General features: G+C 54.8%; 194 protein-coding genes, 3 tRNA genes and 3 pseudogenes (1 of these 200 cut by a window edge). 106 read left to right on the forward strand and 94 right to left on the reverse strand.

Annotated features, from left to right (window positions below):
* Both ACR0KC_RS11730 and ACR0KC_RS11735 read left to right on the forward strand, forming a co-directional pair.
* Positions 1-110, forward strand: a 110-nt coding sequence (locus ACR0KC_RS11730; protein ID WP_480567056.1) for an EF-Tu C-terminal domain-related protein, incomplete at its 5' end; no start/stop codon positions are given.
* Positions 111-380: 270 nt separating this feature from the next.
* Positions 381-602, forward strand: a complete 222-nt coding sequence (locus ACR0KC_RS11735) for a hypothetical protein (protein WP_170420395.1) — start codon at positions 381-383, stop codon at positions 600-602.
* A gap of 34 nt (positions 603-636) precedes the next feature.
* Here the strand turns inward: ACR0KC_RS11735 and ACR0KC_RS11740 are convergent, their stop codons facing one another.
* Positions 637-1,341, reverse strand: coding sequence for a DUF374 domain-containing protein (locus ACR0KC_RS11740; RefSeq protein ID WP_170392582.1), 705 nt, complete (start codon positions 1,339-1,341; stop codon positions 637-639).
* A gap of 142 nt (positions 1,342-1,483) precedes the next feature.
* On the opposite strand from ACR0KC_RS11740, the gene ACR0KC_RS11745 reads away from it, so the two are divergent.
* The 8 genes from ACR0KC_RS11745 (at position 1,484) to lptF (ending at position 14,184) form a co-directional block, all read left to right on the forward strand.
* Positions 1,484-1,559: transfer RNA gene (locus ACR0KC_RS11745), tRNA-Trp, on the forward strand.
* A gap of 228 nt (positions 1,560-1,787) precedes the next feature.
* A complete protein-coding gene (locus tag ACR0KC_RS11750) occupies positions 1,788-5,093 on the forward strand; it encodes an adenylate/guanylate cyclase domain-containing protein (RefSeq protein WP_480771878.1) in 3,306 nt (1,101 codons plus the stop codon).
* Positions 5,094-5,213: 120 nt separating this feature from the next.
* Positions 5,214-6,779: an FAD-binding oxidoreductase gene (locus tag ACR0KC_RS11755; RefSeq protein ID WP_480771879.1), complete on the forward strand. Its 1,566-nt coding sequence runs from the start codon at positions 5,214-5,216 to the stop codon at positions 6,777-6,779.
* A gap of 39 nt (positions 6,780-6,818) precedes the next feature.
* Positions 6,819-8,492: a hypothetical protein gene (locus ACR0KC_RS11760; RefSeq protein WP_480771880.1), complete on the forward strand. Its 1,674-nt coding sequence runs from the start codon at positions 6,819-6,821 to the stop codon at positions 8,490-8,492.
* A complete protein-coding gene (locus tag ACR0KC_RS11765) occupies positions 8,485-10,245 on the forward strand; it encodes a ferritin-like domain-containing protein (protein WP_480771881.1) in 1,761 nt (586 codons plus the stop codon). Before ACR0KC_RS11760 ends, ACR0KC_RS11765 begins: the two co-directional genes overlap by 8 nt.
* Positions 10,242-11,552 carry a radical SAM protein gene (locus tag ACR0KC_RS11770; RefSeq protein WP_480771882.1) on the forward strand — a complete coding sequence of 437 codons (1,311 nt, stop codon included), beginning with the start codon at positions 10,242-10,244 and terminating at the stop codon, positions 11,550-11,552. The genes ACR0KC_RS11765 and ACR0KC_RS11770 overlap by 4 nt, the downstream gene beginning before the upstream one ends.
* A 4-nt stretch (positions 11,553-11,556) precedes the next feature.
* Positions 11,557-12,972 (forward strand): flavin-dependent monooxygenase QhpG, encoded by a 1,416-nt coding sequence (gene qhpG, locus ACR0KC_RS11775; RefSeq protein ID WP_480771883.1) that lies wholly within the window; start codon positions 11,557-11,559, stop codon positions 12,970-12,972.
* A 72-nt stretch (positions 12,973-13,044) separates the two neighbouring features.
* A complete protein-coding gene (lptF, locus tag ACR0KC_RS11780; RefSeq protein ID WP_480771884.1) occupies positions 13,045-14,184 on the forward strand; it encodes an LPS export ABC transporter permease LptF in 1,140 nt (379 codons plus the stop codon).
* 2 nt (positions 14,185-14,186) lie between these two features.
* Here the strand turns inward: lptF and ACR0KC_RS11785 are convergent, their stop codons facing one another.
* Positions 14,187-15,020, reverse strand: coding sequence for a LysR family transcriptional regulator (locus ACR0KC_RS11785; protein WP_480771885.1), 834 nt, complete (start codon positions 15,018-15,020; stop codon positions 14,187-14,189).
* A 102-nt stretch (positions 15,021-15,122) separates the two neighbouring features.
* Here ACR0KC_RS11785 and ACR0KC_RS11790 point away from each other — a divergent pair, with 102 nt between their 5' ends.
* Positions 15,123-15,713, forward strand: a complete 591-nt coding sequence (locus tag ACR0KC_RS11790; protein WP_480771886.1) for an HD domain-containing protein — start codon at positions 15,123-15,125, stop codon at positions 15,711-15,713.
* On the opposite strand, the gene speB is transcribed toward ACR0KC_RS11790, so the two are convergent.
* The 10 genes from speB to ACR0KC_RS11840 all read right to left on the reverse strand — a co-directional run bounded on the left by speB (position 15,710) and on the right by ACR0KC_RS11840 (position 26,766).
* Complete coding sequence (gene speB / locus ACR0KC_RS11795; RefSeq protein ID WP_480706954.1) at positions 15,710-16,552, reverse strand: agmatinase; 843 nt, start codon at positions 16,550-16,552, stop codon at positions 15,710-15,712. The two genes, ACR0KC_RS11790 and speB, sit on opposite strands and share 4 nt — an antisense overlap.
* Positions 16,549-17,718: a carboxynorspermidine decarboxylase gene (gene nspC / locus ACR0KC_RS11800; RefSeq protein WP_480771887.1), complete on the reverse strand. Its 1,170-nt coding sequence runs from the start codon at positions 17,716-17,718 to the stop codon at positions 16,549-16,551. The genes speB and nspC overlap by 4 nt, the downstream gene beginning before the upstream one ends.
* An 88-nt stretch (positions 17,719-17,806) precedes the next feature.
* On the reverse strand, positions 17,807-19,018 hold the full coding sequence (locus ACR0KC_RS11805) for a saccharopine dehydrogenase family protein (protein ID WP_480771888.1): 1,212 nt from the start codon (positions 19,016-19,018) through the stop codon (positions 17,807-17,809).
* Positions 19,019-19,040: 22 nt separating this feature from the next.
* A complete protein-coding gene (gene speA / locus ACR0KC_RS11810) occupies positions 19,041-20,930 on the reverse strand; it encodes a biosynthetic arginine decarboxylase (RefSeq protein WP_480615101.1) in 1,890 nt (629 codons plus the stop codon).
* 102 nt (positions 20,931-21,032) lie between these two features.
* Positions 21,033-22,118, reverse strand: coding sequence for a DUF1513 domain-containing protein (locus tag ACR0KC_RS11815; RefSeq protein WP_170661646.1), 1,086 nt, complete (start codon positions 22,116-22,118; stop codon positions 21,033-21,035).
* Between the two features lie 3 nt (positions 22,119-22,121).
* Positions 22,122-23,132, reverse strand: a complete 1,011-nt coding sequence (locus ACR0KC_RS11820) for an imelysin family protein (protein WP_170661648.1) — start codon at positions 23,130-23,132, stop codon at positions 22,122-22,124.
* Positions 23,133-23,135: 3 nt separating this feature from the next.
* Positions 23,136-24,683, reverse strand: coding sequence for a di-heme oxidoreductase family protein (locus tag ACR0KC_RS11825; RefSeq protein ID WP_480771889.1), 1,548 nt, complete (start codon positions 24,681-24,683; stop codon positions 23,136-23,138).
* Positions 24,643-25,128 (reverse strand): bacterioferritin, encoded by a 486-nt coding sequence (gene bfr, locus ACR0KC_RS11830; protein WP_170392566.1) that lies wholly within the window; start codon positions 25,126-25,128, stop codon positions 24,643-24,645. The genes ACR0KC_RS11825 and bfr overlap by 41 nt, the downstream gene beginning before the upstream one ends.
* Positions 25,076-25,369, reverse strand: coding sequence for a (2Fe-2S)-binding protein (locus tag ACR0KC_RS11835; protein WP_170392565.1), 294 nt, complete (start codon positions 25,367-25,369; stop codon positions 25,076-25,078). Before ACR0KC_RS11835 ends, bfr begins: the two co-directional genes overlap by 53 nt.
* 128 nt (positions 25,370-25,497) lie before the next feature.
* Complete coding sequence (locus ACR0KC_RS11840) at positions 25,498-26,766, reverse strand: imelysin family protein (RefSeq protein ID WP_480706951.1); 1,269 nt, start codon at positions 26,764-26,766, stop codon at positions 25,498-25,500.
* A 231-nt stretch (positions 26,767-26,997) separates the two neighbouring features.
* Here ACR0KC_RS11840 and ACR0KC_RS11845 point away from each other — a divergent pair, with 231 nt between their 5' ends.
* Positions 26,998-27,537, forward strand: a complete 540-nt coding sequence (locus ACR0KC_RS11845) for a ZrgA family zinc uptake protein (RefSeq protein WP_480771890.1) — start codon at positions 26,998-27,000, stop codon at positions 27,535-27,537.
* 34 nt (positions 27,538-27,571) lie between these two features.
* On the opposite strand, the gene ACR0KC_RS11850 is transcribed toward ACR0KC_RS11845, so the two are convergent.
* Complete coding sequence (locus ACR0KC_RS11850) at positions 27,572-28,891, reverse strand: GH1 family beta-glucosidase (protein ID WP_480706950.1); 1,320 nt, start codon at positions 28,889-28,891, stop codon at positions 27,572-27,574.
* A gap of 1 nt (position 28,892) precedes the next feature.
* Positions 28,893-29,924 carry a substrate-binding domain-containing protein gene (locus tag ACR0KC_RS11855; protein WP_170402179.1) on the reverse strand — a complete coding sequence of 344 codons (1,032 nt, stop codon included), beginning with the start codon at positions 29,922-29,924 and terminating at the stop codon, positions 28,893-28,895.
* 214 nt (positions 29,925-30,138) lie between these two features.
* Between ACR0KC_RS11855 and ACR0KC_RS11860 the strand changes: the two genes are divergently transcribed.
* The 5 genes from ACR0KC_RS11860 (at position 30,139) to ACR0KC_RS11880 (ending at position 36,479) form a co-directional block, all read left to right on the forward strand.
* Entirely contained in the window at positions 30,139-31,494 is a 1,356-nt protein-coding gene (locus ACR0KC_RS11860; protein WP_170512843.1) for an ABC transporter substrate-binding protein, read from the forward strand.
* Positions 31,495-31,559: 65 nt separating this feature from the next.
* Positions 31,560-32,567 (forward strand): carbohydrate ABC transporter permease, encoded by a 1,008-nt coding sequence (locus ACR0KC_RS11865; RefSeq protein ID WP_480771891.1) that lies wholly within the window; start codon positions 31,560-31,562, stop codon positions 32,565-32,567.
* A gap of 12 nt (positions 32,568-32,579) precedes the next feature.
* A complete protein-coding gene (locus ACR0KC_RS11870; RefSeq protein ID WP_170392558.1) occupies positions 32,580-33,728 on the forward strand; it encodes a carbohydrate ABC transporter permease in 1,149 nt (382 codons plus the stop codon).
* Between the two features lie 9 nt (positions 33,729-33,737).
* Positions 33,738-35,393, forward strand: a complete 1,656-nt coding sequence (locus ACR0KC_RS11875) for an alpha-glucosidase (protein WP_480771892.1) — start codon at positions 33,738-33,740, stop codon at positions 35,391-35,393.
* A gap of 3 nt (positions 35,394-35,396) precedes the next feature.
* Positions 35,397-36,479 (forward strand): ABC transporter ATP-binding protein, encoded by a 1,083-nt coding sequence (locus tag ACR0KC_RS11880; RefSeq protein ID WP_480706948.1) that lies wholly within the window; start codon positions 35,397-35,399, stop codon positions 36,477-36,479.
* On the opposite strand, the gene ACR0KC_RS11885 is transcribed toward ACR0KC_RS11880, so the two are convergent.
* From ACR0KC_RS11885 to ACR0KC_RS11900, 4 genes are all read right to left on the reverse strand, one after another.
* Positions 36,476-37,597, reverse strand: a complete 1,122-nt coding sequence (locus tag ACR0KC_RS11885; RefSeq protein WP_480706989.1) for an aminotransferase — start codon at positions 37,595-37,597, stop codon at positions 36,476-36,478. The genes ACR0KC_RS11880 and ACR0KC_RS11885 overlap by 4 nt on opposite strands.
* 107 nt (positions 37,598-37,704) lie before the next feature.
* Positions 37,705-38,811 (reverse strand): mandelate racemase/muconate lactonizing enzyme family protein, encoded by a 1,107-nt coding sequence (locus ACR0KC_RS11890; RefSeq protein WP_480706947.1) that lies wholly within the window; start codon positions 38,809-38,811, stop codon positions 37,705-37,707.
* Positions 38,812-38,836: 25 nt separating this feature from the next.
* A complete protein-coding gene (locus tag ACR0KC_RS11895) occupies positions 38,837-39,394 on the reverse strand; it encodes a dimethylsulfonioproprionate lyase family protein (RefSeq protein ID WP_480563556.1) in 558 nt (185 codons plus the stop codon).
* Between the two features lie 17 nt (positions 39,395-39,411).
* Positions 39,412-40,494, reverse strand: a complete 1,083-nt coding sequence (locus ACR0KC_RS11900) for an alcohol dehydrogenase family protein (protein WP_255611785.1) — start codon at positions 40,492-40,494, stop codon at positions 39,412-39,414.
* A gap of 132 nt (positions 40,495-40,626) precedes the next feature.
* Between ACR0KC_RS11900 and ACR0KC_RS11905 the strand changes: the two genes are divergently transcribed.
* Complete coding sequence (locus tag ACR0KC_RS11905; protein WP_170392553.1) at positions 40,627-41,514, forward strand: MurR/RpiR family transcriptional regulator; 888 nt, start codon at positions 40,627-40,629, stop codon at positions 41,512-41,514.
* 28 nt (positions 41,515-41,542) lie between these two features.
* On the opposite strand, the gene ACR0KC_RS11910 is transcribed toward ACR0KC_RS11905, so the two are convergent.
* Together ACR0KC_RS11910 and ACR0KC_RS11915 are read right to left on the reverse strand one after the other, a co-directional pair.
* On the reverse strand, positions 41,543-42,283 hold the full coding sequence (locus ACR0KC_RS11910; protein ID WP_480771893.1) for an SDR family oxidoreductase: 741 nt from the start codon (positions 42,281-42,283) through the stop codon (positions 41,543-41,545).
* Positions 42,284-42,320: 37 nt separating this feature from the next.
* The gene (locus ACR0KC_RS11915; protein ID WP_223116904.1) at positions 42,321-43,316 is read right to left on the reverse strand and encodes a quinone oxidoreductase family protein; all 996 of its coding nucleotides are present in this window, start codon (positions 43,314-43,316) and stop codon (positions 42,321-42,323) included.
* Positions 43,317-43,407: 91 nt separating this feature from the next.
* Between ACR0KC_RS11915 and ACR0KC_RS11920 the strand changes: the two genes are divergently transcribed.
* Positions 43,408-44,244 (forward strand): LysR family transcriptional regulator, encoded by an 837-nt coding sequence (locus tag ACR0KC_RS11920; RefSeq protein WP_223116903.1) that lies wholly within the window; start codon positions 43,408-43,410, stop codon positions 44,242-44,244.
* Between the two features lie 3 nt (positions 44,245-44,247).
* Here the strand turns inward: ACR0KC_RS11920 and ACR0KC_RS11925 are convergent, their stop codons facing one another.
* The 15 genes from ACR0KC_RS11925 to ACR0KC_RS11995 all read right to left on the reverse strand — a co-directional run bounded on the left by ACR0KC_RS11925 (position 44,248) and on the right by ACR0KC_RS11995 (position 56,798).
* Positions 44,248-44,940, reverse strand: coding sequence for an SDR family NAD(P)-dependent oxidoreductase (locus ACR0KC_RS11925; RefSeq protein WP_480706943.1), 693 nt, complete (start codon positions 44,938-44,940; stop codon positions 44,248-44,250).
* A gap of 111 nt (positions 44,941-45,051) precedes the next feature.
* A complete protein-coding gene (locus ACR0KC_RS11930; RefSeq protein ID WP_480706942.1) occupies positions 45,052-45,558 on the reverse strand; it encodes a nuclear transport factor 2 family protein in 507 nt (168 codons plus the stop codon).
* A gap of 53 nt (positions 45,559-45,611) precedes the next feature.
* Entirely contained in the window at positions 45,612-46,106 is a 495-nt protein-coding gene (locus ACR0KC_RS11935; RefSeq protein WP_480771894.1) for a nuclear transport factor 2 family protein, read from the reverse strand.
* Positions 46,107-46,164: 58 nt separating this feature from the next.
* On the reverse strand, positions 46,165-47,118 hold the full coding sequence (locus ACR0KC_RS11940; protein ID WP_170513551.1) for an alpha/beta hydrolase: 954 nt from the start codon (positions 47,116-47,118) through the stop codon (positions 46,165-46,167).
* 113 nt (positions 47,119-47,231) lie between these two features.
* Positions 47,232-48,119: a helix-turn-helix domain-containing protein gene (locus ACR0KC_RS11945; RefSeq protein WP_170392546.1), complete on the reverse strand. Its 888-nt coding sequence runs from the start codon at positions 48,117-48,119 to the stop codon at positions 47,232-47,234.
* Positions 48,120-48,274: 155 nt separating this feature from the next.
* On the reverse strand, positions 48,275-48,691 hold the full coding sequence (locus ACR0KC_RS11950) for a universal stress protein (RefSeq protein ID WP_170402133.1): 417 nt from the start codon (positions 48,689-48,691) through the stop codon (positions 48,275-48,277).
* Positions 48,692-48,899: 208 nt separating this feature from the next.
* Complete coding sequence (locus ACR0KC_RS11955; RefSeq protein WP_170392544.1) at positions 48,900-50,078, reverse strand: UxaA family hydrolase; 1,179 nt, start codon at positions 50,076-50,078, stop codon at positions 48,900-48,902.
* Between the two features lie 12 nt (positions 50,079-50,090).
* A complete protein-coding gene (locus ACR0KC_RS11960; RefSeq protein ID WP_170392543.1) occupies positions 50,091-50,396 on the reverse strand; it encodes a UxaA family hydrolase in 306 nt (101 codons plus the stop codon).
* A gap of 18 nt (positions 50,397-50,414) precedes the next feature.
* Complete coding sequence (locus tag ACR0KC_RS11965; protein WP_480771895.1) at positions 50,415-51,377, reverse strand: alcohol dehydrogenase catalytic domain-containing protein; 963 nt, start codon at positions 51,375-51,377, stop codon at positions 50,415-50,417.
* Positions 51,374-52,111 carry an SDR family oxidoreductase gene (locus ACR0KC_RS11970; RefSeq protein ID WP_170802058.1) on the reverse strand — a complete coding sequence of 246 codons (738 nt, stop codon included), beginning with the start codon at positions 52,109-52,111 and terminating at the stop codon, positions 51,374-51,376. The genes ACR0KC_RS11965 and ACR0KC_RS11970 overlap by 4 nt, the downstream gene beginning before the upstream one ends.
* 8 nt (positions 52,112-52,119) lie before the next feature.
* The gene (hisD, locus tag ACR0KC_RS11975; RefSeq protein ID WP_170392540.1) at positions 52,120-53,427 is read right to left on the reverse strand and encodes a histidinol dehydrogenase; all 1,308 of its coding nucleotides are present in this window, start codon (positions 53,425-53,427) and stop codon (positions 52,120-52,122) included.
* A gap of 36 nt (positions 53,428-53,463) precedes the next feature.
* Complete coding sequence (locus ACR0KC_RS11980) at positions 53,464-54,795, reverse strand: TRAP transporter large permease (protein WP_170392539.1); 1,332 nt, start codon at positions 54,793-54,795, stop codon at positions 53,464-53,466.
* Between the two features lie 15 nt (positions 54,796-54,810).
* Entirely contained in the window at positions 54,811-55,326 is a 516-nt protein-coding gene (locus tag ACR0KC_RS11985; RefSeq protein ID WP_170420467.1) for a TRAP transporter small permease, read from the reverse strand.
* Positions 55,327-55,428: 102 nt separating this feature from the next.
* On the reverse strand, positions 55,429-56,574 hold the full coding sequence (locus ACR0KC_RS11990) for a TRAP transporter substrate-binding protein (protein WP_170392537.1): 1,146 nt from the start codon (positions 56,572-56,574) through the stop codon (positions 55,429-55,431).
* Between the two features lie 32 nt (positions 56,575-56,606).
* On the reverse strand, positions 56,607-56,798 hold the full coding sequence (locus ACR0KC_RS11995) for a hypothetical protein (RefSeq protein ID WP_170513627.1): 192 nt from the start codon (positions 56,796-56,798) through the stop codon (positions 56,607-56,609).
* Positions 56,799-56,969: 171 nt separating this feature from the next.
* Between ACR0KC_RS11995 and ACR0KC_RS12000 the strand changes: the two genes are divergently transcribed.
* Positions 56,970-58,007, forward strand: coding sequence for a LacI family DNA-binding transcriptional regulator (locus ACR0KC_RS12000; protein WP_480771896.1), 1,038 nt, complete (start codon positions 56,970-56,972; stop codon positions 58,005-58,007).
* 286 nt (positions 58,008-58,293) lie between these two features.
* Here the strand turns inward: ACR0KC_RS12000 and ACR0KC_RS12005 are convergent, their stop codons facing one another.
* The 4 genes from ACR0KC_RS12005 to ACR0KC_RS12020 all read right to left on the reverse strand — a co-directional run bounded on the left by ACR0KC_RS12005 (position 58,294) and on the right by ACR0KC_RS12020 (position 62,413).
* Positions 58,294-59,073, reverse strand: coding sequence for an IclR family transcriptional regulator (locus tag ACR0KC_RS12005; protein ID WP_170661686.1), 780 nt, complete (start codon positions 59,071-59,073; stop codon positions 58,294-58,296).
* Positions 59,074-59,084: 11 nt separating this feature from the next.
* Positions 59,085-60,443: a TRAP transporter large permease gene (locus ACR0KC_RS12010; RefSeq protein WP_480771897.1), complete on the reverse strand. Its 1,359-nt coding sequence runs from the start codon at positions 60,441-60,443 to the stop codon at positions 59,085-59,087.
* Positions 60,443-61,108, reverse strand: coding sequence for a TRAP transporter small permease (locus ACR0KC_RS12015; RefSeq protein WP_170392533.1), 666 nt, complete (start codon positions 61,106-61,108; stop codon positions 60,443-60,445). The genes ACR0KC_RS12010 and ACR0KC_RS12015 overlap by 1 nt, the downstream gene beginning before the upstream one ends.
* A 66-nt stretch (positions 61,109-61,174) precedes the next feature.
* Positions 61,175-62,413 (reverse strand): TRAP transporter substrate-binding protein, encoded by a 1,239-nt coding sequence (locus ACR0KC_RS12020; RefSeq protein ID WP_170402109.1) that lies wholly within the window; start codon positions 62,411-62,413, stop codon positions 61,175-61,177.
* Positions 62,414-62,522: 109 nt separating this feature from the next.
* Between ACR0KC_RS12020 and ACR0KC_RS12025 the strand changes: the two genes are divergently transcribed.
* On the forward strand, positions 62,523-64,118 hold the full coding sequence (locus ACR0KC_RS12025; RefSeq protein ID WP_170402106.1) for a GMC family oxidoreductase N-terminal domain-containing protein: 1,596 nt from the start codon (positions 62,523-62,525) through the stop codon (positions 64,116-64,118).
* Between the two features lie 327 nt (positions 64,119-64,445).
* On the opposite strand, the gene ACR0KC_RS12030 is transcribed toward ACR0KC_RS12025, so the two are convergent.
* A complete protein-coding gene (locus ACR0KC_RS12030; protein ID WP_480706940.1) occupies positions 64,446-65,063 on the reverse strand; it encodes a TetR/AcrR family transcriptional regulator in 618 nt (205 codons plus the stop codon).
* Between the two features lie 101 nt (positions 65,064-65,164).
* Between ACR0KC_RS12030 and ACR0KC_RS12035 the strand changes: the two genes are divergently transcribed.
* The 4 genes from ACR0KC_RS12035 to ACR0KC_RS12050 are packed head-to-tail and all read left to right on the forward strand — an operon-like array spanning position 65,165 to position 70,716.
* Positions 65,165-66,313, forward strand: coding sequence for an efflux RND transporter periplasmic adaptor subunit (locus tag ACR0KC_RS12035; RefSeq protein ID WP_480796340.1), 1,149 nt, complete (start codon positions 65,165-65,167; stop codon positions 66,311-66,313).
* A 3-nt stretch (positions 66,314-66,316) separates the two neighbouring features.
* Positions 66,317-69,445: an efflux RND transporter permease subunit gene (locus tag ACR0KC_RS12040; RefSeq protein WP_480771899.1), complete on the forward strand. Its 3,129-nt coding sequence runs from the start codon at positions 66,317-66,319 to the stop codon at positions 69,443-69,445.
* Positions 69,442-69,861 carry a DUF2141 domain-containing protein gene (locus tag ACR0KC_RS12045; RefSeq protein WP_480771900.1) on the forward strand — a complete coding sequence of 140 codons (420 nt, stop codon included), beginning with the start codon at positions 69,442-69,444 and terminating at the stop codon, positions 69,859-69,861. The genes ACR0KC_RS12040 and ACR0KC_RS12045 overlap by 4 nt, the downstream gene beginning before the upstream one ends.
* A gap of 6 nt (positions 69,862-69,867) precedes the next feature.
* On the forward strand, positions 69,868-70,716 hold the full coding sequence (locus tag ACR0KC_RS12050; RefSeq protein ID WP_170512798.1) for an ABC transporter six-transmembrane domain-containing protein: 849 nt from the start codon (positions 69,868-69,870) through the stop codon (positions 70,714-70,716).
* A 127-nt stretch (positions 70,717-70,843) separates the two neighbouring features.
* Here the strand turns inward: ACR0KC_RS12050 and ACR0KC_RS12055 are convergent, their stop codons facing one another.
* Positions 70,844-72,121, reverse strand: coding sequence for a tetratricopeptide repeat protein (locus ACR0KC_RS12055; RefSeq protein ID WP_480706936.1), 1,278 nt, complete (start codon positions 72,119-72,121; stop codon positions 70,844-70,846).
* Positions 72,122-72,362: 241 nt separating this feature from the next.
* Between ACR0KC_RS12055 and ACR0KC_RS12060 the strand changes: the two genes are divergently transcribed.
* Entirely contained in the window at positions 72,363-72,719 is a 357-nt protein-coding gene (locus ACR0KC_RS12060; protein ID WP_480771901.1) for an adenylate/guanylate cyclase domain-containing protein, read from the forward strand.
* An 84-nt stretch (positions 72,720-72,803) separates the two neighbouring features.
* Here the strand turns inward: ACR0KC_RS12060 and ACR0KC_RS12065 are convergent, their stop codons facing one another.
* Positions 72,804-73,016 carry a hypothetical protein gene (locus tag ACR0KC_RS12065; RefSeq protein ID WP_170661619.1) on the reverse strand — a complete coding sequence of 71 codons (213 nt, stop codon included), beginning with the start codon at positions 73,014-73,016 and terminating at the stop codon, positions 72,804-72,806.
* On the opposite strand from ACR0KC_RS12065, the gene ACR0KC_RS12070 reads away from it, so the two are divergent.
* From ACR0KC_RS12070 to ACR0KC_RS12110, 9 genes are all read left to right on the forward strand, one after another.
* Positions 72,993-74,108 (forward strand): MHYT domain-containing protein, encoded by a 1,116-nt coding sequence (locus ACR0KC_RS12070; protein WP_480567406.1) that lies wholly within the window; start codon positions 72,993-72,995, stop codon positions 74,106-74,108. The two genes, ACR0KC_RS12065 and ACR0KC_RS12070, sit on opposite strands and share 24 nt — an antisense overlap.
* Before the next feature lie 111 nt (positions 74,109-74,219).
* Positions 74,220-75,074, forward strand: a complete 855-nt coding sequence (locus ACR0KC_RS12075; RefSeq protein ID WP_480771902.1) for an FAD binding domain-containing protein — start codon at positions 74,220-74,222, stop codon at positions 75,072-75,074.
* A 12-nt stretch (positions 75,075-75,086) separates the two neighbouring features.
* Complete coding sequence (locus ACR0KC_RS12080) at positions 75,087-75,581, forward strand: (2Fe-2S)-binding protein (RefSeq protein WP_170392521.1); 495 nt, start codon at positions 75,087-75,089, stop codon at positions 75,579-75,581.
* Positions 75,578-78,007 (forward strand): aerobic carbon-monoxide dehydrogenase large subunit, encoded by a 2,430-nt coding sequence (locus ACR0KC_RS12085; protein WP_480706934.1) that lies wholly within the window; start codon positions 75,578-75,580, stop codon positions 78,005-78,007. Before ACR0KC_RS12080 ends, ACR0KC_RS12085 begins: the two co-directional genes overlap by 4 nt.
* A 46-nt stretch (positions 78,008-78,053) precedes the next feature.
* The gene (locus tag ACR0KC_RS12090; RefSeq protein ID WP_170392519.1) at positions 78,054-78,929 is read left to right on the forward strand and encodes an AAA family ATPase; all 876 of its coding nucleotides are present in this window, start codon (positions 78,054-78,056) and stop codon (positions 78,927-78,929) included.
* A complete protein-coding gene (locus ACR0KC_RS12095) occupies positions 78,926-80,107 on the forward strand; it encodes a vWA domain-containing protein (RefSeq protein ID WP_480771903.1) in 1,182 nt (393 codons plus the stop codon). The genes ACR0KC_RS12090 and ACR0KC_RS12095 overlap by 4 nt, the downstream gene beginning before the upstream one ends.
* Entirely contained in the window at positions 80,104-80,886 is a 783-nt protein-coding gene (locus tag ACR0KC_RS12100; protein WP_170564287.1) for an XdhC family protein, read from the forward strand. Before ACR0KC_RS12095 ends, ACR0KC_RS12100 begins: the two co-directional genes overlap by 4 nt.
* Complete coding sequence (locus ACR0KC_RS12105; protein WP_480771904.1) at positions 80,879-81,487, forward strand: nucleotidyltransferase family protein; 609 nt, start codon at positions 80,879-80,881, stop codon at positions 81,485-81,487. Before ACR0KC_RS12100 ends, ACR0KC_RS12105 begins: the two co-directional genes overlap by 8 nt.
* A 102-nt stretch (positions 81,488-81,589) precedes the next feature.
* Positions 81,590-82,042: an SRPBCC family protein gene (locus tag ACR0KC_RS12110; protein ID WP_170513592.1), complete on the forward strand. Its 453-nt coding sequence runs from the start codon at positions 81,590-81,592 to the stop codon at positions 82,040-82,042.
* 1,112 nt (positions 82,043-83,154) lie between these two features.
* On the opposite strand, the gene ACR0KC_RS12115 is transcribed toward ACR0KC_RS12110, so the two are convergent.
* Together ACR0KC_RS12115 and ACR0KC_RS12120 are read right to left on the reverse strand one after the other, a co-directional pair.
* Positions 83,155-84,780: an FAD-binding oxidoreductase gene (locus tag ACR0KC_RS12115; RefSeq protein WP_480706931.1), complete on the reverse strand. Its 1,626-nt coding sequence runs from the start codon at positions 84,778-84,780 to the stop codon at positions 83,155-83,157.
* A gap of 273 nt (positions 84,781-85,053) precedes the next feature.
* Entirely contained in the window at positions 85,054-85,677 is a 624-nt protein-coding gene (locus ACR0KC_RS12120; protein ID WP_480706930.1) for a glutathione S-transferase family protein, read from the reverse strand.
* A gap of 111 nt (positions 85,678-85,788) precedes the next feature.
* On the opposite strand from ACR0KC_RS12120, the gene ACR0KC_RS12125 reads away from it, so the two are divergent.
* A complete protein-coding gene (locus ACR0KC_RS12125) occupies positions 85,789-86,691 on the forward strand; it encodes a LysR family transcriptional regulator (RefSeq protein WP_480706929.1) in 903 nt (300 codons plus the stop codon).
* Positions 86,692-87,080: 389 nt separating this feature from the next.
* On the opposite strand, the gene ACR0KC_RS12130 is transcribed toward ACR0KC_RS12125, so the two are convergent.
* The 4 genes from ACR0KC_RS12130 to ACR0KC_RS12145 form a co-directional block, all read right to left on the reverse strand.
* Complete coding sequence (locus ACR0KC_RS12130) at positions 87,081-88,583, reverse strand: glycosyltransferase family 4 protein (protein WP_480706928.1); 1,503 nt, start codon at positions 88,581-88,583, stop codon at positions 87,081-87,083.
* 295 nt (positions 88,584-88,878) lie between these two features.
* Positions 88,879-90,273 carry an acylating sulfoacetaldehyde dehydrogenase gene (sauS, locus tag ACR0KC_RS12135; protein WP_480706927.1) on the reverse strand — a complete coding sequence of 465 codons (1,395 nt, stop codon included), beginning with the start codon at positions 90,271-90,273 and terminating at the stop codon, positions 88,879-88,881.
* 120 nt (positions 90,274-90,393) lie between these two features.
* Positions 90,394-91,332 carry a hypothetical protein gene (locus ACR0KC_RS12140; RefSeq protein ID WP_480706926.1) on the reverse strand — a complete coding sequence of 313 codons (939 nt, stop codon included), beginning with the start codon at positions 91,330-91,332 and terminating at the stop codon, positions 90,394-90,396.
* Between the two features lie 3 nt (positions 91,333-91,335).
* Complete coding sequence (locus ACR0KC_RS12145; RefSeq protein WP_170733055.1) at positions 91,336-91,980, reverse strand: PIG-L deacetylase family protein; 645 nt, start codon at positions 91,978-91,980, stop codon at positions 91,336-91,338.
* Between the two features lie 538 nt (positions 91,981-92,518).
* On the opposite strand from ACR0KC_RS12145, the gene ACR0KC_RS12150 reads away from it, so the two are divergent.
* Positions 92,519-93,301, forward strand: coding sequence for a class I SAM-dependent methyltransferase (locus ACR0KC_RS12150; RefSeq protein WP_480706925.1), 783 nt, complete (start codon positions 92,519-92,521; stop codon positions 93,299-93,301).
* Positions 93,302-93,509: 208 nt separating this feature from the next.
* Positions 93,510-94,841: a formyltransferase family protein gene (locus ACR0KC_RS12155; protein ID WP_480771905.1), complete on the forward strand. Its 1,332-nt coding sequence runs from the start codon at positions 93,510-93,512 to the stop codon at positions 94,839-94,841.
* A gap of 7 nt (positions 94,842-94,848) precedes the next feature.
* On the opposite strand, the gene ACR0KC_RS12160 is transcribed toward ACR0KC_RS12155, so the two are convergent.
* Genes ACR0KC_RS12160 through ACR0KC_RS12185 form a run of 6 tightly spaced genes read right to left on the reverse strand, consistent with a single transcriptional unit; the run spans position 94,849 to position 102,716 of the window.
* Positions 94,849-95,856 carry a GNAT family N-acetyltransferase gene (locus tag ACR0KC_RS12160; protein ID WP_480706924.1) on the reverse strand — a complete coding sequence of 336 codons (1,008 nt, stop codon included), beginning with the start codon at positions 95,854-95,856 and terminating at the stop codon, positions 94,849-94,851.
* Positions 95,853-96,812, reverse strand: a complete 960-nt coding sequence (locus ACR0KC_RS12165; protein WP_480771906.1) for a lysylphosphatidylglycerol synthase transmembrane domain-containing protein — start codon at positions 96,810-96,812, stop codon at positions 95,853-95,855. Before ACR0KC_RS12165 ends, ACR0KC_RS12160 begins: the two co-directional genes overlap by 4 nt.
* A gap of 55 nt (positions 96,813-96,867) precedes the next feature.
* Complete coding sequence (locus tag ACR0KC_RS12170) at positions 96,868-97,713, reverse strand: class I SAM-dependent methyltransferase (protein WP_170733050.1); 846 nt, start codon at positions 97,711-97,713, stop codon at positions 96,868-96,870.
* A 50-nt stretch (positions 97,714-97,763) separates the two neighbouring features.
* Positions 97,764-99,674 carry an asparagine synthase (glutamine-hydrolyzing) gene (gene asnB, locus ACR0KC_RS12175; RefSeq protein WP_480706922.1) on the reverse strand — a complete coding sequence of 637 codons (1,911 nt, stop codon included), beginning with the start codon at positions 99,672-99,674 and terminating at the stop codon, positions 97,764-97,766.
* Positions 99,675-99,680: 6 nt separating this feature from the next.
* On the reverse strand, positions 99,681-100,766 hold the full coding sequence (locus ACR0KC_RS12180) for a glycosyltransferase (RefSeq protein ID WP_480706921.1): 1,086 nt from the start codon (positions 100,764-100,766) through the stop codon (positions 99,681-99,683).
* Between the two features lie 24 nt (positions 100,767-100,790).
* On the reverse strand, positions 100,791-102,716 hold the full coding sequence (locus ACR0KC_RS12185; RefSeq protein WP_480706920.1) for a hypothetical protein: 1,926 nt from the start codon (positions 102,714-102,716) through the stop codon (positions 100,791-100,793).
* A gap of 194 nt (positions 102,717-102,910) precedes the next feature.
* Here ACR0KC_RS12185 and ACR0KC_RS12190 point away from each other — a divergent pair, with 194 nt between their 5' ends.
* The 4 genes and pseudogenes from ACR0KC_RS12190 to ACR0KC_RS12205 all read left to right on the forward strand — a co-directional run.
* Positions 102,911-104,227: a polysaccharide deacetylase family protein gene (locus tag ACR0KC_RS12190; protein WP_480706919.1), complete on the forward strand. Its 1,317-nt coding sequence runs from the start codon at positions 102,911-102,913 to the stop codon at positions 104,225-104,227.
* The gene (locus tag ACR0KC_RS12195; RefSeq protein WP_480771907.1) at positions 104,227-105,783 is read left to right on the forward strand and encodes a hypothetical protein; all 1,557 of its coding nucleotides are present in this window, start codon (positions 104,227-104,229) and stop codon (positions 105,781-105,783) included. Before ACR0KC_RS12190 ends, ACR0KC_RS12195 begins: the two co-directional genes overlap by 1 nt.
* The gene (locus ACR0KC_RS12200) at positions 105,780-107,021 is read left to right on the forward strand and encodes a DegT/DnrJ/EryC1/StrS family aminotransferase (RefSeq protein ID WP_480706918.1); all 1,242 of its coding nucleotides are present in this window, start codon (positions 105,780-105,782) and stop codon (positions 107,019-107,021) included. The genes ACR0KC_RS12195 and ACR0KC_RS12200 overlap by 4 nt, the downstream gene beginning before the upstream one ends.
* A 24-nt stretch (positions 107,022-107,045) precedes the next feature.
* Positions 107,046-107,179 (forward strand): annotated as a pseudogene (locus tag ACR0KC_RS12205) (recombinase family protein); the annotation flags it as partial.
* A 673-nt stretch (positions 107,180-107,852) separates the two neighbouring features.
* Here ACR0KC_RS12205 and ACR0KC_RS12210 read toward each other — a convergent pair.
* The 8 genes from ACR0KC_RS12210 to ACR0KC_RS12245 form a co-directional block, all read right to left on the reverse strand.
* Positions 107,853-108,950 (reverse strand): M56 family metallopeptidase, encoded by a 1,098-nt coding sequence (locus ACR0KC_RS12210; protein WP_480706917.1) that lies wholly within the window; start codon positions 108,948-108,950, stop codon positions 107,853-107,855.
* Positions 108,937-109,332: a BlaI/MecI/CopY family transcriptional regulator gene (locus ACR0KC_RS12215; RefSeq protein WP_008759241.1), complete on the reverse strand. Its 396-nt coding sequence runs from the start codon at positions 109,330-109,332 to the stop codon at positions 108,937-108,939. Before ACR0KC_RS12215 ends, ACR0KC_RS12210 begins: the two co-directional genes overlap by 14 nt.
* Before the next feature lie 66 nt (positions 109,333-109,398).
* Positions 109,399-109,800 (reverse strand): DUF2160 domain-containing protein, encoded by a 402-nt coding sequence (locus ACR0KC_RS12220; RefSeq protein WP_480771908.1) that lies wholly within the window; start codon positions 109,798-109,800, stop codon positions 109,399-109,401.
* 8 nt (positions 109,801-109,808) lie between these two features.
* Positions 109,809-110,606, reverse strand: coding sequence for a carbohydrate ABC transporter permease (locus ACR0KC_RS12225; RefSeq protein WP_058280831.1), 798 nt, complete (start codon positions 110,604-110,606; stop codon positions 109,809-109,811).
* The gene (locus ACR0KC_RS12230; RefSeq protein WP_170392846.1) at positions 110,603-111,466 is read right to left on the reverse strand and encodes a carbohydrate ABC transporter permease; all 864 of its coding nucleotides are present in this window, start codon (positions 111,464-111,466) and stop codon (positions 110,603-110,605) included. The genes ACR0KC_RS12225 and ACR0KC_RS12230 overlap by 4 nt, the downstream gene beginning before the upstream one ends.
* A complete protein-coding gene (locus ACR0KC_RS12235) occupies positions 111,463-112,539 on the reverse strand; it encodes an ABC transporter ATP-binding protein (RefSeq protein WP_480771909.1) in 1,077 nt (358 codons plus the stop codon). The genes ACR0KC_RS12230 and ACR0KC_RS12235 overlap by 4 nt, the downstream gene beginning before the upstream one ends.
* Position 112,540: 1 nt before the next feature.
* Positions 112,541-113,590 (reverse strand): ABC transporter ATP-binding protein, encoded by a 1,050-nt coding sequence (locus ACR0KC_RS12240; RefSeq protein ID WP_480771910.1) that lies wholly within the window; start codon positions 113,588-113,590, stop codon positions 112,541-112,543.
* 81 nt (positions 113,591-113,671) lie between these two features.
* Positions 113,672-115,411 (reverse strand): ABC transporter substrate-binding protein, encoded by a 1,740-nt coding sequence (locus ACR0KC_RS12245; protein WP_480706915.1) that lies wholly within the window; start codon positions 115,409-115,411, stop codon positions 113,672-113,674.
* Positions 115,412-116,721: 1,310 nt separating this feature from the next.
* On the opposite strand from ACR0KC_RS12245, the gene ACR0KC_RS12250 reads away from it, so the two are divergent.
* Positions 116,722-119,634, forward strand: coding sequence for a VWA domain-containing protein (locus ACR0KC_RS12250; RefSeq protein ID WP_480706914.1), 2,913 nt, complete (start codon positions 116,722-116,724; stop codon positions 119,632-119,634).
* Between the two features lie 352 nt (positions 119,635-119,986).
* On the opposite strand, the gene ACR0KC_RS12255 is transcribed toward ACR0KC_RS12250, so the two are convergent.
* Complete coding sequence (locus tag ACR0KC_RS12255) at positions 119,987-120,922, reverse strand: LysR family transcriptional regulator (protein ID WP_480771911.1); 936 nt, start codon at positions 120,920-120,922, stop codon at positions 119,987-119,989.
* A 142-nt stretch (positions 120,923-121,064) separates the two neighbouring features.
* Here ACR0KC_RS12255 and ACR0KC_RS12260 point away from each other — a divergent pair, with 142 nt between their 5' ends.
* A complete protein-coding gene (locus ACR0KC_RS12260) occupies positions 121,065-122,099 on the forward strand; it encodes an alpha/beta hydrolase (protein WP_480771912.1) in 1,035 nt (344 codons plus the stop codon).
* 98 nt (positions 122,100-122,197) lie between these two features.
* The gene (locus ACR0KC_RS12265; RefSeq protein WP_480771913.1) at positions 122,198-123,073 is read left to right on the forward strand and encodes a hypothetical protein; all 876 of its coding nucleotides are present in this window, start codon (positions 122,198-122,200) and stop codon (positions 123,071-123,073) included.
* Between the two features lie 101 nt (positions 123,074-123,174).
* Here the strand turns inward: ACR0KC_RS12265 and ACR0KC_RS12270 are convergent, their stop codons facing one another.
* The gene (locus ACR0KC_RS12270; protein ID WP_480771914.1) at positions 123,175-123,549 is read right to left on the reverse strand and encodes a hypothetical protein; all 375 of its coding nucleotides are present in this window, start codon (positions 123,547-123,549) and stop codon (positions 123,175-123,177) included.
* 687 nt (positions 123,550-124,236) lie between these two features.
* Between ACR0KC_RS12270 and ACR0KC_RS12275 the strand changes: the two genes are divergently transcribed.
* From ACR0KC_RS12275 to ACR0KC_RS12355, 17 genes and pseudogenes are all read left to right on the forward strand, one after another.
* Complete coding sequence (locus ACR0KC_RS12275) at positions 124,237-127,851, forward strand: autotransporter domain-containing protein (protein WP_480771915.1); 3,615 nt, start codon at positions 124,237-124,239, stop codon at positions 127,849-127,851.
* A gap of 411 nt (positions 127,852-128,262) precedes the next feature.
* Positions 128,263-128,622, forward strand: a complete 360-nt coding sequence (locus ACR0KC_RS12280) for a DUF3489 domain-containing protein (protein ID WP_480771982.1) — start codon at positions 128,263-128,265, stop codon at positions 128,620-128,622.
* 127 nt (positions 128,623-128,749) lie between these two features.
* On the forward strand, positions 128,750-128,899 hold the full coding sequence (locus ACR0KC_RS12285; protein ID WP_480706909.1) for a DUF2924 domain-containing protein: 150 nt from the start codon (positions 128,750-128,752) through the stop codon (positions 128,897-128,899).
* A gap of 53 nt (positions 128,900-128,952) precedes the next feature.
* Positions 128,953-129,309, forward strand: a complete 357-nt coding sequence (locus ACR0KC_RS12290; RefSeq protein WP_480771916.1) for a recombinase family protein — start codon at positions 128,953-128,955, stop codon at positions 129,307-129,309.
* 381 nt (positions 129,310-129,690) lie between these two features.
* Positions 129,691-130,515 carry a hypothetical protein gene (locus tag ACR0KC_RS12295; protein WP_480791110.1) on the forward strand — a complete coding sequence of 275 codons (825 nt, stop codon included), beginning with the start codon at positions 129,691-129,693 and terminating at the stop codon, positions 130,513-130,515.
* Between the two features lie 706 nt (positions 130,516-131,221).
* Entirely contained in the window at positions 131,222-132,637 is a 1,416-nt protein-coding gene (locus tag ACR0KC_RS12300; RefSeq protein WP_480771918.1) for an AAA family ATPase, read from the forward strand.
* Between the two features lie 23 nt (positions 132,638-132,660).
* Positions 132,661-133,593 carry a hypothetical protein gene (locus tag ACR0KC_RS12305; RefSeq protein WP_480771919.1) on the forward strand — a complete coding sequence of 311 codons (933 nt, stop codon included), beginning with the start codon at positions 132,661-132,663 and terminating at the stop codon, positions 133,591-133,593.
* Between the two features lie 495 nt (positions 133,594-134,088).
* Complete coding sequence (locus ACR0KC_RS12310; RefSeq protein ID WP_480771920.1) at positions 134,089-135,261, forward strand: tyrosine-type recombinase/integrase; 1,173 nt, start codon at positions 134,089-134,091, stop codon at positions 135,259-135,261.
* 1,009 nt (positions 135,262-136,270) lie between these two features.
* Entirely contained in the window at positions 136,271-138,367 is a 2,097-nt protein-coding gene (locus ACR0KC_RS12315; protein ID WP_480791111.1) for a RecQ family ATP-dependent DNA helicase, read from the forward strand.
* Entirely contained in the window at positions 138,367-139,671 is a 1,305-nt protein-coding gene (locus ACR0KC_RS12320; RefSeq protein WP_480791112.1) for a DNA-processing protein DprA, read from the forward strand. The genes ACR0KC_RS12315 and ACR0KC_RS12320 overlap by 1 nt, the downstream gene beginning before the upstream one ends.
* 163 nt (positions 139,672-139,834) lie before the next feature.
* A pseudogene (locus ACR0KC_RS12325) lies at positions 139,835-140,518 on the forward strand (transposase); the annotation flags it as partial.
* A 223-nt stretch (positions 140,519-140,741) separates the two neighbouring features.
* A complete protein-coding gene (locus ACR0KC_RS12330; RefSeq protein WP_480791113.1) occupies positions 140,742-143,855 on the forward strand; it encodes a hypothetical protein in 3,114 nt (1,037 codons plus the stop codon).
* Between the two features lie 980 nt (positions 143,856-144,835).
* Entirely contained in the window at positions 144,836-145,324 is a 489-nt protein-coding gene (locus ACR0KC_RS12335) for a hypothetical protein (RefSeq protein ID WP_480791115.1), read from the forward strand.
* A 117-nt stretch (positions 145,325-145,441) separates the two neighbouring features.
* Entirely contained in the window at positions 145,442-146,200 is a 759-nt protein-coding gene (locus ACR0KC_RS12340; protein ID WP_480791116.1) for a hypothetical protein, read from the forward strand.
* Between the two features lie 28 nt (positions 146,201-146,228).
* Positions 146,229-146,897, forward strand: coding sequence for an N-acetylmuramoyl-L-alanine amidase (locus tag ACR0KC_RS12345; protein WP_480791117.1), 669 nt, complete (start codon positions 146,229-146,231; stop codon positions 146,895-146,897).
* A complete protein-coding gene (locus tag ACR0KC_RS12350) occupies positions 146,885-147,214 on the forward strand; it encodes a hypothetical protein (RefSeq protein ID WP_480791118.1) in 330 nt (109 codons plus the stop codon). The genes ACR0KC_RS12345 and ACR0KC_RS12350 overlap by 13 nt, the downstream gene beginning before the upstream one ends.
* Positions 147,215-147,347: 133 nt before the next feature.
* A pseudogene (locus tag ACR0KC_RS12355) lies at positions 147,348-147,584 on the forward strand (integrase core domain-containing protein); the annotation flags it as partial.
* A 48-nt stretch (positions 147,585-147,632) separates the two neighbouring features.
* Here the strand turns inward: ACR0KC_RS12355 and ACR0KC_RS12360 are convergent.
* The 3 genes from ACR0KC_RS12360 to ACR0KC_RS12370 all read right to left on the reverse strand — a co-directional run bounded on the left by ACR0KC_RS12360 (position 147,633) and on the right by ACR0KC_RS12370 (position 151,620).
* Positions 147,633-148,574, reverse strand: a complete 942-nt coding sequence (locus tag ACR0KC_RS12360; protein WP_480791119.1) for an AAA family ATPase — start codon at positions 148,572-148,574, stop codon at positions 147,633-147,635.
* Positions 148,571-150,775 (reverse strand): hypothetical protein, encoded by a 2,205-nt coding sequence (locus ACR0KC_RS12365; protein WP_480791120.1) that lies wholly within the window; start codon positions 150,773-150,775, stop codon positions 148,571-148,573. The genes ACR0KC_RS12360 and ACR0KC_RS12365 overlap by 4 nt, the downstream gene beginning before the upstream one ends.
* A 98-nt stretch (positions 150,776-150,873) precedes the next feature.
* On the reverse strand, positions 150,874-151,620 hold the full coding sequence (locus tag ACR0KC_RS12370) for a TnsA endonuclease N-terminal domain-containing protein (protein ID WP_170495012.1): 747 nt from the start codon (positions 151,618-151,620) through the stop codon (positions 150,874-150,876).
* A gap of 1,472 nt (positions 151,621-153,092) precedes the next feature.
* Here ACR0KC_RS12370 and ACR0KC_RS12375 point away from each other — a divergent pair.
* The 11 genes from ACR0KC_RS12375 to ACR0KC_RS12425 all read left to right on the forward strand — a co-directional run bounded on the left by ACR0KC_RS12375 (position 153,093) and on the right by ACR0KC_RS12425 (position 166,274).
* A complete protein-coding gene (locus tag ACR0KC_RS12375; protein ID WP_480791121.1) occupies positions 153,093-156,002 on the forward strand; it encodes a UvrD-helicase domain-containing protein in 2,910 nt (969 codons plus the stop codon).
* Positions 156,003-156,255: 253 nt separating this feature from the next.
* Positions 156,256-156,349: transfer RNA gene (locus ACR0KC_RS12380), tRNA-OTHER, on the forward strand.
* A 19-nt stretch (positions 156,350-156,368) separates the two neighbouring features.
* Positions 156,369-156,875: a hypothetical protein gene (locus tag ACR0KC_RS12385; RefSeq protein ID WP_480791122.1), complete on the forward strand. Its 507-nt coding sequence runs from the start codon at positions 156,369-156,371 to the stop codon at positions 156,873-156,875.
* A 3-nt stretch (positions 156,876-156,878) separates the two neighbouring features.
* The gene (locus ACR0KC_RS12390) at positions 156,879-157,613 is read left to right on the forward strand and encodes a hypothetical protein (protein WP_480791123.1); all 735 of its coding nucleotides are present in this window, start codon (positions 156,879-156,881) and stop codon (positions 157,611-157,613) included.
* A complete protein-coding gene (locus ACR0KC_RS12395; protein WP_170498777.1) occupies positions 157,597-157,803 on the forward strand; it encodes a hypothetical protein in 207 nt (68 codons plus the stop codon). Before ACR0KC_RS12390 ends, ACR0KC_RS12395 begins: the two co-directional genes overlap by 17 nt.
* The gene (locus tag ACR0KC_RS12400) at positions 157,803-158,579 is read left to right on the forward strand and encodes a hypothetical protein (RefSeq protein ID WP_480791124.1); all 777 of its coding nucleotides are present in this window, start codon (positions 157,803-157,805) and stop codon (positions 158,577-158,579) included. The genes ACR0KC_RS12395 and ACR0KC_RS12400 overlap by 1 nt, the downstream gene beginning before the upstream one ends.
* Entirely contained in the window at positions 158,572-159,216 is a 645-nt protein-coding gene (locus tag ACR0KC_RS12405) for a hypothetical protein (RefSeq protein WP_480791125.1), read from the forward strand. The genes ACR0KC_RS12400 and ACR0KC_RS12405 overlap by 8 nt, the downstream gene beginning before the upstream one ends.
* An 80-nt stretch (positions 159,217-159,296) precedes the next feature.
* The gene (locus ACR0KC_RS12410; protein ID WP_480791126.1) at positions 159,297-161,312 is read left to right on the forward strand and encodes a TniQ family protein; all 2,016 of its coding nucleotides are present in this window, start codon (positions 159,297-159,299) and stop codon (positions 161,310-161,312) included.
* A 334-nt stretch (positions 161,313-161,646) separates the two neighbouring features.
* Positions 161,647-163,800, forward strand: a complete 2,154-nt coding sequence (locus ACR0KC_RS12415) for an ATP-binding protein (protein ID WP_480791127.1) — start codon at positions 161,647-161,649, stop codon at positions 163,798-163,800.
* A gap of 4 nt (positions 163,801-163,804) precedes the next feature.
* The gene (locus tag ACR0KC_RS12420) at positions 163,805-165,136 is read left to right on the forward strand and encodes a hypothetical protein (protein ID WP_480791128.1); all 1,332 of its coding nucleotides are present in this window, start codon (positions 163,805-163,807) and stop codon (positions 165,134-165,136) included.
* Positions 165,129-166,274: a DNA methyltransferase gene (locus tag ACR0KC_RS12425; RefSeq protein ID WP_480791129.1), complete on the forward strand. Its 1,146-nt coding sequence runs from the start codon at positions 165,129-165,131 to the stop codon at positions 166,272-166,274. Before ACR0KC_RS12420 ends, ACR0KC_RS12425 begins: the two co-directional genes overlap by 8 nt.
* A gap of 379 nt (positions 166,275-166,653) precedes the next feature.
* Here the strand turns inward: ACR0KC_RS12425 and ACR0KC_RS12430 are convergent, their stop codons facing one another.
* Both ACR0KC_RS12430 and ACR0KC_RS12435 read right to left on the reverse strand, forming a co-directional pair.
* Positions 166,654-167,913 carry a hypothetical protein gene (locus tag ACR0KC_RS12430; RefSeq protein ID WP_480796341.1) on the reverse strand — a complete coding sequence of 420 codons (1,260 nt, stop codon included), beginning with the start codon at positions 167,911-167,913 and terminating at the stop codon, positions 166,654-166,656.
* Entirely contained in the window at positions 167,914-168,327 is a 414-nt protein-coding gene (locus tag ACR0KC_RS12435) for a hypothetical protein (protein WP_480791131.1), read from the reverse strand. It lies immediately after the preceding gene.
* A gap of 354 nt (positions 168,328-168,681) precedes the next feature.
* Between ACR0KC_RS12435 and ACR0KC_RS12440 the strand changes: the two genes are divergently transcribed.
* Positions 168,682-169,485, forward strand: coding sequence for a DUF1194 domain-containing protein (locus ACR0KC_RS12440; protein WP_480791132.1), 804 nt, complete (start codon positions 168,682-168,684; stop codon positions 169,483-169,485).
* Positions 169,486-169,691: 206 nt separating this feature from the next.
* On the opposite strand, the gene ACR0KC_RS12445 is transcribed toward ACR0KC_RS12440, so the two are convergent.
* Positions 169,692-169,766 (reverse strand) — tRNA-Gln (locus ACR0KC_RS12445).
* Positions 169,767-170,136: 370 nt separating this feature from the next.
* Between ACR0KC_RS12445 and ACR0KC_RS12450 the strand changes: the two genes are divergently transcribed.
* The gene (locus tag ACR0KC_RS12450; protein WP_170401952.1) at positions 170,137-170,646 is read left to right on the forward strand and encodes a ferritin; all 510 of its coding nucleotides are present in this window, start codon (positions 170,137-170,139) and stop codon (positions 170,644-170,646) included.
* Positions 170,647-170,673: 27 nt separating this feature from the next.
* On the opposite strand, the gene ACR0KC_RS12455 is transcribed toward ACR0KC_RS12450, so the two are convergent.
* Positions 170,674-171,162: an SH3 domain-containing protein gene (locus ACR0KC_RS12455; RefSeq protein WP_480706986.1), complete on the reverse strand. Its 489-nt coding sequence runs from the start codon at positions 171,160-171,162 to the stop codon at positions 170,674-170,676.
* Positions 171,163-171,331: 169 nt separating this feature from the next.
* Between ACR0KC_RS12455 and ACR0KC_RS12460 the strand changes: the two genes are divergently transcribed.
* The 4 genes from ACR0KC_RS12460 (at position 171,332) to ACR0KC_RS12475 (ending at position 177,806) form a co-directional block, all read left to right on the forward strand.
* Positions 171,332-172,318, forward strand: coding sequence for a 2-hydroxyacid dehydrogenase (locus ACR0KC_RS12460; protein ID WP_170392503.1), 987 nt, complete (start codon positions 171,332-171,334; stop codon positions 172,316-172,318).
* 27 nt (positions 172,319-172,345) lie between these two features.
* On the forward strand, positions 172,346-173,743 hold the full coding sequence (locus ACR0KC_RS12465; protein ID WP_480706906.1) for an FAD-binding oxidoreductase: 1,398 nt from the start codon (positions 172,346-172,348) through the stop codon (positions 173,741-173,743).
* Between the two features lie 86 nt (positions 173,744-173,829).
* Positions 173,830-175,158: a hypothetical protein gene (locus ACR0KC_RS12470; protein ID WP_170609527.1), complete on the forward strand. Its 1,329-nt coding sequence runs from the start codon at positions 173,830-173,832 to the stop codon at positions 175,156-175,158.
* Positions 175,159-175,298: 140 nt separating this feature from the next.
* A complete protein-coding gene (locus tag ACR0KC_RS12475) occupies positions 175,299-177,806 on the forward strand; it encodes a GcvT family protein (protein WP_480706904.1) in 2,508 nt (835 codons plus the stop codon).
* A gap of 69 nt (positions 177,807-177,875) precedes the next feature.
* Here the strand turns inward: ACR0KC_RS12475 and ACR0KC_RS12480 are convergent, their stop codons facing one another.
* From ACR0KC_RS12480 to ACR0KC_RS12490, 3 genes are all read right to left on the reverse strand, one after another.
* Positions 177,876-178,211, reverse strand: coding sequence for a carboxymuconolactone decarboxylase family protein (locus tag ACR0KC_RS12480; protein ID WP_170392499.1), 336 nt, complete (start codon positions 178,209-178,211; stop codon positions 177,876-177,878).
* Positions 178,212-178,283: 72 nt separating this feature from the next.
* A complete protein-coding gene (locus tag ACR0KC_RS12485; protein WP_480771921.1) occupies positions 178,284-178,937 on the reverse strand; it encodes a DUF938 domain-containing protein in 654 nt (217 codons plus the stop codon).
* Positions 178,938-178,939: 2 nt separating this feature from the next.
* Positions 178,940-180,001, reverse strand: coding sequence for an NAD(P)/FAD-dependent oxidoreductase (locus tag ACR0KC_RS12490; protein WP_480771922.1), 1,062 nt, complete (start codon positions 179,999-180,001; stop codon positions 178,940-178,942).
* Between the two features lie 203 nt (positions 180,002-180,204).
* On the opposite strand from ACR0KC_RS12490, the gene ACR0KC_RS12495 reads away from it, so the two are divergent.
* Both ACR0KC_RS12495 and ACR0KC_RS12500 read left to right on the forward strand, forming a co-directional pair.
* The gene (locus ACR0KC_RS12495) at positions 180,205-180,615 is read left to right on the forward strand and encodes a hypothetical protein (protein ID WP_170422388.1); all 411 of its coding nucleotides are present in this window, start codon (positions 180,205-180,207) and stop codon (positions 180,613-180,615) included.
* Positions 180,616-180,618: 3 nt separating this feature from the next.
* Entirely contained in the window at positions 180,619-181,851 is a 1,233-nt protein-coding gene (locus tag ACR0KC_RS12500; protein ID WP_170392496.1) for an HlyD family secretion protein, read from the forward strand.
* 195 nt (positions 181,852-182,046) lie between these two features.
* On the opposite strand, the gene ACR0KC_RS12505 is transcribed toward ACR0KC_RS12500, so the two are convergent.
* From ACR0KC_RS12505 to xdhA, 8 genes are all read right to left on the reverse strand, one after another.
* Complete coding sequence (locus ACR0KC_RS12505) at positions 182,047-183,081, reverse strand: S41 family peptidase (RefSeq protein WP_480771983.1); 1,035 nt, start codon at positions 183,079-183,081, stop codon at positions 182,047-182,049.
* A gap of 262 nt (positions 183,082-183,343) precedes the next feature.
* Positions 183,344-184,417 (reverse strand): BMP family ABC transporter substrate-binding protein, encoded by a 1,074-nt coding sequence (locus ACR0KC_RS12510; protein ID WP_170392494.1) that lies wholly within the window; start codon positions 184,415-184,417, stop codon positions 183,344-183,346.
* 34 nt (positions 184,418-184,451) lie between these two features.
* Positions 184,452-185,372 carry an ABC transporter permease gene (locus ACR0KC_RS12515; protein ID WP_170392493.1) on the reverse strand — a complete coding sequence of 307 codons (921 nt, stop codon included), beginning with the start codon at positions 185,370-185,372 and terminating at the stop codon, positions 184,452-184,454.
* A gap of 1 nt (position 185,373) precedes the next feature.
* A complete protein-coding gene (locus ACR0KC_RS12520; protein ID WP_170392492.1) occupies positions 185,374-186,456 on the reverse strand; it encodes an ABC transporter permease in 1,083 nt (360 codons plus the stop codon).
* Between the two features lie 38 nt (positions 186,457-186,494).
* A complete protein-coding gene (locus ACR0KC_RS12525; RefSeq protein ID WP_170392491.1) occupies positions 186,495-188,012 on the reverse strand; it encodes an ABC transporter ATP-binding protein in 1,518 nt (505 codons plus the stop codon).
* A complete protein-coding gene (gene xdhC / locus ACR0KC_RS12530; RefSeq protein ID WP_170646625.1) occupies positions 188,009-188,944 on the reverse strand; it encodes a xanthine dehydrogenase accessory protein XdhC in 936 nt (311 codons plus the stop codon). Before xdhC ends, ACR0KC_RS12525 begins: the two co-directional genes overlap by 4 nt.
* Positions 188,944-191,346, reverse strand: a complete 2,403-nt coding sequence (gene xdhB / locus ACR0KC_RS12535; protein ID WP_480734658.1) for a xanthine dehydrogenase molybdopterin binding subunit — start codon at positions 191,344-191,346, stop codon at positions 188,944-188,946. Before xdhB ends, xdhC begins: the two co-directional genes overlap by 1 nt.
* Positions 191,343-192,704, reverse strand: a complete 1,362-nt coding sequence (gene xdhA, locus ACR0KC_RS12540) for a xanthine dehydrogenase small subunit (protein ID WP_170636094.1) — start codon at positions 192,702-192,704, stop codon at positions 191,343-191,345. Before xdhA ends, xdhB begins: the two co-directional genes overlap by 4 nt.
* A gap of 342 nt (positions 192,705-193,046) precedes the next feature.
* Here xdhA and dnaE point away from each other — a divergent pair, with 342 nt between their 5' ends.
* From dnaE to ACR0KC_RS12555, 3 genes are all read left to right on the forward strand, one after another.
* On the forward strand, positions 193,047-196,547 hold the full coding sequence (dnaE, locus tag ACR0KC_RS12545; protein ID WP_480771923.1) for a DNA polymerase III subunit alpha: 3,501 nt from the start codon (positions 193,047-193,049) through the stop codon (positions 196,545-196,547).
* 86 nt (positions 196,548-196,633) lie between these two features.
* Positions 196,634-196,846: a YMGG-like glycine zipper-containing protein gene (locus ACR0KC_RS12550; protein WP_170392486.1), complete on the forward strand. Its 213-nt coding sequence runs from the start codon at positions 196,634-196,636 to the stop codon at positions 196,844-196,846.
* A gap of 2 nt (positions 196,847-196,848) precedes the next feature.
* Positions 196,849-197,220: a YmgD family protein gene (locus ACR0KC_RS12555; protein WP_170594403.1), complete on the forward strand. Its 372-nt coding sequence runs from the start codon at positions 196,849-196,851 to the stop codon at positions 197,218-197,220.
* Between the two features lie 23 nt (positions 197,221-197,243).
* Here ACR0KC_RS12555 and ACR0KC_RS12560 read toward each other — a convergent pair whose 3' ends face one another.
* Both ACR0KC_RS12560 and ACR0KC_RS12565 read right to left on the reverse strand, forming a co-directional pair.
* Positions 197,244-197,933 (reverse strand): imm11 family protein, encoded by a 690-nt coding sequence (locus tag ACR0KC_RS12560; RefSeq protein ID WP_480706898.1) that lies wholly within the window; start codon positions 197,931-197,933, stop codon positions 197,244-197,246.
* Between the two features lie 10 nt (positions 197,934-197,943).
* Positions 197,944-198,138 (reverse strand): SlyX family protein, encoded by a 195-nt coding sequence (locus tag ACR0KC_RS12565; protein WP_170392484.1) that lies wholly within the window; start codon positions 198,136-198,138, stop codon positions 197,944-197,946.
* Between the two features lie 125 nt (positions 198,139-198,263).
* On the opposite strand from ACR0KC_RS12565, the gene hisS reads away from it, so the two are divergent.
* Genes hisS through hisG form a run of 3 tightly spaced genes read left to right on the forward strand, consistent with a single transcriptional unit; the run spans position 198,264 to position 201,541 of the window.
* Positions 198,264-199,763, forward strand: a complete 1,500-nt coding sequence (hisS, locus tag ACR0KC_RS12570) for a histidine--tRNA ligase (RefSeq protein ID WP_480706897.1) — start codon at positions 198,264-198,266, stop codon at positions 199,761-199,763.
* A 3-nt stretch (positions 199,764-199,766) separates the two neighbouring features.
* The gene (locus ACR0KC_RS12575) at positions 199,767-200,855 is read left to right on the forward strand and encodes an ATP phosphoribosyltransferase regulatory subunit (protein WP_480706896.1); all 1,089 of its coding nucleotides are present in this window, start codon (positions 199,767-199,769) and stop codon (positions 200,853-200,855) included.
* Positions 200,852-201,541, forward strand: a complete 690-nt coding sequence (gene hisG / locus ACR0KC_RS12580; protein WP_170401909.1) for an ATP phosphoribosyltransferase — start codon at positions 200,852-200,854, stop codon at positions 201,539-201,541. The genes ACR0KC_RS12575 and hisG overlap by 4 nt, the downstream gene beginning before the upstream one ends.
* On the opposite strand, the gene ACR0KC_RS12585 is transcribed toward hisG, so the two are convergent.
* Positions 201,538-201,969, reverse strand: a complete 432-nt coding sequence (locus tag ACR0KC_RS12585; RefSeq protein ID WP_170392480.1) for a DUF1489 family protein — start codon at positions 201,967-201,969, stop codon at positions 201,538-201,540. The two genes, hisG and ACR0KC_RS12585, sit on opposite strands and share 4 nt — an antisense overlap.
* Positions 201,970-202,098: 129 nt before the next feature.
* On the opposite strand from ACR0KC_RS12585, the gene ACR0KC_RS12590 reads away from it, so the two are divergent.
* From ACR0KC_RS12590 to rpsD, 3 genes are all read left to right on the forward strand, one after another.
* Positions 202,099-204,381 (forward strand): adenosylcobalamin-dependent ribonucleoside-diphosphate reductase, encoded by a 2,283-nt coding sequence (locus tag ACR0KC_RS12590; RefSeq protein ID WP_480771924.1) that lies wholly within the window; start codon positions 202,099-202,101, stop codon positions 204,379-204,381.
* A 426-nt stretch (positions 204,382-204,807) separates the two neighbouring features.
* A complete protein-coding gene (locus ACR0KC_RS12595) occupies positions 204,808-205,122 on the forward strand; it encodes a hypothetical protein (RefSeq protein ID WP_170392467.1) in 315 nt (104 codons plus the stop codon).
* Positions 205,123-205,334: 212 nt separating this feature from the next.
* Positions 205,335-205,955 (forward strand): 30S ribosomal protein S4, encoded by a 621-nt coding sequence (rpsD, locus tag ACR0KC_RS12600; protein WP_170392466.1) that lies wholly within the window; start codon positions 205,335-205,337, stop codon positions 205,953-205,955.
* A 123-nt stretch (positions 205,956-206,078) separates the two neighbouring features.
* On the opposite strand, the gene ACR0KC_RS12605 is transcribed toward rpsD, so the two are convergent.
* Entirely contained in the window at positions 206,079-206,540 is a 462-nt protein-coding gene (locus ACR0KC_RS12605; protein WP_170401903.1) for an Lrp/AsnC family transcriptional regulator, read from the reverse strand.
* Between the two features lie 103 nt (positions 206,541-206,643).
* Between ACR0KC_RS12605 and ACR0KC_RS12610 the strand changes: the two genes are divergently transcribed.
* The 4 genes from ACR0KC_RS12610 (at position 206,644) to ACR0KC_RS12625 (ending at position 210,944) form a co-directional block, all read left to right on the forward strand.
* On the forward strand, positions 206,644-208,059 hold the full coding sequence (locus tag ACR0KC_RS12610; protein ID WP_480771925.1) for an aminotransferase class V-fold PLP-dependent enzyme: 1,416 nt from the start codon (positions 206,644-206,646) through the stop codon (positions 208,057-208,059).
* 64 nt (positions 208,060-208,123) lie between these two features.
* On the forward strand, positions 208,124-209,209 hold the full coding sequence (gene hisC / locus ACR0KC_RS12615; RefSeq protein ID WP_480706894.1) for a histidinol-phosphate transaminase: 1,086 nt from the start codon (positions 208,124-208,126) through the stop codon (positions 209,207-209,209).
* A complete protein-coding gene (locus tag ACR0KC_RS12620) occupies positions 209,206-210,126 on the forward strand; it encodes a prephenate/arogenate dehydrogenase family protein (protein ID WP_170420534.1) in 921 nt (306 codons plus the stop codon). The genes hisC and ACR0KC_RS12620 overlap by 4 nt, the downstream gene beginning before the upstream one ends.
* Entirely contained in the window at positions 210,123-210,944 is an 822-nt protein-coding gene (locus tag ACR0KC_RS12625) for an extensin-like domain-containing protein (protein WP_480706893.1), read from the forward strand. The genes ACR0KC_RS12620 and ACR0KC_RS12625 overlap by 4 nt, the downstream gene beginning before the upstream one ends.
* On the opposite strand, the gene ACR0KC_RS12630 is transcribed toward ACR0KC_RS12625, so the two are convergent.
* Complete coding sequence (locus ACR0KC_RS12630) at positions 210,941-211,942, reverse strand: DUF2125 domain-containing protein (protein ID WP_170636083.1); 1,002 nt, start codon at positions 211,940-211,942, stop codon at positions 210,941-210,943. The two genes, ACR0KC_RS12625 and ACR0KC_RS12630, sit on opposite strands and share 4 nt — an antisense overlap.
* Positions 211,943-212,009: 67 nt before the next feature.
* Between ACR0KC_RS12630 and ACR0KC_RS12635 the strand changes: the two genes are divergently transcribed.
* The 3 genes from ACR0KC_RS12635 (at position 212,010) to ACR0KC_RS12645 (ending at position 215,470) form a co-directional block, all read left to right on the forward strand.
* Positions 212,010-212,540 (forward strand): gamma-glutamylcyclotransferase, encoded by a 531-nt coding sequence (locus ACR0KC_RS12635; RefSeq protein ID WP_480771926.1) that lies wholly within the window; start codon positions 212,010-212,012, stop codon positions 212,538-212,540.
* Positions 212,541-212,608: 68 nt separating this feature from the next.
* Complete coding sequence (locus ACR0KC_RS12640) at positions 212,609-213,787, forward strand: biopolymer transporter ExbB (RefSeq protein ID WP_170801998.1); 1,179 nt, start codon at positions 212,609-212,611, stop codon at positions 213,785-213,787.
* Positions 213,788-213,790: 3 nt separating this feature from the next.
* Entirely contained in the window at positions 213,791-215,470 is a 1,680-nt protein-coding gene (locus ACR0KC_RS12645) for a peptidoglycan -binding protein (protein WP_480706890.1), read from the forward strand.
* A gap of 87 nt (positions 215,471-215,557) precedes the next feature.
* On the opposite strand, the gene clpA is transcribed toward ACR0KC_RS12645, so the two are convergent.
* Both clpA and gloB read right to left on the reverse strand, forming a co-directional pair.
* Positions 215,558-217,882: an ATP-dependent Clp protease ATP-binding subunit ClpA gene (clpA, locus tag ACR0KC_RS12650; RefSeq protein ID WP_170401887.1), complete on the reverse strand. Its 2,325-nt coding sequence runs from the start codon at positions 217,880-217,882 to the stop codon at positions 215,558-215,560.
* 174 nt (positions 217,883-218,056) lie between these two features.
* Complete coding sequence (gloB, locus tag ACR0KC_RS12655) at positions 218,057-218,824, reverse strand: hydroxyacylglutathione hydrolase (protein ID WP_170512527.1); 768 nt, start codon at positions 218,822-218,824, stop codon at positions 218,057-218,059.
* 61 nt (positions 218,825-218,885) lie between these two features.
* Here gloB and ACR0KC_RS12660 point away from each other — a divergent pair, with 61 nt between their 5' ends.
* The 8 genes from ACR0KC_RS12660 (at position 218,886) to ACR0KC_RS12695 (ending at position 226,048) form a co-directional block, all read left to right on the forward strand.
* Positions 218,886-219,620 carry a methyltransferase domain-containing protein gene (locus ACR0KC_RS12660; protein ID WP_170401881.1) on the forward strand — a complete coding sequence of 245 codons (735 nt, stop codon included), beginning with the start codon at positions 218,886-218,888 and terminating at the stop codon, positions 219,618-219,620.
* Between the two features lie 302 nt (positions 219,621-219,922).
* Positions 219,923-220,483, forward strand: a complete 561-nt coding sequence (locus ACR0KC_RS12665; RefSeq protein ID WP_170392445.1) for a F0F1 ATP synthase subunit delta — start codon at positions 219,923-219,925, stop codon at positions 220,481-220,483.
* Positions 220,484-222,022, forward strand: coding sequence for a F0F1 ATP synthase subunit alpha (atpA, locus tag ACR0KC_RS12670; protein ID WP_170392443.1), 1,539 nt, complete (start codon positions 220,484-220,486; stop codon positions 222,020-222,022).
* A 15-nt stretch (positions 222,023-222,037) separates the two neighbouring features.
* Positions 222,038-222,916 (forward strand): F0F1 ATP synthase subunit gamma, encoded by an 879-nt coding sequence (locus ACR0KC_RS12675; protein ID WP_170392441.1) that lies wholly within the window; start codon positions 222,038-222,040, stop codon positions 222,914-222,916.
* A gap of 20 nt (positions 222,917-222,936) precedes the next feature.
* The gene (gene atpD / locus ACR0KC_RS12680) at positions 222,937-224,361 is read left to right on the forward strand and encodes a F0F1 ATP synthase subunit beta (RefSeq protein ID WP_039537698.1); all 1,425 of its coding nucleotides are present in this window, start codon (positions 222,937-222,939) and stop codon (positions 224,359-224,361) included.
* A 12-nt stretch (positions 224,362-224,373) separates the two neighbouring features.
* Positions 224,374-224,784: a F0F1 ATP synthase subunit epsilon gene (locus ACR0KC_RS12685; protein ID WP_170392439.1), complete on the forward strand. Its 411-nt coding sequence runs from the start codon at positions 224,374-224,376 to the stop codon at positions 224,782-224,784.
* Between the two features lie 117 nt (positions 224,785-224,901).
* The gene (locus ACR0KC_RS12690; RefSeq protein WP_170420549.1) at positions 224,902-225,252 is read left to right on the forward strand and encodes an H-type lectin domain-containing protein; all 351 of its coding nucleotides are present in this window, start codon (positions 224,902-224,904) and stop codon (positions 225,250-225,252) included.
* A gap of 103 nt (positions 225,253-225,355) precedes the next feature.
* Positions 225,356-226,048, forward strand: coding sequence for a nitroreductase family protein (locus ACR0KC_RS12695; protein ID WP_480706889.1), 693 nt, complete (start codon positions 225,356-225,358; stop codon positions 226,046-226,048).
* A gap of 52 nt (positions 226,049-226,100) precedes the next feature.
* Here ACR0KC_RS12695 and ACR0KC_RS12700 read toward each other — a convergent pair whose 3' ends face one another.
* Positions 226,101-227,120, reverse strand: coding sequence for a ribose-phosphate pyrophosphokinase (locus ACR0KC_RS12700; RefSeq protein ID WP_170392433.1), 1,020 nt, complete (start codon positions 227,118-227,120; stop codon positions 226,101-226,103).
* 108 nt (positions 227,121-227,228) lie between these two features.
* Between ACR0KC_RS12700 and ACR0KC_RS12705 the strand changes: the two genes are divergently transcribed.
* Entirely contained in the window at positions 227,229-227,828 is a 600-nt protein-coding gene (locus ACR0KC_RS12705) for a DsbA family protein (protein WP_480562438.1), read from the forward strand.
* A 19-nt stretch (positions 227,829-227,847) separates the two neighbouring features.
* Here the strand turns inward: ACR0KC_RS12705 and ACR0KC_RS12710 are convergent, their stop codons facing one another.
* The 4 genes in view from ACR0KC_RS12710 to ACR0KC_RS12725 are tightly spaced (at most 60 nt apart) and all read right to left on the reverse strand, a layout consistent with a single transcriptional unit that may run on beyond the window.
* A complete protein-coding gene (locus tag ACR0KC_RS12710) occupies positions 227,848-228,882 on the reverse strand; it encodes a threonine aldolase family protein (protein WP_170401858.1) in 1,035 nt (344 codons plus the stop codon).
* Entirely contained in the window at positions 228,882-229,355 is a 474-nt protein-coding gene (locus ACR0KC_RS12715) for a YcgN family cysteine cluster protein (protein ID WP_170512517.1), read from the reverse strand. The genes ACR0KC_RS12710 and ACR0KC_RS12715 overlap by 1 nt, the downstream gene beginning before the upstream one ends.
* On the reverse strand, positions 229,352-230,284 hold the full coding sequence (locus tag ACR0KC_RS12720) for a bifunctional riboflavin kinase/FAD synthetase (RefSeq protein WP_170392424.1): 933 nt from the start codon (positions 230,282-230,284) through the stop codon (positions 229,352-229,354). Before ACR0KC_RS12720 ends, ACR0KC_RS12715 begins: the two co-directional genes overlap by 4 nt.
* 60 nt (positions 230,285-230,344) lie before the next feature.
* Positions 230,345-230,686, reverse strand: the 3' portion of a protein-coding gene (locus ACR0KC_RS12725) for a MaoC family dehydratase (RefSeq protein ID WP_074736482.1). The gene runs 102 nt beyond the window's last position; the window shows 342 of its 444 coding nt (coding positions 103-444); the start codon falls outside the window, past its right edge; its stop codon occupies positions 230,345-230,347.

Consider the following 230,686-nt stretch of genomic DNA (forward strand, 5'->3'; position numbering starts at 1 on the left):
TCACCGTCGAGCTGATCGCGCCCATCGCGATGGAAGACGGCCTGCGCTTTGCGATCCGCGAAGGCGGCCGCACCGTCGGCGCCGGCGTCGTCTCGAAAATCATCGAGTAATCACAGTAGTCGGGCTTTGGCCCGACAAATCGGTGAACTAAAGAAGGCCGCTCCAACTGGGGCGGCCTTTTCTCATCCATTCTTCTCGGCGCATTGAGATTATTCGTCGAATAATCTCGGGCAAGCTGAGTTCATTGAACAAAACAGCTGTCGATCTCGCATTCTTAATCTACCGTCCACTCCAAACGAAGACTGAACTCCCAGCTCTCTATTGCAACAGCAAAGGTGACGCGCAAATCAAGCGCGTCCCGGCGATCAGGGGAGACTAAGATGTTTGGTTTTGAATTTCTAAACTATGGAACGCAAATCCTTCACAGCAAGGATTTGGACGATATGAGAGCCGCTGTTCTCGGTGACGACGAACAGGAAGTTGAGTGCAAAATCAGCGACTTTTGCCGAGAGCGCAAGCGATTTGATATCAAGCTTGCTGAAATGTCGGACAGCATGGCGAGAGGAGCGACCTCGGTCAAAACCAGCGCAGACGCGGCCTAACGGCGCAATAGTCGTTTCACGCCGGGTTTTGGGTTCAAATGCTCTTTGCCCATGGCTCACGCCCGACCATCCGGTCGGCCTCGGCGGTGATGTCGTTCATATGCTGCTCAAGGCTCAGACGAAGGGCCTCAATCTGCTCTTCGCTGGCCTTGCGTGGAACTGGATCGGTCCATTCGCGGCACAGAAATACGCCGTCGTTGCGCCAGGGGCGAGGCATCAGCAGACGATCCCAAGTTCCGGCTTCGCGCCCGTGCCGCGCGGAATAGGTGATGCCGAAAACTCGTTTACCTGATGTGCGAGCCCAGACCAGCGGTACGGTCGAGGATACCCGCTCGGGTCCGCGAGGGCCGTCGGCGGCAATGCCAATCGAGATACCCTGTTTCATCTTTCCCAGCACTTCGCGCGACAAAGCGACGTGGCGCTTGCGGCTGGACATTGCAATTGTATCCATCCCGAACAGCTTCTGCACTCGCCCCACCATGCTACCCGCGCGCGCTGCCGAAGTGATCGAGCAGATGCGGCCCTTGTCCAGAGGGAAGAAATATGGCGATTGTGCCAGTCTCTGGTGCCACAGCACCACGATGACCGGTTCGCCCTGTTCGGCCAGTTGATCCAGCTCTTCGTAACCGATGCGCTGCCAGCGTGTGTTGCGATGCACCAACCGGATATAGCTTGCGATCCGTCGCGCGACCCAGTTCAGCACGGCTTCGCTGTCTGCGATTTTCTTGCGGATGCTCAAGGCTGCGGTCCTCCTGCTGGCCGAGCCTTGTCTTAAAGAACTGCGCGCCGGGCGCAACTTTTTTGTCAGCGGTAAAGTGTTCGGAAAACTCAAAAAGCCTCTTGAGTCCGCTGCGCCTCTGTCATATCTGATGGCCCAGCCTAGGGGTATAGCTCAGTTGGTAGAGCGACGGTCTCCAAAACCGTAGGTCGCGGGTTCGAACCCTGCTGCCCCTGCCATTTCCCACCGGACAAGCGAAATTCCTGCAACAGAGGCGCGGGCTTGGTGCATACGTGTGGCGCAATTCACTTGACGTGTGCGGCAATAAAGAAAAAGCTTGATCAAGGCTGAAGGAAAAGCCATCAGGACTGTCCAGCTAATGTGCTAAAGTCGTTCGGCTTTTGTGTCACAATATGCAAGCCTGACCGGGTAGGGGAACCCGGAGACGATCGGGGACAACGGGGATAATGACAGAGATCGACGCATTCCTTGAAGAACACGGGCTGTCGAAATATGCGCCGGTATTCGCGTCGAACGAAGTTACATTGGCCGATCTCGCACATCTCTCCGAACATGATTTGATCGACCTTGGGCTGCCACTTGGACCAAGGCGCCGATTGATGGCCGCATTGGGGCAGGCGCGGGATGCCAATCCGACCCCGGTGCAAGGCAGCGGGAAGATTGTCGCCGAGCGGAGGCAACTGACAGTTATGTTTGTTGATCTGGTTGGCTCGACTGCCATGTCCGAGCGGCTTGATCCCGAAGACTTGGGGGAGCTGCTTCGGCGGTTCAAGGAAATTTGCTCGACCTCGGTTGCTCGCTTTGGTGGACATATCGCCGATTTCATGGGTGACGGGGCGATGATCTATTTCGGGTATCCTCACGCGGTGGAAGATGCGGCCTCGCGCGCCGTTCATGCGGGTCTGGATATTCTTGAAGGATTGAATCGCATGGAAGGCCAGGAGCGTCTGACTGCGCGGATCGGTGTTTCGACCGGTCTTGTCGTTGTGGGCGAGATCCATGGCGAAGGGTTGAAGGAACATGACGTGGTCATGGGGCGTACACCCAATCTGGCAGCACGTTTGCAGAGTTTGGCCGAGCCCAATACACTGATCATCAGCCCGTCCACTCGCAGATTGGTGGGCAATGCATTTGAACTGCAGGATCGCGGGTCTTTCGCACTGAAAGGGTTTTCGGAACCGATACAAGCCTGGAGCGTCACAGGGCAGGCGCGGATCGAGCGCAGATTTGACATAATGCCTGATGCCGGTTCTGGTCGGCTCATTGGGCGCCAGGCAGAGTTCCGCAAGCTGACCGACAAATGGAATGAGGCAAGTCAGGGCGCTGGACAATCGGTTCTTGTCACTGGCGAGGCAGGGATCGGCAAATCACGCCTGATTGAGGGGCTTAGCCAAGAAGTGCTGGATCAAGGTGCGCTTCGCCTGAACTTCCAGTGTTCGCCCTTTCATGCCAACTCGGCACTTTATCCGATCATTCAGCATCTGGAACGCGCCGCAGGATTTGCGCCGACAGACAACGATGAGGATAAACTGGGAAAACTCTCATACCTCTTGCGCCATCACCCGCCTGAGCATGTGCGCCTGATCGCCGATTTGTTGAGCGTTGATGCTGATGCTACGCTGGGGCCTCTCGACCTGCCGCCGCAAGTGAAGCTTGAGAAGACGTTGGAGGCAGTGACAGAACAGCTTGCAACGTTAGCGCGAGAACGACCGGTGTTGCTGTTGTTCGAAGATGCGCATTGGGTTGATCCGACCACTTTGTCTCTTACAGATCGGGTGATCGAACATATTCGGGACCTACCGGTGCTGATCGTCGTAACAGCACGTACCGGTTTCGATCCGGGTTGGGGTCACCACAACAATACCCTGCGTATACCTCTCAAGCGTTTGACCAATCGGGATGTGGCTGAGATCGTAGCTGAGGTGGCGGGGGGGCACCCTGTACCACCCGAGGTTTGCGACCTTATTGCGGCCAAGACGGATGGCATTCCGCTTTATGTCCAGGAAGTGACCCGCGGTCTTTTGGAATCGGGGCAATTGCGCTTGAGCGACAAGGGGTATGTCGTGCGCGGCCCCCTGCCATCGCTTTCAGTTCCCAGCACGTTGCAGGATTCGCTGATGGAGCGTCTAGACCGTTTGGGCAAGGCCAAAGAAGTGGCGCAAACCGGCGCCGTGTTCGGGCGGCAGTTCTCGATCGCGTTGCTGGCCTCTGTTTCGTTTCTGTCTCCGACGGTTCTGCAGGCCGGACTGGAACAGCTCTCATCGGCCGGGATCATTCTTCAAGCCCCGGATGCGGCAGAGGATGAGTTCATCTTCCGCCACGCATTGATTCGCGACATGGCTTATGACAGCCTGCTGCGCACGGAACGGCAGTCGCTGCATGACCGCGCGGCGGGTGCGTTGCTAGAGAACCAGCCGCAACTGGCCCAGACTCAGCCCGAGGTTCTGGCACAGCACTACACGTTGGCCCAACGCGCGGATGAGGCCGTGATGCACTGGCAAAGCGCGGGGCGTCGAGCGATCGAACGCTCGGCCCAGGCTGAGGCGTTGACCCATCTGTCGAAAGCTCTGGATCAGCTTGCCGATCTGCCAAAGAGCCGTGCACGGGATTTGCAAGAGATCGACATCCAGATCCTGCGTGCCGGTGTCCTGCGCTCAACAAGCGGTATTTCGGGGGATGCGACGGGTGAGGCCTATGGGCGTCTGCGCGAACTATGTCACCGAGCTGACGAGACCGAGCGGCTGTTTCCTGTGCTCAACGGGCTATATGCATTCCATCTTGTGCGTGCCGAATATCGATTGGCGAAAGGCGTGGCTGCGCAGATCCTCGATCTGGCGGCGACAAGCGGCAAGACCGAACACCGCATGGTCGGTCATCGCGCCATGGGGGCGGTGCAATTGCATCTGGGCAACCTGTCAGATGCAAAGCGCCATCTTGAGCAAGCTTGGGCGCTTTATGATTTTGATCAGCACAGCCAGCTAGCCTATGTCTATGGAACGGATCATGCCGCGATTACATCAGCATTTCTGGGCACATGTTATTGCCTGATGGGTCGGCATCAAGATGCCCTGCAGGTGCAGAATACAGCGCTGGAATGGTCCAAGAACCTCAAGCACGCGCATAGTGTGGCGCAGATCTTGGTTTACATGTGCAAGGTTCACCTGCTGGCGCGCGACATCCCTGCATTGCAAAGGGATGTTAAGGCGCTGTCCGAAGTCGCCGAGGAGCATTCGCTACCCTTTATGGCGACAATTGCGCGGCTATGGGAAAGCTGGGCAAAGGCGACCACGACCTCTGAAGTCGAACATATCGAGGACCTGCGTCAGGCGTCGGAAGACTGGTGGTCGGTTGGGGCCGGAAATTACAAGACTTTCTTCCCTTCGCTGATTGCCGAGATTCAGACAAACGCCGGCCATCACGACGCTGCGCATCAGACTCTGACGCACGCCAGAGATGTTCTGAGCAAAACCGAAGAGAAATGGGCCGAGGCCGATCAACTGCGTATTGAGGCCGCCCTTGTAGCCAAGACCGGGGGCGATCCTGAACCACTGCTGTTGCGTGCTATCGAAACAGCGCAAAGGCAAGGCGCGCGGCTTTACGAGCTTCGTGCGGCGGTCGCGTTGGCGGAGTGGCGGCAACACCGAGGCGAACCGGTTGGTGAGGCGTTGAATTCGGTCATGTCGCATTTCCATCAAGATGCCCAACTGCCGGACCTCAAAGACGCACGAGCGTTGATGGAAACGATTACTTGACCCGAAGGCCAACTTACTGCCAGCTTGGGCGCGGGCAGAGTTGGTATGATACCTGAATTTCGACTTTTAAGCGCTGGGTCACCAGTCCGGCGCCCCGCTCTTGTGGTATGAGGAGACCTAATGCGTAAGATCAGCAAAACACTTCTGGCCAAGGATGTATTGGCGCAAAGCCGTACCGATCTGGCGCTGCAGCAGTACCATTCGATCACGCCCGATGAGATACGTGAATTTGAGAAGAAACTGATCGGAACGGTCACTTTGCCAACCGACGCGGATTACAACAATGACCGGCAGGTTTGGAATCCGGCTTTCCAGGACTACCCAGAGATCATCGTCTATTGCGAGACCATTCAGGATGTACGCGCCAGCCTTGCTTTCGCGCGCGAGCATGATCTGTGGGTTGTTGCGCGGTCAGGGCGTCACAGCACGGCGGGGTATTCGGTCAATAACCAGATGGTGCTGGATACCAGCCGAATGCGTTACGTGACCGTCGATCCAAAGGTGCCGATGGCCTATGTCGGTCCGGGCACACCGTTCAAGATGCTGAATTCGGAGTTGAACTCTTATCACCTGCACGTGCCGGGCGGGGCCTGTCAGGATGTCTGCGTGGCGGGTTTCATGATGGGCGGCGGCTATGGCTTTACCTCACGCCGGCTTGGGATGGCTTGCGACAGCGTTCTGGGTGTCACCGTGATGCTGTGGGACGGCAGTATCGTGATCGCGGACAAAGACACGAACTCCGACCTCTTCTGGGCCATGCGAGGTGGGACCGGCAACAACTTTGGTGTGTTGCTGGAAATCCGCTACCAGCTGCACCAGCTGTATGAAGTCTGGGGTTGCCACATCACATGGCCGTTGGACAAAGCCGCCAAGGCACTGGAGTACCTGCAGGCCAACTACATGCGCACCTGCGAAGATGACCGTTTCGGGGCTTATATCTTTCTGGCCTATCAGGGAGATCGAAAGGTACTGCTGGTGTCGGCGCTCTATGATGGCACGTCCGAAGAGGGGAACGCGTTTGTTCAGCCCCTGCTGAGCGATGAAATCGGCGGCGAGATTGGTGAGGACGACCAGAACTATGGCACCTATCAAGAAATCAACTCATGGCTGTATGACGACAAATATGACATCCCCGTCGTCCCCGATCAGGCGCGTGAAGATAAGCAGGCCGGATATATTGAACGCCAGCTCAACGAAGCCGAATGGCAGCGCGTCGTAGACTACCTCGACAGCACGCCCAACGCTTATGGCGCTGTGGCCATCGAACCCTATGGGGGGGCGATCAATCGGATGCCGTTGGGCAAACAAGGCAATGCCTTCATTCACCGTGATGTGTCGCTGAACTTCTACGTCGATGTGTTCTGGGTGTCGGAAGAAGAAAAAGAGATCGTTGTGCCGTGGCTCGACGGATTCATGGAGCTGATGACCGAAGAGGGCTATTTCATTGACCGCGTCTATCAGAACTATCCACGGCGGACCCAGAAGAACTATCGCTGGCAATACTGGGGCGAGTATTTCAACTCTTTGCTGTTCGTGAAGCAGAAATTCGACCCGCATAATTTCTTCCATTATCAGCAGAGCATTTCGCCGGTGCCGGATGACGCTCCGCCAGACATCATCCGAGATACGTCCAAGTCGATCTTCGACGACCCAACGATCACATACGAGAGCTATTCGAACCCCTGAAAGCGGGGGCAGCCAAGGCCAAACGGGGGAGGGCCCAGCATGGACACGATCCGAGAGATTTTCTTTCTGCCACCGATGGCGGTTGCCCGTCTGGGGCCGGGTGAGACGCCGCTGGAAAGCTATGAATGGCAGCAGGACATGGATGCCCATGGCAACAACAAGACGGTTATCCGGTCGAACATAACCCTGCGCGAAGTCGAAGATGGCAGCGTTTCAGCCTATCTTCCCGATCCCGACACGATCCGCTTTCGCGACGAAGGCGGTGCGCTGCGTCCGGTCGCCCCGTTCTTTGAGCTTTGGGCGCGGATGCATGACGCTGAAACGGGTGAGGTTTATGAGACGCCGGTGACCCTGAACCTGCTTGAGGGGCAAGGCCTGTCGCTGCAGAACGTGCGCTATTCGGTCACCGTCGGCAACACCAAGGCCGAGCGTCGGACCGGGGACGCGGCCTGCGGATTTCGTGCACGGGTCGAGATCGCGGGGCAGGATTTCACCCCCAAACCCCTGCTGGCCTTCAGCCCGTACACGTCTGAACAACAGCCGATGGTCTATGAGCACAACCCGATCCCGCTGGGCTCGATCCGTGCGATCCATCCGGTGCAGGGGCACGACGAGCCGGTTGAAGGAGAGTTCATCGACCGCAGCATCCTGCGCCTGCGCTTTATGCCTCCGAAAGGTGAGGTTTATGGCCCGCCTGATGCTGCATACGGTCCGGCGACGCTGGCCGTACCGGGCTATCAGAACGACCCGCCGAAATCGGAATATGGTCGCATCCACGAAATCGTGCCCGAACAGAACCGCATCCTGAACCCCGACACCCCTTGGTCGAAATGGATCATGATGTCCGGCACCTCGGACGACCCTGAGCCGCACGATAGTTACGACGGTGCCCGTGTGGGCAATGACCAATCCTGGGGAGTGGCCGATGACACCAGCGATGGCGTGATCGAGGCGACGCTGGCAGTACGTGGCGAACGCCTGACCGCGCGCGCCACGATCATGACCGGACCACCCGATTTTGCACCTGATGCGCGGCCGTTCTACAGCCTTGAGGATGATCTGGCCGATCGTGATCTGTCGCTAATCTCGGTAACTGAAGAAAACTACATCCAGGCCAAAGACGAGGTGGTCGATATCTTCCGCCGCGCCTTCGAGACCAACAGCCTGATCAACCTCGACGATATCCGCGCGCAAGGTTTGAAGGACAATGCCAAATTACAGGCGAAAACCGGGATTTCCCCGACGCCGGGCCTGCCGTCAACCGATGCGAAATCCATGACGGAGGAGGATGCAAGGCCGCCGGACAAGATCGACGAACTGATCCGCCCGCAACCGATCTCGGTCTTTTCGAACTCCGTGCCGAATGATCGGCTGCCCTATACAGTGGCGACGAAGTTCGTGCATGAGCAGTTGATTGACGAGGCCAACCTGCTGGATTTCCTACGCCGTCGCCCGGATTTCGTTAAAACACTGCTGCGTCCACCATATGGTATCCTGACCGAGCTTGAAACCGACCCGAACCCTGATCAAAATCCGAACCCGGATTTTCGCGATCCTCGGATTATCCGCGACTCGATGCACGACGCGCGGATGCCGCCCTATATGCGCGATTCCAACTATTACCCACTGTCGCTGTCGCGCAGGCAGTACCATCTGGTGATCTCGTTCATCGACTATCTGGTTGCACAGGAAACGGAGGCTCAGAATGTCTGATCAGCCCGGCCAAATTCGCGTTAAACCCCGCAACCTGACCGCCCGCGCGGCCTATAAGGTACCGGGCAACCCCGACAACACGCGACTGGACGGATCGGTGGGGAATTGCTTTCCCGGTCTGGAAATGGATGTGCGCAACCTCGACCGCCGCTTTTTCCCCGGTCTGGTGTTCAACGCCGCGCGGGTGCCGCTGAACCCCGTGCCCGTGGCGCCGAAGAATTCGCAGGGCTTCCATCTGGTTTTTGTGGACTATTTCTACGACCCGATGCTGCCTGACAACAGCCCCGAGGAGTGGGTGCAGACGCTGTTGGAGGCCTACAGTGGTGACATTGGCGCAAAGCTCAGCCAAGGTCGCTGGTTCCTGTCCTGGGTCGAACAAAGCGGCAAGCGGATCACCTTTCAGGAGAAAGACGGCACACCCTATGACGGGCTGATGATTTGGCGGTTCATCCGCAGTCTGGAACATGGTGATGACAAACCGGTCAGCATTGCTCTGGAACGGCGCAATCATGAGGGCATCGTGGATACCGAGCAGGTCGTCCTGCACGGATTCCGCCGCCAGTACCGGACCGAGGCGGGGGTCTTCAGCGAAGCCTATGATCCCGGAGAATTGACGCAAAGCCTGTGCAACCCGTGGTCCCATGACTTCCGCGACTGCGGCTGCCACTACTGGCCCTCGAACCATCCCGATGTGGTGATGGCCGAGGTTGCACATGACGATCAGTTACCCTCGGGTCAGTCAAAGAACCCGATCGAGGCCGAGACCTATCTGGATTGGCTGCGCTCGGACAAGTCTCCGTCCGGTAACGTCGCGGCGCTGAATACGGTCGAACAAAACCGCCCCTACCAGATTGACCATTATCAGGTAAATCAGATGTGGAGCGAATTGCCTATCGTCGTTGAAGGCCGCGAAACGGGCGAGGTTTATGAAGTTGATCCCGAAATGCCAGGCGTGGAGCCCTATGACACGCCGCAGGCGATGATCGAGGACCTCAAGACGCGTCTGGCCGCGATGGAGATGACACTGAGCCTGCAATATCTCTATGCCTATTTTTCGTTGGCGGATCCCGAAACGGCGGATACCCGAAAATGGCCGACGCTGAAAGACGATCTGATATTTGCCCGGCGTTCGGTGCTGGAGGTCGCGATTGGCGAGATGACCCATATGCGCTGGGCGAACCAGTTGCTTTGGGAGCTTGAGCCCGAGGGGTATGAACCCATCTTGACCCCGTCTGAAACCTTGCCGGCGGGCAAGGGTAAGACGCAGCCGCGCGCACTGAGGCCACTAACGGCCGAAGCGCTTGCGGATTTCATCGAGATCGAGCGCCCCGGAGGCTTTATTGACCGCGCTTATGCACAATGTGTGGCGACTTTGGAGCAGGAGGATTTGTTCCCGGAACGCCGCCTTTATGCGCTGGCGGTACGGATCGACACCGACGGGGACGAGCACTTCCTGCGCTTCAGTCAAATGAAGGACGTTTTGGCCAAATACGATACGGGAGAAGGCACGCCTGCCTATTTGCGTCAGATTGAAGTTGGCACTGAAGAGGAGGCCAGGACGGCGCTGGAACTCTACGCTAAGGTCAAGGATGGGTTAGCCAACGCCTATGCGCTTGAAGCGGATGGCAAATTTGAAGACTCCCAGGCCTACATCCAGCAGGTGCGCGATGACATGAAGCTGTTCCGCGTCGAGGGCGAAGCGCTGGCCGCCAAGGGGATTGGCATCCCGTTCTGGACGGAGGGTAAGGCGTGATCCCACCCGCCGCGCAGGTGCATTTCTATGACACAGGGCATGGAGATCACATGCTGGCCGTTGATGGATCGCGCGTGTTTGATGTGCCTGAGGGGACGGCGGACCAATTCGCAACGATGGACAAGAGAAGTCAGAGCGCTTTCCTCAGGTCCATGGGATTGGATGGAACACCTTTCATCGATGACACGCCGCCTCAGAGTATGCCCGTGAGGTCGCTGTCACTGGCAGTGGCGCAGAAATGCAATCTGGCTTGCACTTATTGCTATGCTGCAGGGGGAGAATTTGGCGGACCCGCGCGGAATATGGAATGGGAAGTCGCCAAGGCTTCGGTTGATCGGCTGGTGGCCGAAGCCGAACCCGGTGTGCGGATCAACCTTGCCTATTTGGGTGGAGAACCTCTGATCAACCGCGATCTGGTGCAACGCACTACGGAATTTGCCGTCGATCAGGCGCATGCCAACGGGTTGAGCGTCGGGTTCTCGATCACAACCAACGGGACCCTGCTACGCCCCGAGGATGCGGCGTTTTTCGAAGCGCATGGATTTGCTGTCACCATCAGTCTGGATGGCGTGGGCGAGGTCCATGACAAGCTGCGCCCAAATCGTGGCGGTCGGGGTAGTTTTGATACGATCCTGAAACGGGTCGAACCTTTGCTGGCAGCTCAACACCGTATGCAGGTTGGTGCTCGGGTAACGGTTACGCCGAAGAATATGAACCTGCCAGAGACGCTGGATCGGTTTGTGGGAATGGGATTTCATTCGATTGGATTCTCGCCCATGCTGGCCTCGCCCAACGGTCAGCATGAACTGAACCGGAGTGATTTGGACGAGATGCTATCGCAGATGATCCGTTGCGGCGAAGTTTTCGAGGCGGCGGTAATCGAAGGGCGGCGCTACCCTTTCTCGAACATGGCAGCGGCGATGCAGGAGATCCACCGAGGCACCCACCGGCCCTATGCCTGCGGGGCAGGGGGCGGGTATTTCGGCGTGTCCGCTGATGGTGGACTGTTCGCCTGCCATCGCTTTGTTGAAGACGAAGCCGGAGCCATGGGCGATGTCTATGATGGCCCTGATCTTCGGCGAGAAAATTGGTTGACGAACCGTCACGTGCACACCCAGTCCCCGTGCGGCACTTGCTGGGCGCGGTATCTGTGCGGCGGCGGCTGTCATCACGAGGTCATCCATCGCGGACGCCCCGCTTGCGACTACATTCGAGGTTGGCTGCACTATTGCCTTCAAGCCTATGTCCGCTTGTCCGAAGCACGTCCGGATTATTTTGGCGTGTCCGCTCAGGTGGCCTCTGCCTGAACGGATGGAGATTGAGACCGAAATCTGCGTGATCGGAGGCGGCCCGGCAGGTAGTTCTGCCGCGCTGAGGTTGGCTCAGCTAGGTCGGCGTGTCTGCTTGATCGAGCGGCAAACGTTCCCGCGCCAGCATGTCGGCGAGTCATTGCCGCCATCAATCTGGCCGATCCTGAACCTGTTGGGGGTCGACGAAACCGTTTCCCAAACCGGTTTTCTGCGTGCAAGCGGATCGCTTTTGCATTGGGCCGGAGCGTTCGAACGTCGCGGCGTCGACGGTGATCACCCCGGACTATTGGTTGACCGGGGCCAGTTTGATGCAGTGCTGTTACGTGCAGCACAAGCGGCAGGGGCGCAGGTCGTCCAACCTGCGCGCGCATACCGCCCCTTGCGCCAGCAGTCTGGTTGGGAGATTCCCGTTCGGACCGACACGGGCGCCTTTCGGATCCAGGCACAAATCCTGCTGGACGCAGCGGGACGGCAAGCCGGGCTGGGCCGCAGGTTTCTCCCTGCATCCCAACCTTTGTTGGCGCTTTATGCTTATTGGCACGTGCCGCCGGGCTTTGGCCCGCAAGCCCGGGTCGAGGCGGGACAAGGACATTGGTATTGGGGCGCGTTGTTACCGGGAGGAGTGGTCAACGCAATGGTTTTTGTCGATCCCGACGCCTGCATCGGGCTGCCACCCGCAGATCGACGCGATCTCTATCTGAATCTTCTGGCCCGTTCGACACTACTAGCGCCCTGTCTGGAACAGCGCCGTATCGGGCCTGTGCGGCGGGCGGATGCGACCAGCCAGGCCGAGACAACACCACCAACGCGCGACCTTCTGCGGGTCGGAGAGGCCAGCTTCGCGGTAGACGCGTTGTCGTCGCAGGGGGTGCAATTGGCGATGGGGCAGGCGGTGCAGGCCGCAGCTGTGGTGAACACGCTTCTGACAACCCCCGATCATAGTGATCTGGCCTTGTCATTTTATGCGGATCGGCAATTCGAGCGTGTGCAGACCCATGCAGCGCTCGCAGCCGATTTCTATGCACGGCAGCATGCTGTCGATCCTTCGCACTTCTGGGCTGAGCGCGCAAAGCCGTTGGATTGGGTAAAGTCTCCAGCGTTCGATCCAAACACGGAGGCGTTGCGTGATGATCAGCCCCTCATCCTGTCACCTCAGGCCAAGCTCATCACTTCCGGCGTGCAAACCGCTTCGCATATCGAACCCGGCCTTGTCATAGGGCACCCGAATCTTCCAAGGCCAGTTGCAAATCTGGAGGGCGCAATGCTGGGACCGTTGCTAGAGCGGCTGGGCGCCCCGACAACCACTTTGAACATCATCAAGAGCTGGTCAGAGGTTTTGGCCACACACACGGCGTCGCGCATTCTGCGCTGGCTTTGGTATCATCGCATCGTGATCCCCGCCGCTGATCAGGCTTAATCGAGGTTTCCTCGGCGCGTTGAATCACCTAAAGTCCGCCGCAACGCCAATCGCCAAGAAACAAGAGGTCGCATGTCGCGTTTTGATGGGTATTTCCTGCGGCAATTGCTGGTGCTGTTTGGCTTTTTCACCCTTGTGCTTGTCGGGGTGTTCTGGATCACGCGTTCAGTCAGCCTTTTTGATCGGGTCATCAGCGGCGGCCAATCGGCGATGGTATTCCTGGAGTTCACGGCGTTGACCTTGCCGACGCTGATCCGGACGGTCATGCCCATGGCTGTGTTTGCGGCCGCTGTTTACACAACCAACCGTTTGAGCCGCGAAAGCGAGATGACGGTGATGCTGGCAACAGGCTCCAGCCCGTGGCGACTTGCGCGAGCGGTCTTGGTGTTCGGGTTCAGTGCGGGACTGATGATGGCTGTCATCAGCGTCTTTTTGCGACCTGCATCGGTTGATCAACTGGAATTAAGACAGGATGAAGTTGCCGGAGATGTCACCGCACAGCTGTTGAATGAGGGCGAGTTCTTGCATCCAGCAGAAGGTGTAACCGTCTATATCGGCGATATCGATTTGGACGGAACGCTGCGCGAAGTCTTCGTCTCGGACCGTCGCGATGGGATTAACCCGGTCAGTTATTCCAGTGCTACGGCCTATCTGGTCAATCAGGCTTCGGGCATTCATCTGGTTATGCTGGATGGGATTGCGCTGCGGTATGATCAGGCTGGTAACACGCTGTCATCCACGTTGTTCGAAGACGCCTCTTACGACATTTCCGAACTGACCCAGAATTCGAGTATGGGCCATCGCAGCCTTGAAGCCATCCCGACGGTCGAGTTGATCTGGGATCGCGAAGCGGTCTCAGTGAAAGATGATCACAGCATCGGCCATCTGGTGGATGAGCTGCACCAGAGGTTCTCGTGGATTGCAATATGTATTGCGGTCGCATTGGTCGGATATTCGACCCTGATGCTGGGTAGCTTTTCGCGCTTTGGGCTTTGGCCTCAGATCCTGGGTGCCTTTACCATTCTGGTCCTGCTTGAGGGGGTTCGGGGATTCGTATCCCCGTTCGTCATCAATGATCCCAGACTTTGGGGTTTGCTGTATCTTCCCGCCGTTATGGGCGTGCTTGTGTCGGTTCTGTTTTTACTGGCCGCGGGGCGACCCTTGATGCGAAAAAGGGTTCGAAACGGAGCACCAAAGCCGTCACCGGTCTGAAGTCAGCGGCGAAGTTCCTCCAGGCACTGCAGGATGTTTTCAACTTCTTGACTGTCCGAACGGACCACCAAATACAGCGGTAGCATTAAGTCGCGCGCATCTTTCTCGCGCAACAGCTCGCCTGAGTTCAGATGCTGAGTGATGACATAGTCCGGGAAATACCCATACCCGCCACGCTGTAGGAGATAGCGTAAAGCCATCAAGCAATTACCCAGAAAGATAGTTTGCCCTGTCGCGAGACGCGCTGTGGAACGGACATGATCCCGGTAGGTCTCGCCCAGTTCTATGTTGACAAATACCCGTTCAGCGTCGGTGTTCGCATCCTTCCTGCTTTGAACCAAAGACAGCCGTTCGGGAGGAAGTTCATGGAAGATCACGCGGCGGTCCGCAGGTTTTTCGTGGGTCAGTGCAGCGTCAAGCACATGGGTCGCAACGGCGTCGACGATATTCAGGTCATGGTCGTAATTCAGGGTCAGCAACAATTGCCCGAACCGTTGTTCAAAGCGAACCGCAAGATCCACCAGTAATGGATCCCAAACGCTCAGCTGGGCGCCCAGTCGCAATGCCGACCGATTCTGAACCTGATCAGGCAGGTCATTGGCCGCGAACGACCACAGAGACAGCATCTGTTCCGCGTAGGGTTTGAATTGGCGGCCATACTCGGTCAAAACCGTACCCCCGGCCCCGCGCGAGAATAGCGGTTTGCCTGTTGCGTCCTCCAAGGCTCTAATCCGGGCGCTGACCGCGGTTTGTGTGATGTTCAATTTACGGGCCGCTGAGTGAAACCCGCCGGTTTCGGCAACGCACAAAAAAGTTTCCAGAGATTTGGTTTGCATACCGAAAGTATTTTTTGATCGTATTGATAAAATCAATTCATTTTTTTGCCTGCAACTGCCGCCTTAAGGTGATTGGATGAATGCAGCCAAAGGATTCGCACCATGCTGGACAAGAGCCACAAACCCACCTGGACCAGTTTTGAAGAGGCAACCAAGGCCGATTGGGATGCGGTCATGGACTATGAAGAGGCTTATAACGCGGAGTTACCGGATCGTATTCTCGATGCTATCCGTTCACTGGACGAAGAGTGGACACCTTATCCGGTGAACCGATATCAGCACAGCCTGCAGGCTGCGACACGTGCTTATGAGGACGGTGCGGATGAAGAGTTGATTGTGGCGGCCTTGATCCATGACACCGGCGATATCCTGTCGCCCTATAACCACGGAGAACTGTCAGCGGCGATGATGAAGCCGTATGTCAGCGAGAAAACCCACTGGATCCTCAAGCACCACTGCGTGTTTCAGGGATATTACTACAACCACCATCTTGGCGGCGACAGAAACGCCCGCGACAGGTATCGCGATAGCCCTCACTGGGAAGACTGCCGATATTTCTGCCATGAATACGATCAGAAGGCGTTCGACCCGGATTATCCGACCAAACCGCTGGAGTTCTTCGAACCCATGCTGCGCCGCGTTCTGAACAAAGGCGAAGGGCACATGGAACTGAATGAGACCGCCGAGGGTTAACAGGCGGCCATCAGGCGATAGACGATCTGGGCGGCGGTAAAATCCCAGGCGGCATTGCCGTTCGGGGCAAGTTCGACGACGTCGAAACCCACACATTTTCTGCCCTTCAGGGCGTGTTCCACCAGGCGCAGGGCTTGATAATATCCCAGCCCGCCTGGGACGGGTGTTCCAGTGGCGGGCATGATTGCCGGGTCCAGCCCGTCAACGTCAAAACTGACGTACACCAGTTCGGGAAAATCCTTGGGCAGATCAACCGAGTGGATGTTGCCGGTAACCAGTTCTTCGGCGTCTACATGAAACACGTGATTTTTCAGGCGGCTTTGGGCTTCTTCGGTCGAAAAGGCGCGAACGCCGAATTGCGCCAGACGGATACCTTCTTCGGCAAGAAGATGCATGACTGAGGCGTGAGAATGTTTCTCGCCCTGATAGGCGTTGCGCAGATCAGCATGGGCGTCGATCTGCACGATACCAATCGGTTGGTTTAGAGCGCGGGCAACACCCAACACTGCGCCGTAGCTAAGTGAATGCTCTCCACCTAGCGTCACCGGGATTTTGCCGGCGCGAACGGCCGCTTCCGTGCGTTGGGCTAGGCGTTCCATTATCTCTGACAACGCTGCATCGCAGTCGACGGGTTCTTCGGTCAAGATCCCCTCGACGCAGGGCTCGGCGTGGCCAGTGATGCGTTCCAGTTCATTACTGGCTTCGATAATTGCGTCCGGGCCTTTGGCGGTGCCCGCCCCGTAAGATACAGTGCGTTCCAGCGGCACCGGGATCACACGGAACCGCGCGTCCTCAGTGCGCTCGGATGCGGACAGTTCACTGTCGAGGAAAATACTCATGAGAGGCGGCCTTTAAAGTCGTCATAGCCGAACTGTTTGATGATTTTCAGTTCGTCCGTTTCGCTGTTCCACAGCGCTATAGTCGGCAGCGGAACTCCGTTGAAGGTGTTGGTTTTGACCATCGAGTAATGCGCCTGATCGAGGAAGGCAAAGCGCTGGCCGATTTCCAGTGGTTTGTCCCATGTGTAGTCACCGATCACGTCGCCCGCCAGACAGGACGGGCCGCCCAGGCGATAGGTATGGCCTGCCTCGGCCTCATTCATGAGGGCGGGGCGATAGGGGGCTTCGATGACGTCCGGCATATGGCAGGTGGCCGAGATATCGGTGATCGCAAGGGTCATACCGTTGGTCGGCAAGTCGAGGATTTCGCCAACCAGAATGCCCGCATCCAGGGCCACAGCCTCACCGGGTTCCAGATAGACGTCGATACCGTGTGTCTCACGGATGGATTTGATGAAGGCGACCAGCCCGTCGCGGTCATAGTCATCACGGGTGATATGATGCCCGCCGCCGAAGTTCAGCCATTTGAGTTGGCCAAGGTACGGTTTGAGTTTTGGCTCAACCGCGTCCCAAGTCCGCTGCAACGGCTCGAACCCCTGTTCGCAGAGCGTGTGCATGTGCAGCCCGTCCACGCCACTCATAGTCTCGGCGGTCAATTGGCTGACCGGCGTGCCCAGACGCGAGCAGGGCGCGCAAGGGTCGTATTTGGGGATTTCGCCTTCGGAATGTTCCGGATTGATGCGCAGACCGACCTGTACGCCGGCGGCTTGGGCTTTTGCCAGAAAGCGGTCCTTTTGCGCGGGTGAGTTGAAGATGATGTGGTCCGATAGCGACAGGATTTCGTCCATGTCCGCGTCTTTATATCCGGCGCAGAAAGTGGCGACCTCGCCGCCATATTCCTCGCGCCCCAGCCGCGCCTCATAGATGCCGGACGCGCAAGTGCCGCCGAGGTGTCGGCGCACCAGTGGGGCCAGCGAGAACATGGAAAACGCCTTAAGCGCGCTCAGGACATGTGCGCCGGAACAGGTGCCGATCTCGGAGAGGATGGTCAGGTTGCACTCTACGGCTTTCTCATCGACCACGAAGCAAGGGGTGGGCACGCGGTTGAAGTCGAAATTGCGGAAAGCACCGGCATCTCCGGCTTGGGTGGTCATCATGTCGGACAATTCGGGTGTCTCCGGATTGTGGAGAGGCCGGGGGGCGCTGCCCCCCGCACCCCCCGAGATATTTATAGCCAGATGAAGCTGATGCGGATCAGAAATCGACGGGGCCGTCGAGTTCGTGGACCTGCCACGGCAGGCCGTGGGTGTTCAGCATGTCCATGAAGTCGTCCGGGTCGAGCTGTTCCATGTTCCACACGCCCGGCTGGGTCCAATTGCCTTTCAGCACCTGCGCTGCACCGATCATGGCGGGGACGCCGGTGGTATAGCTGACTGCTTGGCTGCCGACCTCGGCATAGCATTCCTCGTGATCGCAGATGTTGTAGATATAATAGGTCTTTTCGCCCGAGCCGTCCTTGGCCTGACCTGTGGCGATGTCACCGATGCAGGCTTTGCCCTTGGTCTCCGCGCCCAGATCGCCGGGATCGGGCAGCAGGGTTTTCAGGAACTGCATCGGGATGATCTCCTTGCCGTCATGCATCACCGGGTCGATGCGGGTCATGCCGACATTTTCCAGCACTTTGGCGTGAGTGATATAGGCGTCACCGAAGGTCATCCAGAAGCGGGCGCGCTCAATCTCGGGGAAATGGGTGCTGAGCGACTCCAGTTCCTCGTGATACATCAGGTACATGTTCTTGGGGCCGATGGCGGGGAAGTCGAACTCGACCTTGTGGGTCATCGCCGGGCTGTGCTGCCATGCGCCGTTTTCCCAATGGCGCACCTCGGCCAGCACTTCGCGCAGGTTGATTTCCGGGTTGAAGTTGGTGGCGAATTCTTGATCGTTGCTGCCGCCATTCGCGTCCAGCACATCGATCTGACGGATCGTATCCAACTTGTGCTTCTTCAGCCATTTGGCGAAGACGCTGGTCACACCCGGATCGAAGCCCGAGCCGAGGATGGCAGTCAAACCAGCCTCTTTGAACCGTTCTTGATAGGCCCATTGCCAGTGGTATTCGAACTTGGCCTCGTCCTCGGGCTCATAGTTCGCGGTGTCGAGATAGTGGATGCCGGCCTCAAGACACGCGTCCATTAAAACCAGATCCTGATACGGCAGGGCCAGGTTTACGAGGATTTCTGCACCCGTTTCTTTGATCAGTTTGACTGTATCTTCAACCTTGTAGGCGTCCAACTCGGCAGTCGTGATGTCTACACCAACACGTTCTTTCACGGCTTTGGCGATGGCATCGCATTTTGACTTGGTTCGGCTGGCCAGCGTGATCTCGGTAAAGATGTCCGAATTCATCGCCATTTTGTGCACGGCTGCGTGGGACACGCCGCCCGCGCCGACAACCAGTGTTTTGCCCATGGGATAGTCTCCTCTCAAGGGGTTATTCGTAATAGGTGTAGCCGTTGATCGAGTCGCGATAGGCGCTCATCAGGGTTTTTCGGTCCTTGGCTTGCAGAGTACCGGTCGAAATCGCCTCGTCCACCATTTTGCGGAACGCGGCGACACAGTCTTGCGGGTCGAATTCCACATAAGACAAGACTTGAGAAATTGTGTCGCCCTCTTGTTCATGCAGCAAGTCGAAGCCACCGTCGGTGCGCAGGTCGATGGTGACAACATTGGTGTCGCCGAACAGATTGTGCAGGTCGCCAAGCGTTTCCTGATAGGCGCCAACGAAGAAGACGCCCATGAAATACTCGCCTTCTTCGGGCAGCGAATGCACTGGCAGGCTGGGGGACACGCCGTCGGCCAGTATGAAACGGTCGATCTTTCCGTCGCTGTCGCAGGTGATGTCGGACAGGACCGCGCGTCGGTCTGGTGTTTCATTCAAGCTTTGCAGCGGCACGATCGGGTGTAATTGGTCGATGGCCCAGACATCGGGGAGGGATTGGAACAGCGAGAAGTTGCAATGGTAGATGTCTGCGACCTTCTCAAGCTGGTCATCCACTTCCGTGTCCAGATCATCACTTGCCGCCAAGGCCTTGAGCCGGGCCATAAGGGACAGGTAGATGCGCTCGGCCCGGGCCATCTGGCGCAGGTCGACATACCCGCGTCTGAAAAGCGCGCGCAATTCATTGCGATAGAAAGTTGCGTCGTTCCAGCATTCCTGCAGCCGATCCTTGCTGAGATAGCCGTGTACTGCGGCGAGGTCCGAAACCATGTGGTGGTCATCGGGCTCGGCCATTGGTCCGTTCGGGGCGTCGTAGAGTGTGCTTTCCAACACGTTGAAGACCAGCATGGACGACGTCGCAACAACCGCACGGCCGCTTTCGGTGATCAGTGTGGGGTGGTCGATTTCAGCCTCGTCCATGGCGTAAGCCACGGTTTCGACTACGTTGGCGCAATATTCCTCGACCGTGTAGTTGATCGAGTTTTCCGCGGCCTTTTTTTCGCCCGTGTAATCCACCCCCATGCCGCCGCCGAGATCCAGGTAGCTGAGTGGTACACCTTCACGCGAGAGTTCGGTGTAATACCGGCATGCCTCGCCAACAGCGCGGCGCACATCGTTAACGTCTTGCACCTGTGAACCCAGATGCGAATGTTGCAGCTTGAGGCAGTGCAGCAATCCCGCCGCTTTCAGCTTGTCCACGGTGGCAACAAGCTGGTCGGTGTTCATTCCAAAGGCGGAACGGTCGCCGGAACTTTCTTCCCATTTGCCGCTGATCTGATTGGTCAATTTGACCCGAACGCCTATTAGGGGCTCGATCCCCAGTTGGTTATAGACCTCGATGACGGTATTGGCCTCTTTTGGGCTTTCCAGCACGATGACGGTGTTGAACCCGATCTTGCGAGACAGGATCGCCAATTGGATGAATTCAGCATCCTTGACGCCATTGCAGACGATCAGCGCTTCGGGGGCCAGGCGATGGGCCAGGGCCACCACCAGTTCAGGTTTTGATCCTGCTTCAAGGCCATAATTGTATTTCTTGCCGAACTCGACGATCCGGTCGACCACCTGCGCCTGTTGGTTCACCTTGATCGGAAAAACACCGCGATAGTGGCCCTTATAGTTTACGCGCGCGATTGCCTCGGCAAAGCTCTCGTTCAGGTGCGCGATTTCATGCTCTAGATAAGAAGCAACACGCAAGACCATCGGGGCTTTGATCCCCCGGTCGTCCAGATCGCTGAGGATACCCGGCAGGCTGATTGCCTCGGCCTCGGGGGCCATCGGATTGCGCAGAGCTATCTCGCCCCTTTCTGTCACCTCAATGAGGCCATGGCCCCATTTCTCAACCCCGTAGATGGAATGCGGTGCGTCGGGCGTCTGTTTCAATCAGATCAGTCCTTAACTTGGGTGTGCTGGTTTAGCGCCTGCCAATACGGCAGCAGTTTGATTCGTCCAAGTGTAAACTGTGAGAGGGTTCGCCGCCGAATTCTAGCCGTATGCACGGATCGGGATCAGGTGGTTGTCCCACTGGCAATCCGACCGCGCGGTGATTTCGGCGCCGGTGGTCGTCAGAGTGCCAAATGCACCGGTTCCGGTGGTAAACGCCAACCCAGCCTTGCCGGCGCCTAAACCGCAAACATCTTCGAACACTAAAGCTTCGATGAATGCTCCGCTATTTACGTCGAAGCGGTGCAATGCATCGCCTCGTGGACAGGTGATCGCAACCGATTGGCCATCGGTGGAAAAGGCAATGCTGCCAGCATACCCTTGCAACTCTCTTTGCTGCGTTTCGGGCGCTGACAAAAGGCGAGGCTTTTCGCCCCTTTGGTGAAGCCCCAGAAGGGCAGGGTACTTGGTCTGGCTGCCTTGCCATTGCATTGCAAAACCCACTAGACCATCGTCACGCACCGCAAGATGGCGGATCGAGTTTTTGTGCAGCGCGCGGGGTAGCGCTACTTGCTCCAATATCGAACCCGAAATGTCGAGATAGCTCAGGTTGGGCTGCATCGTTGGCAGATTTAGCTTGGTCCGACCGCTGTCGGGGTGTGTCTCGATGCCGCCATTGGCGATGACCAGTATGTCGCCACCGGGCAGCAAGCGCATGTCGTGGGGGCCTATCCCACCTGACGAGAACTCTCCCAGCCGTGCGAAGCTGATCGCGTCCCAGACGCCAACCACACCTTCTGCGGCCTCATAGTCGTTTTCGGTTGTGAAAAACTGTGTTCCATCAGCCGAGAATGCACCATGCCCGTAGAAGTGGCGGCCATTGGGTGCCTCCAGCCGCTTTAGGACAGAACCATCTGTACAATCAATTACAATTGCAAAGGTCCCGGGGCGGCGGGCAAAGGCGACCGCTTGGGCTTTGAACGGATGGGCCGCGGCGGCGTGCCCGCGCGCGGGTAGCGGTATAGCGAACAAAACTGCGCCCGAGTTATCCAGGCCGGACAGGCGGTAGCTACCATCTGGGAATAAGGCAGCGGCCAGATAGCGGGGCGCGCCGACGGACGCCCAGCCCGGCACCGAAGCAAGACTGGCGGCACCAAGGCCTGCAAGAAATTCGCGGCGGTTCGTCAATGGTCAATCCCCATCCAGTGAGTTGAATCCGGCGCTGATGCCGAGCGTCGGGCCAAGCTCGGTCGCGGCGATCTCGCGAATGTCGTTGATCGATTGCTGCAGCGCTTCGATGCGGACGCGACCTTGCGGTGTCGCAACACCGGCGAGGGCGGGGTCGTCCAGTGATTGAGCCCGGTCGATGGCCCGCGCGAAACCGGCATCCAGATCTGCAGCAATCTCGGGGTGGTCAAAGGACAGACGGGCGGCCAAGTCACGCAGGGCGATCAGAGACAGCGTGACATGATGCAACGACCGCTTGGACCGCCGCGCTTCAGCACGGTTCGGGCGCGGACGCTCGAACGTTCCTAAAGGGCGTCCAATGCGTGTGTCGGCTGTGAACTCTAGCCCCGTTGTAAGCGCCTTGAACAGCTCCTGCATTGCCTCATCGCCCGAGCGATAGGGGCTGTTGTCCCCCGGCTGCGTCAGTCGTGGTGCGTAGCTTTGCCAGTCCGCGTTGATCGCGACGGCATTTCGGTTGATATCAGTGGTGATGGCGCGGATAAGCGCGCAACGATAGTCGGCGCTTCCTTGTTCTGTCATCGCTGGATCAAAGAGCATTCGTTCCAATGCAAAAAAGCCGCGCCCGGCGATTGAGGTTTCGGCAAAGGCATCAGGGTCGTCGACGGCAGTGTCTTCACTGGCGATGTGTCGGGACAGGGTTTTGGGCGTGAATCCTTTGGTATCTGGCCAGAAAGCCAGTGCAAAAGCGCGATCGTCAGCCTCGGACGGCCCAAAACGTAAATGGCTGGCCGAAATCCAGCTATCGAATGCCGTGGCGTAATCAGCGCGCAGGTCGTCTGACTCCGATTCGCAATCTGTTTGGGTTGTGGTCGACAAAGCACCGGTTGCGTCAGCCAGCTCTGCAAAGCGCGGTAGAATATGCGTTTCGGTCACATCCATCAAAATCGGAGCACGATCCTGTGCAAAGGCGCCCAAGGGCACCAGCAGGGCGGCGGCGAAAGTAAGGCTACGCATGGGTCAGAGGCTCCCAAGAAAGCGGATCAGAGCGTCGCGGTCGGCTTTTGGCATTGAAACAACCGTGTCACGGGCGGCCTGCGCCTCGCCACCATGCCAAAGGATGGCTTCAAGCAGGGATCGCGCGCGACCATCGTGCAGGAGTTGGGTGTGGCCCGAGACGCGCTGGGTCAGGCCGATGCCCCACAAAGGCGGCGTGCGCCATTCGCGGCCCGTTGCGCGGGCCTCGGGGCGGTGATCGGCCAGACCCTCGCCCATGTCGTGCAACAGCAGGTCGGTATAGGGCCAGATAAGCTGGAAGCTCTGTTCGGGCCTATCGGGCATCCTGTGGGTGACATAAGCAGGCGTGTGGCAGGATGCGCAGCCCGAAGCAAGAAACACTTCTTTCCCGCGCAGCACTTCAGGGTCATCGGTGTCTCGGCGCGCCGGAACACCGAGATTGCGGCTGTAGAAGGCGACGAGGTCCATGCCAATTGCGTCAATCTCGAATCCCCGCGCATCGTTGTCTCCGTGCGGAGCATCAATGCAGTTGGCCTGCAATTCGGTGCAATCGCCGTACGGCGCGGGGTAAAGCGGACTTGATATGCCGATATCACCTGCGAAGGCCGCCGCCGATTGCTCCATCACCGTGGGCATCCCGGCCTTGTGGCCAAAGCGGCCCATCATTGGTTCGCCAAATTCCGTCGACCATACGATGTTCGGACGGCCCGAGATACCATCGCCATCTTCGTCATCAGGATCGGCTTTGGCCAGCAAGTCCTCAACCGGAATTGATTCCAGCAACCCCAGTCCGATCATCTGCGGCGCAACTCGAGGGCTAAGCATCGCGTCCGGGTGCAGCGGGCCATAGCCTAAATCGGCGGCCTTATAGCTGGGGCGGCGGAGCGAGGCCGTTTCGCCATCGGACAGCGCGACGGGGACTTCCTCATACGTGATGTCCAGCCGATATTCTGCGGGATGGCCTGCCAGAGCGAAATCCTGCAGCTGAGTGCCATAATTCGGATCAGGCAGGGTGGCGATATAGTCTTTGATCTCGGCAGGCGCGTCCTCTGGCTTGCCGGGAACCGAAACTCTCAGGAACATCGAGACGGCATTGTCATCCGGGCCGTTAGGCGTATGACCGCGCCCGTCCTTGATGTGACAGCGCTGACACGAGCGGGCGTTGTACAGCGGACCCAAACCGTCCGAAGCCAGAGTGGACGACGGAGACGAGACCCAGATCTTTTTGAACAACCCGTTGCCGACTTTGAAGTCCAGCTCCTGTTCGAAGCTTAAATTGGCGGAGGGCTGAGAAAACGCGTCCGCATCAGTGCGCGCCCGCACGGTCGCAGCACCAGCGGACAGTTCTTCGAACCGCTGCGGCACACTGAAGTCATCCGGCGCAGCTGTGACAGCGTCGATCCGGGCGCGTTCTTCGGCAGTTCTTGGAAGGAAATTTAGATGAGAGTCCCGCAGCTCGGTGGCTTGGGAAGAGGTGGCCGTGAGTGCGGCCACCGATGCAAGGGCAAGCTTACTCGCCTTCGTCCATCTTGGATGCGTTAAGTTGCGCATAATTGGCTTCGCCAATCCTTTCATAAAGGTCGAGCTGCGTTTCGAGGAAGTCGATATGTCCTTCTTCGTCGCTGATTAATTCTTCGAACAGGCCCATGGACACATAGTCGCCGGCCTCGCGGCAGTATTCCCGCGCTTCGACATAAAGCGCCCGCGCGTCTTGTTCGGCGGCTAGATCGCATTCCAGTGTTTCTTTCGGGGTCTGCCCGATGCGGAGTGGGTCAAGTTTCTGCAGGTTGGGGTGGCCCTCCAGAAAGATGATCCGCTCGATCAGCTTGTCTGCATGGCCCATCTCCTCAATGGATTCCTCACGGCTTTTCTTGGCCATATGGCCAAGCCCCCAATCCTCTTGCAGGCGGTAATGTAGCCAGTACTGGCTGACCGCCGTCAGTTCATGCCGCAGTGATTTGTTGAGGTATTCTATGACCTTGGGATCGCCCTTCATGTGCTTTCTCCTGTGATACTTCGGATCGTAATGACCGAAGCTGCATGGGGACTTTAAGATTATCGTCTGCGCGCATTGTGTCTAGGAAAAGCGGCATACATCCGCCGCAATCCGCTGACTTGCCGAGGGCATGATAGATCTTGCCGGGAGTGATGATGGTCTGTGGGTCTGCCGTGCGCATCCAATCGATCGCCGCTCGGATATCGTGGTCAGAGATGTTGGTGCAATGGCAAACGATCATGGCGACTCAGTCGGGGTATGCTATTTCCTAGTGAAATAGTAGGTTATTGAGGGTGCGTCCAGTGCCAAGACGCCACACCCGGTGTTGAGAAAGGCCGAGAGCACTAAAAATGCGCCCGGCCATGATGCCTATTGGAATACCGCGTCAGGGTTATCCAAGCTGTCCGAGCCTTCGAAATCGATCTGGTCAAGCTCCAGCACGGTCACGATGCGTTCGATGGTCTTGGTCTGATCGACCAGTCCATTGACGCCACCCATAATCAGCGCTTCGCCACCTTCATTGCCGCGTTCCAGCATCTGGTCATACGCAAAACCCGCTTCGGCGGTTGATTTGATACGGCCTAGCGCCAGCATGGTGTTGGCCAGCTTGGCTTTCATCTCTGTATCAAGCGTCGGATCGGCTGCGGTCACCAGATCCGATAGGGATGCACCCGAAACAGGCGTGCCATCGATGCGGGTATAGCTGCCCAAATACACATTCTGGATGCCCAGGCCGTCATAGTAATGGCTGTTATGGGTGTTGTCCGAGAAGCAGTCCTGCTCTTCCTCGGGGTCGTTCAACATCAGGCCGAGGCGCATACGCTCACCCGCCTGCTCGCCGTAGGACAGCGAACCCATGCCGGTTAGGATCGCACTAACGCCAGCAGTTTCATTTGCGGCAAGAGCGGCACGTGCGTCACCATCTTCGGCCCACTGGGCAGTCATCCATTCCAGATCACTAATCAGCAGATCGGTTGCCGCTTTCAGATACTGGGCGCGGCGATCGCAGTTGCCACCTGTACAGCCGTCACCAACTAGATAATCGGTATAAGGACGACTTCCTGCGCCCGTGCCGTGGCCGTTCAGGTCCTGACCCCACAGCAGGAATTCGATGGCGTGATAGCCGGTGGCGACGTTCGCCTCGATCCCGTCAGCCTCATGCAGCGTATCCGACAGCAGGGCAGGGGTAATTTCGCTGGCGTCGATGGTCTCGCCAGACAGATCAAAGCTGGGGTTGGCGATGACGTTCAGCGCGGCAAACTCGTTCTCATCGCTGGGGCCGCCGTAGGAGGAATCCACATAGTCTATCATGCCCTCGTCCAGAGGCCATGCGTTCACCTTGCCTTCCCAATCGTCGACGATGGCGTTTCCAAAGCGATAAACCTCGGTCTGCTGATACGGCACGCGCGCGGCGACCCATGCGGCACGTGCGGTGTTCAGAGTGGCATCGGATGGGTCAGCGATCAGGGCGTTGACGGCAGCTTGCAGATTCTTTGCTGCAATCAGACTGTCGTCATATTTGGCTTCGGCGATGTTGGAATATGTGGTCAGAACATCGGCTTTGGACGGGGCCTCGGCGACAGCTGTACTTGCGATACACAAGGTCAGGGCACTGGCCGCGTTGAACAATCTGGTCATGTGGAACACTTTTCTTTCTTAGCGGGATTCGGACCCCGGCAGGCACAGCGGGGCTGGACGGGGCAATTTCTTAGTGAAATAGTCGGCAATGTCAACCTGAGTTTTATTGTCGGGTATTATTCCTATTTCTGACTAACCATATCTGGGGAGCCCGATGCACCCGGCGAACATTGCGCTGAGGCGCAATTGTATTAAAATGCCCTACGGTTTGTTTGGTTAATGGTGAACAGAATGAAACGCGCGGCCGTTGTTCTTGCGCTAATACCAGCCGCGCTGATGGCGCAGGCAGAGACCGCCATCGAAGCGCATACTCATGGCGCGGGTCATATGGCAATTTCATTCGTTGAAACCGGATTTAGCCTGACGCTTGAAGTGCCAGGCGTAGATATTGTTGGGTTCGAACACACTGCCGAGAACGAAGATGAGAGGGCGGATGTTGCCGTCGCAATCTCGGACCTTTCTAAACCGCTTGAGATCTTTGAGGTGCCGCCTGAAGCGGGGTGTGTGACTGCAACGGCCAATGTCGCGCTTGTTGGTGATGTCTTCGTTCAGGATGAGGGGCAAGTCAGCGATAATGCCGTGCATCACACCGAATTTCAGGCCGATTATCTGGTGCAGTGTCGGGAGCCGTCGTTAGTGAATTCAATTCAGTTCACCTATTTCGAACGGTTTGCGCGCGCCGAGCGCTTGTTTGTTGAACTGACGTCATCCTCGGCCACACAGAACCTTACGGTGGAACGCCAAACGCCACATTTGAAGGTGCCAAACTGAACCGGCGTGTGCCCGCAGTAGCAAAGCTTGACGGTCAACCAGACTGATCCCGAACCAATGCGGCCTGCAACGCGCGGTAGGAGTCCTTTGGCCTTCTTTCCAGCGTCTCGAAATCTACATCGACCAGCCCGAACCGTTTTTCATATCCCAGCGCCCACTCGTAATTGTCGAGAAGGGACCAGATGAAATATCCCTTGATCGGAACGCCGTGGTCCAGGGCCTTACACACTTCGGCAAGATGCTGGTTCAAGTAGTCAATTCTGTCAGCGTCGTTTTGACGTTCTGCGCTCGCCATGCCATTTTCGGTCACGTAGATAGGCAGGTTTCCAGTATACTCTTGCGCGGTCCGGATCAGGAAACGGGACAAGGCTGCCGGATCAATCTCCCACCCCATTTGCGTTTTTGGCAAGGGGCCAGGGACGTCGGTGAAGGAAGGCCAAGACGTATCTGCGCGCGTTATCAACTTGCGCGTATAGTAATTGAGCCCACACCAATCGACAGGTGCAGCTATCGTGTCGAAATCATCCTGCCACTTGTCCGGCAGATGCGGCTCCAATCCTTCCAGAACATTTTGAGGGTAGGATTTCTTGAAAGCGCCGCCCAGGAAAAAGCGGTTGTAAATCCCGTCGTAAAGCGCCGCCGCAGTCTGTGCCTCATCGCTGTCGTCAGCAGGTTCCGCCCATTCAAGGTTGAACACTGCGCCAAGGTTCGACATGCCCAATCCGCGCATAGTTTCGATTGCGCGGCCATGGGCCAGCAATACATGATGCATCGCGCGCGCGGTTGCCCGGATGTCGCGCAAGCCGGGGGCATGTTGGCCTTCGAAATGGCTCAGCCAGCTTACACACCAAGGCTCGTTGACAGGTGCGACGCTGAACATCCGATCGCCTATGCGGCCCATGATGATCTCGGTGAAGTCTGCAAACCAATTCGCGATATCCCGGTTTCGCCAACCGCCCAGATCGGCGAGCGGTGACGGGAGTTCCCAGTGATACAGCGTTGCGCAGGGTTTGATGCCGCGTTCAAGCAGCGCATCGGTCAGGCGATCATAGAAATCCAAGCCTTGCTGATTGATCGGTCCGCGCCCTTCGGGCAGCACGCGCGCCCAACTGGTTGAAAAACGGTAACAGTCGAAGCCTGCGCCCCGGATCAGATCCAGATCCTGTTCGAACCGGTTATAGTGATCGCAGGCCAAATCTCCGTTTTCCGCATTGGCGACGTTACCTGGAGTTGCGGCGAAACTGTCCCAATGGGTCTTGCCTGCGCCCCCATTGGCGTGTCCCTCGATCTGATAGGCCGACGTCGCCACGCCAAACTGAAAATCTGGCGGGAAATCTGCGCGTTTGTACTTCATATCACATCCTTTGTGGGGCTGGCCCCGTCGAGCTGCCGACGACAAGTTCAGCCTCCAGCAAGCGCGTTTTGGGTGGGTCATCCGGAGCGTTGATCCGCTCGATCAGCATTTCGGCAGCCACCTCGCCCGCGTGTCTGACCGACGAGCGCGTTGCGGTGAAAATTGGAACATCCATACCATTGCGCATGTATGACAACTCGTCATCATGAGCGATCACCGAGATATCGCGCCCCATTTTCAGGCCGCTTTCTTCCAGTGCGCGCCGGACTCCAACCGCAGAGATAATCGAAGAGGCCAAAATTGCTGTTGGCGGGTCGTCGAGCTTCAGCATGTCGCAGGCTGTCTGATGCCCATAAATCTCGGTCATCTCAGCGCTGCGCAGTAGGTTTGGATCAGGCGCGATCCCGGCTTCTTTGAGCGCCGACAGATAGCCGTTCCTCCGCCGACGAGCGAAATCCATTTCCTCGAGCCCGTTGATCAAGGCGATGCGCCGATGGCCCAGATCGATCAAAAACCGAGTAGCGCGTTCGAATGAACGCTGGTTGTTCACATCGATCCAATCATAGGGCTCTTTGGCGTAGGTCGACCGGCCATGAACAATGAAGGGCACGCCGAGGCGCGATAATACCGAGATGCGCGGCTCTCGTACCTTGGGGCCTTGCAGGACCACGCCGTCTACGACGCCCCGATTGAACAGGCTGCGATAGGATTCTTCAATTGATGTGTCCGGCGCGTGCGTGAACATCATGTCATAATTGTTCGCCGCATAGGTTTTGGCTGCGCCTGCCACAAAATCTCCGAAAATCGGATTGACCATTTCGTGCCGGGACGAGGTGGGAATCACATGGCCGATGACCATAGACCGCCCTGTCGCCAGCCCCTTGGCGCGGCTGTTGGGGCGGTAACCATGCTTGTTCGCAGCAGCCTGAACCCGGATGCGCGTCCCTTCGCTGACCTCCGGGTAACCGTTCAGCGCGCGGCTGACGGTTGTTTGTGAAAGGCCGAGGATCTCAGAGAGTTGCTTTAGGTTCATTTTACTCAAAGCGCCTTCAAATTGATGCCCATTTGTTTTGTTGTGAAAACCTAGCTCAGTCAACATGTTTCGAGAGAATGTCTTAGAATGGCAGTTTTTTAGGTGTTAGTAGGCGAGATATTGACAGGGTCTGAATGTTAGCGGATAAAGTACGGCATCCAAAGCGCTTTGAAAACGAATCTCGTTTGCGCCGAAAATATTGGGAGGAGAACTCATGAGACACGCACTTTATTCGGGTGCGGCGGCGATCGCTCTGCTGGCCGGGTCGGTACAAGCACAAGATTTGGTCTTCGCGCCGGGCGAGGGGCCGTTCAACTGGGACAGCTACAATGCCTGGGCCGAAAGCGCCCCGGATCTGAGCGGTCAGACGGTCACGATTTTTGGTCCGTGGCTGACCCCGGAAGACGGTTACTTCAACAACATGATTGCCTATTTCGAAGAGGCGACTGGCGCAGATGTGATCTATACCGGTTCCGACAGTTTCGAGCAGCAGATCGTTATCGATGCCGAGGCAGGATCAGCCCCCAATATCGCGGTCTTCCCGCAGCCAGGACTGGCGGCGATCATGGCATCCAAAGGGCAGCTGACACCGCTGGGTGAAGATATGGCGGCCTGGGTTGGTGACAATTATGCGGCTGGCGATTCCTGGGTTGATCTTGGCACTTACAAAGACGCCGACGGCAATGACCAGATGTATGGCTTCTTCTACAATGTGAACGTCAAGTCTCTGGTCTGGTATAACCCGGAAAACTTCGAGGATGCCGGATACGAAGTGCCGACGAGCATGGAAGAACTGAAGGCCCTGACCGAGCAGATCGTCGCCGATGGCGAAACCCCGTGGTGCATTGGCCTGGGATCGGGTGCCGCCACCGGTTGGCCCGCGACCGACTGGGTTGAAGACATGATGCTGCGGACTCAGCCGCCCGAGGTTTACGACCAGTGGGTGACAAACGAGATTCCGTTTGATGATCCGCGCGTTATCGCCGCAATCGAAGAGTTTGGCTGGTTCGCGCGTGATGACGCCAAGGTCTCGGGTGGGTCAGATGCTGTCGCCTCGACTGACTTCCGCGACAGCCCCAAAGGCATGTTCTCATCGCCGCCCCAGTGCTACATGCACCGTCAGGCGTCCTTTGTTCCGGCCTTCTTCCCCGAAGATGTCGAGTTCGGCCTGGATGCAGATTTCTTTTACATGCCATCTTTCGCAGACAAGGACTTGGGTAACCCGGTTCTGGGTGGCGGTACTCTGATGGCGGTAAGCAATCCATCGGATGCGACCAGCGCGTTCATGGAGTTCCTCAAGCAACCGATTGCACATGAAGTCATGATGGCACAAACCGGATTCCTGACCCCGCATAAGGGCGTGAACACCGAAGCCTATAAGGATGATACTCTGCGCGGTCTGGGTGACATTCTACTGGGCGCGACCACCTTCCGCTTCGACGGCTCGGACCTAATGCCGGGCGCCGTGGGTGCGGGTACGTTCTGGACCGGCATGGTCGACTATACTGGCGGTAAATCCGCCGAAGAAGTCACCGGCGAAATCCAGTCATCCTGGGACGCAATCAAGTAATCTGCTGAACCTTCGGGCAACCTTTCAATCAGGTTGCCCGAAACCCTAGCAAGGGAGAGGACGCCATGAATCCGGCAATTCAGGGCCTGCTGACAATCGTAATCGGTGTGTCGGGATGCGTGGGCTATTTCTACCTGTCCAACCAATTTCTGGATAAAGTCCTGTTCCCTGCGCGTGGACCGAACGCGGGTCGCAATATCAACCGCGCGAATATGATCCGGCCCTGGCTGTTTCTGCTTCCCGCGATCCTCGCCCTTGGGGTCTATCTTGCCTATCCGGTGTTTGAGACGCTGCGCCTGTCGCTGACTGATCGCGTAGCCGGAGGCGGATATGAATGGACGGGTTTTGACAACTATACCCAGATGGTAGCCGAGCCGAAATTCTGGGAGGCGATGCGCAACAACATGCTTTGGCTGATTGTTGTACCTGCCATGTCCACCGCATTTGGCCTGCTCGTGGCGCAGCTAACGGATCGCATCCGCTGGGGTAACGTCGCCAAGTCGCTGATCTTCATGCCGATGGCGATTTCTTTCGTTGGCGCCTCGGTAATCTGGAAATTGGTCTATGATGCGCGTCCGGCCGATCAGGATCAGATCGGCGTCCTGAACGCGATCTACATCTTCTTTGGTGGAACCGAAACACACACCTGGCTGACCCTGCCTTTCTGGAACAATTTCTTCCTGATGATCGTGCTGGTCTGGATACAAACCGGCTTTGCCATGGTCATTCTGTCCGCCGCGCTGCGCGGCATCCCGGAAGAAACCATCGAGGCCGCCATTCTGGACGGGGCCAATCCGTTCCAGATTTTCTTCAAGATCAAAGTGCCGCAGATCAAAACCACGATCATGGTGGTCTGGACCACCATCACCATCGTGGTCCTCAAGGTCTTTGACATCGTATTTGCGATGACCAACGGCCAGTGGGAGACGCAGGTTCTGGCCAATTACATGTACGACAAGATGTTCCGCGCCAATGACTGGGGCGTGGGATCGGCATCGGCCATGGTGATCATGTTGCTGGTGACGCCGATCCTGATCTGGAACGTGCGCAATGCGCGCAAAGAAATGCAGTAGGAGGACGGGGTTATGAGCGATATTGCAGGAACCCGCCCAGCCCTAAGATGGGTCGTTCACGCCTCGGTCGTGCTGCTTGTGGTGCTTTGGGTTTTCCCAACACTCGGTTTGTTGATCTCGTCATTCAGAACAGCGGACCAGATTTCCAGCAGCGGCTGGTGGCGGGCGCTCTTCCCGTCGGAACAAAACCTGACTCTGCGCGCGGCGGCACCTGAAACGCAAGTTTTGCAGGATGGTCTCTATGTGATCGAAGGTAATATCTTCGATGGTGATCGGGCCTCGGACATTTCGCGATGGGGTGTGAATTCCCGTGCGATTGATGCCTTTGCTCCGGGCGAAACGGCTGAGCTTCGTCGTGGCGGGACGATCACGGTTCAGGCCAACGGTGACTATCGGATGGAAAACGCAGAAGAGTTTTCGGGCAAGCGCGGCCCTCGCGTGTTTGTGACGACTACTCTGCCGCCTGAATTCACCTTGGAAAACTATGCCCATGTTCTGTTCAACGAAAGCAGTTCCGACAGTATGGGCAAGGCGTTCTTCAATACCCTGACGGTGACGATCCCGGCGACGATTATCCCGATTCTTGTCGCAGCATTTGCGGCTTACGCGCTGGCATGGATGGATTTCCCGGGGCGTGCCCTGCTGATCGCTGCGGTGGTTGGCCTATTGGTGGTGCCATTGCAGCTGGCGCTGATCCCGTTGCTGAAACTGCATCTCAATATCGGGATCGGCAAAGGATACCTGGGGGTCTGGATGGCCCATACCGGGTTCGGGATGCCATTGGCGATCTACCTATTGCGTAACTACATGGCCGGGCTGCCTCGTGACCTGATTGAGAACGCCCGGGTAGATGGCGCAACCGAGTTTCAGATTTTTACCAAGTTGATCCTGCCGCTTAGCTTTCCGGCACTGGCATCCTTTGCGATCTTCCAGTTCCTCTGGACATGGAACGATCTGCTGGTTGCCAAAGTCTTCCTGATCGATGCTAGCGGCCAGACAACGGTAATGACCAACCGTATCGTCGAACTGCTGGGTACGCGGGGCGGTAACTGGGAAATCTTGGCCACGGCGGCGTTTGTCTCAATCGCGGTGCCGTTGGCAGTCTTCTTTGCAATGCAGAAATATCTGGTTCGCGGCTTGCTGGCCGGTTCCGTAAAATAAGGGCGTGTGATGAACGTGCAGACCAACGCGACAGCATTCGAAAAAACCAAGTCGGCGTCAGATTGGTGGCGGGGCGGGGTGATCTATCAGATCTATCCGCGCAGCTTTCAGGACAGCAACGGTGACGGGATCGGAGACTTAAAGGGTATCACCCAGCGGTTAGGCTACATCGCCTCGCTGGGGGTTGATGCAATCTGGATTTCGCCGTTCTTCAAATCTCCGATGAAGGATTTCGGTTATGATGTCAGCGACTATCGCGATGTCGATCCGATGTTCGGCACCATGGGAGATTTCAAAGAGCTGCTGGATCAAGCCCATGCGCATGGGTTGAAGGTGATGATCGATCTGGTGCTATCCCACACCTCAGATCAGCATCCATGGTTCAACGAAAGCCGCGCCAGCCGCGAGAACCCGAAATCCGATTGGTATGTCTGGGCTGATCCCAAACCCGACGGGACACCTCCGAATAACTGGCTTTCGATCTTTGGCGGCTCGGCGTGGCAGTGGGATGCGCGGCGGTTGCAGTATTATCTGCACAACTTCCTGACCTCGCAGCCGGATTTGAACTTCCACTGCAAGGAAGTTCAGGATGCGTTGCTGGATGTGGCGCGCTTCTGGCTGGATATGGGGGTCGACGGGTTCCGTCTGGACACCATCAATTTCTATTTCCACGACGCCCAGCTACGTGACAATCCTGGCCTGCCGATGGATCAGAGGAACTCATCAATTGCGCCGATGGTGAACCCGTATAACCATCAGGATCACCTCTATTCCAAAAGTCAGCCCGAGAATATCGCCTTCCTGGAAAGGCTGCGCGCCCTGACTGACGAATACGAGGGCCGCGCCTGTCTGGGTGAGGTCGGCGACGCGCAGCGCGGGCTTGAGATTATGGGCGAATACACCAGCGGCGATAAACGGATGCACATGTGTTATGCTTTCGAGTTCCTCGAAAAGCGGGCTTTGACGGCAGCTTACGCAAAGCAGGTTTTTGACCAGCTTGAGGACAAGGCGGGTGATGCATGGCCATGCTGGGCCTTCTCAAACCACGACGTGCAACGCCATGCTTCGCGTTGGGGTTTGGACGATGCAGCTGTCCGGCAGCACGCCGTTCTCATGATGTGCCTGCGTGGCTCAGCCTGTCTTTATCAGGGTGAGGAACTGGGCCTGCCCGAGGCAGATGTTGCGTTCGAAGATTTGCAAGACCCCTATGGCATTGAATTCTGGCCTGAATTCAAAGGTCGCGATGGCTGCCGTACTCCGATGGTCTGGACCGCACAGGACGAACAATCCGGGTTCAGCACGAGCCGTCCCTGGTTGCCAGTCAGCGCTGCGCAGGCCGAGCGGGCGGTGGATCGGTTGGAGAAAGATCCAGCGTCGATGCTGCACCACTACCGCCATGCGATTGCATTGCGTCATGCGCACTCAGCGCTGATGTCCGGCGCGCAGACAGGGATGTCACAAATCGGTTCGGTATTGACCTTCACCCGAGAGGATGAAGCCGAGCAGGTCTTCTGCGCCTTCAATCTGGGTGACTGTCCGGTTGGCGTGACCCTGCCGGAAGGTGACTGGCAAGTGATCGGGGAGGAGTTGGGCGGCGTTCGCGGGGAAAGCAACGTGACGCTGGATGCCGCTCAATTCTGTCTATTGGCTCGGGAAAAGAGGTAAACCATGTCGGAACTCAAGCTTACGGATGTGGCCAAATCCTATGGTCCTGTCGATGTTCTGAAACATATCGATCTCGAGATCGAGCAAGGCGAACTGATTGTCTTTGTCGGTCCGTCAGGTTGCGGAAAATCCACTTTGCTGAGGATGATCGCGGGCCTTGAAAAGATCACTGGCGGTACGCTTGAGATCGAAGGGCAGGTGGTGAACGATGTGCCACCTGCGCAACGCGGCATCGCGATGGTGTTCCAGTCCTATGCGCTTTACCCGCATATGACGGTGCGCGAAAACATGGCCTTCGCGCTCAAGATCGCGAAGATGCCGAGCGCTGAGGTTGATGCCGCCGTGGAGCGCGCGGCCCAGATTCTACAGCTTGAACCCCTGCTGGATCGCCTGCCCAAGGCATTGTCTGGTGGACAACGCCAGCGCGTTGCCATCGGTCGTGCCATCGTGCGCGACCCCAAAGTATATTTGTTCGACGAGCCGCTTTCGAACCTCGACGCTGCCCTGCGCGTGGCGACGCGGATCGAGATTGCACGCCTGAAAGAGGCGATGCCCGACAGCACGATGATTTACGTCACCCACGATCAGGTCGAGGCGATGACACTCGCCAGCCGCATTGTGGTTTTGGCCAATAAGGGAGTTGCGCAGGTTGGCACGCCGCTGGAACTCTATGAGACGCCAGATAACGAGTTTGTCGCGCAGTTCATCGGCTCACCAGCAATGAACCTGCTGCCCGGGACTATTACCGCGACAGGAGAGACAACAACCGTCACGCTGGATGATGGCGGCGTGGCAATCTCATCGATCCCGACGGATGCCGCTGACGAAGGCAAAAAGGTCAATATCGGTGTCCGGCCTGAGGACTTAAACATCACTGATGGAACACCAATTTATTCCGGCTTGGTGGATTTCACCGAAGCTTTGGGTGAGGTCACGCTGCTTTACTTTGCAGTCCCGGATGGACGGGAAGCCATGATTGCAAAACTACCTGGTGTTCAGCGCAATCTGCGAGGAAAAACCGTCTCGGTCACGGCGGCACCCGAAAAGGTGCATCTGTTCCACAACGGCCAGTCGATGAGGCGCTAGTCGAGCTTCGCAAGGAAGGTAGAAACTTTTTCCAGCCCTTCGCGAATGATCGACGGAGTATTGGCGTAACCGATTCGAACACAGCCTTCGAGACCCAAGGCAGAGCCCGGCGTGAACATTACGCCGGTTTCCCGCAGCAGTTTCACACAGAACTCGCGCGAGGGCATGTCGACATCGTAATGCAAAAGTGCAGTTGTTCCTGCTTTGGGTTTGACCCAGCTGATTTTGGGCTCGCTTTCGACCCATTCTTCCAGCATGGCGAGGTTGCCGCGCGTAATGGCGTGGCTGCGCGCCAGAACCTTGTCGTGGTTTTCCAGCGCAAGCGCGGCGAAATGGTCGTCGATCATGCCGACCGAGATCGTGTCATAGTCCCGATGGATCGAAACCGCTTCGATCAGTTCTGGGTTGGCCGCAATCCAACCCAGTCGCAGCCCTGCCAGCGAAAACGCCTTGGACATGCCCGCGGTTGAAATGCCTTTCTCATAAAGATCTGCAACCGCATCCGTCATGCCCGAACCTTCTTGCCCGGTACCGCGATAGACTTCATCACACAGCAACCATGCTTCAGCGGAGCGTGCGATTTCGACGATCTCAAGCAGGAACGCGCGATCCATCACCGCACCGGTTGGGTTGTTGGGGTTGTTGATGGCAATCAGTTTGGTGCCCGGAGTTACGGCGGCGCGCAGCTCCTCAAGATCGGGCAAATAAGCGTTCTCGGCCCGTAAATGGATCTGCGTCACCTCCGCGCCGATGCTGGCCGGGATGGAATAGTGTTGCTGATAGGTGGGCACGACGGCCACCACCTTGTCGCCGCGCTTGACCAGCGTTTTGTGGACCAGCATGTTGGCACCGATCGTGCCATGGGTGACGATGACATTCTCACGCTTTTGCTGGTCATATAGGTTACAAATCGCATCGCGCAGCCGGTCCGAGCCCCGGATCGCGCCATAGGTCATCTTCATCCCAAGCAATTCAGACAGATCATCCGAGTTTTTGCCGGAAAGCTTCAAAAGCTCGGCGATACTCAGGCTCTCGACGCAAGTCTCTGCAAGGTTATAGGCGCAGCGGGTTTCCCATTCATCCATCCAAATTTCGACGCCAAAGGGTTCGATCTTCATCGCGATATCCTGTTCGACTAAGCCATCGCGCATCGTTCCCATGGCGAAGCGGCAAGGTCAACCTCGGCAGATGACCGTCATCGAACTTGCACAAGAGGCGTGTATCGTTACCGGTAGATCGCCACAGGATCACCCAACGCATCTTCATCTGGGTGAACGCCAAGGCCGGGTGTTTCGGGAAGATGCAGGTGGCCGTCCACGTTTCTCGGCCCACGCCCACCGGCGATATCGACGGTGATCATGTCCTGACAGGCCCAGACAGCATGACAATTCGCATCCGGAATTGTCGCCGCCAGATGCAGCGCTTCGGTATCCGCCAGCACAGAACCACCGGTTGCCATTACAAACATGTCAATCCCATGCGCCAGCGCGACATCGCGCATTCGGGCCGCTTTGGTAAGCCCGCCGACCCGATTGAGCTTGATGCCGAATATTTCGGCAATGCCATCGCGGGCTATGCGCGTCGCGTCCTGAAGGGTAACAAGGCTTTCATCAACCGAAACAGGCGAAGCATGTTTGCCTGAGATCGCGGCAATGTCATCCAGTGTTTCGCAAGGCTGTTCGATCATGACATTGAGGTCTTCGACCGCACTCATCACGCGTAATGCTTGCTGCCGCGACCAGCCGCGATTGACGTCATAGAGGACGATGTCTTCGGGATTGCGCAGGCTTTCCATGTCACGGATTCGGGCGATATCACGGGCCACATCGCCGCCGATTTTGACGGAATGGGCGATATAGCCGCGCTGCCGGTATCGTTCGATGACGGCGCGGGTTTCTTCGATTGTCTTGGCTCCTACGGAGGATGCGATTGGGCGCGGCGTACGCGACCCTCCCCCCATCAGATCAGCAATCGGAAGACCAGCAACCTGACCGGCTATGTCCCAGCACGCCATGTCAATCGGGCTTTTGGCGTAGAAATGTCCGGGTAGGGCCTGATCCATCGCGCGTTCAACATCCAGAACTCGCCGCGGGTCGAGGCCAAGAACAAACGGTGCCATCGTCTCGATCCCGGCCCGTATGCCGGGGCCGTGGGCGGGTACATAGGTATGCCCCCAAGGCGTGCCTTCGCCCCAACCAACAAGCCCTTTGTCGGTTTCAATCTTGACCAGCGTCGCATCCAGCTCCTCAAACTTCAATCGCCCGCCTGACAGCCAGTATGGATGCTCCAATGGCAGGTCGATTTGAAAGACAGAAATCCCGGTAATTTTCATTTTGGTTTCACCTCGACGCAGTATGTCATGCGGCATCCATCCGAGGCAGTTCATCCATTCCATCGCCCCGCCACAAGACAAAGGTCAGGATTGAATGATCGCTTGTCGTCATGGCGTGGCTTTGCCAACTTTCATGCTGGCGGGTCTGGCCCGGTCCGACAAGCTGTGCATTCCCTTCAACCTTAAAACAGGCTTTTCCAGCGAGCGTCAGGTATAGCTCTTCAGCCTGATGGCTGTGCCAGTCATACTGCAGACCTGCGCCCCAATAGGCGACATAACCGCGTAGTTGGGTCGAATGGAAATGCCCGCTGGGTCCGAACAGTTCGTAATACCCGTATCGAGACAAGAAATCCGCACCGACTTCGGATTCGGAATAGGTCAGTTTCCAGTGCGCTTGCTCAGCAGTTGCTGCAATAGCCGTAACCAATGCCTGTGTTTCGGGCGTACCGTTCAGACCAAATTTGCTGACAAGCCGGGTTGCCGGAATCTGTGCGGGCTGTAAGTCCGTTCTGGATAAATCTGTTGGCCAACCCCCAAAACCCGCCAAATCCGGGTGGTTCTGATGCAATCGCCTGGCGGCCATTAAAACATCATCCAACGTCATGGGATCACCACGATGTTTCCGGTGTGTTTCTTCGCGATGAAGGCGGTTTGTGCCTCATGCAATTGGCTTAGAGGGTAGGTTGCGGCCAGGGCCGGTTTTACTTCGCCCGCTTCGATATAACGTACAAGATTTTGCATTACTTCGGGGTCGATGACGGTCGAGCCTGTAAAGGTCAGATCGCGCAAGTAGAACGTCCGCAAATCGAACTCGACCATAGGGCCCGCGATGGCGCCCGAGCAGGTATAGCGTCCGCCGCGTTCAAGAATGCTGATAAGCTGCGGCCAGTATGACCCGCCCACCACGTCGGCAACGACCGTGATCTTTTCGTCTCCCAACGATTTGCGCAAATCATCGGGGGCGCGGGACAGGATGACATCTGGACCCAACAGGGCCACGTCGTCGTGCTTAGCCTCCGACGCCATCGCGATGACCCGCGCATTTCGGCGCTTGGCCAGTTGAACCAGAGCGCCACCGACGCCGCCAGATGCGCCCGGAACAAGAACAGTGTCAGCCGCGGTGACCTTGGCGCGGGTCAGCATGCCTTCGGCGGTTGAGTAGGAACAGGAGAAGGTTGCCAGCTCAGCATCCGAAAGTGTTGATTGGATGGCTATCGCATTGACAGCCGGGATCGTTGTGTATTCGGCAAAGCCGCCATCTCGCTCTGATCCGAAGTAGCCGGTTTTGTCCTTGTTTACCGGATCGGTCGGATCGCGCAACCAGCAATCGGTTATCACACGCTCGCCCAAGCGGTTTGGATCCACGCCGTCTCCAACTCCAACGATCTGCCCACAGACATCCGCCCCTTGAATGCGCGGAAAGGCCAGTGGCGCTCCGCCCCAGGTTGGGTCATCAGTGCCGACCTCTTCAAACGCGCCACCGGTGGTCGCATCGCTGACGGTTTTAGAATACCAGCCGGACCTAGTGTTTACGTCGGTATTGTTCAGGCCACAGGCACCGACCTTGATCAGAACTTCGCCCGGTTTGGGAGTAGGACACGGCCAGTTTTCGTGCCAGACCATCTGATCAAGATCACCGTGCCCCATGGTGACCATCGCCTTCATTGTCTCGGATTGGGCCATGCGGCAAACTCCGTCGATGCATTTACGGTGACCTCAATCAAGCGCGGGAGTGAACTGAAAGACATCGGTCCGCCCCCCCCTGAGTCGATTTGGTCTCGACACCGTATGCAAACAAAAATACCATCGTCAATCATGAATGGGACAGATGTATCAAATTTAGTTTTGGAACGGCTGGCGGAAGAACTGTCTCAGTTGACACCCGAGGCACGCAAGGCTGCGACCTATGTGCTTGAGAACCCGCGCGACGTGGGCGTATCGACTGTACGCGAAATTGCTGAAGCCGCCAATGTGAAACCCAATACCATTGTCCGAATGGCGCGGCAGGTGGGGTTCGAAGGCTACGAAGATTTCCGGGTTCCCTTCCGCGAGGCGATCCGGCGCGGGCAGGCCGATTTCCCGGAACGCGCGCGTTGGCTGCAGGATATTCGTAAGTCCGGCAATATGGGCGGGCTTTATGCGGATATGGTTCAGGACGCCCTGCGCAATGTCGAGGAGACGTTTGCCAATATCTCGTCCGAACAGCTGAAAGCCGCCGCTGAAGATATCTGGAATTCGCGTAACGTGTTCGTGCTGGGCGTTGGCGTGAACAATTCGAATGCGCGAAACTTTGTTTATCTGGCCTCGACGGGCATGGTGCAGTTTCATGCTATCCCGCGCGCTGGATCAAATCCGATTGACGATCTGGCATGGGCGGACAAACGCGATGTGCTAATTGCGATGACCTGCAAACCTTATCGGAATGAAGTGGTCGAGGCGGTGCAAGTTGCCCGAGAGCAGGGCATGACGGTGGTCGGTCTTTCTGACAGCCCAGCCAGCCCTGTTCTGCGCAATGCACAACACGGGTTCGTCATCTCGGCGGATACGCCGCAATTCTTCCCGTCATCAGTAAGTACTATCGCATTGCTCGAAACGCTTTTGTCCTTCGTCATTGCAGTGGCCAGCGACGAGATTGTCGAAAGAGTGGCGACCTTTCACAAGCGTCGCCATCAGCTAGGCCTATATCACGCGGAAGAGCCCTGATTGGATCAGGCCAATCCGCATTGGCCATTCAGCCACGCACTAGGTGACCACCATCCACATCCAGCACAGCGCCCGTGAGATAGCCATTTGTCATTGCCACTATCACAGCTTGGGCGATGTCCTCTGCCTCACCAATGCGTCCGACGGGCAGGCTGTTACCAACCTGAGCGAACATGGCCTCGCGAGCCTCATTCGACATTGCCGCGTAAGCCTCGGTCGCAACCATTCCAGGGCTGATGCAGTTCACACGCGCACGGTTTGATAGCTCCAATGCCAACCCCTTGGACAGGGCTTCGAGCGCCGCGTTCACGGCCCCAAGACCCGTTGCACCGGCAGAGGGTCGGCGGCTGAGGACGCCAGAAAAGAAGGTGATGGAGCCGCCTTCAGTCAAGACAGGCAAGACTTCACGCGCCGCCACATAGGGCCCGATAAATTTAGCCTCGAACATCGCGCGCAGGTCAGTGGTTGGCAATTCGGCGAAGGCCCCACGCGCTGCGCTTGAGGCAGAGATGACCAGATGATCTACTTTTTCAAGGCCGCTGGCCCAGGACTTCATGCCAGTTTCGTTGGTGGTATCGACCGGTGCGATCTGAACTCCGCCTCCGATGTCTGCCGCTGCTGCCTCCAGCTTGGCGAGACTCCGGCTGGCGATGGTAACTTTCGCACCGAGCGCCACCGCCAGCTTTGCGGTGGCCTTACCCATGCCGCTGCTGCCGCCAATGATAACAACGTGTTTGCCGATGAGGGCCGTTTCGAAAACCGAGTTCATTGCTTTGGTTCCTTGCATGTCGTGTCTGTTAAATGAGTCAATCGATGCTGAGCACCAACTTGCCGGTGGTTTCGCCCGCCTCTAGGCGGCGATGTGCTTCCGTAGCCTTGGCGATTGGGTATGTGGTGATCTGAGGACGCAGAATGCCAGTTTCCAACAGCTTGAATACCTTGGTCATGTCCGCGCCGAATGCAGTTGGTCGGTTGGAAAAATACGTGTAAATATCGCTGACCCGCACTGAGACAGATTTCTGGAAGTGTTTCGCCAGATCCTCGGCAAAATCGCCAGCTGGCGGCCCGGCAAGGAATCCGAAGAGCACAGCCGTTCCAAGGGGAGCCAGCGCATCAAGGTCTGATTTCAAGGAGTCACCGGAAACCGGATTCAACGTCAGATCAACACCGCGCCCACTTGTGATCTCTGGCACCAGCGTGGCCACGTCCTGAGTACGATAGTCGATGACAAAATCTGCTCCTTGCGCCTGGGCGTATCCGACCTTTTCAGTGCTGACCGAAGCGATCACAGTCATGCCCAGATGCTTGGCGATGTGGAGGGCCATCGTGCCCACTCCGCCTGCAGCCGCATGCACCAGTACGGATCTTCCGGCCGCCGCACCGCCCAGATTGACCAGCATGTGATAGGCCGTCATTGCGTTTACAGGGATTGCTGCTGCGGTTTCAAAGGCGATGGTATCGGCAATTTTGGTTACATAAGGTGCACTTATTACGGAATGCGTACCATAGCCGCCCGCACCAATCGGGCCCATCCATGCGACGCGATCACCCACGGCGAAACCAACGGCATCTTTGCCCGTCGCTTCGACGATTCCGGCACCTTCAACGCCGGGTACATGGGGCAGGTCTGGCATCATGCCCTCTGGCATTTCGCCACGGCGAATAATCGTATCGATAAAATTTACCGCCCCGGCATGATTACGGATCAGGATTTCTCTGGCACCGGGCTGTGCGACAGCTTGGTCAACGCTTCGCAGAACTTCGGGCCCGCCAGTTTGGGTGATTTCTATCGCGTACGGCATCATGCATCTCCTTTTGTTTCGCAGAAGATAGCGATGACGCCATTTCGTGATAATCGTTGAATCTAGAAGGTATTATCTCATAAATAGAATTATGATCTACAACGACCTTGGCCTGTTTACTGTTGTCGCCCACCACCTCAGCTTTTCCAAAGCTGCAGATCGGCTGGGTATTCCGCTTAGCAGGATTAGTCGCAGGATTGCCATGTTAGAGGATCATCTGGGCGCTAAGCTATTCGAGCGCACGACAAGGCAGGTGCGCCTGACCGAAGAGGGGCGCCGTCTTCTGGATCGTTGTCAGGATCCGATTGAAGCGCTTCAGCGTGTTGCGGGTTTTACCGATGACACGCGGCACCACACGATCCGCATTACGGCCCCACCCTTGGCAGCTCGTACAACGATTGGGCCAAAGCTGGTGGATTTCGCCGAACAAAATCCTCAGGTCCAGCTTGAACTGACGACGACTAACATCATGCTGGATTTTTTCGCGGACAATATCGACCTCGCCTTTCGGGTCGGTCCGCTTGCGGACTCCGGTCTTGTTGCCAAGCGGTTATGGTCAGTTCCATATTGTTTTTGCGCAGGGCAGGGCTTCATTCGAGAGCACGGACTTTCGGGACCTTTGACCCGACCGAAGTTCCAGACTCTTCCTGCGCTGATGGCGGGTCAACCTTGGGTACTGGAAACGGGAGAGACGGTGAATCCAGCCCACATAGCCCATAATATTGGCGACCTTGATGTCATAGCACAGGCCGCTCGTCGTAATCTGGGGATAGCGATGTTGCCTAAGGATATGGTGGAGGGCGATCTGCGACGACTGGAAGTTGAGAATACTGTCCCGCTGACTCGAGACATGTATGCGGTTTATCCCAGCCGTCGCCTGTTGCCCGAGCGTGTCAGGAAACTGATCGATTTCATGGCGCCGAGATAAATCCTACCAATCAATTTGCACCCCATCCCGAAAGAAACCACCTGTTGGACCGTTCACGGGGAGTGTTGCAGCCCACACGACGCCCTTGGCCCCTTCGGACACCGGGCGACCACCCCCGCCCATGTCAGTGGCGACCCAGCCGGGGCACACTGCGTTGACAAGGATGCCTTCGGGTTTCAAATCAGCCGCAGTCTTGATGGTCAGTGCATTGAGCGCCGTTTTCGAGATGCCATATCCAGGAGTGCTGGATGACATGCCTGTCAGCGCTCCTGAGCCGGAAGACACGTTTACAATCCGGGCATCATGACCATTTTGAAGCAAAGGAACGGCCGAAATGGTTGTTGCCCAGGCTCCGAAGAAGTTGGTCTCGAAAGCACGGCGCACGCGCACCAGGTCGGCGCTGAGCGCGTGCTGATCCGTGTCGTAGTCAACGCCTGCATTGTTTACCAGTATGTCGAGATATCCGTATTCGGAGTTGATCTTATCAAAGGCAGCGTTGACCGAGCTCTGATCGGACACGTCCAGTTGCAAGGCCTTAGCTCCATGCCCAATCTCTTCGGCCGTGGCTTGTCCTTTTTGCGGGTCGCGCGATGCTACCAAAACAAATAATCCATGATCGCGGGCCAGTTGTAGGGCGACTTCTTTGCCGATGCCTCGATTGGCTCCGGTCACAAGTGCGATACGTTGTTCGGTCATGAGGTTTCCTTTGAATTTTCGTCAGTTAACCGAAAGCAAAGCCTAATAGTGAGATTGCCAACATCGCTCTGGCAAGGCAACCGGCGCGCAACGATTCGGCGTTAACTGATGTCAGTTGGCCCCGGCCCCGCGTTCACCGGCGAGGGCGACGAGACCACGGTCGCCGGTTTCCCAAAGAGCGGTCATTGTCATCGCTGTTACAACCCAGCGGTCACCTGTTTTTTCCAGCACATAGTCATAACGGCCGCCCAAAACCCATAGGCCATCGTCAAGACGGTGGGTGGCGGTGAAATCAGCCTGCGCTGTCGCGGCGATTTCTGAAACTGAGGTGATTGCGTGGTTGGTCACCATGTGATGCGTGCTGTCGAACCCGGGCAGGAAGGCGGCCCAGCCCGCAACAAGTTCGTCAGCGGGTTGGGTTGCCGGGTCTCCACCCCAAAGGCTGGTGTAGTCAATGGTGACGTGATCGGCGAAGGCATCCCTTACACGGGTCCAATCATGCCGGTCTGCGCCTGCAGCGATATCCGTTAGGGTGCGGGTGATGTCGGTTTGATCGGCCAATGCAGGGCCTCCAATCATTGTTATGGCGGTGAGCATGGCGATGAGGGATCGTTTCATATCCGGGTCCTTTGTCAGAGTTGGACAAAGCAACGTACGTTGCTGCGCCTGCTTCATTCATTAGCCAAGCGTTCAGGCACGGGCGCTAAGGTGTATTGCGACCAAAAAAACGTATTCGCCGCATCCTGATCGGCACTGAGATTGGTGGCCTCGACGATCTTGCCGTTCTCGATCCGGTAAACCAGAGCCCAGATGGTATCGACATTCGGCTTACCTTCGGCGTTGGACCAGCCTCGGTGAATATCTACAACATGGGTTTCATCCGCGCCAAAGTAGATCGGGTCAGCCTGAAACCCAGCTGCGCCCAACTGGGCGAAGAAGGCCAAAACTTCATCCCGACCGTTTTTGGTGCCGCTCAGCGGATGGCGGCCGGGAATGTGCCATTGTACGTCCTCGTCCATGACTACGGCGATTCCATCAAGGTCGTTCGAGCCGTAAGCCGCAAAAAAGTTCTGAACCACTTTCATATTGTCTTCGGGGGTATCGGCCATTGCGTTGCCTCCCATAACGGTCGCGACCGCGAGTGCTAGTTGAAGTTTTCGGGTCATTAGGGTCTCCAAGGGAATGAGGCGTCGGATAGCGAGGTCCGACGCCTGATCAGCAGGATCAATTATCCAATCCGGCGCGGAAGTGGTCGGCAACGGCGTCGGCCGCCCGTGTCACGTCCTCGGGGTTGTCGTAGAAATCGAACTGCGTGACATCCTCGAGCCACTGCGCAGTCGCGTCACCGGCAAATCCGGCAAGGAAGGTCTGCACGCCCTGCGGGATCGCTGCGCTTTCAGAGTGAACAATGGTCAGCGGTTTATCCAGACGCTGTGGGTTGTCGGCGGGATGGTAGGTCAGCCAGCCTTCCCAGCCTGCATTGTTCCATTTGTCATCATATTCCGGGATCGCCCCACGGTCCGCCTCATAGTAGTAGCCACCGATCGGCATCAGCACGCCTTCGGCACCTTCTGGACCCGCGGCAGGAATGATCTGGCCCCCGGCGGCTTCGGCAGCCCGAGAGACTTGAAGCAAGCCGGCAACACCTTCTGCGCCGCCGTAGACGGCCTCAACAATTTCGGCGTTCTGCAGCCAGGGAGCAACCAAACCAAGTCGCTGAACCAGCGGGTTGCCCGAGACGGCATCGACCATATAACCCGCTGAGGCGCAGATACCCAGCCCATTGATGTGCTCGGCGTCCACTTCTGGCAGGGTCGCTATGAATTCGATCGCTGCCTTGATGTCCGAGGTCTTGGCTTCGGGGCTTTCGACAAAGCGCGCTTGGTTCGGCAGATCGCCGGATTTACCCCAGCCCCGGAAATCGAAGGTGAAGGCGGCAAATCCGCGTTCGGCCATTTCCCGGGCATAGTTCGCCGGCATCTGTTCTTGTACCGAGGTCCAGGCCCCTGTGACCACGACCGTTGGCAAAGGTGCATCGCCGCGTTCTTCGGGTAGGTACAGTGTGCCGGATAGGGTGGCACCTTCATTCTCAAAGGTGACAATGCGGGTTTCGACCTGTGCGACGGCAGCTGTCGAGGCCATTAAAGCCGCAGCGGTATTCAGAGCGAGGGTTTTCATCGCGATATCTCCCAAAGTCTGTCTGGATGGGCGCAAGCCCGATGACGAAAGAGATACGTTGCCGGAGGTTCACTTGATTGCACCGGACTGCTGTGTTTTTGAATGATCCTGCATCAAGCCATGTTGGCCGCGCGATAAGCCTTGGGGGTTTGTCCCACCACCTGTTTAAAGCTGCGCGTGAAATGAGCCTGATCGGAAAAGCCACATTCCAAAGCGATATCACCCAGAGGACGCTGCTGGTCTTGCATCATCTTCATCGCCTGTTCAATTCGGTAGGCCATGACATATTGCATCGGGGTCGTGCCCAACGTCTCTTTGAACATGCGTGCGAAGTGCGAAGGGCTCATTCCCGCCTCGGTCGCGAGCTGCTCAACGGTTATGGTCTGATCCAGCCGGTTCTGTACAAAGGCCAAAACGCGCTGGTAATGCCGGGATGTGAAGCGGGATGACAGCTGAACATCTTCGATCCGGCGTTTTCCATATTTCTGGAGCAGTTTCACTAGGAATACGCGGCTCATGGCTTCGAACATCACGACCGAAGACATGTCGGTCGATTCCAATGCGTCACGCAGTATAACGCCAGCCGTGCACAGATCAGGGTCCGAGAACTGCGGCAAATCCCGAAATTGCTGCGGGTCAAGCAGCATGCCCAGCTCGGACTGAGCAAAGCGTTCAACCTTAGCCGGGTCCAGCGTGATAACGATGACATCAGACGTCGCGTACCATTGCCAACCCGATCGCATACCAGCCGGAGTGACGATGATTTCATCCTTGTGAAACATGAAATCCCGCAACTCACCATCCCTCCAGTTCCGAACTCTGTGCGGAATGGTCTGGAGATTGAGAAGCACGTGATGCTCTTTGAAAACATCCTCGGGCATCTGATCCGGCTCAGCCCGGAAATACCGAACGGACATCAACCCTGCAGCCGAAGGCCGCTCGATCGCATCGCTGTTTAGTAAAGGTTCCGAGGGGTAAATGTCCGCATATCTCGAAGGCAATCGTCGGCTCCCATAGTGTACCTGGGCAATTCTCGCTGGCGTCGATCGCACACGGTTGAAAACATCCAACAGGGGTGCGAACCCATGGAGTGGTTCCGTGGCCACCTGCTTCTCGCAACGCAGCCGTAGCGTTCGGGTCGACGCTTAGAGAATTTTCAAGATTGCGGTCGCTGAATCAAGACGGAACACGATGCCCGACGAGAAACACGCGCTGCCGTTGATCCGAGAAAATAGTCCATTGCCGATGGGTGATGCGCTCCGACAACAATCAAATCAGCGCCGATTTCACGTGCGAACTCGGTAATGCGCAGCCCTGGCTTTCCCGTTTCTACCTGGCAGTTTATATCGGTCGCTTCTCCGGCGATCGACTTTAGGGTTCCCATGATTTTGTTGGTCAGATGGTTCTCGGATTTCACTGTCACGAATTCCGCTGTAAAACCCGGGATCTGTTCCAGAACTGTAAGTAGTGTGATCTTTCCGTCAGCTGCCAAAAGCTTGCGGGCAGTGGTGATTTTCTCGGCAACCAACTCTTCATGATCAATGGCAACGGGGATCAATATGGATTTATACATGTAAAGCACTCCCAGTGAGTTTCGGCGATGTCAACGAGCAGGGCTTGGTGCATCATAACTTGATAAGTACTTTCAGAATTAAAGGTTCTGATCTGTTGCCCAGGACCCCGCCCTGCCTTAGTGGCCAAACACCTCGAGCCGCGCCCATTCTGGACCTCGGTTCAAGAGAAAGACGGCCACCGCATATGCAATGGCCGCCTTGAGGTTACTATGCGCTGCGATACAGTTTTGTCATCGAGAATTCCCGATGTCCCAGCGCCTCTGCCGCGGTGTTACGGCCGTTTGCTGTCCTGCGGATCATATCGATCAGAGCATCACCAGCCTGATCGATGGTTTGTTCGCGCCGCAAGATGCCTGAAACATCAACATCCACATGCTCGCCCATGGTGCGCACTGTACGCGGGTTCGCGGTGATCTTGATGACCGGAACGATCGGGTTGCCCACCACGTTGCCCTGACCTGTCGGGAAGGTATGGATCACAGCACCGCCCGCCGCCATCAGCGTCACACATTCCGCCGCAGCTGATGAACTGTCCATGAAGTAGAGGCCTTTGCCCGAGTTAGGTTGCTCGGCAGGTTCCAGAATGTCGATATACTGCGAAGTCCGGCCGATCTTTTCGAGGTTGCCAAGCGCCTTTTCCTCAATGGTGGTCAGGCCACCTTCGATGTTGCCCTTGGTTGGCTGACTGTCGCTGAGGTCATCGGTCTGATGGGCAAAGATTACATCGTCCTGATAGGCTTTCCACATCTTGTACCAGCGTTCGCCCACTTCTTCATTGATGGCGCGTTTCTGGCAGATATGTTCCGCCCCGGTGATTTCCGAGGTTTCACCAAAGAACCCGGTGATCCCTTCGGGCAGCAACTTGTCATACATGTTGCCAACGGTTGGGCAGGACCCCAGACCCGTTGTCGTGTCGCTTTCACCGCATTTGGTCGAAATCCAAAGCTCGTTGATCGAGCATTCCTCGCGCTGGACCTCGGTGGCCTTGTGAACAAAATCCTTGGCGGCCCATGAAGCGCGCCGGATGGTCTCGAAGTCACCGTTCTGTTCGATTGAGAACTCTGCCACGTCCTTGCCGGTCTCGCGGATGCCGTCGGCAATGCGTTTGGTCCAACCCGGCTCGATGCCGATCACCACCACCGAGTGGACATTCGGGTTGGCCCCTGTGCCAATCATGGTGCGGAAATGCAGCTCGAGGTCCTCGCCGAACTGAAGGCGGCCATAAGCGTGTGGGATTGCCAGCGTGCCCTTGACGTTGTTGGCGACTGCCTCGCAGGCGGCGTTGGAAATGTCATCGACGGGCAGGATCAGCACGTGGTTGCGCACACCAACCCGGCCGTTTTCGCGCCGGTAGCCCATGACAGTCATGTTTGAATATTTGCTCATGGTATTAACCCCTTACCAGCGCTTGGTCTTGCAGTTTTGCGTGTGGACATGCCCGCCGCGTGGGATGTCAGCGATGATCTTGCCGATATCCTCACCATACTTGATCGCCGTATCGCCGTTCTTGAGGTCCGTGAGCGCAATCTTGTGGCCAATCGGAACATCCGCACCTGCGGTCAGGCGAAAGGTCGAGTTGTCATGTGTAATACAGCACAGCATGTCGGTGCCTGCAGTCAGGCCTTCGACGACCACGACACCGACATTGTCTTCCTCTTCATGCACCAAAAGGTGCGGTATTTCATTTGGGGCTGGATTTGACATGAAGGTCTCCGGTTTTTGCTATGGTTTAAGGATGGTTTTCGGCGCAAGCGTCTTGCCAGCGCGAATGTCTGTAAAGGCCGAGGCCCCGTCGGACAGGTCGCGGGTTTCAACCCAGTCAAGCGTCCCGAGGCGGCCCTTGAACATGGCATTGCATGTGTCGCGGAAGTCCTGTGCGGTATAGGTGTAGGTGCCGATTAGCGTGATTTCCTGCAGCGTGATGCGTCGGATATCCAATCCACCTTCGGAACTGCCTAGGCCGATGTGCAAAATCACCCCGCCCGGGCTGACGAGAGCCGAGGCAACCGCACGGGTAGACGCAAACCCCACTGCGTCGATCACCAATGGAATGTCCTGTTCCGGTGTGTCCACAACAGCGATTCCAAAGGTGTCGCGAAGATAGGTCGCACGGGCTGCGTTGGGTTCGGATAAGGTCACCTGCTCGACCCCCATCGCAGTGAGCGCGAGAGCTGCCGCTAGCCCGATTGCCCCGCCGCCAATCACATGGGCACGCCGTTCGTCTGCCGGGTGCAGGGACGCAAGCCCCAGCCGCACCGCATGCCAGCTGACTGCAATCGGTTCGGCGAGTGCGGCCTGCTCCAGCGTGATATGCGAGGGCACTTCAATCAAATTGCGCTCTGGGATAGCGACGTATTCCGCAAAAGCGCCTTCGCGCGGCGGCATTGAGATGATCTGTCGCGAGGGGCAAAGGTTCTCACGTCCGGACCGGCTGGCCGCGCTGTTGGGGTCGTTTACCAGCGGATTGATGGTTACGCGGCGACCATCAGCAGTCACACCGGCCCCCTCATGGCCCAGGATCAGCGGTGCCGGGCGGCGATCATCATGGCCCAGATAGGCGTGCATGTCGGACCCGCAAATACCGACGCTATCGATGCGGACGAGAACCTCATCGGGGCCGGGCTCCGGGTCCGCGAAATAGCGGTATTCCAGTGTTTCGACATCAGTGTAAACCAAAGCTTTCATTTCGCTGTAAACCCTCCATCGACCATCAAAACTTGCCCGGTCACGTAGGCACAGGCATCAGAGCAAAAGAACAGCAACGGGCCGTCGAGGTCTTTGGGCTCACCGTTGCGACCGATACAGGTCTGCGCAGCATTACGGTTCGCGCGTTCAGGATCATTGAACACTGCAGCCGTCAGCTCGGTTCGAAAGAACCCAGGGCCAATCGCGTTTACGCATATTCCGCTCGATGACCAGGCCTCGGCCATTGCTCGGGTCAGCTGTGCCACGCCGCCCTTTGACGCCCCATAGCTAAGCCCACCTGGAAAAGCTCGGCTGGACTGGAGCGATGCGAAATTTACGATCCGTCCCCAGCCTTTGGCCTTCATATCGGGCACTAGGTGCTGCGACAGAAAGAAGGGAACGGCAAGGTTCAATCCCAGTGTGATGTCCCACCCCTCAGGCGATACATCATCCGCAGCCTCGCGCGTGTTGATCCCGGCGGCATGCACCAGAATATCCGGTGCCCCAAACGGCTGCGACGCGGCAACGGCCAGCTCCGCCAACCGATCACGATCCGAAAGATCCCAGGGCAGGGGATGGACCTGATCCAGCTCGGCCAACGCTTCTGCACGTCGCGCCACGCCCACGACCTTAGCGCCGGCATGCGACAGTACCTCTGCCGCTCTGCGACCAAGGCCGGAGCTGGCCCCGGTCACAAGAGCGGTATGTCCAGTGAGATCAGGATGATAGGTCACGGGTTGGGTCAGTCTTCGGCTGTCAGGTCAAAGTTTTCATCGGGGAAGAACTTGGCCAATCGAATATCCGCGGTACGCGCGTGCCCCTCCATACCTTCAAGGCGTGAGATACGGGCCGTCGCCTGCGCAATCGGCTTCATCGCATCAGCGGTCGAGCGCTGCCAGGTCACGATCTTCATGTATTTATGGACGCTGAGGCCACCGGTGTAAGTGGCCGCCCGGCTCGTGGGCAGCACGTGATTGGTGCCCGAGGCTTTGTCGCCAAAGGCAACCGTGGTCTCTTCGCCCAAGAAAAGCGACCCATAGCACGTCAGCCGATCCAGCCACCAATCAAGATCATCGGCCATGACTGTCAGGTGTTCCGGGGCGTATTGATCCGATGTCGCCGCCATTTCTTCGCGATCCGCGCACAGGATGACCTCGGCATAATCGCGCCACGCAGCCGTAGCGTTTTCGCGGTTCACTTCGGGCAGGTCCTCGATCAGCACTGGCACCAAGCGCATAACCTCTTCGGCGAGGTCGCGATTGTCTGTCACCAGCCAAACCGGTGAGTTGTATCCGTGCTCGGCCTGCCCAACGAGGTCAGTTGCAACAACCATCGGATCAGCAGTGACATCCGCAAGGACCAGACTGTCCGTCGGGCCCGCGATCATGTCGATGCCGACACGCCCGAACAGGATACGCTTTGCTTCGGCCACAAACTGATTGCCGGGGCCCACAAGGATGTTAGCCTTGGGAAGCCCGAACAACCCGAAGGTCATCGCCGCAACCCCCTGCACGCCGCCCATGGCCATGATCTTGTCGGCGCCACAGATATGCGCGGCGTAGACGATCGCAGGCGCGATACCGACATCCGGGCGCGGCGGTGAGCACGCGACAATGTGCTTACATCCCGCCACCTTCGCCGTCGTCACGGTCATGATCGCGCTGGCGATATGGCTGTAGCGCCCGCCTGGGACGTAGCAACCGGCTGCATCCACCGGGATCATCTTCTGGCCAGCGGTCAGGCCCGGCACAACCTCGACTGCGATGTCGGTCATGGACGCTTTCTGTGCCTCGGCAAAGCGTTTGACGTTGCTGTGGCTGAACTCGATGTCGCGCTTCAGCTTTTCTGGCACGGCATCCATCGCGGCCTGGATTTCGGCATCGCTGAGAATGACGTTACCTTCGTAGTTGTCGAATTTGGCTGCGTATTCCAACGCCTTGGCATCGCCACCTGTCTCAATGTCGGTCAGGATTCCCTGCACAATTTCACTGACATCTGACGCTCCGCTGCGCGCGGTCAGCGTGGCTTTCTTCAGGTATTCACGGGTCATGAATTAGGTCCTTTTCTTACCGCGTCTTTCGGCGGCTTATCGATAGACATCAGGCAACAGCGAGGTAGAGAACGCCGGGATATAGGCGATCATCAACGTCACGATCAGCATGAAGAAAACAAACGGGATGGCGCGGTAGGCGATCTTGAGGATCGACTCGCCCGTAATCCCCGACACCACGAACAAGTTCAGCCCCAAGGGTGGAGTAATAAACCCGACCCCCAGCGCGGTGATCATCATGATGCAGAACTGAATCTGGTTCATCTCAATCTCTTGCGCCAACGGGTAGAGGATCGGTGCCAGGATCACGATGTTGGGCGTCGTTTCCATAACGCAGCCCGCAATGATCAGGATAAGGACCATCATGGCGATCAGTACGAATTCGTTACTGCTGACTGAGGTCAAAGCTCCGACAAATCCTTGCGGCACTCCAATGATCGCCAGAGCTTCGGCCAGAGGGATCGAGAAGGCGATGATCGGAAGGATCACACCGTTGACCTTGGCCGAACTGACCAGCATGGCCGGGAAGTCGGACAATTTCAGTGTGCCCAGGATAAACCCGATGAATATGGTCACGACGACCGCCACGGCACCTGCCTCGGTCGGGGTCAGTTTCCCCGAGAAGATGCCGTAGAAAATGATGCCGGGGACAAGGAAAGCGTACCAGCCGGACTTGACCGTCTTCCACAGGTTCGCGCGCCATTCAGCTGCGGTCATCATGCCGCCGCCTTCCCAAAGGTTCAGCCGGTTCATCACGACGTTGGTGATCAGGATGGCCGTCAGGATCAAGAGGCCGGGGATCAGCGCAGCAAGGAACAAGGTCGAGACCGCTATACCCAGCACGAGGCCGATGATGATATAGGCGATAGAGGGCGGGATGAGGATGCCGGTGCAGGCTCCTGCTGCGACCAAAGCACAGGCGTAGGGGCGGGGATAACCGCTCTCGACCAGCCGGTCGATAGTCATGCGCCCTACCGCTGCCGCACCTGCTGCGTCCGACCCGGAGATCGCCGCGAACATGCCACAGACCAGGACGGTGGCCGAACCGAAGCCACCCTTGGCCCAACAGGTCAGGGCTTCGGCGACGTCCAGAAACTTTCGACTGAGCCCGGTTCGGACAAGCACGTCTCCGGTCAGGATAAACAGCGGCACAGCTGTCAGCGCGAAGGCATCGATGCCCGAGAACAGCTTTTCGCCGACAAGGCTCAGCGGCAATGCGCCGGACATGATCAGCATTGTGATCGATGCTGCGCCGATCGCGGCCCAGACCGGAACGGCGAGCGCGACAAGAGCGACGAAGAGAATGACGGAGGCGTAGAAATCCCACCCAAGTTCAAGCGTTTGACCGCCGAGTTGTTGCCACATCATGGCTCAGGCCCTCCCTTAATCAAACAGCTTGTCGCCTTCGTAGACGGGACGGCCCGTTCGAAGGTCGGCAATGTCGCGGACGAAGGACTGCACCAGTCGAAAGATGACCAGCGCGAAGCCAAACGGCACCGCCATGAGGAAAAAGACCTGGCTGATCCGCAGGCCGTGTGTGACAGACCCGAATTTCCAGGACACGTGGACTGTCTCCCACGACCAATAGATCGCGACGAGCGCCACGATGAACATCACGATGTCGCCGAAGATATAGAGCAGCGTTTTGACCGTGCGCGGGACGTAGTGCATCAGAACATCAATGCGGATATGCCCGCGTTCCTTGACCGCGGCGGCAGCACCGATCCATGCGAGATAGATAAACGCATACCGGACGATTTCTTCGCCCCAGATGGACGAGTAGGCAAAGACCTCGCGCCGGACCACTTCGATGAACATCGTGCCGACGAGCATGACGTAGAAGACTAAAAGCAGCCAACGTTCGGCATTTTTATCAATCGCTCGAAAGAGCTGAGACATAGCATCCTCACTACCGTCACGCGGCGGCGACGTGTTCTAGTGGGTTTCTAATGGGCAAACATCGGATGAGCCGACGCTGGACGCGCCGGCCCGAAGATGCGATCAGGCGTCGTGCACGTAGTATTTCGCACGCGTGTCTGCGGCTTCTTCCAGCTTGGCGAACGCATCCATCGATCCGGCCAGCTCGGTCTTGAAGCTGTCCCATTCGCTGCGCTGATAGCCACCGGCCTCTTTCCATTCGCCCAACTGATCTTCGCTGAGCGAGTGGAACTCGACGCCGTTCGCGATCAATTGAGACATGGCGTAGGCCCGTGCCGAAGGCACTTTGGAAAGGTTCTGCTGCTGGGTGACTTCGCCCGCAAATTCGATACCTTCCTTGACGTCCATCGGCAGGCTGTCGAACCATTCAAGGTTGATCGAATAGACCTGACTGTCCGGCACCGCCTGAGTGAAGGTCACATGGCTGAGGATCTCACCAAAGCCAAAGACATGCAACGCGCCCACCGAGGGATCAAGCGCGTCTGCGACGCCTTGCCGGATCGCTGACGGAGTCTCACCCCACGCAACAGGCGTCGGGTTCGCACCCACCATGCCATAATACTGCTGCAGCATTTTTGATCCGGGTACGCGGAATTTGACACCGGACATATCGCCGGGGGTGATAATTGCGTTGCCTCCCTGGCGAACAGCGACGACGCGCGGATCGATCACGATATACATCAGCGCTTTAAAGCCAGATGCCGCGATCTTGGGGTCTACTTCCGCCTTCCAAGCTTCGGAGGAAGTCAGGTTCGTGAACCGCTGGTTGGACCCGCAGAAATATGGAAGGTTGATCAGATCGACGACGCTTGCGAAGGGCGCGAAATTTGACAACGAGTGTTGCGCCGCTTGTATTGTCCCGCCCTGAACTGCCTGCGCCAGTGCTCCGCCCGCGCCAAGCTGGCCACCGGGAGCCAGTTTCACATAGACCTTGCCATTCGTCATGTTCTGGATGTTTTCTTTCAGGTCCAGCTGCATGATCGGATAGCTGCGAGACGCGCCCAGAACATAGGCCGTTGCCAACGTCATCTTGAATTCAGCCGCGTTTTCGCGATCGCGTTCCTCGGCGGCGGTCTGTGCTGCCGCTTCGCTGGACCACAATGTCCCAGCCGCGCCGGCGACCATGGCCGCCGTGAACGAGCCGGTGCCCGCGAGTTTCAAAAAATTCCGACGCTCGGCCGAAGCCAGCTCCTGTTTAGTCTTGTCCATGTGTTCTCCTCCCGTTGGACTTTTTTTCGGATTTATTCCTTTGATTTTTTATCCGAAATTTCTTTTGCTTCGCTCCGCAGAATGCCGATCGAAAAGGCGATGGCCGCGGCAAACAAGATCAACATTTCCCAGATATTGTTGACCAAGGGCGCATTCGACACTGCTCCGATCACTACGTTCGCTACAAACGCGAGCAGCAATATTCCAGCTATCAAGTATGGCATGCGTCCTCCCCAACCTATCCAATGCCTCGCACTGAGTCGCCCGCAATGTAAGCGCTTACATTTTGTTATGCAAGCGCTTACATTGCACATGTGTTGTAGGTTCCCGACAAATCGTGCTTTTGATAGAATTCGTCTTGAGCTAGTTGCCCATCCAAAATGACAAGAAAAACCATGCCTCAAAGCGGTCACGAAAACACAGTCCCAACCCTTGCAGATGTTGCCCGACATGCGAACGTGTCCACCGCAACTGTCTCGCGGTGCCTGAACTCGCCAGAGCGGGTAGGGCAAAGCACAAGGGAACGAGTTCTGGCAGCCGTACGAGAACTTGGGTACGCGCCAAATTTCGGAGCCCAAGCCCTTGCAGCAAGGCAGACAAATACCATCGCCGCCGTGATACCGACTATGGAGAACGCTGTTTTTGCACGCGGATTACAGGCGTTTCAGGAAGAGCTGGTGAGGCATGGTAAAACGCTTCTGGTTGCTTCGTCCGCCTATGATTCAGAGCTGGAAGAACAACAGGTGCGTGCGTTGGTAGCGCGGGGTGCAGATGGGTTGCTGCTGATTGGGTACGATCGCGAACCGGAAATCTATGCGTTTCTGGAAAAGCAGCGTGTACCAACTTTGATCGCTTGGTCATTTGATCCTGACCAATCCCCGCCTGCCATCGGCTTTGACAATCGGGCTGCGATGTTTGCCCTTGCCCGGCAGGTCATTGGATATGGGCATCAGCATATCGCGTGTATCTCTGCTCCAACCGCTTCGAATGATCGGGCAAGGGAACGCGTTCAAGGAATTCGGGATGCCAAACAAGAGGCCGGTCAGGACCCGAATACAATGTTTCTTGTCGAGACCGCTTACGGCGTTGAAACTGGTGAAGTTGCTTTGCGCGAGGTCATGACAGCCGCACCAGAAACGACTGCCGTGATGTGCGTCAATGATGTTTTGGCGGTCGGAGCCTTACGTGCGGCTCGGGAAATGGGGCTTGGGGTGCCCAGGGACCTCTCAATTACCGGTTTTGACGATATCGAAATTGCAATGCTCGCCGAACCCGCTCTTACGACGGTCCATGTCCCGCATCGCGAGATGGGTCGTCGCGCCGCTGGGATGCTGATCCAGATACTCCGTGATGCGCACAGCGGTCAAAGTGTTGAGTTGCCGACAGAAATAAGACTACGTCAATCACTCGGTCCTGCCCGCACTATTGAGTGATCCCGACCTTGAGGGCTATGTCTGGAAATCCACTCGCTCGAATCTACCAACGATGTACGACCCGGATTCGGCATGCGCGGCCAATCCAACTTGAATTACTGGTGTGAATAATTCTTAGACTCAGAGTTTATGGCTAGCAGGCCAAGAGAGCTGTGAGAGTGATTGCTGAGAGGAAGGCCTTTGTACGCGGCTCATCCGTTGCGATGCAGAATGCCCCGAACCGGACGATGCCTGCCGCGGCAATCGGGCAAAAATTATTTTGTCGCGGCTGTCTTTCAGGTTCTGGTCACGTGGTTAACAGAGCCGAAAGTTCATTTGCCCCCTTTTTCAGGATACCCAGAAACGACATCAGGCTGTTGACGTTGTGACGTTGTGTCGGTGCATGAACCGAAAGTGTGCCCACCAATCGGCCTTGCCCATCTTGAACGGGTACTGCTAGGGCTGCCATTCCACTCATGAACTCTTCATCATCAGTGGAATAACCGTTCTGAGCGATATGTTGGATTTCCGTGCGCAATGACTGCGGATCGGTCAGGGAACTTTCAGTCTGTGGCTGCAGATTTCCTGCTGAAAGAAATCCATCCAGTGTTTTCTGCCGGAGCGTGGACAAGTACATCTTGCCGCTGGCGGTGCAATGAAAGGGAACCTGTGTCCCGACCGGTAATTGAATGCGCAAAGGCCACTTCGTCTCAACCCGGTCAAGATAGATCATGCCCTCTCGGTCAGGAATGGCGAGATTGCATGTCTCACCAACCTGCTCGGCGACACTGCGTAAGATCGCCAAACGCGCTGTGCGCAGATGCTCGGACGACATGGTGTTGACTGAAAGCAACCTTAGACGGTGCCCAGGACCGTATGAGCGGCCATCCAGATCGCGCTGCAGGAAACCTTCGGCCTCTGCTGTTTGCAATAAACGGTGGATTGTTGGTTTCGCCAGACCGAGTGTCTCGATCAGGTCCGATGGTTTGACGGCAACCCCGCGTCGCGCCACCTCCTCAAGGATGAGGAGAAGGCGCAAGTTAGTTGGGATCTGAGTTTCTTTGTCTTGTGTTTCCGTTTCGGCCATCCCGCAACAGTCTAGTTATTTGGCAGCAGGATCAAGGACAGATCAGGTACAAGCGAGATCAAAATCCACACTGATATCAGCGCTGCTAGATAGGGCACAGTGTACCGAAGCAGACGGAAGTAGGGAACGCCAGTCACCCCTGATGCCACGTAGAGATTGAGACCGTAGGGGGGTGTGATGAAGCCAATCGAAGCCCCCACAAGGAAGATTACCGAGAAATGGATCGGATCAATCCCGACCGAGGCCGCAATCGGTGCCAGAATCGGGGCCAGGATGATCGTGACAGGCAGGCTTTCGAGTACCATGCCCGAGAAGAAAACGATCACCATCGAAGTAAACAGAACCGCATGGTAGCCACCCATCGAGGTTACGAAATCCCCAATGGTTTGCTGAGCGCCAAGCAATGAAAGGATCTGCTGCATCACCACAGAAATCGCGATCAGCGGTGCGAGGATACCTGTGATCTGGGCCGAGCGGATCACGATTGAGGGGATCTCGGGGATCGTGAAGCCTTCGACGACAAACATCTCGGCATAGCTTTTTTCGGTGGGTGAGATGTCGTTCCGCGCGCCCATGATCCGATTGATCGGATAGCTGACCAACCCTGCAATAACGCAGAAGCCGACCGTCACTCCGGCTGCCTCAGTTGGTGAGAATTTGCCTGTGTATATACCCCACAGCACCAGCCCGATGGCAAAGAATCCAAGCCAGGCACCGAATGCAGTTTTCAGCACCCGGTTCAGTTGCAGCGGAATCAGATGTCCCCAGCCGTTCATGCGGCAAATGATCCAGCAGGCGAACTGCATGCCAAAGACCATCAGCGCGCCCGGAAGGATACCCGCCACGAATAGCTCGGAAATCGGCAGGTTCATCAGGAAGCCATAGACGATGAAGATGATCGAGGGAGGAATGATGATCCCCACCGTGCCGCCTGCCGCCGCCGTGGCCGCGCTGAACCGTTCGTCATAACCCCCTTTGACCATCTCGGGGTGCAGCATCGAGCCAATGGTGGCTGTCGTTGCCGAGTTCGACCCCGAGATCGCAGCAAACAGCCCACAAGCGCCGAGTGACGCCATCGCTAATCCACCGCGTATCCAGCCCAGACAGGCATAGGCGAAATCGCTGAGCCGCCGCGCGATGCCCGATTTATTGATCAGGTCGCCGGTCAGGATGAAAAGCGGCATCGCCAGCAGGGCGAAACCCTTGTTGAACACGTTCAGAAGTTCAGCACCCATGTTGTCCAGCGTCAGGCCAAGAACAAACGAACAGCCGATGACCCAATAGCCGATTACCAGCAAAACCGGCACGCCCAGCATGAACAGAAAGGTGACCGCAAGAGAGATCAGTGTGACCATAGTTCCGTCTGTCATCAGTCTGCTCCGATCACGGCCTGCTTGATCAGCGGCTCGCCTGTTTTCCAGTTGTTCAGATCATCGGCAAGGTTCTGAAACACGCGCCCGACCATCAGAAAGAACGACAGCGGTGCGGCCAGAAGGAACCACCACTGCATGATATTATCTGTACCCAGAACGATCTGAAAGTTTGATGCCGACAATGCCACCAGCCGTGTTGTGGTCACGATGACGATCACCGCAAAGATGAACCACAATATTGCGTCGAGTATCAGGCAAGCCAATTGCCCAGCCCTCGGCATTGCAGTGCGGAATTCGCTGAAGCTCAAATGTGTGCGCAGGCGGACATTGTACGACGCCCCAAACCACGCCATGACCATGAACAGCAGCGGGGGAATGGTGGTCGACCAGGGTTCCTGATCGTTGAACACAAACCGGTCGATCACGCCCCAGAAGATGATTAATGCGATCGCAAGGTAGGAATACACCATCACCGACCGTTCCAGATGACGTTCAACAAATGGCACCGCCCGATAGATCAACATGATCACGATTCCGCCAATCGCTGAGACAATCGCGCCCAACACCCAGGCGGCGTCGGATTCCAGTGCGGATTGAATCTCGAACGAATCCTGGCTGAGAAAGGCGCTGAAAATCGCGCCGATGTCTGCCCAAAACGACATGAACCCCGTCCTCCCAGTCGGTATAAAGTTGAACCGGCCCGCTCAGGGCCGGTTCGTAACAGTCTATCAGGCTTCGCCTTTCCACCAACGGCGCGGTTCGACATTTTCCGGCAGGGTGTCGGCCGGAATCTCGCGCGCGATGTCGTAGATTTCCTGATAGGTATCAATGCCGCCTGCCCATTTATTCAGACGTTCGCGCCACTGGGCCCAAGGCTCTGGGTTGTAGTTCGGGGCGCACATCTCTTCGGCCAGCTTGATCTGATCGTCAGCCAGGAATGCCGGGCGCACGCCATTTTCGGCGAAGATCGTGTCCGGCAATTGCGGCTCCGAGAAACCCACCGTATTCAGCAATGCGGCTTCATTCGCACCCTGGATCAACGCTTGAGTGAAGTAGGAAGATTCCATAACTGCGTCCTGCAATTCTCCACTCAGACCGTCAAAGACCTCGGCCGACATGGACGTATGTTCAGTGCCGCAGAAAAATTTCAGATTGACCGACTGCGAAACCACCGGCGCCATGTTGGCGTAAGCCACGGCCGAGGCCCAGGTTTCCGCCCCATCGATCAGACCTGTCTTAAGCGCATCCAGCGTCTCTTCCCAAGCCACCGGGACTGGGTTCAGATTCAGCAATTGCATTGCAATCCGGCCCAACTGCGTACCCGTCACGCGGTTCTTGGTACCAAACAACTCTTCCAGTTTGGTGACGGTCGGCTTGTCGGCAAAGGTCGAACCCATTTGCAGGCCGCGTAGCTCACAATGGGTAAACAGGAACTTCAACCCGTGCCGTTTTTCCAGCGGATCACGCAGGATGCGCTGGCTCGCCGGGCTATAGAAGAAGTGATACTGCGCCGCGCGGCTGGGGAACATATAGGCATAGTCCAGCACGTTCAGATAAGGTGCGCCTCCGGCCGAGTTTTGAGTTGAGGCGGCATAAATATCGACGATCCCCTGTTGGGTCTTTTCGACACAGCTCAGCTGGCCGCAGATCTGGTTGTCGCCGATGAATTCGATGCGAATCTCGCCGTCCGTGCGTTCTTCCAGGTCGCGCGCGAACTCGATTGCGCCGGCGCGCTCAATCAACAGGTTGCGGGTGTTGAAACCCGACGCGCCGAATTTCAGCGTGTGCTTCGGCTCTTTCGAAAAGCGCTTCTCATAGGTGGATTCGGCGGCCTGCGCCAGATTCGCCAGACTCATCGCGCCGCCGAACCCGCCTGCCGCCAGCAGTGTCGAACTCATGCCGTAACGCCCGGCCACGCGGAAGAAATCTCGCCGTGAAATACCACTTAGTTTCCGTCCGATCTCCATTGCTTACCTCCCTGATCGCAATTATTGAGACGTTTTGTATCAAAAAAGGCTAGTATAATTCTTGCATCTTGCATAGAGTTTTTTTCAGCGAGTTTGGAAGGAGGCGGTCATGGAGGTGGATTATGCAGTTGTTGGCGCAGGATCGTCGGGCTGTGTCATTGCCAATCGGTTGAGCGCAGACCCCAACACAACTGTTGCGCTGCTCGAAGCAGGTGGCCGCGATACCAACCCGTGGATTCACATCCCCGTCGGCTATTTCAAAACGATGCATAACCCCTCGGTTGACTGGTGCTATCGCACTGAGCCAGACCCCGGCCTTAACGGTCGATCCATCGACTGGCCACGGGGCAAGGTACTGGGTGGCTCATCTTCGCTGAACGGGTTGCTCTATGTGCGTGGCCAGAAGGAAGATTACGACCGCTGGCGGCAAATGGGCAACGAGGGTTGGGGCTGGGACGATGTGCTACCCCTGTTCAAACGCTGTGAGGATCAAGAACGCGGCGAGGATGAATATCATGGCGTCGATGGCCCCTTGTCAGTGTCCAACATGCGCATTCAGCGCCCGATCTGCGATGCCTGGGTCGCAGCAGCACAGGCCGCCGGTTACCCGTTCAACCCAGATTATAACGGGGCCGAGCAAGAAGGCGTGGGTTACTTCCAACTGACCACGCGCAATGGGCGCCGCTGTAGCGCCGCCGTCGCCTATCTCAAGCCCATTCGCGGTCGTCAGAACCTCAACATCATCACCAAAGCGCTTGTGTCGCGTGTGGTTCTGGATGGGAAAAAAGTAACCGGGCTGGTCTACCGGGATCGTTCTGGTAACGAGCAGACACTGACTGTTCGGCGCGAGGTCATCCTGTCCGGCGGGGCGATCAACTCTCCCCAAATCCTGATGTTGTCAGGGATCGGAGAGCCGGATCATCTAAAGGAAAATGGTATCAAACCGCTGCACGCCCTGCCGGGTGTTGGCAAAGGTCTTCAGGATCACTTGCAGGCGCGGCTGGTGTTCAAATGCAATGAGCCCACACTGAATGACGAAGTTCGCAGCCTGTTCAATCAGGCGCGAATCGCGCTGAAATACGCACTATTTCGTGCAGGTCCGATGACAATGGCCGCCAGCCTTGCGACTGGTTTCATGAAAACCCGGCCCGATGTTGAGACGCCCGACATTCAGTTCCACGTGCAACCCTGGTCCGCCGACAGCCCAGGCGAAGGTGTGCATCCGTTTTCGGCCTTCACGATGTCGGTCTGCCAACTGCGTCCGGAAAGTCGGGGAGAGCTGCGCCTGAACGGACCGGACCCATCCGAACATGTCAAGATCATCCCGAACTATCTGTCCACTGAAACGGACTGCCGAACCATTGTCGACGGCGTGAACATCGCGCGCGGGATTGCCAAACAGAACCCTCTGGCCTCGAAGATTTCAGAAGAGTTTCGACCAACGGCAGAGCTGAGCTGCGAAGATTATGAAGGCACTCTGGATTGGGCCAGATCGAACAGCGTGTCGATCTACCACCCAACCGGCACCTGCGCGATGGGGAACGCCGAGACGTCTGTTGTCGACGCAAGACTAAAGGTACACGGTATTTCGAACCTGCGGGTGGCTGATTGTTCGATCATGCCGGAAATCGTTAGCGGCAACACCAACGCACCAGCGATCATGATTGGCGAAAAGGCAAGCGACCTGATAAAGGCGGATGCTTGAGAAATCTGCCATCGTATCTGATCGCCTGATCCCTACAGTATCAATAGATCAGTGCGTCAATCGCATCAAAAACGATCTGGCGCTGTGCCGGTGGTTGGAATCTGCATTCGCTTTGCGACCTCTTCGTCTTGTGACTAAACGAAGTCTGGTAACAGAACCTCGGATTATATTGCGTTAGCCAATAGTCCTAACCGCAACTCCAGCTTTCCTTTGACCTCCCCCGCGTTTCGGCCGGCTCAAAGTCGATCTTTGCTGCCTACATTAATGTCTCAGGCAGCTCCCTTTGGCTGACATTCACGAATTCCAAAACGACACGCCACCTACGTACTAATGACGTGCCAGCAGGGAACTCATAATAAAGTCTTCAGCGCACACAATGATCCCGGTCATGGGCATTTCTGACAGCACACTACGATATGCACTGCCTTCCAGAACTTCGATCACCAGTTGTGACGCCTGAAGGGGATCCGGAACGGTGCGCAATTCACCGCCGGTAATTCCTCGCTTCACTACAGCTTCCAGGGCCTCAGTCAAACTCGACCGGTTCTCGACGAACAGCTGCGCGATGTCCGGTTGACGAACTGCTTCGCTCGAAATTTCCAATGTTAAAATAACGTTTTCCGGCGCAGCAAGGTATTTTGCGTAGGCCTTGATGAACTTTCTTATGACTTTGGGCGCGGGCGCATCTGAGTTCAGGATTTTCAGAAACGGCTCCATCTCGTGGCGTTCAAGTATTGCGATTTCTACAAGCACATCATGTTTGCCGCGAAAATGATTATAGAGATTTCCAAGGCTGACGCCCGCCCGCGCAGCGATATCGCGGACGCCTGTCTGATGATAGCCGCGCTCAAGGAAACACATAACTGCGGCCTCCAAAATCTGGTTGCGACGCTTGGCTGTTGCCTTTTCCCGGATTGATTCCGGCTTCCTGGTGTCTTCGGACATTTTTTCAACTTAATATTGAACGAACGATCGTTCATAGTATATGACACTCTATCGAATGCCACAAGGTGCAATGGATTCGGCGGCACAGGAAAGACTGGTCTATGACAGACAAAACTTTGGTAACTCGGCAAAGACCGACCCGGCGGTGGCTTTGGATTGGACCATCGTTGGCACTGTTTGTAGCGATCGCCATCCTCCTGTTTGATACAGAAGATACAATTGATGTTCAGGCAACAACGACCTCACCTCCGCCGCCGACCGTCTCGGTCGTCACAGTTGCTTCAGCAACCGTACAAGCGCGGGTTTCGGCGTTTGCCGAAGTTCGGCCTCGGTGGGATGCCAAGCTGCGATCTGCTGTGTCCGGGCGCATCATTGCAGTGCACAACGCCGCTTTGGCAGGGACTAAGGTGGAACGGGGTGCCCCTTTGTTTTCAATCGAAAATGCACCTTATCAAAGCGCCGTTGCAGCCGCTGAGATGGAGCTTGAGCAAGCGGAACTGGCGTTATTGCGCGCGCAGAACAAAGTGACAGTCGCGCAACGACAGTTTGACCGGGATGAAACAGAACCGCCAAACGAACTGGCTGTGAATCTGCCGCAATTGCGCATTGCCGAGAAATCCGTTGCAGCTGCGCAGGCACGGCTGAATGCGACGCGAAATGAACTGAAGGACGCGGAGGTTGTCGCCCCTTTTTCGGGATTTGTAACCCATCGCTTTGCCAGCCTGGGCCAGACGGTCAACCCAGGCGATGCCCTGATACACCTTTCGGACGACCAGCAATTCGAACTGGTCGCCGAGTTTAGTCAGGCGGACTGGGCGTTGTTGGATCATCCGATCTCTGGCGCCACTGCTGATCTGACACAGCGCTCGGGCGGAGCGTTGGGGTGGGCTCAAGTCCGGCGTGGAGGAGGGTTTCTGGATCAAGACACACGGCAGGTGCGGGTCTTTCTGGATGTCACAAAGCCCGATGAACGCATACTCGCCGGAGACTTCCTGCAGGTTCACATTCCCGGACGCCGGATCTCGGACACATTAACCCTACCCGAAAGCGTCCTGACCCGTGCGGGATACATTTGGATTGTAGACGATAAGGACCAATTGCTGAGGCTTAGCCCGAACATCCTGTTCCGCAGCGAAAGTACAGTGACGGTATCGGCTCCCGAAGGGACCGGCCCGTGGCGCGTGGCCAAAACACCTTTGGCCTCGTTTCTACCGGGTCAGCGAGTGACGCCGCAATCAGATGGAGGCTGAGCCATGCACGCTCTGACATCCTGGTTTATCCGAAATCCGGTCGCTGCCAATCTGATGATGGCACTGATCCTATTTCTTGGGGTGCAAACGCTGCTGAACATTCGGATCGAAGGCTTCCCCCGCATTCCGCCGGAAAGTGTTACAATCGCGATCGAGTTTCCGGACGCCACAGCCGAACAGGTTGATGAATTGGTGACCCAGAAAGTTGAGCAGGCCCTCGAAGGTTTGGAAGGCGTGCGTAGTGTGATCTCACAATCCCAGAATGACCTAAGTGTCGTGACTGTCCGCCGCGCAGGTGGCCAGAAACTACAAGCCGTCCTGGATCGTGTCCGTATTCGGATCGACGGCTTGACTGATCTGCCTGATACTGCGCGCCGACCCGTGATCGAAGCCTCGGGTTTCGATTTCCCGGCGCTGTATCTGAACTTGTTCGGAGAAACAGACCCCGCCACATTACAGAGCTTGGCGCAACGCCTGAAAGAAGAGTTGCTGGCGCAACCGGAATTGTCGCGGTTGCAAATCTGGGGCCTGATACCGCGGGAATTGCGCATCGAAATCGACCCGGCGTTGCTGCGCCACTATGGGTTGACGGTTTCGGATGTGACCCGCGCCATCGAAGGGAATTCGCTGGCCTTTCAGGCAGGTCGTCTGAGGACTGATGGCGGTACGATTTATCTGCGTGCCGATGACAGGGCGAAATACGTGCCGGAATACGCAGCTCTGCCGATCATCGAACGTGACGACGGGTCCTATGTGCCTTTGGGCGATATTGCTAAAATCGAAGACGGGTTTCAGGACGGCGAGTACCTGTTTCGCCTGAACGGCAAACCAACCGTAGGGATGGAGGTTCTGGTCGGGCAGAAGGAAAACCTGCTGGAGATCAGTGATGTCGTGCGCAGCACGGTTGACGAGTTCAGCCGACAGCTGCCGTCGCAGGTACAGGTCGAGGTTTGGGGTGATAGCGCTGGCTACATCTCGGACCGTCTGGCGCTGTTGCGCTCAAACGGGGTGCAGGGTTTGATCCTTGTGACCCTGATGCTGTCGATTTTCCTGAACGTGCGTTTGGCCTTCTGGGTTGCCATGGGCATTCCCGTTTCGGTCATGGGGGCGCTTGCTGTCTCGGGCTCGAAATGGGTGGACTATTCGCTGAACGATGTCACGACTTTTGGTCTGATCATTGCCTTGGGAATTCTGGTCGATGATGCCGTTGTAGTCGGCGAAAGCGTTTTTGAAGAACGCCGCAAGGGGAAGGACCCGATTAGGGACACGGAACGCGGCGTACATCGCGTGGCTGTTGCGACCGTTTTTGGCGTGCTGACCACAATCGCAGCCTTTTTCCCGATGCTGTTGATCGACAATCCGCTGGGCAAGGTACTTGCCGGGTTCGCGGGCATCGTGATCCTGACGCTGATCTTTTCGCTTATCGAAAGCAAATTCATCCTGCCCGCCCATCTGGCGCAGGTTTCGATGCGGCAAGAGCGTCGATACTTGCCGACCCGCTTGTGGGGGCGGGTACAGGATTCTGCGCAGGGCGGGTTGTACTGGGTGCGGGATTGCATCTACCAGCCTTTGCTCGTCGCGGCGGTGCGTCAGCGCTACGCTGTGCTGATCTTGTTCATTGCCGCCGCAACGCTGGGGCTTGGCCTGATGTACAAGGGCAAGGTCAGGACGGTGTTCTTTCCCGAGGTGCCCGGTCAGGTCATCACGATGAACCTGGAAATGGATGCCCGCGCCCCCTTTGCACTGACCCGCACGAACGTGAATCGGATCGAAGCCGTGTTGAACGAGCTGAACGTCGAGCTTGCAGAAGAGGCGAGTATGTCTGCTCCACCCGTTCAGACAGTATTCACCATCATCAACAGCGCTGGAAATGCCCAAATTTTCGCTGAAATGATCCCGGTAGCTGAGCGTCCGAATGTCCCGATCCTTTCCGTGGTCCGCGAATGGCGCGACCGGGTCGGTGCGGTCGAGGGTGCCACCGAGTTGGAGTTCACCGGATCGGAAACGCTTGCCGGAGGGTTCCGAATCCGGTTGGCGTCAAAAGACGAAGACCTTCTGCAGCAAGCCAGCGCCGAAATGAAAGGTTTCCTGTCGAACATCGAGGGCGTGGCAAATGTAAGGGATGGGTTGGTGGGCGGCCAACCTGAACTGAAACTCCGCCTGCGCCCGGACGCGCGGCACCTTGGTTTTAACGCCGAGGCTCTGGCCAGACAGATTGGCTATGGGTTCGGCGGGGCCGAGGTGACCAAGGTCAGACGCGATGGGTCCGAAGTCCGCGTAGTCGTACAGAACGCGCGTGAAAACCGCGATACGTTGGCGGATCTGGTGCAGACCCGGTTGCGCAGCGCATCCGGCGCTTGGGTGCCGCTTGAGACCGTCGCCGAAATCGAGGGCACCTATGCCTCTGGCACTATCGATCGCCGTGACGGCAAGCGCATGAACATCGTAGCAGCGTCCATCGACCGCGACCTTGTTGCTCCCGAAGAGGTGGGGCAGGCGGTGTTCGAGCAGCTGGTCCCGAAACTCCGTGCCAAATATCCCAGCGTAACCGTCCTGCCGGCCGGTGAACTGGAAGAAATGGCCGATATAAGCGATGGCCTGAAGCGCGCGCTGTTGCTGGCAGCCATTCTGATCTATGTGCTGATGGCCGTGCCGTTGAAAAGCTATTGGCAGCCTTTCGTCATTCTGGCCATCGTGCCATTCGGCTTTATCGCAGCCGCCGTCGGGCACCTGATCATGGGTGTCTCGCTGTCGCTGTTTTCGTTCTTCGGCATGCTTGCTCTGACCGGTGTGATTGTGAACGACAGTCTGGTCATGATCACCCGCTACAATCAGGCGCGAGAGGAAGGTCAGCCCGTGAATCTGGCGCTGAGAAGCGCAGGTATTGGACGTTTCAAGGCGATCTTTCTGACCACCGCAACTACTGTGATTGGTCTGCTGCCTTTGCTGACCGAAACCTCTGAGCAAGCGCAGTATCTGATCCCTGCGGCAATCTCTTTAGCTTTTGGAGAACTCTTTGGCACAGCCCTCATGCTGCTGCTGGTGCCGGTACTGATCGCCATCACCGAGGATGTCATTGCCATTTTCAAGTCACCCCTTCCGCAGCCTTCTGAAGAAAGGACAAAGCCATGATACGGAACCTTCTAGCCCCTGCATTCGCCGTGGTAACGCTTGCGACTCCGGCCTCCGCCGAGGGTCTGAATGTGACTGTGGACGGCATCCGCAACGCCAAGGGCAACATCGTGATCCTTGTATTCGATAACGCGCACGCCTTTGACAGTTTGGATGTCTGGAGCGCCATTGACTACGCCCAGATTCCGTCACGTAAAGGCAGCGTCAGCCATGAGTTTTCTGACCTGAACGCGGGCCCATACGCTGTGCTGTTGTTTCATGACGAAAACAAGGACGATGACCTGAACATGACTGAGACAAAACTGTTGGAGGGGCCGGGTTCAACAGGTGCCTCAGACCCTCAGGACGAGCCGGATTTCAAGGCTGCCTCGGTCTGGCCGGGCGATGTGCGTGTTCGCATTCACTATGATCAGTAATTCGCCATGCTGACAGATCGAAAACTGACAATCGGCACGCTTCTGAGTGTGTTCCGCTGGCGCGTAGGGCTTACGTGGTTCCTGATCCTGGCTGAAACTGCCCTGACAGTTTTGATTCCGCTGTTCGTCGGCTTCGCCATAGATGGATTGCTGAGCGAAGATTTTGAGCCCTTTGTGCAGTTAGGTGCGCTCATGGTTGCCCTCACTATGATCAGCGTGATCCGGCGGATTTACGATACACGTGTCTACGGTATGATCCGTGTCGAATTGGGCAAGGCGCTTGCCGCGCGGTTTTCAAATCTTCCAATTTCGTCGCTGAACGCCCGGATCGGCATGGGGCGCGAACTGGCCGACTTTCTTGAAGAGATCCTGCCTTCGGCAATCGCGGGGGTGGTGCAGTTCGTCGTATCAGCAATTTTGCTGTTTTACTTCTCGCCAGTTCTGGCCCTGTCTGCCTGTGGGGTTCTTGTCGGAATGATATCTGTATACGCTCTGTTTCATTCGACGTTTTGGCAATGGAACCGTGCGCTGAATGAGCAAATGGAGCATCAGGTCAGTGTTCTGGAACAACGACGTGACCGTCCGGTTTTCGTCCACCTGAGTAAACTGCGCCGGTTCGAAGTAAAGCTCTCGGATACCGAAGCCGTTCTGTATGGCGTAATCTTCATTCTGTTAATAGGTCTGCTCCTATTCAACCTGTGGTTCGCGACCCAAAACCTGGATGCGACACCGGGCATGATATTTTCGATTATCAGCTATTCGTGGGAGTTTGCGGAAGCCGCACTTGCTTTGCCCGTCACCTTACAATCCTGGTCTCGCCTGTCAGAAATTACGACCAGGTTGCAGAGCGATTGATCAGGCTTGCATACCATAAATGGCGTGATACGGGATTTGTAATCAGGAAGTAACCAGTCCATTCCGGTCGTGCGCAGCCTAGCTAAAGGAGGGGTAAGAAGAGCTGATAAACTAGAGCTTTGTGAATTCAGACAAAGCCTGCAACGGGCGCATTATGACTGAAGATCGGGCGTCGCGCTGTAATCGTTCGATGAGCTTCTTGAATATGGCCGGATTTCAATAGCAGATTCAGGTAAGTCAGCTCCAAAAGGTCACGCTGTGCGCGGCTGCCACCCAGACGAGCGTGATCTGCCATGACCGGAGTCAGCTGTTGCAGCGCATCCGTCCAATCTTGTCGCGCAATCGCGCCCCACGCACGGGCCACCGGGCGAACAAGATCTGCCGCAAAACCCAAGCTTGTTTCGGTCAGAACCGCAAGGCGTTCTCCTTCCCCTGCCATTGCATGTGCCAGCGCGCCATGTATGTCCGCAAAACTCATGCCTGGGTTTGGAAAAAACCGTGATGCGTATTCGCTCAGGTCGCGCCAAAGTTTGGGCGCAACTGTTAGACCCGCAATTTCAGTGCGGTGCAAAAGTGCAGCAGCATCGGTTAGAACATTTATCGGCAACGAATAGGACGCTGCGGGTGCGATAGCTCCCTCGTAAATCGTCCATAGCTCAGCCTCATCCCCTTGCTCCAAGGCCCACAGAGCGCGATGCCAACTTAAGTGGCCGTGCAATACCGAGCGCACATCATAATCCGCGATCCAGTCGGCAAGGTATGCGCGACCGGCCTCTCCATAACCTTGCTCGTAGAGTGTGTGCGCTTTGAAGTGTGACGCGTTTGCATTGGCGTTGTTCAAAGCGAGCGAGCCGTCCATCATGGACATGGCCTCATCAAGCCGCCCAACTTCGCACAGCGCCTGACCGTGTACGCTCATAACCCACCAGTCTTCGCCCAAGGCATCAAATAATTTGGTCGTGTAGGCAAGTTGCGTGCTTTCCCGACCAGGCTCACCCGATGTTCCAATCAAACCGAAAATGTTGGTACAGATCTGCGCGACAAGGACATCGTGGGGGTGATGAGCAGCGTGCTTCAGAACTGCGCTTCGTGCCTGTGAAACACGTCCCTGAAGCAAGAGATCGAATACCGCAAGATGACCCTCCTCGCGCTCAGTCAACCCAGATGCGCAGGCGCGGGCCGACGCCATTGCCTCTTGAGCGCCAGACATATCGTTTTCATACATTCGAGCTCGAGCAAGCCCAACGTGACCGAGGGCGAAGCCGGGATCGGCCGTGATGGCGGCGAAAAAAGCTTCGCTTGCACCAAACGTTGCTGCAAGGATGTGATCAAGCCCCGCGACATAGGCGTCCCGCGCCTCTGGCAGGCCGGTCGTCAGCGTCAGTCCATATCGGTCAACCAGCATCTCCACACTCCCACTTTCGTCAGCATACTCAAACGCGCGTGCTCGCAACTGCCCAACGCTAGCACAAAAAGCGAAACCATAAGCACAATTGTGGATAATCGATTGCTATAAGGATCGAACCATCGGTTAACGGGCTGGCCTTCTGGCCTTCACTACTGATTGAAAAGATATTGATTGAACCAAGCGTGCCTCATAGCCTTTCTTTGCCAATAGGGTTGTCCTAAGGAGGCACAGTGATGAGGTGCACATTGCCTACCAAGTAAATGGCGATGGCTTTCTCGCTACGTTTGACGGACCCGGCCAGGCGATCCATCGTGGCAAGGCGATTGGCGATGCCATTTCCAAGCTGAATCTGGAAGTTCGCATAGGGGTTCACACAGGCGAAGTCGAAGTTTCTTTGCATTATGTGCGCGGAATTGCCGTTAACATTGCAGCGCGTATCTCTGAATTGGGCAGAGGCGGCGACATCGTCGTTTCCAGAACAGTAAAAGATCTGGTGGCCGGGTCCGGTTTGGACTTCGAAAGTATTGGAACAAAAGAACTGAAGGGCTTATCCGAAGACTGGCAAGTTTTTAGAGCGGTCCAAAGGCATCTCTAGCCATTCCACCAAACAGCTTTTGGAAGTCACAAATTAAACATCAAATGATGACGGCGGGAGGGGCCGAGCAGACCTTCATTAGCCTTAAATTTTGGTTTTCACCCAATCAATGTGAACGGCGGATTTGGCCTCAAAGTCGCCGAATAGCAGCGTGCTAGCCACCTCGGCACGAATGCTTCGGAGCTGGGCATCGCCTAATGTGTAACCGCTCTTTGAACGTCCGACATCGTTGATCCATTTGCCAAACGCATACTTTTTAGCCAATTTGCGACAATGGAGTTTCTCGACGTCAGCCACAACAGTTTCCTCGTCGCCATGTCCTGCATTGTTGCCTTCGTGGCAGGGTTTACAGGATTGTCGATGACGCGAGATCTTTCGACGAAGCCGGTCTTTGAAAAGAAGGCCTCGGTGGCTCTTGCAGCTGTTTCGCTTGGCGGTGGAATCTGGGCCATGCACTTCGTGGCCATGCTCGGGCTTCAGATGCCGATCCTGTTCTATTACGACGCTGCAATCACACTTGTGTCTGCGCTTGTCGCGATCCTGCTCGTCGGAGCTGCGCTTATTCTGTTGCATTTCACCGAACGCAACCGCGCCACGATTGCGATGGCAGGAGGCGTTGTTGGGTTGGGCATCTTGGCGATGCACTATATTGGCATGGCTGGCTTGGAGCTTTGCCGGGCAGTGTATACGCCCAGTGGCGTCATCTTGTCCTCGATTGCTGCAATAGCGCTTTGTATGCTGGCTTTCGCGATTGCCTACGGGCAGCGAACAAACAGAAACATTTTGCTGGGCACTTTGTGTTTTGCAGCGGCGGTTTGCACCGTTCATTTTCTTGCTCTGGCGAGCACCCGTTTCGTCGCGGTGCCAAGTGGGGTTGAGTTTGGCCCGTTGATGAGCAATGAGACGCTGGCCATTGGCGTAATCCTGTTCAGTTTCATCATATTTGGTGCTTGCTTGTGGGTCAGCGTGACCTACCTGCCAGGACCTTCGAGGAAAGACCCGGAGCCAACAGAAGCGACCGCGGATGTAAAACCATTGCTGCAAATTCCTTGCGAACGGGATGGAGGAAAGGTCTTCATCTCTGCCGAAGATGTTCTGTTTTTGCGCGCGGATGGGCACTACACCCAAGTTTACACCGAAACGGATCGGTTGTTTTGTGTCTGGCCAGTGACCGAGGCCGCCAAGCGATTGGTGCCCACCGGATTTCTCCAGACCCACCGCAGCTACCTTGTCAATCCTCAGCGCGTGGCGCGGTTTGAGCGTACCAAGGATAAGGGCCGATGCCTGTTCGACGGGGATGGTTTGCCACCCGCGCCGGTCAGTCGATCCAAACTCAAGACGGTTCAGGATGCGCTTGCATCGCAGGTGGGCGCAATTCGTGCGACCTAGGGCGCATTTCGTGCAAAATACCTGTTTTTTGTTGATTTACTGAAGCGTCGCCATCCAAGCGCATGCAGTGATCCTTTCAGCCAGAACATTTGCTTGAAGGGAGGAGAGCCGATGATTCCAGCGGCATTCGAATACTACAGACCCAAGGACATGGCCGGTGTGCTGTCGATCCTGGAAGAGCATGGCGATGATGCCCGCGTCATGGCCGGTGGGCACAGCCTGATTCCGATGATGAAGCTGCGGATGGCGGATGTGCCGCATCTGATCGATCTTCAGGATGTTGGCGGCATGTCTGATATCGAGATCGGAAGTGACAGTATCCGCATCGGTGCGATGGTCACCCAGCACGCGATTATTGATCACGACGCACTGGCTGAGGCCGCTCCGATTCTGCGCGAAGCTGCCCTTCAGATCGCAGACCCGCAAGTCCGATACATGGGGACAGTTGGTGGCAACGTGGCCAATGGCGACCCCGGCAATGACATGCCCGGCCTGATGCAGTGCCTGAATGCGCGCTTTACTGTCGAGGGTCCTGACGGGGAACGCGACATCGCTGCCCGCGAGTTTTACGAAGCCGCCTACATGACTGCTCGGGAAGACGAAGAAGTGTTGACGGCAGTCACCATCCCAACGCCGCATGGCGGTTACGCCTATGAAAAACAAAAGCGCAAGATTGGCGATTATGCTACCGCTGCTGCTGCAGTCCAGATCGTGAAAGATGGTGGCACCTGTGCCTCCGCCTCGATTGCAATGACCAATCTGAGCGACACACCGGTCTTTTCCGAGGCGGCTGGGGCCGCTCTGGTTGGCACCGGCGTCGATGCAAATGCCATTAAGACCGCTGTGGCCGCCATGCTCGGTGATATTGACCCCACCGAGGACAACCGCGGCCCCGTCGCTTTCAAGAAACACGTGGCAGGTATCATTCTGACCCGCGCCATTGAGCGCGCTTGGTCGCGTGCGTGAGGAGATCGTCCGATGTCAAAGAAACAACACTACAAGATCACGGTGAACGGCAAGGAAGAGGAATTCCTTGCCGAGCCACGCGAGCTTCTCATCTACACGCTGCGCGAGCGGCTCAACATCACCGGCCCGCATATTGGCTGCGAGACTTCCCATTGTGGCGCTTGCACCGTCACCATTGATGGCAAATCAGTCAAGTCCTGCACCATGTTCGTGGCGCAGGCCGATGGCAAGGATATCACAACCATCGAAGGCATCGGTGGGCCTGACGCGCTGCACCCGCTGCAAGAGGCGTTTAAGGAACATCACGGGCTGCAATGCGGCTACTGCACTCCGGGCATGATCACACGTGCGGCAAAGTTGCTCGAAGAGAACCCGAACCCGTCCGAGGAAGAGATCCGTTTTGGCATGGCAGGTAATATCTGCCGCTGTACCGGGTATCAGAACATCGTGAAGTCCATCAAAGCCGCAGCGGCCGAAATGAATGCAGCCAAGGAGGCGGCCCAATGAATGACATGACACCAGATCGTGAGGAACGCACCGCGAACCTCAAGGGCATGGGCTGTTCGCGCAAAAGGGTCGAAGATGCCCGCTTTACTCAAGGCAAGGGCAACTACGTCGATGACGTGAAGCTTGACGGGATGCTCTTTGGAGATTTCGTCCGCTCTCCCTACGCTCACGCACGGATCACCAACATCGATACGGCGGCAGCGCTTGAAGTGCCCGGCGTTCTCGCTGTGCTGACCGCCAAGGACCTTGAACCGCTCGGCCTCCATTGGATGCCGACGCTGGCCGGCGACAAGCAAATGGTTCTGGCCGATGGCAAGGTTCTGTTTCAAGGCCAGGAAGTGGCGTTTGTGGTGGCCGAAGACCGCTATGCGGCGGCAGATGGAATCGAGGCCGTCGAGGTCGAATACGAAGAGCTTGAGGTTCTGGTCGATCCGTTCAAGGCGATGGAATCAGAGATAGTTCTGCGTGAAGACACCGTGGGCGAGGATGGCAAACCAATCGATGGAGCACATGGTCCTCGAAAGCATCACAACCACATCTTCACGTGGGAAGCGGGCGACAAGGATCCAACATTCGAGACAATCGACAATGCCGAGGTCGTTGCCGAAGAGACCATGTATTACCACCGTACGCACCCATGCCCACTGGAAACCTGCGGCTGTGTCGCCTCAATGGACAAGGTCAATGGCAAGCTGACTCTTTGGGGCACGTTCCAGGCGCCTCATGCTATCCGCACTGTGGTCAGCCTGATTTCCGGGATCGAGGAACACAATATCCGTGTGATCTCTCCCGATATTGGCGGCGGATTTGGAAATAAAGTTGGGGCCTATCCGGGCTATGTGTGTTCGGTCGTCGCCTCCATCGTCACCGGAAAACCGGTAAAGTGGATCGAAGACCGGATGGACAATCTGATGACCACCGCCTTTGCCCGCGACTATTGGATGAAGGGCCGCATTTCTGCCACCAGGGACGGCAAGATCACCGGGTTGCATTGCCATGTGACAGCGGACCATGGTGGATTTGACGCCTGCGCCGACCCAACCAAATTCCCGGCGGGTTTCATGAATATCTGCACCGGATCTTACGACATCCCGACTGCATTCCTTGAGGTTGATGGCGTCTACACCAACAAAGCGCCGGGCGGGGTCAGCTACCGTTGTTCCTTCCGCGTGACAGAGGCGGTTTATTTCATCGAACGGATGATCGAGGTGCTGGCGATCGAGTTGAACATGGACGCGGCAGATTTGCGCCGGATCAACTTCATCAAGAAAGAGCAATTCCCCTATCAGGCTGCGCTTGGCTGGGAATATGACTCTGGCGATTATCACACTGCCTGGGACAAAGCGCTCAGCACCGTCGACTACGAGGGATTGCGCAAGGAACAGGCCGAGCGTGTAGAGGCGTTCAAACGGGGCGAAACGCGCAAGCTTATGGGAATCGGTCTCAGTTTCTTCACTGAGATAGTGGGTGCTGGCCCAGTGAAGAATTGCGATATCCTGGGTCTCGGCATGTTCGATAGCTGCGAAATTCGCATCCATCCCACGGGCTCTGCAATTGCACGGCTTGGAACGATTTCGCAGGGGCAAGGCCACGCGACGACATTCGCACAGATACTGGCCTCCGAGATCGGATTACCTGCCGATAGCATCACCATCGAAGAGGGCGACACCGATACCGCGCCCTATGGTCTGGGCACCTACGGCTCGCGCTCGACCCCGGTTGCCGGGGCGGCTACGGCCATGGCTGGCCGCAAGATCCGCGCCAAGGCGCAAATGATCGCGGCCTATCTGTTGGAAGTGCATGACGATGACGTCGAGTTCGACGTCGACCGTTTCGTGGTCAAAGGAGCGCCCGAGCGGTTCAAGACCATGAAAGAAATCGCATTCGCCGCCTACAATCAGGCCATTCCAGGGATTGAGCCAGGGCTTGAAGCGGTTAGCTACTATGACCCGCCGAACATGACTTATCCGTTCGGTGCCTATGTTTGCGTGATGGATATTGATGTGGATACAGGCGTGCCAGACATCCGCCGCTTCTACGCTCTGGACGATTGCGGTACCCGGATCAACCCGATGATCATCGAAGGACAGGTGCATGGCGGCCTGACCGAAGCACTCGCCGTCGCTTTGGGCCAGGAAATCGCCTATGACGATCAGGGCAACGTGAAGACGGGCACGCTGATGGATTTCTTCCTGCCGACGGCATGGGAGGTTCCGAATTACGAGACCGACTACACCGTCACGCCGTCGCCACATCATCCCATCGGTGCGAAGGGCGTGGGCGAAAGTCCGCATGTGGGCGGGGTGCCATGCTTCTCCAACGCGGTGCAGGATGCGTTCCGGGCCTTTGGTCTGCGGCATACCAACATGCCCCATGATCACTGGCGGATCTGGAAGACCGCCAATGAGCTTGGCCTGCACGGCTAAAGGCGAAAGGCAGGGCGGAGACGTTCCGCTCTGCCCGGAGACACACATGACCTGGACCGATTTACAATCCGCTCTTGAAGGGCAGGGCTATGTCGCATCCGACGACCTAGCAGTTGCTCTCCATCTGGCGCTGACGTTGGAGCGGCCTCTTCTTCTGGAGGGCGCCGCAGGCGTAGGTAAGACAGAGGTTGCGCGCACCCTGAGCGATGCGCGCGACACCAAGTTGCTCCGACTGCAATGCTATGAGGGGCTCGACGCCGCGCAGGCCATCTACGAATGGAACTACCAGCGGCAATTGCTGACGATCCGCGCCGCCGCCGAAGATGGTGAGACGGGCAAAAGCGTTGAAGAGCGTATTTTTTCCCGTGATTTCCTGTTGGAACGCCCTCTATTGGCCGCCATTACCCAGGACACGCCGCCTGTTTTGTTGATTGACGAAATTGACCGTGCTGATGTGGAATTCGAAGCCTACTTGCTGGAAGTTCTGGCCGACTATCAAGTGACTGTGCCAGAACTCGGCACCATCACGGCCTCTAGTAAGCCGATCGTGATCCTGACATCAAACGGCACACGCGATCTATCCGATGCACTGCGTCGTCGCTGCCTTTACACCTATGTCGATTATCCGGACCGACAGACAGAACTTGCAATCCTCAAAGCCCGCTGCCCTGCGATTGAGGCGCGTCTTGGCGCGCAAGTCGTAGGCTTTGTACAAAAGCTTCGCGAGGAGGAACTGGAAAAGACACCCGGCATCGCTGAGATGCTCGATTTTGCTGCCGCCTTGATGGGACTTGGGATTGCGGATCTGACCAACGATCCAACCGTGTTGCACTCCACCTTAACCACGCTGCTGAAAACTCAAAGCGATCAGGCACAGATCACCGCCGAAGTCGCGGCCCGTATCGCGGGGAAGGCCGCATGAGCCGGGTTTCCAAATTTGCGGCGCGTGATCCGGGGCCAGCGGCCCGTGTCGCCGGGTTCATTGCGCATTTGCGCCAGAACGGCCTGCGCCTAGGTGTGGCAGAGGCAGAGCTTGCCTTGCTTGCCCTCGGCGAGGTCAATGCCGCTGTCCCGAATGAAAGCCGTCGCGCGTTACGGGCCATCTGCACAGGATGCAAGGATGAGGCCGAACGGTTCGACAGCCTCTTCGATAGTTTTTGGATGGATTCCGGTCGGGTGAAGCAAAGGGCCGTGCCCAAAGCGCAGTCTGCGCTCAGCGATGACGTGCATTCCTCTCGTCAAGCCAAGGGTCAGGATATGGGCGCATCGGGCAGCGCCATCGCTCCTGATTCCGGTGACGGCGAGGCCGACAGCGACGGCACCGGTAAACTTATCGCAACTCAGCAACGCAATCTCAGCCGCCGCGATCTGCGTGATCTGGTCCGCGCGGATGATATCGCAGAGGCCGAAGCAGTTGCGCGTCGCATCGGTGCCGCTTTGCGCGACCGACGTTCGCGCCGTCGGATCGCCGCCCGCAAAGGCGACCGCCTGCATTTTCGCAAGACCATTCGCCTGAGCCTTGCGACAGGAGGGGAACCTCTGCAGCTCTTGCGCAAGTCTCGCCCAGATCGCAGCCGCAAAATCGTAGCGCTTTGCGATGTATCGGGATCGATGAGCGTCTATGCACAAGTTTTCCTTGCTTTTCTCGCTGGGCTGATGCGCGCTGACAAAGATGCCGACGCTTATCTTTTTCACACACGGCTGGTTCGCATCACTGAAGCATTGCGCGACAAAGACGCACTGCGTGCAATTGGTCGGATGTCGCTGATGGCAGATGGCTTCGGCGGTGGATCAAAGATCGGGCCATCGTTGCAACGCTTTGCCGATACCTATGCGCGGCGCTTTGTAGATGGCCGGTCTGTCGTAGTGATCCTGTCGGACGGCTATGATACCGAGCCACCCGCAATCCTGGCAGCAGCGCTTGAGAAGCTGAGAAAACGCGGCTGTAAGATCATCTGGCTCAATCCACTGAAGGGCTGGAGCGAATACGCGCCCATAGCTGGCGGAATGGCTGTGGCCTTGCCTTATCTCGACCTTTTTCAACCGGCCAACACCCTTGCCGATCTTGCCGCCCTGGAACCAAAATTGGTGACGCTATGAGTCCGGCAGAGATCCTAGACACGGACCTTGCCGATGCGGCACAAGACCTGCGTGACCGGCAAGAACCTTTCGCCTTCGCGACAATCGTGCGCACTGCGGGGGCGACGGCGGCCAAGCCGGGTGCTAAAGCGCTGCTCAGCGCGGACGGGACAATCCTGCATGGATGGCTTGGTGGCGGATGCACGCGTGGCGCGGTCAAACGCGCTGCGGTAGAGGCTTTGCGCGCCGGTCAGCCGCAACTGGTTTCTGTCGCGCCCGAGGAACTCCTGGAAGAAATGGGCGTGATAGCGGGGGATGAGATCGACGGGACGCGCTTTGCGCGCAATGGTTGCCCGTCAAAAGGCACCGTCGACATTTTTATCGAGCCCTGTTTGCCAATGCCCGAACTTGTCGTGCTTGGCGCATCCCCTGTGGCCCAAGCGCTTAGTTCCCTAGCACCGCAATTCCACTGGTCGGTTTCTGGCACCACGTCGGCTGATACGACGTGCAATCGACGACGCTTCGTTGTCATTGCGACGCAAGGCCAAGGAGATCTGGACGCGCTCAAATCCGTACTGACAGATTTGCCCGACTATGTTGCCTTCGTCGGAAGCGCTCGGAAATTCGCGACACTGGCTGAAAAACTAAAGACCGCCGGCATAACGCCCGAGGCCATCAACACCGTCCACGCCCCGGCGGGTCTGGACCTGGGGGCGGTCACGCCCGAGGAAATAGCGCTGTCGATCCTTGCGCAGTTAGTCCGTGTCAGACGGCAGACTGTGGGGCTTGCCGATGGCTGATGTTGCCGCGATCCTTCTGGCCGCCGGTCTTTCCCGTCGCATGGGGGCGCAAAACAAGCTGCTGTTTCCAATAGACGGCGTACCGATGATCCGCCGTGTAGCCATGGCTTACTTAGGCGCCATTGATACTGACCTGACGGTGGTAACAGGACATGAGGCGAGCGCCGTGCGCCGGGCATTATCAGGGCTAGCTGTTTCTTTGGTTCACAATGCAAACTTCACCAGCGGCCAGCAGAGCTCGGTTGCCACGGGATTGCATTGTGCACCTGACGCCCATCTGCTTCTGATCGGCTTGGGTGATCAGCCGCTATTGACCACTCAGGATCTGCAAGATCTGATTGCCGCTCACATTGCAGGTGATGCGACTAAAGTGACGATACCTGTCCATAACGGCGCACGAGGCAATCCAATTACTATCCCGCAGCTATTGCGCCGGCGATTGCTGGAAAACCCCGTACGCCCCGGCTGCTTGGGCTTTACGCGCGATCATCCCGAACATGTACAAGCCGCTACGCTGCCATCGCCAGGGTTCTACACCGATGTCGATACCCCGGATGACTATGCGACCCATTTGGAAACCGCGAACGAGCCGATCTCATGAGCCGACTTCTGATCTGGATGCGCGGGCGTCTTAAATCGCTCGAAATGACCACTGAACAAGCAGACAACATAAGATTTCCCTGTTGCTAAGAAGGACTAGACTATGGAACTGAAGGACGAAATCATCATCAACGCCCCGAAAGATCGCGTCTATGCGGCACTGAATGATCCCGAGGTGTTGAAACAATGCATTCCGGGTTGTGAAGAACTAATCAAGCATTCTGATACTGAACTGGAGGCCAAGGTCTTGCTTAAAGTAGGGCCCGTCAAGGCGCGGTTCGGAGGCAATGTCACCCTGGACCAGACCGGCGCCCCTGATGCATTCTCGCTGTCTGGTCAGGGCAATGGTGGTACCGCTGGTCATGCAAAGGGTGGCGCAGATGTGACGCTGAGTGCAGACGGCGACAAAACGATCCTGCGCTATGAAGCAAAGGCCGAGATTGGCGGAAAACTGGCTCAGCTCGGCAGTCGTTTGATCCAGAGCACAGCCAAGAAGCTCGCAGGAAAATTCTTCAAGTCCTTCGCTGATGTAGTGAATGAAGACGCGATGATTTGATCTTAATGGGTGGAGATGAAGCAGTTCTTTGAGCTTGCTCCACCTGCTAACGATCCGAATTGAAATTTGCACCGTTCCAGCAACAACAAATGTGCCGAATATGCGAGCGGAAGCTGCAGGAGCAAGGATCAAGTATTAAGATTCTGGTAAGTCCACTCATCCATCATTAGCTACTTGGTTCTAAACGCTTGATCTGAACAATTGCCGTCGGTTGCCATAGATTCACAGTTTTTCTTTTGCGCTCATCTGCCTATTGCAACTCGGACATGAACGTCTGGTTTTCGCTCTAGTGCCCCGATCTTACCGGCGTGGCCTGTAGAAGATTTTTCTATCTATAACCCGCGTACTGCTCATAATTCTGGAATAAGTATAGAAAAATTCTTACCACTATTTGCCTAGGCACCAAGCGTAAGTGCGCCAGAAACTAACGGTCAACGTAGTATAGCTTACCTAAATGCACTCTGGTTAGTATTTCTGTCCTCGAAAAAAGCGACGCTTGGAATTTTTCTCCTTGAGGGAGAACTGGGGGGCAATTTCGACCGAGATACGGAATGTGATAATTCAACCAATCGATAGTGACTTAATATTCAGATATTTAAGTGAAATATGGCTGGGATGGAAGAATGTCAAACTAAGTCATTGACATGTTATTTATACACGTAAAATGGAGGGGCAGGGGGCAAGTTAAAGTTCTTGTTGCCTGGTTTGTATCCGCAACAGAATAATCGCCTTGGTAACTTGACCAACGTTGTAAAAAGGGGAGTATTTGGCGGTTTTTCTTGACTAAAAGATGGGCCGATCCCGATTTAGCTCAGGCCGACCTCTTGCCCAACACTCCGGGCGACGATCAGACTGGGTCGCCTCCGAATGCGTGGCCCATGCGCCGCAAGCGACGACTTACTTGTCGTCGCCACGGCTTAGAAACTTGGAAAAGTAACCAAGATCTTTCCTACACAGAAGCAAACACGTGTAGCCTGAGCGGGTACTCACGCTTGGTTCGGCACGTCTCTTTCTGCGACAGTAAAGCGTTGATTTTTGAAACAAGCCCTAAGGTAACATCCGGGATAATCTAAGATTGTTTCGGCCTTAGCACCGATTACCGACATTCGGAACTATGCTCCAAAAGTCTCATATTTGATCTGATCGCTCATGACGCCTGCAGCCTCCAATCCAGTTTTCAAACCGGTCATAAACTCCAGAGGGCCGCAGATCATATAGTGCGCGTCCGGCCCCGCCCTGATCGCCAACAAGTCCTTAGCAGTGATCCGGCCATGGACGTCAAACGTCTCGCCCAGAAGATCGGTCCTTTCCGGTGAACTGAAGAATATCAATCGAGTTGCATTCGGGTTTCCCGCAATCAGTTTATCAACCTCACGGCCAAACGCATAGGCGCGCCCACTTCGAGCTCCATGGACATACCAAACTGGCCGATGGTTTTCTTCTGCTGAGGCTTCGTAAAGCATTGCAAGCATTGGTGTCAGGCCGACACCAGCGCTGATCAGAACTAATGGATTGTCATCTTTGGGGAGTACAAAGTTACCAGCGGGCGGCTTTGCCTCGATCACATCGCCCACGTGCACCTCGTCATGTAGGAATTGCGACCCGATACCGCCTGCCTCGCGTTTTACGCTTATCCTGTAGTTCTGAATCGCGACCGAGCCAGATAGTGTGTATGTCCGACGTACCTTCGCCCCATGACCCGGGATGTCCAAGGCAATCGGCAAATGCTGTCCTGCAAGAAAAGGTGTCACCGCCTCGCCGTTCGTGGGTGCCAGATGGAAAGAGGTGATGTGCTCTGCTTCTAAGACCTTGTCGATCACGGTCAGTTTTGTCATCGTCGCAGGGTCTGCAGACCACCTCAGAGAAAGCGCGGCTGGTCTGTCGATGACAGATTCTATCTCTACATCAATCACACGAAGGATGCTTGGATCGCGCGCTTCCTCCGGGTCCCACTCGACCGAAGCCCGACCCGTCAAATGCAAAAGCCCGCCAGTTGAGAAGTCGACAAAGAGCAACCCAACACGCGGATCTTCGAGCAGGTTCCCGATCGTGTTGAAGAAGTTATTGCCGGTATAGTCGGGGATGCGCAGGCGCTTCGGCCCAACTACCCGGACGAATCCAGGGTCACCGCCACGATGGGAAGCGTCATAGCCGTCGGAGTGCGCTTCGTTAGAGCTTTGTCGCCCCGATCCGATGAATAGAGTGTCAGCGGCGCCTATGTGTTTGATTTGTTCGGAGCTGAGTTGAGTAGACGTCGTCGCTTCAATCGTCATCGCCCTATCGGCTCGCCACCAATTTCGCTCGTTGATATACTTCGGACAATTCCCAAAGGTCTGATGGATATCGACTGCAAAGCCATCCTTGGTTGGACGCGACTTACCGCTGAAGCGGTTGCGGCGGCGCGTAGCGAGTTCGATGCCAACCACGCCGATATCGGTGCCAGCCATAATCGATTCGCTCAGCGGATCTTGTGGATCAATCCGTGTTGCAAGCGTCAGCGTCTGAGAGTCTGGTGACCCAATGAATCCTTCCTCGCCTTCGATGATCGTCGCCCACACTCGTCCCTGGTTATCGCTGGAGGCAGCAACCAAAAACGGTTGTGCTTGATAAAAAGCGCGGTGTTGATCTGGCATGTGATTTCGGATGAAGGGCGCCACGCGTTTGGAAAGCCCCCTAACACCCGCGCGTTCTTGTGCAGCCAGTTCGCCCGGATGAAATGGGGTTTCTTCGTCCAACATCGTTTTGTCCTTCTTTCTCAATCTTGTCATCAAAGACGCTGTACACTCAGGTCCGGGTTATCGTCCGCAAGCAACCCCATGACCCAACAGAACAAGCGACTTTCGGGGTGCTCTGCACGGTTGCGTCAGTTGCCGCCTCGCGTTTATGCGGGCGCGACCTTAGCTACGTTGCGTCCGTTCATGCCGACTTAGTCAAGGCGCGCGTTTTCAATCACGGTTTCCCGAGTCGATGATGAGACGGCGCTTCGTTCGCCTTCGCAAATGTCCATTGAACTACTCGGCAGCAAGACCAACGGCGGTGGCTGGCATCGCTTGAAAACCGGCCAGCGCTTCGAACCTTGCAATCCAGGCACGGACATTCGGGTACGGCGCGAGCGAAATATTCCCTTCTGGCGCATGGGCTGTGTAGGAATAGGCCGCAACATCAGCGATGGTCGGTTGATCACCAACAAGCCAGTCGCGACCGTCCAGCCCAAATTCCAGTTTTTGCATTGCTTTCGCCGCGGTTGCAGCTGCAAAGTCCTCGTCCAGAGGTGCGCCAAACACCGTAATCAACCTTGCAGCACATGAGCCAAATGCAATTTCACCTGCAGCGAGTGTCAGCCATTGTTGAACGTTCGCTTCTCCTACGGCATCACTTGGTATCCAGTCGGGTGCGTATTTGCGGGCTAAGTAAACTAATATTGCGTTTGAGTCAGAAATGACGGCGTCGCCATCTTCCAGCACGGGCACCTGTCCATTCGGGTTCATGGCAAGGAAGTCAGGCGTTTTGTGCTCACCAGCGGCGAGATCTACAAAGACAGCTTCATGGGCAATCCCTGCGAGCTTAGCAAAAACCAAAGCGCGATGCGCGTGACCTGATTTGGGGAAGTGATGAATACGAACCGGGTTTGACATTTAAGGGCTCCTGCTGGGTTGGTCATTTACCAAAACAGATACGACTTGCACAATTGCGCGATAATCGTCAATTTTGGAGAAAGTTTAGGCCCTGAGGGGGCTGAATAAGCTATGGATAAGATTGACCGCATGCGAGCCTTTGCGCTTGTCGCAAAGAACGCCTCTTTCACACTTGCCGCACAGCGTATGGGACGATCCGCGCGGCAGGTCAGCAAATACGTCGCGGATCTGGAAGAAGCGCTAGGCGTTCAGCTTCTGAACAGAACCACACGCAGTGTATCCCTGACGGATGTCGGCGCCACGTATCTGGCGATGTGTGAACCACTTCTTGACGGGTTCGACGAGTTGGAAGAAACCGTCAGGAACCAACAAACGGCTTTACGCGGTGTCATCCATATCTCGGCTCCGACGGGATTTGGATCGGTGCGGCTCGCGCCTTCTCTTGCGGTATTCGCCGCACAGCATCCGGAAGTTGAAATCGACCTTCGTCTCTCGGATCGAAGGGTGTCAATTATTGACGAAGGTCTGGATCTCGCGATCCGCATCGGACCGATGAGAGACAGTTCACTTAGAGTACGCCAGCTTGGCCCAATGCCTTTGCTAGTCTGTGCATCTCCAGACTATTTGAAGCGCACAGGTATACCGGCGCATCCACGTGCACTGGAGACGTATGAGTGCATTTTAGACGGCAACATGACGGATCCTACGATCTGGCGCTTCGATTTAGAAGGTCGGGAAATTGCGGTCCATGTTAACGGTCGGCTTCGCGCCAATGCACCAGCAGCATCAGCACGGCTGGCAGCCACGGGAATAGGGGTTGCCCGTTGTCCGGCCTACACAGTTTCAGAAGCTCTAAAGACAGGAGAATTGGTCGAGCTCTTCGCCGAGAATCGCGTTACACCCTATGTGGTCGCCGCACTTTTTCCGCAGAATCGCCGACTAACGACCCGCGTGCGCGCCCTTATTGATCATCTTACAAGCGACACGTCGCTTTGCACTGACTTAAAGGGGTGATGAAGCAAAAACGGTTAATAAAAGCCGTTACGATGTGCAGCTTCCTTTGAAGCTCCTGCTTCTCAATATAACTTAATGAGCTCCGCCTGGACTGAAACCCGCCAATTGCAGCTTAAAGCTGCGTTCAGGATCACCGCGGAGAATGACTGCAGTGGAGAACCGGTTGATTGCCATCATGATCGAACGGCCAGACAATTTGGTCGCGGCGGCTATCGTCGGATTGCAGTTTTGCTCGAACCAGTCTTCCATTTGAACGCGGTCGGATTGTACCTCGCATCCAGCCTGAACCGGATCGTTGGTCGATGGGTAACGGCACCTAGCGTCATTTTCCTGGGATTGCGCCGCGAAGCACCAACCTGAGCCGAGCGTTCAGATGCGTCAACCCGCTTTTAGTTCAGGTTGCCATTTGTGCCAAAATCCCTATCGACGGAAAGTCTTTCGTACAGCTCCAACAACCGTTTCGCCTGCGCGTTCCAGCTATACTCTTTGTTAAGTATCTCGAGGGAGTTATCCGTGAGTTTATAGGCTTCGCGGTTCTCAGCAACTTTCTTTATGGCTACGGCGATAGCAAGTGGGTCGGTTTGATCCATAGCGACGCCATGACCCAATACTCTGACAAATTCCCTTTGATCAGGGCGATCTGGAACGCAAACCGGCAGCCTAGCAAATGTGGCCTCAAACAGTTTGTTCGGCATCGAATGTAGATAGCTTAACCCGATGTTTTGTGAAGCGCTCGCTGCAAGCGTAGCATCTGATACAACGTAGGGTACTGCTTCGGCAGGAACGGGCGCCAGCAAGTGAATTCGGTCAGCAACGCCCAGTTCCTCGGCGATACCCATAATCCAAGCGTCGTTGGGTTCCTTGCGTGGCCCAAGATTTGCAATATGAAAACCAGGTAAGTGGACTAATGCTGCAGCGAGTTTGTCCACGCCACGGTTTTCTCGTTGGATCCCACCAATGTAAGCGATCAATGGAACGTCTTCTGGCAGATCTAGCAGATCACGTAGCCGGTTTCCGCCTCGGTTAGTTTCACTTCGAGCAATGTCGGGTGAGTTATAGATTAAAGTAGGCTTACTCTTTGTGAAGCGCTTAGAGTAGAGTTCAGCAATTCCCTTAGAAACTGTGATCACATGATCTGTTTGCTTCAGGCAATCGTCTTCCAGTTTCTTCGTTAGTTCCTGCACATCTGTATGGAGTCCGGCACGTTCGGCTTCATACTCATGAGCGTCATAAATAAGTTTACCATTGCCTCGCTTTGCGAGCGCGACACCTGCGGGCAAAGTTAGCAAATCGTGAGCATGAACTATGTCGAAAGTACTGTCGTCCAGCACGGGTAACAGGTTTTGCATGAATACCAGCCCCCGAATTGCGCCGAGGCTCTCCCAACTTGCGGCAAGTTCTTTTTTTTCGCGGTCAAGTTGGGCGATAAGTTCATATTGCCTTGCAACACCGGGCGCGCCGATGCCTATTTTGCTTAAGCTTCTTATAACCTTGTGATGCAGTTTGCGCCGCATTCGAGCGGTACCACGCGCAGATTTATAATAGTATTTGTTTAACGGAGATTGTGCGCAGCAAAACTGAAGGCGTTCTAGCTGACGCTTCTTCTCAAGATAGTCGTCAAACCGTTTTGTTACTTCTGCTCCCGAGTACTCTAAAAATGGAAGTTTGTTGACAATTTCTCTGTCCAGAGTGGAGCGTTCGAAACAGCGGAAACGCTTAATCTTGATGTTCGAGATCGTTTCGTTTTTCTCTCGGTTTCCAAGCTGGTTGCAAAAGACATGAACATTATGCCCTGCATCAGCAAGAACGCGAGCTTGTTTAAAAACACGCGCATCTTGCGTTACTTCGCTGTAATTCAAGATTGCGATGCGCTTCCGATTGACAATATTCATCGCTGTTTTTGCTCGCTTTAATGTGGTGAGGTCAATTGCTGAATTTTGGATTTGTTTGTCTGATTGGCCAATCTTTTTACTGTCGTCAAACTATCTGAAGTTATGATTTGGATCTAGAGATCACCCTAATATGGTCAGAAAAACTTCTCTTCGCCTAATCCGAATAGACCCATTGGTGTGCACACCGCAGCCTAGCAGAATCGGTAACATCCCAGCCATGTTACTTCTCATTTCCGATGGGCGAATGCATAAGATGGAATATCTTGGGAAGAGAAAAATATAATCCCCATCCCAATCAAACGGGGTCAAACTGCGGATCATAGACGGTTCCGAACGCTTCGTCAGGGCTTGGCATTTCCTTTTCGTAAGTCTCTACTAGCACAGTTTTATTAACAAAATGCTTGATCGAAAGGTTCTCTGATATGGAATTTTTGCCCCAAGTCCCACACCCCATGGTAAGCGTGAATGGTAGTGCATTATTCATTCCGCCGCCATTTCCGAATGTGTGAGCCTGGTTCACGAGAACACGCGCAACGTCAACTTTCTCAGCGAGCGCCACCGAGCGTTCTTTTCTAGCGGTATGAATGCCTACGGAATGTCCGGCACCCTCGTAGTCAAGAATATCGTTGCAAATATCGATGGCGCCGTCAAAGTCTTTCGCTTTGTACACCGAAAGTACAAGTGCAAGCTTTTCTCCGGAAAGAGGAGCTTCTTTTCCGATTTGAGACTGAGGAACCAATATGAAGCGCTTCGAATTCGGGAGCTTCATTTCAAACAGTTTCTGAAGGGTAGAGATGTCTTTCCCTACAGCTTGACGGTTTACGGCACCATTTGTAAACAACTTTTCCTCAATCCTGCCTACTTCTGTAGGAGTCGCGAGGTAACCCCCAGCAGTCTCTAACTCTGAAATCATTGTTTCGTAAACACTTTCGAGCAAAATGACCGAGTTTTCCGAACTGCAGGATGTGGCGTTGTCGAAAGTCTTTGACGCCACAATTTTCGCGGCCGCGTCTTTAATATCCGCGGTCTCATCGACAATTACAGGAACATTGCCTTTGCCGACGCCTATACAGGGTGTGCCACTGCTGTAACCTCTCCGAACGTTTGTCTGGTCACCAGTGACCAGGAGAAGGTCGACATTTCGTGCAAGGTAGTCAGCCTTGTCGAATGATATAGGTGCATGTAGCACTTGGAACAATTCAGTCGGGGCGCCGATAGCTCGCAATGCGTCATCGAAATATGATTTCAGTTTTTGAGCAGTGCGCAAACCGGCAGGGGAAGGGCTGATTATGATTGAGTTTCCACCCTTGACCGCCATGAGTGCCTGATTTGCCGGAGTTGCTGCAGGGTTAGTCGAGGGTGTTAGGCTACCGATGACGCCAACAGGCTTTGCCCATTCCGTTATGCCGCGCTCTGGATCTTCAAAGATCTTTCCAACTGTTGGAGTCGCGAGTAAGTCGCAAAGTGTTCCAAATGTTTTCCGACGGTTCTTTAGTATTTTATCCTCAATGTTTCCAAGGCCAGTATCGGCAACTGCCATTTCCGCCAGGGTGCGCGCATGGTCCTGTCGATAGATCGCCCAAGCTAGTGCTCGCACAACGTTGTCGATCTGGTTCTGACTATATTTTGCAATTTCCTGCTGCGCGTCATGAGCTGCGGCCAGCTGTTTATCTATCTCTGAAAATGCCAAACGATTTGTCCTGAGTTTGTCGGGTTACTTCTTATTGAGAGGAGTTCAACATTGACACTATATCGTCAAATTTACGAGGCTGTTAGAGCTATCCTAATCTTAAGCACCGCTATCCATAATTTATTTCGAGTCACGAAGGCCTGCGTATATTTCGAGATTTCTCTGATGAGAGATTGCAAAGTTCCCCGATACCACTGTGTTATCAGGGAGATGCGAAATGACGATGCTGCCGATCTTGATATTGCAATTGCGTCCAATCCGCCGATTGTTCGATATCGTCGATCCAGCCCAGATTTCAGTTCCGCTACCGATCTTCGTGCCACCGGCGACCTGGCACCTAGTTCCTATCAAGCAGTCTTCGTCAATTTCGACATTATGTGCGATCTGAGTAAGGTTTCCGATGCGAACACCATTGCCAATCATTGTGGGCGACAGGCCTCCACTATCAACACAGGTGTTTGACCCAATAGAGACATCGTTCCCGATTACGACACCACCGAGGTGTGGAAACGGCTTAAGGGCACCATTTGGCTGACGTACATGTCCGAAGCCAGGCGCCCCGATGACGCAACCAGAACAAATCTCAACGTTGTCGCCTATGCTTACGCCTGGGTAGACAGTCACATTCGGATGAATAATCACATCTGCACCAATTGCTGCTTCTTTTGAGACAGATGCAGTATGAGCAATCCAGGTATTCTCGGACGTTTGGGCAAACATAGTTTCGTCGTGGAGGCCCTTTGAGAAAGCTATTTCATCGCTGTAGAGCCCAACCAGGATCATTCTAAAGGTGTCACGTGGATTATCCACCAAAATTAGTGTTTTATCGCTCTGAGCTGCTATGTCTTTTGCTTTAGCTTCGGGTAAAATCAAAATACTTGCCGGAACAGAGATTACGTCGGCGGATACCTCGCGCGACCATGTAAGATTTATTGATTCACTTTTTCCAATCGGAGCAGGGCCTATAAAGTCGCGATGGTCTCCAACGATCCTATGGGCTACCCGCATTTTTGTAAGAAACGAGCAAAGAGCTTCGGAGTTTATTGATTGGAACAGCACGGATCAAACCTTTAGAGTAATTAATTCAAACGCTTCTGAGTATTTGACACCCTGCTGGATGCCACGAACTGCAGCAAGCCCCCGAATAAATTCAGATTCAAAATAGTTGCGGTTCTTCAGAATCTGAGACTCATACGACTGTAGTGCTCTTTGCTTCGCCGCTAGATGCTCTTCAGTAACCCGGACAAAAACCCGGCTCTCAAAGCGGAAGTTGTTCCAAGGTAGCTCGTAGCCCAGCATAGTGGTCGTTTTGAATGCGCGCAGTGACTCATTGTGAACAACTTGATGATCCTGATGAACGTCACCACCGGAAGGCGTAAAAATTATGTTTGGTTTGATTTTGCTTCTTAGTTGCACCAGATCTTCGAGAACATCTTGGCGCGAATAATTCAAGCGCCTTACTTGATAATCAAATACGTGCAGCCGCTCTTTGGGAATATCATAAGTTTCCATAGCAGCAAAAAACTCACGTTTTAGGTGGTCCTTGTCGAGGCCACTAGGCAGGGATTGCGCGGCCGTGGAAAACACTGCGACATCAACGGTTTCGCACTCCTCCATGCATCGAGCAAGCGTTGCTCCACACCCAAGCTCTACGTCGTCAGTATGTGGGGCGAGAAACAATACTCTCGCACCGCTGAAAAGACTCATGTTGCCCTCCGGTACAACGCTCTGGTTTCGATCAAAAAAGTGTTATCGGCGTTCTGGCTAGAAATCATAGGGCATTAAATATGTCTAGCAGAAAACCTCTGACTTTGTTGGAGAGATGCCAGCAACCATTTCCGATCAATAAGGTTGGGTCGTTGAGAGTCGCGCGCATACAGTTCATCAAGGGCTACGAACCTGAATTTGCGCGAACAGTTGACAGCGCTCTTCAGGTTGCCTTCGGCAATTGGTGAGTCAGTTGAATGTTGTGGCAAGGCTTGTTTCAAATGCCGCTTAGCCTTGCGCTGGAAAAGCCCATTGGCCTGCCAACCAAAGGTCGCTTAGGCGAGAAATCAGAACGGCAACAATTCGTGACAGGTCCACAATTGCCAGATAGATGACAAGTAACGAGCCAAATCATTGCGATGGTTTTACTAGGTTGCATGCCACGCTGAGATTAACGTAAATGCGCTTGCATCTGATTTCTAGGCAGGAAACCATCTAATCTGGTTTGGACGAAGATGCGATTTTTAAGGGCTTGTCAATGAAAAGAACTATCGCTGTCGGTCACCGTCTCCCTTTCGTCAAGATTCCCCTCTTCGGTGATCGCGACCGCTTCGGTTTGATTTCGGACCGTAAAGATCCAATGTGGGACGAATGGGAGAAAGCGTGCGCGGATTTTTATCGGGCCAACCAGCGATCAGGGTTCGGAAAGTCTATCAACGACGCGGGTTACCGTGTTCTAAGTACATTTGATTTCACCGGAAAAACTGTGATCGAGATCGGGCCCGGTTATGCGCCACATTTGCCGTTCTTTAAGACGAAACCTTCGCATTACATTCTGATTGATATACGCGAAGAGTTTCTACTGAGCGCCGCTGAACAATTGAGCAAGATGGGAATTTCCTACGAAACTCATCTGATCGATCCACAAAATCCGCATAAGCTACCTCTAGAGGCTGGTGTGGCAGATGTTCTGCTGACATTCTATTCTCTCGAGCACCTCTATCCATTGCAGAGTTTCGTTGAGGAATACCGACGTGTTTTGCGGCCCGACGGCCATGTTGTTGGTGCGATTCCAGCTGAAGGCGGGCTTGCCTGGGGCCTTGGAAGATACTTTACCTCGCGTCGTTGGTTGAAACGCAATACTACGATCGATCCCGACAAGCTGATCTGCTGGGAACACCCAAACTTCGCTGACCATATTCTTGATGTTCTTGGCGGGTCGTTCCACTTCAAAAAATTGACATATTGGCCGCTTGGTATTCCATTGATCGATACAAATTTGATAGTTTCCTTCGTCGCAAAAACTCGACATGACGAATGATTGCAAGACAGCATCCGCTATGAGTAGGTCGGTTCTCGTCATCACGGGGAACGGATCGCCGGCCCGAGCAGCTGCAAATATCTATGCAAAAGCTTTCTCTGAGGCAGGCTACACTATTCATTTCATTGAGAATACGATAGGTCCAAGGCGCATCGCGAGTTTCTTCTGGAAACGGTTCAGACGTTATGGATTACGCGATGTATCAAGCATGTTCTGGCTACGTCTAACTGGTCCGGGGCCTGCGTCGGTCGAAAAAACCTATACACTGCATAAGACCGTTAGTGACCTGGATCACATCGACACCGATTATCTGGAGAGTATCGCTCCGTCTGTGGTCATTACCAATGCCTGCGCCCTTCTGAGTGGTGCTTTGATTGATCGTCTTCATTCGTTTGGATGTGAGATTATCAATGTACACAATGGCATAAATCCCCGTTACCGAGGAACCGGAAACATCTGGGCTGCATACGAGCGCAACTTCAAGATGACCGGCGTGACGCTTCATCATATTGATGCGGGTATAGATACAGGCGAGACCATTGCTACCCGCTATATTGATTTCATCGCACAGGAGACGTGTTTCAGGCAGATTGATGTTGTCGCCTTTGAGGAAGGCGCAAGAATGGCTGTCGAGTATGTTTTGGAGGGATCCGTAACCGGAACGAAAGGAGTTGCTGCACGCAGCCGCGCTTACACCTTTCCACGGCAGGGCCAGTATATCGCTGCGAAGGCACGATATAGTGCGGCACTGAGCGCCGATGCAGTTTGTCAGACATCTGAAATCTGGCAGAAATCGTTTAAGGATTTGGCATCCGAAGAAGACAAGGATGTTTATCAGCGTCAGCACTGGGGGGACTCTGGTACTATCGCTTCGCGGGATCAGCTTGTACGACAGATCGTTGATGAATGCGGACCAGGCCCCAAAATCCTGGACATCGGTTGTGGTGACGGGCGGTATCGTAGCTTTTGGACCGGTAGCGATTATTGGGGCTGCGATTTTTCATTGGAAACAATGAGCTTAGGTGGCAAGCTGGTGCCTTCATCTACCCACTTACAGTGCCCAGTCCGACCAGGTGCAGAAGTCCTTAGCGATGGTGACGGAAATCATTTTGTAGAGGCGGCCGTCGATGCGATGCCTATCGGGGACGCTCAGATGTCTACTGTACTTTGCGTGGGTTTGTTCCAACATCTTGATAACACGGGCGAGGCGGCGGATGAAATTTTGAGGGTGCTGGCGCCGGGTGGCCAGTTAATTGTCAACACATTGAGACAACCATCGTGGTTTGAGCTCTTTCCGCTGCGACTGCTTGGCTTGATGAAGAGGGATCTTGGTGCCCTTGTGTCGGCGATTAGCCGACAAGACTACTTTTGCAATATCGAAATTGCTGGCACAAAACTCGCACGCCGCTATTCAGTCGCCGAGTTGTCTTTGCTTTTCGCTCCGCAAGCTGTGGTGAAAGCCGTCCATTATGGTGGACTCGGGAGAACTCGCTTTTTGTCGCGTGAAATCACGATTGTATTTGAGAAAAAGCACCGCTAGGCATATTTTATGTTAAATGAGGCACTAGGACAGGCGGTGCGGCTTTCAAAAGCCATATTGGGCTATGCGCAATTACTTGGCGGGCCAGAGAAAAGCTAGAATTCAAGTCTATCGGCTTAGGCGTATGTTGCCAATAATAGGCATAGGCGGGGCTTTCGGTACAGCCCCAACGTTGTTTGAAAAACAGAAGTGGTGCATCACTAGGTGCTGAGGAACCAAAGCCGAATGTTTGCGCTTCAGCTTCAATGGCCAGAGAAATCGCATGATCCAGTATGAGTGATGCTAAATCACGCTGGTCAAAGTCTGCCCGCATTGCTCCCCAGCAATAATCCCATCGCTGGCTGTCATGTAGCAAGAACACCCCGCCGACCACTCGCGAATTTTCTCGCGCCAATAACAGTGTACTATGACTCTCAATCTCAAGAAGACGCTGATACAGCGAAAGAGGCTGGCAAATCATCCGGTGCTTATTCCGGTATAACTGTAACATCAGATCGTACCATTCGTTCAGATCATTCGGATCTCGACTGGTACCGATCTCTAACTCGGCTAGTTCTCTCCGAGCTTTGTTCACCTTCGTACGATGACGTTTTTTGTAGCTTTGCCGCTGTTTTTCAATCGTGGAAGACAGCGGCACTTCGCTGACAATTGAAAAGATGGTTTCCGCTAGCTCATGCTGATTGACTACATCTCCATCCAACCGATCTAGCGTCTTGTATTCAGCATAACAGCGCGGGCCTTGGGTTTTGGCCAAAGAAATCAAGTGTTTCACTGCGGCCTGTTGTGAACCTTCCCCTGTGAGCGGTGGATAGAAATTGAAAGGTGCACTTGTAATTTTATGACCGGAAAAAAACGAATGGCTTGCAAAGGCCGGAACCCCGGTGATACCGGTTTCGCTCATTACCGATTGATGGAGCGGTTTGATTTTGTAAACGTGCTCCAGCACCGACACAAATTCGCGGGCATTCATATAGGAGCCGGCTTGTGCTTCTGTGAAGAATTCAACCAGACTCATTGGGTGTCTTCCGTTTTATGCCGTTTGCCGTGAATCTGCCAAATTCTGTGATAGAGATCCCGGAAGTTGAACCCATCAAATACCAGAATGTACAGAAGCAATAAGATATTTGGCACTAGCACGATCAATCTCAGCATCAAGCCGTGCACCAAACCCTCGACGAGGGGGATTCCGTATGTGCTCAAGGCGAGAGCAATAGCAAACTCATAAGTTCCGATTCCACCAGGAGTCACCGTTACAAATAGACCCAGTGCTCCGGCTATGAAAACCAACAGTACCGCCAATGCGCCGATCTGAGCAGTTGTTCCTTCAGTGTTCAAATGCACGAGGTAAACATAGAAAATAAGGTAGGAATTGGCCCAGACGATGACAGATAAAACGCCCGCCTTCGTAAGAACAGGGGTAGAGTTTGTCAAAGCGTACAGGAACTGAATGGTCATCCGTTTCAATCCGTCAAAGGGCAAATTTTGAACGGCGCGAACCAATGCGTTTGGCGCAAATATCAGTAGTGAAAACACAAGCACAAGGATCACGGCCAGCGCGGAAAGCAAGGTGGTGCTCCCGATCAGTGCCTCGTCTCGGGCGGCTCCTTGAGCAAAGATCAGTATAGCCAGCATTCCAAGAAGGACAAAAACGTCGAGAGCGCGCTCATAAAATAGGATAGAGAATCCCTTGGATAGCTCAAGAGAGGCACGCTCAAGCAGATACACGGGCTTGACGAGGTCGGATAATCTGCTTGGAAAGACAATTAGAAGTGAGGCAACAAGCGCTATGGATTTGCTCCCGGTGGCAAGGCTTACGCGCCCTTCGCTAAGCACTTGCATTCGCCACGCAGCGCTTATAAGCGACACCCCGCTGACGAGGACCGCTAAGATAAAACCTCTGATCGGAACAATGGTGTAGTCTTCCTGCCAGAGTGTCCGAGCTGCCCAGATGATCAACAAACCAAGCAGCAATAGTGCGATGCTAATGCGAAGGACTGGCCGGTTTTTGGGTGCTTTCGTTGCGAATCTATTGTGAGGCATCGCGCTTTGTCAGACGAGCGTAAATCATGAAGCCTGCGTGCTTATCGAGAAACTTGTGTAAACCAAGAGGTATCGGGAAAGGTAGCGCCCGAGCCGGAAAGAAGTGATAGAAGATCTGGTCAATTTCAAAATATGGAGACAGCAAATCGACAAATTGCTGTTTCGAATAGGATTTTCCTATGGGGTTCTCGGCGCCGTCATAAAGCCGGACAATTTCGTCAACATCAGAGTTGTTCATTATGTCTTCGCGCCCACGTCCTTTGAGACCACCGCCCAGCTTACTGACGATCCAACCGCCATATCGCAAAATCGGCCACATCCGGATAAACAGATTTCGGTAGTAGACCGAGATCATCGCGGTGCCGCCAGGTTCAAGGACACGAGCGATCTCTCGCACGCAAGATTCTGTATCGGGCGTGTGATGGATTACTCCCTGACAATTCACATGGGTAAAACTCGCGTCGGGGTATGTAAGCTTTTCCGCGTTTTGCTGGCTCGCCTCGACTGTCAAACCATAAATTTCAGCGCGTTTTTTTACCAATTGTACCGCCTGTTCGGTCAAATCCGCCGAACTGACGTGTTTGGCACCCCTATTTTGCAGTTCTACAGACCACATGCCGGGACCACAGCCTAGGTCCAGAACGTGCTCATTCGTCTGCGGGCTTGGGAATAAATGATCGGGCAAAGCACCGGCAAAGCAATCATCAATCACGACCTGACGATGGTGATCAAAAAAAGCCTTCGTCGCAGGCTCATGTTCGGATTCACCGGTGAACAAGGGATTTGCTTCCCAAAAATCGCGGACGTCATCGATGGTTTTATTCTGACTCATTTCCATGATGCCTCCAATTGAACCATTGAATATTGGTTTTGGTTCCGGACTTACTTGATATCAAGGCGCATATGCCACGTCTCTTCCACCTGGCGCAACCATGCTTCAAGGCTAAGTAGCATCCAAATTCGGTGGCTGGGCAACTCGTCCAGCGGGCGAAATTTCCGCTTCAGACTTCTTTGGTAATCATGAACCACAGCCTCAAGGTACTCTGGCCTGAATAGCCGTTGCAGAGGGCTGTCTTTTGCAGTTAGGCGCTTGGTCATCCAAGATTGCATCGGCCCTCGCAGCCAATTGCGCAATGGTGTTGGGAATCCACGCTTGGGCAATTGGTATAGCTCACTGGGTAAAAGGTCGCGGGCACCACCTTTGATGATTGCCTTCAATTCTCCGCCTGTCAATTTGACGTCGGATGGAATCGAAAGCGAAAGAGCAATCATCTTATTGTCGAGCATTGGAGTTCGAGACTCGAGCGCATGCGCCATCGAAATCTTATCTTCCACCACCAATAAACCCGGCAGGTATATCTTGAAATAGGTGTAAATTAGCTGTTCGTACAAACTTTGTGCTTTGGCGTTGACCTCCTTCAACTTGGACGCCGGGTCATGGGGCTCCAAGGCGTTCCAGGCATTGGGCTGCAAAACGCGAGCCTGATGTTTGCGTGAAAACAAAACCGGAAGCAAATAGCGCCCTTCTCCTCCGCGCAGCATCGAAAGCGTAAAGTAGCCAATGTGTGGGAGCTCGGACATACGGATCGAGCGCAGCGCAAACCAAGTCTTCCTTAAGCTGCGGCGGAAACCGGATAGCACCGCGGCAAACTTGAAGACAGGGTAGCCGGAAAAGAGTTCGTCACCTCCATGTCCGGTAAGGATCACCTTGCATTTTTGCGCAGCAGCTTGTGCAACCAAATACTGCGGAAGTGCACCCATACCCATTTGGGGAGCGTCAAGTGCATAAGCCAGATTATCCATCTCTGCCATCGCACAATCTGGAGTGATATCCACACCTTGATGCGGGGCGTTAATACTGGCAGCAACAAGCGCGGCCCCTGACATCTCATCGTACCATCCACCCTCGGGGAAACGCCCGGTAAAAGTCAGTGGTGGGGTCGGCAATAGCGCGGCTGCGGAACTGGCTACTGCCGAACTGTCAAACCCTGCACTGAGATAACTGGCAACCCCCACGTCGCTCATCAGGTGTCGCTGTACACTTCCCTTTAAGGTATTTTGAAAGCCCATGGTAGCTTGCACGAAGTCAATTTCGTTGTTTGGAGTAACGCAGAGCTCCCAATAGTGTGTCTGCGTTACGTGATCTTCAGAGACTTCGAGGAAACAGCCAGGCTCAAGAAGCTTGACATCCTGAAAAAGCGTCGTTGAACCGAACTGGTTCTGGTAGGTCAGGTATTGAGAAAGTCCTGTTGGATCAATTGGCCATTCTCGGGCATCGATAGCGCCAAAGAGGGCCTTGATTTCAGATGCGAACAGAAACTCGCCCAACCGGGTGCTGGAATAGTATACCGGTTTGATACCCATCCGGTCACGAGCAAGGATGAGACGTTTTCGGGCAGGCTCCCAGATGGCGATCGCGAACATTCCGTTTAACTTAGAGAAGGCATCCGTTCCATACTGTTTGAATAGGGGCAGAATAACTTCGCTATCGCAATCGGAGTGAAACACATGACCAAGCGCTTGCAATTCGCGACGTAATTCAGGGTAGTTGTAAATCTCTCCATTGACGACACTGCTCAAGGTGCCATCGGTGCTGTGCATTGGTTGGCTTCCCGCATCGGTCAGATCGACTATCGCAAGGCGCGTATGTCCGAGAGTAATATCGTTATCCGACCACTTTGCCTGTCCATCGGGTCCACGATGCCGCAGGCGTGTCATCATTCCATCAACCCGAGTTTCACGGTTCTCGGGTGTCCCACGAGCAAAATCTAGAATACCACAAATCCCGCACATATCCTGTTACTTATCTTCCAGGTCTTTGAGACGAGCGCTGATCCGGGATAGCAGGACATAGTTCTCTTCAAAATTCTTCCGATTTTGTTGAGAAATGAAATAAAACACCATGAAGATAAAAAGTATCACCGATGAAATGAATACTAAGAACAAGGTAAGGTACCCGTTGATCAACGTTTCGCGGAGCGATTCGTAGAAGGAAAATGCCTCAACTCCCATTCCGCCCCAGATGTAGATAGTTAGAAAGTTTTTGAGAAGGATCACCAAGCCAACAAAGATGACGCTTGAAAGGAGCACCGTGGGTACAAGCAAAATCAGTCCCGGTCGCAGCAGCCAGTTATAGACCAAGTGTGACGCCATCGTGCTGGACATCGAAACAAAAGGTAACGATGCAATAAAGCCTTTTTTAGCGGCTTTTCCACGATCCCGATCGCGCCATTTCAGCAAGGCGGGAACCTCGACAATCTTCAGGTTGCCTAATCGCGCTTTTTGTAGGATCTCTAGGTGTAAGTCTTTGCCATCATTAATTAACTCCATAGCATTGATGGCCTCGCGCGTATAGCCGCGTACGACGCAGGTCACGGTTGCAAATTGCCCATTGAGGCTGGCCGACAGAATTTTGTTTCCCCATTTTGACATCAATGCGCGCGAAGTTGGCACATTCTCGACACCACCACCGGGCGCATACGCCGAGGCCAAAGAGATATCTGCAGTGCCATTCTGCAATGGCTCAAGTAATGCAGGAATGTGTGACGGGGCGTAAGAAAGGTCGGCATCAAGACAGATCACAACCTTCCCTAAAGATTCATCAAAACCGGTCCGAATAGCTTTTCCGCGCCCCATGTTGCGTTTGTGATGTGTGACCCGAACTCGAGCGTGCTCTTGTGCATAGCTATCAACAAGATCACCCATGCCATCAGTTGACCCGTCGTCGACGACCAGAATCTCGTAGTCGAGATCTGGCATATTCTTCTTAAGCCAGTCCCGAAGTTCTGTTAGATTTCGAAGGATGATCTCGCTCTCGTTAAATGCGGGGACAAGAAGTGACAACTCAGGAGTAGCAAAGTCCTGCGGCATATCTGCGTATGTCATATGGGGTCTTTCAGCAAGTCGGAATTAGGATGCATTTAGGCTGGCCACGTCGAGAACGAAAAAGGTATCATTCTCGAATACTGGTGTATAGCGCGGACCATCCACGGCGTGTTCTTTTAGGTATACAAAATAATCGATTTCATAGTCACGGACCATGTTGGTCATCCAGTCTAGGTCCTGCGCGTAGTATATCCTGCGTGCAATACTACAGACATTTCGAAAGTTCCGTCGGATACTTGATGGATCCTCCTGCAACATTTTGCGACTATCGATACCGATCCTTTTAGCACGCGCCAACCCTTCGTCGAAATTGTTCAAATTCCCTGAGTAGAGCCATCCATTCTTGAGGAATTCTTGAATGCTACCCCAAGAGCTGCGCTGCGAGAAATCACGCCAACCATATGAAATACAGGGATCGGTCATGAATAGATCGGTTGGGTCAGAGTTGCTCTGCGCCCATAGTTGTACTTCTTTGTATTCCGATGCCGTGGTGCGACGATTTTCTGTTAGTGTGTAGCGTTCAGTGATCCATAGAAAAGACAGAATCATGCTGATTAGCAGAATGCTGAGCGCGGTCAGCCGCGCCAGCCAATTCGGTAAATGCCACAGCTTAATTGAGGTAGCTGATTGAATGAGGATTAATGCAACCCCAACTAAGGATAAAGCAAAGAGCCATGGCGTACCGAAATATCTAGCAAACGACAATTGATATCCAGCATGAAAGTGAAGGGCCAGCAGTAAGGCTGGGGGTAAGGCAAACAGGACAACCGCCGTTTCGTAGGACCACAACTTAGGTCGGTGCACAATGGCACCGATGACCGGACTGGCATAGAGAAGCGCAAGCACGATTGAATATGGATATTTCTGAAACAGCGCTGTCGCGAGAAAAGCAATGCCAATCAAAACAAACCCATAATTGCCGCCCAGCAAATCGCGAAACAGACGATGAACTATGATCGGTAGTAAAAGCAGCGCACCAAATGCACTTAGTCGCTGAGGTGATATCTTTAGTAGTGTTACACTCCACTTATGTTCGGCTGCCAGCAAGCCAAACAAACTAACGATACAAATTACGGAAATCATCACCAGGATCTGCTTGCGGCGCAGATCACCCAGTTCGGGCGTGCGCCTCAATGCCTCGACACCCACCAAAACAAGCCCCATGAAGGGCAGAAGCACCCTGTCCGGGTTTGGTAGAATCATGCCTAAATCGGACAGATACCAATGAAAGTTGAAGAGGCGACTAAACTCGATATACTCAATTTTAGGTATTTCTGGCCCCGTCAGTGATTGTGACGCGACGAATTCAAAAAACCAGATCGCAGAAAATGTGACGGATACAACAGCCGCGATCCACGGTGTCGGCCGTTTCAACTCGGACTTGTCAATCAGGAAAGCAAAAAACAGAACCGGAAGGGTCAGCGCTGTCATGGACGGATGGATGGTAAAGCCGGCCATCAGAAGGACCGCCATCAACACATATCTATGGGTCAAAAGCGCGCAAAGCGCCGCTAGTCGCAGCATGTCGGCAAAAACGTAGAATTGTCCGACCAAGAATGGTGTGCCAAATCTTGCAAGATCAATCTGGCGGGCGCTACTTGCTAAAAAAAGGATGGCAAGCAGAACAAAACTGTACGGAAGCGTTTGCGGTAAAAGTGTTCTCAGGATCAAAACAGCGCCAGCGATCAATACCACGACTTCGCAAGCGATCATCATGTACATAGCGACGATAGGCTGAATGCCTAGATAGCTAGCGACAAAGGGATAAATCCAAACAAGCAGTGAATTGCCGATAAAGGCGGCACCACCAGGGTAGTCCTTAGGGAAGTTCTCAGGGTAAAGTACCGAATTCGCGAAATCCACGGCCGAGAACCCACCCCAAGCTACAACGAGGTCTAGTTCAAGGAAATAGGTGTGCCCAAGGTAAGCGAATACCGCCAGAGCGGTCATACACAGCCATATAACCGCGAACTCATGACGTTGCATTAGGATGTGCCAAATTTCATAGAGACCCGCAAAGGGTTGCCAGCGCAGGTTTTTTCATGGAGGTCTTTCACGGTGTCGGAACTGCGATCAGCAAGGGTGTGCTTCCGTTCTATATCTGCTAACTGGGTGCTGTTCTAGTCCTTTTTGTGAGACCCCTCATGTCTAATAATGTGGTTGTCCAGTTCGTCTTGCAAAGTGCTGAGCGCTATTGTGCCGAGGCGACGAAGGATGCCCTGATTGACCTTCCAATACCGACTACTTCAAAGCCATTCGATTGGCCGCTTGTCCGCATTTGCCTGCCGGACTGGGCCGCGGATATTGGTGTCGGCCAGCCCTCGCACCTGATGGTGCCAGCCTTTTGTGTAACAGGTGAAGGTGCGGACTGGGAGTGCTGCGATTGGTGGCGCGCTTGTTTTTCATTTCTGACTTGCGAAGCTGAACGCCATTACGAACAGAGAATGGGCCCCTGTCATTCCTATGCCTATCGGCTACCTAAGACACTTACATCACTCTGGGACCATGCTTGGGTAAACCGTATTCTACTTTTTCTGCGGCGCTGGGCTGCCCGGAAGGCAGGGCGAAACGAAGCTGATATGTTTGGTGCGTTACGTGGGGCGGAAATTTTGCTCACGCATGATGTTGATGCATTACAAAAAACCTTGCCAATAAGGATCAAAGCGCTGGCCTTTGACGGGTTCAACGCCCTCAAACTTGCACGGCAAGGTGCGCTTCGTGACGCTGTAAAGCGATTGGTCAAAGGGACTGGTTTTTTCTTGCGTCCGGCCGATTATAATTACTTGGCGCATATTGCTGCCCTTGAGCAAAGTTTCGGACAGGTCAGCACATTCAACTTCCACGGTGGAAAATCGCGACGGATACGCGGGCCAAAACGCTATCTGATGGATCCCGGCTATGATGTGACATCTCCGTCAATTGCACATGAGTTGCGCAAATTGGCCGCGAACGGCTTTACGATCGGAGTCCATCCATCCTTCGACGTGTTTGCCGATGCAGGACAATTGCGCGCCGAAATGGATCGCATACGCTCAGCAACAGGTTTGTCGGTCGTAGAAATCCGCCAGCATTGGCTGCGCTTCAGTTGGGCAGACACCTGGCGGGCGCAAGAAAAGGCGGGGCTATTGCGTGATACCACATTAGGTTTCAATGATCGCCCAGGATTTCGCAATGGTGCAGCAATGTGCATACCGGCGTGGATAGCACCAGAAAAGCGCGCCTCAGATCACTTGCGTAGTATACCCATGATCCTTATGGATTCACATTTGTTCGATTATCATGTTTCAGACGAGCAAACGCGACGTGCCACAATCGATCGGTGGTTGGACGAGGTGAAAGCCGTGCACGGGATCGCCACGGTGGTCTGGCATCAGAGAGTGTTTCACCCTAAGGACTACGGCTGGGGGGACGACTACACCTATCTCCTGTCTCGCCTGCCTGGCTCCAAGGAAGATCTTTAATGATAGACAAGGTCCATTGCCCATATCTTCAACAGGTGCACAGGGCATTGCCACGACTTCTGGCACTCTTTGACACAGACTCGCTTTCGCCAACGCTTGGTATGGGTGATCGAACTTATTGGGCGTGGAAACTCAAGGACTTTCCCAATGCCACACAACAAGGTGCGGTTAACGGGCTCGCGCGGCTTGTCTGCGCGGATCTCCTGCCGGATGGGATTAGCGCGAGATCGGTGATCGAACGGATCATACAGATCATCCACGGAGCGAATGAAGCTACCGATCGTAACGGATCACTATCTGAAGCGCTTCCAAATGAAGGGTCATTTTGCGTCACCGCTCTTGTTGCTGCGGACGTCCTGACTGCGCTGGATCTGCTCGGCGACCGACTGACGGCACAAGAGCAGCAAGCGGTCGAGGCCGTCGTGGCGCCGTGGATTGCATTTCTGCATCGCCAAGACGAGTTTCACGGGATCATATCAAACCATCTCGCCGTTGCGGTCCTTGCGCTGGTAATGTGGGAAGACCGCACAGGCGAAGACCAAAGCGTACGTGCGAAGGAGTTTATGAACCGAATTCTGCAGCATCGTTCGACCGAAGGCTGGTTCCGTGAGTATAATGGGGCTGATCCGGGCTATCAAAGTTGGCTTATGAGTGCGCTTGCCGAGGTGCATAAGCGGCGCCCTGATTGGGCACTTGGTGATGCGTTGGAACAAGGATGTACTTTTTTGATGCATTTTGCACATCCCGACGGGTCATACGGCGGAGTTTATGGCAGTCGTATGACCCGGTTCTGCTTTCCTGCCGGATTTGAGGCGCTTGCCCACGAAATGCCGTCAGCACACAGCATGGCGATTTTTGTTCGCAACTCGATCTCTCGTCATGCACTGGTTACGCTGGATACTATGGATGCCCATAATTTGGTTCCGCTATTCAATGATTACGTCTGGGCAGCTGTTGAGCGGCGCGCCAACAGCTGCCGCCCAACCCCCTTGGGCCTTCCCGCCACGCAAGCCGGCCTTCGGGTTCATTTTGAAGATGCTGGATTGTTGATCGACGTAGGGGAGACACACTACACCGTCATCGCCACAAAGAAAGGTGGCGCCTTGCTTCATTTCCAAAACGGCATAGCTGTCCGCGAAGACGAGGGCACAGTTTGTACCAAACGTGGGTCTGCGCCTTTGACTTCGCAATTCCTGGATCAGAATTCCGAACTTCAAGTTCTGGATACTACGGTGCAGATTTCATCAGATCTGCGGCCAGCACGTGCACAGTTACCAACTCCTTTCCGCTTTATCATTCTTCGAATACTGTCACTTACCTTTTTCCGCACTGTCGCATTGGGAAATACGATCAAAAAAGCGCTCGCTGCCTTCCTTGTCACCAAAGTGCCTAAGGCGAAGGGTAGAGTTACACGGTTGATAACCCTTGGTCACGATCTGAACCTGCAAGATACGGTTCAAGCACCTGCCGGTTACAAGCAAACCAAAGCCTCTAAATTCAGGGCGATACACATGGCCAGCCAAGGATATTGGCAAAGATCGGACGATACCCGATGATACCGCGTTTCAAGGCGGATTTTGGTGCCGCGGAGCTTCGTGCTGCATTCAGCCCATTACTTGGGCGTGAAAAGGAAATCGCAAAGTTCGAATTAGATTTTGCTGGGCTCTTTGACCAGCGGTATGCCATTGCAATGCCTTATGGGCGCACTGGCCTGATCATGCTGCTGAAAGCGTTTGGTTTTGAAGGAGACGAAGTGCTGTGCCCATCTTACACCTGCCTTGTCGTTCCCGAAGCGATCGAAAAAAGTGGCAACCAAACTGTATTCGTCGATTGCTCGGCTGCTGACTACAACGTGGATTTTGATCTGCTGGAAGAAGCAGTCGGCCCACGTACAAGCGCCTTTGTCGCAACCTCGATTTTTGGACATCCCATAAATGCTAAGAAACTAGCGTCATTTCGTGCGCGTCATCCGCAGATCAAAGTAATCCAGGACTGCGCCCACAGCTTTGCAGCCGAGTGGGACGGGGAATCGGTGGTAGCAATGGGTGATGCGGCCTTCTTCGGACTCAACATATCCAAGACGATGTCCTCGATCTTTGGTGGCATGGTTACAACAAACGACGTGGCGCTTGCCGAACGCCTGCGAGTGCTTTGTGGCGAGCAGATACGCGCCCCGGGAGTAAAGAAAAACCTTGCACGCAGAGCTTATGTGCTGGCGGCTTGGACCGCATTCACCCGTCCGGTATATGGTGCAGTAAACTGGCTTGAGCGTATTGGCGCCTTAAGTAAGTTCACAACCTACTATTCTGAAGAAACCGTTATGATGCCTTCAGACTATCTCGACGGGATGACAGCTATAGAAGCGCGGGTCGGGCAACTGCAATGCGGCAAGTACAAAGACATTGTCGCGCATCGGCGTGCGGTCGCGAAGATATATTTTGACGCATTGTCTGCGACTGAAGCAGAGGATTTTATCCTGCCACCCAACCTTGCTGGCGCCAGTTACTCGCATTTTGCCGTTCGGACCAAATTCGCACCCGTCCTCATTGAGGACTTGCGTAAGAATGGTGTCCAATTGGGGCATCTCATCGAATATCATTGCCCTGATCACCAAGCATTTAATGCAAGGCGCTGCATCGGCCCACGTCATGCTGCAGAATGGCCAGGAACCATGATTAATTTGCCATTGCAGCGTGATCTCAAGCCAGCTGAGGCGTTAGAAATCGCAGAATTGATCACGGGTAGTTTGCTGAGATTACGTGCGGAAGCCCCGAGAACCTGCGTGTTAAAGTAAGTTCGATCCAGAAGTTCTTGAAGATTCAATAAAGCAACCAGCATGGGACGATTGACGCTGAGCGTCTTGCTCGCTTTGCGCAGTTTGTACGAGAGGTGACCGCAGAGCGCATTCGAGACAAGATTGCTGCTTCCAAACGCAATGAGTTGTGGATGGGTTGAGATGCAGCCTGCGGATACCTCGCAGATGGAAGATCGCTGCTAAAGATGGATGAAAAAGAGGCAGAAAGGCACTTCTGATGATGGCATTCCATCCGTGATTTGTGCAGTCAGGGCTGATAGAAGGCGAACTTTATTGGAACAGCGCTGAGAAGTTCGCGGGTTTCTGAGTAGAAGCTGCTTCGCATCCCAAGGGTTCAGCCCCGACAGGCAAATCAAATCATCGAATGTTTCCGGCGCAACTGCGGGCGCGGTTGTCCACGATCAATTGGGACAACGAAGGTTTACAACACACTCACTATGCTGAATGACAAAGTACGCTGGCAGATCGTCTTCGGGGCGTTTCAATGGCTCACATAGCGGATAAGAAGGCGTGGTAAGGGCTCTCTGCCAAACTTGGAACGTTCACAGCACCGAAGTATAACCAGACCTTCATTTAGAAATGGCGATGCTGTGTTGTAGCAGGTTGGAATGGCATAAATTGCTATCGAATCGTTCTCGGTCGATCAAAATCGAGCAACGCGGACGCCAGCGCTAAAGCCGCTGACAGCGATACCTTAAAACCAGACTTATTGAAAATCAGCAGCACTTTAGCGCAGAATCTGCGACTAACTTGCTAGCAGTAACCGCAAGTGTAACCCCCCAGCCCGCATTGGACATAAACTACCGCCAGTTAATTCCCCTGATTACGAGCTTCCAGCCGTTCAAGGTTTACAACCGTCGAAAGCATAAGACGATCATGGCTCCAATCCTGAGTTTGACGAACCGAGGCCGAACCAATTGCAAGCACAACAACAAGGGAAAGCGTCGACCCAAGGAAAATGGCCGACAACTGGGTCGTCGTCACTGGTGCATCGGTCAGGGCGATCACACGCTGTCGCAGAACGCGCTTTGCTTTCGGCCCGTTAACCAAGGCCACATGAAGAATGCGAGGGCTTTTTAGCTTAACCGATCGTGTGCAGTATTCCAGTAAACAGGCGGTATAGTCGGTCGCGTCAATCCCTTTACGCGAGACGACAGACTGATCGCAGGCCAATTCGCGAAGCCGGTCAAACTGATGCTTGATAGCCAGATAGGCCGGGTTCCAAAACAGCAACGGGCGCAAAAGCTCGAAACCCAGTTCCCATTCCACGTCCAATGCGCGGATGTGCTGAAACTCGTGCGCCAGAGCAAAGCGCAGATCGCGTGGCGAGTTCAGTAAATGGCTGGGCAAAACAACGTGGCGGCGACGAAGGCCGCGTACTGCAAAGGGTACGGTCACGCGATCCGAAAGACGAATGTCCACTTTGGCCGATTGTCGCCATAGAAAGCTGGAGCTTACAGCGTTGCGAATTGCAAGCGCGTTGAGGGCAACCCGAATTGCCAGAACAGCCGCCACCAAAACCAGTGTAATCAACGCACAAGTCACAAAAACAGAGCCGCCTGACATGACATGATCAACCCAGCGTTCGCGCGTGTTCAGAAGGGTTTCGAACTGCGCAGCCGGCATTGCGATTTCGCCGCGCAAATAGGCTGCCACTGCGATATCCCCCAGCGCAACAACCCGTCCGGGCCATACCTGAGCAACAAAACCCGAAACACCCATCGCCAGAACCGGGCTGAGCATAACGCCGATGCAGAGTATCTTGAGCGAACGAAGCTGAGCAACAAAGCCGTACCGCATGGGCGTCAGCGCAAGGCCTCCGCGCACGGCCAGCCAGATCAGCGCCGACAATCCAAGCACTATGTTGAACTCGAGAAACGCATCGAGAACCGGTTTAACCGCTGTCATTTTGCAGTCTCCTCTCTACCAGTGCTCGAATCTCCTCTAGATCATCTTCTGTCAGCCCCTCATCATCGACCAGCCTTGCCACCAGAGTTGCGGGCGTGTCGTCAAACAGGGTCCGGGACAAATTCTGCAACGACCGCGACTGATACCTGTCCTTCTCCAGAAGGGGTCTGTAGATCAGCGACTTGCCGTTCTTCTCGCTTTCGACAAAGCCCTTTTCATCAAGAATACGCAAAATTGTGGCTCCGGAAGTGTAGGCCAGATTGCGATCAGGTGGCAGGCGATCAAGGACTTCACGGACCGAGCCCTGACCAAGCGCCCAGAGTTCGTTCATGAACTCAAGTTCCACGTCGGTCAGAAGATTTGTTGTCTTTTTCTTTCGCATCGATCTCGGTGTCGCCATTATTTAGTATGCCTGACAGACAAGCATCCTTTCGCTGTTTCTCAAAGCTTAAACTTTCCAGAAGACGAAGACGCCCCAACCGATGGACAGGTAAAGAGGCGTCCATACAGGTTGGCCTACCAGCCCAAGCCAGGCAAGGAAGATATAGGTCGAGCCGAGCAGTGTTATGAACAACCGATCGCCCAACGTGGTTGTCAGACCAAGTACACCGCGACGTTCAAGGCCGTCGCGGAACTTGAACCCTTCCAATAGTCCAATTAATGCGATGGCCGCAAAGATACCCACGAATACCGCCAACGTCGCCGGGGTCCAGGCCATCCAGAAATCAGGCCAAAGAGGGGCGGTCCACGAGAATCCCTTTTCCTCTTGCTGGCCAACATTGCCCCATCCGGCTTGCTGGGCGAATGCCATCGAAGGCAGGAAGGGGAGGGTGAGAAGAAGTCTACGCATATCGAACCTCACACACGGCCCATCGCGAAACCGCGCGCGATGTAGTTGCGGACAAACCAGATGACAATGGCACCAGGGATAATGGTCAGTGTTCCGGCTGCTGCCAGCAGACCCAACTCATACCCCGCGCTGGAGGCGGTGCGGGTCATCACGGCGGCGATGGGCTTGGCCTCGACCGCGGTGAGAGTCTTGGCCAGCAACATCTCGACCCATGAAAACATGAAGCAGAAGAAGGCCGCGACGCCGACACCCGCTTTGATGTTGGGCAGGAAGATCGTCACGAAGAAGCGCGGAAAGGAATAGCCATCAACATAGGCAGTTTCATCCAGTTCCTTGGGAATGCCGCGCATGAAGCCTTCCAAAATCCACACCGCCAGAGGCACATTGAACAGCGTGTGTGCCAGCGCCACGGCCAGATAGGTGTCGAACAGGTGGATTGACGAATAGAGCTGGAAGAAGGGCAGCGCGAACACTGCCGCTGGCGCCATCCGGTTGGTCAGCAGCCAGAAGAATAACTGCTTGTCGCCCAGAAACCGATAGCGCGAGAACGCATAGGCCGCTGGCAGCGCTACACAGACCGACAGCACCGTGTTGATCGTCACGTAGATTATCGAGTTGATATAGCCCCAATACCACGTCGGATCGGTGAAGATGGTAATGTAGTTCTCCAGCGTGAAGGTCTGGGGGAACAGGGAAAAGCCCGACAGGATCTCGTTCGTGGTCTTGAAGGACATCGCCACCAGCCAATAGATCGGCAGCATCAGGAACGCTATATAGAGGATCGGGATAAGGGACCGCTTCTTCATTGCGCGTCATCCTTTGTCATCAGAGTGTAGAAGACCCAGCTGACCAGCAGCGTGATGGCGAAGTAGATCAGGCTCATCGCGGCCGCAGGGCCAAGGTCGAACTGTCCCAGCGCGATCTTCACAAGGTCGATCGACAGTAAGGTGGTTGAGTTGCCGGGACCGCCGCCGGTCAGAACGAAAGGCTCGGTATAGATGTTGAAACTGTCCATAAAGCGCAGCAGAACGGCGATGGTTAGTACAGTCTTCATCTTGGGCAGCTGGATATAGCGAAACACTGACCAGGGGCTGGCACCGTCTATCTTAGCGGCCTGATAATAGGCATCCGGGATCGACACGAGGCCCGCATAACACAGCAGCACAACCAATGAGGTCCAGTGCCAGACATCCATCACGATGACCGTGATCCAGGCCGACAAAGGTTGCTGCGTCATGTCATAGTTGATGCCCAGGACGTCATTCAGGAAGTAGCCCAGCAGGCCGATCTTGGGCAGAGTGAAGATATTCCACATCGAGCCGACCACATTCCACGGGATCAGCATCGGCAGGGCCATCAGGACCAGACAGACCGGCACCCAGAACCCTTTGCGTGGCATCGACAGGGCGACGATGATGCCCAAGGGCACCTCGATCAGCAGGATCAGGAAGGTAAAGAGAAACTGCCGACCGAGGGCCGCCTGAAACCGGTCGGAACGCAGGATCTGTTCGAACCAGCCCAGTCCTTCCCAGAAGAACTGATTGTTACCGAAGGTCTCCTGCACCGAATAGTTGACCACCGTCATCATCGGCACCAGCGCATTAAACGCGACCAGCGCCAGCACCGGCAGGACAAAGAACCATGCTTTTTGGTTTTCCGTTCTCATTGCGTCCGCTCCTCGGTTGCGATCCAGCCGTCGCGGTAGACGCGAGATTGTTCGGGTTTGAATTGCAGGTACACATGTGAGCCAGGGTTGGGCGCATTGTGTTCTGCTACAGCTTTCACCGGCGTATCACCGACCATGGCACTGACCACATAGTGTCGCCCGATATCTGCGACCTTGGTGACATGGGCAGGGATGCCGGTTTCGCCAAAGCTTATATATTCAGGCCGGATACCCAGATCGGTGCGGCCTCCGTCACCGTGGGTCTGGCCTTCCAGCATCACTTCATGGCCTTCGAACAGGGCCCGATCGCCCTTTGCTTCGCACGGCAGCACATTCATGCCGGGAGAGCCGATGAAATGGCCGACAAATGTGTGCTGTGGGCGTTCGAACAGTTCCACAGGGGTGCCGATCTGCACGACTTCGCCTTCCTGCATCACGACTACTTCGTCCGCGAAGGTCAGCGCCTCGGTCTGGTCGTGCGTGACGTAGATCATCGTGGCTTTGACGCGCTGGTGCAGCTCTTTCAGCTTGGACCGCAGTTTCCATTTCAGATGTGGGTCGATAACAGTCAACGGCTCATCGAACATCACCGCGTTCACGTCGTCGCGCACCAACCCACGACCCATCGAGATTTTCTGTTTGTTGTCCGGGCTCAGACCTGAGGCCCGGGTATTCAACATATCCGTAACGTCCAGCATTTCTGCAATCTCATCTACGCGACGTTCGATCGTTGCCGGGTCAACCCCCCGGTTCTTCAACGGGAAGGCCAGATTTTCGCCCACAGTCATCGTGTCGTAGATCACCGGGAACTGGAACACCTGCGCAATGTTGCGTTGATCTGGGGGCAAGGCAGTAACGTTCTGACCATCGAACAGAATTTGTCCCTCGGAAGGCGTCAGCAACCCCGAGATGATGTTCAGCAGCGTTGACTTGCCGCATCCTGATGGCCCCAGCAGCGCATAGGCGCCGCCATCGCGCCAGGTGACGTCGATTTCCTTCAGGGCGTAATCCTGTGGCCCCTTGGGATTGGGGAAATAGCTGTGTCGCAGGTTTGCAAGCTTGATTTGTGCCATGTCAGGCTATCCTTTTGCCGTCTTGGCCGAAATACCGGCAATGGGCCGGGTTCATGTAGAAGCTGTGGTCTTCGCCCACCTGATAGGGATGGACACCCGAGGCCAGGGACACCCACGCCTCATCCCCATGCTGGAAGTGCGCGCTGGAATCCGAGCCCGAAAGCTCGGTCACGATGACACGCCCGGTCAGCTCCACGTCGGCGTCGGAAGAGCGGAACGGGGTCACCCGGTGCGGACGCACGGCGACCAAGTAGTCACCATCGGCTATATCGGTGACTTTCCAGCCACCACCGCCGACCAATTGCGCCTGCGCATCAGACACGGTGATGCGCGCCACATTGATGGGCGGGTCAGAGAACACACGAGCTGCAGAGATGTTCTCGGGGTTGCGATAGATATCTGAGGTGGGGCCAAATTGGGTGACGCGCCCGTCCTCCATCAAGGCGGTGTTGCCGCCGAGCATCAACGCCTCTTCCGGTTCCGAGGTGGCATAGACGACCACGGCCCCGCGCCCGGCGAACAGGTCGGGCAGTTGTTCACGCAGTTCTTCACGCAGCTTGTAATCGAGGTTGGCCAGTGGTTCGTCAAGAAACACTGCGCGGCTTTCCTTTGCAATCGCGCGGGCCAGCGCGGTACGCTGCTGCTGGCCACCTGACAACTCATGCGGACGGCGCTGTAGCATTGGGCGCAACTGCAGCAAGTCGGCGGCCTCTTCGACGCGGCCTTCGATTTCGGATTTTGCCATCTCTGCCACGCGTAAGGGCGAGGCGATGTTGTCGAAAACGGTCATATGCGGGTAGTTCACGAAGAACTGGTGTACCAAACTGATCTGCCGCTTTTGCGTGTTCAGCTTGGTGACGTCCTGCCCGTCCATCAGAACTTTGCCCGAGGCGATCGGGTCCAGCCCTGCCATCATCTTGATCAGCGAGGTTTTGCCCGACCCCGTGGCGCCCAACAGCACATTGAAATGGCCAGTCTTGAGCGTCAGGTTCGTAGGCTTGATATGGATGACATTGCCAACCCGTTTGGTGGCGTCTTTAAGTTCGATCATGTCCGTGGGTTCCGGTCCTTCAGTGCGTCGCACTGGCCTTGGGGTGGGGATGCCGCACACGGCACCCCCGGTTTCGTTTGCTTACTGAGACTGCCAGCGCTGAACCAGTTCGTCATAGTTGACGGTCTGGCCCTGCGGCTTTTCGTTCTCAAGCTTGGCCTTGGGCGAGCCCGGCTTTTCCAACCAGAAGGCGGCATCCTGCGGCTCGTTCAGACGCGGGCCACAGCCACCGTAGACACCGGCGCTTTCGTCAGCGGCCTGCATCCGGGCCATAGTGATGTCCATCTCTTCTGCCAGACGGTCCATCGCCTCTTGCGGGGTGAAGGCGCCCGAGTTCACGTCACCGATCTGCTGCCACCAGATCTGGGCCAGCTTCGGATAGTCCGGCACGTTGATGCCGGTCGGTGACCATGCCACACGGTCGGGTGAGCGGTAGAACTCGACCAGACCACCCAGCTTGGGTGCGCGCTCGGTGAACGACTCGTGGTTGACCGAGCTGTCGCGGATGAAGGTTAGGCCCACATGGGATTTCTTCACGTCGACAGTCTTGGACGTCACGAATTGGGCATAGAGCCAAGCCGCCTGAGCACGATCCGCAGGCGTCGACTTCAGGAAGGTCCACGACCCCACGTCCTGATAACCAACCTTCTGGCCTTCTTCCCAATAGGGGCCGTGCGGGCTGGGCGCCATCCGCCACAGCGGCGTGCCTTCGTCATCCACGGTGTTGTTGCCTTCGGATTTCGGCTTCACCATGTCTGCGGTGAAGGCGGTGTACCAGAAGATCTGCTGAGCCACGTTGCCTTGGCTAAGCGCTGGCAACGACTGGTAGAAGTCATAAGACGCCGCACCCGGAGGCGCATAAGCCCGCAGCCATTCATCCCACTTGCGGATCGCATAGACCGCAGCCGGGCCGTTCGCAGCACCACCACGCGAAACGGATGCGCCAACAGGGTTACAAGTGCCCGCTTCCATGCGGATGCCCCATTCGTCGACGGGAACGCCGTTCGGTTCACCCACGTCACCGGCGCCGGCCATCGACAGCCAGGCGTCAGTCATGCGCCAGCCGAGGTCAGGCGCGCGCTTACCATAATCCATGTGGCCATAGATCGTGGTGCCATCGACTTCTTTTACGTCATTGGTGAAAAACTCGGCGATGTCTTCGTAGGCCGACCAGTTGACCGGAACGCCTAGATCATAGCCGTATTTCTCTTTGAACGCGGCCTTGTTGGCTTCGTCATCGAACCAGTCCTTGCGGAACCAATATAGGTTCGCAAACTGCTGGTCAGGCAATTGATACAGCTTGCCATCAGGGCCGGTGGTGAACTGAATGCCCATGAAGTCATCCAGATCCAGCGTTGGCGAGGTTGTCGCCGCCCAATCACCTTCCATCATATCGGTCAGCGGATAGGCCAACTGCAGGCGCGAATGTGTCCCGATCAGGTCGCTGTCGTTGACATAGCCATCATACAGGTTCCGTCCGGTTTGCAGCTGAGTCTGAACAGCCTGAACCACTTCACCTTCGCCGAGAATCTGGTGATTGACCTTGATCCCGGTTATTTCCTCGAACGCCTTGGTCAGAACTTCGGATTCATAGGAATGCGTCGGGATACCCTCGGACAGGACATTGATTTCCATTCCCGAGTACGGTTGTGCAGCATCGATGAACCACTTCATTTCGGACAACTGTTCGCCCTTCGACAAGGTCGATGGCTGGAATTCGTCGTCGATCCAACGTTGTGCTGCGGCTTCGTCGGCCCAAGCAGGACCATGCCCCGCAATGACGGCCGCTGCCGCCACGGCGGAAAGTAGATGTCTCCGCATCTGTCTCCTCCCAAAGATTATGTGATCCGGTGCAGACCGGATGGCAAACAGCATCGGTTATATTCGGCGCTGCTGTCAAACTAAAATTTTAGTAATAAGAGTTATCAAATTTAAGTATCTGATAAATAATAATAATCCCTGATTGCGGCGTGTTGGAAGTAGAAGATACGTTCAAACAAATGGTGTCCGTAGGTGCTGAAAGCATCGCGAAACACCCAATTCTGAAGTGAGCTTAGCGCTTGCTGTTCCAATGCAAATTGGGTGGAACCCAACGCTGAACCAACCATAGCAGCGCTATACCGGATGCACCGGAAAGGCGTGGAAATGAAACTGCATCTTGGCGATGAGCCGCCCCAGATTGATCAAATACCTGTTCACAGTGTCATCAAAGTGCGTCAGTGGCTGGTGATGATCGTCGATGGCTAACGTTTTCTAAGATTGCAGAAGAAAAAGGCACCTCCAAACGCCGGGTGCGGCATCGTCGACGCCGTCATTGTCAGTCATCACAAACGCCTCGCTTAAAGGCAGGATGGCCAGACCTTCGATCTTGTTCAGAACTACCTCTCGTCGAGGCCAAGTCGGGCAGCATGTCGAGGATCTCTTGCTTGCTGACAACGGGCAGGGGACCGTCCAGCGGGGCCGAAGTTAATTCCGACAGCGGGATGCGGCAAATCTTCCTGGTCACTGTACTGTGATCGTGCTGGTAGTCGCGCTTGATCAAATAGACTTAATCGTCAACCTGCGCGTAGCTCAGCTCTTGCTCAGTCATACAAAGGTGGATAACACCTTTCGGTTTCTTGGAGTTGAGCTCGAGGAAGCCTTAGCCGTAGTGGAGGCAATTGAAATCTGACGCCTCTGGGTCGCCTTTACAGACGGCCCAAACCTGCCATTGAACGCAGCACTCTCGTTACAGTGCGGAATTTCATAAAGCTGACATAGGTCAAACGTTTGATTGAATCGTCAATGGAAAAGCTCATTGAGCAGTTGGGTAGTTTGACAGCGACAGTTAGGACTTGGTTTGAATTCTGCTCACCTGTAGCGAGGCGAGATCGGATTAGGCGGTAAGCCGCCTCGAAAAAGGCCTGAAAAGCATAATAGTAAATGATTGTGCTGCTGCCTCCGTTGAGCGAATAAGTATCATCTGGTACTATGCCCCATTGTTTTATTTTTTTTGACCGCAGCTGCGCGGGTGAAGTGAAGCTGATTTTCGAAGGTGTATGTCATTTCAAATGCACCGGGCCATCTGTGGATTTTGAGTATCAGAGACTTCTTCAGTCCTGCCGCGGCGGCGAAAGCTGACGGAGGACAATATGACTCATGACCTTGGCCGCGTTGTGCCTGTATCCCAGATCGTAACGGATGCATCCCCCCTCAATCTTGTGCTTGATCCAAGCCCGATCGGCAGTCCGCGGTTTGCAATGCTGCATTTCGACAATGTCTCGCTCTCTGGCGGCGCCCGGCTCGAGGTGAACCTTGGCTATACGACGGATGTATTCTCGTCCGGCGCGCCCAGCGATTTCTGGACACGCCCTGCCGATGCGGCGACGGCTCCGATCGAAATCAGGATCGTCGGTGGCAGCGGTTCGGCGCGCCTGTTGGAATACGGCAGCGGCGAACCGACCCAAACAGCCAATCCGCCGGGAACCTTCACCGGCAGCCTGTCGAACCCCGATCCGTTTCTACACACAAATCCCTACGATGAACCGATCTATGAGACGCGGCTGATGTGCACGCCCGGGTTCGCCTGGCAGAATGCCGACTGCGCACCGCCTGCGGGCATTTCCCCAGCCATCAAAGCGCAGGTCGAGAACGCCAGCGGCATCATTTTCTTGGTGCACGCTGGGCATGTCAGCAGTTGCTCGGGCACGTTGATCGTCGGCGATCTTTTTCTGACCTCGCGCCATTGCCTGACCGACGCCAGCGGCGAGGACGTTCGTAGCGCATCGGTGACTTTCGATTATGCGCCCAATTGCGACGGCTCGCGTCCAGGCGGCCATGCTCCGCGTTTCTTCAAGGTTATCGAAGAGGTGGCGTCCGGCACCGCACCGGGCCCTTCGACGGTCAACTCCGATTGGGTCGTCGTACGGCTCGACGCTGCACCCGGCAGCTTACCCGCGCCAATCCCCATCAGGACCAGCAACCTGATGGCCGGCGAAACGCTGTTGTCGATGCACCACCCAGGCGGCTCGGTGAAGAAAACACAGTCGGTTGTCTATGATGGCGACACCTCGACCATCAACGGGTTCGATTTCGCCGGCGGCAGTTCGGGCTCGGGTCTGTTCGACGCCGCCGGGCAACTTGTCGGCGGGCCGCTCAGCCAGGGGCCTATACCGGGTCCGTGCAATGTGAGGTTTACACCGGTCGCGGGCATTATCAATACACTCGAGAACCCGTCGCCGCCTCCGAACCCGCTCGATGTCATGCTGGTCTTCGACAAATCCGGCAGCATGAACAGCAACGCGCCGCCAGCAGGCCGCTCGAAACTGGAAGAGGCACAGGATGCGGCCAGCCTCTTTGTGCAATTGGTGCAAAACGGCGGTGGTAACCGGCTTGGACTGGTGACTTTTAACCATAGCCCTAACCTGGAACTCGGCCCCACAGCGACGGCCGCTGCCAAGAACACACTCGTCGGCAACACTCCACCGTTTGACGAGGGGCTGGTCGGAGACATCGCCGCAGGCGGCAACACCTCGATCGGTGGTGGCCTCAGCGAAGCGCTGTCGGCGATGTCCGGCACCAGCAACGATAGGACGATCCTGCTGCTGTCCGACGGTTTGCAGAACACCGATCCAATGGTCGAGGCGGTTGAGGGCAGTTTGGGAGACACCCGCCTGTGCATCATCGGGTTCGGCTCCGATGCACAGATTGACGGCTCGCTTCTGGGTCGTTTGGCCGCCGAACATGGCGGACAATTCACCCGGGCTGTCGACGGTCTGGCGCTACGCAAATTCTTCGGCGTCTGCTTCGGCGACATCTTCCAGAGCGGTGCTCTGAACGACCCCGAACACGTGTTGCGTGCCAGTCAGACCGTTTCCACGCCGCACACTTTCAAAGTCTGCGGCGAAGAGGAAATCACCGTGGCCATCGGCTGGGACGAGGTTTCGACGCCGCTGCGGCTGCACGTGAAAACACCAAAAGGCAAGTCCGTCGGTGGCAAAGGCTTCACCGAAGTGCGAGGTCGCACCTGGGCATTCATCCGCATTCCGCTGCCGTTCCGTGGCGAACGCGACGGTACCTGGAGCTTCACCGTAGACCGGGTGCCAACCGGGGGCGAATTCCCGCCGCCACCAACCGACGTCCAGTATTTCTCGCTGGTCGTGTGCGAAGGTGGGCCAAAGATGCGCTACCTTGGAAACCAGCAGCGCATTTATACCGGCGACCGGATCGATCCGCTGGTCGGTTTGCACTACCCGAACGGAACCGTGCCCCACGGGACAACTGTGCACGTGACGGCGACCTCTCCCACCCGCTCGCTTGGGGCCTTGGTCCAAGAGCGCGGCATCTCCAAACCGGTCATCACCGGTGACGCGCTCGGTGGATTCCGCGCAACGTTGCAAACCATCGAACGCGAGGAAGGCGCACTGCCGGTTGTTGCCGACAGCATGACATTCGCACTCCACGACGATGGGGCACATGACGATGGTGCCATGGCCCCGGACGGCGTCTTCAACTTGCCGCTGAAGGACTTTTCGGTTGTCGAAGGCACCTATGATTTCCGCGCGACGGCCCGCTATGGCGACGATTGCCAGTCCACCCGCGAGGTCATGTGGTCGGTCCATGTCGAGATAGGCATCGACCCCGAGAAGACCGATGTAGTGATTGAAGGTTCCGATGGCAAAGGCACGCTGGTCCTGACGCCGCGTGACAAATACGGCAATCCCCTCGGACCCGGACGTCCGGGCAGTTTCGAGGTTCACCCCATTCCGGGTGTCTCGATCGACGGGCGCGTCAAGGACAGGGGCAACGGCAGCTATGGTGTCGACATCTCTTGGGACGCAGACATCGATCGCCCCGGCATCGTGGTGCAGCAACCCGACCGGGCCCCTGGCGTCTATCAGCCGCCCGCAGGTGCGGTGCCTTGCGACGACAATGAAGACAAGGATTGCTTCGACAAGGCCGAGAAACTGCTGGATTGCATCGGCTTGCCCGACTCCGATGTACGCAAGATCCGCATCAAAAGCGTCTGCGTCGAGTTCTTGATCGACAATGACAAAGAGTGCTAGGTCTAGCGCCTAAAGGTCAATCTCCGAAGCAGAGTAACATCCGCATGATCCGGGGTGCTTGGCGAGGCAAGGTGGGCCCATTGCTGCCGTTTGACCCTGGTCACCTTCTCGCGGTGCGGACCGTCAAAGCTGTCGTTCGCTGCAATCGCGAAGCTGGAAAGTAGACGATGGTCTGGGGAACGGCTCTGAGCGGAGATGTAACTTTAACGGACGATGTTGCAGCTTAACCCAACAGACCTGCCATCTATGGATTGTGGTTTCGTCAGGACCCAAGGGCGGGTGCTGATTTGGATGGCCTTTGTGTACTTCGAAGATCTCACGTGCAAACTATCATCCCAGCTCGAACATCTGATCAGTCGGACTTGGCGATCTCCAATGCTTGTTCCCTTAGCCAATTGATCGCTGGATTGAAGCGGCTGCGCTCGTGGCGGACAAGAAAATAAGGGAAGCCACAACTCGGCCGAAACGGAGCTGAACAAAGAGAGGTCAATTTCTGGACTTGCTTTGCCAGCCGCTTGGGGACAGCTGCAACTGCATCCGTCTGTCCTACCAAAAAAGGTAATGTGGTGAAGTAAGGCTGCTGGAACACAGCATTCGAACCATCTCCCTTTTCTCTCATGATCGTATCGGGTTTCAGACCCGAAGTGCCCGGAAAACTGAACTCGATTAACCGGTAAGCTGAAACGTCTTGCGGAGTAAGTGCCCGTTTTGATGACGCATGTTCTTCAAGCGGATGGCCTTGTCGGAACAGGATTTCGTAGGTTTCATCAAATAGCTTCTGAACAAGTAAATCGTTCCTGGCATCCAAATCCGCGTATAGCAGCAGATCAATTGCTCCTTTTTCCAAATCGGTAAAGCTTCGCGGCACCAGTGGCGAGACATCGAACCTTATTGCTGGTGCGGTAACGGCAAAGACCTCCATCATGGGTCCCAGGACAGCCGCAACGCCGTAATCTGTCGAAGCGATGCGGTAGCAATAGTTGGACTGTGCTGGATCAAAGGCGGAAGGCTGGAAGACGTCAGCTATCGCTGACAGGGCAGCATCGACCGGTTCATTCAAGCCCAGAGCATGATCCGTTAATTGGTATCCGGACTGCGTTCGGATCAGCACCGGATCTCCAATAAGGTCGCGTACCCGGGCGAGTATTCGACTGGCGGCGGGCTGGCTGATCCCCAGATGTATTGCCGTGCGTGTCACGCTGCTTGTGCGAAGCAGGAGCTGTAGGAACCGTAGAGTCCTAACATCCAGAGAAGTTAAAATGTCATTCATTTTTTGCATGCTCATCATGCTATTTGCGTCATCCCAATTATGCCCTTCGCGAGTTAACTGACAAGTGAAGCCTAACCGGGCGCCCCCCAAGATCGGGGCGCTCGATCCAAGATCGTTTGGTTGTCGAGACCATCAAACTGTATACGAAAGGGCAGCAGCAGTGATTACACGACGCATGTTCAACTCAATCGCGATTGCAACATCCTTGAGCGGAGCTTTCGCCGCCCGCGCTAGTACAGCGGAGGCATCCGGTGACCTAGAGCAATCGGCATTTGGCTCTTATGATGTTGAAACGGTGTCCTTTGACAGCTCTGGGGAAACCCTTGTTGGAAAGTTGTTGAGACCTGCTTCGGAAGGACTTCACCCGGCAGTTGTGATCATCGGCCCTGTTGCATTCGTCAAGGAACAGTCACCGGTGCAATATGCAACCCGCTTGGCATCGCGCGGGCTGGCCGTTCTGATATTCGATCCACGCTATCACGGAGAAAGCTCGGGCACACCCCGACGCTACGAGTCTGGTGAAGCCAAGGTTGAAGACTGCCAAGCCGCCCTCGGTTTTCTCGCAAACCAAGAAGGCATCGACGCAAACCGGCTTCATCTTCTCGGGATCTGTCAGGGTGTCAACTGGGCGATTGAAACAGCGGTGACAGACGGTCGCGTGGCCTCTCTCGGGGTTGTCGCGGGCCACTATCTAACTGAGGAAACCGCCAGAATGTACCTTGGCAGTGATGCCGAGGTTGAAGCACGCATGGATCGCGCGGCCAAAGCAGCCACCGAATTCGAAAAAACGGGGGAAGCAAGCTACATCCCAATCGTCGGCTCTGAGGATGCCCTTCTGACCGCAACAGCCATCGCAGACTGGTACCTACCATGGGATAACAGGGCCCCTTGGCTGACTTTCAAAGGGGGTTGGGAAAACCGCATCACCGCGATGAGCGAAGCTGGCATTTGGGGCTGGCGGATCGACGAAACAGCCCCTCAACTGAGCCTGCCTGTATTGATGATCCATGGCGACAGAGCGGCAAGCGGTCAGGTCATTCCCCGCCGCATTTTTGAAGAAATCGCGTCAGAAAAGAAGACGCTGTATTGGATCGACGACGCCAACCAGCTTCAGTTTTACGAAGACCCGTTGATCATTGATGCCGCCGTCAATGCTCTGGCTCCGCACTTTCTTGCCTCCAATCGAACCCTTTGATGCAAACCGCTCGGTTCATTGACGCCGCCCCGGAACAATCATTGCCGGAAAAACGGGCGGCAACATCAAGGCACAGATACACCGGAGAAATATTTGAGATGAGAGTTCTTTCGCTATTGTTCACTTGCACCACGTCCTTACCTGTTGTCGCCGAACAGGAGCTGCCGCCCTTTACCGAAGCCGTTTTGCCGATGGGAAATGATGTCTATACCGTATCGATTGGACCGGGTGGGCCAGATGAAGAGTTCAGCTCAGACGCCACTAACGGCGGGCTCTACAAGCTCACTCCTGATGGCGCGACCGAAGAAATCAAACTCTCGGATGGGCAAGGTCTTCGTAACCCAACAGGAATGGTGCGTTCCGGCAACCAGATTGTCATTGTGGATGGCAATGAGGTCATTTCTACCGCTTCGGATGGCACGGTAAACTGGCGTCAGGCTCTCGATGACGATGGTGTTTTTCTCTACGATATCGAAGCCCTCGACGACGACACCCTTCTTGTGAGTGATTTTGGGCGCGGCGCATTCCTATCGGTCGCAGCCCAAACCGGACAATTTCAACCTCACCTCGGCGATTTGCGCATCAGTGGTCTCGCCCGCTTTGCAATCGTAGAGACAGGTATTTACGCTGTGTCCTGGGGCAGCGACGACGCCTGGGACAGCGCTTTGTATTGGGTTCCGCATTCAGGCAACGGAGATACTGCTGTAGCTGTTTCAACCGGCTTTGGTAACTTGGAATCCGTTGAAGTCGTGAACGGCACAGTTGTTGTCGGGGGTTACCGGGGTCACGAGAAGTACCCGAATGCGAGGCTCTTGCGCGTTGAAACTGATGGGTCCGTAGATCCTCTGAGCGTCGGGTCTCATTCGCGTGGGATTTCCGATATACTCTTCGATGGGTGGTCGATTTGGCTGACCTATTTCTATGACGCATCCTATGCGGAGTTGCCGTCTCAGGCGATACAGAACTTTGACTAAAAGACGCGCGTACTCTCGCTTCTGTGGCGTGGGGCTTCCGCCTGTACCATATGCTCCGAGAGCTATTTTACGGCCCTAGTCCCGGTTCTCAGAAGGCATATTCAGTCGCTGTCTTCAGTGAAATCCTCAGGCTTTAGTACCATGATTTCAAGGTATCTAGCGTTCGAAATTGGATCAATCCGATTGGCCTCTTCGCTAACGAATTCCACCCAAGCAGTTGTGTGATCATTAGTTTCGTGGCCCCTTAACTTCAGCAAGTCTTGGGCCAATTGGCGCAATATCCTCGCATCTTCGAGGTCGCGGGCATGGCCAAGCAGCATGCTGCGTTTCGCTTTCTCAAATTTTTTGTTCCTAACACGGAGCGCTTCAAGCCTTGCCGACTCGGCTTCTTTCGTTCTTCGCTCATGGTCTTGTTTGCGTTCAATTAACCACTCATGCTGGCGCTCGGCATGTTCCCGGTGAATGGTCTCGGCCAATACAACCAATTCGATTGCAAGCTCGGTAAGACGCGTTTCAAGTTTGACGTCCGGCTCATCCGCCCAAGATAACCGGACATCTTACCCACGAAAGTGGTTTGGAACGATCAGAGTTATTAGTTCTTTAGCTGGCCTGTGGCCACCGGGGTTCCGATAGTAGTTGCTCTGCCTCAAATCCGCCGTCGCGAGAAGCTAAAGTGGTACATGCCGTTGATGAATGGAAATTGAGATTTCGATGGTCTCTTCTCCCTTAATTCTCGGTTCGCCACCGCATTTTGCGACGCCCAGGAAAGCCGCAGCAAGCCCCTATCTCGCCAAAGATCTAACCACGCTGACGGCCCGTTGCAGACATTCGACGTATATCCGAAGTTCTGCGCTAAGAGCGCTCAGCAGAAATTTGAGTGGGCACGAGTTCTAAACCCGTTTGGCATTCATGCAGACAGATGGAGGTTATTTGAATAATTCTATCATTCCACCGGATCCAAGTAGGGAGCTGCCGCTGGCCGGTTTTTTCAGAGCATGCATGTGATCAAATTGCATCATACAAAAGACCAGTCAGAAATTCGTTAATATATCGTTAATCGGAACATCAAAAAGCCATCTTTTTTTTGCTGCTAACAAATACGCGGAGGTTTTCGCGCAAAAAAGTTGCGGTGGTTTCCAGACCACTCTTAAGGGGTGAACAAGATGTTACGAGTAAGCGGTTTGAACCGCAAAGCGCGCCGTCGTACAGCGGCACTTTCCAAAGCGCAGACGAGCAAATACCATCAAGGAAAATCCGCTGCATATCGCGCTTTCGCTGCTCCAGTTGCTGCCGGTGCGATAGGTTTGGGTGCATCGATTGGAGTGGCAACTCCTTCGATCGCGCAAACGGTTGTTCCTCCATCAAACGGTCCGTGCAGTGTTGCGGGTGACCTCGCCACCTGTACGGGAGATGTTTCAACGGGTGTTCAGGCAAACGGGCCAGCAATCGAAACGCTCAATATCAATAACGTGACTGCTCCGGGAATTGCACCGGGCGGTGGAACAGACGGAGTGGCTTTCAGCACACCAACAGGTAACGTAACCCTTAACATCCAGACGAATGGAACTGACGGCATTGTCACGACGGGGAACGGCGCGGATGGGATTGTTGTGGATGCGGACGGCGACGGGGATGTTTCGATCACATCGACGGGCGAAATTGCAACCGACGGACGTCGATCCTTTGGCATTCGATCCGATCTTGAGGGTGACGGTGCCATTTCGGTTAACTCGACCGGCAATATCACGACATCTGGACGCAGCAGAAGCGCCGGTATCGGCGCTACGCAACAAGGTGGTGATGGCGATGTGTCAGTGGCTTCAGCGGGTCGTATAAGCACATCGGGCAGCCGTTCAGACGGAATCTACGCCAATCAGGACGGTGGAGACGGCACGGTATCGGTCAACTCAGCGGGCGATATCAGCACAATTCGAAATCGATCAACAGGCATCACCGCTCTTCAGAGTGGCGGCGAAGGGGATGTCTCGGTGGTGTCGAATGGCAATATCTCAACGGCTGGAAACAACTCTGGCGGTATACTTGGACAGCAAAGCGATGACGATGGCGATGTCGCGATCCAATCAACCGGAAACATCACAACAGAAGGAAACAACGCGAACGCCGTCTTGGCGCGTCAAAATGGCGGCGATGGGGATATCACAGTTGAATCCGAGGGCAACCTCTCGACTTCTGGAAATAACGCCCGCGGGATCTTTGCACGGCAAGACGACGGTGATGGCGATATCACGATCCGCTCGACCGGAAATATCACAACAGCTGGCAACAACGCTGATGGCATCTTTGCCCGCCAAAGGGGTGGAGACGGAGATATCAACGTCACTTCGTCGGGCAATATTTCGTCCGCAAGGAACGGCATCCGCGCGCTTCTGACCAATGATGGCGACATTACAATTTCGAACCGGGGCGATGTCAGCGGCGCAGCAGCGGGCGACGGTATCAACGCCACGGTGAATGGCGCTGGTGATGTCGTCGTCGACAGCATCGGGGATATTACTGGCAGAGAATACGGGATTTACGGCGTAGCAAATGGAACAGGCAACGTAACGGTCAATTCTAACGGCAACATTTCTGCTGAAGAAGAACATGCGATCTTTGCTGACGCGGAGGACGGGAATGTGACCGTCAATGTGACGGGCGACGTCCAATCCCTCGATAGCGATGCAATTGATGTGGAAACCGGCAGCCCCGGAGGTGTGATTGACGTCACTGTGGTGGGCAATATCACTGGCGATGCGATCGGCATTGACGCTGATGCCGAGGACTCCGGTGATATCAACATTCAGGTCACAGGTGATATCCGCGCCGGTTCGGATGACGGTATCGAAGCCGAAGTTGATGGTGACGGCGACATCTCGATCACGATGAACGGTGATATCGAAGCAAGCGAACACGGGATCCGCAGCTTTGTTGCTGGCGACGGAAACATCTCGGTTGAAGCGTCGGGTGAAATTGCGGCGGAAAATATTGATGGCATTAACGCTGAAATAGACGGAAACGGCGATGTTACTATTTCGGCATCCGGTACCATCGATGCCGAAGTTGACGGAATCTTCGCCCACGTGACCGAGAACGGCAACATAAGCATTACAAACGCTGCATCCATAACCGCCAGAAACGACGAGGGAATTGACGCCGAAATCTTCGGAGATGGCGATGTCTTCATTAGAAACTCGGGGCGGATAACCTCTCGCGAAGACGATGCGATCGAAGTGGATGTCGAGGGAAGCGGCGATGTCAGCATTGTGAACTCTGCCCAGCTCACCGCCGATTCCGACGCGATCGATATCGAACTAAACGGTGACGGCGATGCCCGTGTGACCAACAGCGGGGCGTTGCGTTCGCTGGACAATAACGGGATCGAAGTGGACGTGGACGGAGCCGGTTCAATCACCATTGTGAACACCGGAAATATTGATGCGTTCGAATACGGTATCGAGATCGAAGATCGCGACAACAACGCCGCTGCAATAATCACAAACTCCGCCCGCATCACCGGTCGAGAAGGCTTTTCCATCGTATATGGCGGCGATGGGAACGACACGTTGAATCTCGAGCCCGGCTCGATTCTGAACGGATCGGTCGATTTCGGCAATGGCAACGATGGCATGGGGGGCACGAACCCGAATGACATTGACACGTTGAACTTTGCGCGCGGGATGAATTCGGTTGTAAATTTTGCTGATGCATCGGGTGACGATAATGACCTCGCATCCGCCCCCGAAGTCGTCAATTTTGAAGGGGCCGGCGTTGTGGCCAACAATGGCCTCACTGCGGTTTCGGTGGATACGACGGGATTCGCGGCCCAAGGTACCTTTATCAGCGATCTCACCGACGCGGTGTTCAATACGATTGACACCGCCAGCCCCTATGCGTCCGGCTCGTCTGGTGGCCAGGTTAGCAGAAACCTGGGTCCTTTCGGGTATGTTGAACAGGATAACGGCCCATATGTCTGGGGTTCAGCCTTCGGAGGAGATCGCGATGTTGAAGAAGACGGTTCAAATCTTGGATTCAGCCATCGTATGTACGGTTTCGTAGTTGGTGCCGAGACGAATGAATTCATCGATAACAGCGATTTTGGTGTTCTTGTCGGATATGACGACAGCCATGTCTCGCTGGATCAAGACGCAGGAGATACCGATATCACGTCATATTTTGGGGGCGTCTACCTCGAAAGGGACTACGGACGATACAGCCTCAACGCAGCGCTTCTTGCTGGCGTAACCGACAATGAAGCGACCCGAAACGTTGATGGCGGCGAAGCGAAAGGCGATTTTGACGGCACGTTCGTTTCGCCATCGCTCTCGATCTCGGCACCCATCAACGCCTTGCCAATTCCTGCCTTCTTCAGTGCACGCGCAAGCTATGTCTTTCTGAAACTTGATGAATATTCCGAAACAGGAACCGCGTATCCGCTGACTGTCGAAGATCGGAACGTTTCGCTGTTCAACACGCGGGCTCAATTGAACTTGCCCCGCCTCTACGAGGCCGCAAATGGATCGAGTACCTACCTGAACTGGGCCGTTGGAGTAGATGCAACTTTTGATGCAGGATCCGACGATGTGGACGCAATCGTAGCAGCGACACCCTTTTCTTTCGTAGCTTCAACAGAAGATGCAGCTGCAGGGTTTCTTGGCTTTACGCTTGAACATACCTCTGCAGATGGAAACCGATCGATAGGCTTCAGCGGCGAGTTTCAATCAACCTTTGGTGGTGGATCCAGTGTTGTCGGAGAACTCACGGCTTCCATAAGGTTCTAAACCAACGAATTGCCGTATTGTTTGGTCAAATGTTGGTTCTTAACAGCCTCTTCAAACTGACTGCCTTAACATGGGAGCGTCTGTTTAGTTTCGTCACGCACGTCCAAGCCATCTACGCCTACGAAATCACAGGGGCTTTTTTGTATTTTCGAATCTAGCCGTAGGCGTCGACCGCGAAAGTCGGATTTCGCCTCCGCTACCGGATAGGTTTGCAACCGCAGAGAATGTCAGCTTCCCGCCCATTTTAATGTTAACAACTGGACTTTAGGCTGTTCGCAAGCGGTACTAACGACGGTCAAGACTCGCCCGAGGTGCCCGGGCTCCGCTCTGTTCAGGGCGCGTACTTAGCCTGTGCCCATAGAGTGGAGAATAAAATGTCAAATGCATCCAACCTGGAAATAAAATCACCACCTGCCAAAAAGCCCGGAGCAGCCGACGCGTCAACAAAGTCTACAGATACTGCTGTCCCTTAAGGCCGGTGCAACGATTGTGCAGATTCAAAACGTCTTTGGCTGGCAGCCGCATTCTGCGCTCGCAGCGATTTCGATGATGCGCAAGGCGGGACATACCGTTGAGCGATCAGGGTCTGAAAAAAGTACTGTCTATCGGATTGTGAAGGAGGCGTCAGTATTACGGATGCAAGCTTCAAATTTTGCGACCTTACGCACGTACTCGCTGACATCGAAAATCTGGACCGCTCTAGCTGCCTTGATCAGTGGCAGAAAATGTTCGGTCGGCCGCCGCCGAAGTAACTGTCCCCGCAGTTCATGAAGCCGGTGTTGATTTGGGAACACAGATACAAGAACTAGGCGGGTTGTCTGTAAAGACAGAACTCCGACTGTAACAAATCGCGTTGGGAAAAGCGCTGCCACCTAGTCTGAAACCAGGATCACATCTGGTGCGGGAGTGGAACGGACGCACCTATCAGATTGAAGTAATCGCGGGCGGATTCTTCTTGGACGGCAAAACGTGGCGCTCCCTGTCGGCCATCGCAAAGCACACCACCGGACCGCACTGGTCAGGCCCGCGCTTCTTCGGGGATCAGTAATGCGACGTATCCGCTGCGCCATCTACACTCGAAAAAGTTCGGAGGAGAGGCTAGTGCAGGATTTCAATTCGCTGGATACCCAGCGGGAAGCCTGCGAAGCATACATTGCGAGCCAGAAACACGAGGGCTGGGAATTGTTGCCGGATCATTATGATGATGGCGGTATCTCGGGCGGTCATCTTGACCGCCCTGCTCTGCAGCGGTTGATGCAGGCTGTAGATGATAATCACGTAGATCAGATTGTTGTTTGCAAGGTCGACCGGTTGACACGATCGCTGACTCACTTGGCAAAGCTGATCGACCATCTCGACGCAGCCGACGTATCGTTTGTGTCCGTTACCCAGTCCTTTATTATGTCCACAGCATGGGGCGCCTTACACTCAACGTGTTGCTCGGTTTCGCTCAGTTGAACGTGAAATTACCTGTGAACTTATCAGGGACAAAATAGCGGCCTCTAAACACAAGGGCCTACGGATGGGCGGGAATGTTCCGTTTGGATATCAGGCGGACAGCCTGACGCTTAGAGTCGACGAAGAGGAATAGGCAACAAATAGGGCGCTCCACGATCTCTATCTGGAGCATCAGACCATTTTTTATTTCAAAGAGCGGGCGGAGGCACTGGAGCTCCGGTGCCGGCGCCCGGAACGCCCGGGTGGGCGCGCGACGGGCGGGACTTTCTTCGTATCCATCATCATCTCAGCAACCCTATCTATGCTGGCCGCATACGACACAAGGGTCAGGTTTATGGTGGGCAGCACCCCGCTATCACTGACCCGGCGGTATAGCAGCTGGTGCAGCAGTGGTTGATAGATGGCGCGGCAAGGGAGCGTGGATTAAAGCAGAAGGCCAAGCGATCAGTGCTGGCCGGGAAGCTCTTTGATGAGACCGGAGATCGGCTGACACCTAGCCATAGCCGCAAAAACGGCAAGCGTTTGCGTTACCACATCTCTAGAAGTCTGTTGACCGATCGAATTCAGAAGCATCCGGATGCCTGGCGGCTGTCGGCAGAGCAGCTCGAAAACCTTCTGGTCGAAGTGGTCAGACAACACCTGAACCGACCGAACGCTGTGACTTCAATGGTACGGAATATGTCGGCAGCCGAAAGTGCTTCGGCAACAGAGTTTCTCAGAGATTGCCAGTCTGCCAGGAACTGCCTTGGCATGATTGCGCGGGCGGAGCTGCGACAGGGCTCTCTGAGGGTGCAACTGGATATCCAGGCGCGGGCCCAGATGATTGGTTGCAGGGTCGACCAGGTCGATGCCGGGGAACTAGCGATCGAAGCGCCATTCCGGATGCGCCGCAGAGGCTTGGAACTGAAATTGCACTTAGGCGATCAGCCTCCTGAAATCGATCAAACACTTATCCGCAACGTCGTTAAGGCGCGCCGGTGGTTGGCGATGATCATTGATGGCAGAACTTTCTCAGAAATCGTTCAACAAGAAGGCACCTCCAAACGCCGGGTGCAGGATGTGGTCGATCTGGCCATGCTGGTGCCTGATGCTCTGGATGCCATCGATTCAGGCGAACAAATTGATGGCCTGACAATGGACTACCTGATCAGGTCGGGTTTCCCGGCGATCTGGTCAGATCAACACAAGCGCTTCTCTGCCCTCTGATCTGCCGCCTCTCCGAAACACACCAAACTCGTACCGTCGGAATCGCGACCTGGGACTGTGGTCGGAAATCGACTACTGTTGCGCACACGCTCGGATCTCAGTTGAAGTTGCTGGATCTTAAGCCGCTGAAAACACGCTTTAATCGGCGTGCAACTTCTCGGTATGTGATTTACGGGAAAATCATGGCTGGGGTGGTAGGATTCGAACCTACGATACACGGTACCAAAATGTAAGAATACATGACACTGTGCTAGTTTTAGTTGCAAAATATCACTTTAAGTTCAGTATCTTACAGGGGATCAATTGACCAGTGTGCGTTTTTGCTAACATTTGCGTTGTAGGTGTAAATATTCTATTTCCTTCAACATCAGCGCTCTTCTTCAAGCATCAAGTACTGTGGGAAATTACCACAGTAAAAAATTGATTCGCGGTCGAGCTGTTCGTTGATTTCTCAGTTTGCATTTTGGCCGGTTTTTCTGCCGATGTCGCGGAACCTTGGTGGGATTGGGGCTTTGACTTTGAAAATACTCGAATTCGATATTTGAACTGGGTGGGAACGGCGCTTTGCGCATCGATCCATGAGTGAATTTACCAAGTCGCCGTGATCCGCTCGCCTTTCTGCTCGCGCCATGGGTGTATGGTATTGCGGAGCACAACCCTATGATCCATAACGACTTACAGCAAACGAGCCTTGTTGGACTAAAACATGAACCCAAGTACTAAAATTGCAGAAGTTGAGGTAAAAGGCCTTCATCGCCAGCTCGACTTCAAAATTAACTTTAATGAAAACTTAAACGTCATCTACGGAAAAAATGGCCGTGGAAAGACCACACTCCTGCACATTTTGGCGAACCTTTGCGAGTTGGACCTAAAGCGTTTCTCGTGGCTTTCCTATCAAAGGATCGCCGTAACAAACTTTGGTGGAGATACAATTGTGCTCGAACCTCATCGTGAAAGCGATGTGCCCGAAATTTACTTTAACGGCTCGAAACTCAGTAGCACAGAAGAGTTTGATGGGCTCCCGAACACCGAGGAATTGGATGCGTTGCGCTCTGCACTGGGTGGTCAGGCCACGTACCTTCCAGCATTCAGATCAGTGTTAGAGAGGTCAACGAGAAGTGCTCCATATTGGCGCAGCGAACACCGGGAAGACAGTGACTTCGAGGAACTAATGAGATCAGAGGAGATTCTTCTAAGAAGAACCGCCGATCCTAATATGTCATCCCGCGCTATCAATCGTGAAGAAGCTGCCAGTATCGCTGACAAAACGGTGCGTTGTCGTCGTTGGTTTGGGAAATTTACTCCGATAATACGATATCCCTCTATTGCTGATGTGGAAATGGGACTCGGCGAGGAATGGCGAACCGCTGAGATACAAGTAACGAAGCGGGAGCAAACGCTATTTGAAGATACATTTTTACGGATTTTCCGAACAATAACGGGCGTTGAGCCTGTAGCAGCCACATTAAGTCGCGAGGAAATTCTACAAGAGATCATTTCGCTTCTAGAAGTACCCGAAACATTTGGCGAAGAACAAATGGGGCCTAGAGCGTACGATCACATCCTTAGTGTCGCACAGAAGATTGACCAGACAGAAAGTGGTACTGACTTTAATTCTTTGTTTGAAATCTACAGAGAAGCACTGGCCTCACGCAACGAACAAAGGCGCCAAAAATTTCAGAGATTAGTGGACTTTCAAAAATCCGCGAACCTATTTCTGGATGACAAAAAAATAAAATTCGCGTCAACTGGTTCTCGCCCTCCCTACAGGCGTCGTGTCGTGTCAATTGTTTCGGGCAATGGCCACTCTTACGATTTGACAGCTTTATCATCCGGAGAAAGACAAATCCTGACAATGCTCTATTCGGCGAGCCGTACACGGTTCCGTGGCGGTGCATTCCTCGTCGACGAGCCTGAGCTGTCACTGCATATTGATTGGCAAAGAAAAATTCTTTCGCAGATTCAAGGGCAAGAGCCAGATCGGCAGATTATTGTGTGTACTCACTCGCCAGAAGTTGGGGCGGATCACATGGAGGTCACGCAAGACTTTGAACCTTCCGCTCACGAAAGCGAAGTGCTTTCGGAAATCGACATTGAAGATCCATATTTTGACGAGGACTGATTTTGTCTAGAAATGGCTATTCTTTGAACGGATACATCAATGCCGTTCGCCGCCGCAGTAATAAAACTATTCTGGTAGAAGGCAAATCTGACAAGGGCGTAGTCGAAAGAATCTCCACTCAAAAGGACATAGGTGCGCGCGGGAAGTTTGTAATCGATGTTTGCGACATTGTTTCAGACGATGCGCTGTCAGGGTTGGGTGCAAAGGTAAAAGTTGAGAAGATACACAGTGAATATGAAGAGAATGTGCCAGCGAACGATAGGCTAATTTGTCTGGTTGATCGGGAGTGGGAAGGGCTTTGGTGTGAGATCGAGCAGAAATTCACCACTTGGAGCACCCCCACGAGTTCACCTACGCGCTTCATAACTTCGGGCCACTCAATCGAAAACTACAGTTTTGTATCTGCATGCGTAAGAGAGTATTTGCGATTTGCGTTCGCCGAGAATGTTACAGAAGACATTGAAAACAAAGTGGATGAGTTGTTCTTTTCTGCAGTGTGCCTCAGTGTAGCGCTTTCGGAAGAAGTGCGTCGGATGCAAGTAATTGGACGCTTCAATGGGATTATTGGACCTCAATTTATTGATCTCAGTGAAGAGAAGTTTTTTCTCAACACCGACATAGAGCGGAATATACAATGCCGAGGTATAACCTCAGCAGATTTTGCAAAAAGAGTGAACCAAAGAGTGGAGATGCACTACGACTTGGGAAGCTCCGTTCAGGAGTTGAGGTGGTTTGCGCATGGGCACGTTGGCGAATACGCTCTTTGGAGTGCTATAGCGAAGATATTTGAAAGCCACGGCTGCGCACCCAACGTTACGAACGATGTTGCATTCGGAAACAAGGAAATGCGTTCTAAGTTTTGGAGCGATTGGCTATCAAAGCAAAGCCGAGAAGCGAGAGAGCCAATTGACGAATTATTGGAGACTGCATCAAATCTAAACGTCTCGCCCGAATAAAGGATTTTGTCGCGCGTAGCAGGTGCCAATTTGGATAGCTTGACCGACTGCGTCAGTTCGTTTTGAAGTAGCTGCAACGAGCTGACGCAAGTCACTTGTGAGTTTACGCAAATGGTCCATGCTGCGGGTGATGTTGTTACCTGACAAGAAATTCGGGTGTTCAATACTCGGTGCTTTGTGTCTTGCAAAAGCGGGGAGAGTACTGCGGGCCTATAGAAAACCAGCAATCGTGCGCGTTTTGTAAGAATCAAGAAACTCACTGTAGCGTACTTCTAGTGCAAACTTTCTATTGCCGAATACATCCGTGAACGCTCGAAACTATGCTTGAAGCGGTCGACTGAGTTTGGATGTCACATAGAGTAACTCAAGTGTGCATGACAACTGAGCGCTCCAGCGCCTCTATTTGAAAATTTTATCATATTTAACAGATATTTAATAGACTTCTAACTTCTCAATTTCTCCTCATGGTACAGGCCTGGAAAATGGGAGAATAACATGCCTGCAATGTACAAAAGAAAACTGGGAGAAAGAACCGTATACAGGGTCGTTGGAAAATATGCGGCAGGAAAGAGGAAGGAGAAGACCTTTCGGTCGCGGAGTGAAGCCAAAAAGTGTTTAGCATCACTAATTAGAGCTGAAGAGCGTGGAGAGTACTGGGTTGAACAAAAGAGTTTTGGCCAACTCGCAGATGAGTATATGAAGGCGTCTGCGTTTGGTCGTGACGGGAAGCGACCTTTAGAGATTTCGACTCTTCACGCATACCAACATAATCTAAGAACATTCATTCTTCCCGAATTAGGTGAGATACCGATCGGAGAACTAAATCGAGACAGGCTGATCGATCTGATTTTAGTTCTAAAAAGGGAATGTAAGTCGACAAAAACAGCCGAACATGTGTTGAACCTTGTGAAAGCGATTCTGAATTGGGGTGTAGACCGTGACTTGATTGATAAACACTTCGCCCGCCATCTAAGTATACAAGCTGACACTAGAGCGCCGCAGAAATTGACCTCGACTTTCTCGGACGATGAAATGCGTCGGATTTTCCTTAGCCTTCGAAAATTGTGCACGTATGGGCGCTCATATGACGTTGCTAGATGGAGGGACTATGCACCTTTGGTGCTTTTGCTCGCTACCACTGGAGTCAGAATCTCGGAGGCGCTTGGGTTGCAATGGGCGGACTTTAGCGAAGGCTTCTCTCGGATTTCGATATCCCGACGTGTAGACATATTGAGAAGGGGTATGACACAAGAAGGTAGGGTGGGCGATCTCAAAACCGTCAACGCATATCGAACACTTTCAATCGTGCCAGACCTACAGGTACTTTTTAAGTCGAAACTTCTATCCAGTCGAAGTCCTTGGGTCTTTGCTTCAAAGACCGGATTCCCCAAACACTACCATTCGGTTCGAAAGCACTGTTGGGTACCCTTGCTGCAGCATGCAGGTGTAGATCATCGAGGTTTCCACGCTCTAAGGCACTTTGTTGCATCGTCTATAATGCTGGAAGGAAGGTATCTGGAAGCTTTCAAAATGCTCGGTCATCACAATGCGAGCTTTACCATGTCCCAGTACGGTCATGTAATTGATGATGGTTCTGATCGGTTCAGCGAAATATCCAGCGGGTTGTTGAACAAGTATAAATCCAAGTCCTTCGAGTTGATTATTTGAACGAGGCTTTGACGATAAGAAGGATAGCGGAACCGTGATCCGCTATCCGTTCTAACCGTTGAACGTCGGGCTACATAAGCGAAATTTTGGACTTCTGACGCTCAAACAAGGAGAATCTGCCACAAAAAACGTGGTAAATAGCAACCAGAGCCCAGTGTGCGGTTATGCCCGAGCATGGTGTAATCTATTGATATTGTGGAATGCAAATTGAGCATAAGCGTGCACGAATCAGTGTTTTCTTGCATAGGTTGTGCAAAAATATCTTTTTAAAACAACGTCTTAATGAGTAGCAAGTTTGATGAAACACCATAACTGTGCAACGCATGAAGCATAAGCGTGCAAGCCCAAAATCAGGAAGCATAAGCGTGCAAATGCAGAACAAGGACCAAGACCACTAGAAGTGCCGGCCCATGCCGAAAATATTGAAATAACACTAGACCATCGCAGATTTGACGGGCTTCGGCGAGCATCGCACCTCGAAGACTTTTTCGAGAGCTACCCACTACACCGAAATCGGATGTTGAGATGGCTCGGGTCAACTTCCGATTTCTCGGGCAAAGCTTCAATTCCCTGCCACGCAGCATCCTGACTGTACTACGTCAGCGATGCGCAGAAAGTGAGCTTTGCAAAGTCGGAGCGGCCAGCGAGGCCCAAGGGCTTGACCGGCCCTTAGCTGACTTTCAGCGCTTCCTCAACCTGCGCTCAGTGACATTGCAGAAGCTGCCATTCACTAAGGATGCAAATTCCAAGGAGCAATGCTGGTCAGTGAAATAGAACAGTAACTCCGGGGCGGAAGAACGACCGTTCTTAGGAAATCCTTGTGTGATGCAAATCCGACGACCTGAATGAAGAAATTCGCATCCTCCAAACTAGGACCTTCCACTCAAGCGTGTACAGAGGCTAAGAAGTAACCGATGTAGCTTTCCCCAAAAGCACCAATAAAGAGCACGTGTGAACTCGGACATTTACTGTCTCAAGTTCACAGAGGCTATTGAATAACGAGAATGATATGAACCGCCAAGAAGCCGAGCAACTTTTGAAAGCCTCACTTGCGTCCCCGGAGGCATCGTTCCGTGCGGGGCAATGGGAAGCTATAGATGCTTTAGTTAACGAAAGAAAAAAGCTGCTGGTGGTGCAGAGAACAGGTTGGGGAAAAAGCTCGGTCTACTTCATAGCAACCAAGATTTTTCGGGACCAAGGCTTAGGCCCCACCATAATTGTTTCCCCCCTTTTGGCGCTGATGAGGAACCAAATTGAGTCAGCAAACCGTCTTGGTATTAACGCCGTGACCATGAATTCCACCAACAATGAAGACTGGCAAGAAGTAACCCAGAGAATGCTGGCAGATGAAGTTGATTGCTTGCTGATTTCACCAGAACGCCTTGCAAACGATGATTTCATCCAAACTGTTTTAGCTCCTGTTGCCAGCAGGATCGCCTTAATGGTTATAGATGAAGCTCATTGCATTTCAGACTGGGGGCATGACTTCAGACCCGACTATCGTCGAATTGTCAACATTTTACGCCAAATTCCCCCAAACACTCCGGTTCTGGGTACGACCGCGACCGCGAACAACAGAGTGGTAGAAGACATCCGGAACCAATTGGGAGACGTTCGGATTCAACGTGGTCCTTTGAACAGGAACAGTCTTTCCTTGCAATGCAAAACCCTGCCGGATCAAGCGTCTCGTTTGGCGTGGCTTGCGAAGGTCATACCAACAATTGAAGGCACTGGGGTCGTTTACACGTTGACGACCCGTGACGCCGAACAAGTAGCTCGTTGGTTGTCGCTCAACGGAATAAGCGCACGGGCCTATTATGGCTCGGTCGTCGCGGACGGGTTTGCTGATAGCAATGAATACCGTATCCACCTTGAAGAGCTTTTGTTATCTAATCAACTAAAGGTACTTGTTGCTACCAGTGCTCTAGGTATGGGCTATGACAAGCCAGACCTACGGTTCGTGATTCACTATCAGGCCCCAGGGTCCGTTGTGTCGTACTACCAACAAGTCGGAAGGGCTGGCCGAAGCATCGATGCGGCTGTGGGTGTGCTTCTCTCTGGATCAGAAGACCATCGGATTCATGATTTCTTTCGCCGCTCAGCCTTCCCCCCGGAAGACCAAGTTCGTGAAATCTTAGACTTGCTTGAAGATAGTGACGGTTTGACGCTTCGTGCCATCGAAGAACAATCGAACCTTCGTAGCGGCACGATTTCTAAGGTTCTAAAGCTTCTGAGTGCCGAAAACCCGGCACCTGTGATCAAAGATGGTAGCCGATGGTACAGAACACCGGTGGCGTTTGCAATGGATCAGGACCGCATCGAACACCTCACTTCACAACGCGAAAAAGAATGGCAAGAAGTTCAAGAGTATATTCAGACTGATGACTGTAAGATGGCATTCTTAAGGAATGCACTGGATGACGAAGGCATCACGCCTTGTGGGAAATGCCAGTCATGCCTAGGAAGCCCTATCCATGATTCCACCTTGTCAAACGAAGATCAGCATAGAGCATCGCTGTTCCTAAAACACTCCGAGGGAAATATAAAGCCAAAGGTCCAAGTGGCAGCCAATGCATTTGTGGAGTATGGATTTAGAGGTAACCTCCCTCCCTCGCTTCAAGCTCAAGAGGGTCGGTACTTGTCTCGATGGAATGATGCGGGTTGGGGTAACGCAGTCGCAGACGGGAAACATGCGGGATTTTTTGGGGATGATCTAGTTGAAGCGATGGTTGAAATGATATTGCAGAGATGGAAGCCACACCCTGATCCAACGTGGGTTACCTGCGTACCCTCTCTTAACAACCCCAACTTGGTTGCTGGGTTCGCAGAAAGGGTTGCGGATAGGCTAGGACTACCATTCATAAATGCGGTTCAAAAGGTAGCCGATAATCAACCTCAAAAGTACCAGCAAAATCGGTTCCACCAATGCCGAAACCTAGATGGTGTCTTTGACATTTCCTCTGGCATTCCAACCGATCCTGTCTACCTGATCGATGATGTAGTAGACTCCGGATGGACGTTCACCGTAATTACCGCTTTGCTCCGAAGAGCAGGAAGCGGTTTGGTATATCCGGCCGCTCTGGCTTCCTCCGCGGTAGGTGAATGATGCAGTTGTCACCTTCAGCGCAGGCCACTCTTCTGATGACATGCCATCTCGGCAAAGTTACCCGTGATGGACCCAAACCTTTAGCCATTAGCGAATGGGGAACATTTGCATCGTGGCTAAAGGAAAGAGGCCTGACACCAGGGGATTTGTTGAAGCCAACAGTTGAGGAAATGCTGTCAGGTTGGGTAAACAAAAGAATTGATCAGGGTAGAATTATTGCCCTACTTTCGCGCGGCCATGCTCTTGCGCTGGCTGTGGAGAAATGGCACCGAGCAGGGCTCTGGATTATGACAAGGGCCGATGCTGACTATCCCGCCAAATTAAAATCTAGGTTAAAGACGCTTTCTCCACCGGTCCTCTTTGGATGTGGAGATCGCGGTCTCCTAGACTTCGGTGACCTGGCTGTTATCGGCTCTCGCAATGCAAATGACGATGATCTGTTGTTCACCAAACGGTTGGGTGAAAAAGCGGCAACCGAAAACCTGACAATCGTGTCCGGAGCGGCAAGAGGTGTCGACGAAACGGCCATGTTGGGCGCTTTGGGTGCTGGAGGGAAGGCAATAGGAGTGGTCGCCGATAGTTTGCTTAGGTCAGCGACCAACAGGAAATGGCGGGCCGCTCTGATGGAGCATCGCATGATATTGATTTCACCTTTTGCCCCTGAGGCGGGTTTCAACGTCGGCAATGCAATGTCACGAAACAAGTATATCTATTGCCTCTCTAAAAGCTCCTTGGTGATACACTCTGGCTCCACAGGAGGCACGATCAATGGGGCCGAAGAAAATCTCCAAAAAAGATGGGTTCCTCTCTGGGTTAAGCCTACAAAGGACCAAAATGCGGCAAATGGAAAGCTGGTATCGACCGGAGGGCGTTGGTGCGAGGAAAATATAGAAGCCCTAGACATAAAATCACTTCTTGTCCCTTTCGATAATATTTCCAAGCCGAAAGCAAGCAGACAAGCCGACATGTTTGCCACGGAAACCCAGACTGGAGACTTGTTTCAGGGTATTGCAAAGACCGCCACAGGACAGAGTACGATTGAGGCAACTACTCCACAGAAAACAAAGGATAAAAATGCTGATCTTGTTGCGGAAAATAGAGAAGCTGAAGGATCGCGATCCTTTAGTTTTTATCAGGCATTCCTGTTAGAAGTAGACCTATATCCATCAGAAACTTTCACCGCTGACGAGCTCGTCGATGCGTTCGGCTTACAGAAGTCACAAGTAAATTTGTGGTTAAAGCGGGCGACTGAAGATGGTGCTCTGAAGAAGCTAACAAAACCGGTACGATACCAAAAAATCTGAATTGGCAGTTCTGCTCAAAAAGCAGCGTTGGAATCGAGCAAAATTCAAAAACACATCGGCTCCATTTTTGACATTCGGTTGCTGACACTTAATTTGAACACTCAGAATTTCATAAACTGAAGCTAGATCGGAATTGGCATTGAAGATGGTCAACTTCTGTCCGTTGTCAGAGGCTTCAGTCTATCGCATCCTCAAGTCCTACGATCTGATCACCAGCCCAGCCTATATGGTTTTGTCAGCCGCAGACGAGCTCCAGGACAAGACAACACGGCCGAACCAGCTCTGGCAAACCGACTTCACGTATTTGAAGGTGATCGGCTGGGGCTGGTTCTATATCAGTACGATCTTGGACGATTACAGCCGATACATCATCGCCTGGAAGCTTTGTACGATGATGAAACCCGAGGATGTGACCAACACACTGGACCTCGCATTGCAGGCCTCAGGCTGTGATCAGGCAACGGTGCTGCACAAACCACGCCTGCTCAGCGACAACGGATCCGGTTACATCTCTGGCGAGTTGGCGGAATGGCTGGAAGATCAGCAGATGAGCCATATCCGAGGCGCACCGTACCACCCGCAGACTCAAGGCAAGATTGAGCGGTGGCACCAGACTCTCAAGAACCGCATCCTGCTGGAAAACTACTATCTGCCCGGTGACCTCCAGCAGCAGATCGATGCTTTCGTCGATCACTACAATCACCGGCGTTACCACGAAAGCCTACAAAACCTCACGCCCGCTGATGTCTACTTCAAACGCGGGCAGACCATTCTAAAACAGCGAGAAAGGATCAAACAAAAGACAATCGAAACCAGGCGCTTGCTTCACCGCAAATCCGCCGCATAATCAAAACAAACAGATGCGCCAGATCCTCTCTTAGCTCAAGTAGCCATCTGTCCCAAAACCCCTGACGTCAGACATGTGAAATAGCGAGCAAACTTGTCTTAGCCCTCATCAAACAGGGTATGGTCTAGGGTGGAACATTGATTTTGGAAATATTGAGAAAGCGAGCATTTTCTGCTATTAACCATCACATTGCTATTCATATTAGATTTGCAAAATTGTTGTTATGCACACCAGCAAGAGAAGAACTTCACGACACCTTGTGATTACTGTTCACGGTATACGCACATTTGGTGGTTGGCAGGAACAACTTGAAAACCTGCTCTCAAAGGAGCCCGACGCAGACTGCATCGAAGTCATAAACTACAAGTATGGGTACTTTTCAGTCCTAGCATTTATCATACCTTTTTTTCGTTGGTTGGTCGTCAGAAAGTTCCGAAGAGAGATGTTAGCCTGGTGCAAGAAAGAACACTGGGAGAGAATTGACGTCATCGGACACAGCTTTGGCACACACGTTCTTGCTTGGGCGCTGCACGGAATCCCACGCGAAGAAAGACCAAAAATTCATACAATCATTCTTTCCGGTTCTGTACTAAGAGGTTCCTTCCCTTGGCGTGATTTGGTGGGTGGAAGTGTTGATAGAGTAGTTAACGATTGCGGGTCTAAAGACCTCGTGTTGGTGATAAATCAGCTTCTCGTGCTCTTTACCGGAATGGCTGGGCGAGTCGGATTCAGTGGTGCGACTCATCAGAAATTTCGCAATCGTTTTTTCGAATTTGGACATAGTGGATATTTCTACGGGCCAGAAGGCGTGTTCGATGATTCATGGATGCGCCAGTTTTGGCTTCCATTGCTTCAAGGCAATTCAGTAATTGAACCACATGACGAAAGAAGTCCGCCCAGTGTCGTGGACGGAATATTTCATACCATCGCAAACAATGCAGAACCAATCAAACTGACGGTCTACGTTGCGCCAGTGGTCCTCGCATCAGTTTGGGTTTGGAACCTTTATCAAGATGAGGCCAATGCCAGAAAACAAGCACAGATAAGCGCGAATAATGCTAGCCAGGCATTGCTGGATCAAAAGGCTGCATCGGCTGCACAATTTTTGGCTGAAGGCAAGACTACAGAGGCGATGATAGTAGCATTGGATGCAATTCCTAGATTACTTGACGCCGATGCAATTACTGAGAATCCGAGTGTAAGAACCGTTCTGGCAAGATCAATCTTTGATCACAGCGAACGTGCCAGAATACTTGGCAAATGGAAAAATATCGCCATGGATGCTTCATGTTCATTTGCCTATTTGATCGACAGGGAAAACTCCGTTCATACTTACGATGTTGAAAGAAAAAAACTTGTGGGCAAGCACAAGTTTTTGCCCGTTGAACTACCGCCGCTTCCGAATACACCGAATGAGCAAACTAGGGTAACTGCCTTCGAAACATCCAGCGACGGAAAGTATTTGATAGTTCGTCTCCAGGCCGACCCAGAACAGACAAACTATGGCGTTGACGAAGCAGATGCCCGAAATCGGCAAGTTGAAGTCTACGTACTCGATACCCACGATCAGAGTTTATTCTCCACAACAATTTTCCCGAGAGAAGGCACACTGTCAAATATTGAATTCACCATTGATCCAGATTCCGAATCCATAGTTTTTTGGGGCGATTGGGGACTTAGTATTCTTGATCTAGATGCTTCGAACGAGACTCCGATTGGTGAACGGAAGCTCGAGCATCGATTGACGACGGAACTAGGGGGTATTCCAAGAAGCGTAATTATGGAAGCCGGGGGTGATCGTGTGTTTGTTTCGCTCTCCAGTCATCCTAGTTTTAATCCGAAAACAGCGATTTTGTTTCCCAGTTTAAGTGAGAACCCAATAAACTTGGGGAACTTCCCCGATTTTTGGAACGAGGTAAAACCGAATGGTGACTTTTCTTCGGTTGCTGTAGCTTCAGAAAGAAATCTGTCGGAGCACGCGAACCTACTAAGTGGGTTTTTTCGGAATAACAGCCAATTTGATGCTTGGGAAAACACCACGATCCAAGTCATGTCTTGGGGTCGCTTTCTTCTCGAAACATCAGGCGCTAAAGACTCCGCTGATCGCCTATCTGGTTTGCTGGGGGAAGTGACAAGCTTCTCTCTTGGACCCAACGAACACTACGAATTCTCGGAAGACGGGTTTTCTACTCAGTTACCGAACGAGAACGAAAATGGATTATATTGGGTAGATCACAAGTACTTTGACATAGGCTTTGATGGTAAGCTGTTAAAAACACTTCGTGTCTATGGCGCTGACCTCGAAAAGAGGCATGGTCGTTGTATCTCAGTTGTTAATGTGGACGAAGATTCGAGTCTTCCTGACGTAGGTTTCATTTCAATCTATGAAGTTAGCCGAATGCGTGATGCGATTTTGGCTGAATCGGCGAGCGGCGCAGACATTTCATGGCGGGATGAAAACACGCTGGTTTGGGCAGACACTAACGACGTCACAGTCTTAGATATAGCAACCGGATCAACTTGGACGCAAAGCCTGAATCCGCCGGCTTCTAGACCCTATTCGGGGGGGGTGAGCGTGAACGTTTCACCAGACGCCCGATTTGTTCAGTATTTCGCAAAAGAAACCGAAAAACCATACATATTGGAGATTGGAAACCGTGAAATTAATCCGGTTCTTACCTTGCAAGAAGAACAGGACCTCAGAGTTTTGTCCGGAGAGATCGCAGCCAATTTAGAGCGTGACGGGTATTGGATTTCCATGGTGCAACCATACAAACTACCGAGCGGAGAACCCATGAACCCGGTGACAGTTGTTGATGAAAAACTGACATACTTTATTTTAACAGACTCAGGACCGGCAGTTTTTATCAACTACGAAAGTGGCAAGGTGATCTCCGGAATGAACACGAAAGGAGAGTATTTTCGACTAGCTGAAGGTTTGAAAATAGGCCAAGAGGGAGGTTGGATTATACCAGAGTTATTTTTGGGTAAATGGCAAACTCAGAACTTCTATTCAATTAATTCGTTGGAAAGTGGAGACTCCATCTGGTCTACACCAACAAGCGCGGCAAGTGAAATTTCAATAAGTCCAGAGGGTAATCGGGTAGCGTATTTCGAAGACAATACGTTGTGGATTGAGAGTTTACCCTTCCAGCTAGGACCTCTTGTAGAAATAGCGTGTAACTTATTACCGTTTGACCCTAACGGCGCGGACTATCAACAGTTTGGCTTGACGTTAAGTGGACCAATCTGTACTGGCGATTATCGTGCAAGTTCAAGAACATTGGAAATTGATAGGTTTTGGGCTGAGCTGCAATCTCACAATCAGCTACAATGATCGCTTACTTCATTATTTTTTCGGTGCTCGCCAGTCATAGTCTCCGGCGATACAGCTCTGATGAGATATCTCAACTTGGCATAAACTCGGTTAAGGGTTGGGTGCTTGAAACTGAGCTCATATTTTTGAGATTGATTGCGCAATTAAGAGGCCGTTTTGGGTTGCTAGTTGTCAATCGCTCCAATTCAAAAATTGCGACGTTGACTCTTGCTAGAACTGCTTTGGGGCGAGCTTGTTCCACTCATCAGCGCTCATGCTTTTTCGCGTTAGCTCATCCTCCGAGGCAAACTGAGCTGCTTTGCGGAGGAGAAAGACCACCGTGATGGCGTCTACCTCGCAGCGTTTCTCGAATGCTTCGGTAGTTTCATTGGGCCTTTCTTCTGACATTCCCATTCCCTTCCATATCTGACGCTTTCGGGCAATTGGCTAATTTTGCATAATACTTCGTCGCCCTCGGAAGCCAATTCTCGGGCGTGCGACCGTTTCTTCCGCAGAGGCTCTAATTCCACAAACAACCTCGTCCTTCAGCGCGAGTAGTTTGAAATGGTGTAGAAGGATGGGAGACCGGCTCCGACTCCTCATTTTTCGTATTGTTGGGTGTCATCTGGCGACCCATCCTGCTCATCGTTACACGTTGTTTCATTTTCCCGAATTGCCAACTCGGCGATTTTCCGAACCAGATACCAAACGCTGCTACGATTGGACGGTGATGGGCCATTCATGGTCTCGTCAAGGTGCTTTGTTAATAAGCCCCGACCGCCAGGTCCGGGTTTTGTTAGTTGCCCTGAATGCGAGGCCAGCACCGTCAAAAACGGCGACACGTTCTCAATTACAGCGTCCCTTGAGATGTGGGGAAGAGCGTCGGGCCAAATTGCCGTTCGCATAGCCAACAGCATTGGTGAAGTAGAGAAATTCAATGTTGCAATCCAAACCGATACGGGCGGACGGTTTGATGGCGGCACATTGGCGATGAGCTAATCATGGACGATGCACTCTTAGAAAAAGAACTCGATGAGTATTACAAGATCGCCGCCGATAACTCCAAGCTAGGCGGGCAGCGTAAGCTCTTTGCCTACGGAGCGAAAATACTCACTGGCCTTCTAGGGCTGGTTATTGCAGCAGGCTTTTTTCCGGGTCTTGATCAGTATCTCGGCTTTGCCATTCTCGTGATCGTCTTCTTTGACGGTGTGTTCTCAAATCACTTGTTGCTCATAGCCGAAAGTGAGGCTGGCCATGCCTACGCGGCACTTAGCCGTCGCGTGAAGGCAAAGTACAATCGCGAGTCTGGCACGCTTAGACAACGCGCTCGTGATGGCGATGAAGCAGCAAAGAAAGAGCTACACGAACTTATGCTTTGGTGTCACACCGAGTTATCTGAAGGACATGACGCGATACAAACCAGTTTGGCCGAGGCAGATTTGAAAGCCCTTAAGGCGCTGTCAGTCGAAGATACAAAAGCTAAGCCCTAAAATTGATAAATTGAAATTCTCTTTGCTCGCTCACTGATACCACCGCGCGGGTCTCATAAAGCTTCACAGCGTACGGTTGATACGCTACTCTGTTTTCATTTTATGAGGGAATTTACTATGAAACGACTTTTGTTTGTCCTTGCTTTTGCACTCGTCGGCTGCACGGATACGCCACCGACCACACGCGCCATTCTCGATCTTGACTATGCAAGCACGAGCTTAGGATTCCGTAATTCAGGAGCACTGTCGGCAGGCCGGTTGTTGCTTTGGGATCAGCAAGATCAAACGCTTGTGACACTCCAATCCGATATTGCGCTTAGTACGCTTCCACCGACCACTCCTGTCAAACTTGAAGCGTCTTCAGTCCAGGGCGTGACCGTATCGGCATCAGTAAATCTGACCGACGAAGCTCAGGCAGCCATTGCATCCGAAGTAAGAAGCAACGTTGCCTTCGAGGTTGAGGATGCAGTGCGCTTGAACAGTACCCGCGTTTATGACGGACTATCCAGCGCATATCGCGATCTAGCGGCAAGCGGTGTGAACGCCTTTGCTGCGTGGCGCGTTGCTGACGCCACGGGAAATCCCGACAGATACAAATATGTTCTGCTTGTCGATGAAATTAGAGCAAGTTCAGAAAATCTCACCTATCAAAACTCCAGCACCAACAGTGCGTCTTTCACCATCGTTGATAGCGTGAGCGGTGAGATACGTGTTGAAATTCCTTCTAACAGTACCGCCAAATGCAGTGGTGAGAACGTGACCTGCTATTTCAATGCATCAGTCATTCGAGCATTCATAAACGACAGGGGAAATCTCGATTATAGCCCCGCCGCATTTAGCAGCGCTGCACTCGTGGACGCGTTGCGCAAGCAGTGAAAGTTAACGATATCCAAGGGAGGACATTATGGCCGATCCAAAAACCTATCAGTTTGATCTTCCGGCAGCAGAACGCCCGGGCCACATTATTTTGAATGAGGAATGGTATCCGGGAATTCAACCCCACGCCATCAATGCGTCATCAGGACGAATTTACGATCCGCTGTTGGGCATAAGGGCTGTCGTGATCCATGCAACCGCAGGCTCATCGTCTTCCGGTGCGGCAAGTGTGATCGAGGCAGGCAACGCAAGTTTTCACTGGCTTGTACCCGATGAAGACGAAGATCAGCATGGCGAATTTGTTTGGGCAACCTGCCACGAAACCAGAGCGGCATGGCATGTCCGAAACGCTGTCTCTCACCCAGATGTTTGGGATGGTAAGAACAAGGTCAATCATTATTCATTAGGCATCGAAGTCGTGAACGCACAAACGCCCGCCGATACATTCTCGGACTGGCAAGTTGAGGCAACAGCGCGCATCGTGCGGTATTGCTGGGCCAAGTATCCGAACCTCGTGCATGTCGTCTCACATGCTAAGCTTGATCCAACCAGACGGTCAGACCCAGGCACAGGTTTCCCCTGGGACGAATTCAAGGACCTTGTTCTGAGCGGAACGGATGACGAACTCCCTGCGTTGGTCGCAGCAGCACCAGCGCCAAATCCTGCGGCTGCACATGGCGATGGATGTTGCATGTAATTCTGCGCTACGGATCAGTTGCACTCATAGCTGCAACACTGACGGCTCTCTACTTCGGGATAACCAAGCGGGGAGCCGAACAGGCGTGTTTTGAAAATCTGACGTTGGTTGATGGTATTCTTCACGCAGGCGCATCGGAGTTGATCTTCTCGGGCGAGTCTGGATTGATAAAGCTCGCAATTGAGAACGATGCCCCAAACCAACTGATGGACTTCTTCGCCACGCCAGAGGACGGCCCTGCCGAAGCCAAGTCCGACATGGTTGGCAAGAAGTTTTCTGTCTGCAAGACAAACGGTTCGTTTGAAGTGTCGCAGTAACTTCAAGATGTAAGCTGCGATGTTCTCATAAAGGTCTCAAAGTGTATGACAAAGGTAACCGTTTGATCTGCCCGCTCTGGCGGGGTCTAAGCGCTATCTGTTACGCTGCGGTAGCAGCGTAACGCCATGGGAGGAGTTCTACGACATTGCCTTCCGAAAGAAGATCTACCGGTCAGTGGAGGAGTTGCAGACCGATCTCGATGCCTGGCTGGCCAAATACAACGAACAGCGACCGCATTCAGGAAGATACTGCTACGGTAAAACGCCTATGCAGACCTTCCGCGAAACGATACACATCGCTGTGGACAAGACCGTCAGGGCTTCCGATCAATCGGACGACCAACAACCCATCCTCAGCGCTGTTCGCTGAGATGTCCGTCAGATCAAGTCTGAAGTTTTACATTTCATCAGATACTGACTAATCGCTCAACTTGAGCATTCTCTTTGTATCGAATGCCTCTACATAGTTTTTCTCAGTGAATGGAGAATACTGCTTTGTTGTGCCCGTGCGTAGTGCAAACTGTTCAGCAAAGTCTTCCAGTTGAAGTTCGACCTTGCCTTCCATTTTTGCCTTGGTGAGGGTATCAATCATCAACTCGATAACGAGGCCCCAGCGATGGGCGCACGCGAAGTCGAGCCGACGTAGAAAGCCCTCCGTTGCCAATTCTTCAATATCGATTTCCGCTTCGTCCGCGTATGCGTAAAGGAGTTCAGCGAGTTGTTCTGCGTCATTCTTTAGACTAATTTCATCGAAGTGAACGGGATCCACAAGCGCATCAAGTTGCTCGTACGAACGCACATAATCGGACAAAACAGGCACCCCTGAAAGGATCAACATCAAAGGCCAACGTGGCTCTTTCATCATTGACTTGAAACTGTCCAAAAAAATTCTGTTCGACTTCGCATCCTTTGCAAAAACGTGTTGGCATTCATCATAGTGAATGCCAACGACACCTTGGCCCTGAGCTTGATCCAGCACACGTTGCCAAATGTACTCTTGGGTACGGGTTCTTCGTGGCTCATATCCAAGGGCCGAAAGAGTCCTGACGCCAAGATCTTTGAAGCTCACTCGGCCTGAGAGAACGCAACTGACGACTTTTGCCGGTCTGCCGTCAGGCATTTGCGTCTCGCTTGCATTGAAATCGTTGATGAGCTTCTTCAGTTCTCGGGATTTCCCAACTCGAGAGTTTCCTGTTACTACGATGCCGCGGGCCTCGACACCTTCGATCAATTGGCTACGGAATTGGTCTTCGAGGCATCTGCTGAATGCGGCCTTCAATGGCTTTGCACGAGAGAAAGTAAAATGAGCTCTCCTTAGTTGGTTTCCGATTTTGAAGCTCTCTGGATTGATAAAACTCATGTGAATTTTCCCCTGTTCTTGGGCCGGCCAATTGGGCGGTTCTCGTCGTTTCTAGGTGCACGTTTTTCCTGTTCGATTGCTGCGCCATCGTGCGGAGCCCCCGAAGTCTCGCGAATAACCGGTCTCGGTGGTGTAGAAGCTGATCCAGGGTTTTCACCGGCCACTTTCGCCCTCAGGCCGCTACCCAAGGAAAACTCCTCCGGATTGTCGGTTCCTGCACTGATTTCGCCGGATTGGAGTGTTGGAGCCTTCCTTGGTGAGGGAACTACGCGAGCACCGCTAAACACCCGTTCGGCCATCGCTTTCAACTCTTCGATTGTCGAGTAACTCCTGGAAAGACCATGCTCGACACCGATCTTATTGAGCTCGGCATAGCGCTTTTTTCTCGTCGAAATAATGCGATCCTCATGAATCTCAGAAACGTCCGGATTCTCCCTGCGGTAGGCTTGAAGCAACTCGAGCGCTTCAGGCAGCGTCAGATCTGCGAACGCTGTAATTTGGAGACGAAGCCGAAACAGTTGCTCTTCATTGGGGATAACGGCAGTGGCATGCGTAAGGTTATCCGGGTCAATGAACACCGCGACCTTTGTTTTGGGATGGCGCTCAACAGCGCGCTGAAACTCATCCGAGTTGTACCAGATGCCGGAAAATGCCCTTACCCCCTCATCGGTGGGCGTGAGCGACTGCTCCAATCCCAGATGAATACGACGCCTGTCTTCATCGATTGGACGAAACAAACCGCGAGTTTCGTTGAGTTCCTTGAGGACTTCAGCAGGCCTGCGACCACCCATGCCAATCCCCATGTGGCGCCGCGAAGGGTACTCATCGATAAAATAGCGGGTCAAGATGCCGTGCAACTCTTCGGTGACCAACACCCCATTTGCGTTTGCATCGTATGAAGGCAGCTCGCCTGGTCTTCTGCCGGTATAGCCGTGGATCAGTTTAATGACTTGGGACTCAAGCGTGCCGAAGCTTCGCTCCACATTGGTCCTGTCCGTCGAGGCATAGGTTCTACCTACGACGTATCTAGATCCCAATCCCAAGGCCGCGCCAATCACGACCTTATTTCGCAGACCGGAACCATTGTCCGACATGATGCTCCCAATGCCCATGGCCGGAGCAGGGTCTCCTTGGCAACCGTACTTGATCTTTTCGCGGGTTTTGTCACGTGTTGCCATTCTCAGAAGAGCAAGTGTGGCCTCCGCTTTTGGTTTGTCGCTCAACACCCAAGCCAGCGGCATACTCGAAGCAACGTCGATCATGAGCAACAGGTGCAAGCGTTGTTGAACGAACTCGTCAATTTTCTCCAGCGCCATCCTGTCTTCGTCAGACAAGCGCTCCCAGAAACCTCGTTCTTTTGCTGTAGTGATCAGCGAAAGCTTGCACTCATCAATGTACGCCATTTCGCCAACCAGAAGTGCGCGGATGTCCGTACTTCCACGGCCGCGTTTGTTGCGGGTGTAGTTTTCACCTTTCATCGCAACCATCACTTCAGTCGGCAAAAGGAGATAGTCTCGATGTGCTTTGAGGGTTTTTTGAGAAGGGAGAGGGAGTTCTTTGAGCTTATTGCTTCTGCGTAGCTTGTTTTCGTCATGAATAAGCGTGGCGAGATAGTCCCATACGTTGGCTACACTGAGGCCTTTTGAGTCGAGCCCAAAGGTGTCCCATGCTTGGGTCATGAGTTGTTTGACGGGTTCGTCAATTCTCGGACTGCGATTCCCTTTCTGGTGTTCGCGTGTTGCGAGGAGCGCGATGAGATCGTCCTCAGATCCTGCTGAGTCAAAAATCTTCAGATATTTCCGCAGTGTGCGACCGTCATAAAGAACCCAATCAGTGTTTTGGCCACCTCGAGACTTTGTGGTCCGAACAGTATTCTGGAAGTGCTTGCTGGCTACTTTGGCGATATACTTACGGTTCTCCGGCTCGTCCAAATCTCGAATTTTAAGCTGGTAATTGAAGTTTCCCGTATTTTTTCTGATCTCCCGACGCAGCTCGGCCGAGGCAACGCTAATTGCGTAGTGAAACTCACCGTTCTTTTTTGACCTTGCCGAAAACTGCTCCGCGACTTGGCGGCCACCCTGCCGAAGCGAGACAACGTTTGTTGCGAAACCGCCATCAGAGATTTCGATTTCCGATTTTTTCAAAAGCTCTGTGAAGGTTGAAAACGGGATAATACCAACTTCCCCGGTCTCACTGTCCATCAACTCGTATCCTTCTTGTGTCTTCCCAAGAAGTTCCGAGGTTCCGGTCCCGAGCGACACACGAGTACCGGGAGCGTAATTGTACCGAGCGTGGAGAGTCATGGCGCCACCTCCACCCGGGATGTTTCCAAGAAGACGTTGTTAAGATCGGCAAGCATCTGACGGCGGGCTACAAGGCGATAGCAGGCACGAAAGATCCGCTTTTGGGGCAAGTCCACATGAGGGAAAAGGTCTTTCATTTGCCAGAGTTCGCTCAAGCTGCGAGCTGTGGCGATCACAAGATCATCTGCCTCAGGGTCGGGATCCTGGAGGAATGCATGCATTCTGAAGAGGTTTTCTCGTTTTTGCCTTGGGAAATCCAACGCGTTGACGACTTTGAGATCGTTGGCCGTATTTCGAGGTGTCATCTCTTCAATAGCTCGGATTTCACGCTGTGTTTTTGGTTTTTCCAGACTTGCATCATTCCGGACGAACAAGAGGCGGCGATAGCCGTTGTTAAAGGTAATCAGGAGATCGTGTGTGTACTGCCTCCGTTTTCCATCGAGCTGATAATGGACCGTGAGCGGTTGAAAGCTCACGTCGTGCACGTTTGGTGTGATCAGGGCATCGAGGGCGACGGCCGCTTCGGCTGCGCTCTCACAAATTGCAACTTTTGGTTTCCAATCGTTTGCGGGCGTCTGGTAGGGGAACCAAACTTTGTGTGAGGTTGCACTGCGCGCGCCGGGGTTCCTTACGCCGTCAAAGGGCAAGACACCGTGAATATCCCCGAGTTTAATGTTTGGAGCTTTAGGTGTTTTGTGTGGCGAGTAGTTCCACGAATCGTGGTCGGTTACGTCGTGAGTCATGGGATCTTCAGTATCCTCATAGCGTCCGAGGGAACCAAAGAGACAATCCCTCTTCGGACTCGGAAATCAAATAAATGCCTGAAACAAACGGTTTTCCCGCTGGGATCAGGCGCCTATTCGTGTGAGGAACCGAGAGCTTAAGTATGCGGTCAGAGCGCAGGCCAAATCGAAGATAATGGCGCTACTGCTCTGGAACAGTTGTGAGTAGTTTTGGAAAGACATCTATTAGCCCACCATAAATCAAACGTTTCCATCGGATTTCTTGTCTGACAAAGCGGCTCTAAACGTTGAGCTCTTGCACAAGCATCCCAATGTACCGGAAGTTACGAGACCGGTATTTGAACGCGTTTGTTATGTTGGAACGTGTTTGTCATGGGGAGACATACAAAACCGAAGTCGATGCTGAAATCAACCCCATAGTTGAAGAAAGGTATTCAACCTTTAGTCGACATGGCACGCCTGTTGCGGATACGGCACAGCCTTCCAAGTTGGTTTTAAGACTAATAGTCATTTTGAATATTTGAAAATGTCAAAACTCGCTCACCGCCACCATCTCTTGTGGAAGCAGGAGCCCAATGCGTCTCCCTGTAAATGCATCCGTGCAGCATCCATGTTTTCGCGAATCACCGACCTGAATTGGTGGCGTTAACGGTTAGATTTGATGCCGAAGCACCATCCGATTGCGTCAGCTCCAACTGAGGTTTTTTGTGCGAGGAAGGATTAAATTCTTGGATTTATCCTTGGCAGGCAAGCCCATCTATTCTTGCGACCTGACCGTTGTTGAATTAGGCGAAGCCTAACTCAACAAAACACCAGGCCTTTTTTGTTTTTGGTGCTTTCAAAAATCTATTCTTAACAGCGGTTTGTTGAAAAATCTCGCCCAATTTGATAAGCTCAATTGAAGAAGCTCGGTTTGCTTGAACTGGGCAAACCGTTGGATCGTCTGGCGCGAGGAGGGCTTGACTATGAATCGAAGTAGAGGCGCTTTCTCGGGTGCCAAATGTAAGCGGCCTGCTTTCTTGCAGGAGCTCTCAAAATGGGCTGGTAAGACTTGCTTTCCGCGGGGTGTCAAACCAACGTCATCCGGTTGCGTGACAGGCGGATTTCGAGTTCAGTTTTTTACAAAAACCCGTGATGACCTTCCGTGCGAGAATTGGACTATTCAGTACGTTTTCTTGAGGAAGACACTTCAATACATATTTAATAAAATGAAATCTAATGATGAACCTTGGCCTAGATCGACCTGGCAAATTGCCTTTCTAGGGCGAGGAAACGACTCACGTTAAAGTTGACAAGAATTTACCCTGCTTGATCGACTTGGGTGAAGGTTCTCTAGTTCACCTTGGCTCAGGTTTAGAACTAAATACATCTTCACTGTAAATCTGTCTTCGTATCTGCCAATATTTGGCTGAACAATTCCACATTTTAAGGCTAGCGTGTTTCTAAGCGTTAGTTGAAGAAAAACTGATATTTTGGACCGCGTTAAATCCAAGCCATTGTTTGGCTTAATTCTGAACCCGCTTGGGGCACATGCAAGTCAACTGTCATTCCACGATCAAGAATTGACAGTTGGTGCGAAGCGCATTCGACAACTCCATCTCTCAGATCTCGCTGACGCTCCTTCCGTTGAGAAGGGGCTGCTGGGATGTCAGCTTACAGTTCGAGCCTGTGATGGCAGCGAGTATTTTCTCAAAGGGGCCAAGCACCACGACGCCGTGGCATTTGCCGATGCCGTACGGGCACAATGGTTGAATTACAACATGGAGCGTTTCGAAGCCGAGGCGCAGACTATTTCTGATTTGTTGCAAACTATTGCTAAACTCTCGGAACCCACATTTTATCCATCTGCGTGCATTTTGTCACCAAAGCTCCAATTGGCGAAAAACCTTGATCAAAGGTTGTTGTCGAGATTGCCTGACGGCTCAATCGATGAGAGCTCGAGGACAGAAGTTGAGACCATTCAGGCCTTCATCCGTGACGCCAGACAGAGAAGAGTTGCGGCTATTTCTAATTTTGAGGAAAAGCAACTTGTTGAGTGGTCAGAGTTCTTTGATACCTTCGAGAGCAACCCTCTGACACCAGAACAACGTAAATCTATAATCGCTGATGAGGATGCTACGCTGGTGCTTGCGGGGGCAGGGTCGGGAAAGACGAGTGTCATCACGGCCAAGGCTGGTTACTTGCTGAAATCTGGAACTCGAAAACCTGAAGAAGTCCTTTTGCTCGCCTTCGCGAGAGACGCGGCGAAAGAAATGTCGGAACGCATCGAAGAAAAATGCGGAGAGCAATTGGAGGCCAGGACTTTTCACTCCTTGGCCTACGACATCATCGGCGCTGTGGAAGGCAGCAAGCCGGCTCTTGCGGCCCACGCGACTGACGACAAAGCGTACCTGGCTCTAATCAGAGACATCCTGCGCGCGCTTGTTCAAACGGCGACGGAGGTCTCTAAGGCCATTGTAGGCTGGTTTTCTTACACCCGTCTCGAAGATAAGAGTGAATGGGACTTTAAGAAGAAGCACGATTATTACACGTATATCGAGAAAGCTGATCTTCGAACTCTACAAGGCGAACAGGTTAAGAGCTTTGAAGAGTTGATGATCGCCAATTGGCTCTTTGAGAATGGTATCGAGTACGAATATGAGCCCAACTACGAGCACAAGGTGTCCGAAGGCGGGTTTCGGGATTATTGCCCTGACTTCAAGCTCACCAAGAGTGGAGTATACATCGAACACTTTGGTGTCCGCCGAAAGCAGGCTGCTGATGGCACTTATCAGTTCACAACTGCTCCGTTTGTCGACCAAGAAGAATACCTGGAAAGTATGGAGTGGAAACGGGGTGTCCACGAAGAGCACGAAACCACACTAATCGAAACATACTCTTATGAGCGCCAAGAGGGTCGCCTGCTAGAAGCTTTGGCTGAGAAAGTCGCCGAATATGAAGAGCTGGCGCCCAGGCCGCCAGAAATACTTTTTGACAGGGTTGTGGAGCTAAAGCAGGCCGACAGTTTCGTTCAGTTGGTTGGGACCTTTCTGCGCCACTATAAGGGTGGTGGATACCATGTTCGCGAGTGCTCTGAAAAAGCTGAAAGGCTGAAACTCGGAAAACGCTCGAAGGCATTTCTAACGATCTTTGAGCCGGTTTATCAGGAGTACCAAAGACAACTAGATGGGCGGATCGACTTCGAAGACATGATACTGCGTGCTTCCGAATACGCGGAGAGCGGAAAATATGTGAGCCCATTCAGACATATTCTCGTAGACGAGTTTCAGGATATCTCACGCAGCAGAGGAAGATTGGTCAAAGCTCTAAAGGCTCAGCATACAGACGCACGGATTTTCGCAGTTGGTGACGATTGGCAGTCTATCTACAGATTTGCAGGATCTGACATCAATCTCATGCGGCACTTCGGGGAAGAGTTTGGTGGTGTCTTTGATGGAGAAACAGGTGTGCACCGGACAGTTGACCTCGGGAGGACATTCAGGTCTGTCGATCAAATTGCGCACGCTGCAAAAAGGTTCGTCCTGAAAAACCCAGCTCAGTTAACAAAAACCGTAATCCCGGCTGGAGTTGCTGAAGCACCGGCCCTTAGGGTCGTATCGACTTTCCGCCATGATGCGGATCTCAAGCTGACCCAAGTCTTAGGCTCAATACCGCAAAACTTAGACAGCGAGAAAAAGACAACGGTACTGCTGTTGGGCCGTTATAGACACCTTGCTCCGACAGGATTAGCTGGCTTGCGACGCGATTTTCCCCGGCTGGATATCACGTTCAAAACAATTCACTCATCAAAGGGACTGGAGGCTGACCATGTCATTGTCCTCAATCTGTTCAGAGGGCGTACCGGGTTTCCGTCCGAGATTGTTGATGACCCTCTCCTAAACATGGTCTCACCGGATGCTGAGCCATTCGAAAACGCGGAAGAGCGACGCGTCATGTATGTCGCCTTGACCAGAGCAAGACAAACCGTGACATTGATGAGCTCCGCATCGATGCAATCCGCTTTTGTTACCGAGCTGCTTGAAGATCCTGAGTACGGCATATTTGGTGAGCGCGAGTTTCAGCAGGAAAACCACACTTGCGGCGAATGCGGTGGACATCTTCTGGCGTTCCCAACCAAAGACGGTCGTTTTTGGTACAGATGCGAACACGCTGAGCTGTGCGGCTTTACGATCTCTGCTTGCTCAAGTTGCGGCACCGGGCTTCCGACTAGAGTCGAAGGTTCCAAACTAATGAAATGTACCTGCGGTGCGGAGTATCCAAGTTGTCCGGCCTGCGAAAACGGATGGTTGGTTGAACGAAAAGGCAGGTATGGCAGTTTCTTGGGGTGCGTTAGCTTTCCCCGTTGCAAAGGAAAGGCGAAGTCAAAAGTGCTTCGGTCCTAAGGGCAGCTTGCGAAAGAAAACAGCCCCAACAACTTCAGCACAAGTGCTGTCACGCTTTCCTAATTGCGAGAAGCCGAATTGAACCCCACAACCTTAGCAAGAAGGTTCCCGCAACTACGCGGTGAATTTCGAAGTGCAGCACACTCCGTCTTGACATAGTGACACGAACTGGTTCAGCTTCAGGTCATGACGTACACACGCATCCACTGCCATCGAATATCGGCCTGAGGTCGATAGCCCACGCGAAATCCGTGGGAGGCAGCATTGGTATGCGGGCGAGGCTTATATCCTTGTAATTGCTCCAGATTAGAGTGCACGAGTCGGTTCGATTCCGACGCCTCCTACCATCAACTGGAGGAGTCCGACATGGCGGAAGCCGCTACTAACGCAATTGATTTCAACGACATCAAGCAATCGGTCGAGGAGAGCCTCGGCCGCACACCCGAAGGCTGGTCCGGCTTGGCCACAAAGCTCTTCACAGAGGTTAAGGAATACTGCGATCTTAAAGATGCCACCTACCCCTTTGTTGTCCAGATAAAAGAAAAACTCGGCGAGCTCCGCATCTACCACAGGTGTGATGATCGACACATCCAGTCGATGATCACCGCCACGATTGCACGAGCAAATCGTACCTGTGAGCGATGCTCAAACGCTGCCGAGACCCAGCTGTTGGACGGTTGGTACACGACCCTGTGTTGTTGGTGCGCGCACGATGTCGCGAGCAAGCGCCATCCAGAACGGCACCGGCTGTTTGGCGTTCGAAAGAAGCCCATTCGAGATCAACTGACGTGCTCGGTCTGTGGATATTTCGGTCAGATCGACCGATCTGATGACCGCGGACGCTGTCCTGTATGTGTGACGAAAGGGTGGTGAGGGATGCTCAAAATTATTGTCTACGCAAACGAAAAAGAGATCGCCCGAGCCCATGCCGGGAACGTCAGCGATGATATTAGTGGGCTCTGCGACTACGAAGTGCGCGTGAGCGAACGAGAATCCGAGCAGCACGGTATCGAAGAGAAAGCAGTCCGCTTTGAGATCTCGCAGCATGATCGTAAGCAAACCGTGTGGTCACTGGTTGAGAAGATCGCCGCCATGTGGCTAGAGATGACCGGTGCGCGAGAGCCCCGCACTAAGGCTGATAACGTGACGCGCGCATTCCTGAAGCTGAAGAAGGCCAAGTTTCTCGCCGGACAAGCATCGCTGTCTGATCCGATTGGCGGAGATGAGTTCGACGCGCTCACTGCTGACGTCGAGATTGATCCACTGACCAGGGCGCTTTTGGCACTGCAAGAGGCAAGGATCGCACTTGGCCTGGCAAACTTATCTGATCCGATTTCCGCAGATGAGATCAGAGCGCGCAAGGTACATGAAGCAAGTGACAACGAATTGCTGTCGCAGATTCGGACGAGCATTCGCGAATTGGATGAGCGCATCGATAGTGAAGTGAATGGCGAGGACCAGGGCGAGGACGAGCATACAGATCCAGCCATAGAAGCTTTCCTTGAGCTTTTGGAAAAGGACATTGCAGCAGGCAATCTTGCTGGAGACCTAGCCGAGCACATTGCAGCGCACAAACGTCGATTGGGTGACGATGATGACCAGGACACTTGAGCCAAATTTCACAGATACCGAAGATCTTCGATTCCTGAATATGACATTTGCGGTTCACGACAGTGAAAATAGTGTTGTGGCCCCAATCTCAACCGCCGATTTCGAACGGATCGAAGATCTGACGGACGAAGAAATCATGTGTGTTGTTCATGAGAAAGCTGACGTGCTGGCGCAGCTGAAGGATGAGTGATGAACCAGGTTGTTGATTGGAATGACATCCAAGCAAGCGTTCTAAAGGCACTTGGAGAGCATCGTGTAGGCTGGGCTGACCAACTCGCAATAGTGCTGGAGGATGTAAAGCGCAGTGTTTCACAACATCCCGATGTCTTTGGGGGTGAGTTGCCGGTGATCGTACAGATCAAGCAAAAACTTGGCGGATTGCGCGTCTACACACGAAAATGCAATCGAAATATCCTCGATGAGCTGGATACGCGTGTCGAAGAGATCGAGAAGAGGTGTGAGAGATGCGGAAATTCTGCCGAAATCCAAAACATCAGGGGACATTTAGTCACCCTTTGTTGCTGGTGCTATAACCGCTACCTCGAAGATCGATTTGAAGGCGCTGAGATGATGTGGCCAACGGATCTTGAGCTCAACATAGCAGATCGCTTTCCAGACCTGGTAAGCGCTGATGCGGCATCATTATGGCCAAGCATTGGGCCGGGTCGGCTCGTCCTGCTGGGAAGGTTTCTTGCGGAGGCGGAGCATCTGGTTCGAGAGAATTGTGAGGCACCGATTCAAGTGCAGGTCTCGGATGTGACGACGGGTTCAGACGGTTCAATCCAGATAAACTTCCGTCGGTACGATCAATGCCTGGATTTCCCGCTCAAGCGTCTCGTACTGGACAGCAAGCGCACATGTGCAAGATGCGGCCATGTGGGGGATATTGTACGGAAGAAGAACAAGGCAACTGCCCTGTGCGCACACTGCCAGGAGCAAGGCGATTGGAACCCCTTCGATGAGTGATGAAGAGAATAAAGTGGAGATCACCAATGGCTCTGGCAGCGTCAACAAGGATCTTGGCCTGCCAGAACCCATTGTCAGCCTGGTGTTCTGCGATATGAGGATCGTCGCCCTCAGAGGACAATTCTACCCAGTTGAGATCGCGGTTTTGAGGGTGGTGGATGACGAAGCCCGAATTTGGTCGTCTCGCATATACCCTGCACTGTCGTGGTCCACGCAGGTCTTGGACGCATCCCCTATTGACCTGTCGACGGCTCCAGCTGCCGTAGATGTAGCCAATCAAACACTGGATCTTATTGAGAGCTGCGCATCTGGTTGGATCTACTCGGATTCTTCGGCAACAGGAGCCCTAATCGAACGCCTACTCGCGGAGGCGGACGCCAGCTACCTGCAAAAAGTGGACATTCTCCCTGCCAATCAGCTGTCTGATGAGATGCGTGATCAGCTGGAAGCGAACGAGCGGGTCTCAGATGATCCAAGTGATGAGGTAGAGCGGTTGTGGAATTGCTACCAAGCAGCGAAGGAGATGAGCGATGAGCTTTCTGAAGAAGAGGTGCTCCGTCGTCCGTTGGAATCCGTTTCCACAGATGACTTGTTTGCCGAGATTCGAGCACGTTTGAAAACGCAGGAAGAGTTCTGACCGGCATTGTCAGCTGTTGTTCAAGCGCACTTAGTGAAGGTCGTTCCAAGGCCCAACGAAGTGGCAGAGTGGACGGATGAATGGATTACAGAGAACAAGTGCCAAAGGATTGGCAAAAAAATCACGAAAGGATCTCCTTCGCGAATATCAGAACAGCGGTGGACTTAGTAAAGGAGCTTGATCATACAGGCGATACTGATCCAAGCCGCAGCAAACGATTGCACATGGTGTCCAAGCCTCTTCCCCTTCGCGTCGAACCAAAATTCAGAGAAACGATCCCATCGTTTCTGTCACGTATGGCAGCAATAAATGGTGTGAGAGCATCTAACTTCGCCTTGGACATGGGTTTTTCACTCAAGAAGATAGTTCAGCTGGATGAAGTTGCTTTGGACTACTTGACCACTTGCAGCGGGTTGACGGGAGCTGAGGTCGAAGAACTCGTTTCATGGACTGGAAAAGTTGCCGGTGACGTTAGGATGGTTTTTCGGGATGAAGTCCTCGGGTCTCGTTCACTTAGAAATCCGGTAATCCGAGGCTGCCCGCATTGTTTACGTGAAGACGCTGAGATTGAACAAATTAAACCTCTTGCTCATATGACGATGCGTGGGGATTGGCAGTTTCGGAAAGTTGATCTTTGCATCAAGCACTCACACCCGTTGGTAGAGCTTTGGGAACGGAATTCCCTAACAGAAAGATATGACTTTTCGTCTCGTTTATCGGCGATTTTGGATGATATCCAAGAACGCCGGTTGGAGCGGCCTCGAGTCGAGATATCGCCCTACGATCATTGGCTCGATTCACGACTGCGAACCGGAGCCGACGACACGTGGCTGTCCGGCCATACTCTTTATGCCGCAACAACATTCTGCACGCTTCTTGGGACAGAGCTCTTACGGTTGGAAGCCTCATCTGACTTGGACCAGTTTGCGCAGCTGCGGAGGGCCCGCGCTCTTGGGTTTCAGGCAGCAAGCCAAGGAGAGGCCAAGATCAATGGCGCTTTAGATCAGCTTGCCAAGCTTGCAGAGGCTGCCAAAGCCGGGCCACAGAAGGCCTTTGGCCGTATGTTTGTTGATTTTGGTCAAGCGCACTTGGAAAAAGTTGACTTCGCCCCATTCCGAAAATTATTGCGGGACTGCATCATCCGCCACTGGCCAGTTGCTGCCGGAGAAACCGTATTGGGGATAGTGCAACCGGAACGGAAACTACATTCAATCATTACGGCTTCTCAAGAAACAGGCATCGGGCAATCGCTAATTGAGCAATTTCTGGTTCACGCTGGCGCAATTGGTTCTGACGACGACAGGCCTGCGGCCCGCAAGACTTTTGAAGCCGCAAAATATTCTGAATTGTTGGCTGAAATACCGAAGCTGGTCGGCCCAATCGCCATGCAACAAGCAATGGGTGCAACAAAAGGAGAGTTTGCATCGCTGGCTCAAAGTGAAATCCTAGTGCGACGGATTCCCAACGCAAAAGTAAAGTCACCTTGGCGCATTTCAGATGGTGTCGCATTGGTTGATGAACTCCACGAGCTCGCGATGTCAATCGAAGCAATTGACGAGAGCTGGGAGCGGATTCAAGACGCTAAAAACCGCACTAATCTGAGTTTAGCCGCTATCATCAAGCAGGTGCGAGTGCAGAAACTCCAACTAGGACGGCGGGTGGATCTTGAAGGCTACACCGCTTTTTGCGTTCTGAAAGAAGAAATCGACGCGATGAAGACCGAAGAGGTAGAGCGCACAGGCGGTCCAATGACGACTGCGGCTGCGTTTGGTCGTTCGGTTGGAATACGTACTCAGGGATGGTTTGAAAGGCTTTCTTCTGCCGGCCATACACCAGCAACTCGTAGGCCGCATCCAAAATACGGTGGTGACTGGATCTATGCCTCAATCGGAGACATTGAGGAGTTTCACAAACGCTTCGTGACTTCGAAGACAATTAGAGACGACTTTGGTCACTATAGGAGGTTTTTGCTAAAGAAACTGAATAGGTTTGCGCCAAACGGCGAGGACTATGGACCGCTCTTTCTGCGCGAGGATGTCGAAGCTTTACTGCATCAAGATGGTTGGCTGGAGCCAAATCGTCGACGAAATGAGTAATAATCCGGCGTTCAGTGAGTTTACTTGTTAGAGCGTAGTGCGCAGAAAGCGGACTTTGCAAAGTCTCGCTAGCAACACTTCGTCATCGTTATTCGGAGCAATGGTAGATACGCCATTTGAACAAGCCGCCATTGGTAGATGTTGACGAAGGGTTCTATCTTGGCCTTCGTTTTGTTTCGCCAACACCGGAGATGGTTTAGCCTACCGAACAACCAAAAACTGCATTCAACGTATTCTAATGCCCGATGTTTCAAGTTAGTGTTGAGACTATCTATTGTCCCACGTTGCACTCCTAGCACTTAATCTAGTGCCAAGGGCGCCAGAAGGTATTTGAATGAGCCCCAACGATCTACTCTCCAATATCACACAAGACGCAGAAGCTAACCGATCAACCGATGCAGGTCGTCGGCTTGCAGCATTCCTCGACTCCGATCTAAACATCGGTGAGCTCTTACGGATCAACTATCAAGACGCGGATGTATTGGTGCACGACTATGCACGCCAAAAAGTCCGAGGACTACCGCATGGTTCCTTTCTCGTAGCGAGCCGCATGAACCTCGACCCAAACGCTGAATTGCCTGCTGAAGACGAAGAAACTTGCTTGGTTTTGTTACGGATCATTGGTGATTGCCAGCTTCCTAACGCCCGCCAGATGGAAGACTACAGGTTCCAAGCGGGGATGCGGGCAACAGATAGTGAAGAAACATGGGATCATCCTACAAGGGTGGATGATTGGACCAAAAACAATCTATCTTTTGGTGGTTACAGATGCAGGGTTTTAGGAACCTTCCGCATGAAACAAGATTCCAACGGGGAGTATAAGTTCGCTTTTGGGGCAGACCTCGTGAACTACTACTCTGGCCGCGGAATGAAAGTTTACAAACCTGTTGGCAACCTGCTGTCGAAAATCGTCAACTTTCAAAAAAATGTCGGTTCAAGTGAGTTCGGTGATGCTGGACGATTGAGAGTTGGGCGTGTGCGCTTTGCTGCCAGTGAAATCAATAAAGACGAAAGCTTGGACAACGTACCTGTGGAAGTTGATCCCACAGATTTCGTATCTAGGCGCACTTTTTACGGCGGGATGAGCCGCGGTGGTAAATCGAACGCGATGAAGATTACTGCAAAAGCAGTTTACTTGCTTCGTAAGCAATCTGGATCAGCTCGTGTCGGACAACTGATTTTCGACCCTAACGGTGAATACGCTAACGAAAACGTGCAAGATGGCGGATCAGTTAAGTCCATTTATGAACAAGTTCCCGGCGCGCTACGAGAACAAGAAATCGCCACCTATGGTCTAAACGAACATCCGAATGACCCACACCGAAAAATCGTAAAAATCAATTTCTTCGGCGGTAACCTAAGCCGATGGGACAACCACTCTTTGGTTGCCCAAGAATTGGATCAACTTATCGTCGGCAAGGCAATAATTGATACTGAACTGGCACGCGATGATCGGAATTACATCAAGGCTTTCCGCGACACAGTCATCGAAGTGCCCCCTTCTCTAGAGTCACGCGGTGACCAAACCCGTTTCCGTCGGCTGGTGGAGGTGTACAGGTCAACTCTGCATGCCGCCGGGTTTGCGGCACCCACTACCGGGCCGTACATCAGAAACCTTTTTAGTCGCGATCTTAGAAACGCAATGGCGAACAATGGTTGTGAAGAAGAAGTGCAAGGTCAGATTTCAACAGCAGCAGAAATTCTTGGACAAGAACGCCCATCATGGGATGCTTTTGTTGAGGCATGTAAAGGTCTTCTTAAGTTCATCGAAGAACGTAATAGTGGGTACGTTGCTTTCGAAAACAGTTATCGCCAGTCACATGATGGTCGTGCATGGGCTGACGATGCACTTCGCAATATCCTCCAAATATACTTGTATCCAAATGGCGTGCGTCAGTTTAGAAGCGCGGAGCGCCAGCATTCGCCATCTGCTACCCAAGACTATGCTGCCGAAGTTGTGGCAGACCTCCGTTCGGGTAAGCTCGTAATCTTTGACCAGTCAACGGGTGACCCAGAGCAAAATGTAAATGCCGCCGAACGTATCCTTTGGGAAATATTCAATCGCCAGAAAGCAGATTTCGTCGAGCCTGAGCGCGGTCAAGACGGTGAAATTACTCCGCCTCCTCCGGTGATGGTGTACCTTGAAGAAGCGCACAACTTGCTTCCGGCCGCTGGCGGAAAAGATGAGCTTAAAACGATATGGGCACGAACAGCCAAGGAAGGCTCAAAGTACCGAATTGGAATGGTGTTAGCCACTCAGGAACCATCTTCTGTGATGCCCGCGATCCTAAAAAACACTGACAACTGGTTTGTCGCCCACTTAAATAACTCGGACGAAGTGCGCGCACTGTCAAAGTTTTACGACTTTGAAGACTATGCTCATCAAATCAAATCGATAACAGACCCAGGTTTCGTTCGAATGCGGACACTATCGAACCCGTTTACGATCCCCGTGCAAATCGACCTATTCTCAGTTTCCGGAGGTTGACGATTTGCCCTACGAAAACCAACGCGCAACCGGGGAATCTCTAATCTCCTTGCAACAGAGTTCACTGTTTCAAGAGTTCACCGGTAAAATTCGAGTTCCCGAGACACGCAACACAGTCTCAATTCAGCCAACAGATGTGCCGAAAACGCATAGTGAAATAAATCGCGTCATAGCAATCGATGGTTCGCTCGTGACAGAGGTTTTGAAGCATGGCTATCCGGGTGCGGAAGCAAGTTTGGTGCAGATCGCGCTGGTCTACATTGATTTGCGCAAACTAGAAACCAACGTGCCAACAAAAATTATTCCTCCCCGCGCCTTTAACGAAATGGATACAGCACAAACTTTGCAAGCAGTCTTGCCGGGGCGAAATGTAGTGCGTGAAGATGGATTGCCACCGAAAGACTATTTCAGAACGTCAGTGTTCGAGGCACTTCAAGGGAAAGTGGCAGACACAAAACACGAGACACTGCTCGAAACTTATGAACACCTGATGTCCGGTCGGACAACATCCTACAAGTGCCCTCATTTCGAGAGTTGCGGCAACATGTTGCAGCCCAGTACCGGACAAACCGGCTGCACTTGCGAGAAAGCAAAAGCGATCCTCAGTACTGATCAACTTCGTTTTCACGAACGCTTCAATGAAACAGGACCAAATGGAGAGCCGCATGGTGAGGTGATGCGGTTTCTAGAGATTATTCTTCTTTTGAATGTTCTGCGTTATTTTCTTACATCGGACTCCGCGGTTCGAATTTTGCCAGAGATCGCCTTCGTCTTTGACGGGCCGCTTGCCGCTTTTGGGCAGTTTGCATCGGTCGCTCCGCGCGTGAAGGACGAACTTCGCCGCATTAGCGAAGAATGTAAGAGGCGAACGGGAAGAGAGCTGCTTTTGTTTTCACTGATCAAAACTGGTCAATTCGTAGAACACTTTGAACAATTGGACTTCGACGAAACAAGTGGACCGGGTCGGAGATACCCAGAACAGACAACACTGCTGCCCAGCATCGACTACATCCACCGCAATATCGTTTATAGACCGCCGGATGCTAAAGAGTGGGGCAAGGACACCTATTTCGGTAGAATGGTACTTTATAAGAGCCAGACTGGACAAAAGATGGTGGTCAACACACCAATGACTACCGCTGAGGCAGACGACTTGTCCAATACTGATCTCACGGCATATCCTCGGCTTCCTGAGACGTTAGCAATAGTTGATAAGCTCTCCACCTACTTGTTCGAAGGAGGTTTCGTTCCGATAGTGCGTGCGCATTCTCACGCAGCAGTACCTCTGAAGTTGGGAGGCGAAATCTTAAAGAGCCTGTTTAACGAAGATGCTTGATGGACAGATAGACAGTTGGAAGTTGGGCACACCAGAAGGCCGCTGGGCGGGTTTCGGGCCTTACTATGCTATGTTTCCTGTCAATTTTGCGCGGCAGATAGTCGAGCAATACAGCAGTAGGGGAGAGATGGTCATCGATCCCTTCTGCGGTCGTGGCACTACGAACTATGTTTCAAAAACGCTTGGGCGAAACTCCTTCGGCTGCGAGTTGAACCCAGTAGGTTGGTTGTATGCTGCGACTAAAACACAGCCAGCAAAACAGTTGGGACGGGTCCTTAAACGTATCGACGAAGTTAGGGATTTGCGACAAGCCGATGATCTAATCCCAGAAAATGAGTTTCAAGATTGGGCATGGTGCCGCGAGGTGCTTGGCTTCATCAACAGTGCGCGACGAAACTTGAAATGGCGCACGTCTAAAGTTGATCGAACCATCGCAGCCATCATGCTCGTTTACTTGCACGCAAAGGTTGGCGGAGGTTTATCAAACCAGATGCGGCAGAGTAAATCGATGTCGCCAGACTACGCAGTTAGATGGTGGAAGAGCCGAGGTATGCGCCCTCCTGAAATTGATCCTGCCTCGTTCCTTAAGTCGAGGTCCGAATGGAGATATGCTAAGGGTTTCGTCGAAACTGATGCTCGTGCAAAAATATACTTTGGCGACGCTCGAAAGGGTTTGGGTGCTTACGACAGCGAACTGGCATCACTTGTTCTGACTTCGCCTCCTTACCTTGGCATAACCAACTATCAGTACGACAACTGGATCAGGTTATGGGCGCTGGGTGGTCCTGCTTTGCCTGACTGGAACCAAGCACAGCGTTATGGCAACCGGGATAAGTACGCGTCGCTGATCGATCATGTCTTTGCAGGTCTGTCAGAGTGCTGCCGCGATGATGCGGTGATAGCCGTTAGGACAGATGCACGTCAGTTCACTCTGGAGACAACGGCGTACGCCTTAGACAGAGAATGGCCCGATCACAGGCTTTTTGGCCGCAGGACAAAGGCTGCAAAGCCTACTCAGACGACTTTGTTTGGAGACAAAACTTCGAAGCCGGGTGAAATCGACTTAATTGCTCTGCCAGAAAATCAAAACCCGCCTGATGGATTTATTGATATTGCTGCCTGCGAGACTGCCAACTAGCTGGGTGTCGTTGCAATTATTCGCTCCCAAGTAACTCCCGCCAGACCCGCGAAATAACGCATTGCTCGTCGAGCTTAATGTGCACCAACCCTGGCGATGGCAGCGAGCTCGACGAGAACGCAGGTTAGAGAGCGTTTTCGGCGTACTCTGACAGACGGTCAGAGTTTTCACACTGTCTCGGCTGCCACCGGCCAATCATGCTTGCTGCGGAGAATGGCCACACTGAGCCCACTTTGACCGATGCTGCGCGATGACCCAATTGCACCGCTACGCAGAAAGCGAGCTTTGCAACGTTTAGCCATTTAACCGCGAAATGCTAATGCGACCTTCATACGGGAAGGTTCATTGCTCAAAACTGGGAGCGCAAATTGAACCTAACTTATCGATCTCCTGGAAAAAGACTGTCTGCTGTCGCCCCTAGATATCGACTAGTTGCTGGTAGGATCTGAAGGCCGAATCTAACAACATCAGACAGCTCAAAATCGTGGCCTCGCCCTCTAGCCTCTTCCGCAATTCTAGCAGGAGAGGTTGGTATTAAGTTCTCGAGAAGTTCGCTAATAATGTCATCGAGCTCTGAAAGAGTTAAACCACTTGGAAGCACTTTGGTCTCTATGTCTTCAAGGAGAATTAAATTAAACGCGCCCGTCAAGGCATCGCGTCCACGGCCGGTAATACTGAAACGGCCAGCACTTTCAGACAACCAAGACAACTTTTCCATAAACCCCAAATAGGTCTTTATCCTATCACTTCCAACGTAGCGGGCGCTTTGATCATCTGAGGCTTTTTGGATAAGAAAAAGGTCGTCGGATCGGCAGCGCGATGTTATCTGCTCGATCCTAAGATCGTCTTCCTCGAAGTAGCTCAATACCTTGCGTAACCTGCCATAAAGTGTTCGCCCTCCATTGTATTCTATGAAGCTTGTAGGAACATTCAGAGGCACTTCGTGAAGGACCTGATCACCCAACTTGTCAGCTTCATTCTCCCGTGGCAGATCACTGTCAACAACCCCTGATTGAAGCATAGTTGAGCGAGTACGGGCTACGATTTTTCGCCACGTTATCCCACCTTTGCGTCGATCAACTCTCTGATCACCCTTGCTGTGTTTTCTCTCCATGACTCGGAGCAATGAATCCGAAAACGCTGCATTATATGTGTAGTTGAAACCTGTTGCCGAGACCAAGTAGTAGTCGACCCCATTCAAAGCTGGGTCTGATGCCAATCGACCGGAGTGACAGGCGTCAATTACTAAGACCAAACTCTTTATTCCGTGTCGGCTAAGTTCTTGAACTACAGCTGAAATAGGCACTTGCTGTGCATCTTCTCCTTTTGGTCGAGCAAAGTGAAGCGCAAGACTATGGGCACCACTAGGAACGCTGTGGCCAACGTAATAAAAGACGACTGTCGTTTCCGGTGTTACGTTTGTCAGTTCGGACAAGTCTTCTACAATCTGGCCCCAGGTCGGGTTATCCTTCCTGACTCTTGGGCCGTTCGAAGCGCCGTCAACATCGCGCAGTTCGAACATCTGTCCGGGCGCTGTTAGCTTTCCCCACCTGTCTAAGAGCCCAATTACTCGTTGTGGGCTTGGACCGACAGGAGCGCCATTAATCCAATTCCCGACAAAAATACCTCGAATATCCATCTATTCACCAAAAACATCTTCCAAAAGTTTACCGATAGCGGCCGTCGCAACCGGTAGCTTTAGTTCTTTTCCCAGGACTTTGACCGTAGCTTTGAAACCTTCTTTCTCCTCGCCACCTTGGTCGTTCTTCTCTGGCACGCCGCGTGACTTAAGAATTTGATTAATTGCAAAAATTGTTGCTGAAGCGTAAGCTTTTGCCATCTTGGGATCCTGCAAAAGCTCCAACGACCAGGCAATGATTTGATCGATACCCTGGGCATTTTGGGGGGCGGATTCTCGTCTTTCTTCAGCAGGCCCAGCTCCGGTTTCTGACGCAAGCCGATCCAACTGAGCCTGAATATCTACTTCAAGCTCTTTGATACTTATTCCTGAAGGGGCGGTTCCCCCAGTCTCTATTTGAAGCTCAATTTTCATGGCAATATCCTTTGAATCAATCCACTCTAAGTAGATCACGATCTATTGGATGTTGCCAGACTAGATCCTCCTGAAAACGCAACCAGCGAGCACAGACGACAAGGATAGAGCTGTCGCACAATAGCCTCATTCAAAAACGGTTCTGGTCGGCCCGATTGGACAATAACTTTGCTCCAAGGCCGATAACATTCGTCTGAATGTCCGGTTTGGGCTGATACTAGTAACTCCGCTTAAGTGACATTCGTATCCTCAACGATTGAACCAAGCCGTCGTGTTGTAGAGTTATTTGTCCACAAAAACTTGATCAACCACTTGAAGCTTGACTTAACAGCGCATCGCGCCATCCGATTACTGATGCTACGTAACTTGCTCCTGACAATTGTCGCAATTGCCTCTCTCTCGGCAACTCCTGTCGCGTCTGAGAAAATTGAAGTCGATCTGGAACTGGCCCTTCTTGTCGATGTTTCAAGGTCGATGACTGAGCGAGAACTCGAGATTCAGCGGCAGGGTTACGCCGCAGCCTTGATGTCGGATGAAGTTTTCGCCGCTGTTCAGTCGGGCCCTTTGCAAAGGGTGGCTTTGACATACGTCGAGTGGGCGGGAACACAAGACGTTATTGTCGACTGGATGCTGTTAGAAACGCGCGCTGATCTGAATGAGTTTGCGGGTGTTCTGACCACGCGCTTCGATCCCGCCTTGCGCCGCACTTCAATCTCTGAGGCCCTGATCTTCGGGGCAAGGATGATCGAAGGGAACGAATTCGAAGGTCTGCGTAAAGTTATCGACGTATCTGGCGACGGGCCTAACAATCAGGGTCGCCCGGTTTTGCAAGCCCGTGAGGCGGTATTGTCGAAGTCGATCACCATAAATGGGTTACCGCTGATGACCCGTGAAGGTATGGGGAGTCAGTGGCACCTCGACGATCTTGATGTCTACTACCAGAACTGTGTGACGGGCGGACCTGGTTCATTCGTAATCCCGGTGCTTGACTGGCAAGGCTTTGCGGAGGCCGTACGGCGAAAATTGGTTCTGGAAATTGGGTCAGCGCCAGCAATAGGAGAGGCTATGAAGGCGCAATACATCGCACCCTCAGACTATGACTGCCTGATTGGCGAGAAGATCTGGGAACGGAACCAACAAATCTGGAGCGAACCCTAGAAGCGGCCTTTGCATCAACCACCCGAGGCTCGATACAAAAAGTCAGCAGCAATTTTCTGAGGAAAACTAGTGTTCTGCGCTTTCAATAGAAATGCACAGATGGTGGTAAATCTTCGATACAGTGTGAGTAGACAAACTTATTGACATCGATTTGCACGAACCGAGTGTAATTTGCACGCTTATGGGTAATTCGCATGGAATTAAAATGGCTGGGGTGGTAGGATTCGAACCTACGATACACGGTACCAAAAACCGCTGCCTTACCACTTGGCTACACCCCAACGGTGAGCGGCTATCTACGACTGTTGCTTTCAGGGTTCAAGGGCTTTTTTGGACAATTTTGATGTGGATATGCAATTTAGTTTGATGGCGGTTGGATCGTCGGGATGGTCGAGTAGGGGTCAGGCGATTGTTTGAGGCGAAGCTAGATCTCTAAAACGAAAATCCAACTGGCAATCCTTGGTTTTGCGGTCGCGAGATACAATCCGCAATGCGCCACAACGCTCGTTCCTGCGACTGCGTTTCAATAGCACAAGAATTGGATTAAATTATTGATTAATAGCGATAAAAATTACCTTTATCAGTTGAATGTCTTTGGCTTCGGACCTAGCTAGATGAAGTCCGCTAACCAGCACGAAAAAGGAGCGAGCAATGAAACTGAACCCGCAAGTTGCAGAAGCATTGAATAAGCAGATCAACAATGAGCTCCACGCTTCGTACACCTACTTGGCGATGTCGGCTTATTTTGAGGCGCAGGATCTGCCTGGATTTGCCAGTTGGTTTCGGGGGCATTCTGCCGAAGAGGAAACCCATGCAATGCGTATATTCGACTTTATCGCCAAGCGGGGTGGGAGGGTAAATCTCGACGGCATCGCAAAACCGCAAACGGACTATGAATCACCCGTTGATGTACTGGAGCAGGCGCTGGCGCAGGAGCAAACCGTGACGGGCCAGATCAACGCGTTGTTTGAGCTGGCGCATGAGGTCAAAGAATACAGCACACAGAATATGCTGAACTGGTTCCTGGCCGAACAGATAGAGGAAGAAGACCTGTTCACATCGATCCTGGACAAGGCCAAGGCGGCCAGCGGGGACCGATGGAACCTGCTGTTGTTGGATCAGGAACTGGCCAAACGCGGCAGCGCTGCAGGCGCGGAGTAGCTCAGTCGGCGCTGTCGCGCACGCACGTCATTCCCGAATCTCGGCGGGGTCGACCCCCCAAAGATTGCTTTTCAGGGTCCAGCCCCGATAGCCGCCTGCCGAGATGCGGCACCAATCGGGTGAGCACTTTTCAAGCCGGGCGACGACGCCGGTTTCAAAATGCGCGTTCACCTGCGACTTGGGATCGGGCATCGCGTAAACCGGCAGCAAGTCGGCTTCGATAAGGACTGTCCGCACACCTGAAAGCAGCGCGTAATGCACCCAACCCCCGGCACCGTCGCGATCCTGAACTTTGCGCCAATTTCCATATTCGGCCGTGATCTGCAGCGGCATGCCACGCCGTTTGAACACCCAATCGATTCGGTGAGTCAGCGAAGGGCCGCGACGGACATTACCCTCGGCGGCTTTCATCGAGACATATCGCGGAAGCGGTAGATTCGTCACTGGACCGCGTTTTTCCTGCGCGGACACGGCCACTGCGCCGAGCACGAGCAGGAAAACCGATATCAACACCACAAAATGGCGGTTCACTGAAAAACTAGCACTCACTGCCTGTCTGCTCTTATGCCTGTGGATCGTATGCAAAAAAGGTTGAGACGATGCCCAAGGGGTTCTTGTGCCCCGTGTAATCCTGCGCCACGATGCCATGGCGCGCGGCAGTTTGCAAAGCGGTAGGAGGGTCAAGGTGCCAAGAGAACGTCTGAGTGTTGTCGTTACGCGACGGTTGCCCGAAGCGGTGGAAACACGGCTAAGCGAGCTTTTCGATGTAAAACTGCGTGACACCGACGATCCCATGACTCGCGAAGAGCTGGTGGCGGCAGTGAACACAGCAGATGTGCTGGTTCCGACGATAACCGATACAATTGATGGCGGTATCCTGGGGCAGGCTGGTGAGAAATTGCGACTGATCGCCAATTATGGTGCCGGTGTCGACAATATTGATGTGGCGACGGCGAGGCAGCGCGGGATCCTTGTCTCGAACACACCAGGAGTACTGACTGACGATACTGCAGATATGACTATGGCTCTGATCCTGGCGGTTACACGACGTATCCCCGAGGGGTTAGGTGTGATGCAAAAGGGCGATTGGGCCGGTTGGGCCCCGACGGCCTTGCTGGGTGGCCGGGTCGGTGGTCGCCGCTTGGGTGTTCTTGGTATGGGCCGGATAGGGCAGGCCGTTGCGCGACGTGCCAGCGCGTTTGGAATGCAGGTTCACTATCACAACCGCCGCCGGTTGCGCCCCGAGATTGAACAGGAACTGGAGGCGACCTACTGGGATAGTCTTGATCAGATGGTGGCGCGGATGGACGTCATCTCGATCAACTGCCCGTCGACCCCTTCGACCTTTCATTTGATGAATGCGCGGCGTTTGAAATTGATGAAACCCACGGCCGTGATCGTGAATACATCACGCGGTGAAGTCGTCGATGAGAACGCCCTGACACGCATGATCCGCGCCGGTGAGATCGCGGGCGCTGGTCTGGATGTTTATGAACAGGGCACGGATGTGAACCCACGCCTCCGGCAATTGCCGAATGTGGTGCTGCTGCCTCATATGGGCTCGGCTACGCTTGAGGGTCGGATCGAGATGGGTGAGAAAGTCATTATCAACATCAAGACCTTCGAAGACGGTCATCGCCCGCCAGATCAGGTTGTGCCTGCAATGCTTTAGGCTGTGGCCTGAGAAAAGGGGGACGCAATGGTGCAGGCAACCGCTTTGCCGCGAAACGAGGCCGGGATTGACACGGCGCTGGGAATTCTGAAGCAGAGGTTCGCAGACCGGCTGCAATCTGGTGCTGCGATTTGCGAGCAGCACGGGCACACGACAACGTGGATTGAGAACCAGAGTCCGGATGCGGTGGTTTTCCCGCATTCAACCGAAGAAGTGGCCGATATCGTCAGGACCTGTGCCGAGCACAAGGTGCCAGTCATCCCGTTCGGAACAGGCACCTCGCTCGAAGGTCATGTAAACGCTCCTGCTGGTGGCATATCCGTCGATCTGAGTCAGATGAACAAGATATTGGCGGTCAATGTCGGTGATCTAGATTGCGTTGTCGAACCGGGTGTCACCCGAGCCGAATTGAACACCCATCTGCGGGATCAGGGGTTGTTCTTCCCGATTGATCCGGGCGCGAATGCGTCGCTAGGTGGCATGGCCGCGACACGCGCGTCTGGCACCAATGCTGTGCGTTATGGGACAATGAAAGACAATGTGCTTAGCCTTGAGGCCGTGATGCCGGACGGGCAAGTGATCCGCACGGGGCATCGTGCGCGAAAATCTTCGGCGGGTTTTGATCTGACCCGCTTGCTAATCGGTGCCGAGGGCACGCTGGGAATAATCACCGAAATCACATTGCGATTGCAGGGTATCCCCGAGGCCATCAGTTCAGCTCGCTGTTCGTTTCCATCGGTGGATGCAGCCTGTCAGGCTGTGATGATGACTATTCAGTATGGTATCCCGGTTGCGCGGATCGAATTGCTGGACCAGATGTCGGTCAAAGCTGCAAACGCTTATTCGGGACTGGATTTGCCAGAAACGCCACTGCTGCTGCTGGAATTTCACGGTTCGGACAGCGGTGCAGCGGAACAGGCAGAGACCTTTGGCCAAATCGCGGAAGAATTTGGTGGCAGCGATATCACCACCACCACGACAACCGAAGAGCGCAACAAGCTGTGGCAGGCCCGGCACGATATGTATTGGGCCAGCCTACAACTGCGCCCAGGCGCGCGGGGCATTTCTACGGATGTATGTGTTCCGATCTCGCGTTTGGCCGAATGTGTGACCTCCGCACAGGATAAGGCCGCTGAATTGGGTTTGCTGGCCCCAATCGTGGGTCATGTTGGTGACGGTAATTTCCATACACTTCTGTTAATCGACATGGATGACGCAAAAGAGGTCGCAAGTGCAGAGGAATTCGTCGGTTGGCTAAATGATCTTGCAATTGCGATGGAGGGCACCTGTACCGGAGAACACGGAATCGGGCAGGGTAAACGCCCCTATCTGGTGAAAGAACTTGGTGCGGCGACAAATTATATGGCGGCGATCAAAGCAGCGCTGGATCCCGATAACATTATGAATCCGGGCAAGGTACTCTGACCGCAGTTGTTGGGCTCGGCCATAACAGCGCCTCAATTTTAGGTGAATGATCTAGGAAAGAGCAGTATTTGATTCCGAGGTTATTCATGGGCGCGTTGCGTTTCATTGGTTTTTTGCTGATTGCCGTCGTGGTTGTCGTAGGTCTGGATTATTATCAGCAGGATAAGAAAGTCGAAGGCAGGTTGTCCTTCAACGGATATGTCGACACGATTAATCAGCGGTTCAACTTGTATCAGGCGGAGCTAGCCGCGGAAGAAGTTGAACGAGAAAGGCAGAAGCGTTGGCGTGAGGGGGCCAAGCCGTACCTGCCGGATTCGGGCGAAGGATGGGTGCGTCGTTCGATCGTGGATGCAGATTTTACACGCGATGCCCGAGAAGGTGTTTTGCAGGACGGAATAAGTGAAGCTGCTCGTCCAATTGCAAAAAGAGTTGCTGTGCAAGAGACTGAACAACTGGCCAGAAAACTCGATAATTCTAGTTGGGTCTACGAAAGCGGCGAGCATACGGTCTGGCTACAGGCGAAACTCAGGAAAGACGCTAAATCCAATACACTGACTGGCAACATCGTCAGGTCTGTCGAAGGGTTGGGCGCAGGATCGAGTGGCTACACTCCATTCGGCATAATTGGTGGTGCTGCGTATTTCAGGTTTGAAAACAGCCGATACAAACCCGTCACAGTGAAAGATCGAAAGTTTTGGTCAATGATCACGGCGAGCCTGACGGACCTTGAGGTCGAACCTCGGTTTGAAATCTACAAGGCTACAATCGGACTGGGCGAAGAAATTCGCTTGCAAGTCTATTCCGATGCACCAGCGCCTATGCTGCGAGCGTTTCTAGATCGATTGGATTATGACGGATTGAACGCACTGCTTCAAAAGCAAGTGCCTGGCGTCGGCAACGATACCGTTTTTGATGCTGAACGAGAAAGTGAACTGGCGACAAACATGGCCGCCTTGCGCGGCGAGTTTGTCAAGCTGCGCAGCGAGCTGGCGCGTTTGAAGCTAGAAAACATTGATGGATTGTCTCTTGTCGCAAATACTTTGGCCGCGCAATACGGTTTGCCGGCAGACACCTTCGACTTGACCGCGAACAGAATCGAATCTGCGGATGATTTGGTCCAGGTCGGATACCGCAAAGGACTGACAGATTTGCTTGAAGACGAGATGCAGCAGGCAGACAGAGATGACGAGGGTTTCTTTGGAAATTTGTTCGCCAAATTCAAAGATCAGGAAACCTCTGAAGAAGTCGCATCTGTAAACGAAAATGAAGGCTTCCTGTCCGGACTGTTGTCAGCCTTTGGTAGCTCTGACTCTGAAGCAGAAACTGCCGTGCGGGTAAACCGAGGCGGTTCCGGTACGGGCATTGATTGCGCAACCACCGGAACGTTCAAAAGGTGCAAATTGGGGGGCGGATAACACATCAGATCGACTGTTGGAAAGCGACCTGGTGCAACGCTCAGGTCGCTTTTCTTATATCACTGGTCGGATGAATGTCGCGTCGAGCCCCTCAAATGCGCCATATGGTGTCAACTGAATTCAAGGGGAGACACCCGGCTATGAAAACCCAAGTCAAAGCATTGGTCGTTGGCGGCGGCGCCGTCGGGACCTCGATTGCCTATCACCTTGCCAAAGCGGGCTGGGATGATGTGATGCTGATCGAGCGGGACGAACTGACATCCGGTTCCACCTGGCACGCAGCAGGCCTGTTGCCGTTGTTCAACATGTCGTATGCCACGACCCACATCCACAAGTACTCAGTCGATTTCTACAAGACACTAGAGGAAGAAACCGGCTTGAATGCAGGCTTCGCCGTAGTCGGAAACCTGCGTATGGCACAGACACAAGAGCGTATGGATGAATACATGCTCTATGCATCCACAGCGGAAACTTGTGATGTTGCATATGAGTGGCTGACGCCCGAGCAAATCAAGGAACGTTGGCCTCTGATCGAAACTTCGGACTTGAAGGGCGCAATCTATCACACTGAAGACGGCTACATTAACCCTGCCGACGTGACCCAGGCGATGGCCAAAGGTGCGCGTCAGCGCGGTGTCGACATCGTTCGCAAGATGCAGGCTGATGCGTTCCACTGGAACGGTACTCACTGGGAAGTCACCTGCACTAAGATGGTCGAAAAGGGCGGCAACCTCATTCCGTCAGATGAGCAGGTTGTGATCACCGCCGAACATGTCGTGACCGCGTCAGGCAACCACGCACAGCGGACCGCGAAAATGCTGGGTATCAAGATGCCCGCGATCCCGGTCGAGCATACCTTCATCGTCATGGACAAAGACCCCGAGCTGGTCAAATGGCGTGAAGCGGGCAACCCCGAGCATCCAGTTGTGCGTGATGCAGACAACGAGTCGTATGCGCGCGAAGAACGTGGCGGCTGGATTCTGGGTATCTACGAACATGGCGCTCCTGCGCAGTTCGAACACGGCGTGCCGGACAGCTTCCGCGCTGACCTATTCCCGCTGGATCTGGATCGGATCGCCGATCAGTACATGGCGATGGCCGAACGCGTGCCGTCCTGCGCTGAATCCGGCCTGAAGGACGATTTCAACGGCCCGATCTGCTATACGCCCGACGGCAACCCGCTGGTTGGTCCGGCGCCGGGCCTGCGCAACATGTGGCTGGCCGAGGGCTTTAGCTTCGGGATCACCGCCGCAGGTGGCACCGGCTATTATCTGGCGCAGATGATGGTTGATGGCGAAGCCGAGATCGACATGGCGTCGCTGGACCCCAAGCGTTACAGTAGCAACTGGATGACCACAGAATTCGCGGCGCGCAAGAACGAAGAGTGCTATGAGCACGTCTACATCTTGCACCACCCGGATGAAGAGCGTGAAGCTTGTCGTCCGTTGCGTACTGTTCCGGCCTACGACCGTCAGAAAGCGCGTGGCGCACAGTTTGGCTGGGTCAACGGCTGGGAGCGCCCGAACTATTTCGGCCCGCTGGATGCGCCTGATAACTTCGACAAAGAAAGCCGCAGCTTCCGCCGCGGTGGTTGGTGGCAGTATGCCGTCGAAGAAGCCAAAGCGATCCGAGAAGGCGTTGGCCTGATCGATGCGTCGGCCTTCACCAAGCATGTCGTCAAAGGCCCCGGTGCGACCCAGTTCCTGGATTGGTTCACCTGCAACAAGCTGCCCAAGGTCGGACGCATCAACCTGACCTACGCGTTGACCTCGCACGGCACCACCCGCACTGAATACACCATCGTCCGCAATGGCGAGAACAATTACTACATCGTCTCTGCCGGTGCCTGGACCGAGTACGACGCCGATTACCTGCGCAAGGCGGCCGAGGACAAGATGGAGGAGTTCGGCTACATCGAAATCCAGGACGCGACCACCCAGTGGGGCGTCTTCGCGATCGCTGGACCCAAGTCGCGTGACGTTCTGAAAGAGATCATCAAGGACGCCGATCCGGAAACCGCACTGTCTAACAAACGCTTCCCATGGTTGTCGGCGCGTCAGATTGAACTGGGCATGTGCCCCGTGAACGCGATCCGCGTGGCCTATACCGGTGAGCTGGGTTGGGAACTGCACCACCCGATCGAGATGCAGAACTATCTGTTCGACCTGCTGGAGAAGGCTGGTGAAAAGCACGGCATGAAACTGGTTGGTGCCCGCGCCCAAAACTGGCTGCGCCAGGAGAAATCCTATCGCGCCTTCGGCACCGAACTGGGCCGCGACGCGACCCCGCTGGAAGCTGACCTGCCGCGCTTTGTTGATCTGTCGAAAGACTTTTATGGCAAAGCCAAGCTGGAAGAGACCGGCGTGCGCGTGAAGTGCTGCACTCTGCTGATCGACGGACCGGACGATGCCGACCCCTGGGGCCGCGAGGCGCTGTACACGCCGGAAGGTGAGCGCGTGGGTCGTTTGACCTCGGGCGGGTACTCGGTGGCGTTCGAGAAATCCATCGGTATGGGCTACGTCAAGCCCGAGCTGGCGGTCGAAGGCACCAAGCTGCAGGTCAAAATTCAGGACAAGCTGTGGGATGCGGTCGTGACTTGCGACAGCCCCTACGATCCGAAGAACGAAACAATCCGCAAAGACGGCTGACGCTTCCAAGAAATAAGGCGGTACTCACGTAGCACCGCCTACTAAAAGCCCGCTCTCGGTGGGCTTTTTTCATGCGCTTAATTCATCAAAGCAGTCTAGTGCCTTGGCGGCATACATCATGGACGGCCCACCGCCCATCTGGATGGCCATTGCCAGAACGTCCGAAATTTCATCGCGGGTGGCTCCTGCCTTGGCCAACGCCTCGGAATGCAGGGTAATGCAAGGCTCACACCGTACTGCGATTGACATGCCTAACGCGATGAACTCTTTGGTTTTGTAGTCCAGCGTCCCGCCTTCCTTGACAGATTTTCCCAGCGCCCCGAAGGCACGCGCCGTATCAGGAATGGCTCCGTTAAGGTTACGCAAGCTTTTGCGCGTTTCGTTCAGTGAATCCTGCCAGCTCATTATCACGTCCTTCTTGATACATATGATAATCTGCATATGAATGGTGAAGAGCAAAGCAGACTTTGATCCTGATCAGATTCCAGTTTTTTGGGCGACAAATGCCAAGTTGTTCGCAGGCATCTTTACGATTTTGACCAGTTCGAGGGCGTTGTCCTTTAACATAGACAATATATGTGTGTCGTCTTTGTACCCGATCTCAGGGTCTTGTTGGACCAGTGCGTCGTGAAATCGCCGGTCGCCATCGCTTGTCAGGTGTCCGTCACGTTTGAAAGGGCCATAAAGCACCAAACGCCCATCCGTTTTCAGAGCGCACGCTGCTTCGGCAACGAGGGTTTCAGCCTCGGGTAAACTGATCAGGTGCAAGAGGTTGATCAGTAAAACCAAATCTTGCTGCGCCATTGATTTGTGCCAACCCTCCGCAGTTGCATCCAGATGAACGGCTGCGGCGGTGTTTGGTAAACCCTTGGTGTACGCATCGATGCTGGCGCGCCGTTCGGAGGTGACTTCGCTGGGTTGCCAATGCAACCCGGGCATCCGCTGGGCAAAGGCCGAAATGTGTTGTCCGGTTCCACTGGCCAGTTCCAGGGCCTGTCCTGATGACGGAGCGACCCGTGCCAGAAGATCGCACAGCACAACCGTGTTTCGGCTGGCGGCTGGGGCGACGAGTTTGCTGCCGTCGCCCTCGGTGGCGACGCTGGCATTTGAGGGCAGTTTGCGTTTTGTCATCGTTACAGCCTACCGGGTGTCAGCGCTTTCACAATCGCCGCATCAAGGCGCGGCGACGCGCCAGTCACAAGATCCGCCACAAGTTGCGAGGCAGCAGGAGCGGTCTGAAACCCATACCCTCCCTGTGCTGCCGACCAGATAAACGATGGATCGGTTGGATCAGGTCCGAGCACCAGCGTGCCATCGGCAACAAAACTACGTAACCCCGCCCAGTTGGTTTCTACCCGAGTTACAGTTTCAGTAACCATCGCTTCGTATCGTGCCAGTCCTTCTGCGAGAACCATGTCATCGGCGTAAGCGTCATGGGGTGTGGTTGGGTCCGCCTCGCAAGGCGAGACCAGTAGCTTGCCCGCATCAGGTTTGGCGTACCAGCTCTCGCCTGCGCCCAGCATCATTGGCCAGCTTCGCAGGTCATGTCCGCCCGGTGCGGGGATGCGCGCAATCGATCGACGGTAAGGTGTGATCCCGATGGGGGAGATTCCTGCCATCTGCGCCACCTCATCGACCCAGGCTCCGGCGGCATTTACCAGATTGCGTGCCTCAAAGGATTCTGAGGTTTCGACGGTCCAATGAACCGATTTGCGGATGCTGCTGACCCTCTGACGGGTCAGGACTGAACCGCCATTCTTACGGACGGTTCGCGCAAAGTCCTGCAGGACGCGATCTGTATCGATATCATATGCGCTATTACTTATGGCTGCATAACCGACAGTTTCAGCATTCAGGACAGGAATGTGTCCGATGGCATCTTCCGGCGAAATCTCTTGCACTCCAAGATCTTGGGCGTCTTTTTGAAACAGCGCCTGTTGATCCCTTCCGCCAATCAGCATCAGGCCGCGTGGTGTGAGGTACGCATTTGTTTCAAAGAACGCAGCACTTGCCTCGTTCATTGCCTTGACCGAGTTTGGACCGTAACCCTTTTCGAACAGGGCGGCTGAACGACCCGAAGTATGATATCCTAATCCGTCCTCGGCCTCTAACACCGTAACTGTGCCGTGCTCTGACAGGCGCGCACCTGCGCTTAGCCCGGCGACACCGCCACCGATTATCAGAAAATCAATCATGCGTTTTGTTCCGTTTCCGGCCGCCAAGTGATCGAGCCGGTGGTAAGTTGACTGGCGACATTGGCGGACCATGACACGCGTACTGCCAAACGAAAAGACACAAGCCCACCGCAATGGAAACTTGATCGTAGGCGGCCAGCCTGCTTTTAGTGCAAACAACATAAGATTCGGAGGCGGACGTGAACGCGGCAGATATTCACCCGATGGCAACGGGGCACATTCCGTCATATGTGACACAGGCAGATGGTAGCGACTTCCTCTTCACCTTCATGTTGTTTTTTACCGTCGGGATGGTCGTGCTGATCGGGGTTGCCTACTTCACGTTGCATTCGATCCCGGAAAAAATGGCGCATGAAACCAATCACCCGCAATTCCAATTGGTTGGGATTCTGGCGCTTTTGGCTTTGTTTACGCATAACGGCCTTTTCTGGGTTGCCGCCATCCTTGTGGCTGGGTTCCAGTTCCCTGATTTCGCGGCACCGCTGCGCTCGATTGCCGATGCCATCCGATCTTTGGCGCCTGGGCAGGACAAAGAACACGCTTCACCCCCTCCTGAGCTGGAAACTGAGCCCGAACAATCCAAACCCTCCGAACCGGCAGCACAGGGGCACTGAACAATGATCGAGACGATGCTGTGCGCCCTGATTACCGTGCTTCCTGACTATCTGTTTCGCCGCTTTGTGCAGGGCAAACGGATCGGACACGAGATCACGCTGTTCACCATGTGGTACGAGTTGCGCTGGGGGCTGACGACTTGCGCTATTTTGGCGCTAACCGTTATCACAACGCTGTTCTATTTTCACCCGTCCAGCAAAACAGCGGCTTCCTACTTCCGGACGGTAACGATCCTGCCGCAGCTAGGGGGGCGCGTTTCCGAAGTCTACGTGCGCAACAATGAGCAGGTGACAGCTGGACAGCCGATTTTCCGGATCGAAGACTTCACGCAAACCGCGCAGGTCGAAGCGGCGCATGCCCAGATTGCTCAGGTTCAAGCCTCGTTGAAGGTGGCGGAAACCGATCTGGCCGAGGCTGAGGCCGGGATTGCTGGCGCGCGCGCAGCTCTGGATCAGTCGCTCGAGGATCTGGAACGCAATACCACCCTACGTGACGAGGGATCCAGCGCGGTGCGCTTGGCCGAGATTGATCGGTTGGAAAATCTGGTTGCCGAGCGTGAAGCGCAGGTCAAAGCAGCCGTCTCAAAACGCGCAGCGGTTGTACAACAAATCGAAGAGCTGATCCCGGCCCAACTTGCCAGTGCCAATGCGCAGCTGGATGCGGCATTGACCGAGTTGGACAAGACTGTGGTCAACGCTGGAGTGACGGGCAGGGTTGAACAATTCGGGCTTCAGGTCGGCGACTATGTCAGCCCTTTGCTGCGCCCGGCGGGTATTCTGGTGCCATCCTCCTCCGGACATGACCGATTCCAGGCGGCGTTCAGTCAGCTTTCGGCCCAGGTGGTCAAACCGGGTATGATTGGCGAATTGGGCTGCATGACCAAGCCCTTTACCGTTATCCCGGTGGTTGTCGTCGAGGTGCAGGATGTGATCCCATCGGGGCAGATCAGGCCATCTGATGAGTTACGGGACGTGCAGAGCAACACCAATCCTGGTTCGATCCTTGTCTACCTTGAACCGCTCTACAAAAGCATGGCCGATGATGTGCCTCCAGGCAGCAACTGTCTGGCGAATATCTATACGGATAATCATGCAAAGCTGGAGGATGAGAGCCTCGGCTTCTGGGAAAAATCGTTCCTGCATGTGGTAGACACGATTGGCGTCGTTCATGCGGCAGGCCTGCGCCTGCGACTGATACTGATGCCGGTGAACACTCTGGTGCTGGGCGGACACTAATTTCACGCCCTAGAAGCTGACCATTGCGGCGATTCAATCGCTTGAAGTCCTGACTCGACGACAGCTGGGTATCGAAACGCTCGTGGTTAATATTGCCCACGGGCCGATGGTGTTGGGTCGCCAATAAGACTGGCCACCAAGTAGACCTTCGCCGCGCGTGCAGCATTTGCTTTCCTGGAATGCAGCTATGCAGACTTAGCGGCTGTCTAGCGATTTGCTCATGCTTTTGAGAACTCGTTGATAGAGTTCGGTTGGTGCATCCTCAACTGCAGGTCTTTCGACCCATTCCAAATCCAAGTTCAGTGATCCCGCAGGTACGATTTTTGTTGCGATTTCGGGCGGCGTGGTATCGTCAGTCGTTCCATTCTTCCAGTCGTGAAAGGCTGATGAGTAACGAACGACCGCTCCGCTGGTCGACAATTCGAGCAATCCGCCCTCGGCGAAGAACGTCAGCCTATCTCCCATTTCCTCACCAATAAGTTTGAGCCTGTTTCCCAATCGATGTTTGAGGATGGCTACAAACACTATCGCTGCGGAAAACGTGAATTTATCGACAAGCATAACAACCTGCTTGTTTGCACTTTTTGAGATCGCGTCGATCAAGGGCATCGTTAGAAGAAAGTCGCCACCAGTGTTTCCGCGAACATCAATTAGTAGTGTTTTGTTCGAGGATGCGCGCACGCATTCCACCGCGGCTGAGATGGCTTTAGGCAGCGCATTTTCGTTCGGATCAAAGAAGCTTGGTAACGCTATTGATAGCCCTAGCTCTTGCCAGTCCTTTATCTCTACAAATATCTCGGGTTCCCAGGCTGGATCAGCCTTGCCGTGCTCGTTTCTCGGGTAGAGCATCGATCCCGGAACTGTATGTTCATTGGCCACTTTCAGATTGGCTATCCGCCCATTTTCGTCCTGCACACGGTACTCGGTCATGCCGCCGTTTGACGAAAAACCCAAACGTGCCAAAGCGTACGGCCATGCCAGTAGAATCGGGCCGATGACCCGTTTCCTTTGGCACGTTCCCGCCAGAAATTTCTCTGCAGTGGCTTCAATCTGGCTCAAAGCTGAGCCGTTGACCGCTATCAACTCTCCTCGCGGTGCGGCTATCTCTGGCGCCGCGTCGATGAATTGAACGGAACGTCCAACGCTCACGAATCTCAGCGGTAGCACCGCGATCGCATCATTCGGGATCAGCCGTGTGTGCCCATTGCCGGGAAGTGCCAATAAACGCATCGCTGACAACAGAAAGGCTTCGACAGAGCTCTCTGAGGCATATTGCCGGGTTTCACCAATACAGTCGTCAATCACGGCCTTTTCGATCTGTCGAAAACTGGGATCGGTCGGCAGGGCAGTTTCTAAAATTTGGTTCAGGTCTTCCGTGAGCGACATGTTTCACGATGCGCATAGCCACTCGTCAATGTCCAGATTGGGCTCAGGGCGACTAAAAAGGCCCGCAAAAACATGCGGGCCTTGTTGTTAGTTTCCGGGTCAGATTCTACTGCGGAATTTCGCCTTCCAGCCCCTCAACGTAGAAATTCATGCCCGCCAGCGTACCGTCATCGGCGGTCTCGCCTTCGGCCAGCCAGTCACTGCCGTCCTGCTTTTTCAGCGGGCCAGTAAAGGGGTGGTATTCACCGGCTGCCATCGCGGCTTTCAGCGCCAGTGCTTCTTCTTTAACATCAGCCGGAACGGCGTCCGAAATCTCACCAATTGCTACCATGCCTTCCCGGATGCCATCCCATGTGTTGGCACTTTCCCATGTTCCGTCCATCACGGCCTGGGTCCGCGCGATGTAGTAGGGAGCCCAATCGTCGATGATTGAAGACACACGCGGGAAGGGTGCGTATTCGCTCATGTCGGAGGCTTGGCCAAAGGTGACAACGTTTCCTGCCTCTTGCGCGGCTGCCTGCGGTGCAGTCGAGTCAGTGTGCTGCAGGATCACGTCCGCGCCCTGTTCGATCAGAACTGTGGCGGCGTCAGCTTCTTTCGCAGGATCGAACCAAGTGTAGGCCCAGACGATCTTGAACTCGACATCCGGATTCACCTTCTTGGCGTGGATATAGGCTGAGTTGATACCACGGATCACTTCAGGGATCGGGTAGGACCCGATGTAGCCGATGATATTCGATTCCGTCATTTTACCGGCGATGTGGCCTTGGACTGCGCGACCTTCATAAAAACGGGCCGAGTAGACCGAGACGTTGTCGGCGGTCTTGTAGCCGGTTGCGTGCTCGAATTTCACATCCGGGAATTTCTTCGCGACATTGATGGTCGGATCCATGTAGCCGAACGAGGTGGTGAAGATCAGGTCCGCTCCTTCCAGCGCCATCTGGGTCATCACGCGTTCTGCATCTGGGCCCTCAGGCACCGACTCGACGAACACGGTTTCGACCTTGTCGCCAAAGTGCTCTTCCACGGCCAGACGGCCCTTGTTGTGCTCATAGGTCCAGCCGCCATCGCCCACTGGGCCGACATAGACGAAGCCGACTTTGGTCTTGTCTTGGGCCATGGCCCCCGAGGCCAGACCCAGCGCCATTGCGGCGCTTGCCAAAAGTGTAGTGAATTTCATGTGTTACTCCCCAAGTTGGTTCAGTTGGCCTCGCCTAGTGCGAGGCATGGAAGGTCCGGCCCAATGCGGCAGGTGCGCTGCTCTTGTCGGCCGAAAGGATCACAAGCACAAGGATCGTGATGATGTAGGGCGACATTGCCAGATACTCGACAGGAATGGCAACGCCCGCTGCCTGCAAATTAAGCTGCAACACAGTGATGCCGCCGAACAAATAGGCGCCCAGCAAGACACGCCATGGTTTCCAGCTGGCAAAAACCACCAGCGCCAAGGCAATCCAGCCGACACCGGCAGTCATGCCCTCGGTCCACTGCGGCACGCGGATCAGGCTGATGTAGGCGCCGCCCAAGCCAGCGCAAGCACCACCAAACAGGATCGCCATGATGCGAATCTTGATGACTTTGTAGCCCAGCGCATGCGCCGCATCGTGGTTTTCGCCAACGGCGCGCAATATCAGGCCGATGCGTGTGTATTTCAGCGTGGCCCAGACGGCGGCCGTCAGGGCAATTCCGACGTAGAGGATCGGGTCGTGCTGAAACAGGATTGGTCCAATAACAGGGATATCGCTGATCACCGGGATATGGATTTCACCCATGCTGGGCGGCTTTATTCCTACGTAGCTCTGCCCCATCAGCGCGCTGAACCCGAGGCCGAACAATGTTAGGGCCAGGCCACTAGCAACTTGATTGGCCAACGCCACCTGCGTCAGCAGTACAAACAACAGCGATAGCACCGCGCCACCGATTGCTGCCGCGATAAAGCCCAGCCAGGGCGAACCGGTCTCGACCGAGATTGCGAAGCCGCTGATTGCGCCCACGATCATCATGCCCTCGACACCGAGGTTCAGGACGCCTGCTTTTTCGACCACCAATTCTCCGATTGCGGCCAACAAAAGTGGGGTTGCGGCCACCATTAGCGAGGCGACCAGAAGGACGGGGTTAATTTCACCAAGGTCCATATCAAGCTACCTCGCTACGGGCCGCACGGATGCGGTAGTTTGTCAGAAGATCGAATGCCAGCAGGAAGAACAGAAGCATCCCCTGGAATACCTGAATGGCTGCGGCGGGCAGACCCAGCTGAGATTGGGCGATTTCACCGCCAATATAAGTCAACGCCATCAGGCCTCCGGCCAGCAGGATGCCCACCGGATGCAAACGGCCAAGGAAAGCCACGATGATCGCGGTAAAGCCGTAACCGACGTTGAAATCGATACTGACCACGCCAGCAGGGCCCGAGACTTCGAACATCCCCGCAAGACCGGCCAGCGCGCCGGCCAGACCCAGACAGAACAGGATCAGGCGGGCAGGGTTTACACCTGCGAACTTCGCCGCACGCGGGGCCTCACCTGTCAGGCGGATGTGGAAGCCCAGCATGTGCCGGTTCAGCAAGACATATGCAAAGATAACAGCGATCAGGGCAGTGACTACGCCCCAGTGCATGCCTGAACCCGCAATCAGCTCGGCATTATACGCGCTGTCGTAGGATTGCAGATTGCGCGAACCCGGAAAGCCGAACCCTTCGGGATTCTTCAGCAGGCCTAGCGAGACCGAGGCCAGCATCTGTTCGGCCACATAGACCAACATCAGCGACACAAGGATTTCATTAGTACCGAAGCGCACTTTCAGGAAGGCTGGGATCATTGCCCATAGCCAGCCGCCAAACGCGCCTGCAATCACCATGATCGGAAAGATGTAGAATGCATCCAGCGGATAGAATGCCAGACCAGCACCCGCACCGAAAATGGCCCCCATGATGTACTGACCCTCGGCCCCGATATTCCAGATACCGGCGCGGAAGCCTAAAGACAGGCCGATAGCGATCAAAACCAGGGGCGCGCCCTTAACCAGCAATTGCGGCCGATAATAGAAGGCGAACTCGCCAAACAGGGGTTCCCAGAAAATGGTTCCAATAGCCTCGACCGGGTTTTTGCCCAGAATGGCGAACAGGATGCCACCAAAAACCATCGTCGCCAGGACCGCGACCAGAGGGGTGGCATAAGACCACGCCTTGGACGGCTGAGGCCGTTTCTCCAACACAATCATTTGCTCATACCCCCGCGTTTCTCTTTTCTTGTAACTGTTTAGACATGGGCCACCTCCATGCCATGCGCGCCGCCCATCATCAGGCCGATTTCATCGACCGTCAGACCCGTGGTTTCACGCGGGGCGCTTAGTCGTCCTTCGTTCAAGGCGGCGAAACTGTCTGAGATTTCCATCAGTTCATCGAGGTCTTGCGAGATACAGATGACCGCAGTTCCCTTGGCCGCCAGATCCAGAATGGCCTGCCGGATCGAGGCCGCCGCCGCTGCATCCACGCCCCAAGTCGGCTGGTTCACGACCAGAACATCCGGGTTTTGCAGCACTTCGCGACCAATCACGAACTTCTGCAGGTTCCCGCCCGACAGCGACCGGGCGGCATTTTCAGGACCCGGCGTACGCACGTCAAAGGCGCTAATGATCTTTTCGGCAAAGCTCTTGGTCTCGGACCACTTCAGAAAGCCGTTATTCTCTAGCCCCTCGCGGACCGACCCAGTCAGCAGAGCGTTTTCGGTCAGGCTCATATCAGGGGCAGCCGCGTGGCCCAGCCGTTCTTCGGGCGCGGTCAACACGCCCAGCTTACGCCGCGCGGTCGGGCCGAGTTTGCCGATGGGTTGACCGCTGAATTTGATCGCATCTGCGGTGGTCGGAATTTCGCCAGAAAGCACACCCAGCAATTCATCCTGACCGTTCCCCGCGACACCCCCGATCCCCAGAACCTCGCCCTTGCGGACGGTCATGTGGACGTTGCGAAGCGCAGTTCCGAATTCCGACGGCGACGGCACTGACAATCCGCTGACATCCAGCGCAACGTCACCGAACTCCCGGCCGGAACGTTCAGGTGTCTGCAGGGTCGAGCCCACCATCATCTCAGCCATATCGCGCGCTGAGGTTTCAGCTGGTACACATTCGCCCACATTCTTACCCAGCCGCAGAATCGTGGCGTGGTCGCATAGCGTTCGAATCTCTTCCAGCTTGTGCGAGATATACAGGATCGATGTCCCTTCCGAGCGCAATTTGTTCAGCGTTTCGAAAAGGATTTCAACCTCTTGCGGCGTCAGAACCGAGGTCGGCTCGTCCATGATCAGCAACTTTGGGTCCTGCAGCAGGCAGCGGATGATTTCGACCCGCTGACGCTCACCTGCAGACAGATCGCCAACCGTGCGGAAGGGGTCCAAGGGCAGGCCGTAGGTTTCGGATACTTCGCGGATACGCGAGGCCAGATCACCCATTGGGGGCGGGTTCTCCATCCCCAGAGCGATATTCTCGGCGACGTTCAACGCATCGAACAGCGAAAAATGCTGGAACACCATCGCGATCCCGTCTGCGCGGGCGGCGCGCGGTTCAGGCGGTGCATAGGGCTGCCCTCGCAGCAGCATGGTGCCGCTGTCGGGTTTCACCAGCCCATAGATCATTTTGACAAGCGTGGATTTGCCCGCGCCGTTCTCGCCCAGCAGCGCGTGAACTTCGCCTTCCCCGATGTCAAAGGACACCTGATCATTGGCCACGACGCCGGGATAGGCTTTGGTCAGCCCTTGCAAGCTCAGAAGTGGAGTGGTCACGCGCTCAGGTCCTTCTTCAATTCGTTCTGTCGGGCGGGGCGTAACAGTTGCGCTGCCACGCCAACGGCGATCATCTGCGGGTGTTTGCCCAAGCCTGGATCGCCGATCGGACAGGTGATCCGGCTGATCCGCTCGGGCGGATGCCCAAGGGCTGCAAGTCGCGACCGGAATCGCGCCCATTTCGTAGCCGAGCCGATAAGCCCCGCAAAGAGGAAATTGTGCGAAAGCAGCCGGTTGCACAGTTCCAGATCCAGATTGTGCGAATAGGTCAGCACCAGATGCTCGGCATCGGTTGGCGCGTGGCGAACCAGCTCGGCGGGTTTTGCGGTCGGAACCGGGGTTACACCGGTTGGAACCACGTCGGGAAACCGCTCGGGTCCGGTATCGACCCAGGTGATTGCCAGATCGGGTAGGGGGGACAAAACGTCCACCAGCGCCCGGCCTACATGGCCTGCGCCCCAGATCCACAGATTACGCGTCGGTTTGTGAACGGGTTCGACCATCCAACCTTCGATCAGTTGGGGCTCGGGCGCGACACCCTGTCCTCGCGCTGCCGCCAGCCGACGTTTGACCGATAGCGGCATCTCTCCGCCCGAGGCCGAACGCGCGATGACGGTATCGTCCAGTGCATTCAGCGCTTCATGATCAAATACTTCACTCAGCAATGAAACAGCACCGCCGCAGCATTGCCCCATGTCGGGGCCAAGAGCGTGATGCGTTAGTCGGGTGGCGGTGGTTTGGGATCGCGCAGCTTCGGCTGCCTGATACTCCAACGTGCCTCCACCGATGGTGCCACTTTGCCCGTCCTTCCAGACTAGCATCGCGGCCCCCACTTCACGTGGAGACGACCCTTTGATGCCGGCGATGACCACCCGGACCACTGTTCCGTGGGTTTTGACCGCCTCCCTCAAAGCCTCCAAGTCAAATCCCATCAGATGCCTCCCTTCATCTTTTGGACACCGCGCCAAACTTCTTCAGCCGTGGCTGGTGCATCAAGAGCGGGGTAGGCCTCTCCACAGGCCGCGACCGCATTCGACAGGGCCAGCCATGCTGAAATACCCAGCATGAACGGCGGTTCGCCCACCGCTTTCGAACGATAGATCGTGTCCTCACGGTTTTCGGCATCCCAGAGTGCGACGTTGAATACGTCGGGTCGATCTGAGCAGGCGGGGATCTTGTAGGTCGAGGGTGCGTGTGTGCGCAGGTTGCCCGTGCCGTCCCAGACCAGTTCCTCGGTCGTTAGCCAGCCCGCGCCTTGCACATAACCTCCTTCGACCTGCCCGATATCCAACGCCGGGTTCAACGAAGCACCGGCATCATGCAGGATATCGGTGCGCAAAATGCGGTTCTCACCAGTCAGAGTGTCGACGGCCACTTCGGTGACCGACGCTCCGTAGGCGAAGTAGAAGAACGGACGGCCACGTCCGGCGATCCGGTCCCATTCGATTTTGGGTGTCTTGTAGAAACCGGTCGCCGACAGGCTGATCCGACCCTGATAGACCAGCGCCGCAGCTTCAGCGAAGGTGTAGCGTTCTGCGCCAACCGAAACATGGCCATCAGAGAAGGTGACAGTCGACGGATCGGCCTGATGCCGCTCGGCCAGATAGTCCGCCATTCGATCGCGGATCGTATCGCAGGCCGCCTTCACTGCCATGCCATTCAGGTCACTGCCCGAGGATGCTGCCGTGGCCGAAGTGTTCGGCACCTTGGCCGTATCCGTGGCGGTGATTTTGACCATCTCCAGCGGGATGCCAAAGCGCGAAGCCGCCACCTGCGCGACCTTCTGGAACAGGCCTTGACCCATCTCGGTGCCGCCGTGGTTCAGATGGACCGAGCCATCCTGATACACATGCACCAAAGCGCCTGCCTGATTCAGGTGGGTCAGCGTGAAGGAAATCCCGAACTTGACCGGAGAGAAGGCGATGCCCTTCTTGATCACACGATTCTCGGCGTTCCATTTCGCAATGGCGGCCTTGCGCGTTTCGTAATCGCTGGATTTCAGTAGGGCCTGAGTCATCCCGTGCAATTCGAAATCGCTGACCTCCATTCCGTAGGGTGTGGTATTGCCACCAGCGGGCAGAGGGCGCACGGGGGCGTCCCCGGTTTCGACCGCGCCGCGGCTCGTCAGGTCCTCATGCGGGTCGGGATGACCCAAAGGCTGCTCGGACGGCGTGATCTCGGCAACCGCATGGGCCGGTTCGTAATAGTTTCGGCGGCGCAGTTCCACCGGGTCCAGACCCAGCTCATACGCGGCGTGGTCCATCACGCGTTCGATGCCAACCATGCCCTGCGGGCCGCCGAAGCCGCGATAGGCGGTGGCGGATTGGGTGTTGGTCTTCAGCCGGTGGCTTTCGATACGTGCATTTGGCAACAGATAGGCATTGTCAGAATGCAGCATCGCGCGGTCGGCGACGGGCAGGGACAAGTCCTGCGCCCAGCCGCAGATGGCGTAGTGGTGGAACGAGACGCCCTGAATATGGCCGTTCTCGTCAAATCCGGCCTTATAGGCGATGCGGAACGCGTGGCGTTTGCCGGTGATGGTCATATCATCGTCGCGGTCATAGCGCATCTTGCACGCCTTGCCAGTTGCGCGAGCGGCCACCGCGCAAGCAACGGCCAGCGCATTGCCCTGGCTTTCCTTGCCACCAAAACCGCCGCCCATACGGCGCGTCTCGACCCTGACGGCGTGCATCGGAACGCCCAACGCATCGGCCACCTTGTGTTGGATCTCGGTCGGGTGCTGGGTCGAGCTGTGAACCAGCATATCCGCGCCTTCATTCGGCACGGCCAAAGCGGCCTGACCTTCCAGATAGAAATGCTCCTGCCCGCCAAGCTCGAATGACCCTTCGATCACATGGGCGGATCCTGCAATAGCCGCATCAGCATTGCCTTTGGCATAGATGCGCGGGCCGTCTTCGAACCGACTGTCGGCGGCCAGAGCCTCTTCGACGGTTAGGATCGGGGTTTCCTCGGCATAGTCGATCTTGCCCAAACGGGCCGCCTTGCGGGCGGCCAGATGGCTGCTGGCGATGACCAGAAACACCGGCTGGCCGATATAGTGGACCGTTCCGTCCGACAGCAGCGGTTCATCATGGATCGAAGGCGATACGTCGTTGGCGAAGGGCAGATCATCCGCGGCCATAACCATCACGACGCCCTCGGCGGCCCTCACCGCAGACAGGTCGATTGCGGTGATCTTGCCTTTGGCAATCGGGCTGAGGCCAAAAGCCAGATGCAAACTGTCCCTGGGTGTTGGGATATCGTCCACATACCGCGCGGTTCCTGAAACGTGCAGCGGTGCTGCGTCGTGGGGGAGGGGTTTGGTCACGCTCATGCCGATACCTCCAGCACATTGGTCACTTCGCCCTGATCTTCCAGGAAGTATCTTTCGAGCATCGCTTTGGCGGATTCCAGTCGATAGGTGGCCGAAGCGCGCATGTCTGTGAGTGGTGAATAATCGTCAGCAAAGGCAGGCAGCGCGGCGTCAATCGTCTCGCGCGCCCAAGGTTTACCGACCAATGCGGCCTCGACATGAGTTGCCCGTTTCGGGATGCCGGCCATGCCGCCGAACGCGATGCGCGCCTGCGTGACGATGCCGACCGAGACGGTGATGTTGAAACACCCGCAGACGGCCGAGATGTCCTGATCGAACCGCTTGCTGAGTTTATAGACCTTCAGGCGATCCAGCTGACGGGGGAAGCTGACAGCTTCGACGAATTCACCGGGAACGCGGTCCTGTTTGCCATAGTCGATAAAGAACTCTTCCAGCGGAAGGGACCGGCGGGTGTCGCCTTTGCGCAGATGAAGGGTTGCGTCCAGAGCAATCAGCGCAGGCGGGTTGTCCCCAATGGGCGAGCCATTGGCGATGTTGCCGCCCACCGTTGCAGCATGGCGCACCTGAACACTGGCGTAGCGGCGGATCATTTCGGCGTAAGAGGGGTGAAGATCGGCCAGAGCCTCACCCATCCGATTCATGTCGACCATTGCGCCAAAGCGAATTTCATCGTCGGTGATGGTGATTTGTTTGAGATCATCGCAACGGTTGAGGAAGATTACTGGATCCAGGTCGCGCAGTTGCTTTGTCACCCACAGGCCGACATCTGTTGCTCCGGCAACCAGCGTGGCATCTGGGTTTTCAGCATAAACAGCTGCCAGTTCATCGGAAGATTCAGGCAGCATGCGCGACGCAGCAGAAGATGCGAGTGGCTTGTCTTTGACCCAGACTGGCACGGGACGGTCCTCGACCGCTTTCGCAGCGCGAATAATCGGTGCATAGCCAGTGCAGCGGCACAGGTTTCCGGCAAGCTGGGTGTCATGATCCGTGGCGCCCGTCGCATGACTGGCGACCATCGACATGACAAAACCCGGAGTGCAAAAACCGCATTGCGAGCCGTGCAGGTCAACCATTGCCTGTTGAACGGGATGTGCTTCGCCATCCGGGCCGCTTGCCCCTTCGACTGTACGAACCGCTTTGCCATGCAGTTGGGGCAAGAACAGGATGCAGGAGTTCAGAGCTTTTGCGCCGTCTTCGTCCGTCACCATGACCGTGCACGCGCCGCAATCGCCTTCGTTGCAGCCTTCTTTGGTGCCTGTCAGACCGCGATCTTCACGCAGCCAGTCCAGTAGGGTGGCCGTCGGATCGACATCCGGCAGCTCCACTGTCTCTCCGTTCAGAAGAAACGTGATGTTCATTCGAGAAACCCGTCGCGTTACCCGGTTGCGCCCGTTCGGCCCTCCTTCGATGCGACGTAGAAAGAGTGGCGGGCGGTAGCTTGCCATCAGATGTTAGAAACAGCGCACCTTATCTGGCAAGAAAAACTGCCTATATGATACACCATTGCACCCGAGCGGCCCATGATTGTAGTGTGTGTGTGAAACTTAACAAATTGAAAATAAACACTTTTTGGGAAGGTGTGCGTTCCTGCGCCCGAAGCACCTTCTGAAAAAGCCGAATAATCACCGATGATTTTTTCGGCATTCGATGGTGCCGGTTCCCGCTTTTGCAACGTCGCTGGCTGAGATAGCTTAGCCTGTATGAGCAGTTCCCCCCGATTCATTCACCTCCGCGTTCACACTGAATATTCGTTGCTGGAAGGTGCCGTGCGGCTGAAGAAGCTGCCGGAGCTGTGCCAGAAGATGGAGATGCCCGCCGTCGCGGTCACGGATACCAATTCAATGTTCTCGGCCTTAGAGTTTTCGGTCACCGCCAGCGGGGCGGGTGTGCAACCGATCATGGGCTGTCAGGTCGATCTCAGTTACGTTCAGGCGCAGCCGGGAGAAAAGCCCAAAGCACCCGCGCCGCTGGTGCTGCTGGCACAATCCGAGGTGGGATATGAGAATCTGATGAAGCTCAGTTCCTGCCTGTATGTAGACAAAAGCGGGCAGTTGCCGCAGGTCACTTTGGACGAATTGGCGGAACGATCAGATGATTTGATCTGCTTAACCGGCGGTCCAGACGGGCCCGTAGGGTTGCTGTTACAGCAAGGTCAGCGCCCTGCTGCCGAGGCTTTGGTGGATCGTTTGTCCGCGATTTTCCCGGATCGCCTTTATGTTGAGTTGCAGCGTCACCCTGGCGAAGGAGGTCAACCTGAGGCCGAGCGCTTGACCGAGCGCGGTCATGTCGAGATGGCGTATGACAAGAACCTGCCGCTGGTGGCCACCAATGACGTCTATTTTCCGACTTCGGACATGTACGAGGCCCACGACGCGCTGATCTGTATCGCCGAGGGGGCTTATGTCGACCAGCAGGACGGTCGCCGACGTCTGACCGCGCAGCACTATTTCAAGTCGCAGCAGGAGATGGTGACGCTGTTCGCCGATCTGCCCGAAGCCGTCGAGAATACGGTTGAAATCGCGCAACGCTGCGCCTTCATGGCCTATCGCCGCGACCCGATCCTGCCGAAGTTTGCAGATGATGAGGTCGCCGAGCTGCGTCGCATCGCCAACGAGGGTCTGCAAAAACGTCTGGCCGTGATCCCGCACGCCGTGACACCTGAAGAATATCAGGAACGACTGGATTTCGAACTTGGCATCATCGAAGGGATGGGCTTCCCCGGCTATTTCCTGATCGTTGCCGACTTTATCCAGTGGGCTAAGGATCATGACATTCCGGTGGGTCCGGGGCGAGGCTCGGGTGCGGGATCACTGGTGGCTTATGCGCTGACAATTACCGACCTTGATCCGCTGCGGTATTCGCTCCTGTTTGAACGGTTTCTGAACCCCGAGCGGGTTTCTATGCCCGACTTCGATATCGACTTCTGCATGGATCGCCGCGAAGAGGTTATCCGCTACGTGCAGCAGAAATACGGGCGCGACAAAGTGGGGCAGATCATCACCTTCGGTGCCTTGCTGTCGAAGGCGGCTGTGCGCGATATTGGGCGTGTATTGCAGATGCCATACGGGCAGGTTGATCGCCTGTCCAAGATGATCCCGGTCGAAGGCGTCAAACCCGTTTCCATCGAAAAGGCGCTGAAGGATGAGCCGCGCCTGCGGGAAGAGGCACGCAATGAAGAGGTCGTGGACCGTCTGCTCACATATGGCCAGCAAGTCGAGGGGCTGCTGCGCAACGCCTCGACACACGCTGCCGGCGTGGTGATCGGAGATCGGCCGCTGGATGCACTGGTTCCAATATACCAGGACCCGCGTTCGGACATGCCTGCGACCCAATTCAACATGAAATGGGTTGAACAGGCCGGCCTTGTAAAGTTCGATTTTCTGGGTCTGAAAACACTGACCGTGATCCAGAACGCAATGGATTTGATCTTTAAGTCAGGGCGTGACCTTCACATAGCTCCAGATGGCACGGAACTCTATGAACCCGCCGAAGGGGCAATAAATCAGATCAACGCCATCCCGCTGGATGACGAGGCGACGTACAAACTCTATTCGGCGGCCAAGACGGTGGCGGTGTTCCAGGTTGAATCCTCTGGCATGATGGATGCGCTCAAGCGGATGAAGCCGGATTGTATCGAGGACATCATCGCCCTCGTCGCGCTTTATCGACCCGGCCCAATGGAGAACATCCCCAAGTTCTGCGAGGTCAAGAACAAGCTTAGCGAACGCGACACGCTGCACCCGTCCATCGACCATATCTTGGATGAGACGCAGGGCATCATCGTCTATCAGGAACAGGTGATGCAGATCGCGCAGGAAATGGCGGGTTACAGCCTTGGGGGCGCGGACTTGCTGCGCCGCGCGATGGGTAAGAAAATTCAGGAGGCGATGGATGCAGAGCGGCCCAAGTTCCTCAAAGGTGCTGCCGAAAACAATGTGGATGAGGCCAAGGCGACCGAAGTCTGGAACCTGCTGGACAAGTTCGCCAACTATGGCTTCAACAAATCCCACGCCGCCGCCTATGCGGTGGTCAGCTATCAAACCGGCTGGCTAAAGGCGAACCACCCGGTCGAGTTCATGGCAGGTGTCATGAACTGCGATATCCATCTGACCGACAAGCTCGCGATCTATTTTGAGGAAGTCCGCAAGGGGCTGCAGCTGCCCTATGTTCCGCCGTGCGTAAATCGATCCCAAGCGACCTTTGATGTGGCCGATGAGCATTTGGTCTATGCGCTGGGCGCGCTCAAGAACGTAGGCGTCGAGGCAATGAATCTTGTGGTTGAGGGGCGTGGCGAAAAGCCTTTCGTAAACCTGTTCGACTTCGCCCGCCGTGTTGACCTGAAGAAGGTCGGCAAACGCCCGCTTGAGATGCTGGCGCGCGCCGGTGCCTTTGACGAGCTCGATAAAAATCGTCGCCGCGTGTTTGAAAGCCTTGATCCGTTGGTTCAGTATTCGGCGGCGATTCACGAGCAGAAGAATTCCAACCAAGTTTCCCTGTTTGGCGAGGCAGGCGATGACCTGCCCGAACCGCGTCTGTCCCCTTCGCCTGATTGGCTACCTGCCGAACGCCTGAGCGAGGAATTCAAGGCCATCGGATTCTACCTGTCCGGCCATCCGCTGGATGACTATATGCCGGCCCTGAAGCGCAAACAGGTACTGACACTGGATCAGGTGACTGAAAAGGCGCGCTCTGGCCCATTTATTGCCAAGATGGCAGGTGTCGTTGCCGGACGGCAAGAAAGGAAATCAGCGCGCGGCAATCGGTTCGCTTTTGCCCAGCTCTCTGACCCCACCGGAGCATTCGAGGTCACGTTATTCTCGGAAACACTGGAGAAATCCCGAGAGTTACTGGAAACCGGCGCACAGGTGGTACTGACGGCCGAAGCGACCATGGAGGCCGATCAGCTGAAACTGCTGGGCCGTTCCGTTGGTCCGGTTGATACAGTTGTGGCCGATGCGGGTGCAACGGGTTTGCGTGTGTTTGTCGAGGATTCGAAGGTTTTGCCGAACATGGCCACGGTACTGGAAGGCGCAGAGGCTTCAGCTAAAAGGGTGGCCAAGGGACCTGTTTATGTTTGTCTGTTCGATCCCGGACTGCCAGGCGAGGTCGAGATGGATCTGGGCCGGGAATTTCCGATCAACCCAGAAATCAAAGGCGCGCTGAAGTCGCTCGAGGGGATATCGGAGATCGAAGAAATCTGATCCCGAACCGTAATGTTGCCACACGCGATGGACCCCGCTAGGCTGGGTGAACATCCTCAAAGGTCATTTCACAGGAGGGTACCGAAATGGCAAGTTCAGGCAATGTTTTCAGGATATTTACACTCGCTGCGGCATGTTCACTGGCATTGGCCACTGCGGTACATGCAGACGACAAAAAGAAGAAAAACACTCTTACCGGGGCCTTGGTCGGCGCGGGCGTTGGCGCGCTGGTAGGGGATGGTAAAGGGGCTGCGGTCGGTGGGGTGGCCGGTGCGATTATCGGACATAACTGGAAGTGATCATGATGTTGAAAAATCCCATCAAATCTTCCTTCTGCGCCATGCTGTTTGTTCTTCCGACGTTTGCTTTCGCGGATGAGGCTGCTGAGCAGATGGTGCAAGACGTCCTGCCTATGATGCACTATACATGCGCCTCGATTGCCGAAGAGGCCGACGGGGACGAAGCCTTTGTTGTCGAAGTCGTAGGAAAGATGACGGCCCTGTCACTCTACAACCGCCAGATTAATATCGAGGATCATGCAGCCTCTGACGAGGAAAAGGCCCAACTGCGCGAAGCCTTCATCGCCGCGCTGTCTGAAGGTTGTGCCGCAGATAAGAACGCCCTTCTGGGCGGGGTGGTCGACAATGCAGTGAAGTCGACGCTGGGGTTGTAAGCGAGCGCTTGGTCTTGCGAGCGCTAAAGCCTGCCCACTGGACAACGCACAAGGCCCCAGCCTCTGTCCATTTGGGCGTCTTTCAGGCCTGAGACGAGACGGTCGGACAAAAAGAGAAGGTTCGGAACTTTCGGGTCCAGCCAGATGTCCGGTACACCAAGCGCTTCAGGTATGACTACCAGTTTAGATTCCTGATTGCTTCTAGGAAGGTAGCAGATTCCCTTGCCGATGTTGTCCAGCGGTGAACGGATATCGCCCTCTGGCCCCAAAACATCGTAGTTGCCCATGGATCGCTTGTTGCACACGTTCAGAAAATAATACCGCTCGGACGTGGTCAGGTGGTTTTCAGTCGAATCCATCAACGTCAGCGGATGAAATACCGTGCCTCCCAGATCGAACTGTTCCAGAACGGATTTGGCCGCTTCTGAAACCAGAGGATAGCCACCGCCGCTGATAAACGGCGCAGTGTAGTATTCGGCTTTTGAGTTGTAGTACCACAGACTACCAATTTGCTCTTTGGTCAGCAGCTCACCGCGTTTCCAGCCCAAGTCAGATTCCTGAACCATTCGCTTGGACCACTCAACATCCTCGGGCGACTGCCTTTCACGCCATTGAGGGGTGTATTCCTTTCGGATTACCGCTGAGATGACGTTGATGTTGTTCACCGTCGTGGCAATCCACACGCATTGCGCGTTGCTGTCCTCACTCGCCATCAGCTTGCCCTCAGTAATGCGGCGGGCGTTCGTCTCCGAACACAACTCCGCCTGAACCTTCCTGCGCGCGTTCTGCTTCTCGCTGCAGCAACATCTCGACGCGGCGGGTCAGGCGGTCGATCTCGTTCTGTTGGTTTGTGACGACCGAGTTCAGCTCTTCGACCGTGCGGGTCAGATGGGCGATCTGCTCTTCCAGATGCTGCATGGGGCTCTCCTTATAGGCGTCTCATAGCGACCCTGTGACGCCCTGGCCAGAGAAACCCCGCCTTGCTCCGATGCGGGCCATGGGATAGACCGCGCGCGGAACACTAAATCCCAAGGACGCCCCACATGGCCAAGCCCAAGAAACAGCCCCGCCCCAAGGCCGTAACGCCGAAAGGGTTCCGTGACTATTTCGGCGAGGAAGTCACGCAGCGCACCGAGATGCTGCGGACGATTGCGGGTGTGTATCATCGTTACGGGTTCGATGCCTTGGAAAGCAGCGCGGTTGAAACGGTTGAGGCGTTGGGCAAGTTCCTGCCCGACGTGGACCGCCCGAACGAGGGCGTGTTCGCATGGCAGGAGTTTGACGAAGGCGGCTCAAAAGGTTCCGGGGGCGACTGGATGGCCCTGCGCTATGACCTGACTGCGCCTTTGGCCCGTGTCTATGCGCAGCACCGCAACGATCTGCCGACGCCTTATCGCCGCTATGCGATGGGTCCGGTCTGGCGGAACGAGAAGCCGGGGCCGGGGCGGTATCGCCAGTTTTATCAGTGTGATGCGGATACGGTCGGCACGGCTTCGATGGCTGCGGATGCCGAGATTTGCGCAATGCTATCGGACACGCTGGAAACCGTCGGCATCCCGCGCGGCGATTACCTGGTGCGCGTCAACAACCGCAAGGTTCTGAATGGCGTGCTCGAAGCGATGGGTTTGGGTGAAGACGCCGCCGCCCGAGATAATGTTCTGCGCACGATCGACAAGTTCGACAAGGTGGGCGCGGCTGGTGTGCGTGAGCTTTTGACCAAAGGCCGTCTGGATGCCTCTGGCGCTTTTATCGATGGTGTTGGTCTTAGCGGTGATCAGGCCGAGCCGGTGATTGCCTTCCTGACTTCTAAAGCTGCAGATATCGCCGGAACGCTGGCCAACCTGCGCGCCGCTGTGGGTGACAGCAAGATCGGTGCGGACGGGATCGCTGAGTTGGAGCAGATTGGTGCGCTACTGGATGCAGGCGGGTATGGTTCGGACCGGATCGAGATTGATCCTTCGGTCGTGCGTGGCCTCGGCTATTACACCGGGCCGGTCTATGAGGCCGAACTGACCTTCGAAATATACGACGAGAAGGGCCGCAAGCGGCAATTCGGGTCGGTCTCGGGTGGTGGTCGCTATGATGATCTGGTCAAGCGGTTTACCGGACAGGAAGTACCTGCGACCGGCATCTCCATCGGTGTTGACCGATTGCTGGCCGCTTTGCGCGAAAAGGGGCGGATCGCGGCGCAGGCCACCGGCCCAGTGGTTGTGACCGTGATGGACCGCGATCGCATGGCGGACTACCAGGCGATGGTGGCGGAACTGCGCAATGCCGGAATCCGGGCCGAGGTCTACTTGGGCAACCCCAAGAACTTTGGCAACCAACTGAAATATGCGGACAAGCGGAACTCTCCAATTGCGGTGATCGAAGGCGGTGACGAAAAGGCAAATGGGATCGTACAGATCAAGGACCTGATCCTTGGCGCCAAGATTGCCGAAAGCGCCACGCTTGAGGAATGGAAAGAACGGCCCAGCCAGTTCGAAGTGCCCCGCGGCGATCTGGTCGCTAAGGTGCGCGAGATTCTGGACAATCAGGACTGACCCATGCCGAACCGTTCCCAAATACAGGCCCGCGCCGCCATGATGCGTGTCCGGTTCGAGGCGGCGGGCGCGCAGGTGGTTGATACGCCTCTGCTGCAGCCAGCCGGGACGCTGCTGGACCTCTATGGAGAAGACATCCGCGCCCGTGCTTACGTAACCTCGGACGCGCTGCGGGGTGAGCAGATGCTGCGCCCAGATTTCACCCTGCCGGTGGTACAGATGCACATGTCCGATGGGGCTGAACCAGCAAGATACACCTATTCCGGCGAAGTGTTCCGCCGTCAGGAACACGATCCGGATCGTGCTAATGAGTATATCCAAGTCGGCTACGAAGTATTTGATCGCGAAGACCCCGCCGGAGCCGATGCCGAGGTGTTTTCGTTATTTGCCCTGCAATTGCGCGGGCTGCCCTTGCGGGCAGCGACAGGTGATATCGGTATTCTGATCGCTGCTGTTGAGGGTCTCAAGACCACTAGCCGTCGTAAGGCTGCACTGATGCGGCATCTCTGGCGGCCTCGCCGGTTCCGCGTTTTGCTGGACCGATATGCCGGACGCAAAGCAAGTCTCGAGGGGCGCGATGCTTTGCTTGACGCGGTCGACCCATTGGCGATTGACGTGCCCATGATCGGTAAACGCCGCGCGCCGGAAATCCTCGACCGGATTGAAGCCCTGCGCGAAGACCGCGCTGCGCCGCCGATCTCGGACAATGAACTGGCCGGTTTGGAGACGCTGCTTAATGTGCGCGAAACCATGCCTTTCGCGCTGGAACAACTGCGTGACATTGCGGTTGATCTGCCACAGATCACATCTGCTTTGGATCGTTTGGAAGCTCGTATCGCAGCCCTGCAGGCGCGTGGCGTGGATGTGAATACACTGGATTTTGAGGCGTCTTATGGCAGGACCTCGATGGAGTACTACGACGGGTTTGTATTCGGCTTTTACGCCGAAGGCCGCCCTGATCTGCCACCGGTCGCGACCGGTGGGCGCTATGATGCGCTGACCAGGCAATTGGGTGGTGGAGCCGAGATTCCGGCAATTGGCGGCGTGATCCGCCCGGACCTGATGCTCGAAATCGAGGAGGCTGCACAATGAGCCTGAAACTCGGTGTGCCTTCGAAGGGCCGGTTGATGGACAAGACCTTCGCATGGTTTGAAAAGCGCGGCATTACACTGTCGCGCAGCGGATCAGACCGGGAATACGCGGGCAAGGTTGATGGGATTGGTGGCGTCTCGCTGATCCTATTGTCTGCAGGAGAGATTCCGCGCGAGCTGGCGGCGGGACGCATTCATTTGGGCGTGACCGGCATCGATCTTGTGCATGAAAAGCTGCCGCGCTGGGAGCAGCAGGTGGAAGAGGTTGCACCTTTGGGGTTCGGCAAGGCGGACCTTATCATCGCAACCCCAGCCTGCTGGGTCGACGTGGACACTCTGGATGATTTGGATGCAGCGGCGGCAGGTTTTCGCAGGGCGCATGGCCATCGGCTGCGGATCGCTACCAAGTACCACCGTCTGGTCCGCGAATTCCTGACCGAAGCGGGAGTGGCCGATTACACGCTGGTCGACAGCCAGGGCGCAACCGAGGGGACGGTGGTGAATGAGACAGCCGAGGCGATTGCCGATATCACCTCGACCGGGGAAACACTGCGGGCGAACCACCTGAAAATCCTGTCGGATGGGTTGATCCTGCAATCGCAGGCCACGCTGTGGCGCAGCCGCGTGGCCAAATACGATGCGGCTGAAAAGACGGCTTTGAATGAGCTGCTGGACAGGTTGGCCTAAAGCACCCCAATTTCCGCTAATGCGCGGTTCAGATCGTCGGGCAGGGCATCGTCCTGCTCGCGATTTTTAGGCAAGTCGGCAGGGGTGTCCTCAGGCTTGAGATACCGCCAGCCCTGAAATGGACGCTTCAGAGCGTTCTGCGTTCTGTGTACTTCGGGGTCCAGGACGATGGCGCAGCGGCGGATGCCATCCTCACCACGGACTTCATCCAGCCGCAGGATGCGCTGGCGGCACTGGACCACACCTTTGATCACCCAATAGATCGACCCGCCATTCAGAATTTCAGCGTCGCGCTTGGGCCACATTCGGGTGACGTGGCGCGGGTATCCGTCCTCATAGAGTGGTTTGCGGCTGTCTTGCCACGCCATCAGCGTGTCGACGCTTTCTGACCCAACCGAAAGTTTGATGAGGTTTACGTACTTATCCACAGCTTTCCCACAGAGTCGTCCCAAGGGTGATCCCTATATTGTAGCCCTCATGCGCTTGTCATCAAGGTGTTGTGGTTTAGATGTGATCTGGGCTAATCTGAATGCCTCTTTCAGCACAGGGAATCACCAATGAGCCGCTTTGCCGCCCCCATCGCCGAGCAGATCTGGGATATGAAATACCGCTTTAAACAGGCGGATGGTACGCCCATCGATCAGACAGTCGAGGACAGCTGGCGGCGCATAGCTCGTGATCTGGCGCGTGTGGAAGAAGACCCGGCGCATTGGGAAGAAAAATTCTATGAGGCGCTAGAGGATTTCAAATACCTTCCTGCTGGCCGCATCACCGCCGGGGCGGGCACCGCGCGACAGGTAACCCTGTTCAACTGCTTTGTGATGGGGACGATCCCCGACAGCATGGGCGGTATCTTCGACATGCTGAAAGAGGCCGCGCTGACCATGCAGCAGGGCGGGGGGATCGGTTATGATTTCTCGACGATCCGTCCGCGTGGGGCAGATGTGAAAGGGGTTGCGGCAGATGCCTCGGGCCCGCTAAGCTTTATGGACGTCTGGGACGCCATGTGCCGCACGATCATGTCTGCAGGCTCGCGTCGTGGTGCGATGATGGCGACCATGCGCTGCGACCATCCGGATATCGAACAGTTCATCACCGCGAAATCCGACCCGGCGCGTTTGCGCATGTTCAACATGTCGGTTCTGGTCACCGATCCATTCATGGAGGCCGTCAAGGCCGATGGACCGTGGGATCTGGTATTTGACGGAAAGGTCTATCACACCGTTCAGGCGCGCGATCTTTGGAACAAGATCATGCAGGCCACCTATGATTATGCCGAGCCGGGCGTAATCTTTATCGACCGGATCAATCAGGCGAACAATCTGAATTACGTCGAGACGATCTCGGCGACCAACCCGTGCGGAGAACAACCTCTACCGCCTTATGGTGCCTGTCTGCTGGGTTCGATCAATCTGGCACGGTTGGTTGCCGAGCCGTTCGAGGATGCCGCGCATCTGGACGAGGAGGCCTTGCAAGAGCTGGTGGCCACCGCCGTTCGCATGATGGACAACGTGGTGGACGCGTCGAAATTCCCGCTGGCCGAACAAGAAGCCGAGGCGCAAGACAAGCGCCGCATCGGGCTGGGCGTGACTGGTCTGGCCGATGCGCTGTTGATGTTGGGTCTGCGCTACGGCTCGGACGAGGCGGCGCGTCAGACCGAGCGCTGGTTGCACGCAATCGCGCGCGCCGCGTATCTGGCGTCGGTCGATTTGGCGAGGGAAAAGGGCGCTTTCCCACTGTTTGACGCCGAGAAATATCTGGCCAGCGGCACCATGCAACAGATGGATGACGATGTGCGCGACGCAATCCGCGAACACGGCATCCGCAACGCGCTACTGACCTCGATCGCGCCGACGGGTACGATTTCGCTGTATGCGGGCAACGTATCTTCGGGGATCGAGCCGGTTTTTGCCTATGCCTACACGCGCAAGGTGCTGCAAAAGGACGGTTCGCGCACCGAAGAAGAGGTTGTGGACTATGCGGTGCAGATGTGGCGCGACAAGTTTGGCGACGCCGAATTGCCCGAGTATTTCGTGAATGCGCAAACACTAAGCCCGTCCCATCACGTAAAAATGCAGGCGGCGGCTCAAAAGTGGATCGATAGTTCGATATCGAAGACGATCAACTGTCCCGAAGATATCAGCTTTGACGCCTTCAAAGACGTCTATATGCAGGCCTGGGATCAGGGGTGCAAAGGCTGCACGACCTATAGGCCAAACGATGTGACCGGCTCGGTTCTGAGCGTATCGGAAAGCGACGACAAAGCGCCAGGTGAAAGCGCGGATGCCCCGCATGAGGTTGACGGGGGCGAGGTCGTTTATATGTCCGAACCGCTTGATCGCCCACAATCGCTTGAAGGGTCGACTTACAAGCTGAAATGGCCGGACAGCGAGCACGCAATTTATCTGACAATCAACGATATCGTCATTGGCGGACGCCGTCGCCCCTTCGAGGTGTTCATTAACTCGAAGAATATGGAGCATTATGCTTGGACGCTGGCTTTGACCCGGATGATATCGGCCGTGTTCCGACGCGGTGGCGATGTGTCCTTTGTGGTCGAGGAACTGAAAGCTGTGTTCGACCCGCGCGGCGGGGCCTGGGTCAAAGGCAAATACATTCCGTCCATTCTGGCCGCGATTGGCGGCGTGATCGAGCAACACATGGTCAATATCGGCTTCCTTGAGGGCGAAGGCATGGGCCTGAAGTCCGATCCTCAGGCGCAGGTGGTCAACATGGACGCCCCGCGTGGCAAGGCTTGCCCATCCTGTGGTCAGTTCGACATGGTGATGATCGAAGGCTGCATGACCTGCCGCAGCTGCGGTTATTCTAAGTGTGGCTGATTTGGCGTAAAAGCTATCTGCAATCAATCAAAGTCGGCTATCTTCGCGGACTTCGGATCGAAGCGAACTTAGCGCGGTGCGCCAGACGTTCACCAACATTCGACGAAAAGTATCAATATGAGGCTGTTCTTTAGCAACATTTTCGTGATTGCTGCATTTCGGTCTCTTTTCCGCCCATTTTTTCGTTGATACATAAGCACAGTTACTTGTGGGATGAGTAAAAGTGCGGGCGGACAGATGAGAACCGGTTATAACGGTCGAATAGCAATATTTTGGACACAGACGGAAGTTGACGGGCTTGAGGCGGCGCCTTTGGCCCACTTGTGCGTTGGCAGTTCTTGGTCCTGGAGGGGGCGAGGGGTCCAACTCGCCGCAAGTGCAGACCAAGTTGCGCTGCACACAGGCTCCACCGGTCTTGGATCTATATTGGCGGCCGGAGCCAGTTTCGCCAACCCCGGCGAGATCAACGAAAGTGCCAAGATCGAGTTGTCAAACGGGGCTCAGACTTTCGTTGCCGAGCTGGTGCGTGAGGTGAACGAAGCGTCTCTGGTGCTTGTGTTTGAGGATGGATACCCTGAGCCTGATCAAGATTTCTGGGTCAGTTCGGCAGCTTCGCATATTGAACCTGTTGAGATTGACAGCGGTTATGACGACAAGGTTGTCGTGTTCCCGGCGGCTCGTGCAAATGCAAGTTCAGTGCCGGTAAGTCTATCAAATACTGCCGGTTGGGCCGCTGAATAACGGATACTTCTCAGAAAGATTCCAACTCTAAGCAGAAATCCTACCCTTTGCTTGCTCTGGCGTGTTGACTCTGGCCGAAGCAGGGATATAAGCGCGGCTTCATTGGTGTTGGTGGCCCCCGCGAGGGGATGCCTGTCATGGGGGAAACCTCAAGAGGACAACGCCCTTCATAGTGGCCCATCGGGGCCTCGATCCAAAGAAGGAGATCAGCCGTGACCAAACGCACGTCTGCCAAGTACAAAATCGACCGCCGGATGGGCGAAAACATCTGGGGTCGTCCGAAATCCCCGGTTAACCGTCGTGAATACGGCCCCGGCCAGCACGGCCAGCGCCGCAAGGGCAAACTGTCTGACTTCGGTCTGCAGCTGCGTGCCAAGCAGAAGCTGAAAGGCTACTACGGCGACCTGACCGAGAAGCAGTTCCGCCGCATCTATGCAGAAGCTGAGCGTGTCAAAGGTGACACCGGTGAAAATCTGATCGGTCTGCTGGAACGCCGTCTGGACGCCGTTGTTTACCGCGCCAAGTTTGTTCCGACCGTGTTCGCCGCACGTCAGTTCGTGAACCACGGCCACGTTAAAGTGAACGGCAAGCGGGTCAACATCCCGTCCTACCGCGTCAAAGAAGGCGACGTTATCGAAGTGCGTGACAAGTCCAAGCAGTTGGCCGTTGTCCTGGAAGCTGTCGGCTTGGCCGAGCGTGATGTGCCTGACTACATCGACGCCGACCACTCGAAAATGACCGCGACTTTCGTGCGTGCACCGGGCCTGAGCGATGTGCCTTACCCGGTTATGATGGAACCGAACCTGGTCGTCGAATTCTACGCGAAGAACTAATCTTCGCCGACCTGTTGAGTTTAAGGGCCGCGCTTTCAGCGCGGTCTTTTTTGTTTTGATGGGGCTCTGCCCCAGTCGCTGCGCGACTCCCCCGAGATATATTTGGCCAGATGAAGAGGCGGATCAGATAGGAAGCGGGCGACTTTCGGCAATGGCCTCCATTGCGAAATAGGAGGTGACGCTGTCCAGTTCGATCTTATCGATGAGGCGTTGATAGACTTTGTCGTAAGAGGCCATATCTTCTGTAACGACCTTGAGTTGATAGTCATAGTCGCCGCCAATGCGATGGAAATCGACCACTTCAGGAATGGTCAGGACATGACTGCGAAAGGCCTGCAACCATTGGGCAGAGTGGTGGCGCGTGCGTAGCATGACGAAAACCACCAGATTCAGCCCAAGCTTTTCACGCGCGATGCGCGCCGTAGAACCTTGCAGGACACCTGTGTCGTTCAAGGCCTTTATTCTTCGCCAGCAGGCATTTTGGGACAGGCCGACCCTATCTGCCAATTCTCGCTGGGAAAGTGTTGCGTCTTTTTGCAGTTCCTTCAGAAGACGCGTGTCAATTTGATCTAATTTTTTCTCCATATAGACTCATATGACACAAAACTAGGGCATATAAAGCATAAAATTGTGAGGTTTCCACAGGATGGATCAATCATATTGGAGTTAGCAATATGGAGCCTGTGTTATGACCTTGTCCAACTTTCGCGCAGAAATTCAATCTGCTGCTCACGGAAATACTCTGCGTGATGGGCTGATCGGTGAGGGGGTACTCATCCCGGGTCTGCATGGGGACGTGCCGCTTGTGTATGCGGACTACGTTGCCTCGGGTCGCGCGTTGCGACAGGTCGAAAATTTCGTGGCCGAGCATGTGTTGCCGTTCTATGCCAACAGCCACACCGAAGCCTCCTATTGCGGTTCCTATATAACCCGTTTGCGCCGCGAGGCGCGGGCCGAGATCGCCCGCATAGTTGGCGCCAAGGAAGAGGACGCGGTGATCTTTACCGGGTCTGGCGCTACAGCGGGTCTTAACCGGCTGGTTAGTCTGCTGGGAGTGCAAGAGGCTAATCAGCCGGTCGTTTTGATCGGTCCGTATGAGCATCATTCGAACATTCTGCCGTGGCGTGAAAGCAAGGCGCGGGTGATCGAGATTCCAGAAGCCGTTGACGGTGGTCCCGATATGCAGGCGCTAAAGGCAGTGCTGATCGAACACGCAGATTCCGATCTTGTGATTGGGTCATTCTCAGCGGCGTCAAACGTCACCGGCATCATCACCGACTCTGATCCAGTGACGCGGATGCTGAAAGAGCATGGTGCGCTTGCGGTATGGGACTATGCGGGTGGTGGACCTTATTTGCCAATGGACATGGGGCCGGAAGATGCGCGGAAGGACGCGATCGTTGTCTCTCCGCATAAGTTTCCGGGTGGGCCGGGGGCGTCGGGTGTTCTGGTCGTTAACCAATGCGTTGTGAAGCGGACGTGTCCGAGTTGGCCCGGAGGTGGGACTGTCAGCTTTGTCTCGCCTTGGCGGCACGACTACAGCGCCGATCTCGCGACACGGGAAGAGGCGGGTACACCAAATGTGATCGGAGACATTCGTGCGGCCCTGGCCTTCATTGTCAAGGATGCGGTCGGAACGGATGAAATCGCACAGCGTGAGGCGCAGTGTAACCGCATGGCGTTGGACGGGTGGTCCGACAACCCACATCTGACATTGCTAGGTGCCGAGAATGCACACCGCCTGCCGATATTCTCGTTCCTCGTGTGTGATCGGAATGGGCAGCCGGTGCATCAGCAGCTGTTTACCCGGATGCTCAGCGATATCTACGGCATCCAGGCACGTGGCGGCTGTGCCTGTGCCGGACCCTATGCGCATCGTTTGCTGGGCATTGATCGGGCAACGTCGGAAGAATTGCATGCGGCCCTGTCGGAGGGTGAGGAAATGAAGAAACCGGGTTGGGTGCGGTTGAATTTCTCTTACCTCATGAGCGAAGAGACCGTTCAGTTCATTATCGACAGCGTTAACGAGCTGTCGCGCCGGACCGAGGAATTCGTCCCATTCTACAATGCCGATCCGGCGACGGCGCGCTTCAAAGCGGCGTAAGATAATTGCCGCTTTTCTCAACCCGTTGAGAAAGGTATGAGGGGCCAAGCTAGTGGAGCCCCTCATGAACCAGATCACACCTCAACCCGGCATAATGGACATCGCGCTGTATCAGGGCGGACAGTCGCATGTTGACGGTGTTGCGGATGTCATCAAGCTGAGTTCCAACGAAAACCCGTTTGGGCCAAGTCCCAAGGCGATCGAAGCGGTGCGCGAAAGTGCCGTTTCGCTGCATCGTTATCCCAGCACCGATCATTCCAGCCTGCGCGCCGCAATTTCTGAACGGCACGGACTGGATTCCAATCGGATCATCTGCGGTGTCGGCAGTGATGAAGTGTTGCAGTTCGTGGCGCAGGCCTATGCTGGTCCGGGTGATGAGGTGATATATACCGAGCATGGATTCTCCATGTATCCGATCATCGCGCGAATGGCTGGCGCGACCCCGGTCATGGTGCCCGAGAGAGATCGCCGTGTAGACGTAGATAGCATCCTTGCCGCGGTCACTGGGCAGACACGGATTGTCTTTGTGACCAATCCGGGAAATCCTACTTCAACCATGATCTCTGACGCCGAATTGCAGAGGTTGGCGGATGCATTGCCAGCCGATTGCCTGATGGTGCTGGATGGTGCCTATGCCGAATTTGTCGATGGTTTCGATGGAGGCGCAGGGCTGGTGGACCGGTTTAGCAATGTCATCATGACCCGGACGTTTTCGAAAGTGTACGGTCTAGGTGGGATGCGCGTTGGCTGGGGCTATGCGGCGAAAGAGATTATTGATGTGCTGAACCGCGTTCGTCAGCCGTTCAACCTGTCGCTGACGGCTCTTGCGGCGGCTGAGGCCGCCGTGCGGGATGAGGAATATCTGCGGTTCTGCCTGTCTGAAAATGCACGCCTCCGGATTTGGTTGTCTGATGAACTGGCGAAGGTCGGCGTTTCATCCGATGTGTCATGCACGAATTTCATCCTCGCCCGTTTTGCTGACAGGGCCGAGGCGGAAGCCTGCGATGACTATTTGAAAACGCAGGGTTTGATCGTGCGGCGGGTCGCGGGCTACAACCTGCCAAACGCGCTGCGGATCACCGTAGGCGACGAAATCGCCTGCGGTCGCGTGGTTGCAGCGATTACTGCGTTCAAAGGGGGCGCTGTATGAGCCAGATTTACGACCGTGTTGCGCTGATCGGGTTGGGCCTGATTGCATCGTCCATGTTCTGGGCGATCAAACGGGCTGGGCTTGCGGGCGAAGTGACGGGTTATGCGCGATCCGAGGCAACCCGCGAGACGGCGCGCCAGATCGGCCTTTGTGACCGGGTTTGCGAGACCGCGGAAGAGGCGGTCGAGGGTGCTGATCTGGTGGTTCTGTGTGTTCCGGTTGGCGCAATGGGACCTGTGGCGCAGCAGATTGCACCGGTTCTGAAATCCGGTGCCACCGTTTCAGACGTGGGGTCGGTAAAGCGTCACGTGATTGACGCCGTCTCACCACACATACCTGATGGCGTTCATTTCATTCCGGCGCACCCACTGGCTGGGACCGAGCATTCCGGGCCTGATTCGGGTTTCGCCGAACTGTTCGACAACCGTTGGTGCCTGTTGGTGCCGGTCGAAGACTCCGATCCGGATGCGATCGCTCGCCTGCGGGCTTTGTGGGAGGGTCTGGGATCGAATGTCGATGAAATGGACGCCGCGCATCATGATTTGGTGCTGGCGGTCACCTCGCACGCACCTCACCTGATTGCCTATACGATGGTGGGTGTTGCGGATGATCTCCGGCGGGTTACAGACACCGAAGTCATCAAGTATTCGGCAGCTGGTTTCCGCGATTTCACCCGCATCGCGGCTTCGGACCCGACGATGTGGCGTGATGTGTTTCTGACCAACAAAGACGCAACGCTGGAGATTCTGGGCCGGTTCACGGAAGAGCTCTTTGCGCTACAGCGGGCCATCCGAACAGGTGACGGAGAGCAATTGTTCGACTACTTTACGCGCACACGGGCGATCCGCCGCGGCATCATTGATGCGGGCCAGGATACGGATGCGCCAGATTTCGGGCGGGGAAAAACATCGACATGAGAAAGATCGGTTGCAGCCATTTGATTTTCTGCGTTGCTTTGGCGGCAACGACTGCAAATGCGGCGGCGCCTGAAACTTCTATTGTGCCGTTGACGCGCCCGGAAACCACCCAAGCGATGGTGGCAATCCTCACCCCCAACATCCGGCCTGTGCTACGGCCCGCTTCGCCGCAGGTAACGGCCGCTGCAGCCCGTCCCGCTGAATTACCATTGCTCGGGCCCGAGAATTCGATCCGCCCGTTTGTGCGCCCGGAAGAATTGGAACAACGCGTCTTTCTTAAGAAACGCAAGCTGCGTAAGGGTTCAGTCTGTGGCGATATCGATATTCAGGGTAAGCCGGTTGGACGTGTGAAGGGCAAGATCAAAGCCTGCGGGATTAAGGATGCAGTGCAAATCACCTCAGTATCGGGGGTCGGGCTGAGCCGCCCAGCGACGATGGATTGCGGCACTGCACAGGCGCTGAATAATTGGGTCGACAAAACTGTAAAGCCCACGTTCAAACGCCGAGGTCCGGTGGTCGAGCTACAGGTCGCCGCGCATTACGCCTGCAGAACACGTAACAACCGTAAAGGGGCGCGGATTTCTGAGCATGGTAAAGGGCGCGCCATCGACATTTCGGGCTTCAAGATGGCCGATGGTGAGGTGGTGACGGTTCTGAATGGCTGGCGCAAAAATCCGTCCAAGAAGCAACTGACCAAGGTATGGCGCGGCGCGTGTGGGCCATTTGGCACGGTTCTCGGACCAAACTCTGATCGCTACCATCGGGATCATTTCCACCTAGACACCGCGCGCTACCGCAGCGGCACCTATTGCCGTTAACGCAGTACCAGTCTCGGGGCAGGACCAAGGGGCAACGGACCCAAGGCGACGAACCCATCTCTGAAATTCAGCTGTAAATCCAGCGCATTTGGGTTGCCACCCAGTCCAGCCATGAAGCCCAATGCACGGGTCACAGGATCGACTGCCTGATCCGGCAGCGCACCTGCGGCGTTTGCCATCGCGATCATGTCGCGCCAGTTTTCGGCTTTCATCGCAATTTCACCCGTTGGAATGCCCTGTTCGTCAACTTCCAGTTCGCCGGTGGCGAACAGACGCAGCTCACCCCATTTCATTTCTGCCAAACGCAGATCAATCGCAACGGGTTGGGGGCGACGCTGCTCAAGTGCGGTGCGGTCCCACGGTTTGTCGAAAGTGACAAACATATCCATTTCCAGCGTTTCGAACGATTGCGGCAGGGTCGATGCTGAACGCATCAGGCGTCTCAGATCATCGCCGGGGGTAAATCCGTCGATCTTCGCAGTAATCCCATAGCTTTCGGGCGCTCCAGATTGCTCCATCACAAGGCTCAGCGACTGGCCTCCGGCTTGCGGATCACCTTCGGTTGTCAGCAGCCAGCGCTTTGAGTTCAGCGCCATTTTCTCGAGCACCAGCGCGACACCGGGTTGGAGCTGCAATTCGGCTTGTAGCGCTTCGGCCTGAACGGTCGTGGTCTGGTCGAAATAGGAAAGGCGCTGCGGCGTACTGGCAAAGCGCAGCATCTGGCGGCCGGGCCAGATTGCTGGGCTTTGGAACTCGACCCAGTCCGCACTCCACGCCGTTCCGTTGACCGGATCGGCCAAAGCGGGATTATTGAGGCGTGTGATGTGCTGAAATGGATATCCTGCCGTCGACACGTCCGAGAATTCGGCCTGCCAGCCCAGTTCTTGCTGCCGGTCAAACCAACCGGTCAGGGCGTTTCGCAGACCATAACCGGCGACAAACCAGTAGGCGCTCCACGCGAGGGCGATAAATACGAAAACGCGTATCAGACGGCGCATGATGAATGGCCCTTTTTCCTGCCTCGGATTTGATGTTTATAGGGCCAAACGGGCAAGGACCAGTGCAATGACGATGTGGGTATTCGGATATGGATCGCTGCTGTGGAACCCGGGCTTTCCGGTGGCACGCAGCGAACGCGCTAAATTGCACGGATATGCGCGGTCGTTTTGCATGCGCTCTATCCACCATCGCGGCACGGAAGAAGACCCCGGTTTGGTATTGGCGCTGGACGAACAGCCAGACGCGCATTGCGCTGGATTGGCGCTTTCTGTCGAGGCGGGTCACGAAGAGCGCACTTTGGCTGAATTGCGTGAGCGTGAGCTGATCTCGTCAGCCTATCTGGAGCGGATGCTGGACGTGCAACTGGACTGCGGGCAGATCGTAAAGGCAGTGACTTACGTCATCGATACTCACCACGTTCAGTATTGCGGCGGTCTTCCATTGGAAGAGCAGGCTCAGATCATCGCCCACGCGGTTGGCGGACGTGGGCCAAATACCGAATATCTCTACAATACTGCCTCGCACTTGACCGAGATCGGATTGCACGACCCTGATCTTGAGTGGTTGTCGCAACGGGTGCGGACAATCAGCGCATAAACTCTTGGCTTCACGGGGCGAACTTCGATAGGTTCAGCCCAGAGCAGACAATACCAGGAGCCACGCGCATGGCGCAGGCACAACAGGGCGTGAGACCACATTTCTCACAACCGATCCGTCAGATTTTGATGATGCTGATCGCAATAGGGCTGTCAGGACTTGGCGTGTTCATGGCGTTGCCATATGTGCTGCCGGTTATTCAGGCCAATCTGTATCTTAACGGGTTCATTTTGCTGGTTTTTGTCATCGGTGTCGCTGCCTGTTTTCTGCAAGTCACACAGCTGATCGGATCGGTTCGTTGGATCGAAGCCTTTGCCGGAGGGGTCGAACGTGACGATGTGCGCCCGCCGCAACTGCTTGCCCCACTGGCGTCGTTGTTGAGGGAACGCGGGGCGCGGTCTCAGATCAGCTCTAGCTCTACCCGATCGATCCTCGATTCCGTCGCCGAACGGGTCGAAGAAGAGCGCGAGATCACCCGCTACATCACCAACGTGCTGATCTACCTTGGCCTACTGGGGACATTTTTTGGTTTGGCCACCACTGTCCCCGCCATCGTTGATACGATCCGCAGCCTGAACCCGCAGGAAGGTGAAGAAGGTCTGGCCGTCTTCAACCGTCTGATGACAGGATTGGAAGCGCAGCTGCAGGGCATGGGCGTTGCTTTTGGGTCGTCATTGCTGGGTCTGGCCGGATCCTTGATCGTCGGTTTGCTGGAACTATTCGCGGGCCATGGCCAGAACCGGTTCTATCGCGAATTGGAAGAATGGTTGTCCTCAATCACCCGCGTTGGCTTTGCTGCGGGCGATGAGGGCGGCGCGGAACTGGCCGTGCTGACCCCAGTACTGGACGCCATGTCTGAACAAATGGATGCACTGCAGGACATGTTCTCGGCGCAAGAGGCTGATCGGACGGACGTATCAGCCAAGCTGGGGCAATTGGTCGATGTCATCGGGGAAATGAACCAGCGTCAGGCCCAGACCGAAGGTGTTACGGCTGCGCTTGAACGTGTGGCGCTGGGGCAGGACGCTTTGCTGGATCACATGCGCGATCACGGCGCGGGCGAGGGGATCGATGCGGAAAGCCGCATGCGCCTGCGGTCGATGGATGTTCAGTTGCTGCGTATACTCGAAGAAATCTCCGCTGGTCGTCAGGACAGCATGAACGAACTGCGCAAGGATTTTGAGCTACTGGTCAAAGCGTTGACTTTGCCACGGGGCGCCGTACGTACCCCCCCGGAAGGAGAGTAACCCATGGCGCTGTCCCGCCGCACAGGTCAACGATTTTCGGGCTCTGTCTGGCCCGGCTTCGTGGATGCGATGACGGGATTGTTGATGGTGCTGACCTTTGTGCTGACCATCTTCATGGTCGTGCAATTTGTGCTCCGCGAAACCATTTCGGGGCAAGAGGATGAACTGACGGCGCTGTCCGACGAAATCGCTGCGCTGGCCGGGGCGCTGGGGCTGGAAGAGCGGGAAAACAGCCGTCTTCAAGCGCGTCTTGGAAACTTGAATGCAACGCTTAATCAGGTCGAAGACGATCTGGAGCAGGCACAAACCCGCATAACCGACTTTGAAGCACAGGTCGCGGCTTTGCTGGCTGATCAGGCGCGTGCGCAGGGGGATATCGCCGCGCTAGAAACGCAACGCGATGAGTTGCTAAATGATCAAGATGCCTTGAATTTGGCACTTGCTCAAAGCAGACAAGAAATCGACGCACAGGCCGAAGCCGCCCGCCTTGCCGCGGCTCGACGCGAAGCACTTGAAGCTCTCGTCGCCGAACTAGAAACCAGCGAAATTGCACAGGCAGCTCAGATATCCGAGCTAGAACAGCAACTGACCGAGGAAGAGGCCGCGCGTCTGGCCGAAGCCGCCGCTGCTGAGGCGTTGCGTGATCGATTGCAGAATGCAGATGCTGAACTGACAGCGATGACCTTGGCGCTGGAAGCGCAGCGAAAGGAAGCCGAGGATACCCTGACTTTGCTAGCTGCGGCACAGGCTGCCAAGGCAGAGCTTGAGCGTCAGTTCGGTGAGATCAATGCCGAAGAACTGAGGGAACAACTGCAGGCGGCGCTGGATGCCCAAACCCAAGCACAAGCAAATGAAGCTGAACAAAGGTCGCTGGCCGAGGAGCGCGCGGCGCTGCTGGCGCTCGCCCGAGAGGCGCTTGCATCGGAACAGGAAATCTCGACCGAAGCGCAACGTCAGACCGCGCTGCTTAATCAGCAGATGGCAGCCCTGCGCAGCCAGTTGGGATCGCTGCAGGCTTTGTTAGACGATTACGAAGAACGTAATACCGCCGCCGAGATCCAGATACAGACGCTGGGCCAGGATCTGAATGCCGCTCTAGCGCGCGCAGCCTCGGAAGAACGCCGTCGCCGACTGCTGGAAGAGGCTGAACGTATTCGGCTGGAAGCCGAGGCCGAGAAACTGGCGGGCCAAAATCAGGAACTAGCCGCACAGGCCGAGGATTTGCAGCGCTATCGCTCGGAATTCTTCGGGCGGCTGCGCGATGTGCTGGGTGATCAGGATGGCGTGCGCATCGAAGGTGACCGTTTCGTGTTCTCGTCTGAGGTGTTGTTTGCCACCGGGTCCGCAAACCTGTCTGCGGAAGGTCGTCAGGAGGTTGCCAAAGTTGCCAATATCCTGCGAGGCGTTGCCGCAGAAATACCCGAAGGGTTGAACTGGGTCATCCGTGTCGATGGTCACACCGACAATGTGCCACTTGCAGGCAGCGGACGATATCGCGACAACTGGGAGCTCAGCCAGGGCCGTGCCCTTTCTGTGGTGCGCTACATGGTTGACGCGCTCGGCATTCCACCTGATCGTTTGGCCGCAAACGGGTTCGGAGAATTCCAACCCGTTAATCCCGCCGACACACCCGAGGCGCGCGCGCAAAACCGTCGGATCGAGTTGAAGCTGACAGAGCGGTAAGGCTGGTTCGAACCACCTTGGATCACCTGCCAAACAAGAAAAACGCCCACCGAAAAGGCGGGCGTTTTTCGTTATAGAGGCTGTAGGTTAGTCCGCTGTCAAGAGCGGGGGCTTGTCGCCCGGAATGCGGGGCTGATCGGGGCCCAGGATTTCCAGATTCAGCTCGCCCTTCTTCATCGAGACACGGACCACGCCGCCTTTGGCCAGTTTGCCGAATAGCAGTTCCTCGGCCAGAGGTTTCTTGATGTGTTCCTGAATAACACGACCCAGAGGTCGCGCACCCATCTTGTCATCATAGCCCTTGTCGGCCAGCCATTCGGCGGCACGCGGTGTCAGATCGATGGTCACGCCACGATCCAGCAACTGTGCTTCCAGCTGCAGGACAAACTTCTCAACGACCTGCAAAATGACCTCTTTCGGTAGTGGTGCAAATGAGATCACAGCGTCCAGGCGGTTGCGGAACTCCGGCGTGAACATACGTTCGATCGCTGCGGTATCCTCACCTTCGCGCCGGTCGCGGCCAAAGCCGATGGCGGCTTTCGCCTGCTCCTGCGCACCTGCGTTCGATGTCATGATCAGGACCACGTTGCGGAAATTCACCGTCCGGCCATTGTGGTCGGTCAATTCGCCGTGATCCATCACCTGCAACAGGATATTGAATACGTCCGGGTGCGCTTTTTCGATCTCATCAAGCAACAAGACGCAATGTGGGTGCTGGTCGACACCGTCGGTCAGCAAACCACCCTGATCAAACCCGACATAACCCGGAGGCGCACCGATCAGACGGCTGACCGCGTGCTTCTCCATGTATTCCGACATGTCGAAACGCAGCAGTTCAACACCAAGCGTGTCAGCCAACTGTTTCGCCACCTCTGTTTTGCCAACACCGGTGGGGCCAGCGAACAGATAGTTGCCGATGGGTTTTTCGGGCTCACGCAGACCGGCGCGCGCCAGTTTGATCGCACTGGACAGCGCTTCGATCGCTTCATCTTGACCAAACACTACGCGTTTCAGAGAGGTTTCGAGATCTTTCAGAACCTCGGCATCATCCTTGGTGACGTTCTTGGGTGGGATACGCGCAATCTTGGCAACCACCGCCTCGATCTCTTTGACGCCGATGGTCTTGCGACGTTTGCTTTCGGCCAGCAGGTGCTGCGCTGCCCCGGCCTCATCGATCACGTCGATGGCCTTGTCGGGCAGTTTGCGGTCGTTGATATAGCGCGCCGACAATTCGACAGCTGTCTTGATCGCGTCGGCAGTATATTTGATCGAGTGATGCTCTTCGAAATATGGTTTCAGACCGCGCAGAATTTTGACACTGTCCTCGACCGACGGCTCGTTCACGTCGATTTTCTGGAATCGGCGGCTCAGCGCGCGGTCTTTTTCGAAATGCTGACGGAACTCTTTATACGTGGTCGAGCCCATGGTGCGCAGTTTGCCACCCTGAAGCGCTGGCTTCAGCAGGTTCGACGCATCCATCGCTCCGCCCGAGGTTGCACCCGCTCCGATCACAGTGTGAATCTCGTCGATGAAGAGAACTGCATCAGGGTGCTCTTCCAATTCGGTCACAACCGCTTTCAGACGCTCTTCGAAATCGCCGCGATAGCGAGTTCCCGCAAGCAGGGCACCCATATCGAGCGAGTAGATAGTGGTTTCCGACAACACGTCCGGGGCCTCGCCTGCAACGATCTTATGCGCCAGACCTTCGGCGATGGCGGTTTTGCCGACACCGGGGTCACCTACCAGCAGCGGGTTGTTCTTGCGTCGGCGACACAGCACCTGAATACAGCGTTCAACCTCGTCCGAGCGTCCGATCAGCGGATCTACATCACCGGCGCGTGATTTGGCGTTCAGATCAACGCAATATTTGCCAAGCGCGCTTTCTTTCTGCTCGGCGTCACCAGAGGTCGTCTGAGCCTCTTCTTCGGCTTCATCAGCACCCGTAACAGGACGATTCTCTCCATAGGCCGGGTCTTTGGCCACACCATGTGCGATGAAGTTTACCGCGTCATAACGGGTCATGTCCTGCTCTTGCAGGAAATAGGCTGCGTTGCTTTCACGTTCGGCGAAGATGGCCACCAGTACATTGGCCCCGGTCACCTCTGTGCGGCCAGAGCTTTGAACGTGGATCGCGGCGCGCTGAATGACACGCTGGAAGGCTGCAGTCGGTACTGCTTCTGACCCGTCGATATCAGTGACGAGGTTTGACAGATCTTCGTCGATGAATTCGACCAAGGTGCTGCGTAACTCGTCTAGATCGACGCTGCACGCTTTCATGACGCGCACCGCATCGGGTTCTTCCAACAGCGCCAGCAGCAGATGCTCTAGCGTTGCGAATTCATGTCGCCGTTCATTCGCCGCCGCAAGGGCCGCGTGGATGGCTTGTTCAAGTGTGCTCGAGAATGAAGGCACGCGGGTGCTCCTCTGTATTGGGCCGGAAGGGGGCGGGCTGCAGGCCGGATCCCCATCCCAACCATGTCCTCATACTATTAGAGTTTGGTTGATCCCGCCCCGGCTTCAAGGGTTTTCTTTCACTTGACAGTCACATTTGTTGTGACCGTGGCCGTGATTGGGGCTTGAAACGGGTTAAAAGCTGTCTTTTTGGGCTCGAATTTCGGCGAATACGGACACTGGATCAGAGTTTTCCATGCCCAGATGGGCCTGAATCGCCGGATCAGTGGCCCTTAGAAACGGATTTGTCGCCTTTTCCAGGCCCAAAAGCGAGGGCACAGTGGGTTCTCCGGCAGCGCGGGCGCGATTAATATCGGCCACGCGGTCAAGCAAGGCTGGGTTGTCGGGATCGATGGTCAGGGCGAACTTGGCGTTTGCCTGTGTGTATTCGTGGCCTGAGCACACGATTGTTTCATCGGGCAGGGCCGCCAACTTGCTGAGAGAGGCCCACATTTGCGCAGGCGTGCCCTCGAACAATCGTCCACATCCCAGCGCCATCAGGCTGTCAGCGGTGAATACAACGCCAGTTTGGGGCATGTAGAATGCAATGTGCCCAATTGTATGACCGGACACATCAAGAACCTCGACCGGCTCACCGCCGATATAAAATGTGTCACCTTCAACCACCGCCTGATCGAGTTTTGGCAACCGATGCTCATCTGCTTTTGCGCCGATCACACGCGCGGGCTGTTTCGCCAGAATGTCGCCCAGCCCGTCCACATGATCCCAATGATGATGGGTCAGCAACACATGGCTTAGCTGCCAGCCGCGCGAATCCAGTTCAGCCAGAATCGGAGCTGCCTCTGGCGCATCGATCAAGGCAGTCTCACCGCTGGCCGGATCATGGGCGAGAAAGGCGTAATTATCGCTGAGGCAAGGAATGGTAACGATCTCAAGAGGCATGGCCTTTTGCCCTTTCATTGCTAGACTGCGCCCAGCTAAGCCGATTGACCGGGTGTCCGCAATGCATCTTGATGTGCAGGATCTGAGGAATTTCTACTATCGCAGCACCCTGGGTCGCGCGGCCCAGGCAGCGATCCGTGGTCGGTTGGTGGATCTTTGGCCCGAAGCCAAGGGGCAAACTGTGGTCGGATTTGGTTTTGCCGTACCTTTATTGCGGCCTTACCTCAAAGATGCGCGCCGTGTGATTGGTCTTATGCCTGGTCCGCAGGGTGTAATGCCATGGCCTGCGGGGATGCCCAATGTTTCCGTTCTGACCGAAGAGACGATGTGGCCAATCGAAACAGGCCATGTGGATAAACTGGTGGTGATGCATGGTTTGGAAACTTCAAACCGACCCAGCCAATTGCTGGAAGAATGCTGGCGCGTTCTGGGGCCCGGAGGGCGTGTGCTATTTGTCGTACCGAACCGGGCCGGGCTTTGGTCGCGCTCAGACCGGACGCCGTTTGGCTTTGGGCAGCCCTATTCAACAACCCAATTGGAAAACCAATTACGCGCGCACCACTTCGTCCCTGAAAACCATTGCTCGGCGCTTTACCTACCGCCTTCGTTCCGTAGGTTCTGGCTAAAATCGGGCAGCCTGATCGAGAAGACTGGGCAACGCATCCCAACCGTCATGGCCGGAGGTGTGCTTATGGTTGAGGCCAGTAAACTCATTCGCCCGCCTAGCGGAAGCGTTACCAAAGACACAGCGAAGCGCCCGATCAAAGCGTTGGATGGTTTGTTAAAGCCTGCGTGACAGTCCGGCGCATTTTGAACGGAAAAAATGCGGGAAAAAGGTCACAGGAATCGCAAAAACCTGCATATTCGTAACATTTTTCAACTGCCCCAATCGGTCCAAAGGGTCGCAGTTGGGTTAAGTGTATGAAAAATAATAATTTGTGGATAAAACTGTTACCGCTATAGCGTATTGCTTGGTTGGAACACCTCTGCTACATCCCCGGTGATTTTGATCCCCGCCCTAAATGGACGGGGTTTCCTCACGCCCCAAGGTAGCGGCCGCTACTCAAAATCGGGGCCTCAAATATCGGAAGGGTGGACGTGTCCGAACCAGCTTCGATTTCCACTGGCATCGCCGAGCGCTATGCCACCGCGATCTTCGAGATCGCTAAAGAGAATAACGACCTTGCAGGTCTGGAAACCGGAATCAACGATCTGGCAGCAGCATTGGGTGACAGCGCTGAATTGCGCGACCTGATCGCATCGCCTTTGGTTTCGCGCGCCGAACAGGAAAGCGCAATCACCGCTGTTGCGGACAAGATGGGCCTGCATGCCATCCTGCGCAATACGCTGGGTTTGATGGCGCAGAAACGTCGTCTGTTCGTTGTACCGCAACTGGTGCAGGTTCTGCGCGACATGCTGGCTGACGAGCGTGGCGAGGTGACCGCCGATGTCGCCTCGGCCAAGGCGCTCACCAAGACCCAAATGGATAAACTGTCCAAGACGCTGTCCGAGCGTGTGGGCAAGACCGTGACAATCAATGCGACCGTGGATGAAAGCCTCATCGGCGGTCTTGTCGTTAAAGTGGGCTCGAAAATGATCGATAGCTCGATCCGTTCGAAGCTGAACTCCCTACAGAATGCAATGAAAGAGGTCGGATAAATGGGAATCCAAGCTGCAGAGATTTCTGCAATCCTGAAGGACCAGATCAAGAATTTTGGTCAGGAAGCCGAAGTGGCCGAGATCGGCCGCGTGCTGAGCGTCGGTGACGGGATTGCCCGTGTATACGGCCTGGACAACGTGCAAGCGGGCGAAATGGTCGAATTCCCCGGTGGCATCATGGGCATGGCCCTGAACCTGGAAAGCGACAACGTCGGTGTTGTTATCTTCGGTTCCGACCGTGACATCAAAGAAGGTGACACTGTTAAGCGCACCAACTCGATCGTGGACGTTCCGATCGGTGACGAGCTGCTGGGCCGCGTTGTTGACGGTCTGGGCAACCCGCTGGACGGCAAAGGCCCGATCAACGCGACCAAGCGTGGCGTTGCAGACGTTAAAGCGCCGGGCATCATTCCGCGTAAATCGGTTCACGAGCCGATGGCAACCGGCCTGAAATCGGTTGACGCAATGATCCCAATCGGCCGTGGCCAGCGTGAGCTGATCATTGGTGACCGTCAGACCGGTAAAACCGCCGTTGCTCTGGACGCGATCCTGAACCAGAAAGTTTACAACGACGCAGCAGGCGACGATGAGTCGAAGAAGCTGTACTGCGTGTACGTTGCGATCGGTCAAAAGCGTTCGACCGTTGCTCAGCTGGTGAAGAAACTGGAAGAGTCCGGTGCGATCGACTACTCGATCGTTGTGGCGGCAACCGCGTCCGACCCGGCACCGATGCAGTTCCTTGCACCTTACGCCGCAACCGCGATGGCCGAATACTTCCGCGACAACGGCCGCCACGCGCTGATCATCTATGATGACCTGTCGAAGCAGGCTGTGTCCTATCGTCAGATGTCGCTGCTGCTGCGCCGTCCGCCCGGACGTGAAGCCTATCCTGGCGACGTTTTCTACCTCCACTCGCGTCTGTTGGAACGTTCGGCAAAGCTGAACGAAGACTTCGGTGCGGGCTCGCTGACTGCTCTGCCGGTTATCGAAACTCAAGGTGGTGACGTTTCGGCGTTTATTCCGACCAACGTGATCTCGATCACCGACGGCCAGATCTTCCTAGAAACCGAACTGTTCTACCAAGGCATCCGCCCCGCCGTGAACACCGGTCTGTCGGTTTCGCGTGTGGGCTCCTCGGCTCAGACCAACTCGATGAAGTCGGTCGCCGGTCCGGTTAAACTGGAACTGGCTCAGTACCGCGAAATGGCTGCCTTTGCGCAGTTTGGTTCTGACCTCGACGCCGCGACCCAGCAGCTGCTGAACCGTGGTGCGCGTCTGACCGAGCTGATGAAACAGCCACAGTACTCGCCGCTGACCAACGCTGAAATCGTCTGCGTAATCTTCGCCGGCACCAATGGTTACCTCGACAAGATCGACGTGTCCGATGTTGGCCGTTACGAAGCTGGCCTGCTGGCGCACCTGCGCGGCAAGCACGCGGACCTGCTTCAGTGGATCACGGACGAAGATCCCAAGATCAAGGGTGACGCTTCCGACAAGATCAAGGCTGCGCTGGACGAATACGCCGCAACCTTCGCTTAAGGGAGAGGCGGGCATATGCCAAATCTTAAGGACCTTAAAAACAGGATCGAGTCGGTTAAATCGACCCGCAAGATCACCAAGGCCATGCAGATGGTCGCGGCCGCAAAACTGCGTCGCGCCCAGGAATCTGCCGAAGCCTCGCGTCCCTATGCCGAGCGGTTCAATGCCGTGATGGCGGGGCTGGCGGCTTCGGTCGGGGGCAGCGACAGCGCCCCCAAGCTGCTCCGTGGCACGGGCAGTGATGATGTCCATCTGCTGGTTGTCATGACAGCTGAACGCGGCCTGTGTGGCGGCTTCAACTCGAACATCGCCAAGCTCGCTCGCCAAAAGGCGGACGAGTTGCGCGCCAAAGGCAAGACGGTCAAGGTTTTGACCGTCGGCAAAAAAGGCCGCGACGCGCTCAAGCGTGATTTTAGCGATCTGTTCGTTGGACATATCGACCTGAGCGAGGTCAAGCGTCTGGGGTATTCCAACGCGCAAGACATCGCCAAGGACGTCCTGTCTCGTTTCGACGGGGGTGAGTTCGACGTTGCCACGATCTTCTACTCGAAGTTCGTCAACGTTGTGACCCAGATCCCGACGGCACAGCAGGTCATCCCCGCCTCGTTCGAAGATGAAGCGACGGGTGACGATAGCGGTGCGGTATTCGACTACGAGCCCAGCGAAGAGGCCATTCTGGCCGACCTGCTGCCCAAGGGGGTTGCCACCGCGATCTTCTCGGCTCTGCTCGAAAATGGAGCGTCTGAACAGGGTGCACGGATGTCCGCAATGGACAACGCGACACGCAACGCGGGTGAAATGATCGACAAGCTGACGATCCAGTTCAACCGCTCGCGTCAGGCCGTGATCACCAACGAGCTGATTGAAATTATTTCCGGCGCCGAAGCGCTGTAGAGACATACCGGAGACGAAACATGGCGAATGCAAAAGGCAAAGTCACACAGATCATCGGGGCCGTCGTCGACGTGCACTTCGAAGATCAGCTGCCTGAAATTCTGAACGCGCTGGAAACCACCAACAACGGCAAGCGCCTGGTGTTGGAAGTTGCTCAGCACCTGGGTGAAAACACCGTCCGCACCATCGCGATGGACGCGACCGAAGGTCTGGTTCGTGGCGAGGCAGTCACCGACACCGGCGCTCCGATCTCGGTTCCGGTTGGTAACGCCACCCTGGGCCGCATCCTGAACGTGGTTGGTGAGCCGATCGACGAAAAAGGTCCGGTTGAAGCAACCGAGGCCCGCGCGATCCACCAGCCCGCGCCGACCTTCGACGAACAGTCGACCGAGTCGGAAGTTCTGGTAACCGGCATCAAGGTTGTTGACCTGCTGGCCCCCTACGCCAAAGGCGGTAAAATTGGCCTCTTCGGCGGTGCCGGTGTGGGCAAAACCGTTCTGATCATGGAGCTGATCAACAACATCGCAAAAGTGCACTCGGGCTTTTCGGTGTTCGCGGGTGTTGGTGAACGGACTCGTGAAGGGAACGACCTGTATCACGAGATGATCGAATCGAACGTTATTAAGCCGGACAACCTGTCGGAATCGCAGGTGGCCCTGGTTTACGGTCAGATGAACGAACCTCCCGGAGCACGTGCACGTGTTGCGCTGACCGGTCTGACCCTGGCCGAACAGTTCCGCGACCAGTCCGGTACTGACGTTCTGTTCTTCGTCGACAACATCTTCCGCTTCACGCAGGCGGGTTCCGAGGTTTCGGCTCTGCTGGGTCGTATTCCTTCGGCGGTGGGCTACCAGCCGACCCTGGCCACCGACATGGGTGCCCTGCAGGAACGCATCACCTCGACCAAGTCGGGCTCGATCACGTCCGTGCAGGCCATTTATGTTCCTGCAGACGACCTTACCGACCCTGCGCCAGCAACCTCGTTTGCTCACTTGGACGCGACCACCGTTCTTAACCGTGCGATCTCGGAAAAGGGTATCTACCCGGCGGTTGACCCGCTCGACTCGACCTCGCGTCTGCTCGACCCGGCCATCGTTGGTGAAGAGCACTACAAGGTCGCAACCGACGTTCAGCAGATTCTCCAGCGCTACAAGTCGCTGCAGGACATCATCGCCATCCTCGGCATGGACGAACTGTCGGAAGAGGACAAACTGACCGTGGCACGTGCCCGTAAGATCGAGCGCTTCCTGTCGCAGCCGTTCGACGTGGCCGAAGTCTTCACCGGTTCGCCGGGCGTTCAGGTTCCTCTGGATGTGACCATCGCGTCGTTCAAAGCGGTTGTCGCTGGCGAATACGATCACCTGCCCGAAGCGGCCTTCCTGATGGTTGGCGGCATCGAAGAAGTGATCGCCAAAGCGGAGAAGATGGCCGCAGAAGCCGCCTAAGGAGTATCCCTGATGGCAAACACGATGCAATTCGACCTCGTCAGCCCTGAGCGGAGCCTTGCTTCGCTTAGCGCGACGGCGGTCCAGATTCCCGGCGCGGACGGGGACATGACAGCAATGCCCGATCATGCCCCCACAATTACAACTCTGCGCCCGGGCATCCTGAAGGTCGAAGCACCCGAAGGCTCCAGCGAATACCTGGTCACCGGCGGGTTTGCTCAGATCAATGGTGATGGCCTGTCGGTTCTGGCCGAAAAAGCCATCCCAGTTGCCGAAGTAACACGTTCGCATCTGGACGATCTGATCGCTGACGCCCGCGCCTCGCACGAGGCAGCCAAGGCCGGTGACGATCAGACCATCGTCGACGATGCTGCAAAGTTGCTGGCTGACATGGAAGCTCTAGGAACGCATATGAGCCTGTAAGGGTTCATGACATTCTGATCACTTGGAACGGCCCCGTATACGCGGGGCCGTTTTTTTGTCGTGATTTTGCCATTCGCTGAAGTTAAGCTGCAGGAATTGAACAATAAAAGACGATAGATGAAAAAGTTTCAAACCCATCCCATCGGCATTGATCAGGGCGAGGAGGTCTTGTTTTCCGATTTCGCCGATGGTGGCGTGATGTGGACTGGTGAGGGCCCGCGTGAGCGTCGTGTAAGCGTCCGTTTTTCAGAAGTGTTCCGCTCTGTGCCAATCGTCCAGATAGGCGTGGTGCTTTGGGATGTGGATACGTCTTCCGCTTTACGGGCTGAAGTTCAGGCCGAAGATATAACGCTGGAAGGATTCAATGCGGTGTTTCGCACCTGGTCCGATACGCGTATCGCCAGAATTCGGGTGAATTGGACCGCAATTGGAGATGTTTCGCATGAAGACGATTGGGACATCTCGTGAAGCAGGCCTGTTCGTGACATAAGATTGCGCACCTTCGCGCGTCGTCCCATAAAGAAGACTGGCCACCCCAAATAGCGGCTAGCGCAACCAGAGGATCTTACAGGTGTTTGCACGAGATCACATCGAATACGAAGCCTTCGACCTTCCGGATCGTATGGACTTGTCTGATGAAGAAATGCTGGCCGAAGCGCGAGCGTTCTACGACAAGATGAAACGCCGCCATACCGTGCGTGACTATTCGGACCGGCCCGTCGAGCGCACGGTCATCGAAGAGTGCATTCGCGCAGCCGGAACAGCGCCCTCAGGAGCCAATCATCAGCCCTGGCACTTTGTGGCAATCTCGAACCCTGAGATGAAGCGCCGTATTCGGGAAGAAGCGGAAGCTGAAGAGCGCAGGTTTTATGAAGGCGGTGCCGGGGATGAATGGCTGAAGGCGCTTGAACCAATCGGGACTAACGATCAGAAGCCGCATCTGGAAGACGCACCGTGGCTGATAGTGATTTTCGCCCAACGTTGGGGTCAATTCGATGATGGAGATCGGTTCAAAAACTACTACGTGCCTGAAAGCACGGGCATTGCCACGGGCTTTTTGTTGACGGCGCTGCACCATGCAGGGCTGGTATCGCTGACCCACACACCCAACCCGATGAAATTCCTGAATAAACTGCTAAACCGCCCTGATCATGAAAAACCTATTATGATCGTAGCTGTAGGCCACCCGCAAGACGACGCGAAGGTGCCAAAAGTTGCAAAGATGAAAAAACCGTTGGAAGAAATCATGACGGTCGCCGAATAGGTAGGCCGTCATGAATTCAGACATTATCTATGGTAGCCAGCAGTTTTTTCGATCAATCCATATGATAAAGTGACTCGTAGATCGGCGTCAGTGTCTTGTCTTCGAACAAAGATGACACGCTGGTGCCATTCCAAATGTTCAGGATCGCCTGCGTAAAGATCGGCGCGGTGGGCACGATGCGGATATTGGCGGCCTTGTTGATCTCAGCCGTAGGCTGGATCGTGTCCGATAGGACCAGAGATTTCATCACCGAATTGGTCACACGTTCAACCGCCGGTCCACTCATGACACCGTGGGTGATGTAAGAGTGTACTTCCTTGGCGCCGTTATCCATCAGCACCTGGGCAGCTTTGCACAGAGTGCCAGCGGTATCGCAAATGTCATCGACAATCAGGCAGATTTTGTCTTTCACGTCACCAATGACAGTCATCTCGGCCACTTCGCCTGCCTTTTCGCGGCGTTTGTCAACGATCGAAAGGGGCGCATTGATGCGTTTGGCCAATTCACGGGCACGTGCAACACCGCCGACATCCGGCGAGACCACCATCAGGTCGTCCATCTGATCCTTGAATTGTTTCTTCACATCCAGGGCAAAGATCGGAGAGGCATAAAGGTTGTCCACCGGCATGTCGAAAAAGCCCTGAATCTGGGCTGCGTGCAGATCCATGGTTAGAATCCGTTCGATACCCGCACCAGTCAGCATGTTTGCCACCAGCTTGGCGCTGATTGGTGTGCGCGCCTTGGTGCGGCGGTCCTGACGGGCGTACCCGAAATACGGAATGACAGCGGTGATCCTGGCTGCGGATGAACGGCGCAGGGCATCTGCGATGATCAGCAGCTCCATCAGATTGTCATTGGCGGGGTTCGAGGTTGGTTGAACGATAAACATATCCTCACCGCGCACATTCTCGAAAACCTCGACAAAAATCTCTCCGTCGTTGAACCGTTCGACCCGAGCATCGACCAGCCCCTGGTCAACGCCGCGATGCAGGCTCATGCGACGTGCAATGGTTTCGGCAAGCGGAAGATTGGCGTTCCCAGCGATAAGCTTGGGTTCGTGAAGTGTCGGCATCGGCTGATTTTCCCCGGGCAGCAGTGGCAATGTGACAGATTCGTGATGTTGACACCGCTTAGCATGGGTCTACCGTCCCGCAAAGATAACGCAGCGGAGAAAGTGAACATGGCCCAGATTGACTACTTTTTTGCGACACTCTCGCCCTATTCCTATCTGGCGGGAATGCGCCTTGAAGAGATCGCGGCAAAACACGGTGCGACGATCAACTATAAACCATTGGATATTGTTGCCCTGTTCGGCCGGACAGGTGGAACGCCACCAAAAGACCGACATATATCTCGCATCGAATACCGCGCGCAGGAATTAGTGCGCCAAGCGCGTAATCTGGATATGCCGTTGAACCTGCAGCCTGCGCACTGGCCGACGAACATGGCACCGTCCTCTTACGCTGTGATCGCAGCAGTACAGGATGGATCAGGTGATGTGGGTAAACTTTGCCATTCCTTCTTGCGTGCCTGCTGGGCAGAAGAAAAGGACATCTCTGATGATGGCGTGATCCGGGATTGCTTGGAACAGGCAGGATTTAGTCCAAATCTAGCTGATAGTGGCCTGTTGGTAGGTGCGGAAACCTACGCCGCAAATCTGGAAGAAGCCGTGGACCGGGGTGTTTTCGGGGCACCTTTCTACATCACACCGGACGATCAGAGGTTCTGGGGACAGGACCGTCTTGATGATCTGGACAAGCATCTGGCTGAGATGAAATAGCCGGGGCAGGGAGGCACGGCTACAAGAGGTTCAGAAACCGATCGATCTGGTCGGTTTCGATGGACCAGTCACAGACAAGGCGGCAGGCCAGCATCTCGTCTTCGTCGACACCGTCCAACGTATCGCCCCACAGGTGATAAACGGCGCCGGCCTCGTGCAGGCGCTTGTGTTGGCTGCGAGGAAAGCTTGCGAAAATCATGTTTGCCTGGGGTTCATGCAGGAATTCTGCCCCGACTGCCCGCAGACCACCCGCCAATCGCGCGCAATTGGCATTCGCTTTGCGAGCTGATTTCAGCCACAGGTCATCCTGCAGATAAGCAGCCATCTGGGCCGACAGATAACGGTGCTTGGAAAACAGGTGCGCCCCGCGCTTGCGCCGCAGCTCGAACTCCCAAGCTTTGCTTTCGTCGAAGAAGATTACGGCCTCGACACCCATCAGCCCGTTTTTGGTGCCGCCAAAGCTGACTGCGTCAACACCAGATTTCCACGTCATCTCTGCCGGTGAGCAATTCAAAGCGACCAGAGCGTTAGTGAAGCGTGCACCATCCATATGCACCGGCAACCCATACTTCTTGGCAACGCCACACAAGGCTTGAAGTTCGGCAAGCGAGTAAACCGAGCCACGCTCGGTCACCTGAGTGATCGAGACAGGCCCGCGCTGCGGACCATGCACGCCGCGGGTTTCTTCCCCCTCAATGGACTTGGTCAATGCTTCGGGGGTCATCTTGTCGCCACCCGGCACCAGAGTCAGTTTCGCGCCGGTGTAGAATTCGGGGGCATTGCACTCATCCTCATGGATATGAGCAACGGGTGAACAGAACACGGTTTCCCACGGCTTGCTCAGCGTTGCCAACGCCAGTGAATTCGCTGCCGTTCCCGTAGCGACCAGATAAACTGCCGCACCCGGTGCTTCGAAAATGCCGCGGATTTGGTCGCGCACTTCGTTCATCAAGGTGTCGGCGCCATAAGCCATCTGATAGCCCTGATTGGCTTCGGCCAATGCGGCCAGAACTTCGGGATGAACAGGCCCGGAATTATCAGAGGCAAAATGCATTAATTCGGCTCCTCGATGATGTAGTCTTCCCACTCTTCCATGGGCGTTTCGAATTCAGATACGGTTCGCCGCTGCACGGAGACTCCGGCGGTGTGAACGCTTTCAGGCGTACCTGATAGCAAAGGGTGCCAGTCGTAAAGCGGTTTGCCTTCCCAGAGCAGTCGATAGGCGCAAGTCTGGGGCAGCCAATAGGCATGGTTGTCGATGTTATCGGGTGTCATGACGATGCATTCGGGCACGAATTGGTGGCGGATATCATATTGGGTGCACCGGCAAGTTTCGTCATCCAGCAGGCGACAGGCAACACAGGTCAATGCGACCTCGCCCGTATCTTCGTCTTCCAGCTTGTTAAGACAGCATTTGCCGCAACCATCACACAGGGCCTCCCACTCACGCTGGTTCATCTTGCGCAGCGGCTTGCGTTCCCAGAATCGGGGCGCGAGGCCAGCTCGATCGATTGGATCCGTAGTCATGTACTGGCCAGTATCTCTCTCGCGCGCGCGCAATCGGCATCCATCTGCGAGATCAACCCGTCAAGGCCGTCGAATGTCATTTCGGGCCGCAGATAGTCGACCAGACCAACGGACAGCGTGGCACCGTAAAGATCACCTGAGAAATTGAACAGAAATGTCTCGATGTTAGGAACCTCGCCTTGGAACATGGGCCGGGTCCCGACCGATGCCGCCCCGTGATAGCTGCCCTGATGCGGGCCATCCAGGACGTCGACCAAAACTGCATAAACGCCGAATCTCGGAGGGTGTAGTCCTTCGATCGACATATTGGCTGTCGGGTACCCCAACTCTCGTCCGCGTTGCTCGCCTCCGACGACCTCACCCTCGATCCGGTGCCAGTGCCCCAGCATTGTTGCCGCATCGCGCGGGCGCCCCTCTGACAGAGCTGTCCGGATCGCAGTCGACGAAACCACATTCTCGGTGCGCTCCAACAGGGGCGCGATTGTCACACCGAACCCCATCTCTTCGCCAAAGCGAACCAGGTCCTGAGGGTTACCGCTGCGCCCTTTGCCAAAACAAAAATCGGCACCCACGACAACATGAGAAAGCCCCAGACCATCGCATATGACATTTCTCGCAAAAGCTTCGGGCGTCATACCCGCGAGCGTTGAATTAAAAGGCAGTTCATAAAGCTTCTGCACGCCGAGTTTTTCCAGCCGGTGCGCGCGTGCATTGCCGCGCATCAGACGAAAGGGCGGTGCCTCTGGGGAAAAATACTCTCGCGGATGCGGCTCAAATGTCATGACCCCCAGCGGCGCGTTCAATTCAGCATTGCGCGCCAACTCGATGACGGATTGATGGCCAAGATGAACACCGTCAAAGTTCCCGATGGCGACACTTGCGCCTCGGTCTTCTGGTTCAACAAACTGGAAGTCCCGGATGATATGCATGCGGCTTGCCTAGCGGGACTGCCCGTCAGGTTCAAGCCGCAGTTCGGTTAAGGTGGATTATCAGTCGAACTTGCGGCTCGGAGCCAGCACCATGGCCTCACCCACCAACACTTTCTTTCCGTCAACTGCGCAGTGGCAATCCAGTTTCACCCGACGTTTGGCAAAATCGATATCGATCACCTTGACCTCGGCATAAACCATGTCGCCCGGACGCACCGGCGCCAGAAATTTAAGCGATTGTCCCATGTACACGGTTCCATGTCCGGGCAGCTGCTCTCCGATCACGGCAGAGATCAGGCCGGCGGTCAGCATGCCATGCGCAATGCGCCCTTCGAAAATCGTATCGCGGGCATAGTCATCATCCAGATGAACCGGATTCCGGTCGGTCGATACTTGAGCGAA

This window comes from Ruegeria sp. CF3 (assembly GCF_056537365.1).

Bases quoted from the DNA above. Each gene is read 5' to 3' on its own strand.
- ACR0KC_RS12710 (WP_170401858.1), bottom strand. From the start codon at position 228,882: ATGCATTTTGCCTCTGATAATTCCGGGCCTGTTCATCCCGAAGTTCTG.
- ACR0KC_RS11765 (WP_480771881.1), top strand. From the start codon at position 8,485: ATGTCTGATCAGCCCGGCCAAATTCGCGTTAAACCCCGCAACCTGACC.
- ACR0KC_RS12130 (WP_480706928.1), bottom strand. From the start codon at position 88,583: ATGAATATTGTCAATCGGAAGCGCATCGCAATCTTGAATTACAGCGAA.
- ACR0KC_RS12370 (WP_170495012.1), bottom strand. From the start codon at position 151,620: ATGACTCACGACGTAACCGACCACGATTCGTGGAACTACTCGCCACAC.
- ACR0KC_RS12625 (WP_480706893.1), top strand. From the start codon at position 210,123: ATGAGAAAGATCGGTTGCAGCCATTTGATTTTCTGCGTTGCTTTGGCG.
- ACR0KC_RS11785 (WP_480771885.1), bottom strand. From the start codon at position 15,020: ATGCAAACCAAATCTCTGGAAACTTTTTTGTGCGTTGCCGAAACCGGC.
- hisG (WP_170401909.1), top strand. From the start codon at position 200,852: ATGAGCCTGAAACTCGGTGTGCCTTCGAAGGGCCGGTTGATGGACAAG.
- ACR0KC_RS12715 (WP_170512517.1), bottom strand. From the start codon at position 229,355: ATGACTACGGATCCAATCGATCGAGCTGGCCTCGCGCCCCGATTCTGG.
- ACR0KC_RS11965 (WP_480771895.1), bottom strand. From the start codon at position 51,377: ATGAAAGCTTTGGTTTACACTGATGTCGAAACACTGGAATACCGCTAT.
- ACR0KC_RS11995 (WP_170513627.1), bottom strand. From the start codon at position 56,798: ATGCCATACTTGATAGCTGGAATATTGCTGCTCGCGTTTGTAGCGAAC.
- ACR0KC_RS11835 (WP_170392565.1), bottom strand. From the start codon at position 25,369: ATGATCGTTTGCCATTGCACCAACATCTCTGACCACGATATCCGAGCG.
- ACR0KC_RS12480 (WP_170392499.1), bottom strand. From the start codon at position 178,211: ATGAGCTGGCAGGATTCACTGAACGAAACGCGCAAAAGCTTGCGTAAC.
- ACR0KC_RS11980 (WP_170392539.1), bottom strand. From the start codon at position 54,795: ATGATGTGGCAACAACTCGGCGGTCAAACGCTTGAACTTGGGTGGGAT.
- ACR0KC_RS11875 (WP_480771892.1), top strand. From the start codon at position 33,738: ATGAACGTGCAGACCAACGCGACAGCATTCGAAAAAACCAAGTCGGCG.
- ACR0KC_RS12145 (WP_170733055.1), bottom strand. From the start codon at position 91,980: ATGAGTCTTTTCAGCGGTGCGAGAGTATTGTTTCTCGCCCCACATACT.
- ACR0KC_RS12070 (WP_480567406.1), top strand. From the start codon at position 72,993: ATGGAGTTTCTCGACGTCAGCCACAACAGTTTCCTCGTCGCCATGTCC.
- ACR0KC_RS12180 (WP_480706921.1), bottom strand. From the start codon at position 100,766: ATGACATACGCAGATATGCCGCAGGACTTTGCTACTCCTGAGTTGTCA.
- ACR0KC_RS12050 (WP_170512798.1), top strand. From the start codon at position 69,868: ATGCTGACAGATCGAAAACTGACAATCGGCACGCTTCTGAGTGTGTTC.
- ACR0KC_RS11845 (WP_480771890.1), top strand. From the start codon at position 26,998: ATGAAACGCGCGGCCGTTGTTCTTGCGCTAATACCAGCCGCGCTGATG.
- atpA (WP_170392443.1), top strand. From the start codon at position 220,484: ATGGGAATCCAAGCTGCAGAGATTTCTGCAATCCTGAAGGACCAGATC.
- ACR0KC_RS12255 (WP_480771911.1), bottom strand. From the start codon at position 120,922: ATGATGAGCATGCAAAAAATGAATGACATTTTAACTTCTCTGGATGTT.
- asnB (WP_480706922.1), bottom strand. From the start codon at position 99,674: ATGTGCGGGATTTGTGGTATTCTAGATTTTGCTCGTGGGACACCCGAG.
- atpD (WP_039537698.1), top strand. From the start codon at position 222,937: ATGGCGAATGCAAAAGGCAAAGTCACACAGATCATCGGGGCCGTCGTC.
- ACR0KC_RS12220 (WP_480771908.1), bottom strand. From the start codon at position 109,800: ATGCGTAGACTTCTTCTCACCCTCCCCTTCCTGCCTTCGATGGCATTC.
- ACR0KC_RS12275 (WP_480771915.1), top strand. From the start codon at position 124,237: ATGTTACGAGTAAGCGGTTTGAACCGCAAAGCGCGCCGTCGTACAGCG.
- ACR0KC_RS12685 (WP_170392439.1), top strand. From the start codon at position 224,374: ATGGCAAACACGATGCAATTCGACCTCGTCAGCCCTGAGCGGAGCCTT.
- gloB (WP_170512527.1), bottom strand. From the start codon at position 218,824: ATGCCTCTTGAGATCGTTACCATTCCTTGCCTCAGCGATAATTACGCC.
- ACR0KC_RS12310 (WP_480771920.1), top strand. From the start codon at position 134,089: ATGCCTGCAATGTACAAAAGAAAACTGGGAGAAAGAACCGTATACAGG.
- ACR0KC_RS12030 (WP_480706940.1), bottom strand. From the start codon at position 65,063: ATGTCCGAAGACACCAGGAAGCCGGAATCAATCCGGGAAAAGGCAACA.
- ACR0KC_RS12605 (WP_170401903.1), bottom strand. From the start codon at position 206,540: ATGGAGAAAAAATTAGATCAAATTGACACGCGTCTTCTGAAGGAACTG.
- ACR0KC_RS12185 (WP_480706920.1), bottom strand. From the start codon at position 102,716: ATGACCGCTCTGGCGGTATTCGCTTACCTTGGGCACACCTATTTCCTT.
- ACR0KC_RS12575 (WP_480706896.1), top strand. From the start codon at position 199,767: ATGCCGAACCGTTCCCAAATACAGGCCCGCGCCGCCATGATGCGTGTC.
- ACR0KC_RS11880 (WP_480706948.1), top strand. From the start codon at position 35,397: ATGTCGGAACTCAAGCTTACGGATGTGGCCAAATCCTATGGTCCTGTC.
- qhpG (WP_480771883.1), top strand. From the start codon at position 11,557: ATGGAGATTGAGACCGAAATCTGCGTGATCGGAGGCGGCCCGGCAGGT.
- ACR0KC_RS12675 (WP_170392441.1), top strand. From the start codon at position 222,038: ATGCCAAATCTTAAGGACCTTAAAAACAGGATCGAGTCGGTTAAATCG.
- ACR0KC_RS12190 (WP_480706919.1), top strand. From the start codon at position 102,911: ATGTCTAATAATGTGGTTGTCCAGTTCGTCTTGCAAAGTGCTGAGCGC.
- ACR0KC_RS12560 (WP_480706898.1), bottom strand. From the start codon at position 197,933: ATGGCGAGTGAGGACAGCAACGCGCAATGCGTGTGGATTGCCACGACG.
- ACR0KC_RS12335 (WP_480791115.1), top strand. From the start codon at position 144,836: ATGGACGATGCACTCTTAGAAAAAGAACTCGATGAGTATTACAAGATC.
- ACR0KC_RS12660 (WP_170401881.1), top strand. From the start codon at position 218,886: ATGCATCTTGATGTGCAGGATCTGAGGAATTTCTACTATCGCAGCACC.
- ACR0KC_RS11760 (WP_480771880.1), top strand. From the start codon at position 6,819: ATGGACACGATCCGAGAGATTTTCTTTCTGCCACCGATGGCGGTTGCC.
- ACR0KC_RS12110 (WP_170513592.1), top strand. From the start codon at position 81,590: ATGGAACTGAAGGACGAAATCATCATCAACGCCCCGAAAGATCGCGTC.
- ACR0KC_RS11905 (WP_170392553.1), top strand. From the start codon at position 40,627: ATGAATGGGACAGATGTATCAAATTTAGTTTTGGAACGGCTGGCGGAA.
- ACR0KC_RS12645 (WP_480706890.1), top strand. From the start codon at position 213,791: ATGGCGCTGTCCCGCCGCACAGGTCAACGATTTTCGGGCTCTGTCTGG.
- ACR0KC_RS12360 (WP_480791119.1), bottom strand. From the start codon at position 148,574: ATGAGTTTTATCAATCCAGAGAGCTTCAAAATCGGAAACCAACTAAGG.
- ACR0KC_RS12410 (WP_480791126.1), top strand. From the start codon at position 159,297: ATGGATTACAGAGAACAAGTGCCAAAGGATTGGCAAAAAAATCACGAA.
- ACR0KC_RS12720 (WP_170392424.1), bottom strand. From the start codon at position 230,284: ATGCATATCATCCGGGACTTCCAGTTTGTTGAACCAGAAGACCGAGGC.
- ACR0KC_RS12300 (WP_480771918.1), top strand. From the start codon at position 131,222: ATGAACCCAAGTACTAAAATTGCAGAAGTTGAGGTAAAAGGCCTTCAT.
- ACR0KC_RS12020 (WP_170402109.1), bottom strand. From the start codon at position 62,413: ATGGAGATCGGACGGAAACTAAGTGGTATTTCACGGCGAGATTTCTTC.
- ACR0KC_RS11930 (WP_480706942.1), bottom strand. From the start codon at position 45,558: ATGAAACGATCCCTCATCGCCATGCTCACCGCCATAACAATGATTGGA.
- hisC (WP_480706894.1), top strand. From the start codon at position 208,124: ATGAACCAGATCACACCTCAACCCGGCATAATGGACATCGCGCTGTAT.
- ACR0KC_RS12635 (WP_480771926.1), top strand. From the start codon at position 212,010: ATGACGATGTGGGTATTCGGATATGGATCGCTGCTGTGGAACCCGGGC.
- ACR0KC_RS12320 (WP_480791112.1), top strand. From the start codon at position 138,367: ATGCAGTTGTCACCTTCAGCGCAGGCCACTCTTCTGATGACATGCCAT.
- ACR0KC_RS12195 (WP_480771907.1), top strand. From the start codon at position 104,227: ATGATAGACAAGGTCCATTGCCCATATCTTCAACAGGTGCACAGGGCA.
- ACR0KC_RS12510 (WP_170392494.1), bottom strand. From the start codon at position 184,417: ATGAAATTCACTACACTTTTGGCAAGCGCCGCAATGGCGCTGGGTCTG.
- ACR0KC_RS12340 (WP_480791116.1), top strand. From the start codon at position 145,442: ATGAAACGACTTTTGTTTGTCCTTGCTTTTGCACTCGTCGGCTGCACG.
- ACR0KC_RS12395 (WP_170498777.1), top strand. From the start codon at position 157,597: ATGACCAGGACACTTGAGCCAAATTTCACAGATACCGAAGATCTTCGA.
- ACR0KC_RS12240 (WP_480771910.1), bottom strand. From the start codon at position 113,590: ATGATCGAACTTAAAGACGCCACCAAACGGGTTGGCAATGTCATCCAT.
- ACR0KC_RS12055 (WP_480706936.1), bottom strand. From the start codon at position 72,121: ATGCTGGTTGACCGATATGGACTGACGCTGACGACCGGCCTGCCAGAG.
- ACR0KC_RS12085 (WP_480706934.1), top strand. From the start codon at position 75,578: ATGAATGACATGACACCAGATCGTGAGGAACGCACCGCGAACCTCAAG.
- xdhC (WP_170646625.1), bottom strand. From the start codon at position 188,944: ATGGGATTTGACTTGGAGGCTTTGAGGGAGGCGGTCAAAACCCACGGA.
- ACR0KC_RS11940 (WP_170513551.1), bottom strand. From the start codon at position 47,118: ATGAAAACCCTCGCTCTGAATACCGCTGCGGCTTTAATGGCCTCGACA.
- ACR0KC_RS12470 (WP_170609527.1), top strand. From the start codon at position 173,830: ATGGGCGCGTTGCGTTTCATTGGTTTTTTGCTGATTGCCGTCGTGGTT.
- ACR0KC_RS12475 (WP_480706904.1), top strand. From the start codon at position 175,299: ATGAAAACCCAAGTCAAAGCATTGGTCGTTGGCGGCGGCGCCGTCGGG.
- ACR0KC_RS11750 (WP_480771878.1), top strand. From the start codon at position 1,788: ATGACAGAGATCGACGCATTCCTTGAAGAACACGGGCTGTCGAAATAT.
- ACR0KC_RS12120 (WP_480706930.1), bottom strand. From the start codon at position 85,677: ATGTCAAACCCGGTTCGTATTCATCACTTCCCCAAATCAGGTCACGCG.
- ACR0KC_RS11860 (WP_170512843.1), top strand. From the start codon at position 30,139: ATGAGACACGCACTTTATTCGGGTGCGGCGGCGATCGCTCTGCTGGCC.
- ACR0KC_RS12095 (WP_480771903.1), top strand. From the start codon at position 78,926: ATGAGCCGGGTTTCCAAATTTGCGGCGCGTGATCCGGGGCCAGCGGCC.
- ACR0KC_RS12100 (WP_170564287.1), top strand. From the start codon at position 80,104: ATGAGTCCGGCAGAGATCCTAGACACGGACCTTGCCGATGCGGCACAA.
- ACR0KC_RS12080 (WP_170392521.1), top strand. From the start codon at position 75,087: ATGTCAAAGAAACAACACTACAAGATCACGGTGAACGGCAAGGAAGAG.
- ACR0KC_RS12435 (WP_480791131.1), bottom strand. From the start codon at position 168,327: ATGAAAATTGAGCTTCAAATAGAGACTGGGGGAACCGCCCCTTCAGGA.
- ACR0KC_RS12245 (WP_480706915.1), bottom strand. From the start codon at position 115,411: ATGCGGAGACATCTACTTTCCGCCGTGGCGGCAGCGGCCGTCATTGCG.
- ACR0KC_RS12000 (WP_480771896.1), top strand. From the start codon at position 56,970: ATGCCTCAAAGCGGTCACGAAAACACAGTCCCAACCCTTGCAGATGTT.
- dnaE (WP_480771923.1), top strand. From the start codon at position 193,047: ATGAGCAGTTCCCCCCGATTCATTCACCTCCGCGTTCACACTGAATAT.
- xdhA (WP_170636094.1), bottom strand. From the start codon at position 192,704: ATGAACATCACGTTTCTTCTGAACGGAGAGACAGTGGAGCTGCCGGAT.
- hisD (WP_170392540.1), bottom strand. From the start codon at position 53,427: ATGACCCGTGAATACCTGAAGAAAGCCACGCTGACCGCGCGCAGCGGA.
- ACR0KC_RS12555 (WP_170594403.1), top strand. From the start codon at position 196,849: ATGATGTTGAAAAATCCCATCAAATCTTCCTTCTGCGCCATGCTGTTT.
- ACR0KC_RS11910 (WP_480771893.1), bottom strand. From the start codon at position 42,283: ATGAACTCGGTTTTCGAAACGGCCCTCATCGGCAAACACGTTGTTATC.
- ACR0KC_RS11840 (WP_480706951.1), bottom strand. From the start codon at position 26,766: ATGACCAGATTGTTCAACGCGGCCAGTGCCCTGACCTTGTGTATCGCA.
- ACR0KC_RS12200 (WP_480706918.1), top strand. From the start codon at position 105,780: ATGATACCGCGTTTCAAGGCGGATTTTGGTGCCGCGGAGCTTCGTGCT.
- ACR0KC_RS11985 (WP_170420467.1), bottom strand. From the start codon at position 55,326: ATGTCTCAGCTCTTTCGAGCGATTGATAAAAATGCCGAACGTTGGCTG.
- ACR0KC_RS12485 (WP_480771921.1), bottom strand. From the start codon at position 178,937: ATGACAAAACGCAAACTGCCCTCAAATGCCAGCGTCGCCACCGAGGGC.
- ACR0KC_RS11870 (WP_170392558.1), top strand. From the start codon at position 32,580: ATGAGCGATATTGCAGGAACCCGCCCAGCCCTAAGATGGGTCGTTCAC.
- ACR0KC_RS12610 (WP_480771925.1), top strand. From the start codon at position 206,644: ATGACCTTGTCCAACTTTCGCGCAGAAATTCAATCTGCTGCTCACGGA.
- ACR0KC_RS12590 (WP_480771924.1), top strand. From the start codon at position 202,099: ATGAGCCGCTTTGCCGCCCCCATCGCCGAGCAGATCTGGGATATGAAA.
- ACR0KC_RS11915 (WP_223116904.1), bottom strand. From the start codon at position 43,316: ATGCCGTACGCGATAGAAATCACCCAAACTGGCGGGCCCGAAGTTCTG.
- ACR0KC_RS12415 (WP_480791127.1), top strand. From the start codon at position 161,647: ATGAGCCCCAACGATCTACTCTCCAATATCACACAAGACGCAGAAGCT.
- ACR0KC_RS12350 (WP_480791118.1), top strand. From the start codon at position 146,885: ATGTTGCATGTAATTCTGCGCTACGGATCAGTTGCACTCATAGCTGCA.
- ACR0KC_RS12155 (WP_480771905.1), top strand. From the start codon at position 93,510: ATGTTCTGGCTACGTCTAACTGGTCCGGGGCCTGCGTCGGTCGAAAAA.
- ACR0KC_RS12385 (WP_480791122.1), top strand. From the start codon at position 156,369: ATGGCGGAAGCCGCTACTAACGCAATTGATTTCAACGACATCAAGCAA.
- ACR0KC_RS12430 (WP_480796341.1), bottom strand. From the start codon at position 167,913: ATGGATATTCGAGGTATTTTTGTCGGGAATTGGATTAATGGCGCTCCT.
- ACR0KC_RS12365 (WP_480791120.1), bottom strand. From the start codon at position 150,775: ATGGACAGTGAGACCGGGGAAGTTGGTATTATCCCGTTTTCAACCTTC.
- ACR0KC_RS12005 (WP_170661686.1), bottom strand. From the start codon at position 59,073: ATGGCCGAAACGGAAACACAAGACAAAGAAACTCAGATCCCAACTAAC.
- ACR0KC_RS12160 (WP_480706924.1), bottom strand. From the start codon at position 95,856: ATGAGTCTGGTTGAATTCTTCACAGAAGCACAAGCCGGCTCCTATATG.
- ACR0KC_RS11955 (WP_170392544.1), bottom strand. From the start codon at position 50,078: ATGAGCAAATATTCAAACATGACTGTCATGGGCTACCGGCGCGAAAAC.
- ACR0KC_RS11900 (WP_255611785.1), bottom strand. From the start codon at position 40,494: ATGGCCCAATCCGAGACAATGAAGGCGATGGTCACCATGGGGCACGGT.
- ACR0KC_RS12465 (WP_480706906.1), top strand. From the start codon at position 172,346: ATGGTGCAGGCAACCGCTTTGCCGCGAAACGAGGCCGGGATTGACACG.
- ACR0KC_RS12015 (WP_170392533.1), bottom strand. From the start codon at position 61,108: ATGTCGTTTTGGGCAGACATCGGCGCGATTTTCAGCGCCTTTCTCAGC.
- ACR0KC_RS12035 (WP_480796340.1), top strand. From the start codon at position 65,165: ATGACAGACAAAACTTTGGTAACTCGGCAAAGACCGACCCGGCGGTGG.
- ACR0KC_RS11950 (WP_170402133.1), bottom strand. From the start codon at position 48,691: ATGTATAAATCCATATTGATCCCCGTTGCCATTGATCATGAAGAGTTG.
- ACR0KC_RS12390 (WP_480791123.1), top strand. From the start codon at position 156,879: ATGCTCAAAATTATTGTCTACGCAAACGAAAAAGAGATCGCCCGAGCC.
- ACR0KC_RS11790 (WP_480771886.1), top strand. From the start codon at position 15,123: ATGCTGGACAAGAGCCACAAACCCACCTGGACCAGTTTTGAAGAGGCA.
- ACR0KC_RS12620 (WP_170420534.1), top strand. From the start codon at position 209,206: ATGAGCCAGATTTACGACCGTGTTGCGCTGATCGGGTTGGGCCTGATT.
- ACR0KC_RS12210 (WP_480706917.1), bottom strand. From the start codon at position 108,950: ATGACAGCGGTTAAACCGGTTCTCGATGCGTTTCTCGAGTTCAACATA.
- ACR0KC_RS12025 (WP_170402106.1), top strand. From the start codon at position 62,523: ATGGAGGTGGATTATGCAGTTGTTGGCGCAGGATCGTCGGGCTGTGTC.
- ACR0KC_RS11890 (WP_480706947.1), bottom strand. From the start codon at position 38,811: ATGAAAATTACCGGGATTTCTGTCTTTCAAATCGACCTGCCATTGGAG.
- ACR0KC_RS12330 (WP_480791113.1), top strand. From the start codon at position 140,742: ATGCACACCAGCAAGAGAAGAACTTCACGACACCTTGTGATTACTGTT.
- ACR0KC_RS12640 (WP_170801998.1), top strand. From the start codon at position 212,609: ATGGCGCAGGCACAACAGGGCGTGAGACCACATTTCTCACAACCGATC.
- ACR0KC_RS11935 (WP_480771894.1), bottom strand. From the start codon at position 46,106: ATGACCCGAAAACTTCAACTAGCACTCGCGGTCGCGACCGTTATGGGA.
- ACR0KC_RS12105 (WP_480771904.1), top strand. From the start codon at position 80,879: ATGGCTGATGTTGCCGCGATCCTTCTGGCCGCCGGTCTTTCCCGTCGC.
- ACR0KC_RS12490 (WP_480771922.1), bottom strand. From the start codon at position 180,001: ATGATTGATTTTCTGATAATCGGTGGCGGTGTCGCCGGGCTAAGCGCA.
- hisS (WP_480706897.1), top strand. From the start codon at position 198,264: ATGGCCAAGCCCAAGAAACAGCCCCGCCCCAAGGCCGTAACGCCGAAA.
- speB (WP_480706954.1), bottom strand. From the start codon at position 16,552: ATGAGTATTTTCCTCGACAGTGAACTGTCCGCATCCGAGCGCACTGAG.
- ACR0KC_RS11855 (WP_170402179.1), bottom strand. From the start codon at position 29,924: ATGAACCTAAAGCAACTCTCTGAGATCCTCGGCCTTTCACAAACAACC.
- lptF (WP_480771884.1), top strand. From the start codon at position 13,045: ATGTCGCGTTTTGATGGGTATTTCCTGCGGCAATTGCTGGTGCTGTTT.
- ACR0KC_RS12450 (WP_170401952.1), top strand. From the start codon at position 170,137: ATGAAACTGAACCCGCAAGTTGCAGAAGCATTGAATAAGCAGATCAAC.
- ACR0KC_RS12215 (WP_008759241.1), bottom strand. From the start codon at position 109,332: ATGCGAAAGAAAAAGACAACAAATCTTCTGACCGACGTGGAACTTGAG.
- ACR0KC_RS12075 (WP_480771902.1), top strand. From the start codon at position 74,220: ATGATTCCAGCGGCATTCGAATACTACAGACCCAAGGACATGGCCGGT.
- ACR0KC_RS12520 (WP_170392492.1), bottom strand. From the start codon at position 186,456: ATGATTGTGTTGGAGAAACGGCCTCAGCCGTCCAAGGCGTGGTCTTAT.
- ACR0KC_RS12090 (WP_170392519.1), top strand. From the start codon at position 78,054: ATGACCTGGACCGATTTACAATCCGCTCTTGAAGGGCAGGGCTATGTC.
- ACR0KC_RS12495 (WP_170422388.1), top strand. From the start codon at position 180,205: ATGGCAACGGGGCACATTCCGTCATATGTGACACAGGCAGATGGTAGC.
- ACR0KC_RS12230 (WP_170392846.1), bottom strand. From the start codon at position 111,466: ATGAGAACGGAAAACCAAAAAGCATGGTTCTTTGTCCTGCCGGTGCTG.
- ACR0KC_RS11920 (WP_223116903.1), top strand. From the start codon at position 43,408: ATGATCTACAACGACCTTGGCCTGTTTACTGTTGTCGCCCACCACCTC.
- ACR0KC_RS12425 (WP_480791129.1), top strand. From the start codon at position 165,129: ATGCTTGATGGACAGATAGACAGTTGGAAGTTGGGCACACCAGAAGGC.
- ACR0KC_RS12500 (WP_170392496.1), top strand. From the start codon at position 180,619: ATGATCGAGACGATGCTGTGCGCCCTGATTACCGTGCTTCCTGACTAT.
- ACR0KC_RS12265 (WP_480771913.1), top strand. From the start codon at position 122,198: ATGAGAGTTCTTTCGCTATTGTTCACTTGCACCACGTCCTTACCTGTT.
- ACR0KC_RS11755 (WP_480771879.1), top strand. From the start codon at position 5,214: ATGCGTAAGATCAGCAAAACACTTCTGGCCAAGGATGTATTGGCGCAA.
- ACR0KC_RS11960 (WP_170392543.1), bottom strand. From the start codon at position 50,396: ATGTCAAATCCAGCCCCAAATGAAATACCGCACCTTTTGGTGCATGAA.
- xdhB (WP_480734658.1), bottom strand. From the start codon at position 191,346: ATGAGCGTGACCAAACCCCTCCCCCACGACGCAGCACCGCTGCACGTT.
- ACR0KC_RS12440 (WP_480791132.1), top strand. From the start codon at position 168,682: ATGCTACGTAACTTGCTCCTGACAATTGTCGCAATTGCCTCTCTCTCG.
- ACR0KC_RS12630 (WP_170636083.1), bottom strand. From the start codon at position 211,942: ATGCGCCGTCTGATACGCGTTTTCGTATTTATCGCCCTCGCGTGGAGC.
- ACR0KC_RS12550 (WP_170392486.1), top strand. From the start codon at position 196,634: ATGGCAAGTTCAGGCAATGTTTTCAGGATATTTACACTCGCTGCGGCA.
- bfr (WP_170392566.1), bottom strand. From the start codon at position 25,128: ATGAAGGGCGATCCCAAGGTCATAGAATACCTCAACAAATCACTGCGG.
- ACR0KC_RS11885 (WP_480706989.1), bottom strand. From the start codon at position 37,597: ATGAAGATCGAACCCTTTGGCGTCGAAATTTGGATGGATGAATGGGAA.
- ACR0KC_RS12170 (WP_170733050.1), bottom strand. From the start codon at position 97,713: ATGAGTCAGAATAAAACCATCGATGACGTCCGCGATTTTTGGGAAGCA.
- ACR0KC_RS11865 (WP_480771891.1), top strand. From the start codon at position 31,560: ATGAATCCGGCAATTCAGGGCCTGCTGACAATCGTAATCGGTGTGTCG.
- ACR0KC_RS12125 (WP_480706929.1), top strand. From the start codon at position 85,789: ATGGATAAGATTGACCGCATGCGAGCCTTTGCGCTTGTCGCAAAGAAC.
- ACR0KC_RS12515 (WP_170392493.1), bottom strand. From the start codon at position 185,372: ATGGACCTTGGTGAAATTAACCCCGTCCTTCTGGTCGCCTCGCTAATG.
- ACR0KC_RS11895 (WP_480563556.1), bottom strand. From the start codon at position 39,394: ATGGCCGCCAGGCGATTGCATCAGAACCACCCGGATTTGGCGGGTTTT.
- ACR0KC_RS12315 (WP_480791111.1), top strand. From the start codon at position 136,271: ATGAACCGCCAAGAAGCCGAGCAACTTTTGAAAGCCTCACTTGCGTCC.
- ACR0KC_RS11735 (WP_170420395.1), top strand. From the start codon at position 381: ATGTTTGGTTTTGAATTTCTAAACTATGGAACGCAAATCCTTCACAGC.
- ACR0KC_RS11850 (WP_480706950.1), bottom strand. From the start codon at position 28,891: ATGAAGTACAAACGCGCAGATTTCCCGCCAGATTTTCAGTTTGGCGTG.
- ACR0KC_RS12400 (WP_480791124.1), top strand. From the start codon at position 157,803: ATGAACCAGGTTGTTGATTGGAATGACATCCAAGCAAGCGTTCTAAAG.
- ACR0KC_RS11820 (WP_170661648.1), bottom strand. From the start codon at position 23,132: ATGCGTAGCCTTACTTTCGCCGCCGCCCTGCTGGTGCCCTTGGGCGCC.
- ACR0KC_RS12010 (WP_480771897.1), bottom strand. From the start codon at position 60,443: ATGACAGACGGAACTATGGTCACACTGATCTCTCTTGCGGTCACCTTT.
- ACR0KC_RS11805 (WP_480771888.1), bottom strand. From the start codon at position 19,018: ATGGGCAAAACACTGGTTGTCGGCGCGGGCGGCGTGTCCCACGCAGCC.
- ACR0KC_RS12040 (WP_480771899.1), top strand. From the start codon at position 66,317: ATGCACGCTCTGACATCCTGGTTTATCCGAAATCCGGTCGCTGCCAAT.
- ACR0KC_RS11990 (WP_170392537.1), bottom strand. From the start codon at position 56,574: ATGGACAAGACTAAACAGGAGCTGGCTTCGGCCGAGCGTCGGAATTTT.
- ACR0KC_RS12705 (WP_480562438.1), top strand. From the start codon at position 227,229: ATGGCCCAGATTGACTACTTTTTTGCGACACTCTCGCCCTATTCCTAT.
- ACR0KC_RS12150 (WP_480706925.1), top strand. From the start codon at position 92,519: ATGAAAAGAACTATCGCTGTCGGTCACCGTCTCCCTTTCGTCAAGATT.
- ACR0KC_RS12225 (WP_058280831.1), bottom strand. From the start codon at position 110,606: ATGAAGAAGCGGTCCCTTATCCCGATCCTCTATATAGCGTTCCTGATG.
- ACR0KC_RS12505 (WP_480771983.1), bottom strand. From the start codon at position 183,081: ATGCGTTTATTGGCACTTCCCGGCAATGGGCACACACGGCTGATCCCG.
- ACR0KC_RS11825 (WP_480771889.1), bottom strand. From the start codon at position 24,683: ATGCGCAACTTAACGCATCCAAGATGGACGAAGGCGAGTAAGCTTGCC.
- ACR0KC_RS12405 (WP_480791125.1), top strand. From the start codon at position 158,572: ATGAGTGATGAAGAGAATAAAGTGGAGATCACCAATGGCTCTGGCAGC.
- ACR0KC_RS12690 (WP_170420549.1), top strand. From the start codon at position 224,902: ATGAAAAAGTTTCAAACCCATCCCATCGGCATTGATCAGGGCGAGGAG.
- ACR0KC_RS12565 (WP_170392484.1), bottom strand. From the start codon at position 198,138: ATGCAGCATCTGGAAGAGCAGATCGCCCATCTGACCCGCACGGTCGAA.
- ACR0KC_RS12235 (WP_480771909.1), bottom strand. From the start codon at position 112,539: ATGGCACAAATCAAGCTTGCAAACCTGCGACACAGCTATTTCCCCAAT.
- ACR0KC_RS12345 (WP_480791117.1), top strand. From the start codon at position 146,229: ATGGCCGATCCAAAAACCTATCAGTTTGATCTTCCGGCAGCAGAACGC.
- ACR0KC_RS12250 (WP_480706914.1), top strand. From the start codon at position 116,722: ATGACTCATGACCTTGGCCGCGTTGTGCCTGTATCCCAGATCGTAACG.
- ACR0KC_RS12045 (WP_480771900.1), top strand. From the start codon at position 69,442: ATGATACGGAACCTTCTAGCCCCTGCATTCGCCGTGGTAACGCTTGCG.
- ACR0KC_RS11925 (WP_480706943.1), bottom strand. From the start codon at position 44,940: ATGACCGAACAACGTATCGCACTTGTGACCGGAGCCAATCGAGGCATC.
- ACR0KC_RS12115 (WP_480706931.1), bottom strand. From the start codon at position 84,780: ATGTTGGACGAAGAAACCCCATTTCATCCGGGCGAACTGGCTGCACAA.
- ACR0KC_RS12700 (WP_170392433.1), bottom strand. From the start codon at position 227,120: ATGCCGACACTTCACGAACCCAAGCTTATCGCTGGGAACGCCAATCTT.